General features: G+C 31.4%; 210 protein-coding genes, 8 tRNA genes, 3 rRNA genes and 2 pseudogenes (1 of these 223 only partly in view). 106 read left to right on the top strand and 117 right to left on the bottom strand.

Annotated features, from left to right (window positions below):
• Positions 1-10: 10 nt before the first annotated feature.
• Positions 11-244 (bottom strand): thioredoxin family protein, encoded by a 234-nt coding sequence (locus D6T69_RS13415; protein WP_125068298.1) that lies wholly within the window; start codon positions 242-244, stop codon positions 11-13.
• Positions 245-445: 201 nt separating this feature from the next.
• On the opposite strand from D6T69_RS13415, the gene D6T69_RS13410 reads away from it, so the two are divergent.
• The 5 genes from D6T69_RS13410 (at position 446) to D6T69_RS13390 (ending at position 4,585) form a co-directional block, all read left to right on the top strand.
• Positions 446-2,326 (top strand): ATP-binding protein, encoded by a 1,881-nt coding sequence (locus D6T69_RS13410; protein ID WP_125068296.1) that lies wholly within the window; start codon positions 446-448, stop codon positions 2,324-2,326.
• A 3-nt stretch (positions 2,327-2,329) separates the two neighbouring features.
• Positions 2,330-2,974 (top strand): response regulator, encoded by a 645-nt coding sequence (locus tag D6T69_RS13405; RefSeq protein ID WP_125068294.1) that lies wholly within the window; start codon positions 2,330-2,332, stop codon positions 2,972-2,974.
• A 108-nt stretch (positions 2,975-3,082) separates the two neighbouring features.
• The gene (locus tag D6T69_RS13400; RefSeq protein WP_125068292.1) at positions 3,083-3,421 is read left to right on the top strand and encodes a zinc-ribbon domain-containing protein; all 339 of its coding nucleotides are present in this window, start codon (positions 3,083-3,085) and stop codon (positions 3,419-3,421) included.
• 40 nt (positions 3,422-3,461) lie between these two features.
• Positions 3,462-3,881 (top strand): hypothetical protein, encoded by a 420-nt coding sequence (locus tag D6T69_RS13395; protein ID WP_125068289.1) that lies wholly within the window; start codon positions 3,462-3,464, stop codon positions 3,879-3,881.
• Between the two features lie 161 nt (positions 3,882-4,042).
• Positions 4,043-4,585: a hypothetical protein gene (locus D6T69_RS13390; protein WP_125068287.1), complete on the top strand. Its 543-nt coding sequence runs from the start codon at positions 4,043-4,045 to the stop codon at positions 4,583-4,585.
• 155 nt (positions 4,586-4,740) lie between these two features.
• On the opposite strand, the gene D6T69_RS13385 is transcribed toward D6T69_RS13390, so the two are convergent.
• The 9 genes from D6T69_RS13385 to D6T69_RS13345 form a co-directional block, all read right to left on the bottom strand.
• Entirely contained in the window at positions 4,741-5,466 is a 726-nt protein-coding gene (locus D6T69_RS13385) for an aspartyl/asparaginyl beta-hydroxylase domain-containing protein (RefSeq protein WP_125068285.1), read from the bottom strand.
• A gap of 140 nt (positions 5,467-5,606) precedes the next feature.
• Complete coding sequence (locus D6T69_RS13380) at positions 5,607-6,749, bottom strand: geranylgeranyl reductase family protein (protein WP_125068284.1); 1,143 nt, start codon at positions 6,747-6,749, stop codon at positions 5,607-5,609.
• Between the two features lie 55 nt (positions 6,750-6,804).
• A complete protein-coding gene (locus tag D6T69_RS13375) occupies positions 6,805-7,818 on the bottom strand; it encodes an endonuclease/exonuclease/phosphatase family protein (protein WP_125068282.1) in 1,014 nt (337 codons plus the stop codon).
• Positions 7,819-8,679: a rhomboid family intramembrane serine protease gene (locus D6T69_RS13370; protein ID WP_125068280.1), complete on the bottom strand. Its 861-nt coding sequence runs from the start codon at positions 8,677-8,679 to the stop codon at positions 7,819-7,821.
• A gap of 41 nt (positions 8,680-8,720) precedes the next feature.
• The gene (locus D6T69_RS13365) at positions 8,721-9,446 is read right to left on the bottom strand and encodes a rhomboid family intramembrane serine protease (protein ID WP_125068278.1); all 726 of its coding nucleotides are present in this window, start codon (positions 9,444-9,446) and stop codon (positions 8,721-8,723) included.
• An 8-nt stretch (positions 9,447-9,454) separates the two neighbouring features.
• Positions 9,455-11,308: a DNA mismatch repair endonuclease MutL gene (gene mutL / locus D6T69_RS13360; RefSeq protein WP_125068276.1), complete on the bottom strand. Its 1,854-nt coding sequence runs from the start codon at positions 11,306-11,308 to the stop codon at positions 9,455-9,457.
• A 4-nt stretch (positions 11,309-11,312) separates the two neighbouring features.
• Positions 11,313-11,591, bottom strand: coding sequence for a riboflavin synthase subunit beta (locus D6T69_RS13355; RefSeq protein ID WP_125068274.1), 279 nt, complete (start codon positions 11,589-11,591; stop codon positions 11,313-11,315).
• Between the two features lie 177 nt (positions 11,592-11,768).
• On the bottom strand, positions 11,769-12,275 hold the full coding sequence (ribH, locus tag D6T69_RS13350; protein ID WP_125068272.1) for a 6,7-dimethyl-8-ribityllumazine synthase: 507 nt from the start codon (positions 12,273-12,275) through the stop codon (positions 11,769-11,771).
• Positions 12,275-13,057, bottom strand: coding sequence for a tetratricopeptide repeat protein (locus tag D6T69_RS13345; RefSeq protein ID WP_125068270.1), 783 nt, complete (start codon positions 13,055-13,057; stop codon positions 12,275-12,277). The genes ribH and D6T69_RS13345 overlap by 1 nt, the downstream gene beginning before the upstream one ends.
• A gap of 113 nt (positions 13,058-13,170) precedes the next feature.
• On the opposite strand from D6T69_RS13345, the gene recF reads away from it, so the two are divergent.
• From recF to D6T69_RS13320, 5 genes are all read left to right on the top strand, one after another.
• On the top strand, positions 13,171-14,250 hold the full coding sequence (recF, locus tag D6T69_RS13340; protein WP_125068268.1) for a DNA replication/repair protein RecF: 1,080 nt from the start codon (positions 13,171-13,173) through the stop codon (positions 14,248-14,250).
• 36 nt (positions 14,251-14,286) lie between these two features.
• Positions 14,287-14,586 (top strand): DUF721 domain-containing protein, encoded by a 300-nt coding sequence (locus D6T69_RS13335; protein ID WP_047790448.1) that lies wholly within the window; start codon positions 14,287-14,289, stop codon positions 14,584-14,586.
• 218 nt (positions 14,587-14,804) lie between these two features.
• Positions 14,805-15,281 (top strand): Hsp20/alpha crystallin family protein, encoded by a 477-nt coding sequence (locus D6T69_RS13330; protein ID WP_125068266.1) that lies wholly within the window; start codon positions 14,805-14,807, stop codon positions 15,279-15,281.
• An 86-nt stretch (positions 15,282-15,367) separates the two neighbouring features.
• Positions 15,368-15,598 (top strand): hypothetical protein, encoded by a 231-nt coding sequence (locus tag D6T69_RS13325; protein ID WP_125068264.1) that lies wholly within the window; start codon positions 15,368-15,370, stop codon positions 15,596-15,598.
• Between the two features lie 53 nt (positions 15,599-15,651).
• A complete protein-coding gene (locus D6T69_RS13320; RefSeq protein WP_125068262.1) occupies positions 15,652-16,116 on the top strand; it encodes a hypothetical protein in 465 nt (154 codons plus the stop codon).
• A gap of 137 nt (positions 16,117-16,253) precedes the next feature.
• Here D6T69_RS13320 and D6T69_RS13315 read toward each other — a convergent pair whose 3' ends face one another.
• Positions 16,254-16,673: a nucleoside-diphosphate kinase gene (locus D6T69_RS13315; protein ID WP_028892988.1), complete on the bottom strand. Its 420-nt coding sequence runs from the start codon at positions 16,671-16,673 to the stop codon at positions 16,254-16,256.
• A 108-nt stretch (positions 16,674-16,781) separates the two neighbouring features.
• Positions 16,782-17,789 (bottom strand): alkaline phosphatase D family protein, encoded by a 1,008-nt coding sequence (locus D6T69_RS13310; RefSeq protein WP_125068260.1) that lies wholly within the window; start codon positions 17,787-17,789, stop codon positions 16,782-16,784.
• 81 nt (positions 17,790-17,870) lie between these two features.
• Between D6T69_RS13310 and D6T69_RS13305 the strand changes: the two genes are divergently transcribed.
• From D6T69_RS13305 to D6T69_RS13275, 7 genes are all read left to right on the top strand, one after another.
• Positions 17,871-18,899: a DHH family phosphoesterase gene (locus tag D6T69_RS13305; RefSeq protein WP_125068258.1), complete on the top strand. Its 1,029-nt coding sequence runs from the start codon at positions 17,871-17,873 to the stop codon at positions 18,897-18,899.
• A complete protein-coding gene (gldI, locus tag D6T69_RS13300; RefSeq protein WP_125068256.1) occupies positions 18,889-19,431 on the top strand; it encodes a gliding motility-associated peptidyl-prolyl isomerase GldI in 543 nt (180 codons plus the stop codon). Before D6T69_RS13305 ends, gldI begins: the two co-directional genes overlap by 11 nt.
• Positions 19,428-20,153 (top strand): FKBP-type peptidyl-prolyl cis-trans isomerase, encoded by a 726-nt coding sequence (locus D6T69_RS13295; RefSeq protein WP_125068254.1) that lies wholly within the window; start codon positions 19,428-19,430, stop codon positions 20,151-20,153. The genes gldI and D6T69_RS13295 overlap by 4 nt, the downstream gene beginning before the upstream one ends.
• A gap of 87 nt (positions 20,154-20,240) precedes the next feature.
• Positions 20,241-21,290 carry a peptidylprolyl isomerase gene (locus D6T69_RS13290; protein ID WP_125068253.1) on the top strand — a complete coding sequence of 350 codons (1,050 nt, stop codon included), beginning with the start codon at positions 20,241-20,243 and terminating at the stop codon, positions 21,288-21,290.
• A 2-nt stretch (positions 21,291-21,292) separates the two neighbouring features.
• Positions 21,293-21,865 carry a phosphatase PAP2 family protein gene (locus D6T69_RS13285; RefSeq protein ID WP_240628320.1) on the top strand — a complete coding sequence of 191 codons (573 nt, stop codon included), beginning with the start codon at positions 21,293-21,295 and terminating at the stop codon, positions 21,863-21,865.
• A gap of 348 nt (positions 21,866-22,213) precedes the next feature.
• A complete protein-coding gene (locus D6T69_RS13280) occupies positions 22,214-23,359 on the top strand; it encodes an AAA family ATPase (protein ID WP_125068251.1) in 1,146 nt (381 codons plus the stop codon).
• A gap of 1 nt (position 23,360) precedes the next feature.
• Positions 23,361-25,550: a DEAD/DEAH box helicase family protein gene (locus D6T69_RS13275; RefSeq protein WP_125068249.1), complete on the top strand. Its 2,190-nt coding sequence runs from the start codon at positions 23,361-23,363 to the stop codon at positions 25,548-25,550.
• 171 nt (positions 25,551-25,721) lie between these two features.
• Here D6T69_RS13275 and D6T69_RS13270 read toward each other — a convergent pair whose 3' ends face one another.
• The 4 genes from D6T69_RS13270 to D6T69_RS13255 form a co-directional block, all read right to left on the bottom strand.
• Positions 25,722-25,979, bottom strand: a complete 258-nt coding sequence (locus D6T69_RS13270; protein WP_125068246.1) for a hypothetical protein — start codon at positions 25,977-25,979, stop codon at positions 25,722-25,724.
• A gap of 55 nt (positions 25,980-26,034) precedes the next feature.
• A complete protein-coding gene (locus tag D6T69_RS13265) occupies positions 26,035-27,021 on the bottom strand; it encodes a DUF3871 family protein (RefSeq protein WP_125068244.1) in 987 nt (328 codons plus the stop codon).
• Positions 27,005-27,895: an AAA family ATPase gene (locus D6T69_RS13260; RefSeq protein ID WP_125068242.1), complete on the bottom strand. Its 891-nt coding sequence runs from the start codon at positions 27,893-27,895 to the stop codon at positions 27,005-27,007. Before D6T69_RS13260 ends, D6T69_RS13265 begins: the two co-directional genes overlap by 17 nt.
• A gap of 84 nt (positions 27,896-27,979) precedes the next feature.
• On the bottom strand, positions 27,980-28,324 hold the full coding sequence (locus D6T69_RS13255) for a hypothetical protein (protein WP_125068240.1): 345 nt from the start codon (positions 28,322-28,324) through the stop codon (positions 27,980-27,982).
• Between the two features lie 248 nt (positions 28,325-28,572).
• Between D6T69_RS13255 and D6T69_RS13250 the strand changes: the two genes are divergently transcribed.
• The 6 genes from D6T69_RS13250 to D6T69_RS13225 all read left to right on the top strand — a co-directional run bounded on the left by D6T69_RS13250 (position 28,573) and on the right by D6T69_RS13225 (position 33,987).
• On the top strand, positions 28,573-29,133 hold the full coding sequence (locus D6T69_RS13250) for an N-acetyltransferase (protein WP_125068238.1): 561 nt from the start codon (positions 28,573-28,575) through the stop codon (positions 29,131-29,133).
• Between the two features lie 64 nt (positions 29,134-29,197).
• Positions 29,198-30,199 (top strand): hypothetical protein, encoded by a 1,002-nt coding sequence (locus D6T69_RS13245; protein WP_125068236.1) that lies wholly within the window; start codon positions 29,198-29,200, stop codon positions 30,197-30,199.
• A gap of 10 nt (positions 30,200-30,209) precedes the next feature.
• A complete protein-coding gene (locus tag D6T69_RS13240; protein ID WP_125068234.1) occupies positions 30,210-30,734 on the top strand; it encodes an ATP-binding protein in 525 nt (174 codons plus the stop codon).
• Positions 30,731-32,236, top strand: a complete 1,506-nt coding sequence (locus tag D6T69_RS13235; RefSeq protein WP_125068232.1) for a PIN domain-containing protein — start codon at positions 30,731-30,733, stop codon at positions 32,234-32,236. Before D6T69_RS13240 ends, D6T69_RS13235 begins: the two co-directional genes overlap by 4 nt.
• Positions 32,199-32,639 (top strand): ASCH domain-containing protein, encoded by a 441-nt coding sequence (locus tag D6T69_RS13230; RefSeq protein ID WP_125068230.1) that lies wholly within the window; start codon positions 32,199-32,201, stop codon positions 32,637-32,639. The genes D6T69_RS13235 and D6T69_RS13230 overlap by 38 nt, the downstream gene beginning before the upstream one ends.
• 145 nt (positions 32,640-32,784) lie before the next feature.
• Positions 32,785-33,987, top strand: coding sequence for a pentapeptide repeat-containing protein (locus tag D6T69_RS13225; RefSeq protein WP_125068229.1), 1,203 nt, complete (start codon positions 32,785-32,787; stop codon positions 33,985-33,987).
• Between the two features lie 57 nt (positions 33,988-34,044).
• On the opposite strand, the gene D6T69_RS13220 is transcribed toward D6T69_RS13225, so the two are convergent.
• From D6T69_RS13220 to D6T69_RS13200, 5 genes are all read right to left on the bottom strand, one after another.
• On the bottom strand, positions 34,045-34,266 hold the full coding sequence (locus D6T69_RS13220) for a hypothetical protein (RefSeq protein WP_125068227.1): 222 nt from the start codon (positions 34,264-34,266) through the stop codon (positions 34,045-34,047).
• Entirely contained in the window at positions 34,250-35,161 is a 912-nt protein-coding gene (locus D6T69_RS13215; protein WP_125068226.1) for a hypothetical protein, read from the bottom strand. Before D6T69_RS13215 ends, D6T69_RS13220 begins: the two co-directional genes overlap by 17 nt.
• A 26-nt stretch (positions 35,162-35,187) precedes the next feature.
• Positions 35,188-35,574, bottom strand: coding sequence for a lipocalin family protein (locus tag D6T69_RS13210; protein ID WP_125068224.1), 387 nt, complete (start codon positions 35,572-35,574; stop codon positions 35,188-35,190).
• A 331-nt stretch (positions 35,575-35,905) separates the two neighbouring features.
• Positions 35,906-37,105 (bottom strand): site-specific integrase, encoded by a 1,200-nt coding sequence (locus tag D6T69_RS13205; RefSeq protein WP_125069311.1) that lies wholly within the window; start codon positions 37,103-37,105, stop codon positions 35,906-35,908.
• A 230-nt stretch (positions 37,106-37,335) separates the two neighbouring features.
• Positions 37,336-37,420: transfer RNA gene (locus D6T69_RS13200), tRNA-Ser, on the bottom strand.
• Between the two features lie 292 nt (positions 37,421-37,712).
• On the opposite strand from D6T69_RS13200, the gene aroC reads away from it, so the two are divergent.
• Positions 37,713-38,774 carry a chorismate synthase gene (gene aroC / locus D6T69_RS13195; protein WP_125068222.1) on the top strand — a complete coding sequence of 354 codons (1,062 nt, stop codon included), beginning with the start codon at positions 37,713-37,715 and terminating at the stop codon, positions 38,772-38,774.
• A 62-nt stretch (positions 38,775-38,836) separates the two neighbouring features.
• Here aroC and D6T69_RS13190 read toward each other — a convergent pair whose 3' ends face one another.
• On the bottom strand, positions 38,837-39,676 hold the full coding sequence (locus D6T69_RS13190; RefSeq protein WP_125068220.1) for a M57 family metalloprotease: 840 nt from the start codon (positions 39,674-39,676) through the stop codon (positions 38,837-38,839).
• A gap of 147 nt (positions 39,677-39,823) precedes the next feature.
• On the opposite strand from D6T69_RS13190, the gene D6T69_RS13185 reads away from it, so the two are divergent.
• From D6T69_RS13185 to D6T69_RS13135, 11 genes are all read left to right on the top strand, one after another.
• On the top strand, positions 39,824-42,568 hold the full coding sequence (locus tag D6T69_RS13185; protein WP_164506729.1) for a S8 family peptidase: 2,745 nt from the start codon (positions 39,824-39,826) through the stop codon (positions 42,566-42,568).
• Positions 42,569-42,744: 176 nt separating this feature from the next.
• Complete coding sequence (locus D6T69_RS13180; protein ID WP_125068216.1) at positions 42,745-43,809, top strand: PA0069 family radical SAM protein; 1,065 nt, start codon at positions 42,745-42,747, stop codon at positions 43,807-43,809.
• A gap of 899 nt (positions 43,810-44,708) precedes the next feature.
• Positions 44,709-46,230, top strand: a 16S ribosomal RNA gene (locus D6T69_RS13175).
• 81 nt (positions 46,231-46,311) lie between these two features.
• Positions 46,312-46,385, top strand: a tRNA-Ile gene (locus D6T69_RS13170).
• Positions 46,386-46,475: 90 nt separating this feature from the next.
• Positions 46,476-46,549, top strand: a tRNA-Ala gene (locus D6T69_RS13165).
• 190 nt (positions 46,550-46,739) lie between these two features.
• Positions 46,740-49,610, top strand: a 23S ribosomal RNA gene (locus D6T69_RS13160).
• Positions 49,611-49,709: 99 nt separating this feature from the next.
• Positions 49,710-49,818, top strand: a 5S ribosomal RNA gene (rrf, locus tag D6T69_RS13155).
• Together the 16S, 23S and 5S rRNA genes with 2 tRNA genes alongside form the textbook arrangement of a ribosomal RNA operon.
• 315 nt (positions 49,819-50,133) lie before the next feature.
• The gene (locus D6T69_RS13150; RefSeq protein WP_125068214.1) at positions 50,134-50,670 is read left to right on the top strand and encodes a Crp/Fnr family transcriptional regulator; all 537 of its coding nucleotides are present in this window, start codon (positions 50,134-50,136) and stop codon (positions 50,668-50,670) included.
• 51 nt (positions 50,671-50,721) lie between these two features.
• Positions 50,722-51,267 carry a DinB family protein gene (locus D6T69_RS13145; RefSeq protein ID WP_125068212.1) on the top strand — a complete coding sequence of 182 codons (546 nt, stop codon included), beginning with the start codon at positions 50,722-50,724 and terminating at the stop codon, positions 51,265-51,267.
• Between the two features lie 125 nt (positions 51,268-51,392).
• Positions 51,393-52,379: an AraC family transcriptional regulator gene (locus D6T69_RS13140; protein ID WP_164506728.1), complete on the top strand. Its 987-nt coding sequence runs from the start codon at positions 51,393-51,395 to the stop codon at positions 52,377-52,379.
• Between the two features lie 103 nt (positions 52,380-52,482).
• Positions 52,483-53,733 (top strand): nuclear transport factor 2 family protein, encoded by a 1,251-nt coding sequence (locus D6T69_RS13135; protein WP_125068208.1) that lies wholly within the window; start codon positions 52,483-52,485, stop codon positions 53,731-53,733.
• Positions 53,734-53,803: 70 nt separating this feature from the next.
• Here the strand turns inward: D6T69_RS13135 and D6T69_RS13130 are convergent, their stop codons facing one another.
• The 6 genes from D6T69_RS13130 to tsaD form a co-directional block, all read right to left on the bottom strand.
• A complete protein-coding gene (locus D6T69_RS13130) occupies positions 53,804-55,438 on the bottom strand; it encodes a pyruvate dehydrogenase complex dihydrolipoamide acetyltransferase (protein WP_125068206.1) in 1,635 nt (544 codons plus the stop codon).
• Positions 55,439-55,441: 3 nt separating this feature from the next.
• Positions 55,442-56,437 carry a pyruvate dehydrogenase (acetyl-transferring) E1 component subunit alpha gene (pdhA, locus tag D6T69_RS13125; RefSeq protein ID WP_125068204.1) on the bottom strand — a complete coding sequence of 332 codons (996 nt, stop codon included), beginning with the start codon at positions 56,435-56,437 and terminating at the stop codon, positions 55,442-55,444.
• 143 nt (positions 56,438-56,580) lie between these two features.
• Positions 56,581-57,255 (bottom strand): hypothetical protein, encoded by a 675-nt coding sequence (locus tag D6T69_RS13120; RefSeq protein WP_240628317.1) that lies wholly within the window; start codon positions 57,253-57,255, stop codon positions 56,581-56,583.
• A 67-nt stretch (positions 57,256-57,322) separates the two neighbouring features.
• Positions 57,323-57,988: a M15 family metallopeptidase gene (locus tag D6T69_RS13115; protein ID WP_125068202.1), complete on the bottom strand. Its 666-nt coding sequence runs from the start codon at positions 57,986-57,988 to the stop codon at positions 57,323-57,325.
• Between the two features lie 57 nt (positions 57,989-58,045).
• Positions 58,046-59,899, bottom strand: coding sequence for an LTA synthase family protein (locus D6T69_RS13110; protein WP_240628315.1), 1,854 nt, complete (start codon positions 59,897-59,899; stop codon positions 58,046-58,048).
• A gap of 17 nt (positions 59,900-59,916) precedes the next feature.
• Positions 59,917-60,945 carry a tRNA (adenosine(37)-N6)-threonylcarbamoyltransferase complex transferase subunit TsaD gene (gene tsaD, locus D6T69_RS13105; protein WP_125068200.1) on the bottom strand — a complete coding sequence of 343 codons (1,029 nt, stop codon included), beginning with the start codon at positions 60,943-60,945 and terminating at the stop codon, positions 59,917-59,919.
• A gap of 292 nt (positions 60,946-61,237) precedes the next feature.
• Between tsaD and D6T69_RS13100 the strand changes: the two genes are divergently transcribed.
• The 5 genes from D6T69_RS13100 to D6T69_RS13080 all read left to right on the top strand — a co-directional run bounded on the left by D6T69_RS13100 (position 61,238) and on the right by D6T69_RS13080 (position 70,180).
• Complete coding sequence (locus D6T69_RS13100; protein ID WP_240628313.1) at positions 61,238-65,530, top strand: translocation/assembly module TamB domain-containing protein; 4,293 nt, start codon at positions 61,238-61,240, stop codon at positions 65,528-65,530.
• A gap of 12 nt (positions 65,531-65,542) precedes the next feature.
• Positions 65,543-66,466 carry a DUF368 domain-containing protein gene (locus D6T69_RS13095; RefSeq protein WP_125068198.1) on the top strand — a complete coding sequence of 308 codons (924 nt, stop codon included), beginning with the start codon at positions 65,543-65,545 and terminating at the stop codon, positions 66,464-66,466.
• Positions 66,467-66,499: 33 nt separating this feature from the next.
• Complete coding sequence (locus D6T69_RS13090) at positions 66,500-67,507, top strand: DUF368 domain-containing protein (protein WP_125068196.1); 1,008 nt, start codon at positions 66,500-66,502, stop codon at positions 67,505-67,507.
• The gene (locus D6T69_RS13085) at positions 67,488-68,249 is read left to right on the top strand and encodes a shikimate dehydrogenase family protein (protein ID WP_125068195.1); all 762 of its coding nucleotides are present in this window, start codon (positions 67,488-67,490) and stop codon (positions 68,247-68,249) included. The genes D6T69_RS13090 and D6T69_RS13085 overlap by 20 nt, the downstream gene beginning before the upstream one ends.
• Positions 68,250-68,335: 86 nt before the next feature.
• Positions 68,336-70,180 carry a DUF349 domain-containing protein gene (locus D6T69_RS13080; protein ID WP_125068193.1) on the top strand — a complete coding sequence of 615 codons (1,845 nt, stop codon included), beginning with the start codon at positions 68,336-68,338 and terminating at the stop codon, positions 70,178-70,180.
• A gap of 54 nt (positions 70,181-70,234) precedes the next feature.
• On the opposite strand, the gene D6T69_RS13075 is transcribed toward D6T69_RS13080, so the two are convergent.
• Both D6T69_RS13075 and D6T69_RS13070 read right to left on the bottom strand, forming a co-directional pair.
• Entirely contained in the window at positions 70,235-70,642 is a 408-nt protein-coding gene (locus D6T69_RS13075) for a hypothetical protein (RefSeq protein WP_125068190.1), read from the bottom strand.
• A gap of 21 nt (positions 70,643-70,663) precedes the next feature.
• A complete protein-coding gene (locus D6T69_RS13070; RefSeq protein ID WP_125069303.1) occupies positions 70,664-72,301 on the bottom strand; it encodes a M1 family metallopeptidase in 1,638 nt (545 codons plus the stop codon).
• A 124-nt stretch (positions 72,302-72,425) separates the two neighbouring features.
• Between D6T69_RS13070 and D6T69_RS13065 the strand changes: the two genes are divergently transcribed.
• From D6T69_RS13065 to D6T69_RS13050, 4 genes are all read left to right on the top strand, one after another.
• Positions 72,426-73,226 (top strand): SDR family oxidoreductase, encoded by an 801-nt coding sequence (locus tag D6T69_RS13065; RefSeq protein WP_125068188.1) that lies wholly within the window; start codon positions 72,426-72,428, stop codon positions 73,224-73,226.
• A 124-nt stretch (positions 73,227-73,350) separates the two neighbouring features.
• Entirely contained in the window at positions 73,351-74,004 is a 654-nt protein-coding gene (fsa, locus tag D6T69_RS13060; RefSeq protein WP_125068187.1) for a fructose-6-phosphate aldolase, read from the top strand.
• A gap of 65 nt (positions 74,005-74,069) precedes the next feature.
• Positions 74,070-75,722 (top strand): 2-succinyl-5-enolpyruvyl-6-hydroxy-3-cyclohexene-1-carboxylic-acid synthase, encoded by a 1,653-nt coding sequence (menD, locus tag D6T69_RS13055; RefSeq protein WP_125068186.1) that lies wholly within the window; start codon positions 74,070-74,072, stop codon positions 75,720-75,722.
• A 1-nt stretch (position 75,723) separates the two neighbouring features.
• On the top strand, positions 75,724-76,134 hold the full coding sequence (locus tag D6T69_RS13050) for a S1 RNA-binding domain-containing protein (RefSeq protein WP_125068184.1): 411 nt from the start codon (positions 75,724-75,726) through the stop codon (positions 76,132-76,134).
• A gap of 1 nt (position 76,135) precedes the next feature.
• Here the strand turns inward: D6T69_RS13050 and D6T69_RS13045 are convergent, their stop codons facing one another.
• Complete coding sequence (locus D6T69_RS13045) at positions 76,136-77,368, bottom strand: alpha/beta hydrolase-fold protein (protein ID WP_125068182.1); 1,233 nt, start codon at positions 77,366-77,368, stop codon at positions 76,136-76,138.
• A 94-nt stretch (positions 77,369-77,462) separates the two neighbouring features.
• Between D6T69_RS13045 and D6T69_RS13040 the strand changes: the two genes are divergently transcribed.
• The 7 genes from D6T69_RS13040 (at position 77,463) to ftsY (ending at position 82,286) form a co-directional block, all read left to right on the top strand.
• On the top strand, positions 77,463-78,302 hold the full coding sequence (locus D6T69_RS13040; protein WP_125068180.1) for a 1,4-dihydroxy-2-naphthoyl-CoA synthase: 840 nt from the start codon (positions 77,463-77,465) through the stop codon (positions 78,300-78,302).
• A gap of 76 nt (positions 78,303-78,378) precedes the next feature.
• A complete protein-coding gene (locus tag D6T69_RS13035; protein ID WP_125068178.1) occupies positions 78,379-78,987 on the top strand; it encodes a fumarylacetoacetate hydrolase family protein in 609 nt (202 codons plus the stop codon).
• 41 nt (positions 78,988-79,028) lie between these two features.
• Positions 79,029-80,273, top strand: a complete 1,245-nt coding sequence (locus D6T69_RS13030; protein ID WP_125068175.1) for a competence/damage-inducible protein A — start codon at positions 79,029-79,031, stop codon at positions 80,271-80,273.
• Between the two features lie 165 nt (positions 80,274-80,438).
• Positions 80,439-80,678 carry a 50S ribosomal protein L28 gene (gene rpmB / locus D6T69_RS13025; protein WP_047790661.1) on the top strand — a complete coding sequence of 80 codons (240 nt, stop codon included), beginning with the start codon at positions 80,439-80,441 and terminating at the stop codon, positions 80,676-80,678.
• A 27-nt stretch (positions 80,679-80,705) separates the two neighbouring features.
• Positions 80,706-80,888, top strand: a complete 183-nt coding sequence (rpmG, locus tag D6T69_RS13020; protein WP_013070733.1) for a 50S ribosomal protein L33 — start codon at positions 80,706-80,708, stop codon at positions 80,886-80,888.
• A gap of 28 nt (positions 80,889-80,916) precedes the next feature.
• Positions 80,917-81,069, top strand: coding sequence for a DUF4295 domain-containing protein (locus D6T69_RS13015; RefSeq protein ID WP_125068173.1), 153 nt, complete (start codon positions 80,917-80,919; stop codon positions 81,067-81,069).
• A gap of 263 nt (positions 81,070-81,332) precedes the next feature.
• Positions 81,333-82,286, top strand: coding sequence for a signal recognition particle-docking protein FtsY (gene ftsY / locus D6T69_RS13010; RefSeq protein WP_125068171.1), 954 nt, complete (start codon positions 81,333-81,335; stop codon positions 82,284-82,286).
• Positions 82,287-82,333: 47 nt separating this feature from the next.
• Here the strand turns inward: ftsY and D6T69_RS13005 are convergent, their stop codons facing one another.
• Positions 82,334-82,933 carry a nitroreductase family protein gene (locus D6T69_RS13005; RefSeq protein WP_164506727.1) on the bottom strand — a complete coding sequence of 200 codons (600 nt, stop codon included), beginning with the start codon at positions 82,931-82,933 and terminating at the stop codon, positions 82,334-82,336.
• 96 nt (positions 82,934-83,029) lie between these two features.
• On the opposite strand from D6T69_RS13005, the gene D6T69_RS13000 reads away from it, so the two are divergent.
• The 3 genes from D6T69_RS13000 (at position 83,030) to rimO (ending at position 86,695) form a co-directional block, all read left to right on the top strand.
• A complete protein-coding gene (locus tag D6T69_RS13000; RefSeq protein ID WP_125068168.1) occupies positions 83,030-83,386 on the top strand; it encodes a winged helix-turn-helix transcriptional regulator in 357 nt (118 codons plus the stop codon).
• A 111-nt stretch (positions 83,387-83,497) separates the two neighbouring features.
• Positions 83,498-85,144: an amidase family protein gene (locus D6T69_RS12995; RefSeq protein ID WP_125068166.1), complete on the top strand. Its 1,647-nt coding sequence runs from the start codon at positions 83,498-83,500 to the stop codon at positions 85,142-85,144.
• Positions 85,145-85,342: 198 nt separating this feature from the next.
• Positions 85,343-86,695, top strand: a complete 1,353-nt coding sequence (gene rimO / locus D6T69_RS12990) for a 30S ribosomal protein S12 methylthiotransferase RimO (protein ID WP_125068164.1) — start codon at positions 85,343-85,345, stop codon at positions 86,693-86,695.
• Positions 86,696-86,758: 63 nt separating this feature from the next.
• Here the strand turns inward: rimO and D6T69_RS12985 are convergent, their stop codons facing one another.
• Entirely contained in the window at positions 86,759-87,772 is a 1,014-nt protein-coding gene (locus D6T69_RS12985; RefSeq protein ID WP_125068161.1) for a fibronectin type III domain-containing protein, read from the bottom strand.
• Between the two features lie 41 nt (positions 87,773-87,813).
• On the opposite strand from D6T69_RS12985, the gene D6T69_RS12980 reads away from it, so the two are divergent.
• The gene (locus tag D6T69_RS12980) at positions 87,814-88,572 is read left to right on the top strand and encodes a Dph6-related ATP pyrophosphatase (RefSeq protein WP_125068159.1); all 759 of its coding nucleotides are present in this window, start codon (positions 87,814-87,816) and stop codon (positions 88,570-88,572) included.
• Here D6T69_RS12980 and D6T69_RS12975 read toward each other — a convergent pair.
• From D6T69_RS12975 to D6T69_RS12965, 3 genes and pseudogenes are all read right to left on the bottom strand, one after another.
• Complete coding sequence (locus D6T69_RS12975) at positions 88,561-88,944, bottom strand: DUF6122 family protein (RefSeq protein ID WP_125068157.1); 384 nt, start codon at positions 88,942-88,944, stop codon at positions 88,561-88,563. The genes D6T69_RS12980 and D6T69_RS12975 overlap by 12 nt on opposite strands.
• 11 nt (positions 88,945-88,955) lie before the next feature.
• Positions 88,956-89,516, bottom strand: a complete 561-nt coding sequence (locus D6T69_RS12970; protein ID WP_164506726.1) for a PAS domain-containing protein — start codon at positions 89,514-89,516, stop codon at positions 88,956-88,958.
• 31 nt (positions 89,517-89,547) lie between these two features.
• A pseudogene (locus D6T69_RS12965) lies at positions 89,548-89,808 on the bottom strand (DUF2400 family protein); the annotation flags it as partial.
• Between the two features lie 88 nt (positions 89,809-89,896).
• On the opposite strand from D6T69_RS12965, the gene D6T69_RS12960 reads away from it, so the two are divergent.
• On the top strand, positions 89,897-90,667 hold the full coding sequence (locus D6T69_RS12960; RefSeq protein ID WP_125069301.1) for a TIGR02757 family protein: 771 nt from the start codon (positions 89,897-89,899) through the stop codon (positions 90,665-90,667).
• 1 nt (position 90,668) lies between these two features.
• Here the strand turns inward: D6T69_RS12960 and D6T69_RS12955 are convergent, their stop codons facing one another.
• Positions 90,669-90,893, bottom strand: coding sequence for a transcriptional regulator (locus D6T69_RS12955; RefSeq protein WP_125068153.1), 225 nt, complete (start codon positions 90,891-90,893; stop codon positions 90,669-90,671).
• 98 nt (positions 90,894-90,991) lie between these two features.
• On the opposite strand from D6T69_RS12955, the gene D6T69_RS12950 reads away from it, so the two are divergent.
• The 4 genes from D6T69_RS12950 (at position 90,992) to D6T69_RS12935 (ending at position 93,516) form a co-directional block, all read left to right on the top strand.
• A complete protein-coding gene (locus D6T69_RS12950) occupies positions 90,992-91,459 on the top strand; it encodes a hypothetical protein (protein WP_125068152.1) in 468 nt (155 codons plus the stop codon).
• 38 nt (positions 91,460-91,497) lie between these two features.
• Positions 91,498-92,001, top strand: a complete 504-nt coding sequence (locus D6T69_RS12945; RefSeq protein WP_125068150.1) for a hypothetical protein — start codon at positions 91,498-91,500, stop codon at positions 91,999-92,001.
• A gap of 138 nt (positions 92,002-92,139) precedes the next feature.
• Entirely contained in the window at positions 92,140-92,778 is a 639-nt protein-coding gene (locus D6T69_RS12940) for a recombinase family protein (protein ID WP_125068148.1), read from the top strand.
• 6 nt (positions 92,779-92,784) lie between these two features.
• Complete coding sequence (locus D6T69_RS12935) at positions 92,785-93,516, top strand: hypothetical protein (protein ID WP_125068146.1); 732 nt, start codon at positions 92,785-92,787, stop codon at positions 93,514-93,516.
• A gap of 87 nt (positions 93,517-93,603) precedes the next feature.
• Here the strand turns inward: D6T69_RS12935 and D6T69_RS12930 are convergent, their stop codons facing one another.
• The 7 genes from D6T69_RS12930 to D6T69_RS12900 are packed head-to-tail and all read right to left on the bottom strand — an operon-like array spanning position 93,604 to position 106,569.
• Positions 93,604-96,648 (bottom strand): type III restriction-modification system endonuclease, encoded by a 3,045-nt coding sequence (locus D6T69_RS12930; protein WP_125068144.1) that lies wholly within the window; start codon positions 96,646-96,648, stop codon positions 93,604-93,606.
• Positions 96,649-96,651: 3 nt separating this feature from the next.
• Complete coding sequence (locus D6T69_RS12925; RefSeq protein WP_125068142.1) at positions 96,652-98,520, bottom strand: site-specific DNA-methyltransferase; 1,869 nt, start codon at positions 98,518-98,520, stop codon at positions 96,652-96,654.
• A 24-nt stretch (positions 98,521-98,544) separates the two neighbouring features.
• Positions 98,545-100,725: a DUF262 domain-containing protein gene (locus D6T69_RS12920; RefSeq protein WP_125068140.1), complete on the bottom strand. Its 2,181-nt coding sequence runs from the start codon at positions 100,723-100,725 to the stop codon at positions 98,545-98,547.
• A gap of 3 nt (positions 100,726-100,728) precedes the next feature.
• Positions 100,729-102,429 (bottom strand): DUF262 domain-containing protein, encoded by a 1,701-nt coding sequence (locus tag D6T69_RS12915; RefSeq protein ID WP_125068138.1) that lies wholly within the window; start codon positions 102,427-102,429, stop codon positions 100,729-100,731.
• Positions 102,430-102,439: 10 nt separating this feature from the next.
• Entirely contained in the window at positions 102,440-103,210 is a 771-nt protein-coding gene (locus D6T69_RS12910; protein ID WP_125068136.1) for a DUF4391 domain-containing protein, read from the bottom strand.
• The gene (locus tag D6T69_RS12905) at positions 103,211-106,369 is read right to left on the bottom strand and encodes a helicase-related protein (RefSeq protein ID WP_125068134.1); all 3,159 of its coding nucleotides are present in this window, start codon (positions 106,367-106,369) and stop codon (positions 103,211-103,213) included. It lies immediately after the preceding gene.
• Positions 106,366-106,569 (bottom strand): helix-turn-helix transcriptional regulator, encoded by a 204-nt coding sequence (locus tag D6T69_RS12900; RefSeq protein ID WP_206197819.1) that lies wholly within the window; start codon positions 106,567-106,569, stop codon positions 106,366-106,368. The genes D6T69_RS12905 and D6T69_RS12900 overlap by 4 nt, the downstream gene beginning before the upstream one ends.
• A gap of 113 nt (positions 106,570-106,682) precedes the next feature.
• On the opposite strand from D6T69_RS12900, the gene D6T69_RS12895 reads away from it, so the two are divergent.
• The 4 genes from D6T69_RS12895 (at position 106,683) to D6T69_RS12880 (ending at position 110,766) form a co-directional block, all read left to right on the top strand.
• On the top strand, positions 106,683-106,895 hold the full coding sequence (locus D6T69_RS12895; protein WP_125068131.1) for a hypothetical protein: 213 nt from the start codon (positions 106,683-106,685) through the stop codon (positions 106,893-106,895).
• A 4-nt stretch (positions 106,896-106,899) separates the two neighbouring features.
• Positions 106,900-107,103: a hypothetical protein gene (locus tag D6T69_RS12890; RefSeq protein ID WP_125068130.1), complete on the top strand. Its 204-nt coding sequence runs from the start codon at positions 106,900-106,902 to the stop codon at positions 107,101-107,103.
• A gap of 339 nt (positions 107,104-107,442) precedes the next feature.
• Complete coding sequence (locus D6T69_RS12885) at positions 107,443-108,840, top strand: hypothetical protein (RefSeq protein ID WP_125068128.1); 1,398 nt, start codon at positions 107,443-107,445, stop codon at positions 108,838-108,840.
• Positions 108,841-108,894: 54 nt separating this feature from the next.
• A complete protein-coding gene (locus tag D6T69_RS12880) occupies positions 108,895-110,766 on the top strand; it encodes a recombinase family protein (protein ID WP_125068126.1) in 1,872 nt (623 codons plus the stop codon).
• 13 nt (positions 110,767-110,779) lie between these two features.
• Here the strand turns inward: D6T69_RS12880 and D6T69_RS12875 are convergent.
• The 4 genes and pseudogenes from D6T69_RS12875 to D6T69_RS12860 all read right to left on the bottom strand — a co-directional run.
• A pseudogene (locus D6T69_RS12875) lies at positions 110,780-111,286 on the bottom strand (DUF2400 domain-containing protein); the annotation flags it as partial.
• A 1-nt stretch (position 111,287) separates the two neighbouring features.
• Positions 111,288-111,839: a CPBP family intramembrane glutamic endopeptidase gene (locus tag D6T69_RS12870; protein WP_125068122.1), complete on the bottom strand. Its 552-nt coding sequence runs from the start codon at positions 111,837-111,839 to the stop codon at positions 111,288-111,290.
• Positions 111,840-111,884: 45 nt separating this feature from the next.
• Positions 111,885-112,547 carry an ABC transporter ATP-binding protein gene (locus D6T69_RS12865; protein WP_125068120.1) on the bottom strand — a complete coding sequence of 221 codons (663 nt, stop codon included), beginning with the start codon at positions 112,545-112,547 and terminating at the stop codon, positions 111,885-111,887.
• Between the two features lie 89 nt (positions 112,548-112,636).
• Positions 112,637-115,171, bottom strand: a complete 2,535-nt coding sequence (locus D6T69_RS12860; protein ID WP_125068118.1) for a DUF5916 domain-containing protein — start codon at positions 115,169-115,171, stop codon at positions 112,637-112,639.
• Between the two features lie 243 nt (positions 115,172-115,414).
• Between D6T69_RS12860 and sucC the strand changes: the two genes are divergently transcribed.
• The gene (gene sucC / locus D6T69_RS12855; RefSeq protein WP_125068116.1) at positions 115,415-116,611 is read left to right on the top strand and encodes an ADP-forming succinate--CoA ligase subunit beta; all 1,197 of its coding nucleotides are present in this window, start codon (positions 115,415-115,417) and stop codon (positions 116,609-116,611) included.
• Positions 116,612-116,808: 197 nt separating this feature from the next.
• Here sucC and D6T69_RS12850 read toward each other — a convergent pair whose 3' ends face one another.
• The 13 genes from D6T69_RS12850 to D6T69_RS12790 all read right to left on the bottom strand — a co-directional run bounded on the left by D6T69_RS12850 (position 116,809) and on the right by D6T69_RS12790 (position 131,176).
• A complete protein-coding gene (locus D6T69_RS12850; RefSeq protein ID WP_125068114.1) occupies positions 116,809-117,309 on the bottom strand; it encodes a hypothetical protein in 501 nt (166 codons plus the stop codon).
• Between the two features lie 100 nt (positions 117,310-117,409).
• On the bottom strand, positions 117,410-119,398 hold the full coding sequence (gene uvrB, locus D6T69_RS12845) for an excinuclease ABC subunit UvrB (RefSeq protein WP_125068112.1): 1,989 nt from the start codon (positions 119,396-119,398) through the stop codon (positions 117,410-117,412).
• Positions 119,399-119,463: 65 nt separating this feature from the next.
• Positions 119,464-122,313: a T9SS type B sorting domain-containing protein gene (locus tag D6T69_RS12840; RefSeq protein WP_125068110.1), complete on the bottom strand. Its 2,850-nt coding sequence runs from the start codon at positions 122,311-122,313 to the stop codon at positions 119,464-119,466.
• Positions 122,314-122,363: 50 nt separating this feature from the next.
• Positions 122,364-123,212, bottom strand: coding sequence for an ABC transporter permease (locus D6T69_RS12835; RefSeq protein WP_125068108.1), 849 nt, complete (start codon positions 123,210-123,212; stop codon positions 122,364-122,366).
• A gap of 9 nt (positions 123,213-123,221) precedes the next feature.
• Entirely contained in the window at positions 123,222-124,118 is an 897-nt protein-coding gene (locus tag D6T69_RS12830) for an ABC transporter ATP-binding protein (RefSeq protein WP_125068106.1), read from the bottom strand.
• A gap of 127 nt (positions 124,119-124,245) precedes the next feature.
• Complete coding sequence (locus D6T69_RS12825) at positions 124,246-124,944, bottom strand: response regulator transcription factor (protein WP_125068104.1); 699 nt, start codon at positions 124,942-124,944, stop codon at positions 124,246-124,248.
• A gap of 11 nt (positions 124,945-124,955) precedes the next feature.
• Positions 124,956-126,521, bottom strand: coding sequence for a sensor histidine kinase (locus tag D6T69_RS12820; RefSeq protein ID WP_125068102.1), 1,566 nt, complete (start codon positions 126,519-126,521; stop codon positions 124,956-124,958).
• 109 nt (positions 126,522-126,630) lie between these two features.
• The gene (gene coaE / locus D6T69_RS12815) at positions 126,631-127,221 is read right to left on the bottom strand and encodes a dephospho-CoA kinase (RefSeq protein ID WP_125068100.1); all 591 of its coding nucleotides are present in this window, start codon (positions 127,219-127,221) and stop codon (positions 126,631-126,633) included.
• A 1-nt stretch (position 127,222) separates the two neighbouring features.
• Positions 127,223-128,152: a YbbR-like domain-containing protein gene (locus D6T69_RS12810; RefSeq protein WP_125068099.1), complete on the bottom strand. Its 930-nt coding sequence runs from the start codon at positions 128,150-128,152 to the stop codon at positions 127,223-127,225.
• Between the two features lie 80 nt (positions 128,153-128,232).
• Positions 128,233-128,553: a preprotein translocase subunit YajC gene (yajC, locus tag D6T69_RS12805; RefSeq protein ID WP_125068097.1), complete on the bottom strand. Its 321-nt coding sequence runs from the start codon at positions 128,551-128,553 to the stop codon at positions 128,233-128,235.
• The gene (locus tag D6T69_RS12800; RefSeq protein WP_125068095.1) at positions 128,553-129,020 is read right to left on the bottom strand and encodes a DUF1573 domain-containing protein; all 468 of its coding nucleotides are present in this window, start codon (positions 129,018-129,020) and stop codon (positions 128,553-128,555) included. Before D6T69_RS12800 ends, yajC begins: the two co-directional genes overlap by 1 nt.
• Before the next feature lie 39 nt (positions 129,021-129,059).
• Positions 129,060-129,998, bottom strand: a complete 939-nt coding sequence (gene nusB / locus D6T69_RS12795; RefSeq protein WP_125068094.1) for a transcription antitermination factor NusB — start codon at positions 129,996-129,998, stop codon at positions 129,060-129,062.
• Between the two features lie 77 nt (positions 129,999-130,075).
• Positions 130,076-131,176 carry a Glu/Leu/Phe/Val family dehydrogenase gene (locus D6T69_RS12790; protein WP_125068093.1) on the bottom strand — a complete coding sequence of 367 codons (1,101 nt, stop codon included), beginning with the start codon at positions 131,174-131,176 and terminating at the stop codon, positions 130,076-130,078.
• Between the two features lie 155 nt (positions 131,177-131,331).
• Between D6T69_RS12790 and D6T69_RS12785 the strand changes: the two genes are divergently transcribed.
• Positions 131,332-133,086 carry an ABC transporter ATP-binding protein gene (locus D6T69_RS12785; protein WP_125068091.1) on the top strand — a complete coding sequence of 585 codons (1,755 nt, stop codon included), beginning with the start codon at positions 131,332-131,334 and terminating at the stop codon, positions 133,084-133,086.
• 82 nt (positions 133,087-133,168) lie between these two features.
• A complete protein-coding gene (locus tag D6T69_RS12780) occupies positions 133,169-133,531 on the top strand; it encodes a PUR family DNA/RNA-binding protein (protein WP_125068090.1) in 363 nt (120 codons plus the stop codon).
• A gap of 380 nt (positions 133,532-133,911) precedes the next feature.
• Here the strand turns inward: D6T69_RS12780 and D6T69_RS12775 are convergent, their stop codons facing one another.
• Genes D6T69_RS12775 through D6T69_RS12765 form a run of 3 tightly spaced genes read right to left on the bottom strand, consistent with a single transcriptional unit; the run spans position 133,912 to position 136,215 of the window.
• A complete protein-coding gene (locus D6T69_RS12775; RefSeq protein ID WP_125068089.1) occupies positions 133,912-134,949 on the bottom strand; it encodes a chorismate-binding protein in 1,038 nt (345 codons plus the stop codon).
• Positions 134,946-135,797 (bottom strand): alpha/beta fold hydrolase, encoded by an 852-nt coding sequence (locus D6T69_RS12770; RefSeq protein WP_125068088.1) that lies wholly within the window; start codon positions 135,795-135,797, stop codon positions 134,946-134,948. The genes D6T69_RS12775 and D6T69_RS12770 overlap by 4 nt, the downstream gene beginning before the upstream one ends.
• Position 135,798: 1 nt before the next feature.
• Positions 135,799-136,215, bottom strand: coding sequence for a PaaI family thioesterase (locus D6T69_RS12765; RefSeq protein WP_125068087.1), 417 nt, complete (start codon positions 136,213-136,215; stop codon positions 135,799-135,801).
• 58 nt (positions 136,216-136,273) lie between these two features.
• On the opposite strand from D6T69_RS12765, the gene D6T69_RS12760 reads away from it, so the two are divergent.
• The 3 genes from D6T69_RS12760 (at position 136,274) to D6T69_RS12750 (ending at position 138,151) form a co-directional block, all read left to right on the top strand.
• Positions 136,274-136,774, top strand: a complete 501-nt coding sequence (locus D6T69_RS12760) for an IS1096 element passenger TnpR family protein (protein WP_125068086.1) — start codon at positions 136,274-136,276, stop codon at positions 136,772-136,774.
• A gap of 3 nt (positions 136,775-136,777) precedes the next feature.
• Positions 136,778-137,398, top strand: coding sequence for an L-threonylcarbamoyladenylate synthase (locus tag D6T69_RS12755; protein WP_125068085.1), 621 nt, complete (start codon positions 136,778-136,780; stop codon positions 137,396-137,398).
• 84 nt (positions 137,399-137,482) lie between these two features.
• Positions 137,483-138,151 carry a ceramidase domain-containing protein gene (locus tag D6T69_RS12750; RefSeq protein ID WP_125068084.1) on the top strand — a complete coding sequence of 223 codons (669 nt, stop codon included), beginning with the start codon at positions 137,483-137,485 and terminating at the stop codon, positions 138,149-138,151.
• On the opposite strand, the gene D6T69_RS12745 is transcribed toward D6T69_RS12750, so the two are convergent.
• Positions 138,143-139,141, bottom strand: a complete 999-nt coding sequence (locus D6T69_RS12745) for a glycosyltransferase family 2 protein (RefSeq protein WP_125068083.1) — start codon at positions 139,139-139,141, stop codon at positions 138,143-138,145. The two genes, D6T69_RS12750 and D6T69_RS12745, sit on opposite strands and share 9 nt — an antisense overlap.
• A 347-nt stretch (positions 139,142-139,488) precedes the next feature.
• Positions 139,489-140,118 (bottom strand): hypothetical protein, encoded by a 630-nt coding sequence (locus D6T69_RS12740; protein ID WP_125068082.1) that lies wholly within the window; start codon positions 140,116-140,118, stop codon positions 139,489-139,491.
• Between the two features lie 617 nt (positions 140,119-140,735).
• Here D6T69_RS12740 and D6T69_RS12735 point away from each other — a divergent pair.
• A complete protein-coding gene (locus D6T69_RS12735) occupies positions 140,736-141,047 on the top strand; it encodes a hypothetical protein (protein ID WP_125068081.1) in 312 nt (103 codons plus the stop codon).
• Between the two features lie 18 nt (positions 141,048-141,065).
• Positions 141,066-141,356, top strand: a complete 291-nt coding sequence (locus D6T69_RS12730) for a class III extradiol ring-cleavage dioxygenase family protein (RefSeq protein WP_240628311.1) — start codon at positions 141,066-141,068, stop codon at positions 141,354-141,356.
• Between the two features lie 57 nt (positions 141,357-141,413).
• Here the strand turns inward: D6T69_RS12730 and D6T69_RS12725 are convergent, their stop codons facing one another.
• From D6T69_RS12725 to D6T69_RS12700, 6 genes are all read right to left on the bottom strand, one after another.
• Positions 141,414-143,633, bottom strand: coding sequence for a nitric-oxide reductase large subunit (locus D6T69_RS12725; protein ID WP_125068080.1), 2,220 nt, complete (start codon positions 143,631-143,633; stop codon positions 141,414-141,416).
• A gap of 10 nt (positions 143,634-143,643) precedes the next feature.
• Positions 143,644-144,363 (bottom strand): iron-sulfur cluster repair di-iron protein, encoded by a 720-nt coding sequence (gene ric / locus D6T69_RS12720; protein WP_125068079.1) that lies wholly within the window; start codon positions 144,361-144,363, stop codon positions 143,644-143,646.
• Positions 144,364-144,430: 67 nt separating this feature from the next.
• Positions 144,431-144,871, bottom strand: a complete 441-nt coding sequence (locus tag D6T69_RS12715) for an RrF2 family transcriptional regulator (RefSeq protein ID WP_125068078.1) — start codon at positions 144,869-144,871, stop codon at positions 144,431-144,433.
• Between the two features lie 114 nt (positions 144,872-144,985).
• Positions 144,986-145,411: a DUF2147 domain-containing protein gene (locus D6T69_RS12710; RefSeq protein WP_164506725.1), complete on the bottom strand. Its 426-nt coding sequence runs from the start codon at positions 145,409-145,411 to the stop codon at positions 144,986-144,988.
• 45 nt (positions 145,412-145,456) lie between these two features.
• Positions 145,457-145,984, bottom strand: a complete 528-nt coding sequence (locus D6T69_RS12705; RefSeq protein WP_125068077.1) for a KdsC family phosphatase — start codon at positions 145,982-145,984, stop codon at positions 145,457-145,459.
• Positions 145,968-146,726 (bottom strand): Rossmann-like and DUF2520 domain-containing protein, encoded by a 759-nt coding sequence (locus tag D6T69_RS12700; protein ID WP_125068076.1) that lies wholly within the window; start codon positions 146,724-146,726, stop codon positions 145,968-145,970. The genes D6T69_RS12705 and D6T69_RS12700 overlap by 17 nt, the downstream gene beginning before the upstream one ends.
• Positions 146,727-146,879: 153 nt before the next feature.
• Between D6T69_RS12700 and D6T69_RS12695 the strand changes: the two genes are divergently transcribed.
• From D6T69_RS12695 to D6T69_RS12680, 4 genes are all read left to right on the top strand, one after another.
• Positions 146,880-148,289 carry an MATE family efflux transporter gene (locus tag D6T69_RS12695; RefSeq protein WP_125068075.1) on the top strand — a complete coding sequence of 470 codons (1,410 nt, stop codon included), beginning with the start codon at positions 146,880-146,882 and terminating at the stop codon, positions 148,287-148,289.
• A 75-nt stretch (positions 148,290-148,364) separates the two neighbouring features.
• Positions 148,365-149,522 (top strand): trans-sulfuration enzyme family protein, encoded by a 1,158-nt coding sequence (locus D6T69_RS12690; protein WP_125068074.1) that lies wholly within the window; start codon positions 148,365-148,367, stop codon positions 149,520-149,522.
• Complete coding sequence (gene bshB1, locus D6T69_RS12685; RefSeq protein WP_125068073.1) at positions 149,523-150,239, top strand: bacillithiol biosynthesis deacetylase BshB1; 717 nt, start codon at positions 149,523-149,525, stop codon at positions 150,237-150,239. It begins immediately after the preceding gene.
• A gap of 55 nt (positions 150,240-150,294) precedes the next feature.
• A tRNA-His gene (locus tag D6T69_RS12680) sits at positions 150,295-150,370 on the top strand.
• Positions 150,371-150,450: 80 nt separating this feature from the next.
• Here the strand turns inward: D6T69_RS12680 and D6T69_RS12675 are convergent.
• Positions 150,451-151,359 (bottom strand): lysophospholipid acyltransferase family protein, encoded by a 909-nt coding sequence (locus D6T69_RS12675; protein WP_125068072.1) that lies wholly within the window; start codon positions 151,357-151,359, stop codon positions 150,451-150,453.
• Between the two features lie 89 nt (positions 151,360-151,448).
• Here D6T69_RS12675 and D6T69_RS12670 point away from each other — a divergent pair, with 89 nt between their 5' ends.
• A complete protein-coding gene (locus D6T69_RS12670) occupies positions 151,449-152,099 on the top strand; it encodes a rhomboid family intramembrane serine protease (RefSeq protein WP_206197818.1) in 651 nt (216 codons plus the stop codon).
• Positions 152,100-152,131: 32 nt separating this feature from the next.
• On the opposite strand, the gene D6T69_RS12665 is transcribed toward D6T69_RS12670, so the two are convergent.
• The 4 genes from D6T69_RS12665 to D6T69_RS12650 all read right to left on the bottom strand — a co-directional run bounded on the left by D6T69_RS12665 (position 152,132) and on the right by D6T69_RS12650 (position 153,626).
• Positions 152,132-152,204 (bottom strand) — tRNA-Gly (locus D6T69_RS12665).
• Positions 152,205-152,246: 42 nt separating this feature from the next.
• Positions 152,247-152,319: transfer RNA gene (locus D6T69_RS12660), tRNA-Gly, on the bottom strand.
• A gap of 42 nt (positions 152,320-152,361) precedes the next feature.
• A tRNA-Gly gene (locus D6T69_RS12655) sits at positions 152,362-152,434 on the bottom strand.
• Between the two features lie 745 nt (positions 152,435-153,179).
• Positions 153,180-153,626 carry a GNAT family N-acetyltransferase gene (locus D6T69_RS12650; protein ID WP_125068071.1) on the bottom strand — a complete coding sequence of 149 codons (447 nt, stop codon included), beginning with the start codon at positions 153,624-153,626 and terminating at the stop codon, positions 153,180-153,182.
• Positions 153,627-153,655: 29 nt separating this feature from the next.
• Between D6T69_RS12650 and D6T69_RS12645 the strand changes: the two genes are divergently transcribed.
• On the top strand, positions 153,656-154,087 hold the full coding sequence (locus D6T69_RS12645) for a GNAT family N-acetyltransferase (protein ID WP_125068070.1): 432 nt from the start codon (positions 153,656-153,658) through the stop codon (positions 154,085-154,087).
• Between the two features lie 37 nt (positions 154,088-154,124).
• Here the strand turns inward: D6T69_RS12645 and D6T69_RS12640 are convergent.
• Positions 154,125-154,198: transfer RNA gene (locus tag D6T69_RS12640), tRNA-Met, on the bottom strand.
• 104 nt (positions 154,199-154,302) lie between these two features.
• Here D6T69_RS12640 and D6T69_RS12635 point away from each other — a divergent pair.
• Both D6T69_RS12635 and D6T69_RS12630 read left to right on the top strand, forming a co-directional pair.
• The gene (locus tag D6T69_RS12635; protein ID WP_125068069.1) at positions 154,303-154,686 is read left to right on the top strand and encodes an START-like domain-containing protein; all 384 of its coding nucleotides are present in this window, start codon (positions 154,303-154,305) and stop codon (positions 154,684-154,686) included.
• Between the two features lie 105 nt (positions 154,687-154,791).
• Positions 154,792-155,622, top strand: a complete 831-nt coding sequence (locus tag D6T69_RS12630; protein WP_125068068.1) for an aminotransferase class IV — start codon at positions 154,792-154,794, stop codon at positions 155,620-155,622.
• 2 nt (positions 155,623-155,624) lie between these two features.
• Here the strand turns inward: D6T69_RS12630 and D6T69_RS12625 are convergent, their stop codons facing one another.
• From D6T69_RS12625 to D6T69_RS12580, 10 genes are all read right to left on the bottom strand, one after another.
• Entirely contained in the window at positions 155,625-156,182 is a 558-nt protein-coding gene (locus tag D6T69_RS12625) for a YqgE/AlgH family protein (RefSeq protein ID WP_125068067.1), read from the bottom strand.
• A 96-nt stretch (positions 156,183-156,278) separates the two neighbouring features.
• Positions 156,279-157,028, bottom strand: coding sequence for a LytR/AlgR family response regulator transcription factor (locus D6T69_RS12620; RefSeq protein WP_125068066.1), 750 nt, complete (start codon positions 157,026-157,028; stop codon positions 156,279-156,281).
• 3 nt (positions 157,029-157,031) lie between these two features.
• Positions 157,032-159,098, bottom strand: coding sequence for a sensor histidine kinase (locus D6T69_RS12615; protein WP_164506724.1), 2,067 nt, complete (start codon positions 159,096-159,098; stop codon positions 157,032-157,034).
• 110 nt (positions 159,099-159,208) lie between these two features.
• Positions 159,209-160,303 (bottom strand): hypothetical protein, encoded by a 1,095-nt coding sequence (locus D6T69_RS12610; protein ID WP_125068064.1) that lies wholly within the window; start codon positions 160,301-160,303, stop codon positions 159,209-159,211.
• Between the two features lie 32 nt (positions 160,304-160,335).
• Positions 160,336-160,551 carry a hypothetical protein gene (locus D6T69_RS12605; protein ID WP_047789227.1) on the bottom strand — a complete coding sequence of 72 codons (216 nt, stop codon included), beginning with the start codon at positions 160,549-160,551 and terminating at the stop codon, positions 160,336-160,338.
• 224 nt (positions 160,552-160,775) lie between these two features.
• Complete coding sequence (locus D6T69_RS12600) at positions 160,776-162,953, bottom strand: PepSY domain-containing protein (RefSeq protein ID WP_125068063.1); 2,178 nt, start codon at positions 162,951-162,953, stop codon at positions 160,776-160,778.
• 27 nt (positions 162,954-162,980) lie between these two features.
• Positions 162,981-163,412, bottom strand: coding sequence for a DUF2271 domain-containing protein (locus tag D6T69_RS12595; RefSeq protein WP_369918924.1), 432 nt, complete (start codon positions 163,410-163,412; stop codon positions 162,981-162,983).
• 109 nt (positions 163,413-163,521) lie between these two features.
• Positions 163,522-165,015: an ankyrin repeat domain-containing protein gene (locus D6T69_RS12590; protein ID WP_125068061.1), complete on the bottom strand. Its 1,494-nt coding sequence runs from the start codon at positions 165,013-165,015 to the stop codon at positions 163,522-163,524.
• Positions 165,016-165,027: 12 nt separating this feature from the next.
• A complete protein-coding gene (locus D6T69_RS12585) occupies positions 165,028-167,451 on the bottom strand; it encodes a TonB-dependent receptor (protein WP_125068060.1) in 2,424 nt (807 codons plus the stop codon).
• 34 nt (positions 167,452-167,485) lie between these two features.
• Positions 167,486-168,388: a DUF6607 family protein gene (locus D6T69_RS12580; RefSeq protein WP_125068059.1), complete on the bottom strand. Its 903-nt coding sequence runs from the start codon at positions 168,386-168,388 to the stop codon at positions 167,486-167,488.
• Between the two features lie 95 nt (positions 168,389-168,483).
• Here D6T69_RS12580 and D6T69_RS12575 point away from each other — a divergent pair, with 95 nt between their 5' ends.
• Positions 168,484-170,550 (top strand): TonB-dependent receptor plug domain-containing protein, encoded by a 2,067-nt coding sequence (locus tag D6T69_RS12575; RefSeq protein ID WP_125068058.1) that lies wholly within the window; start codon positions 168,484-168,486, stop codon positions 170,548-170,550.
• Positions 170,551-170,571: 21 nt separating this feature from the next.
• Positions 170,572-171,201 (top strand): HmuY family protein, encoded by a 630-nt coding sequence (locus tag D6T69_RS12570; RefSeq protein ID WP_125068057.1) that lies wholly within the window; start codon positions 170,572-170,574, stop codon positions 171,199-171,201.
• 75 nt (positions 171,202-171,276) lie between these two features.
• On the opposite strand, the gene uvrA is transcribed toward D6T69_RS12570, so the two are convergent.
• From uvrA to D6T69_RS12555, 3 genes are all read right to left on the bottom strand, one after another.
• Positions 171,277-174,069 (bottom strand): excinuclease ABC subunit UvrA, encoded by a 2,793-nt coding sequence (uvrA, locus tag D6T69_RS12565; protein ID WP_125068056.1) that lies wholly within the window; start codon positions 174,067-174,069, stop codon positions 171,277-171,279.
• Between the two features lie 192 nt (positions 174,070-174,261).
• On the bottom strand, positions 174,262-175,992 hold the full coding sequence (locus tag D6T69_RS12560; RefSeq protein ID WP_125068055.1) for an FAD-dependent oxidoreductase: 1,731 nt from the start codon (positions 175,990-175,992) through the stop codon (positions 174,262-174,264).
• A gap of 206 nt (positions 175,993-176,198) precedes the next feature.
• On the bottom strand, positions 176,199-177,278 hold the full coding sequence (locus D6T69_RS12555) for a linear amide C-N hydrolase (protein WP_125068054.1): 1,080 nt from the start codon (positions 177,276-177,278) through the stop codon (positions 176,199-176,201).
• 524 nt (positions 177,279-177,802) lie between these two features.
• Between D6T69_RS12555 and D6T69_RS12550 the strand changes: the two genes are divergently transcribed.
• A complete protein-coding gene (locus D6T69_RS12550) occupies positions 177,803-178,384 on the top strand; it encodes an RNA polymerase sigma factor (protein WP_206197817.1) in 582 nt (193 codons plus the stop codon).
• 242 nt (positions 178,385-178,626) lie between these two features.
• On the opposite strand, the gene D6T69_RS12545 is transcribed toward D6T69_RS12550, so the two are convergent.
• Positions 178,627-179,283 carry an endonuclease III domain-containing protein gene (locus tag D6T69_RS12545; protein ID WP_125068052.1) on the bottom strand — a complete coding sequence of 219 codons (657 nt, stop codon included), beginning with the start codon at positions 179,281-179,283 and terminating at the stop codon, positions 178,627-178,629.
• A gap of 109 nt (positions 179,284-179,392) precedes the next feature.
• On the opposite strand from D6T69_RS12545, the gene bcp reads away from it, so the two are divergent.
• Complete coding sequence (bcp, locus tag D6T69_RS12540; protein ID WP_125068051.1) at positions 179,393-179,845, top strand: thioredoxin-dependent thiol peroxidase; 453 nt, start codon at positions 179,393-179,395, stop codon at positions 179,843-179,845.
• Between the two features lie 36 nt (positions 179,846-179,881).
• On the opposite strand, the gene D6T69_RS12535 is transcribed toward bcp, so the two are convergent.
• From D6T69_RS12535 to D6T69_RS12515, 5 genes are read right to left on the bottom strand one after another with little or no spacing between them, the layout of a single operon-like run.
• The gene (locus D6T69_RS12535; RefSeq protein ID WP_125068050.1) at positions 179,882-180,853 is read right to left on the bottom strand and encodes a sterol desaturase family protein; all 972 of its coding nucleotides are present in this window, start codon (positions 180,851-180,853) and stop codon (positions 179,882-179,884) included.
• 54 nt (positions 180,854-180,907) lie between these two features.
• Positions 180,908-181,546 (bottom strand): alpha/beta hydrolase, encoded by a 639-nt coding sequence (locus tag D6T69_RS12530; RefSeq protein ID WP_125068049.1) that lies wholly within the window; start codon positions 181,544-181,546, stop codon positions 180,908-180,910.
• Positions 181,547-181,549: 3 nt separating this feature from the next.
• On the bottom strand, positions 181,550-181,876 hold the full coding sequence (locus tag D6T69_RS12525) for a hypothetical protein (protein ID WP_125068048.1): 327 nt from the start codon (positions 181,874-181,876) through the stop codon (positions 181,550-181,552).
• Between the two features lie 4 nt (positions 181,877-181,880).
• Complete coding sequence (locus tag D6T69_RS12520; RefSeq protein WP_125068047.1) at positions 181,881-183,140, bottom strand: dihydroorotase; 1,260 nt, start codon at positions 183,138-183,140, stop codon at positions 181,881-181,883.
• Positions 183,137-185,071 (bottom strand): BatA domain-containing protein, encoded by a 1,935-nt coding sequence (locus D6T69_RS12515; RefSeq protein WP_125068046.1) that lies wholly within the window; start codon positions 185,069-185,071, stop codon positions 183,137-183,139. Before D6T69_RS12515 ends, D6T69_RS12520 begins: the two co-directional genes overlap by 4 nt.
• Before the next feature lie 121 nt (positions 185,072-185,192).
• Here D6T69_RS12515 and D6T69_RS12510 point away from each other — a divergent pair, with 121 nt between their 5' ends.
• The 3 genes from D6T69_RS12510 to rlmF are packed head-to-tail and all read left to right on the top strand — an operon-like array spanning position 185,193 to position 188,310.
• Positions 185,193-185,858: a class I SAM-dependent methyltransferase gene (locus D6T69_RS12510; RefSeq protein ID WP_125068045.1), complete on the top strand. Its 666-nt coding sequence runs from the start codon at positions 185,193-185,195 to the stop codon at positions 185,856-185,858.
• On the top strand, positions 185,858-187,453 hold the full coding sequence (bshC, locus tag D6T69_RS12505) for a bacillithiol biosynthesis cysteine-adding enzyme BshC (RefSeq protein WP_125068044.1): 1,596 nt from the start codon (positions 185,858-185,860) through the stop codon (positions 187,451-187,453). Before D6T69_RS12510 ends, bshC begins: the two co-directional genes overlap by 1 nt.
• Positions 187,453-188,310: a 23S rRNA (adenine(1618)-N(6))-methyltransferase RlmF gene (gene rlmF / locus D6T69_RS12500; RefSeq protein WP_125068043.1), complete on the top strand. Its 858-nt coding sequence runs from the start codon at positions 187,453-187,455 to the stop codon at positions 188,308-188,310. Before bshC ends, rlmF begins: the two co-directional genes overlap by 1 nt.
• A gap of 171 nt (positions 188,311-188,481) precedes the next feature.
• On the opposite strand, the gene D6T69_RS12495 is transcribed toward rlmF, so the two are convergent.
• On the bottom strand, positions 188,482-189,030 hold the full coding sequence (locus D6T69_RS12495) for a nucleotidyltransferase family protein (RefSeq protein ID WP_125068042.1): 549 nt from the start codon (positions 189,028-189,030) through the stop codon (positions 188,482-188,484).
• Between the two features lie 5 nt (positions 189,031-189,035).
• Positions 189,036-189,479, bottom strand: coding sequence for a type I restriction enzyme HsdR N-terminal domain-containing protein (locus tag D6T69_RS12490; protein WP_073181171.1), 444 nt, complete (start codon positions 189,477-189,479; stop codon positions 189,036-189,038).
• A 343-nt stretch (positions 189,480-189,822) separates the two neighbouring features.
• Between D6T69_RS12490 and holA the strand changes: the two genes are divergently transcribed.
• Positions 189,823-190,824, top strand: a complete 1,002-nt coding sequence (gene holA / locus D6T69_RS12485) for a DNA polymerase III subunit delta (protein WP_125068041.1) — start codon at positions 189,823-189,825, stop codon at positions 190,822-190,824.
• Positions 190,825-190,830: 6 nt separating this feature from the next.
• Here holA and D6T69_RS12480 read toward each other — a convergent pair whose 3' ends face one another.
• Both D6T69_RS12480 and D6T69_RS12475 read right to left on the bottom strand, forming a co-directional pair.
• Complete coding sequence (locus D6T69_RS12480; RefSeq protein WP_125068040.1) at positions 190,831-191,628, bottom strand: hypothetical protein; 798 nt, start codon at positions 191,626-191,628, stop codon at positions 190,831-190,833.
• Positions 191,629-191,652: 24 nt separating this feature from the next.
• The gene (locus D6T69_RS12475) at positions 191,653-193,416 is read right to left on the bottom strand and encodes an ATP-dependent nuclease (RefSeq protein ID WP_125068039.1); all 1,764 of its coding nucleotides are present in this window, start codon (positions 193,414-193,416) and stop codon (positions 191,653-191,655) included.
• Positions 193,417-194,321: 905 nt separating this feature from the next.
• Here D6T69_RS12475 and D6T69_RS12470 point away from each other — a divergent pair.
• A complete protein-coding gene (locus tag D6T69_RS12470; protein WP_125068038.1) occupies positions 194,322-195,956 on the top strand; it encodes an ABC-F family ATP-binding cassette domain-containing protein in 1,635 nt (544 codons plus the stop codon).
• A 32-nt stretch (positions 195,957-195,988) separates the two neighbouring features.
• Complete coding sequence (locus D6T69_RS12465; protein ID WP_125068037.1) at positions 195,989-197,704, top strand: hypothetical protein; 1,716 nt, start codon at positions 195,989-195,991, stop codon at positions 197,702-197,704.
• Positions 197,705-198,215: 511 nt separating this feature from the next.
• Here the strand turns inward: D6T69_RS12465 and D6T69_RS12460 are convergent.
• The 3 genes from D6T69_RS12460 to gcvP all read right to left on the bottom strand — a co-directional run bounded on the left by D6T69_RS12460 (position 198,216) and on the right by gcvP (position 202,719).
• Positions 198,216-199,085 (bottom strand): M90 family metallopeptidase, encoded by an 870-nt coding sequence (locus D6T69_RS12460; RefSeq protein WP_125068036.1) that lies wholly within the window; start codon positions 199,083-199,085, stop codon positions 198,216-198,218.
• Positions 199,086-199,569: 484 nt separating this feature from the next.
• The gene (locus D6T69_RS16190) at positions 199,570-199,692 is read right to left on the bottom strand and encodes a hypothetical protein (protein WP_262706660.1); all 123 of its coding nucleotides are present in this window, start codon (positions 199,690-199,692) and stop codon (positions 199,570-199,572) included.
• 171 nt (positions 199,693-199,863) lie between these two features.
• A complete protein-coding gene (gene gcvP, locus D6T69_RS12455) occupies positions 199,864-202,719 on the bottom strand; it encodes an aminomethyl-transferring glycine dehydrogenase (protein ID WP_125068035.1) in 2,856 nt (951 codons plus the stop codon).
• Positions 202,720-202,850: 131 nt separating this feature from the next.
• On the opposite strand from gcvP, the gene D6T69_RS12450 reads away from it, so the two are divergent.
• From D6T69_RS12450 to D6T69_RS12440, 3 genes are all read left to right on the top strand, one after another.
• Complete coding sequence (locus tag D6T69_RS12450) at positions 202,851-203,660, top strand: UbiA prenyltransferase family protein (RefSeq protein ID WP_125068034.1); 810 nt, start codon at positions 202,851-202,853, stop codon at positions 203,658-203,660.
• 169 nt (positions 203,661-203,829) lie between these two features.
• Positions 203,830-205,722, top strand: coding sequence for a phosphoglycerate dehydrogenase (serA, locus tag D6T69_RS12445; protein WP_125068033.1), 1,893 nt, complete (start codon positions 203,830-203,832; stop codon positions 205,720-205,722).
• Positions 205,691-206,143 (top strand): hypothetical protein, encoded by a 453-nt coding sequence (locus D6T69_RS12440; RefSeq protein WP_125068032.1) that lies wholly within the window; start codon positions 205,691-205,693, stop codon positions 206,141-206,143. The genes serA and D6T69_RS12440 overlap by 32 nt, the downstream gene beginning before the upstream one ends.
• 52 nt (positions 206,144-206,195) lie before the next feature.
• On the opposite strand, the gene D6T69_RS12435 is transcribed toward D6T69_RS12440, so the two are convergent.
• Positions 206,196-206,972 carry an IclR family transcriptional regulator gene (locus D6T69_RS12435; RefSeq protein ID WP_125068031.1) on the bottom strand — a complete coding sequence of 259 codons (777 nt, stop codon included), beginning with the start codon at positions 206,970-206,972 and terminating at the stop codon, positions 206,196-206,198.
• Positions 206,973-207,119: 147 nt separating this feature from the next.
• On the opposite strand from D6T69_RS12435, the gene kynU reads away from it, so the two are divergent.
• The 11 genes from kynU to D6T69_RS12380 all read left to right on the top strand — a co-directional run bounded on the left by kynU (position 207,120) and on the right by D6T69_RS12380 (position 217,271).
• Entirely contained in the window at positions 207,120-208,379 is a 1,260-nt protein-coding gene (kynU, locus tag D6T69_RS12430) for a kynureninase (protein WP_125068030.1), read from the top strand.
• Positions 208,380-209,579, top strand: a complete 1,200-nt coding sequence (locus D6T69_RS12425) for a S41 family peptidase (protein ID WP_125068029.1) — start codon at positions 208,380-208,382, stop codon at positions 209,577-209,579.
• Positions 209,572-210,966 carry an FAD-dependent oxidoreductase gene (locus tag D6T69_RS12420; RefSeq protein ID WP_125068028.1) on the top strand — a complete coding sequence of 465 codons (1,395 nt, stop codon included), beginning with the start codon at positions 209,572-209,574 and terminating at the stop codon, positions 210,964-210,966. The genes D6T69_RS12425 and D6T69_RS12420 overlap by 8 nt, the downstream gene beginning before the upstream one ends.
• Positions 210,967-211,488, top strand: a complete 522-nt coding sequence (locus D6T69_RS12415; protein ID WP_125068027.1) for a DUF1697 domain-containing protein — start codon at positions 210,967-210,969, stop codon at positions 211,486-211,488.
• Positions 211,489-211,553: 65 nt separating this feature from the next.
• On the top strand, positions 211,554-211,967 hold the full coding sequence (locus tag D6T69_RS12410) for a RidA family protein (RefSeq protein ID WP_206197816.1): 414 nt from the start codon (positions 211,554-211,556) through the stop codon (positions 211,965-211,967).
• A 51-nt stretch (positions 211,968-212,018) separates the two neighbouring features.
• Positions 212,019-213,461, top strand: coding sequence for an aldehyde dehydrogenase (locus D6T69_RS12405; protein WP_125068025.1), 1,443 nt, complete (start codon positions 212,019-212,021; stop codon positions 213,459-213,461).
• A complete protein-coding gene (locus tag D6T69_RS12400; RefSeq protein ID WP_120187375.1) occupies positions 213,454-213,672 on the top strand; it encodes a DUF6500 family protein in 219 nt (72 codons plus the stop codon). The genes D6T69_RS12405 and D6T69_RS12400 overlap by 8 nt, the downstream gene beginning before the upstream one ends.
• Before the next feature lies 1 nt (position 213,673).
• Positions 213,674-214,450, top strand: coding sequence for an SDR family oxidoreductase (locus D6T69_RS12395; protein WP_125068024.1), 777 nt, complete (start codon positions 213,674-213,676; stop codon positions 214,448-214,450).
• Between the two features lie 82 nt (positions 214,451-214,532).
• The gene (locus tag D6T69_RS12390; protein WP_047789336.1) at positions 214,533-215,060 is read left to right on the top strand and encodes a 3-hydroxyanthranilate 3,4-dioxygenase; all 528 of its coding nucleotides are present in this window, start codon (positions 214,533-214,535) and stop codon (positions 215,058-215,060) included.
• Positions 215,061-215,081: 21 nt separating this feature from the next.
• On the top strand, positions 215,082-216,167 hold the full coding sequence (locus D6T69_RS12385) for an amidohydrolase family protein (RefSeq protein WP_125068023.1): 1,086 nt from the start codon (positions 215,082-215,084) through the stop codon (positions 216,165-216,167).
• The gene (locus D6T69_RS12380) at positions 216,168-217,271 is read left to right on the top strand and encodes a hypothetical protein (protein WP_125068022.1); all 1,104 of its coding nucleotides are present in this window, start codon (positions 216,168-216,170) and stop codon (positions 217,269-217,271) included. It abuts the gene before it with no gap.
• Here D6T69_RS12380 and D6T69_RS12375 read toward each other — a convergent pair.
• The 4 genes from D6T69_RS12375 to D6T69_RS12360 are packed head-to-tail and all read right to left on the bottom strand — an operon-like array spanning position 217,266 to position 222,405.
• Entirely contained in the window at positions 217,266-218,663 is a 1,398-nt protein-coding gene (locus D6T69_RS12375; RefSeq protein WP_125068021.1) for a TolC family protein, read from the bottom strand. The genes D6T69_RS12380 and D6T69_RS12375 overlap by 6 nt on opposite strands.
• A gap of 33 nt (positions 218,664-218,696) precedes the next feature.
• Positions 218,697-220,058, bottom strand: a complete 1,362-nt coding sequence (locus D6T69_RS12370) for an HlyD family secretion protein (protein ID WP_125068020.1) — start codon at positions 220,056-220,058, stop codon at positions 218,697-218,699.
• A 6-nt stretch (positions 220,059-220,064) separates the two neighbouring features.
• Positions 220,065-221,735, bottom strand: a complete 1,671-nt coding sequence (locus D6T69_RS12365; RefSeq protein ID WP_125068019.1) for a peptidase domain-containing ABC transporter — start codon at positions 221,733-221,735, stop codon at positions 220,065-220,067.
• Positions 221,719-222,405 carry a TetR/AcrR family transcriptional regulator gene (locus tag D6T69_RS12360; RefSeq protein ID WP_125068018.1) on the bottom strand — a complete coding sequence of 229 codons (687 nt, stop codon included), beginning with the start codon at positions 222,403-222,405 and terminating at the stop codon, positions 221,719-221,721. Before D6T69_RS12360 ends, D6T69_RS12365 begins: the two co-directional genes overlap by 17 nt.
• Positions 222,406-222,592: 187 nt before the next feature.
• Between D6T69_RS12360 and D6T69_RS12355 the strand changes: the two genes are divergently transcribed.
• Positions 222,593-224,131, top strand: a complete 1,539-nt coding sequence (locus D6T69_RS12355; protein ID WP_125068017.1) for a peptide MFS transporter — start codon at positions 222,593-222,595, stop codon at positions 224,129-224,131.
• Between the two features lie 57 nt (positions 224,132-224,188).
• Here the strand turns inward: D6T69_RS12355 and D6T69_RS12350 are convergent, their stop codons facing one another.
• From D6T69_RS12350 to rsfS, 6 genes are read right to left on the bottom strand one after another with little or no spacing between them, the layout of a single operon-like run.
• The gene (locus tag D6T69_RS12350; RefSeq protein WP_125068016.1) at positions 224,189-224,821 is read right to left on the bottom strand and encodes a YceI family protein; all 633 of its coding nucleotides are present in this window, start codon (positions 224,819-224,821) and stop codon (positions 224,189-224,191) included.
• Positions 224,822-224,826: 5 nt separating this feature from the next.
• Positions 224,827-225,084, bottom strand: coding sequence for an acyl-CoA-binding protein (locus D6T69_RS12345; protein ID WP_125068015.1), 258 nt, complete (start codon positions 225,082-225,084; stop codon positions 224,827-224,829).
• A 28-nt stretch (positions 225,085-225,112) separates the two neighbouring features.
• A complete protein-coding gene (locus tag D6T69_RS12340; protein ID WP_125068014.1) occupies positions 225,113-225,907 on the bottom strand; it encodes a phosphatidate cytidylyltransferase in 795 nt (264 codons plus the stop codon).
• A 3-nt stretch (positions 225,908-225,910) separates the two neighbouring features.
• Positions 225,911-226,501: an LUD domain-containing protein gene (locus D6T69_RS12335; protein WP_125068013.1), complete on the bottom strand. Its 591-nt coding sequence runs from the start codon at positions 226,499-226,501 to the stop codon at positions 225,911-225,913.
• A gap of 10 nt (positions 226,502-226,511) precedes the next feature.
• Entirely contained in the window at positions 226,512-228,437 is a 1,926-nt protein-coding gene (ftsH, locus tag D6T69_RS12330) for an ATP-dependent zinc metalloprotease FtsH (RefSeq protein WP_125068012.1), read from the bottom strand.
• 25 nt (positions 228,438-228,462) lie between these two features.
• A complete protein-coding gene (rsfS, locus tag D6T69_RS12325) occupies positions 228,463-228,831 on the bottom strand; it encodes a ribosome silencing factor (protein WP_125068011.1) in 369 nt (122 codons plus the stop codon).
• An 86-nt stretch (positions 228,832-228,917) separates the two neighbouring features.
• Between rsfS and D6T69_RS12320 the strand changes: the two genes are divergently transcribed.
• The gene (locus D6T69_RS12320; protein WP_125068010.1) at positions 228,918-229,655 is read left to right on the top strand and encodes a biotin--[acetyl-CoA-carboxylase] ligase; all 738 of its coding nucleotides are present in this window, start codon (positions 228,918-228,920) and stop codon (positions 229,653-229,655) included.
• On the opposite strand, the gene D6T69_RS12315 is transcribed toward D6T69_RS12320, so the two are convergent.
• Positions 229,650-230,039, bottom strand: coding sequence for an SRPBCC family protein (locus D6T69_RS12315; protein ID WP_125068009.1), 390 nt, complete (start codon positions 230,037-230,039; stop codon positions 229,650-229,652). The two genes, D6T69_RS12320 and D6T69_RS12315, sit on opposite strands and share 6 nt — an antisense overlap.
• 10 nt (positions 230,040-230,049) lie before the next feature.
• Positions 230,050-230,686 carry the 3' portion of an orotate phosphoribosyltransferase gene (gene pyrE / locus D6T69_RS12310; protein ID WP_125068008.1) on the bottom strand. Its footprint extends 14 nt past the window's final position, so the window shows 637 of its 651 coding nt (coding positions 15-651); its start codon lies off the right edge, out of view — the gene reads right to left on this strand; its stop codon occupies positions 230,050-230,052.

Genomic DNA, 230,686 nt, shown 5'->3' with positions numbered 1-230,686 from the left:
AGCAAAAAAATTATCCTTTTACTTCTTCCATTGATGCTCCAAAATTAATATGGAGAACATTACCAGTAGGAGTTACCAAAGCAGGGACAGATTTTACACCAGCATTTTCTGCTTCTAAAATTCGACTTTTGTCTTCTCCAAAATGAACTACTTCAACATTATCAGAACCAATTAAGTTAATAATGTCTTGTTCTGCGCTTACACAAACAGGGCAACCTGCGTGATAAAAAATAGGTTTACTCATAATTATATTGATTTTAAATTTTGATACAAATATAGTTAGGTTTCCTAACTATAAAAAATAATTTTTGTTTTTTTTATAAAAACTGCTTCTGTTTTGGAAATGAAGAGTATATAATAAAGTTGTTAATAGTTAATTAAGAAATAAAAATGTTATGTAATTTTAGCGGTTCTTATTGTTTATAGAAAAGATTTAATAATTGAGATGAGAACAGGTTACTTAAAAAAAGAAATGAGGTTGTTATTTGCAAAACAAGTTATAATCACAGTTCTTTTGTTTTTTGCTTTAGAAGGAATGTCGCAGTCGGTGGGAGTACAAGGATTTAAGGCTTTTGGTGTAAACCCCACAATACCTAATGATTCTCTTTTTTCAAAAATAAATAAGGCAAAAGACTTCAAAGCTAAATATGATGCGACATTTGATCTTATAGAGTTTCATCGAGAAAAAGGAAATTTAGATTCCATTATATACTATGGAAATAAACTGTATACGGAAACAACTAAGAATAAATTGATAGATAAAGAAAATCATTTATCAAAGGTTTCTAGTATAGTGGCTGAAGGAAAGTTAGAAAAAGGGCTTTTTGATGAAGCTTTGAAATGGTATTTTAAAGGAATTGAGCATTCAAATAGTAAACCGAATGATGAGTTATTTGTCAAAAATAGGATAGGATTAGGAGCTGTAAAATATGTTAGAGGAAAAGAAGAGGAAGGAAAGGCAATTATAGAGGAATGCATTGAAAATGCTCCAAACGAAAAATTAAAACACGATGCTTTTTTTGAGCTTGGATTTATTTATTACACAAAAAATGAGTTTGAAAAGGCCAAAGAAAACTATAACGAGGCGAAACTATTTTACGTATCGGACGGCTATGTAAAAGAAACATTAAAAATAGATTTATGGCTTGGTAGAATATTACAAAAAGAAGGTAAAACAGCTGAAGCATTAGATCTTTGTTATAATGTGTTTAACGAATCACTATCAAGAGGTTTCTTTACTTTATATGCTAAGGCAGGTAATGTAATAGGAAACTTTTATTTGAAAGAAGGAGATTATGAAAATGCCAAAACAATACTATCTACAGTATATATAAACTCTATTCAATGGGGAAATTTAGAAATAGAAAGAAGAGCCATTTTAGGTCTTCAAAATGCTTATGCTGAAACAGGAGATTATAAAAATGCACATGCTTTAATGACGCAATTAAATCGTGTTAATAATGAAATTTTAGTAAGTCAAAATAAACAGCAAGTAAATGAGCTTGAAGTACAGTATAAAACACTGGAGCAAAAGCAAGAGATTGGGCGACAAAAAACAGTGAAAGCATACATACTAATAGCCTTTCTTATTGTATTAATACCTGTACTAGCTTTGCTGTATATGTACTATCAAAAATTACAAACGCAAAGTAAACTTACTAAAACATTAGAAGAAGTAAATCAACAAAAAATAACTACATTACTTAAAGATCAAGAATTAAAGTTGGTAAAAGCTTCACTAGAAGGGCAGAATAATGAAAGAAAACGTATTGCTAGAGAGTTACACGATAGTATTGGGGGGAACTTGGCAACCATAAAATTACAATTATCTAATAAGAGTAAATTAGAAGAAGAAAGTCTTATTAAGCAAGTGGATGAAACCTATAATCAGGTAAGAGAGTTATCTCATAATTTAATGCCTAAAAAGTTTAAAGACTCTGCTTTTACAACAATAATAACAGAGTATATAAATAATGTTAAAGCACTATCTAAAGAACAAATAACGTTACAGATTCATCCAGCTGAAGAGGTAGACCAAATAAATGAGAACTTAAAAGTAGAGCTTTATAAAATAATTCAAGAATTATTAACCAATGCATTAAAGCATGCGAAGGCAACACAAATAGATATTCAGCTTTCTGTATTTAATAATACCATACAACTACTTTTTGAAGATGATGGTGTTGGATTTGATCAAGAAAAAGTAAAATATGGATTAGGGTTTCAAAATTTAAAAGATAGATTAAAAACAATTAAGGGAAATATTTTAATTAACTCTTTTCCTAACAAAGGAACAGTGATAGATATTGATGTACCTTTAAATTAATATATGATGACTTATAATATTATTTTAGTTGACGACCATAAAATGTTTTTAGACGGATTGGTAAACATTTTTAAAAATGAAGATGTGTACAACATCTTGCTCACAGCAAATAGTGGTGAAAATGTAATAAAGTACATAAAAACAAATCCAGATCAACATATAGATATTGTTATAAGTGATATTTCTATGCCAGATATAGACGGTATTACATTGAACGATTATATAAAAAAAGAACGTTCAGACATCAAAACGTTAATCGTTAGTATGCATACAGATACAGGAATGATAGATGCATTGATAAAGAATAATGTTGACGGATACCTATCTAAAAATGCAACTCAATCTGAATTGCTACAAGCTGTACAAACTATTCTTGGTGGTGAGAAATACTTCTCACAATCTGTACGAGAAGCTTATATGGAAAATGTTTTTAATAAAAGAAAAGAAACCTCTGTAATGCTAACAGCTAGAGAAAAAGATGTACTTAAATTAATTGCTGAAGAATATACTACACAAGAAATAGGAGATAAACTCTTTTTAAGTAAACATACTATTGAAAGCTACAGGAAGAATTTAATATCAAAACTCAACGTAAAAAACCTAGCAGGATTAACAAAATACGCAATAAAATTAGGGCTTGTAGAGTAATAATTTTATGTACCCCTGAAAACAGGGTAATAACTTTCACTAGTTTCAGTCTATTTAAACAATAGATACTCTCGCATCTTTGTACCGTAATTATTAAGTAATAAAGTTATGGTAATTTTTGGGTGGCGAGAAGCCAAAATAAACATACAGCCAGTAAACAATCACAGTTGCAGTTATTGCAATGCACAAGAGCGTTTATTTATTCAAGTAAACAGATTGTATCTACACATATTTTGGATTCCTGTTTTTCCATTATTCAAAAAAACATACAGTATTTGTGGGCATTGTAAACTGGAAATGAGCAAAAGTCAAATGCCACCAGATTTACAACGAAAAGCAAAAGAGTATAAGCAAACAAGTAAAACTCCTTGGTGGATGTTTTCAGGACTTATCATCGTAACTTTTTTAATGCTGTTTATATTTTCTTCAGCGCTTTTTAATTCATAAATAATAAAATCAATATAAACCATTTAAATTTTAATTAAACATGATTTACGGAATCTCATTAGTATTTTTAAGTATTGTAGCAGTACCTTCTTTAATCTTATCAAAAAAACCGAACGCTAAAGAATTACTAGAAAAAATAGAACCTTACCAAGGATGGATTGGTCTTATCTTCTGTATTTGGGGAATTTGGGGAATTATTTCAGCTGTTTTAAACATAGGTTGGTTAACTACGGCACCAATATGGTGGGGAACTTTCTTAGCAGGTAGTATTGTTGAAGCTGGATTAGGTTTTATGTTAGGATACGGAATGATAAACAAATTATTATTATCAAAAAATCCAGAAGCTAGAGAAAAAGCAGAAATATTGAGAGGGAAGATTGCACCGAAACAAGGAAAGTTAGGATTATTAGGAATAGCTGTAGGAGTGTGGATGATCGTTGCTTCATTCATATTTATATAAGCTAACTAAACAAAGAAAGAGAAAATATAGCATTGTAAACTAAGGCTTGAAATAAGATAGGGGTGTGGGGTTTCTATCAAAAAATCAAAAAAGCCTTGTTTGCAATGTTTTTTTACAAAAAGTCAAAAAATTATTTTATAACCTGATAAAAGATGTTAGAAATGAAAAGGATAAAAAATACTTTAAAGATAATTGTAGTATTAATGCTATTTGTAAGCTGTCAGAAAGAAACTCCTCAAAGAGTTGTTGAAAAAACAGTACTAAAAGCTAATTTGTTAGCGGCAAATTATGGTATAGGGTATTTTGAACAACTTAAAGAATTACAAAAGAACGAATATTTAAAGTACTATGATAATGATGGAGAAGAATATGCAGCAACATATTCTCAATACCTTCACAGAGTTACAATACCAGATCTTGAAAGAAGCTTAAGAGATATTCAGAAGTTAGAAGTAAACGAAGACTCAAAAGAGTTAATCAGCACTTCTATAGCGTTGTTTGAGTATTGCATAGATTTTTATAAAAAAGACTATGCAGAAATAGCTTATATGTATGACGAGGGAAAAACTCAACAAGAAATTAATCAGTTAATCAAAGAATTTAAAGCTAAAAGCCTTGAAGAGTTTAAAGAAAAAAACTTAGAACTAGACGAGGCAGCAAAGAAATATGCCGAGAAAAAAGGAGTAAACTTGAAGTTTGTTTAAATAATTTTTAAATCAAACTTAGGGTTAACATCAATTACATATTAAATTGTAATTTCTGTCATCACTACAACTTCACTAGCTGTAGAATGTTCTTCCTCTTTTAAAACTGTATGTTTTTCAGTAATAATTTGTTTGAAGTCTTTTATAAGAGTTGTTTATTTTGATGTAATTTTTAAAAGTTTCTGTTCCATTTCATGAATAAGCTGTTGAGAAGCAGGTGTGTTTTGAAGTTTTAATTCGTTTAAAATATGACGTATTGTTTCAGGCGAATCAGCTTCTTCTTGTATAGGTTGAAAACTTTCTTTTGGAGCGAGAGAAAAAAATAAAGCATCAGACCATTCGTTCCTTTCTGCATCAATAACTAAATGAATACGATCTTCATTTCCTTTATTAGTAACTGAATGTGTATAATTTACATTCGTGTACCAACATTCACCAGGTAACATCTTCAATCGTTCATCATCTAAAATAAATTGAACCTTATTATTTGTAACAATAGGAATATGTAAGCGAAAATGGCCATCTTCATAACCTAGTTCATGATCACGATGAGGTTTTATTTCTGCACCAACACCTAAACGTAATAAGCGAGCAGACAAGATAGGGCATTTAAAAGAGTTAATTACTTCTTTAAAATACTTACAGTTACTCATAATAGGAGTTTCTAGAATAGAATTGTTACTGTTTTGAAAAGCAAAAATGTTAGAGGCATCACCGTTGCTAGTATACAAAGGAATTGCTTTCCATTCTCCCTCATATCCCGATGTATTAAAGTGAGGAATCCAATGTTGGTTTACAATTAATGAGTAGTCATGTAGAAGCTTATCAACATCAAATAGAAAAGGGAGTTTTAAAGACGAAGTAGTTTTAGTTTTTTTCACTTGTATGTGTAATTGTTCTATAGCAAGTTACTAGAAAAATTGTAGATTAAATATTTTTTAGAATAAGCGCTGATTTTTTAAGTATAAATGGAAGAATACTCAAAATAAAAAAGCAACCGTTAAGAGGCTGCTTTTCATTTTTATGAAACTAAATTTTTAATTCGTTTCGTAATTGTTTTTTTAATGTCTTTAGGATAACTTCTATCCCCGTGAAAAACATCAGCCATAGCCTCGCTAAACTGTTGACCGTATTTTTTTAATACAATATTACGAATGCTTTTTTGTTCGTAAAACCATTTAGAAAGCCATAAACCAGTTTTTATTTCAGGAAGTAAGTTTTCAGATATTTTTTCTAAATATAATTTTTCAGCTAATTCAGGTTCTTTTTTACTCTCAATGATTGCCTCAGCTGCTAATTTACCACTGTAAATAGCATTAGAAATTCCTTCAGCAGTAATAGGATCAGCAAAACCAGCAGCATCACCAATTAAAAACACATTATTTTTAACAAAACCATCTGTACGAGGAGCAACAGGGATTTGAAAACCATGCTGTGATTCGCTAACAATGTTTGTAATTCCTAATGTTTTTAAATATTCTTGATAATATTCTTTCAAGTTAATTTTAGTTCTTCTAGCTGAGGCAACTCCAATAGATAAATGCTTTTTCTTCGGGAAATTCCAAGCATAACCGTAAGGAATAGCATCAATATCAAAACGAACTTCTTTAGATAAACGTTCAAAATCTTCGTCAGAAACTTCTACTTCATATTCCAAAGCAGGAATTAATTTACGAGTATCTTCTTTCCATCCTGCCATTTTAGCTGTAGGACTCAAAGCACCATCAGCAGCTATAACAAAATTAGCAGTAAAATTGCCTTGAGAAGTTTCTAGAGTAATAATATCATCAGAAAAAGTTAATCCTTTTAATTTGTGGTTTTCTTGTAAAGTAGCTCCAAATTCTTTTGCCTTTTGGGTAATAAGGTTGTCAAAAGAATCACGCATAATCATAGAAATAGTTGGTTCTTCTCTATGCGTTTTAAAGTGAAGTTTCTCTCCCAAATAAATATCAACAGTATGAAACTCTTTTTCAACGACCTCTTTAATATCAAAAGGTAAGTTTTTACGACCTCTAAAAACAAAACCTCCACCACATGTTTTATAGCGTGGTAAAGTTTCTTTTTCAATAATAACTGTTGAAATTCCTTTTTGAGCTAAGTAAAAAGCTGTAGAAGCTCCTGATGGTCCGCTGCCAATAACAGCAACATCGTAGTGTTGTTTCATAGGTTAGTTTTTTAATCGGTTAAAAATACACTTTTATACCGAATTAAAAATAAAATTACCAATGTAAACGAGCCATAACAGGGTAGTGATCAGATAGTTTTATATCCCCGTAAGTTTTAAATTGATTAATGGTAGCTTCTTTATCTGTTAAAACAAAGTCGATGCGCATAGGGTAGATATATCTAAAAGATTTACCCAGGCCAATTCCACATTCAATAAAAGCATCTTTTTTATCAGCAGCCAATTGTTTATAAGCCCAAGAATAAGCGGTGTTATTAAAGTCACCACAAACAATTTTTTTACCTTTCCATGAATACTCATGTTGTTGGATTAATTCAACCTGACTTACTTGTTTTACAAAACCATTTTCTAAACGTTTAAATAAACGCTCAGAACTCTTTTCTCCAAAGTTTTCTTTTTTCGGGTTTAGTTTTAATGATTCTAAATGCACATTATAAACACGAACGGTGTCATCTTTTATAAGAATATCGGCAAAAATGGTGTTGTTAGCACTTTGTTTAAAATCAAGAGAGCCAGAGTTTATAATTGGGTGCTTGGAATAAATTGCTAATCCAAATTTATTCGTTTTTGTTTTCGTTTTGATGTATTTATAAGGAAGTTTAATGTCTAACATTTTAGAATTGTAAAATTCCTGTACAGCAATAACGTCTGGATTTTCATTATTAATAAACTCATAAATCTTTTGTTCAGTAGTTACATCTTCTTCATGTTTATAATGATTAAATAAATGGACATTGTAACTCATTATTTTTAAATCATCATTTAAAATTACTTCCTTATTAGAAAATTTAACTAAGGGAGTAGAGACAAACCATCCTATGGCTAAAACAAGTAATGATAAAAAAGCATTCTTATGCATTTTAATAAGCCAATACACAAAAAAAGCAATGTTTACGATAACTAAAAACGGGACAAACAACCCAAAAACAGAAAGGAAAGGAATTGTTTGTGGAGATACGTACGGAAGTGCATATGATAGCAATAAAACAGCTGCAAAAACTGAATTGATAAAGAATATAAACTTATGAGCTATCGAAAACTTTTTCATCTAATTTTTTCCTTGTTTAAATAAAAACTCTTTTTCACTTTTACTTAAAGTATCGTATCCAGATTTACTAATTTTATCTAAAATAGCATTTACTTCTTCTTGGTTTCTTGTTTTATCAACGTTTGGTTTTGGTGTTTTATTACCAGATTTATAAACTGTTTTGAGCTTTCTTTCTTTTTTAGAAAAAAGTTTGTTTATCGATTTAAAAATGTCCAACTCCTTATTACTGGCACTACGAACATAGAAAAAACCTAGTAGGGCACCACCTAAATGTGCTAAATGTCCACCAGCATTACCAGCAGGAATTTGAATAATATCAATAGCAATCCAAATACAAGCTAATACCCATAGCTTCACAAAACCAATTAACGGAAACTTTAATTCATAATTAGGTATATAGGTGGCAATACCAATAAAGATAGCAGAAATACCAGCTGAAGCACCTAACAAAACACTATTATGTGCAACATTTTGTAAGGCAGGAAAAAAATTATAACTCGCAACAAAAACAATCCCTCCAAATAATGTTCCTAGTAAATAAAAACTAAGTAGTTGTTTAGAAGTAAAATATTGTTTGAATAAATGACCTATATAAAATAAGGCAATTAAGTTTAGTAGAATATGCAAAAAACTAGTGTGTAAAAAACCATAGGTAATAATGGTCCACGGTTTTAGTATAAAATCATCAAAGTTAGCAGGTAACGCAAGCCATTCTACTAAAAAGTTAGTTTTTGATTCAAAAAGAAACCCAAAAGTATTGGTAACAAAAACAAGTAAGAAAACAGCTAAGTTTACGTAAATTAATTGTTCAACAATTCCAGCATGTTTAAATCTATATTTTAAGTTTTCAAGTACATTCATGATGTATGACTTCAGTAAGAATAAAAATTTTAGTTACTAATTTAACGAAATTTAAATTGATTTTTTTTCCAGTACCATGCGATAATAAACCCAATTATAGCTCCACCAATATGCGCAAAATGTGCAATGTTACCAATTGAATAACTAGTCATACCAAAGAATAAATCACTTAAAATAATTAAAGGAATAAAGTATTTGGCAGCAATAGGGACAGGGAAGAAAATCAATGCTAGTTTAGCGTCAGGATAAGTTAACCCAAACGCAACTAAAATTCCATAAATAGCACCAGAGGCACCAACGGCAGGAGTATGGTATAAACTATAAAATTCACTCATAGTTTTATTAGACAAAGTAATTAAACTATCATTATACTGTCCTGAGCTTAAAATATTTTGAATTTCAGCAGGAGAAACTCCCATACCAATTAATTGCTCATAAATTCCATTAAATTGATAGTAATTTGCCAAAGTGTAAATTAAACCCGCTCCAATTCCAGCAGAAAAATAGAAGAATAAAAATTTATTTCGTCCCCACATTTGTTCAAGTGGGGTACCAAATGCCCATAAACCATACATGTTAAAAAGTAAATGTGCAGTTCCACCATGCATAAACATGTGCGTAACATATTGCCAAACTCCAAAATGTTCATTTTTTGGATAATGTAAAGCAAATAGATTAGTTAAATCCATGTTTAATAACTGCGGAGCAAAAAATAGAATCACGTTAATGATTATTAAATGCTTTATGGCTTGCGTTAATCTAGGCATATTACTTTTTATTTATTAAAAATGGCATCAATTTCATTTAAAGCTAATGTTTTAAACGTTGGTTTGCCAAAGGGTGAAATGTTAGGTTCTTTGCAAGAGAACAAGTTATTTACTAAGTTTTCTTGCTCTTTTGGATTTAAAGAAGCTCCTGTTTTTATAGCTAGTGATTTTGCAAATGATTTTGCCATCACGTCAAAGTGACTAAAACTAGTATCAGGTACTTCGAGTTTAATATCGTCTAATAACTGTTCTAAAATAAGGGTGATTTGACTTTCACTTATTGAAGTAGGAATTCCTGCAATAACCACACTTTCTTTGGTGAATTCATCAAACATAAAACCAGCACTCTCTAAATCAGATTTTATACTGTATATCATTTCAATATCTGATGAAGAAAAAGAGATATTTACAGGAAACAGCAATTGTTGACTGCTTGCTTCTTTAACAGTAATATTCTCTAAAAATTCTTCATACAAAACACGTTGGTGCGCTAAAGATTGATGAATTAATACCACGCCTGATTTTATAGAACTCAACAAGTATTTTTTTTGAATTTGGAAAGTTTTTCCAGTTTCAGTTTCTTGCTCAGATTCAAAAAGTTGTTCTTGCTGAATAGGCTCAATGGTTTCAGTATTTGTATATAAAGCTTCCCAACTTCCAGTATCTTTTTTAAAGTTAGATTGATAACTGTGCGTTGTGCTACTTTTAGGTGAGCTATTTGTATTAGATGGCTCTTTGTAATTAGTTTCCGTTTTAAAAGGATTAAATGTAGGGTCAACAGTTATTGGAGGAACAGATGAGTTACTCTTTTTACTATAGTCGTAAGGAGTATCTAAAGTAGCATCTCTATCAAAATCCAATACAGGAGCTACATTATATTGCCCCAAACTATGTTTCACAGTAGCACGTAAAATAGCGTATAATGCTTTTTCGTTATCAAACTTAATTTCCGTTTTTGTCGGGTGAATGTTAATATCAATTGTATTAGGAGGTACCTCTAAATACAAGAAATAAGAAGGATGCGAACCACTTTCTAATAAACCTTCAAAAGCATTTACCACAGCGTGGTTTAAATAAGAGCTTTTTATAAAGCGGTTATTTACAAAAAAGAACTGTTCACCACGTTTTTTCTTTGCGAATTCAGGTTTAGCAACAAATCCGTTAACAGTTATAATATCTGTTTGCTCATTAATAGGAACTAATTTTTCGTTCATTTTAGTTCCAAAAATAGCCACAATACGTTTGCGTAAGTTGCTCTTTTTTAAATGATAAACTTCGTTGTTGTTATGGTGTAATAAAAAAGAAATAGTAGGATGCGCTAAGGCTACACGTTGAAATTCATCAACAATATGACGCGTTTCAACAGTGTCAGATTTTAAAAAGTTACGACGTGCAGGAATATTAAAAAATAAATTTTTAACAGCGATACTAGTTCCTTTCGCAGTTGAAACCACTTCTTGAGAAGTTATCTCACTACCTTCAATTTTTATTTGCGTTCCTAACTCGTCATCTTCTTGTTTCGTTTTTAACTCAACATGCGCAATGGCAGCAATAGAAGCTAAAGCTTCTCCACGAAAACCTTTAGTATTTAGGTTGAATAAATCTTGTGCATCTTTAATTTTTGAAGTGGCATGACGTTCAAAACTTAAACGAGCATCCGTAGCACTCATTCCCTTACCATCATCAATTACTTGAATTAAAGTTTTTCCAGCATCTTTTAACAATAAGGTGATAGAAGTAGCACCAGCATCAATAGAGTTTTCAATCAATTCTTTTACTACGGAAGCAGGGCGTTGCACAACTTCTCCAGCAGCAATTTGGTTTGCAACATGATCAGGTAGTAACTGTATAATATCTGACATTTAATTATTTTTTAGGGAAAAAGATTGTAAGATCAAAGTCGATAATAAACAAGAAAATAAGCGTTAAAACCAACGCTATAACAACTATAGTTTTGTTCAGTTTGTAACCAGACTCTTTAAATTCGTCAAAAGCAGCATTAAACTTTCCCTTTAAACTTTTTCTTTTTCCAACAGTAGTTCTGTACTCATCAAATTTATGTTTCACTTGATAAGGATTACCTTCTCCCTTATAATAACGAGGTTTGTAATCGAACTTTTTATTTTCTCTTTTGATAAATCCCATAAAATCGTTGCTTCTTTAATAGCTTAAGTGGAACAAAAATCACACCAAATAAGACGAGTTCCAAAGTTACTGAATTATAGAGAGGTGGTCAAAAAATGTATATAAATTAAAGTTAAAAAGCGTTTAGATTTTGGAACCTAAACGCTTTTTAATAATGTTTAACTATAACAGGATTAATTAAAAACCTAATGAACTTGATGGGCGTTCTTGATTTTTAATTGCTGCCATTTTAATTGCAGCTACTGCACATTCAATTCCTTTGTTACCTAGTTTGCCACCAGAACGATCAATAGATTGTTGTTTGGTGTTATCGGTTAATACACAAAAAATTACAGGAACATCGTACTTAATGTTTAAATCTACAATTCCTTGAGTAACTCCTTCACATACAAAATCGAAATGCTTGGTTTCACCTTGAATCACATTCCCAATGGCGATAATGGCATCTAATTTTTGTGTTTCGATCATTCTTTTACATCCGTACACTAATTCAAAACTACCAGGAACATCCCAAGAAACAATATTTTCCTCTGTAGCTCCACAATCTAGTAAAGTTTCAATAGCACCTTTATGAAGGTTTTTAGTGATTTCAGGATTCCATTCTGAAACAACAATCCCAAATCGAAAAGACTTCGCATTTGGGATTGTTGCTTTATCGTAATAAGATAAATTTGTTGTTGCCATTATTGAGCGTATTTTGCACTGTTGATATATTTTTCAATATCTCTTCCTTGATCAGAATCAGCGTATTTTTCTTTAATGGTTGTATAAAATTTTTCAGCTTTACCATACTCTTTTAAGTCCATTGCAATTTGAGCTGCTTTGAATAAGAATAAAGGCGTAGTAAATTGATTGTCTTTTTTATTTGCTGCTTTTTGATAGTAATCTAAAGCATCTTCTGGCTGATTGATGTCAGCAAAAGCATCACCAATAGCACCTAAAGCAGTAGGACCTAATAACTCATCGTCAGAACTAAAGTCACTTAAATACTCGATAGCCTCTTCGTATTTTTTCATTTTTAAGTAAGAAATACCTGCATAATAGCTAGCTAAGTTACCAGCTTTAGTTCCACTAAATTGCTCAGCAATGTCAATGAAACCATATTTTCCATCACCACCTTCTAAACCTAAAGTGTATAATGAATCAGCAATAGCACCAGCAGAGGTATTTGCTTTTTCAAAGAAAGTACGAGGGTATGCTAATTCGTTAGAAGCTTCTTGTTGTGTTGGCTCAGCAATAAATTTGTTGTAAGCTAAGTACACTAAAATTAAAGCTGCAACAGTTACCAATCCGTAAAATAATGGCTTGCTATTTTTTTCAATCCATTCCTCTGATTTGTTCGCCGTATCATCTAAAGTATTAAATACTTCAGCTGTAGTACTTTGAGATTCATCAAATGTTTCTTCTACTTCTTGTGTAACCTTTTCTTTCTTAGGTTTATAACCTCTTTTCTTGTATGTAGCCATAATTGCTTAAAAAATTAGTGGCGACAAAAATAGTTTTTTTAATTGGATTTTAAAAGTCGTTTTTTCGTAAATTTTCGATAATTTGCGCTTTCTTTTAGTAACAGGGCTTATTCATGTATTTGCAAAAACTTTCTTTGGTTAATTTTAAGAATATTGAATCACAAACTTTTGATTTTCAAAAGAAAATTAACTGTTTTGTTGGTAATAACGGTATTGGAAAAACCAATGTGTTAGACGCAATTTATTACTTGTCTTTTGCTAAAAGTTACTTCAATTCGATTGCAGGACAGAATATTCGACATGGTCAAGATTTTTTTATGGTTGAAGGAGATTATTTGTTAAACGATCGACAAGAAAAAATTATCTGTTCCTTAAAAAGAGGTCAGAAAAAAGTATTGAAACGCAATGGAAAAGCCTACGAAAAATTTTCTGAACATATAGGGCAGCTACCGTTGGTGATTATTTCTCCTGCGGATAGGGATTTAATTGTTGAAGGAAGCGAAACTCGTCGTAAATTTATTGACGGAGTAATTTCTCAACAAGATAAAAAGTATTTACAAACGTTAATTTCGTATACTAAAACGGTGAGTCAGCGAAATGCATTGTTGAAGTATTTTGCTGCCAATAGAACATTTGATGCGTTAAATTTAAAAGTATACGATGAGCAGTTAATTGAGTATGGAACGATTATTTATAACAAAAGAAAAGCTTTTTTAGAAGAGTTTGTGCCTATTTTTAACGATAAGCATAAAATTATTTCTGGAGCAAATGAAGAAGTAAATTTACGTTATAAAAGTCAGTTACACGAGGTGTCTTTAGAAGTTTTGTTGCAACAAAGTTTAGAGAAAGATAAAATGCTACAGTATACATCGGTAGGGATTCATAAGGATGATTTAAATTTTGAAATAGAGGAACATCCCATTAAAAAATTTGGTTCACAAGGACAACAAAAATCATATTTGATAGCATTAAAATTAGCGCAGTTTGAATTTATTAAAAAGCAATCTAATGTAACTCCTATTTTGTTATTGGATGATATTTTTGATAAGTTAGATGAAAATAGGGTTGCTCAAATTGTTGATTTAGTGAATAGTGATGAGTTTGGGCAAATTTTTATTACAGATACACATGCCGATCGAACAGAGGAAGTGATAAAAAAGAGTAATCAAGAGTATCAGATTTTTAAATTATAATCTTATTGCAAGAAAACAAGGCAAAAAGTAAATCAAATGGCTAAAAGAGAAAACGATAGTTTTTCAATCAAAGATTTAATGGGAAGCTTTATTCAGGAGAATAATAAGTTGAAAAAAGGATTTCAAAAAATTCATATTGATGAAGCTTGGGAAAAGCTGATGGGTGCAGGAGTAGCTTCTTATACTAGTGAAGTGAAATTACAAAACGGAACTTTAATTGTTCGTCTATCTTCTTCGGTACTACGAGAAGAGTTAAGTTACGGAAAAGATAAGATTATACGTATGATTAATGAGGAAATAGGAGAGGAGCTTGTTAAAAAACTGATGTTGGTTTAAAAAAAGTTTTTTGGTTTGTTTTAAGAATGACAAAATGACAGTTTTTTAGCGGATGATAGTGTGTCGCTGAAAAAATAACAGTTGTGTGTTAAAGAAATTTAAAAGTTTAATTAAAGGAGTTTTGTAATTTTTATTTTGGTTCATTATTTGTAAAATAGATTATTGAAATCGCATAAGATTTCATTTTTGAAATAATGTTTAATTAAAATTTTGTAATTATGAGCAATTTAATTAATGTTCCTAAAAACGGAAGTTTAACAAGCACTAATTCAAATCTAAACTTCCCTAACTTATCTAGTTGGTTAGACGATATGTTTAATAGAGATTTACCAGCTGTACTTACATCGAACTTTAACAGAGGTATTACTTTACCTAAAGTAAACATTAAAGAAAGAGCAGACAGTTATATTGTAGAAATGGCTGTTCCTGGTTTAAGTAAATCTGATTTTCATATAAATATTGATAATCAGGTATTATCTATTAGTACAGAAACAAATGAAACTAATGAAGAAAAACAAGAGAATTATATTCGTAGGGAGTTTGGGTATTCTTCGTTTAAAAGAACATTTACGCTACCAGAAAGCGTGAATGATGATAAGATTAATGCTAGCTACAAGGATGGTGTTTTAAATATCTTTTTGCCCAAAAAAGATGAAGCGAAACAAAAACCAGCCAGAACAATTAAAATTTCATAATGATTTTTTATCCTTAATGGAGGTAAGGAGGCTGAACTATCAGTCTCCTTTATAAATCTTTTTCTATTAATTTAATGTACAACCGTATGTCTAGAAAATTTAAATCGGGAGATTGGGTGAAATTGAAAGGTAGTAATAAGACTACAAAGATGGAAGTACTCAAATACATTCTGAAGAAAGATGTTTTATTAGGGATAAATAATAAAGATACTTATTTAGAGTGCGTTTGGTATGAAGATGGCGAACGGAAATCAAAAATATTTCATCAAAACAATTTGGTGAAATTACCTGAAACAGGAGGTTTGTATAAGGTGTAGAGATTTAATTCATTTTGTCAATTTTACGAACTGTTTAATAAAAAATAAAAAAGATGAGAAAGTATATATTATGTATTGTCTTGGCTTTGTTAACTATTAGTTGTAATGGTCAAAAACATAAACAAAAAGAAGGTGTTGAGCGTATAGAAAAGCAACCTAAAGGAAGTTGGAAAGTTGATAAAGAGTTTGATGAAAATGGAAACTTGATAAGGTATGATAGTATTTATACCTGGTCACTTAACAACAATGAAACAAATCTTTCTTCTATTGACAGAGATAGTTTGTTAAAATCATTTAAATCTAAATTTTTCACAAACTTTTCAGAATTTCAAAAGAAAGGTTTTGAAGATGTCTTTTCTGAAGATTCTCTTTTTAGTAAACATTACTTTAGTAATGATTTTTTTAAAAGTAATTTTGGTAGAGAATTTATGGAAATAGATAAAATAATGAAACAAATGGAAGATAGGCAGAAGAAGTTTTTGGAAAAATATCAGTCTGAATTTATAAATCCTAAATAAGAAATTTAAATTAGATTAAAGGATGTGTTTTTATTTGGTAAAGGGAGAGTAGTTGAAGTAAGATTTACAAAAAAACTCGCTACAAAACTGTAGCGAGCCTTTATAATATCTATAAATTCAGTAATCTAAATTAAAGATTAAAACATTTCTCTACCAGAAAAGTGGAAAGCACCTTCGATAGCTGCGTTTTCATCAGAATCAGAACCGTGTACTGCATTTTCTCCAATAGAAGTAGCGTATAATTGACGGATAGTTCCTTCAGCAGCTTCAGCTGGGTTTGTAGCGCCAATTAAAGTTCTAAAATCTTCAACTGCGTTGTCTTTTTCTAAGATAGCAGCGATGATTGGTCCACGAGTCATAAACTCTACTAACTCACCAAAGAAAGGACGTTCACTGTGTACTCCATAAAAAGTCTCAGCATCACGCTTAGTCATCTGTGTTTTTTTCATAGCTACGATTCTGAAACCTGCAGCATTAATTTTTTCTAAAATTGCACCAGTATGTCCGTTTTCAACAGCATCTGGTTTAATCATTGTAAAAGTTCTATTTGTTGCCATTATTAAATGTAATAAATATCAGTATATGATAAATTCCTTAATTGTTGTTGCTTATGCAAACTTCGCATAAATCGGCGCAAAAATACACTTTTTAATGTTATTAGCAAGTTAAGGGTATATTTGGTTGATTTCTTGTAAGATAGATTTATTTTTGCCACGCATTTGAAAGGTAGCTTTTTTAGTTTTTAAGTCTAAAAGTAGTGTTCCATAGCTTAAAGAATTTACAACATTTCCTATTCTGAAGTTGTTTTCTTCTGAAGAAAATGAAGAATATGCATGTGTTAATCCACTTGATGTGAAATCTATAATTGGATATTTTAATCCGTTAATATTAGTCTTAGAAAACTCAGAAATATGTCTGTCACCAGAAAGAAGAATGACATTTGTATTTGTTGATTTTTTGATTAGACTGAACAATTTATCCACTTCGTGTGGAAAGTTAGCCCATTTTTCAAATCCGTGTTCTTTAGGTAGTATTTGTATGCTGCTAACTACTATAGTAAAGATTGCGGTAGAGTTTGTTAATTCGCTTGTAAGCCATTTCCATTGTGTTTTACCTAAAATAGTACCTTCGTTATATTTATTAGGTTGAAAACGTTGTCCGTTAGTACCTTTAGTAAGTGAAGTTCTAAAGTAGCGAGTGTCTAAAACAATAACTTTAATGTTGCCATTACTTGTTTTAAAAGTTTTAGAGTGATAAACACCTTGTTGTTTTCTTCTAGGAGAGTTTTTTGGAACATCTAAGAAATCTAAAAATAGTTGTTGACTTTCATTCTTCATTTTAAATTCTACTCCTGCATCATTTTTACCGTAATCATGATCATCCCATGTAGCAAGAATAGGAATCTTAGTGGTTAGCTTTTTATAACTTTTTACATTTTTTTGAGTTTTATACATACGTTCCATCTTACGCATGTTATTGGTATCGGCATAAATATTATCTCCACCCCATACCCATACATCTGGTTGAAGCGATAGAATGTCTTCCCAAAAAGGGTTGTTAAGTTTTTGGTTATTGCAAGATCCAAAAGCAATAGTGAATGTTTCTTGACAAAAAGAGGTAAAGGATACACCTAGAGTAAAGATTAGTAAAGTGGTAAATTTATTAGATTTCATTAAGTTTTTATTTTTAAACGAAGAAACAAAAAGAAATACATAAAAAGGTTAATATAGCATTAATTTGTATATTCGCCCTTTATGATTTTGAAACACTTTACAGAACTACAAGAATTCTTGTCAGAACCTAGAAATGTTGTAATAATTGGGCATAGAAATCCTGATGGAGATGCAATAGGTTCAACATTAGGGCTAAAACATTATTTAGATAAAAAAGGACACAAGACTCAGGTGTTAATGCCAAATGAATATCCTGATTTTTTACACTGGATTCCTGGATCGAAAACAGTAAAACGTTTTGATCGTCAGAATAGTCAATCAGTCAAAGCTTTAAGAAAGTCTGATATAGTTTTTTTATTAGATTTTAATGCGTTGCATAGAGTAGGGAATGACATGCAAAATACATTAGAGCAATATGAAAATGATTTTGCTCTGATAGATCACCATCAACAACCGGACGACTTTATGTATATGTATTCCGATACATCTATGTCATCAACATGTCAAATGGTATATAATTTTATTGAAATGATGGGCGATGTTGAATTGATAGATAAAGATATAGCAACTTGCTTGTATACAGGGATTATGACTGATACAGGTTCATTCCGTTTTAGATCTACAACTAGTACTACTCATAGAATTATTGCAGACTTAATAGATAAAGGAGCTGAAAACGATAGAATTCACAGCAATGTTCATGATGCAAATTCATATAATAGATTACTGCTATTAGGTCAAGCATTGAGTAATATGAAAGTTTTACCAGAGTATAAAACAGCTTTTATTACCCTAACTGAAGAAGAGAAAAAGAAATTTAATTACGAAAAAGGAGATACCGAAGGGGTAGTAAATTATGCACTATCTTTGAAAGGAATTGTATTTGCAGCTATTTTTATAGAAGATGAAGAACAAGGAATTGTAAAAATATCTTTCCGCTCAAAAGGGAAATTTTCTGTAAATCAGTTTGCACGTAATTATTTTAATGGAGGAGGACATGATAATGCAGCAGGAGGGAGAAGTGATGATAGCTTGGAAAATACGATAGAGAGATTTAAGTCGTTATTACCTACATATCAAAAAGAGTTAGAAGATTCGTATGAGGCTTAGAAGAATATTTTTTGTTTTTATAATTTTCTTAGCTGTGGTTTCCTGTAAAGAACCAGAAGCAAGAAGACCAAAGCAACAGGGTACTACAAATTTTTATAAGGAAGTTCTCAAAGAGAATAAGAGGTTGAATGCCTTAGAGAAAAAACGTTTGGAAGAATGGGTAGCTAAAGATACCGTTAAAGTATATAAAAGTTCGCCTAATGGTTTTTGGTATACTTATATAACAAAAGACACGTTAAATTCAAGTTCTCCTCAAGCCGAAGATTTAGTGATGCTGTCATATAATATAGCTGATCTTAATGGAGGTGCTCTTTATGAGAAAAGGGAGAGAAGTTATAAGGTAGATAAAGAAGATTTTATTCCTGCATTACAAGATGGAATAAAGTTGATGAAAAAAGGAGAAACCATTACATTTGTCATTCCATCATACAGGGCTTTCGGAGTTACGGGAGATGGAAATAAAATAGCTGTAAATCAGCCAATACAAAGTACAGTAACATTAATCGATATAAAATCAAAAAAAGAAGAATGAAATTAACTAACATTTTAGCAGCTACAGTTGTAGGTTTATCAATTGTTTCATGTAGTAACGGTCAGTTTAAACAAAAAAGTTCATTAGCAACAGAAGTAGATTCTGTGAGTTACGCTTTAGGTTTAGATATGGCTAATAAAATCAAATCGAATTTTGATGAAATGGATCAAGATTTATTCGTGCAAGGTTTTAAAAACGGAATGGACTCTATAAATCTACTAGTAGAATCAAAAGACATAAACAATATCTTAAGAGCATTTTTTCAGAAGAAGCAACAAGAAAAAATGAAGCAAATGCAAGAAGAACAAGCTAAAAAAGCAGAAGCTGAGTTTGGAGATAATAAAAAAGCAGGAGAAGAGTTTTTAGCGGAAAATAAAACAAAAGATGGAGTAAAAACTACGGAAAGCGGTTTACAATATGTTGTTTTAAAAGAAGGTGAAGGAGATGCTCCTACGGCTAGCTCTAGAGTTAAAGTTCATTATCACGGTACTTTAATTGACGGAACTGTGTTTGATAGCTCAGTAGAAAAAGGACAGCCAGCTGAGTTTGGAGTAGGTCAAGTAATTAAAGGATGGACTGAAGGTTTACAATTGATGAAACCAGGAGCAAAGTATAAGTTCTTTATTCCACAAGAATTAGCTTATGGTCCACAACAAAGAGGACAACATATTAAGCCTTTTTCAGCTTTAGTTTTTGAAGTAGAGTTATTAGAAGTAAAATAAATAAAACTTAAATAGTTGATAATTAATTAGGTTAGCACTTGTTGTTAACCTAATTAATTGTTTATAAGAGAAAATAAAACGAAATAAATGAAATTATTTAAAATTGTACTTGTTGTATTGATAGTGTTTGTATCATGCAAATCAGCGAAATATCCTAATTTAGAAAACGGATTGTATGCAGATATCCAAACGAATCGAGGGGATATTTTAGTAAAGTTTTTTTATAATAAAGTTCCAATGACAGTGGCGAACTTTGTAGCATTGAGTGAAGGAACACATCCTAAAATGATAGATTCATTAAAAGGAACACCGTTTTATGATGGAACGAAGTTTCATAGGGTTATTAAAGATTTTATGATACAAGGTGGGGATAGAACAGGAACAGGTGCTGGTGATGCAGGTTATACATTTGCCGATGAATTCCCAATGGATGATGAAGGTAATTTATTGTATAAGCATGATGGACCAGGGGTATTGTCCATGGCAAATTACTCAAGACCAGTTACGAATTCGAGTCAATTTTTTATTACACATAAAGCAACACCTTGGTTAGATGGTGGGCACTCAGTTTTTGGTCGTGTTTTAGAAGGGCAAGCAGTAGTGGATACTATTCAAAAGAATGATTATATAAAACATGTAGAAATTTTAAGAATAGGAGAAGAGGCGGCTAAATTTGATGCTCCAGTAGTTTTTGAAAATGAATTAGCAAATGTTGAAAAGAAAGAAGAAGAGAGAAAGAAAAAGCTAGAAGAGTTAAAACAAAAGTATCAAGAAGAACAAGGAATTAATGATGCAATTACAACTGATTCTGGTTTGAAAATTTTGTCATTACAGAAAGGAAATGGAAAAAAAGTAAATCCAGCATTACCAACAACTGCACATTATACGCTGTATTTAGCAGATGGAAGAAAGATTGATTCTAGTTTAGATAAAGGAGAGGCTTTTGTATTTACGGTTGATGATGAAAAACTTCCACTAATAGCAGGCTGGAAAGAAGGAGTGAAAACAATGAAAGAAGGAGATAAAGTACGATTGTTTATACCTTCTTATTTAGGTTACGGTGATCGTAGAGTAGGGCCAATACCACCAAAGTCAGATTTAATTTTTGAAATAGAAGTATTAAAAGTAGGAAAGTAGTTTTGATAGAAAATATTATACAAAAAGATAAAGAACTTTTAATTTATCTTAACAATTTAGGAAGTGAGCAATGGGATGGTTTTTGGTTAACAATAACCAATCAATTTACTTGGACGCCTTTGTTTGCTTTTGTGCTGTTTTTAGTGTTTAAACAGTTTGGGTGGAAAAAAGGATTATTTACAGTGTTATTTATAGCGGTTATTGTTGCTTTTTCTGATCAATTTACAAACTTGATTAAAAATTCTACAGAAAGAATTAGACCATGTAATACAGAAGGCTTGAAAGAGTATTTGAGAGGCTTTACATATAAACCAAGAGGATATAGTTTCTGGTCTGGTCATGCTTCGTTATCTACTACAATAACAACTTTTATAATTCTATTGTTGAGAAAGCACATTAGGTTAATTTACTTAATGATTTTATTTCCTTTGATTTTCGGATACAGTAGGATATACCTAGGTGTACATTTTCCAGTAGACGTAACTACAGGATATGTTTCAGGGGTAATTTTAGGAACACTATTTTATTTTGGATACTTAGCTTTAGAGAAGAGAATTGGGTTAGGGAAAGAGTAGTATTAAGGTTATAAGAAACGTTACTGTTTCTAATTAATAAAAAAAGCTTACAAATTTGTAAGCTTTTTTTCTTTAATCCCCTAAAAAAAAATCCGAAGCTTTCGCTTCGGACTTGCGGAGAAAGAGGGATTTTATATTTAATACTTTATTTATTGATTATTAATATCTTAACTGTTTTATATTTTAGTTGTATGCCTAAAAGTGTGTCTTTTGCCATGTTTTTAGATGTATTTTTTGTTAAATTAGTTTTTATTCCAGAAAAAAGGAAAAGTAATTGAAAGAAAATAGGTGTCCTGTCCTATATATAAATATATATTTTGGACACAAAATAATTATAATTGATTTTGTATGTCTGAAAAAAACAAGCACAATGAAATAGAGCAAAGTTTCCCTGAAGGAATTGAGGTGACAGAACTGATGAAAATTTTAAATGAAAATGGGGACATTGACAATCAGAAACTTGAAAAGCTTAAAAAAAGCAAAAAACAAAAGGCTAACGCCTCACTTACTACCAGTAGTGATAAAACAAACTATTCTGCATTAGAGTTATACAACTTTAAAACAACAAAGATCCCACGTTTATTAGATCCTTTTCTACAACTTGTAGGGTTAGCATCATTGGTTGGAACTTCTGACAGTGGGAAATCTACTTTTTTAAGACAGTTATCTATTTCTATAGTTTTGGAAAATGAAACATTTCTTGGATATGAATTAAAACCAAAACATAAAAAAGTAATTTTTGTGAGTACAGAGGATGATTCTAACTCCATTAGTTATTCAATAAGAAAACAGATTGATGGTATAATTGCTAAGAATGATAATGTTAATATCGAAAATTTAAATAATTTAGATTTTATATTTGATACTACTGAATTACTTAGTGTATTAGAGAGTAAGTTAAAACACAATCCTGTAGATTTAATTGTTATTGATGCATTTACAGATGTATTTACTAAAGAAATCAATGCAAATACCCAAGTTAGAACTTTCCTAAATCAATATGATAAACTAGCTAAGAAGTATGGGTGTTTGATAATTTTTCTACATCATACAGGTAAAAGAACTCAAAAAAATGAACCTTCAAAAGATAACATTATAGGTTCACAAGCTTTTGAAGCAAAAATGAGGTCTGTTTTAGAGTTAAGACCTAAAGGAAAACATACAGCTTTATGGGTTTTAAAATCTAATTTTTTAGAATCTAAATACAAGAAGACTGGTCAGCTTTTAGAGCTTGATAATAATACTCTACTTTTTGAAAATTCAAATATTGTAGCAAAAAAACTTTCAGGAACTAAATCTAATAATCCTGAAATAATAAAAAGAGTTTTGGAGTTGAAAGAGAAAGATGTACCTCTTAGGAAAATTGCAGAACAATTAACTAATGAGGGATTATCTATTAGTAAATCAACTGTTGAAACAATATGTAAAAACCAACAAGGTGAAAATAAAATGGGGATTTTAAAAAGATTAAGATTACAATCTGAAAAGAAATAATATGATTGAATTACAATTAACTAAAGGTGAATATCTTTCATATTATAAAGCTAAAGTTTTAGATATAATTGATAGTAATAAAACGATTTTAATTGACTCAAACCCTGGTACAGGTAAAACGTCTTTATTTGTAGAAATAGGAATTGACTTAAAGAATAATAAAAGAAAAGGTAGATTGATATTTTGTGCTCCTTTTTTAATAATTCAATCTCAATTTGAAACTGACCTTAAAGAGAAAGGCTACAAAATAGATTTAATCTTAAATTCTAGTTCTGAAAGAAAAACTTTACTTGATACAGATAAAATTATATGTAGCACTTATCAGAGTCTAAAGCATATTATCAATGATTTAAATGAAAACGATATTATTGTTTTAGATGAAGCTCATTCACTAGGGTATTGTTATCCTTCAAAAAATGACTCTATTAATACAGGTTACTTTGATGCAGAAGTTTCACTATTACTTCAATCAAAATCTAAAGTAGTTTTAATGACAGGAACACCTGATGAATACATTAACAAATTGTTTAAATTAACTCAAATTAAAGTTAAGAAAGAGAATGAAAAAAAAGCTACAGTTAACATATTTAACTCAAAAAAGTCTGCTGTTGATTTAGCTATCTCTTTTGCTGAAAGTGTCTCTATTGATTTCTCAAAAGATTATTTGAATACTATTTTTATAAATAGCACTAAACAATGCGAAGAAATTAATATTAAGCTTCAAGAATTAGGATATCAATCAAAAGCTTTAACCTCTCATCATAAGCAAGAGAAAACATACAAGCAACTTGTAAAGGAAATGACTATTGATGAAAATATCAACTTTTTAATATGTACAAGTGTAATTAGTACAGGTGCTAATATTAAAAATAAAAAGATAGGTAGAGCTTTAGTTCTATTCGAGTCAAACCCTAAAGAGATTAAACAGTTCTCAAAACGTTTTAGACAAAAATTAGATATTAATATTGACGTCGTTAATAAAAGTTCAGAAAAAGGAAATGATGGTGAAATCACCACTCAATTAAAATCTGAATTTGACACATTAACATCACTGATTGAAACTGTTTACATGTTAGGTATTCCTCAAAATTATACAAATAGTATTTTATCTGATGTTGGTACTCAAAATGATATTATCAAACAACTTGTATTAAGATATTTAATGCAATATTCATATTTAGAAAAACAACGTAGTAAGAGATATAAGTCTCCTGTTTTATTAAAAGAAGCATTAGATAGCTACTCTGATATTTCTACTGAATTAAAGACGCTAGATACCAATAAAGACACTTTAAGTGATAAAATTGAAAAAGGAAAATTAGAACAAATTTTAGAAGGATATAGCAATCAATTCATCCAGAATCACGAGCAATTTTCTTATGAAATCATTCAAGGTAAAGGTATAGATAGATATAACTCGAATATTTATAATAACAAAATAGGAAGATATCTGAATTTGAAAGATATTAAGATAAAACCAGAAGTTACCAAAATAATATCATCTCCTTATTTTGAAGGGAAATTGTTAGTTCCTGTTATTGGAAATTATGAGTATATTAAATCATTACCTGAAACTATTTACCTTACAAGTAGAAAGTCAAAAAGAGAACTTAATAAAATCTTACTAACTCTATATTTCAGTTGGTTTATTGATACACATACCGAAATAAAAATTTTAAATTATGAATATCAATTCGTTTATAAACTTGAATCTGCTATTCTAAATCCATTACAAAAAGCAATATTTAAGCTTTTAAAAAACACTTTCGAATTTTGTTTAAAAAAAGATAATGCAGTTGTTTCTGAATTGGCATTATTCTTAACTAATAGATTCTCATCTTTGGAAATATTTAAAGAGCTACCTTTTGAATTAACTAATAAAGATGGGTTTATTAATGAAAGAGTAGAATGCTTAGTTGATGCTTTGTTTTTAACAAAAAGTAAAAAAGAAAAGAGAATACAATCTAATGGGAAAAACATATCATCAGTTATATTCGAAAAAGAATTAAATAAAGATGATTTAGTTCTTCCAGAAAGGAAAAAATATTTAGATTTAATTACTTCAAAACAAATAGCTATGAATAAAGAAGGCGGTGCTTTTTGGGGGGTTCCAGAGAAAAATAAAATCCTGTCGAATCCCAAATTAATTATTTGTAAAAATCTTGATGATGATTTTTTTACTCTCTGTTAAAATCCACCCAAACTAACCCTCGTAAAAAGTTACTTTTATATAAATATCAAGTTAGATGGGGTGGATTTAAACTGAGATTAATTCACACTCGTTTTCAGCATTTTTTTAAGAAGAAAAAGTCTCAAAAGAGTTTACCCAAAATGCAACATAAACTTCAAGAATTACTTTTAGCTATATATTATAACAAAGTATTTCAAAATGATAGTAGAAAAACCATTTACCCTTAATTTTGAATACGTATTTTCCATTTTGGGCTAATGCAGTAGCTTCTACTATCACTATTTGATTTTTTTTGAACCTATCAACATTGTACAAAAACTGTACAGGGAAAGGGCAATGCAGACTAATTAATTTATTCCAAGAAGTAACAACTAAAATTCTATTAGGTGCATAATATTTATTAAACGATACTATTTCATTTTTTCTCATATCTCATTTTCTCCAAAATCTAACATAATATTTTATCACTTTTAGCTATACTATATTAATGGAGAAAAAAATTAGGCTGTTCATTTTGTAATGAATTAGCTAGTTCTTGGATAAACTCGTATGCTCGTAACTCACGTTGCAGAAAAGTATCTATGTAGGTACTTTTTACTGCTCCAGTAAATAAGTTATATAGCTCCCATAAGTTTATCATACCTTCTGGAGAAACATTGAAGTTTTCATCCTTGAAGTAGTTTTTAGCAATAGTATTAATTTGAGTATCATTAAAATCCAAAGGAAATAAATGTTTCTTCTCGGAAGTGTTTAAATATTGATACATTTTCATCTTACCGATTAAGTGAGCCACTTGTTCCATTGATAAATAATACTTACTTAACCTTTCCATATTTCCAAAATGCTTCTCTTGGTTATAAGCTTTAAAAAGATTAATTATTCCTTGCTGTAAATCACTAGTATTTAGCACCTTTAAATCATCTTTAAAACCATCAGTAGCAACACATAAATTTGTACATACTGCATTCACAAAACCAATAAAAACTTTAAACTTTTCATATGATTTTTTACTATATAAATTCTCATTATTAAAAGCTCTTACACCTCCAACTACAAGTGATAAATCATTACCATTAATATTTTGCTTAATACTTGGTATTTCAATACAGAAAGCCATTCTTTCATAATAGATAGTTTTCTCATGTTCTTGTAGTTCTTTAACAGGTTTACCAATAGCACTAGGTATTCTTCCCTTTACAATATGAGAAACTCTAACATTAGGCTCATTGAATTGGTGAATAGGGAATACTTGCTCTAACGCTTCTATTGTAGTATTTATAAACTCTGCATGACTAATAGTAACTTCATTGTCTTTTGAGAATACAGGTAAAATAGTGTCATTAACCAAATGCTGAACAGTAACCTCTTTTGTATTAGCTTCTATAAAAGGATTTTTAAATTTTGACTTATCTCTCTTTTCTGGAACTATTTGATTCGATTGAGAATTTACGTTATTAAGAACTAACTCCATTATTACTTGGTTTTATGGATTCAACGATTTTATTATTATCTAAAATTTCAGAATTAGAAGATTCTATTTCTTGTTTTCTCTCTAACACCTTTTCTTTTATAGCTTCTTGAAGGTTAGGGTATTTAGTATAAATGTGTCTCAATCCTTCAACTGTTAAACATTGATTTATTTCACTAAAAATATTTTCTATAGTTGTATCACTATCACACCATTTTTTTAGTAGTTTACCAGTTCCAGAAGAGATAATAAATTCAGGTTTATTCATAAATAAGCCAGTTCTATCTTTACTTGCTACTGCTAAATGTTTATCATTTACTAACTCAAAATTTACTGTCAGTTCATACTCAAATCCCTCTCGGGTAATTTCTTTTGTTCCATGCTTAATTACTTTAGATTTTCCATTTGAATTAACATCTAAAGAATAATCTATTTTTCTACGAACAGTAGTTATAATATGACAGTTTGATTGTAAGATTTTATCTATAAAAGCTTGATGCCTTGGTGTTACTTTTGCCCAATCTTGAAACCTTCCTCCTAGTTGCTCATGAATTTGTAAACAACCACCTGTGCCTGACCATTCGTGTGTGATACTATCAATTACCACTACTTCTATTTGTGCTTTTTCACACAATTCAATAGCTTCAATATACCTTTCTGGTGCATAAGGTGAATGCAATGCAACTGTATTGTAATTACCTAGTTCTGCATACAGATTAGCTGAACCATTTTCTGTATCAATAACAGCTATTTTTCTCCAATCATTGGTAATACCATAGGCTAATAAAAGTGCTGAATAGGTTTTACCAAAACCAGAAGCTCCACTTAAACCAATACGGAGTTTAACTTGTCCTTTCTTTGCTTGTTGTAGTTTCATAAAATGAATTTTTAATTAATGTATATATCAAAAAAAAAAAGAGCCTATTATGGCTCTTTGATTATTAGTAATATCAAAATGTGATTATATCACATCTCTCTCTGGTATTAACTGCTCGTTAATTTCCTCCAACACTTCATCTCGATACTCCCAACGATGTGTTAGAGTAATTACCTCTCCTGTTTCAGGAATAACATACTCGAATGGTTCACATTCTATTTTAACAATCTCACCAGGGAATTTTGTCCCCACTAAATCCTCACACATGTTTTCGTCGAAAGTACATGAAACTGTTGCTGTTTTAGCTGTAAAATACATTCTTCCTGTATCTTTACTTTTTACAGGAGTAACACCTCCTTGAACAACTAATACATTAAACTTTTCTCCTTCTGAATTTTCTCTTTGTTTGTGTCCTTTAATAGTAACCATGATTTAAATTTTTAAATTAAACAATAGGGAGGGTACTCCGCCATCCTCAGTCTAAGGGGGGAGTGTTTGTTTAATTATCAAGTATTCTTATTCCAGAAAAAAGTTGTAAAAAAAATTAAAAAATATTTTTTTGGCAAAAGTTGGCTTTTTGACTTTAGCCAAGTTGTGAAGTTTTCATATAAAAGTTTAAAATATTTCATTATTTTTAAATTCAAACTAAAACTGTTAAATACACATACCCCATATAGATGATATTTAGATTACTATTCAACAAAAAGGTCAAAGAGTTTGAAGCTTTAAAAAACAAATACCTTAAAAAAACCTACTCACTAGAAAAGAAAAAAAAAGCTCTTGAAAGCGACTTAAAATTTGAAAGAAATAGATTTAAACGTATTAGCTTTTTACTAAACGATAGGGTTCATCCTAATTCTAAAAGTTTTATTGAAAAAACAAAAAAAGGAGTTAATATTCTTACTGCAATCAAAGCAGGAGAATGTGAAATTGAAATATTTAACATAGATAACATTGAGTATAATTTGAATCGAGAATTAGTTCTATGGGCTATAAAAAGAGAAGGTGAATACTTTATAAAAGATATACAAGGTGGTAATAGTAATGGTCACGGAGAAGTCGCTATGAATCATCTTTTTAAAATTGCAAAAAACAACAATATAAATAAAATTACTGGTGAACTTAGTAGTAATGATTATGACCACAAGGATAGATTAATTGCATTTTACTCTAAAATGGGATTTGAAGTTAATTATTTCTCTGATAACAATGGTTCAATTCAAAAGATTCTCAGTTAATTATATAGCACTCATCATTATTAAAATATCAGTACATAAAAAATATAATAATTATCGACTTTAAATGAAAAAGAAAAAGCATTATTCTCCTGAAGAATTGGATTTTAAAAACGGTTCTGAGGGTGAGCAAATAAGAACTAGAAAAATTTTTGAAGAACTAAGACAAAGAGCTATAAATGGTGAAAATTTACTAGAGAGAGAAAAAGAGTTTTTATGCCTCGGATTATCTCTTTCTTTAAAAGATGATGGTAAACCACAAAATTTTGATTTTTGTGATGATTTTATCTTTCGAGAATTATACCTAACCTATTTTCACAATAATTTAGAAGGTCCTTTTTACAAAGCTAGAAAAGGTAAAATAGTTGAAGTCTCTTTAAATGAACAAACAAAAGATTTTAAAACTCTTCAAAAAGTAATTAATGGATGGAGTAAAGGAATAGAAATTATCAACCATACAGACCAAATTTTACAAGAAATAGCAGCTGAAACACGTAGAGAACTAAAAGACCTTGAGAAAAAATTTCCTCGATTAAGTAGGAATTTCAAAAAGGTAAAAAAAGCATATGAACTACAAAAGGATAAAATTATCTTACAATCTAAATATATCTATCATTTAACTAAATCTGTTATGGAAGATTATGATAAATCAGAATTTCAGATTCCTTTTTCTGGACAAACAATTGAATTGACTATATACTCCTTTGTCCATATTATTAATAGACATTATGCAGCGAAAATAAAAGACAAGCCTGAAAAAACATATCATCACAAAAATTTTTACCCTAAAGAATTACACATAGACTTAAAAAATATTTTAATTGAAATTGATAAATTAAAAAAAATAAATATTGATAATACTGATAACATAATTTTTTCATTTGACAATGTTGTCTATCAGATATGGGTGCAAACTAGAATAAAACAAGTAAAAGGAGAAGGAAATGTCAATTTTAAACGTGTTCAATCTTTTTACCCTATTTATGACAAAGAGAAATTGAAAGAAATCAACTCAAATTATGAATTAATAAAGATATCTGATAAGCTAGAAGTGTACATAAAAAAGTAATATAGATAGAATGAAAAAGAATAGAATTATTTTTGTGAGTGGAATTCATGGTGTCGGAAAGGGTACTATTTGTAAGAATTTAGCTCAAAAATTTAACTTTAATCATTTAACGGCTAGCGAAGTACTAAAATGGGATGAAATAAGTGATTTAAATAATAAAAAAGTTAAAAATATCTCATCTACTCAGGATAGATTAATTAATAATTTAAAAAGAATTATTGAGCCAAATCAAAAATACTTATTAGATGGACATTTTGTTCTTCTGAACTCTAAAAATGTACCTACTAAAATTGAAGAAGGTACTTTTGAAGGTATTAACCCTGTTTCGATAATATTGATAACTTGTGAAACGAAAGTTATTTTAAAGAGACTAAAAAATAGAGATAACTCAAACTATGATTTAAGTATTCTAAAAAAAATGCAAGAAATGGAAATTGAACACGCTACTTATATTTCAAATAAACTAAAAATCCCTTTGATTGAAGTAAAAAATAATAACACCAAGAGCTTATTTAGATATTTGGAAAGCTTATGAGAATATTAATAGATACAAATATTTTAATTGGACTTGAAGATAATAAGGTTATTTCTGAAGCTTTTGCCAAATTTTATAGAATAGCAATAACAAATGAATGTTCTGTTTTATATCATCCACAAGCAATTCCTGTCGATGTTAGTAGAGATAAAAATACAAACCGTAAGAAGATTATAATTTCAAAGTTAAATAAATATGAGTCGTTAGAAAACTATGCAAAACTACCTGATGATTTCAATAAGCAATTGAATTCAACTAAAATAAATGATGAAATAGACAACAAACAATTATTTCAATTATATAAAGGTTTTGTAGATTACTTTATAACTCATGATAATGGCATACATAAAAACTCAAAAAAAATAAATCTAAAGAATAGAGTTTTAACTATTGAAGAAATGTTAAAAATTTTAGAAGAAAAATTTACTTTTAGAATTCCAACTCATCCTATATTACAAGAACAAAGTATACGTGATATTGAATATTTATTTAGTAGCTCTTTTTTTGATAGTTTAAGAAATGATTACGGTACAGATAGCTTTAATGATTGGTTGGAAAAGTGTGTTACTCAAAATAGAAAATGCTATTCTCTCATAGTTGAAAACAACCTGCAAGCAATTTTAATCTATAATGTTGAAAAAATTAAAGACCATAAATTGCCTAATATTTTTGAGGATGCTTTGAAAATATGCACTCTTAAAGTTGATAACACAGCTTTTGGTATAAAACTAGGAGAATTATTTTTAAATAAAATGTTTGAGTTATGTATAAATAGAGAGATTAAGTATTTATATTTAACAGTATATAAAAAACAAGTTCACCTTATTAGATTACTTAAAAAGTTTGGATTTTATGAAAGTGAGTTCATAAATAGTCAAGGGTTATCTGAGTATAGAATGATAAAATGCTTGGATAAAGAGAAAATTAATATTGTAGAAAACAATATTTCTGCTCATCCTTTTTATTTAAACAATTCTAAAATCAAAAAGTATGTTATTCCAATTAGACCTGAATTTTATGGTACTTTATTTAAAGATGGTAAATTAAGAACCCCTACATTATTCGATACAGCACCAGATAGTCTAAATGAAATACAAGGAAACACAATTATAAAAGCCTATATATCAAACTCTAAAAACAAGAAACCTCAAAAAGGTGATATTTTGTTTTTTTATTCATCTAAAACTAATCAAGTAATTGAGCCTATTGGAATTTTAGAAAGTATTAGCTTTGTTAAAGATTTTGATGAGTTATGGAGTATTGTGAGAAAAAAAACTGTTTTTACTGATGAAGAATTACAAAATTGGTTAGAAGAAAAAAAACAATTAAACGTTATTATTTTTAGACTAATAACATATTTGAAAAAAAACATCAGTTTAAAAAAGATTAAAGAAATTGATAGTTTAAAAAATAAAATACAAACAATTACAGAATTAAAAGAAGCTGACTATATTAAATTAGACAATGAAGGATACTTTGACAAGCGTTATATTATCAATTAAACCTATATATGCTCAGGCTATAATGTCTGGGGAGAAAAAAGTAGAGTTTAGAAAGAAAATTTTTAAAAGACCAGTAGATAAAATATTTGTTTATTCTTCTTCACCTGAGAAGAAAATTATAGGTTTTTTTACAATTAAAGAAATTGTAGAGGATACCCCAAAAAACCTTTGGAAAGAGTTTAATGAAGTTGGAGGGATAAATAAAGATGATTTTTTTAATTACTATCAAGAAGCTGAAACTGGCTTTTCTATTAAGATTTCACAAGTTGAAAAATTTAAAATAGGAATTGACCCAGCAGATTTTTTTGAAAATTTCTATGCCCCTCAATCATACATATATTTAGAAGAAGAAAAAGCTCAAAATATAAAGCAGCAAACAATATCAAAACCTATTACTTTTTAATTAATTTAGATTAAATACAATATGTTTTTTTAATTATCCTTGCTAAAAAAATATTCAGTGTGTTCTCCTTGTTTAAAGATTATAATTAAATGTAAATACTCTATAAAAATATATCTATAAGTACTTATTAAGATGAAAATACGCTATGACATATAATGAACTAATTAATCAAGGAGTAAATAAAAATAATATAACTCATAAAGAAGAAGATGGTGTTCAAATATTTTCTATAAAAATCACCTACTTTAATAATGAATCTGAAAAGCTAAATAAAATCTATAAAGCTAGTCTGGACGTTTTAAACATAAAAAAAGATCAAGATGAGTATCGTATCATAATTGATAATTCTATTAATATTACTTCTAAAAATATTACAAGATACAACTTTAATGAATGTACCTTTATTCAAAGTGTATATTTTATAAACTGTGTTTTTTTAGAAGATATTTCTTTTAAGAATTGTCATTTTAAAGCTGATTTAAGTTTTAATAATTCTACTTTTAATGATAATATCCGATTTCATAGGTCTACTTTTCATAAGGATGCAATATTCCTAAATACTACATTCAACAAATTAGTAGACTTTTATTGGGCAAGATTTAAATCTAATCAACAATTCCATTTAACTGATTTTTTAGACAGAGCTATTTTTTCAAATGCTACTTTTGAAAAACAAACTCAATTTTTATATAACAAAGTCAAATCTTCAACTATGATTAGTTTTGAGAATGCTAGTTTCAAAGGAGCTCTTGATTTATCTAGAGCTAACTTTAAATGTCAGTTACATTTCTGGAATGTTGAAACGAATCATACCCCTGATGAATATTGGCTATGCAGTAGTGATAATATTAATAAAAAAGAAGTAGATGATATTGTAGCATATAGAAGAATGAGAGAAACTTTCAGAATTATAAAAAATGAATTTAAGTCTTCTGGTAATTTGATTAATTCTTTAGAATTTAAAAAGAAAGAAATGTTTATCTATGAGAAAGAATTAAAAGTAGACAACAACTCTAAAATGAATGATCAAATAATTGTATTTTTTAATTCAATATCTAATGATTTTGGCACAAAATGGGGAAAGGGTGTCCTATTCACTTTTGCTGCTGCTTTATTTTTTTACCTCTTATTTTTATGGTCAATTTCCGAATATTTAGTTTTTTCTTGGGATGGAACTGGAAAAACTATTAGACATTATTTTGAGTTTCTTAATATAACGATATGGAAATTTAAACCATTTGGAATTGAAGATTACGGTTCTCCTTATGTAATTTTATTTGTTGGAAAAATATTTATAGGTTATGGTTATTTTCAGACTATACAGGCTTTTAGAAAATACAGTAAATAAACTTGGTAAAATGACCTAAGCCAATTTACCAAATTTTATTATTAAAATTTTATTCCTTTATTGTAATTTTAACTCACCAAAACAATTAAAGTGTGGTATGTCTCTACTGTTATAGGTAATAGACTTATCTTTATTTTGTACCCATTCAGTTATTTTATAAGCTACACCTTCATTATTATAATAAACAATAGTTTTAGCATAAATTTTTTCTTTTTCAGGACAAACGTGCCTTATTTGTTTAATTACTTCTCCTGAATCTAATTTAATATACTTTTCCATTTTTAACTTTAACTATCTTAAAGTTATCCAACATATAATACCCATTGCTAGCAATACCTCCTAATAAAAAAAATATATCGCCTGAAGAATATGAGTTTTTAAACTTATGCCAATATTCAACTTGTTTTCCAAAAATTGTTTTCAATTTTGAAATTGAATAAACTCTCACAACTTTATTATTTTCTATCCTTACTCCTTTTATTGCTCCTACTTTATAAAAATCATCTTCCAATTTATCATTATAATTGTAGACAAAATCTCCTGAAGAAATATTATTATACTTCTGAAGTATAGTAACTTTATTCTTTTTGTTAAAAACATACTCTCCTTTAAAAAAACGATTGGTTATTATACTATCATTTAAAACAATAAGCTCCTGTTCAGTTTCTAATTCTTTTAGTTCAGTTTGCTCATTGTTTATTAGAACCTTTTTTCCTTCAATATTAAACTTAGAATTACCATCAATGACCTCCACTATAGTATTATCTAATAATTTTAGTTCTTTAATATTGAGTGTCTTTTTTCTATAGTTAGCAATTAAAGCTATAAAATCTTCTCTATTAAGATTTTTCTCATTAAAGAAAACAAATGTTTCGGCATTAGTAGAATCTTTCTCTAACACCAAAACATCTTTTTCAAAATAACTCTTATTAAATAACAGTTTTTCACTTCCTATTCTAATTATTAGATAACCATTTACAAATTCATAAGTACCATCAGATATAATACCATTAACAGAGATACTCAATCGATTAGCACTTTTGAAAAACCATTTTTTTTGAGTTCCAGTATTATCAAATTGAAACCAAGTTTTATTAATTATTTTTGTAATGTCTTTTATTTCAGTATTACTCTCTTTTAATTTTTGAAAGTAATATTTTAGAATAGCTAGCATGATTGTTATTTACAGATTTAAAAATATTATTTGACTTTGATAAAGTTTAATATTCTTGTTTTTGTTGAGCTTTTTTCTGTCCAAATTAATTTGTTTGATTCTAATTCTACTTCAGCAAGAATAGTAGAACTTCCAATTACAGTGTAAGAGGTTTCTGTCTCTTTTTCATAACTAGCAACTAAATTAGTCTTATCACAATTTTCTCCGTTAGGCTCATATATTTCACCAGATAAATTACCATGTTCTATAAATATTATTCTAGTTTGTTTCATACAATCTGGAAGTGGATTTGTGTCTGAATGACTAATTAATTTCCAAGTTCCTAAAATTGTTGTGGTATCTACTGTTTCATCATCAGGTGAACATGATAATAAGGTAAATAGTGTTAATGATAAGATAAAAATCTTTTTCATAATTAAAATATTTAATTTTCTGCGGAGAAGCTAACAGAAATGTTAGTAAAAAAGAAAGGTGTGCTCTCCTACTTATTCAGCTGCACAGAGGCTCCGCCAAGAACCTTAATCATACTAAACAGCACAGAGATAACACACCCAAATTGAGTGTGTATCTACTTATTGTACTGCTCCTATGATTACTATTGAAATTTGGCGGATTCCTGTACAAGGAGCTTGTTATAAGTAAACACCTATATTTTTATGTTTCAATTGTAAAAATAATAAACTATTTGAGTTTTAAATTATAAATTTATTGATATTTGATAATTCTATATTATGGGTTTCAGTATTAAAGCTTCTTTTTTAGAATAGCTATTTGTTCACTAACTTTTCTCTGAACTACTTTTCCATAACTTTCCTGTGTAATACTCATTTTAGAATGCCCTAATAATTCACTAACTATTTCCATAGAAACACCATTATATAATAAAACTGTTGTAGCAAAAGTTTTTCTAGCGATGTGATGAGTTAAATGTTTTTGTATTCCAACTATTTCAGCAATTTCTTTTAAATAAGAATTGAATTTTTGATTAGATATTTTAGGGAATAATTCATTTTCGTTTTGATACTTGTTGAGTATAACTAGAGCAGGAGGTAGGAGGGGGATAGAAATAGTTTTATTGGTTTTTTGACGTATCATTTTAATCCATAAATTATCATCAAAGTTTGTAATAATGTTTTCTTTTTTTAGATTTGACATTTCCTTGTAAGCTAACCCAGTGTAACAACAAAATATAAATAAGTCTTTTACCTGTTGTAGTCTAGTTTGAGTAAAAGTATAGTTGACTAATTTATTTAACTCAGAAGTATTTAAATATACAATTTCTTTTTTATACCGTTTTACTTTAAACAACATAAAGGGGTCTTTTTTAATGTAGTCTAAAGAAATACCGAGTTTTATCATTTTTCTAAATCTTTGTATTGTTTTATAAATGGTTGAAGGTTTAAACTTTTTTTCAGTTTGTAAGTAATACTCGAAATCATATAAAAAACTTTCATTTAAGTTTTTTAGCAAGTAGTCTTTTTTATGGTATTTATATTGTAAAAAATCTATAATATGTTTTTTTGTTTGATGATACTTTTCCCAAGAGGTATATGTAGCTTCTATTCCTATTAGTTTTTCCATTCTATTATTGTGATAATTTATAATATCTATCACAGTTTTTTGCTCTTTAGGAGTTTCTCCTTTGTACTTTAAATATATATCTTGTATGGTAAACTCTCTTCCTTGCATTTGTAGAAATAAAAAAGCCTGATTAATTTTTTGTTTAATCAGGCTTAGTTGAGTGTTTATAATTTCGTATTCATTATTACTAGCTTTAACTTTTTGAAATTTACTATCCCATTTAAGAGGAGGAATGAATAATCCTGTTGCAAATTCTTTACGTTTCTTTAAAAATGTTATTCTGCATCTAATAGGACATTTGTTTAATTTGTTGGTTCTGTTTTTTTGAAGATAAAAAAGTATTGATATTTTTAAGTTATTCATGTTTTCAGGAGGGTTAAAATGGTACACCAGAGAAGTTTTTGGTACACCTAATTGTATGCCTTTTCTTTTGATAAAAAAGGTTTTAAAAGTTTATAAATTTAATTTGAAAATAATTGAGAGTTGAAGTAAACATCTCTGTAGTCCCTGTAAAATAAAAAAAGCTTACAAATTTGTAAGCTTTTTTTATTTAATCCCCTAAAAAAAAATCCGAAGCTTTCGCTTCGGACTTGCGGAGAAAGAGGGATTCGAACCCCCGGTCCTGTTACAGACAACGGTTTTCAAGACCGCCGCATTCGACCACTCTGCCATTTCTCCTGAGTGCCTCATCAGATATTTCCTGATTGCGGGTGCAAATATATGACCTTTTTTCAATTCTAAAAAAGTTTTTTGCTACTTTTTTTAATAAAATTTAAGCTTTAAAAGTGTTATGAAACGTAATGCTTTTGCTATCAATAAGTTTGGTGTGAAATAAAATTTTAAAAAAATAAATAAAAAAATAAACTGAACACATAATAGGGTGCGATAATGGATTAACCGATAATTATAAGAATGAAAATTATCGTTTTTAGTAAATAAATTCTACCTTCGTCTTAACAAATAATAAGGTATGTTTAACTCATTTGGAAATATTTTAAAGCTAACTACATTTGGTGAATCTCATGGAATAGCAATTGGAGGTGTGATTGATGGATTCCCTGCAGGAGTAAAAGTTAATTTTGATGCTATTCAGCAAGAATTAGATCGTCGTAAGCCAGGACAATCTAAAATAGTGACACAACGTAAAGAGCCAGATACGGTTGAATTTTTATCAGGTATTTTTGAAGGAGTGACTACAGGAGCCTCAATAGGCTTTGTAATAAAGAATATAAATCAAAAAAGTAAAGATTATAACCATAATACAGATGTGTACCGTCCTTCACATGCCGATTATACGTATGATAAAAAATACGGAATTAGAGACCATAGAGGTGGCGGACGAACATCAGCAAGAGAAACCGCTAATTGGGTTGTAGCAGGAGCGCTGGCAAAGCAATTAATCAATCACATTAATATAAATGCATTTACATCATCAGTAGGAGATGTTTTTATGGTAAAGCCATATCAAGATTTAGATTTTTCTAAAATTGAAAGTAACATTGTTCGTTGTCCTGATGAAGCATCTGCAGAAAAGATGATTACTAAAATTCATGAAATACGTAAAGCAGGTGATACAATTGGAGGAACAATAACCTGCGTAGCACAAAATGTACCTGTTGGTTTAGGAGAACCTATTTTTCATAAGTTACATGCAGAGTTAGGAAAAGCCATGTTGTCTATCAATGCTGTAAAAGGATTTGAATTTGGAAGTGGTTTTTGTGGTGCAAAAATGCAAGGTTCTGAACACAACGATATTTTTAATCCGGATGGAACAACGCAATCTAATCTGTCAGGAGGAATTCAAGGAGGAATTTCTAACGGGATGGATATTTACTTTAGAGTAGCATTTAAACCAGTAGCTACAATAATGCAAAATCAAGCAACAACAAACTCAAAAGGTGAAGCTACCGAGATACACGGAAAAGGAAGACACGATCCTTGTGTAGTGCCTAGAGCTGTGCCTATTGTAGAAGCGTTAACAGCTTTAGTACTCGCAGATTTTTGGTTAATGAATAAAACTAGAAAAGTTTAAAAAAATAAAAAGCCCAGATACATGTATCTGGGCTTTTAAATATCTTAAAAACACGACTCTTTCTAGTAAAGAGTTAACATCGCATTTTTATCGTTATTGTTAAATGTAGTAGCAGGTCCACAAGATTGCATAATAGAAGTATTGTCAGATCCAGTTGGAGTACCAGCAATATGAATAGCTCCTACACCAGCGCTACCTTCATTAACATTTTGTCCACAGCTTTCACGTGTTTGATAATCTGTATGACGGAAACCAATACAGTGTCCAATTTCATGAGCCATTGTCCCAGCAAGTTCACTAGAAGTAGGTGCAATAGATAATTCAAACCATCTACTGTTAATACCAAAACCTTTAGCAGGATCTCCTTTTCTAGTTGGGAAACCAGCAGCTCTACCTAAAGTGATAAATCCACCACTTTCTAGTTCGTAAAACTCATTAACTTCAATGTCAGCCTTAGATTTACCTTTACCACCATAAGAAACTCTTTGGTAAGTTAATTGAGAACCTAAATTGTTTAACATAACAATAGTTTTGTCTAAAGCATCAGAACCTAAAGTTCCTAAATCAGGAGAAACACTTACTGTAATAACTCTAGGTAAACCAGTTACTAAGTTAGTAGTTCGGTAATGTTCAGTGTTTGGAATGTTTGAACCTTCACCTAACTCATCAATTTGAGCAAAAGTAAAGAACATGTCTTCTACAGCTACACCTTTTTCTCCCATAAAGGTAGTTACTTTAGCTGAAGAAGTTTCGAAATAAGCAGCTTGTAGTTTTGAAACTATTTCAGGCGTAATTTCGCTAGTTTCGTTGTTTGGAATAGTCTCTTCTGAAGAGTTACATGCAGTAAACAAAATAACTGCAAAAGCCAAAAGGCTTAATAGTTGTGAATTTAAATTTTTCATTTTTTTGAAAGGGTTTTTATTAAAAAATTTCAACGAATGTATGTTTTTATAATGGAATATGCAAAAAAAGTGTTTTATTTGCGTTAATAATATATTTTTATGAGGCTGTTTTTTCTTTTTGTTTTCGGAATGTTTTTAACATTTAAAATGCACTCACAAGTTGATTTTCCTGATTATGTAAAAAAAATAGAACCCAAAAAATATCAGGAAAAAGAGTTGAAAAAAAAATATTATTTAATTCATAAAAAAGACCTGATTTTCAATGAGAAAGAAGTTAATGTAATACGAAAATTAGACGAAAACTTTTTTATAATAACAAAAAAAGAAAAACCTTTTTCTTTTAAAGGAAAGTTATTTGATATAAATGATAGTTGGAAACAATCATATAGAGTTTCAGGATTGCCAAAGAAAAAGAATAAACAGGTAAAGGTTGTTGTTAAAACAATGAATTCAAAGCTGTTCTTAGAAGAAGTAAAAGAAAAAAATATAAGTATTGAAGTACAACACAAGTATAAAGATATTTTAACCCTTAAAGTATCTTCAGCTGATATAGGTAAATTAACCTCCATGTATCAGGTTGTTTATATAGATATTCAAATTGCTCCTAACCTAGAAAAAGTACCGATTGAAAAAGTAGATTTAAGTGTTAATAATATATATAAGCTTCAAAATAACTTTAAAACTATTAATGGAGAAGGAGTAACTGTTTCTGTAAAGGAACTGTTGTTTGATGTAGAAGATATAGATTTAAGAAATAGAGTAAAACTATATGGACGTGAAGCAGAGGATGTTTCTAGTCATGCAACATCAATGGCCACTATAATAGGAGGGGCAGGAAATAGTGCATATAACTCTAAAGGAGTTGCTAATCATAGTTATTTATCATCTTCAGACTTCAGTACACTACTACCTGATAATGATACTTATTATGTTAGTAATAATATATTTGTTCAAAACCATTCTTACGGAACAGAGATAGAAAACTTCTATGGAGCTGAGGCAAATGCTTATGACCAAAGTACAATTGATATACCTGAACTACTTCATGTTTTTTCTTCTGGAAATACAGGAGAAGTAGCATCAAATGAGGGAGTTTATCAAGGAGTAGAAGGGTATGCTAATATGACAGGAAACTATAAAATGGCTAAAAATGTTTTAGTTGTTGGAGGGGTAAATAAAGAGTTAGCGGTAAGTACGAGAAGTTCAAAAGGACCTGCTTATGACGGTAGGGTGAAACCAGAATTGGTAGCACACGGTCCGGATGGAACATCAGATGCGGCGGCGATAGTTTCTGGCGTAGCAACCTTGCTACAACATAAATATAAAGAGAAAACAAACAAATTTCCTTCTTCGGCATTATTAAAATCTGTATTAATTGCGGGAGCTGACGATGTTGGTTCAAAAGGAATTGACTTTAAAAGCGGTTACGGTAATGTAAACGGTTCTCAAAGCATGAGTATTTTAGAAAATGGAAGGTATATTAATGATGAAATTTCTGGTAATGAAATAAAAGAATATTCAATTCCTATAAATACAACAGCAAAAGAAATACGAGTAGCGTTAGTTTGGAATGATGTTCCTGCTAATGTTAATGACAATAAAGCGTTGATAAATGATCTAGATTTAGAAGTGAATAGTGGTGCAAATTCATGGTTACCTTGGGTGTTGGATGCGTCACCATCCAAAAGTTCGTTAGAAAAAGAAGCTACGCAAGGAGAAGATCACTTGAATAATATAGAATTAATTACAATTGATAACCCTACGACAGGGACATATAGTATAAAAGTAAAAGCAAATTCATTAGTAACAGCAACGCAAACATTTTCTATCGCTTATTTTTATCAGCCTAAAGATACCTTTACATGGAATTATCCTAATAAAGAGGATAAGCTACCAGCTGTAACGGACAAATATGTACGATGGACCAATAACTTAGATTTCCCTATAAGTAAAATAGAATATTCTATTAATAGTGGAGGTTGGACAGAAATAGTAAACGCTGCAAATATTACAAGACCATTTTTTCTTTGGAATACTCCAGATGTTAACGGGGTGGCTCAATTAAGAGCTTTGGTAAATGGAGTGTATTATACATCTGAAGAATTTGTAATTTCAGAAGTCATTACACCAACTGTCGATTTTAATTGTGATGAAAATATTCAATTTAGCTGGGAGTCAGTTCCAAATGTAACAGCATATAATGTACAATTGTTAGAAGATGCTTATATGTACACCAACTCAACAGTAAGTGAAACAAATATTGTAATTCCAAAAAACACATTTAAAACACCTTATATATCAGTTACGCCAGTTTTTAATGGAGGAGTAGGAGTTAAAGGACAAACAATAAACTACAACTCGCAAGGAGTAAACTGTTATTACAAAAATTTTTTAGCCTTTGTAAAAAATGAAAATGTAGTAGATGTTCGATTAAGTTTAAGTACTTTGACCAATGTAGCTTCGGTTGTCTTTGAAAAAACACGCAACGGAGAAACAGAAGTAATTCAAACATATACAATGCCTAGTTTACAAGATCTTCAAACAGAAGATGAAAAAAATTTAGGTGGAGAAAATGAATATAGGGCTAAAATTATTCTTGATAATGGAACAGAAATATATACAGATAGTATAAAAATAGAGTTCCCTTTTGATAATACTTTAAAAATATATCCAAATCCTGTAATAGCTTCAGAAGGAATGTTTGTGTATTCAAGAGGGAATAATTTAGATATAGAAATTATAGATGTCACAGGAAGAATAATTTATACAAACAAAATTCAAAAAATCAGGCAAACCATTCCTATACCAAACTTTAAAACAGGTTTACTGTTTGTTCGTATATTAAAAGAAGGGCAACAAATAGCAGTAAAGAAAATACTAGTAAAACCTTGACAGCTATAAATAATATTTAAGAACACTAAAACTTTTGTGTTACTTTTTGTAATTTTACAAAGTCACTTCGGATGATTTCGATACTCTATCGAAATTGTATCGAGAAGTTTATACGAACCTGTTCTCGATAAAGTCATTCTAAAGACAATTTTATAATATTTTATTTAGAAATGATTATGGACTACATTAAAGGGCGTGGTGCACAACACAACACACACAATAAATTTATACAACATCAACACGAGGTGTTAGATGACTTTTTAAATTATTGTGAAGCTGAAAATGAATTAGCAGACAATAATAAAACAACTTATTTAGAAATTCACCCCAAAACAATTTTGAATAAAGTAACGAGTCCTGATATTGGGTTCTCATATTCAATGAATCCATACCAAGGTTGTGAGCATGGATGTATATATTGCTATGCGCGTAACACACACGAATATTGGGGGTATTCAGCAGGGTTAGACTTCGAACGAAAAATATTGTACAAAGCCAATGCGCCAGAATTATTAGAGAAAAAGTTGCGAAGCCGTAATTGGCAACCCCAAAATATTATGTTTTCAGGAAATACAGACTGTTACCAACCAGTAGAAAAGAAACTTGAAATCACACGAAAAATGCTACAAGTGCTATTAAAATTAAAGCATCCAGTAAGTATGATAACAAAAAATGCATTAATACTTCGTGATCTAGATATTTTAAAAGAAATGGCAGCTATGAATTTAGTGAGAGTGAGTATATCAATCACATCGTTATCAGAAGAAACAAGAAGAGTAGTAGAGCCAAGAACAGCAACAATCAAAAAAAGATTAGAAACAGTTAAGACATTAACGGAAAATAATATTCCAGTTAATGTTATGATGGCGCCAATTATACCTTCAATCAATAGTCATGAAATATTACCATTAGTAAAAAAAGTAAGTGAGTTAGGAGTAGCGTCAGTTGGATATACGATAGTACGTTTGAATGGAGCGATTGGGGAAATTTTTACCAATTGGGTAAGAAAAACCTACCCCGATAGAGCAAACAAAATACTGCATCAAATAGAAGACACGCATAAGGGCTCGTTGAATGATTCACGTTATGGGAGTAGAATGAGAGGGGAAGGAAAAATAGCAGAGCAAATAAATACACAATTTAAGCTGGCAAGAAAACTGTATTTAAAAGATAAAACACTCCCTCCGCTAGATTATACTAAATTTGATAAGTACCAAACTAATCAAACAACACTGTTTTAAATAATATTTTATAAAAGGAAATTACCTACATTATATATATAATGTATTTCTAAAAAGCACCTTTATTACTAAGGGCGTTCCATTTAATGGTTATTTTCGCTTAGGCTCAATAACATTAAATGTCGGGCTTTCCGCTATATCTTTTGTTCTTGAGATGCTATCGCAAGTCAAAAACAAAAGGATGCCGCTTTAATCCCTAACGCGATTTGTTACCTTCATATATAGTACTTGTAAGTCACTTTAGTGTTAATGATAGTAGTTAAAAGATGTTTTATATGTGAAAGAGTAGGTATTGTTTTGATTGGTTAGAAAAAACTTTCGGATATAAAGTGTTAGATTATAGCGGATTAAAAGAAGGTGGTGAAAAAAGGTAGAAAAAGTACTTGTTGAATGGAAAAAGGTATCTATATTTGCACCCGCAAACGGAAAAGCGGTAAGCTAAGAAGTTAGTGAGAGTTCATTAAAATAGGGTTTAAGATATTTAAAGGAAAAGGTTAAAAAATAGTTTAAATTTTTCTTGTTTATTAATAAATAAAGTGAGTATCTTTGCAGTCCGATTTTTAGGGAATTAGTTCATTAAAATAGTGTAGCAAAAACAAGCGAAAAAAACTTCAAAAAAAGTTTTGTCAGATTAAAAAGAGTTTGTAGTTTTGCATCCGCTTTCACAAAGCGACACGATCACAGAAATTTTGGAAGACGATAAGTTACTAGTTCGAGTCTAGTGTTTCTACAAGAGATTGAGTTTAGAGACGGAGTATGTAAAGTACTTGTCAGTATCGACTCGATACGTTCATTGAAAATATTGAAATTGACAGCGTAAAACAAAGAGTAGAATAGCCATAACTTCTACGAAGTTAGAAATTCTTTTGGAACTTAACATTTATAATATTAAAGATTATACAATGAAGAGTTTGATCCTGGCTCAGGATGAACGCTAGCGGCAGGCTTAACACATGCAAGTCGAGGGGCAGCGAATCTAGCTTGCTAGATGTCGGCGACCGGCGAACGGGTGCGTAACGCGTATAGAATCTGCCTTGTACAGGAGGATAGCCTTTAGAAATGAAGATTAATACTCCATAGTGTTGTGAACTGGCATCAGTTTATAATTAAAGATTTATCGGTACAAGATGACTATGCGTCCTATTAGCTAGATGGTAAGGTAACGGCTTACCATGGCGACGATAGGTAGGGGGTCTGAGAGGATTATCCCCCACACTGGTACTGAGACACGGACCAGACTCCTACGGGAGGCAGCAGTGAGGAATATTGGTCAATGGAGGCAACTCTGAACCAGCCATGCCGCGTGCAGGAAGACTGCCCTATGGGTTGTAAACTGCTTTTATACAGGAAGAAACAGAACTACGTGTAGTTCCTTGACGGTACTGTAAGAATAAGCACCGGCTAACTCCGTGCCAGCAGCCGCGGTAATACGGAGGGTGCAAGCGTTATCCGGAATCATTGGGTTTAAAGGGTCCGCAGGCGGTCAATTAAGTCAGAGGTGAAATCCCATAGCTTAACTATGGAACTGCCTTTGATACTGGTTGACTTGAGTTATACGGAAGTAGATAGAATAAGTAGTGTAGCGGTGAAATGCATAGATATTACTTAGAATACCGATTGCGAAGGCAGTCTACTACGTATATACTGACGCTCATGGACGAAAGCGTGGGGAGCGAACAGGATTAGATACCCTGGTAGTCCACGCCGTAAACGATGGACACTAGTTGTTGGGTTTATATTCAGTGACTAAGCGAAAGTGATAAGTGTCCCACCTGGGGAGTACGATCGCAAGATTGAAACTCAAAGGAATTGACGGGGGCCCGCACAAGCGGTGGAGCATGTGGTTTAATTCGATGATACGCGAGGAACCTTACCAGGGCTTAAATGTAGAGTGACAGGGCTAGAGATAGCTTTTTCTTCGGACACTTTACAAGGTGCTGCATGGTTGTCGTCAGCTCGTGCCGTGAGGTGTCAGGTTAAGTCCTATAACGAGCGCAACCCTTATCGTTAGTTGCTAGCAGGTAAAGCTGAGGACTCTAGCGAGACTGCCGGTGCAAACCGTGAGGAAGGTGGGGATGACGTCAAATCATCACGGCCCTTACGTCCTGGGCTACACACGTGCTACAATGGTATGGACAATGAGCAGCCACAACGCGAGTTGGAGCGAATCTACAAACCATATCACAGTTCGGATCGGAGTCTGCAACTCGACTCCGTGAAGCTGGAATCGCTAGTAATCGGATATCAGCCATGATCCGGTGAATACGTTCCCGGGCCTTGTACACACCGCCCGTCAAGCCATGGAAGCTGGGGGTGCCTGAAGTCGGTTACCGCAAGGAGCTGCCTAGGGTAAAACTGGTAACTAGGGCTAAGTCGTAACAAGGTAGCCGTACCGGAAGGTGCGGCTGGAACACCTCCTTTCTAGAGAAAGATGGTGAGTTACATAAGAGGTTTTATTTTACTCTTTGCTGTTAATTTTAAAAAATAGACTAAGATCTTAATAGTCTCGTAGCTCAGCTGGTTAGAGCGCTACACTGATAATGTAGAGGTCGGCAGTTCGAGTCTGCCCGAGACTACAATTTTAAGACTTAGTAAAGGAAATTCTAGAGGTTGAGTGAGTGATTAAATGCTTCACTCATGTACTAAAAACTCATCACTAGAAGTATGGGGGATTAGCTCAGCTGGCTAGAGCGCTTGCCTTGCACGCAAGAGGTCATCGGTTCGACTCCGATATTCTCCACAACGGCATTAAGTTGTCCACGAAGTTTAAATACTTGTCAGTGGCGACACGCCACAAGTTCATTGACATATTGGTAAAATGATATCGTAAAGAATCAAGATAGAGAGTTAGATAACATCTAACAACATATTTTTATAAGAACAAGAATTATAAAGAGCTCGTTGTAGTAGAGATACTACAGCAAAAAGTACAATAAGCTAAATAAGGGCGTATGGAGGATGCCTAGGCTTTCAGAGGCGAAGAAGGACGCGATAAGCTGCGATAAGCTACGGGGAGGGGCACATACCTATCGATCCGTAGATTTCCGAATGGGGCAACCCAATACATTGAAGATGTATTACCCGCAAGGGGGCAAACGTGGTGAACTGAAACATCTAAGTAACCATAGGAAGAGAAAACAAAAGTGATTCCGTTAGTAGTGGCGAGCGAACGCGGATTAGCCCAAACCAATGTTGTTACGGCAATATTGGGGTTGTAGGGCTGCGACATTAGAATCTAAGAGAACTGGAATCGTTTGGAAAGACGAACCATAGAGAGTGATAGTCTCGTACAGGTAATCGAAGAGGATATAGCAGTACCCTGAGTAGTGCGGGACACGTGTAATCCTGTATGAATCCACCGGGACCATCCGGTAAGGCTAAATACTCCTGAAAGACCGATAGTGAACTAGTACCGTGAGGGAAAGGTGAAAAGAACCCTAAGTAAGGGAGTGAAAGAGAACCTGAAACCGTACGCCTACAAGCGGTCGAAGCACATTTACTGTGTGACGGCGTGCCTTTTGCATAATGAGCCTACGAGTTACTGTTGCTAGCAAGGTTAAAGATTTAAGGTCTGGAGCCGAAGCGAAAGCGAGTCTGAATAGGGCGATTATAGTTAGTAGTAGTAGACGCGAAACCGAGTGATCTACCCATGGGCAGGTTGAAGCTGTGGTAACACACAGTGGAGGACCGAACCAGTTGACGTTGAAAAGTCTTTGGATGACCTGTGGGTAGGGGTGAAAGGCCAATCAAACTCGGAAATAGCTCGTACTCCCCGAAATGCATTTAGGTGCAGCGTTGATTAAAAGTTTTATAGAGGTAGAGCTACTGATTGGATGCGGGGGCTTCACCGCCTACCAATTCCTGACAAACTCCGAATGCTATAAAATGTTTCTCAGCAGTGAGGGCATGGGTGCTAAGGTCCATGTCCGAGAGGGAAAGAACCCAGACCATCAGCTAAGGTCCCCAAATATATGTTAAGTTGAAAAAACGAGGTTTGACTGCCCAGACAGCTAGGATGTTGGCTTGGAAGCAGCCATTCATTTAAAGAGTGCGTAACAGCTCACTAGTCGAGCGGTCGAGCATGGATAATAATCGGGCATAAACATATTACCGAAGCTATGGACTTATTAAAGTGGTAGGGGAGCATTCTATATGTGCTGAAGGTGTACTGTGAGGTATGCTGGAACGTATAGAAAAGAAAATGTAGGCATAAGTAACGATAAAGGGGGCGAGAAACCCCCTCACCGAAAGACTAAGGTTTCCTCAGCGATGCTAATCAGCTGAGGGTTAGTCGGGACCTAAGGCGAATCCGAAGGGAGTAGTCGATGGCCAACAGGTTAATATTCCTGTACTTCTTATAATTGCGATGGGGTGACGGAGTAATGAAAGCACCGCGAGCTGACGGAATAGCTCGTTGAAGTATGTAGGTATTAGATTTGTAGGCAAATCCGCAGATCTAGCTGAAGTACGATAGTACCACAAGTCTTCGGATGCGTGGATAGTGTGCCTAAAGGCTTCCAAGAAAAACCTCTAAGCTTCAGATTATAAGAACCCGTACCGTAAACCGACACAGGTAGTTGGGATGAGAATTCTAAGGTGCTCGAGAGATTCATGGCTAAGGAACTAGGCAAAATAGACTCGTAACTTCGGGAGAAGAGTCGCCAACAGCAATGTTGGCCGCAGTGAAAAGATCCAGGCGACTGTTTATCAAAAACACAGGGCTTTGCTAAATTGAAAGATGATGTATAAGGCCTGACACCTGCCCGGTGCTGGAAGGTTAAGTGGAGTTGTTAGCTTCGGCGAAGCAATCAAATGAAGCCCCAGTAAACGGCGGCCGTAACTATAACGGTCCTAAGGTAGCGAAATTCCTTGTCGGGTAAGTTCCGACCTGCACGAATGGTGCAACGATCTGGATACTGTCTCAGCCATGAGCTCGGTGAAATTGTAGTATCGGTGAAGATGCCGATTACCCGCAGCGGGACGAAAAGACCCCGTGAACCTTTACTATAGCTTCGTATTGACTTTGGATAAGTAATGTGTAGGATAGGTGGGAGACTTTGAAGCGGCGTCGCTAGGCGTTGTGGAGTCATCCTTGAAATACCACCCTTTGCTTATCTAGAGCCTAACTCAGCAATGAGAACAGTGCGTGGTGGGTAGTTTGACTGGGGTGGTCGCCTCCAAAAGAGTAACGGAGGCTTCTAAAGGTTCCCTCAGCACGCTTGGTAACCGTGCGTAGAGTGCAATGGCATAAGGGAGCTTGACTGAGAGACATACAGGTCGATCAGGTACGAAAGTAGAGCATAGTGATCCGGTGGTTCCGCATGGAAGGGCCATCGCTCAAAGGATAAAAGGTACTCCGGGGATAACAGGCTGATCTCCCCCAAGAGCTCACATCGACGGGGGGGTTTGGCACCTCGATGTCGGCTCGTCACATCCTGGGGCTGGAGAAGGTCCCAAGGGTTGGGCTGTTCGCCCATTAAAGTGGCACGCGAGCTGGGTTCAGAACGTCGTGAGACAGTTCGGTCTCTATCTGCTGTGGGCGTTAGAAATTTGAGTGGATCTGACTTTAGTACGAGAGGACCGAGTTGGACTGACCTCTAGTGTATCTGTTGTCTCGCCAGGGGCACTGCAGAGTAGCTACGTCGGGAAGGGATAAGCGCTGAAAGCATATAAGCGCGAAACCCACCACAAGATGAGATTTCTTTAAAGGGTCGTGGAAGATCACCACGTTGATAGGCTATAGGTGTAAGTGCAGTAATGTATGTAGCCGAGTAGTACTAATAACCCATAGGCTTATGTACGTATCCCGGTCCTAGTGGCCGGGAGCAAACTCTTTGATGATTTAGGATATGATTTTACTAATATGTTAACTTTTACAGTTGAGATATACTGAAACGATTTAAGGTGATTATCGCAATGGGGCTCACCTCTTACCATTCCGAACAGAGAAGTTAAGCCCATTAGCGCCGATGGTACTGCCACAGGTGGGAGAGTAGGTCGTTGCCTTTCTTTAACAAACCTCAATCTTTGATTAGATTGAGGTTTTTTTTTGCTCTTATTTTTGAGAAACTTATAGCGGAGGTTTGATGCCTATTGAAAGTAAATAAAAGAGATATAAACTATTTTAAAGCTCTTTACAGGGAAATTGATTTATATCTTTTAATCGTTGTTGTATGAGTCTTAAATGACTAAATAATTTAAGCAATAACTTTCAGTGGATTATTGTGCAGAAGGTATCAAATTTATATTTAAAAGGTATAAATTTACCTAGACTATATTTACTAAATTTGATAAACATCAAACCAATCAAACAAGCTTATTTTAATGGATTTTTATCAGAAACTCTTAGAGATTTTAGAATCTAATTGGGAGAAAGAAATTGTTCTTAAAAGAAATGAATATTTAGTAACGAAAGAAGCTATAAACACAGATTTATTCTTAGTAGAAGAAGGCAGTTTACATGTTTTTATTGAGGATGAAGAAGAAGAACATACGATTCGATTTGGATACAAGAACTCCATAATAACAGCTCTAGACAGTTTTTTAACCGAACAACCAACGAAGTTTTATATACAAGCATTAAAGAAATGTCGTTTGAAAAGGATTTCTAAAAAATCTTTTTCAGCACTTATGCAAGCTTCAGAAGAAAATAAGAAGGTATGGGAGCAATTATTGCAAAGCTTTGTGTATCAACAAATAGAAAGAGAGATAGATTTGATAACTTACTCACCACAAAAACGTTTTGAAAATGTTTTGCAAAGAAGCCCACAGGTATTTCAAGAAATTCCTTTGAAATACATTGCTTCTTATTTACGAATGACACCAGAAACTTTATCGAGAATTTTAAAAACTCTTGATTAGCCTCAAGAATTTTTCATTATAAAAGAGTCAATTTTGAAGAAAATTTAAAAGATGGTTTTTAAAACGGAACAATTAATAGAGGAGTTAAAACAATATGTAAATTCTCATATTAAATTTGTGCAATCATTAAATGAACTTTCAGAAGATGATTTGCAAAGAAAAAAAGATATGAAGTCATGGTCGGTGGTTGAGTGTTTGGAACATTTAAACATGTACGCAGTTTTTTACAATGAAGAAATACAAAAGCAACTGCAAAACTCCAGATATCATAAATCAGAAATTTTTAGACCTGGGTATTTAGGAAACAAATTTGCAGTAGATATGTTGCCGAAAAAGGGTATGAAAACTATGAATACATTTAAGAGTAAAAATCCTATATATTCAAGGTTGAATACAAAAGAAGTAATAGCTAACTTTTTAAAAAATCAGAAGAAATTGTTAGAGTTATTAGAAGAAGCCAAACAAAAAGATTTGACTAAAATTAAAACAGCAATTACACTACCTTTGTTAAAACTTAGATTAGGAGATACGCTTCGTTTTGTAATTCATCATAACGAACGTCATATAGTTCAAGCTCAAAAGGTGTTGAAAAATTAATAAGATTATGCCTAGTTATAATAGCATCATTTTATATTTTAGTTGAGTATTTTGCTAATGATATGATGTTTGACAATCCACTACTTTTTTTTATTTGTTCTTTAGGTGTTTTTAATGGTCTCTTGGTGAGTATCTATTTTTTATTGCTTGATAAAACAAAAAGAGTCCCTAATTTTTTATTTGGACTGTTAACTTTCTTTTTAACAGTACGAATAGGGAAGTCCGTTTACACAATATTTACCCCTAGGGAGGAAAGAAATTTATGGATTGTTCAAATAGGACTATCGGCTTGTTTTTTAATAGGAATCTCGTTGTATTACTATTTAAAATCATCTGTTACAAAAACGAAGAAAATTCCGTTAAACTGGAAAATTCATTTTTTAATATTATTCCTAGTAATACTTATAGTAGGAATCATAAAGCCATATGCAATAGACACGCTTTTTTGGAATACCTATTTTGTTAAGTTTATTTATTTGGTTTGGGGTATTTATGTTGTGATGTCAGGTTTTATCCTAAAAGATGTTTTCAATAAACTATTTTCAAAAAAAGAAACTTGTACTACTTCAGAAGTATGGTTGGTAGCCGTTTATATGAGTAATTTGCTAATTTATTTAGCATATATCATAGGGTATTTTTATTTCTATTTTGTAGGAACTGTTACTTTTTCTTTTGTTTTTTATGGATTAGTGTTGTTTTTTCTTTCTAAGAAAAATAGAGAGTCTATTTTTAAAGACTTACCAGAAAAATACTCTGCAAAAAAGATTGAAAGTAAAGAAGCTGATTATTTAAAATTACAATTAGATACTTTAATGAAAGAAGAAGAGTTGTATAAAAATACGGCTATAAAACTGTCTGATATTTCTGTTAAAATAGGGGTGTCTTCTCATAAATTATCGCAATTTCTAAATGATAATCTTGGAAAAAGCTTTGCAACATTTTTGAATGAATACAGAATTGAGGAAGCGAAGAAACTATTAAAAGAAAATCATAAAATTACTTTAGAAAGTATTGGTTTTGAAGCTGGATTTTCTTCAAAATCAAACTTTTATGCTACTTTTAAAAAGGTGGTTGGGCAAACCCCAGCTCAATATCAAAAGCAGTTTTTATAAGGTTTTTAGTGCAGAATTATAATTTAGGACGCCTAAATTATAGGACATCATCAAAAAGGAAGATTGTTTTAAGAGGTTTGAATTCAAATTAAAATCTTTTAAAATGAAATTTATATGTACAGCAGTAGTGTCTTTCTTTTTTCTATTTAGTTTTTCACAAGTAAAAGAAGATACTAAAGAGAAACTTCTAGCTAGTATTTATGGAAGTAAACAACAAAAAGTAATTAACTACGATAAGAGTTTTGTGTCTGACGACCGTTTATTTTATGAAAGTTTAGATCGTCCAGATATTAATTTACCTCCTTTTGATAAAGAATTGATTGAACAAACGCTTAATAATTATATAGAAGGAAGTTCTTTTAATAAAATGAATACTCTTAAAAACTCTTTTTACAAAGACGCAACACTTTATTTAACAGGGAAAGATGGCTTTAAACAGTTTACTACTGAAGAATATTCAAATTTTTTTCCATCAAACAAAAAAGGAGAGTTTAATGGTAGAATAGGAGAGATCATTTCTATTGATATAACGAATGATATTGCTACGGCAAAAGTTGAAATTTTAATTCCTAACCGAAAATGGAGATTTGTAGACCTTTTTTTACTGAAGAAATTTGCGAATAATTGGAAAATTATAAGTAAAACAGCAACTAGGGAAGCCTCTAATGAGACAGGGAATAAAATTTTGTTTGTAGTCTCAAATACAGATTATTATTTAGGAACAAATATTCCTACAGGAAATAGTTTTGATGAAATAATGTTGGCTTATGAAATGTTTACTGATGCCGGTTTTAATATAGATATTGTAAGTCCAGAAGGTGGTGCTATTCCTTTAAAATATTTAAATACATCTGAAAAAAAGAAGAAAAAATATTTGTATGATGGTGATTTTATGTACGCGTTAAAAAACACCAAGAAGCCTACTCAAGTCCGTTCATCTGATTATAAAGCTATTTATTATGTTGGGGGTGGTAGTGCTATGTTTAATGTACCTAAGAATAAGGAAATACAAAAAATAGCCATGGATATTTATGAAAAGCAAGAAGGTGTTATCAGTGCTGTTTGTCATGGTACGGCAGGAATTGTCTTTTTGAAAAAAGCAAATGGAGAGTATGTGGTAAAAAACAAGCGGGTAAATGGGTTTCCTGAAGATCATGAAAAGAAAGATAGAGCATATTTTAAAAGCTTTCCTTTTTTAATTGGAGATACAATAGAAAAGCATGGAGGAAAATTCTTTTTTTCAAATGCACTAGACGAACATGTTGAAGTGGATGGACGATTGGTTACTGGGCAAAACCCAGCTTCGGTTCCTAAATTGGTAAATGAGGTAATTAAAATTATAAACTCAAATTAGTAATTTATATAGCTTCATAAAAAAAGCTCGCAATTTGCGAGCTTTTTTCTATTTATAATTTTATTGAAAACTATGCTAACATAGTAACAGGGTTTTCAATATAGGTTTTTAATGTTTGTAAAAACTGAGCACCAACAGCACCGTCAACAGTTCTGTGGTCACATGCTAAGGTTAATTTCATTGTGTTACCAACAACGATTTCTCCGTTCTTAACTACTGGTTTTTGTACAATTGCACCTACTGATAAAATAGCAGAGTTAGGTTGGTTGATGATTGAAGTAAAACTTTCAATACCGAACATTCCTAAGTTAGAAACTGTAAATGTACTTCCTTGCATTTCTGCAGGAGTAATTTTCTTATTTCTAGCTTTACCAGCTAAATCACGTACAGCAGCACCAATTTGTGTCAAACTTAAAGCATCAGTATGTTTTACTACAGGTACTACTAAGCCTTCGTCAACCGCAACCGCAACACCTACGTGAATATGACTGTGGAATAAAGTATCGCTATCTGTCCAGCTAGTATTTACTTGTGGATGCTTTTTCAATGCCATTGCACATGCCTTTACAACCATATCGTTGAAAGATATTTTAGTGTCAGGAATTGCATTAATGGTTTTACGAGAAGCCATAGCATTGTCCATATCTACTTCAATATTTAAGTAGAAGTGAGGAGCAGAGAATTTAGAATTACCTAACGCCTTGGCAATTGCTTTACGCATTTGAGAGTTCTTAACTTCTGAAGTATTTTCCTCTCCTGCAATTGCAAAATTAGTTACAGCTGATGGAGTTGTAGCTGTACTTGTAGTTACAGGAGCTTCAACTTTAGTTGCTGGAGTATAATTTTCTACATCTTTTTTAACGATACGACCGTTTTCTCCAGAACCTTTAACATCTGCTAAATTGATTCCTTTGTCCTTAGCTATTTTCTTAGCTAAAGGAGATGCGAAAATTCTTCCTCCGTTAGTATTTGATACAGTTGCTACGGGAGCAGCTACTGTTTCTGTTTTATTTTCTGTTGTTGCTTTAGGAGCTTCTTCTTGTTTTTCAGAAGTTTCTCCACTAGTAAGAGTACCAGCTTTGTGAGCTTCAACTAAAGAAGAAACGTCGGTTTCAGCTTCACCAATAATAGCTAATAAGCTATCTACAGGAGCACTCTCACCTTCTTGAACTCCAATATGTAATAAAGTCCCTTCGTTGAAAGATTCGAATTCCATTGTAGCTTTATCAGTTTCGATTTCAGCTAAAATATCACCTTCTTCAATCTTATCGCCTACTTTTTTTAACCAAGAAGCAACGGTACCTTCAGTCATTGTATCACTTAAACGAGGCATAGTTACCACTTTTACTCCTTCAGGAATAGCAGTATTTGTAGATGTTGCTTTAGGCTCTTCAGTTTTAGGTTCTTCTGATTTTGTTTCAGCAGGAGCAGAAGTATTTCCATTTAATAATGCTGAAAAATCTTCTCCTTCTTCACCAATAATAGCTAATAGACTATCTACAGGAGCTGTTTCACCTTCTTGAACTCCGATATGTAATAAAGTTCCTTCGTGGAAAGATTCGAATTCCATTGTAGCTTTATCGGTTTCGATTTCAGCTAAAATATCACCTTCTTCAACTTTATCACCTACTTTTTTTAACCAAGAAGCTACCACTCCTTCTTCCATCGTATCGCTTAAGCGAGGCATGTTTATAATTGTAGCCATAGTTTACTTAGATTTTATAAATGGGTAATCTTCTTGTTCGTATACCATATCATATAATTGATTAAGCTCTGGATATGGAGAATCTTCCGCGAATTTTTCGCATTCCTTAACCATATCTTTTACTTCTTTATCAATTGCTTTGATCTCATCTTCTGTAGCGTACTCTTTTTCTTTGATGACATCTAAAACTTGAGTAATAGGATCTATTTTTTTGTATTCTTCAACTTCTTCTTTGGTACGATAATGTTGAGCATCTGACATAGAGTGACCTCTATAACGATACGTTTTCATTTCTAGGAAAGTAGGTCCGTCACCACGACGAGCTCTTTGAATAGCTTCGTCTACAGCTTCAGCAACTTTAATAGGATTCATTCCGTCAACAGGTCCACAAGGCATTTCATATCCTAAACCTAACTTCCAAATATCAGTATGGTTTGCTGTTCTTTCAACAGAAGTACCCATTGCATATCCATTGTTTTCAACAATAAATACTACTGGTAACTTCCAGTTCATTGCCATGTTAAAAGTTTCATGTAAAGAACCTTGACGTGCAGCCCCATCACCAAAATAACATAAAGTAACAGCATCGCTACCTTTGTATTTATCTCCAAAAGCAATACCTGCACCTAAAGGAATTTGACCTCCTACAATTCCGTGACCACCATAGAAACGGTATTCTTTGGAGAAGATATGCATAGAACCTCCCATACCATGAGAAGTACCTGTAGCCTTACCATATAACTCTGCCATAACACGTTTAGGGTCTTCACCCATACCTATTGGTTGTACGTGATTACGATAAGCAGTAATCATTTTATCTTTAGTCAAATCCATTGCATGTAATGAACCTGCTAAAACAGCCTCTTGACCGTTATATAAGTGTAAAAAACCTCTAACTTTTTGTTGAATGTAAACTGCTGCTAGCTTGTCTTCGAACTTTCTCCAAAATAGCATATCTCTATACCAGTTGATATAGGTTTCTTTGGTGATTTTCTTCATTATATACTTTAGTTGTTTATTTAAATGTTTGTTTGTTTTACCTGTAGCAAAACGTAGCTACAAAAATAAGTAGTTTTTAGTAATTTAAAAAAACTTATTACTAAAAGTTGAAGAAAGGTTTTATGTTGAAAAAAGAGATGTAATTACTGTTCTTTAGCAACAATAATTGTAGCTTTTGCACCTGTAGCTAAATTCCATTCATTAGATGAAATTAACATACCAGCATCATTGTATATTTTAAAAGCAGCTGTATTAGGACCTGAAGTTCCTTGATTTAGAGCAACAATCTTTATGGTATTTATTCCTTCATCTAAAGGAAGATTAAAAGATTGATATTGTTGTTTTAGTGTAAGATTACTAACAACAGGAACATCGTTTATATAAATAGTGACTTTGTCTCCATCTGGGTATTGATAATCTCTACAAATAATATTAACACTTTTTGATTTGGTACTAAAACTACCTAAATCCTGATCAATAACAGGGTATTGATACATACCATTTATTTGTTTGAAGGCTTTTAAGTATTGTTCTTCTGCTATTTTAGCTTTGGTTAGAATTCCTTTGTTTTCTAAATCTTTCTGAGCTTGTTTTTTTTGAAGTTCTTTTTGTTGCTCTTTATGTGCAGTTTTAAACCCATTGTTATTATCAAAATCTAACGCTTTAGGTTTTTTTACTTCTTTAGCAGGTGCAGTAATAACACCAAAAGCAGAGTTTCCTTTTTTTTTACCACCAATTGAGCCATCCATCTGTGCAAAAACATTGGATGTTACGCTACATAAAAAAATGATTACAAGTGTTGGTATTATTTTCATCATTGTAAATAAATCTAAGCAAATATAATGCCGATTTTTAAGTGATTTTAAAATAAAGGATTAAAACTAGTTATTTTACAGGAAAATCAAAAAAGGTTTTAGGGAAAGGCTCTCCTCTTAGGGTAAAATGCCACCATTCTTTACTGTAAGGTCTAAAACCATGTTTACGCATCAAAGTTTGTAGTAGTTGTCTGTTCCTTTTTTGTTGTTTAGTAAGGTTTTCATAAGTAATATGAGAAGATGCTCCAAAAAAGTCATACGGACTTCCCATGTCTAACTCTTCGCCTGTTTCTAAGTGTATAATTGTTAAATCCACAGTGCTTCCTCTTGAATGACCAGATTTTGAAGAGATATATCCTAGTTTAAACAAATGTCGTTTATTAACTTCAGGATAATATTGTTGCTTCATTAATGTATCGTTGATTACCCGAGCCCATTTTACAAAATGGTTTACTGCTGTTTGCGGGCGATAAGCATCATAAATTTTTAAACCTAATTTTTTAGTTGCTAATTCATCTTGAACTTTTTTTAAAGCTTTAGCAGTAGGGGTGGTAACTATAAGAATATTTTCTTCATATCCATTAACTGGAACTCCCATAAAATTGTTGTTATGACAGTATCTTAATTCACCTTGTATTGTAGGAGATACGTCTTTGATATATGAAAAACCTTTAGGTAATTTTTGAGATTGAATAGCTAAAGAAGTAAGTAAAAATAACGTTAAAATCCATTTCATAGGGTAAAAGTAATGAAATGGATTTTAACAGTTTCTTTCTTAATGAAAGATTAACTTTTATTTATCTAAAAAATCTTGATAAGCGTCCTGACTAATAGCTCTTCCTAAAGAATCTAAAGGTTGATAATTACCTTCTTGTATTACAGGTTTTTTGCTTACATAATCGTATACAAAGGTTCCGTTTTTAGAAACTATACCAAATCCTTTATTAAATACATAATGTGCATATTGATTTTCAGAATCGTTAAAAATATTTTTTCCAAACTGAAATTGTTTTGGATCACCTCCTAATATGTCAGTTAAAGTATACGCTAAATCACTTTGAGCACTAAAATTATCAACAGTAACTCCTGTTTTGTTAAGAGCACCACCTAACCAAACCATTGGAATTTGAAATCTTTTAGGAGAGTTAAAGTAACCTTTGTGTTTAGGTAATGGATGTCCATGGTCAGATAAAATAATAATCAAAGTATTATCCCACCAAGGTTGTTTTTTAGCTTCATCAATAAACTTACCTATAGCTTTGTCAGTATAAGCTTGTGCACTTCTGTATAAATTCTCTACAGAGCTTTTACCAAACTTATATTCACCAGGGAACTCGTAAGGTTCGTGACTGGTTAATGTTAGAGCCACCTCAAAAAAAGGTTCTTTAATGATAGGGGAAGATAAATCTTTCATAAATCGGTCTAAAAAGATGTGATCATGTGCTCCCCATTTTGAATTCCAGTTTTCTTTGTCAAATTCAGTTCCATCAACAATCTTATCTATTTGACCATTACGTAAATAGGTGATCATGTTTCCAAAATTACTATCACCCCCATAATAAAAACTAGTATTGTACCCTAGCTTTTTTATCTCTTTGGTAAGTATAGGTAACTTTCTTGCTTTGTATGGAATTTTCATGATACTTTTTGTAGGCTGAGGATAATAGCCGCTTAAAATAGCAGGAACCCCTTTATCTGTCCTGTCTCCATTTCCATAGAAATTAGTAAACAAAATACCTTCTTTAGCTAGTTTGTTTAGGTTTACAGTGACTTCAGGTTCACCTCCTAATGCACCAACTGCTTTAGCAGAGAGACTTTCCCAAATAAGTAAAATAACATTTGGTTTTTTAGTATTTAAGATCGAATCTGTATTAGCTGTTAAAAGCTGATTTTTAGTTTTATTGATGATGTTTTTAGCAATATCTTTTTTATAGTGAACATACGGGTTTTTACCGTCAGTTTTATGAGTAATCGTGTTAGCAAAGTTCCAGATGAAATTTACAGCAGCGTGATTTGCAAACATGTTTTTTGAGAAGTATACGTTACTTTGATTAATAGGAATGTTGGCAAAACCACCTCGCATAGGAATTATTAAGCTACCAATTAACAATAAAAATATAGGAGCTTCTAAAAAATGTCTTTTATTTAATTTGTTAAGGGCTTTGTTTAAAACCTTATTAAAACAGTAAATAGCAACTACCGAAAGTAATACCCAAGCAAATAGCCCACCAATTAATTGTAAAGTGCTTACAGAAGCTAACATTGCTTTGGGGGTATTAATATAATTTAAAACTGTTACATCTATACGAACTCCCCAAAATTTATACAAAGAAATGTCTGTTAGCATAAACAGGTTAATTACTAAAAGAATAGGGAAAGTATAAGCTTTAATAATATAGCCAATAACTTTTTTAGGAATCCATATTGAAAGTAAAATGACTAAAAAAGGAAAAGCAGCCAAGTATGCAGCAAAAGAAAAATCTAATTGAATACCATATAGAAATGTTTTTAAAGCAGTAAAAAAACTTAATTCAGAAGTTTTATCAAAGTAATATGTTAAAAATAAAAAGCGGGCAAGTAAAAAATATACTACCCATAAAAAGTAATAGGTAATGCTAAAAAGAAATCTGTTTTTAAAGTTAGTCATTGTAGTATAAAGGAGATTTATTCTGTAACTTTTAAACGAGCTTTAGCTGTTACAGAAATATCAGAATAATCGTTGTTTAAATACTTTAAATATCCTGCAATGGCAATCATAGCAGCATTATCTGTGGTATATTCAAACTTTGGAATGTATGTTGTCCATCCCCAATGTTTTTCAGCTAAAGTTAAACGTTTTCGTATTTCTGAGTTAGCAGAAACTCCACCAGCAATAGCTATGTGTTTAAAGCCAGTTTGTTTTACAGTATTTTTAAGCTTATCCATCAAAATTTCAATAATAGTGTATTGAATAGAAGCACAGATATCATTAAGGTTTTCTTTGATGAAATTAGGATTTTCTTTTACGTTTTTTTGAATAAAGTATAAGATTCCAGTTTTTAATCCGCTAAAACTAAATTCTAAATCACCTACTTTAGGTTTGGTAAACTTAAAAGCTTTAGGGTTTCCTAATTGAGCATATTTATCAATTAAAGGTCCACCAGGATATGGCAAACCTAAAATTTTAGCAGATTTATCAAAAGCTTCACCAACTGCATCGTCAATTGTTTCACCTAAAATTTCCATTTCAAAATGATTGGTGATTTTTACAATTTGTGTGTGTCCACCGCTAATTGTTAAACAAACGAAGGGAAAAGGAGGTATTCTACTTCCTTCTTCATCAATAAAATGAGCTAAAATATGTGCCTGCATATGGTTAACATCTATCAAAGGAATGTTTAACCCTAAGGCTAAAGACTTAGCAAAAGAAGTACCAACCAATAATGAGCCCATTAACCCTGGTCCACGAGTAAAAGCAATTGAATTTAAATCGTTTTTAGTTATACCAGCTTGTTCAATAGCTTGTTGTACAACAGGAACAATGTTTTGTTGATGTGCTCTTGAAGCTAACTCAGGAACCACACCACCATATTTAGCATGCACTTCTTGGTTTGCTACAACATTACTTAACACTTTTCCGTTATAAATTACCGAAGCACTTGTGTCGTCACAAGAACTTTCAATACCTAATATGTAGATGTTTTCTGAACTCAAATCTTTTCGGATTTAGGTTACAAAAATATTGATATTACGTTAGATTTTAGTTAAAAATAACATTTCTTTAAAATAAGGCAGCATTTTTGCAGTTTGCTGATTACTTTTGTTAATAGTATTATAAATAAGGGAAGTTATTAAAAGATTAGGGAACATAATAGGTAGAATTATAAAGTACGCAGTGTTTTTTTTGCTATTGCTTTTTCTTTTACTATCGTTACCTTTTGTACAGAGTCAACTAGCCAAGCAAGCAACGAATTGGGTGAATAAAGAGTTTAACACCAATATTGTTGTGAAAAAAATTGATTTGTCTTGGTTAGGAAGTGTCCAGCTAAAAGAAATAGAGATTAGAGATCATCACAAAGACACCTTAATATTTGTGAATAACCTAACTACTTCTTTACAGAATGCTAAACGTATATTAGAAAATCAAGTAGATTTAGGAGAAGCTTCTTTAAGTGGTGTTCATTTTTATATGAAAACATATAAAGGTGAAAAGAATGATAACATGTCTATTTTTATAGATAGTTTTGAAGACGGAAAACCTAAAGATAGTTTAGCTGCACCATTTATTCTTAAAAGTGATAAAATTTCTTTAGATGATTTAACTTTTAAGTTAATGGATGAAAACAAACAAGACCCTCTTGAGTTTGCAGCATATAAAGCAGGTGCTGAATTAAATGATTTCTCTATTATAGGCCCTGATGTTTCTATGAAAATAAGAAACATGTACTTTATTGAAAACAGGGGAGTAAATGTATCAAACTTATCTACCGATTTTACATATACAAAATCCTTTATGGATTTTAATAATACAATTTTAGCAACAGACAATGACACAAAATTGCAAGCTGAAGTTAAATTTACCTATAATCGAAAAGATTTTGTAAATTTCAATGATAAAGTTAGAATCAAAGCTAAATTTCAAGAAAGTGTAGTCTCTGTAAGAGATTTAAACAAACTATACAATGAAATTGGAGGACATGATTTTCTTTATATAAGTGGAGATATTGATGGTGTTTTGAATAATTTTAGTGCCAATAACGTAAGAGTACATTCAAAAGGAGGTATGAGGGTTATTGGAAACATGGGATTTGTTAATGCAGTTAAAACTAGTAGGGGGTTTGTATTTGATGCGGACTTAGATAATCTTACGGCAAATTACTTTCAATTAAGAAATGTACTACCAAACTTATTAGGGAGAACATTACCAACAGAATTTCAAAGACTAGGAAATTTTACTTTGAAAGGAATAGTAAGAGTAACTCCACAACAAATGGATGCTACTGTATCAGTAAAATCAGAAATCGGAACTGCAATTTCTGACCTTCAATTAACAAATATTGATAATATTGATAAATCCGAGTATACAGGAGAGGTAGAGTTTAAAAACTTTGATCTTGGTGTTTTTGCTAATGACTCCGTATTAGGAACTGTTTCACTAAAAGCAGATGTTAATGGTAGTGGATTTAATGTAGATAATATTAACACGATAATTATTGGAAGAGTAAGTAGTTTGTTTTTTAATGAATATGAATATAAAAACTTACAAGTAAACGGACAGTTTCAAAATAAAAAGTTTGACGGTTTATTAAATGCGGATGATGATAACTTTAAGTTGAAATTTGAAGGATTAGCAGATTTTTCATCAGAGATTAACAAATTTGATTTTATCGCTGATGTTGATAGAATTGATTTAAAAAAGACAAATTTGTTTACTCGTGATAGTGTTTCTGAATTAAAAGGGAATATTAATTTAAATATTTCAGGAAATACGTTTGATGATATTATTGGTAAAGCAACGTTTAAAAACTTAATCTACACAAATCAAAAACAAAGCTACCCATTCAAGAGCTTTGAAGTTAATTCATCAGTAAAAGATAGTATAAAAACTATTGAAGTTAATTCATCAGATATCGTAAAAGGATATCTAAAAGGTAAATTTTCTTTTGAAGAGTTGTTACCTATCACTCAAAATGCTCTAGGTAGCGTGTATACAAACTATCGCCCGCATGAAGTAGCGCCAAATCAGTTTTTAGATTTTGATTTCACAATTTATAACCAAATTATAGATGTTTTTTTACCAAATATCTCAATTGGTAAAAATACACGATTAAAAGGGCGTATTAATTCAGATAAAAACTCGTTAAAATTAACATTTGAATCTCCAGAAATAAACGCTTATAAAAACATAATAGAAGGAGTAGTGTTAAGATTGGATAATAAAAACCCGCTATATAGCACTCACTTAACAGCAAATAAGATTAACACGAAGTATTACAACATTGAAAAATTAAACTTATTAAATCGTACACAGAACGATACACTATTTTTTAAATCCCTTTTTAAGGGAGGAAAAGATTATGGAGAGAGCTTTAGTTTAGATTTCTTTTATACAATTAATGAGTTTCAAAAATCTGTAGTAGGAATTCAAAAATCAAAGTTGCATTACAAAGGTTTTGATTGGGTGGTAAACCCTAATGAAGATAAAAATAATAAGGTGACATTTGATTTACAAAAAGATGACTTTACAATTAGTCCATTTATTTTTAAATCAGGAGAGCAAAGAATCGATTTTAAAGGAATTGTAAGAGATAGCACTTACAAAGATATCCAAGCAGATTTTAATAAAGTTAAATTAGCTAGCTTTTTACCTCCTATTGATAGTTTAAAATTAGATGGTAGATTAAATGGACGATTAGAGTTTAAACAAGAGAATGAAACTGTAGCTCCAGAAGGGAATTTATATGTGGAGAATTTTTATATAAATGATTATTCACAAGGAAATTTAGCGCTGAATATTACGGGAGATAATTCTTATGAAAAATATAATGTTAACCTATCTCTAGAAAATGAAAACGCAAAAAATATATCTGCTACTGGTGGAATTGATTTTTCAAAAGATAGACCAATTATAGATTTAGATATTTATTTGAAAGAGTATGATATTGCTGCTTTCAGCCCATTAGGAGAAGATGTATTATCTAAACTAAGAGGAAAAGTAACAGGAGACTTTACAGCAAAAGGTTATTTGAGAAACCCTGATTTTAACGGAGTTTTAAATTTTGAAAATGCAGGATTAGCCTTTCCGTATTTAAATGTAGATTTTGATTTAAAAGGAAATACGAGTGTTGTTTTAGACAAACAAGAATTTATATTAAAAGACATAATCCTAGAGGATACAAAATATCTTACACAAGGAGATTTATCAGGAAGTATTGCACATCAAAACTTTAAAGACTGGTTTTTAAATTTTGATATTAATACACAAAACTTACTGATTTTAGACACACAAGAAACTGAAGAATCCCAATACTACGGAACAGGTTTTTTAAATGGAGAGGCCAAAATTAGAGGACTTACAAGTTTTTTAGATATTGAGGTTAACGGAAAAACAAACAAAGGAACTTTATTTGTAATTCCACTAAGTGATGTTAAAACGATAGATAATTACAAGTTAATTCGATTTAAAACAGGAGAGGAAGAAGAGGGAGCTAAAGGAAAAGTTATTGGAGATATTAAAGGTCTTGATTTAAGACTTAATCTAGCTGTAACAAAAGATGCTGTAGCTCAAGTTGTAATAGACAAAGTTTCAGGAAGTGAATTAAAAGGAAGTGGAGAAGGAAACCTTAGGATTGATATTGATACACGAGGTAAGTTTAATATGTTTGGGGACTTTACTGTAGATAATGGTTTCTATAACTTTAAATATGCAGGAATAACAAAGCCCTTTATTGTACAAAAAGGAGGAACTATTTCTTGGAATGGAGATCCTTATGAAGCCGATTTAGATATAACTGCAGTATATAGAACCAAAGCAAACCCAGCACAGTTACTAGACAATATCAATTCAAATCGTAAGATTCCAATTGATTTATACACGAAAATTACGGGAGGGTTATTTAGTTCAAAACAAGAGTTTGATATTAAAATACCAAATGCAAATTCAACAGTAAGTTCTGAGTTAGAGTTTATTTTGAATGAGAATGATTTAAATACCAAAATGCAGCACTTTTCGTTCTTATTGGCTTTTGGTACTTTTTATAATCCAGATGCCATTGGTAGTAGTGCTAGTTCAGGAATTACAGGAACTGCTTCTGAAATAGCTTCAAGTATTTTAACAAACATGTTAAATAGTGATGGGAATAAGTTTCAGTTAGGAGTAGGTTATACGCAAGGAGATAGGGGGAATGTAGATAACCTTAATTCAGACGATCAGGTAGATGTATCTGTATCAACACAGTTAAGTGATAGAGTATTGGTTAACGGAAAAGTAGGAGTTCCGGTAGGAACTAATACTCAAACCAGTGTAGTTGGAGAAGTAAAAGTAGAAGTACTTTTAAATGAAGAAGGTAATTTAAGAGGTACAGTCTTTAATCGTCAAAATGAAGTGCAATATTCTACCGAAGAAGAAGGATATACACAAGGAATAGGTATTTCATATCAAGTTAATTTTAATAACTTGCGCGACTTAGGAAAAAAATTAGGGTTAAATAAAAAGGAAAAGAAAAAAGAAGTTAAAAAAGATACTTTGAAACCAAAGAAAAAAAGTCTAATAAACTTTAAATCTAAAGAAGATAAATAACCAAACTATTTTATGAATAGAACAAAGAAGGATTACTTTGTAATCGCATTGAAAGGGATGGCTATGGGAGCTGCTGATGTAGTTCCTGGTGTTTCAGGAGGTACTATTGCATTTATTTCAGGAATTTATGAAGAGCTATTAGGTTCTATTAGTAATATTAATTTAAAACTACTTAAAACTTTAAAAAAAGAAGGTTTAGCATCAGCTTGGGAGCAAGTGAATGGTAATTTTTTAGCAGCCCTTTTTGTTGGAATTTTTATCAGTATCGTTTCATTAGCAAAAATGATTTCTTGGTTATTAGTACACCATCCAATTTTAGTATGGTCTTTTTTCTTTGGATTGGTATTAGCAAGTGTTATTTATATAGCAAAACAAGTTACTCAATGGAATCTCGTTTCAGGATTCCTACTAATGTTGGGAGCTATATTAGCTTATTACATCACAACGTTAAATCCGTTGGTTTCAGAAAACTCTTCAATGTTATTTATGTTTTTAGCTGGGGCAATAGCAATTTGTGCTATGATTTTACCTGGTATTTCAGGATCTTTTATTTTGGTGCTATTAGGAGCTTATAAACCAGTTTTAGCAGCTGTAAATAACCGTGATTTTACAACTATAGCATTCGTTGGTTTAGGTGCAATAGTAGGTTTGTTAACGTTCTCAAGAGTTTTAAAATACCTATTTGAAAATTATAAAAACTATACTCTTGTTGTGCTAACAGGATTTATAATAGGTTCATTAAATAAAATTTGGCCTTGGAAGAAAGTATTAACATACAGAACCAATTCACACGGAGAACAAGTTCCTTTTAATGAGTTATCTATTTCCCCATTTTCTTACGATGGAAATCCTCAATTAATGTACGCAACAATGCTAGCAGTAATTGGTTTCGGGCTTATTTTATTATTAGAGAAATTAGCAGTAAAAAAGCACTAGAAAATAACTAACTTAGCGTTCTAATTAAACCGCATGTATAAAGAGCGCACGCTATCGCAAAAGATAAACCTTTTTTTTAAAGGATTAATAATGGGAGGAGCTAATAAAGTACCAGGAGTTTCTGGTGGTATGGTAGCTTTTGTGATGGGGTTTTACGAAGAACTTATTTATACTTTTCAAAGGATAAATGGTAAAGCTTTTAAATTATTATTTAACGGACGTTTTAAAAGTTTTGCAACCTATACCAATTTACAATTTTTAGTTTGGGTAATGGCTGGAAGTATGTTTAGCTACTTCAGTGTGTCTCTTATTTTAGATTATTTCTTAAGAAATTATGAACTGTATGTATGGTCATGGTTTTTTGGAATGATTATAGGTTCTATTTATTATATATCAAAAGATTTTGGTGACTGGAAACCTAAAACTATTTTAGGGCTGGTTATTGGAGCTTCAGTTGGGATTTCTATTAGTTTTATGACACCCGCTACAGAAAATGATAATCTTTGGTTTGTCTTCTTATGTGGTATAATAGGAGTTTCAGGAATGACATTACCAGGACTTTCAGGCTCATTTATTCTTATATTATTAGGAAACTATGTTTTGTTGTTAGTAGACAGTGTAAATGTATTAGGCAATGTAATTACAAATCTATTGTCTGGAAACTTTGAAGTACTGAATGATCAAGTAAAAGTTCGTTACTTAAAAATTATAGGAGTTTTTACAGCAGGTTCAGCTTTTGGGCTTGTGTCTATTTCACATGTTTTAGGGTATGTTTTAAAAAGATGGCATCAAATTGTAACAGCAATTATTATAGGTTTTATTACTGGATCATTAGGAGTTGTTTGGCCATGGAAAGAAACCATTTATAAAAAAGAAGAAGGTGTGTTTTTGCTAGATCAAAGCGGAAACAAAATAATAGAAAACTACCAGAGATTTATACCCAATTTTAACAATCAAGAAACATGGGTTTCTATAGGATTCATTATTATTGGAATCGCATTAATACTAATTATTGATTTTTATGACCAAAAAAGAAAATAAGCATTTATATGCTTTAGTAGGAAAGAATATTTCGTACTCATTTTCTCGTGGATACTTTACCGAAAAGTTTGAAAAATTAGATTTAAAAAATCATGAGTATATCAATTTTGATATTCAATCAATACATGAACTGCCTCAAAAAATAAAAGAGAATAAAAAGCAACTAAAAGGAATGAATGTTACGATTCCGTATAAGTTAGATGTTTTTAATTTTTTAGATAGAATAGATAAGAAGGCTCTAAAAGTAGGAGCCGTTAATACTATTAAAATAACCAAGAAAGGAAGGTTAAAAGGGTATAATACTGATGTGTATGGATTTAAAAAATCACTAAAACCATTACTTAAAAAACATCACAAAAAAGCATTGATATTAGGAACAGGAGGAGCTTCAAAAGCAGTAGCTTATGTGCTTGAAAGTTTTGGAGTTAAATATAAATATGTATCTAGAACTCCGAAAGAGAAAAAACAAATCTCATATCAAGATATTGATAAGGAGTTTATCGAGTCTCACTATGTCATTATAAATTGTACACCACTAGGTACACACCCAAATATAGAGAACTGTCCAGATATTCCATATGAATTTTTATCAGATAAACATTTATTGTACGATTTAATATACAATCCGTCAGAAACTACTTTTTTACGTAGAGGTAAAGAGCAGGGAGCAACTATAAAAAATGGATTAGAGATGTTAGAGCTACAAGCAGAAAAAGCTTGGAAAATATGGAACAATAGCTAAAATTTTAAAAACTAAAATAAAATTTGCTATTCTCTAAGAATCCTTATCTTTATAATCTAAATCAAAGGAACTTAAACATTGTAGATATGTTAGAAAACAACGAAGAGAAAGTAGAAAAACCAATAACAGAAGAGCAAACGAAGACAAGTAAGGAAACTGAAAATGCTGTTAATGAGGTTGAAAATGAAGTAGCCAATGAATCTGAAAAAGCAGATGAAAAGCACGAAATTCCTATGCTTGATTATGCTTCGATGGAGTTAGAAAAATTGGTAGATGAATTAAAAAAATTACTAAAAGCCCATCCAATTCAACAATTAAAATCAAATGTAGACGCTATAAAAACAGCATTTAACTCAAAGTTTGGAGCTTTATTAGCAAAGAAAAAAGAGGCATTTTTAGCAGATGGAGGAAATTCTATAGACTTTCAGTTTTCTAGCCCAGTAAAAACGGAATACAATAAGTTATTAGGTGAGTATAAAGCCAAACGCGATGCATACTATTCTCAGTTAGAAAAACAATTAAAAGAAAACTTAGAGAGAAGAAATAATTTAATTGAAGAGTTAAAGGCTTTAATTAAAGATGCTGACCCAAAAACAATGTATAATGATTTTCAAGAAATTCAAAATCGTTGGAAGAGTGTAGGGGCAGTGCCAAAAACAAAATACAACGATACTTGGAGAACATACCATCATCATGTAGAACGCTTTTACGATTTATTACACTTAAATAAAGATTTTAGAGAGTTAGACTTCAAACATAACTTAGAAGAAAAACTACGATTAATAGAAAGAGCAGAAGCTTTAAGTGATGTAGAAGATGTTAATGTGGCTTTTAAAGAGTTACAAGAATTGCATCGTATGTGGAAAGAAGACATTGGACCTGTATCAAGAGAACATAGAGAAGATGTTTGGGGTAGGTTTAGTGAAGCAACTAAAAAGATTCATGACAGACGTCATCAGCACTACAGAGAATTAAAGTCAAAGCATCAAGAAATGATTGATGCAAAACTAGCAGTTGCTGCAGAAATAAATGCATACGATACATCAAACAATAAAACACACAACGACTGGCAAAAAAGTATTGTAGAAATAGAAAAACTACGAAAAAAATACTTTGATATAGGAAAGTTACCTTACAGTAAAAGTGAAGCTGTTTGGCAAGAGTTTAAGGCAGCTACTAAAAAGTTTAACTCAGCTAAAAATGCCTTTTACAAGCATGAAAAAAGTGCACAAAATGAGAACTTAAGAAAGAAAATGGAATTGGTAGAGCTTGCAGAAAGCTTAAAAGATAGTGAAGACTGGAGTGAAACTACCAATACTATGAAGCGTATTCAAGCAGATTGGAAAAAAATAGGACACGTGCCTAGAAAATTTTCTGATGATATATGGAAACGATTCAAAAACGCTTGTAACCATTACTTTGATAGATTACATGCTCGCAAGAATGAAGAAAATAAAGAACAATTAGCAGTAGTGGAGGCTAAGAAAGAATTTGTAGAGCAAATTAAAACTGCCGAAATATCTACAGAAGAAGATGTAGAAAAAATATTAGCTGACTGGAGAGCTCTAGGAGCGTTACCAAGGAATGCACGTTACTTAGATGAAAAGTTCAATAAAGCAATGGATGCTCACCTAGATAAGTTAGATATGAGCAGAATTGATATTGAAATGATGAAGTTTAAAGGCGTTGTAGATACATATTTAGCACAAGAAGACTATAGAAAGTTAGATAGCGAGCAGTTCTTTATTAGAAAGAAAATAGATGAAACTGTACGAGAAATGCAACAGTTAGAAAATAACCTGAGTTTTATTTCAAACGCTACAGAAGATAATCCTTTAGTGCAAAATGTTCGTAAAGGAATCCAAGAATTTAAAGACCAATTAGACCTTTGGCAAGAAAAACTAGACTACTTAAAAAGATTAGATTATTAAAAATTATATAATAATCATTAAAAACTCGAGCCTTTTAAGGTTCGAGTTTTTTATTTAATTTTTAGAAAGTTGCTTTGCTACGATAAGTTCAAAAACAGACAGAATGATAATGATTGAAACTTCAACTAAAATATATGTCCAGCCTAAATTAGTGATGGTTTTTGAATGGTAGAATGCTACCCCGATAGAAAAACAGCAATAGAGTAGGTTAGCTATCGCAATTCTTTTTAAGAAAAATTTTAGTTTGCTATGTGTTTTTTGATAGTAGTAAAAATCATAGATGGCAAAAATTATTGGTAAAATAGCTAGCAGGTAAAGAGAAGAAGCAGGTATTCCAATAATATCTTTAATGTTTACTAATACAACACTTAATAAAAAAGCTGATATAACTGCTCCTGATCCGTCAATTAAGAGCAGTTTTTTAGGATTGAGTGTGAATTTTTTAAGTAACCATTTAGTCATAAAAGATAGAATACGGTTATTTTAAATGGATTTAGAGTTAACATAATAATTCTTATCAACTTCAATTGAGTCTCCTTTAATAGTTTTTGTTTGCCAATTCTCAGTAGGATTTAGTAATTCACCTTTTCCATCAATAGTTACTTTTATTGGCATATTAAAACCTTTAACAACATTATTCCAACGATATTTTAAGGTGTTGTTTTTAATTGTGTACTCTAGCTCAGGAATCTTCACTGTACGTAGGTATTGATCGAATACTTTACTTAAATCAATACCTGATTTTTCAATCATGTATTTTTCAATTTCTTGAGTAGTCACTGTTTTATGGTAAAAATCAGCATTCAAGCCACGTAAAATTTGACGCCATTTTTCATCGTTATTCACTAATTGACGAATAGTATGTAGCATGTTAGCTCCCTTATAATACATGTCTCCAGAACCTTCGTTATTAACATCATAATGACCAATAATTGGTTTGTCATTTTGAATAGAACTTCGTGTTCCTATAACATATTCAGCAGAAGCTTTTTTACCATAGTAATAATCTAAAAATAAGTTTTCAGAATAAGCTGTAAAGCTTTCATGAATCCACATATCAGCAATGTCAACATTGGTAATATTGTTAGCAAACCATTCATGACCAGCTTCGTGAATAATAATAAAGTCGAATTTTAATCCCCAGCCAGTTCCAGACAAATCTCTACCTAAATACCCATTTTTATATTGATTTCCATAAGTAACAGAACTTTGATGCTCCATTCCTAAATAAGGAACTTCTACTAGTTTAAAGCCATCTTCATAAAAAGGATATTTGCCAAACCAATGTTCAAATGCTTTCATCATTTTAGGAGCATCTTTAAATTGCTTTTTGGCTTTTTCTAAATTATCTCTCAGTACATAATAGTCCATGTCTAATATCCCACCTTCACCTTTATATTTTTCAGAAAAATGTACGTAATCTCCAATATTTACATTTACTCCGTAGTTGTTGATTGGATTATCAACAAACCAATGGTAGGTAGTCGTGTTGTCATTATGTTGTTCTATTTTACGTAGACGTCCATTAGAAATATCCATTAAGTTTTTAGGTACACGAACACTAATCGCCATACTATCTACTTCATCATACATATGGTCTTTATTAGGCCACCAAACACTGGCGCCTAATCCTTGACATGAAGTAGCAACAAAATGATTTCCATTACTGTCTTTTTTCCATGAAAAACCACCATCCCAAGGAGCTCTGATGGCTTCTTTAGGTTTTCCTTCATAATATACATCAACAGAATTTATAGCTCCTTTCTTTTGAGGAGATTGTAGTTGAATAAAATGCGCATTTCCTTCTGAAATAACTTGTAGTTCTTTATTGTTTTGAGTCGCTTTAGTAATTTTTAAAGGAGGCTGCAAATCTATTTGTAAAACCTGATGAGGTTTTAAAACTTTATATTGTACTGTGTTTTTTCCTTTAATAAACTTTTTGTCAGGATTAACGGTTACATTAAGATGGTAATATGTTAAATCCCACCAAGATCTTTCAGGAGTAATAGAACCACGTAAAGAATCTTGACGTGTAAACGTCTCACTTTTTGAAAATAACGATGTGCTTTTTTGAGCAGTTGAAGAAGAACACCCAGCAATTAAAATTGCTAAAGATGTCATAAAAACAGATAAAGAAAATGTTTTTTTATACATAGTGTTTATACTTGAGAGATAAAATGCTAAGATAGGTTTTAAAGTTTTTTTATTGAAGCTAACTTTAAGATATTTGCTTAAAATAAGAACAATGTCAAAAACAGTTTTCATTACAGGAGCTTCTTCAGGAATAGGAAAATCAATAGCTACCTATTTACACGATAGAGGGTTTAAAGTTTACGGAACAAGTAGAAATCCACAAAAAGTAACTGCTCCATTTCAAATGGTAGCATTAGATGTAACTAGCCAAGAATCGATAAAGAAAGCTGTAGAAGAAGTAATCACTGTTGAAGGAAAGATTGATGTGTTGATAAACAATGCAGGAAAAGGAATTACTGGTCCAATTGAGGATACACCTACACAAGAAATGAAAGATAACTTTAATACAAACTTTTTTGGAGTAATTGATGTTGTTAAAGAAGTGTTACCTCACATGAGAAAACAGCAATCGGGAACGATTATTAACACAACTTCAATCGCAGGATACATGGGGTTACCTTTTAGAGGGATTTACTCTGCAAGCAAAGGGGCGTTAGAGTTGGTAACAGAAGCATTGAGTATGGAGGTAAAAAGTTTCGGTATTAAGGTCGTGAATGTAGCTCCAGGAGATTTTGCTACGAATATTGCAGCAGGAAGATACCATACACCTGTTTTTGAAGATTCTGCCTACAAAGAAAAATATGCTGAAAACTTAGCCTTGATGGATGCTCATGTTGATTCTGGCGCAGATCCAATACTAATGGCAGAAGCAATCTATAAAATCATAGAAAACAAGAACCCAAAAATTCACTATAAAGTTGGTGGATTTATGGAGAAGTTTTCAATTGTGTTAAAAAGAATATTGCCTGATAAAGTTTATGAAAAATTACTAATGAATCATTATAAATTGTAAATTCGCAGAAGATTAGTAATTAAAGAAAATTACGGTGTAAAACATTGTTTTATACGTTGTTTTTATAGAGAGTTGAGCTCTCAAAACTCAAGAATTAGAACACAACTACATAATAAATATACAGATGAAATTTTTTATTGATACAGCTAACTTAGATCAAATTAGAGAAGCACAAGCTTTAGGAATTTTAGATGGGGTAACAACAAACCCATCATTAATGGCTAAAGAAGGAATAACAGGAGAAGATAACATTATCAATCACTACAAAGCAATTTGCGAAATAGTAGAAGGAGATGTTTCTGCTGAGGTAATCTCTACTAATTTTGATGGAATGGTGAAGGAAGGAGAAGCGTTAGCTGCTTTAAATCCTCAAATCGTAGTAAAATTACCTATGATTAAAGATGGAATAAAAGCATGTAAATATTTTTCTGATAAAGGAATTAAAACTAATGTAACTTTAGTGTTTTCTGCTGGTCAAGCATTATTAGCAGCAAAAGCTGGAGCAACATATGTATCACCATTTATTGGTCGTTTAGATGATATTTCTACAGACGGTTTAAACTTAATTTCAGAAATCCGTCAGATTTATGATAATTATTTATTCGATACTCAAATTTTAGCTGCATCTGTACGTCACACAATGCATGTGATTGATTGTGCTAAAATTGGAGCTGATGTCATGACAGGACCTTTAAGTGCTATTGAAGGATTGTTAAAACACCCTTTAACTGATATTGGTTTAGCTAAATTCTTAGCAGATTATAAAAAAGGAAACTAACCAACAAAGCTGGTTTTAGTATTTTGTCATTCCCGCGAAAGCGGGAATCTCATTTTTTAAAAGATATGTACCCAAAAAAAGAACTCGCACAATTAGTAGTTTCAGCATGTAATCAATTTAATATTGATACTGTTGTAATTTCACCAGGCTCTCGTAACGCACCACTTACTGTCGGATTTTCAAATCATCCAGACATAGAAACATTAAGTGTGGTAGATGAGCGTTGTGCTGCCTTTTTTGCAATGGGAATAGCACAACAAAAACAGCAGCCTGTTGCTATTGTATGTTCGTCAGGTTCGGCTTTGTTAAATTATTATCCTGCGATAGCAGAAGCTTTTTATAGCAATATTCCGCTAGTTGTAATTTCAGCAGACAGACCAAAGCACCTGATTGATATAGGTGATGGACAAACCATTCGTCAAGAGAATGTGTTTGAGAACCATATTTTGTTCTCAGCTAATTTGATTGAAGAAGAAAGTCAGTTAAAAAATAATATCAGTTTATTAATTGAGGGATTACAAACTTCAATCACTCAAAAAGGACCAGTTCATATCAACGTTCCGTTTGATGAACCTTTATATGAAACAGTAGAAAAACCAAAGGCTTTTGATTTTTCAAGTGTCATTGCGAGTAAAGCAAAGAAATCTATTAATTTAGGTAAGTTAGTTCCTGTTTGGAATTCTTCAGTCAAAAAAATGATTTTGGTAGGAAGTCATTTTCCAGATACTGAGCTTCAAAAAATATTGAATATATATGCAGAAGATACTTCTGTTTTAGTGTTAACAGAAACTACCTCAAATATATACAATTCTAAGTTTATCAATAGCATAGATAAATTAATCTCTAAGTTAACTGAAGAAGAATATAAAAAGTTGCAACCTGAAATATTACTAACTTTAGGAGGAATGGTAATTTCTAAAAGAATTAAACAGTTTTTACGAAAATTACAGCCAAAACATCATTGGCATGTTGATGAGTTAAAGGCGATGGATACGTATCACTGTTTGTCAGAATTTTTACAAACAAATCCGGTAACTTTTTTAACAAGCCTTTCTAAGGAGAAGAAAAATGTTGAAAGTACTTATCAAGAAACATGGTTACAAGAAAAAGAACAAAGAGCTGTAAAACACGAAGAGTATTTGAAAGATTGCGAATATTCAGATTTAAAATCTTTTGAAGTTATTTTAGAAAGTATTCCAGATACTTCGCAAGTACAAATAAGTAACAGCTCAATTATTCGATATTCACAATTGTTTGATGTAAATCCTACACTAAAAGTATTTTGTAATCGAGGAACAAGCGGGATTGATGGAAGTACAAGTACAGCTTTAGGAGCAGCATATGCCTCAAAAAATCAAACAATATTTATAACAGGAGATTTAAGTTTCTTTTACGACAGCAATGCGTTGTGGAATACAAATATTCCGAAGAATTTTAGAATTATTATTTTAAACAATGCAGGAGGTGGTATTTTTAGATATATCCCAGGACCATTAACAACAAATGCTACGGAGTACTTTGAAACACCGCATGATTTAACTGCAGAGCATTTGTCAAAAATGTATGGTTTTGAATATGTTCAAACAAAAGATTTAAAGAGCTTACAAAGTAGTTTGATTTCGTTTTATGAAGAATCGAATCAACCAAAAATAATGGAGGTTTTTACTCCAAAAGAAATAAATGACGTAGTTTTAAAAAACTATTTTAAAAACTTATAAGATGGAATTAAAAGAAGGTGATAAGGTAGATTTAGTAATTGGTGTTCAAACCGCTTTAGGTTATTCAGTATTAATTAATGAAGCATATGAAGGCTTATTATATAACAATGAAGTTTTTAGTGATGTAGAAGAAGGAATGCGAACAGTGGGCTATATTAAAAAGATACGTGAAGATGAAAAAATTGATGTATCTCTACGACCGCAAGGATTTAAAAATGTAATTGATTCAGATGTTGATATTATCTTAAAAAAGTTAGAAGAAAAAGGCTTTTTATTGTTAACAGATAAAAGCTCTCCTGAATCAATTAAATTTCACTTGCAGATGAGTAAAAAAGCATTCAAGAGAGCTATTGGCAGCTTGTATAAGAGTAAAAAAATAGAATTACAAGAAGACAGAATAGTGTTAAAATAAACTATTCTTGTCCTTCTTCCTCTTGTTCTTCTATAATCTCCTCATTATTAATTTCTTCTTTCTTTTTACTTCCCATTAAATCGTTTACACGTTTAATATTTTCGTAAAAAGCATTGGCGTTAGGGTCAGAAGGATCCATTTTACCATAAGCAGCTTTGTAGTAAAAGTCTGCTTTTTCGTAGTCCTTTCCTAATTCATGGTATTTACCTATATAAAAATCACCCATGTGAGAATCAGGGTATTTTATCATTACAAAATCACCTAAAACTCTTAAGTAATCACCATCTTGTCTGTCTATTACAATATCTTCAATAACAAAAATATCATCCAAACGAACATTTAAGTTTGAACCATATAGGTACTGAATGTCTAAATATTTTTTCTCAACATATTTAATAGCGTCTAAAGGAGCTAAATCTTTTACGTTAGCTTCATACTCCTCTTTAGTAATCTTAGAGTATAAACTAAACATTTGTGTAAAAGCTCTTGGAATAGTTTCCCCAATCATAGCTAAATAGCTAGGAGAAGAATCAAACTCGTCAAAAACAACATTAAAGTTCTTAGCTTCATAGGATGTTAGCAACGTTCTAATATCGCTAAACCTATTATATTGACTAGGGTCAATGTATTTTTTATTATTACTTGTATACAAAAAGTAAGTATTGTCGATGGCACCTAGCCTGTTAAGAGAGTAAGATTCCATAATTGCGGGAGCAAACTGTGGAAAATCAGGAGTTATACAAATATATGAGTTAAAAACAGGCTTTTCGTCTTTTAAATAATGAGTAATGAAATTAGCAGCTTTCCCTTCACCTACAATTGTCATAAAAGGAGATGTTCTAAAGTTTCCTTCCATAAAAGGAATCAATTCATGTTTAATAAAATTAAAAAAATGTACTCCAGAGCTTGTTAAGGAGTTATTAGAAGGTATAATAGAAATATCTTTTCCGTAAGTGTTCTTCATATCAATACCAACTACAATTTGTCTAGGGGCTTTATCAACATTAGCATAAAGCTTAGCATTTCCTACATATAAATCAAAAAGGTACTCATCACCTAAAACAATAGCTAGAGGGTAATTAGTGGTTTCATCTACGTCATATCCTTTAGGAAGGTAGACTTTTATATTTCTATCTTTTCCTAACTCCTTCGAGTTTACTTTCTGAGTAATAACTTCTTGAGAAAAAAGACTAGCGCTAATTAATAAGGTAAATAATAAATATACTTGTTTCATATTAGGGGTAAATTATATCGTTCAAATATAGAAAAGAAAAATAAAGTTATTATGTTATTTTTGTACAACTAAATAACGACAATATTTTAAAATTATGATACAACCAGACTGGAAAGTAGCCAAAGAATACGAAGATATTACCTATAAAAAGTCACACAACGTTGCAAGAATAGCATTTAATAGACCTAATGTACGTAATGCGTTTCGACCAAAAACTACTTCAGAGTTATTGGATGCATTTCATGATGCACATGAAGATACGAATATAGGGGTGGTATTGTTGTCTGCTGAAGGACCATCAACTAAAGATGGAGTTTGGAGTTTTTGTTCTGGAGGAGATCAAAATGCACGTGGACACCAAGGATATGTTGGAGAAGACGGGTATCACCGATTAAATATTTTAGAAGTACAACGTTTAATTCGCTTTATGCCAAAAGCAGTAATCTGTGTGGTTCCAGGTTGGGCAGTAGGAGGTGGACACAGCTTACACGTAACTTGTGATTTAACTTTAGCGAGTAAAGAACATGCTATTTTTAAGCAAACTGATGCCGATGTAACTTCGTTTGACGCAGGGTATGGTTCGGCATATTTAGCGAAAATGGTGGGGCAAAAAAAAGCTCGTGAAATCTTTTTCTTAGGAAGAAATTATTCGGCTCAAGAAGCGTATGAAATGGGAATGGTAAATGCCGTAATTCCTCATGATGAATTAGAGCAAACAGCTTTTGATTGGGCACAAGAAATCTTAGCAAAATCACCAACTTCAATAAAAATGTTAAAGTTTGCAATGAACTTAACGGACGACGGAATGGTTGGTCAGCAAGTATTCGCAGGAGAAGTAACTCGCTTAGCTTATATGACGGATGAAGCTAAAGAAGGACGTGATGCGTTTTTAGAAAAACGTAAGCCAAATTTCCCTAAAACTTGGATACCTTAAAATCAGTTATCAGTTGTGGATTGTCATTTCGAACGAATGTGAGAAATCTCTAAGTTAAACGTAAAACAAATCAACATTGAAAATAATTTGTATAGGGCGTAATTACGCAAAACACATAGAAGAGTTAGCGAATGAAAAACCAGAAAACCCAGTAGTTTTTCTAAAACCAGATTCGGCTATTCTTCCTAAAAAAATGCCATTTTTTATTCCTCCGTTTTCAAATGATATCCATTATGAGGTAGAGGTATTGGTAAAAATAAACAAAGTAGGAAAACATATTTCTCCAAAATTTGCCCATAAATATTATGAAACTGTAGGCTTAGGAATTGATTTTACTGCGCGTGATGTGCAAGCACAATGCAAAGAAAAAGGATTGCCTTGGGAAAAAGCAAAAGCTTTTGATGGTAGTGCTATTGTAGGAGAGTTTTTTCCGAAGGAAAAATTTGACTTAGAAAACTTATCATTTCAATTACAAAAGAATGATGAGGTTGTACAAGATGGAAATACCTCTTGTATGTTGTGGAAAATTGATGAGTTGATTAGTTATGTGTCGCAATATTTCACGTTGAAAAAAGGAGATATTATTTTTACTGGAACACCAGCAGGAGTTGGAAAAGTAGTAGAAAATGACATTTTAACAGGAACTATAGAAGGAAAGCAAGCTTTTCAAATTAAAGTAAAATAAAATATATCCCGCTTCGGCGGGATTCTTTTTTAGATATATAAATGAATGCAGAAATTATAACGATAGGAGATGAAATTCTTATCGGACAAATTGTAGATACCAATTCACAATGGATTGGTCAAGAACTAAATAAAATTGGAATTTCGGTTTATCAAATCTCCTCAATTCAGGATGAAAAACAACACATATTAAATGCGTTAAAAGAAGCAGAAAGTAGAGCAGATATTGTGATAATAACTGGAGGATTAGGACCTACCAAAGACGATATCACAAAAAAAACAATTGCTGAATATTTCAAAGACGAAAAGATTGTTGAATATCCCGAAGTAATTGATAATATCAAACACCTATTCAAAAAAGTTAATCACCCGTTCAACGAAATTCAGAAGTACCAAGCACAGCTTCCTTCCAAAGCAACATTATTAATGAATCGTTTAGGAACGGCACCTGGAATGTGGTTTTACGAAAACGATACGGTTTTTGTATCTCTTCCAGGAGTCCCATACGAAATGAAAGGGTTGATGAAGTATGACGTATTGCCTAAGTTACAGTCTACTTTTAAACTACCATTCATTTTGCACAGGACAATTATGACGGTTGGTACAGGGGAAACAATTATTGCTGAAAGAATTTCTGATTGGGAAGATAGTTTACCCGATTTTATAAAACTAGCTTATTTACCATCTTATGGAAGTGTCCGCTTACGATTATCTGCCAAAGGAAATAATGAAAAGTTCTTAGCAAGAGAAATGGAAAAGCAAGTAGCAGCACTATATAAGCTAATTCCAGAGATTATCGTTGGGGATGATAAAGAGACATCATTAGAAAAAGAAGTAGGTAAATTGTTAAAAGAACAAGGAAAAACAGTTGCTACAGCTGAAAGTTTAACGGGAGGAAAAATAGCGTCAACTATTGTTTCCGTTCCAGGAGCATCATCATACTTTACGGGAGGATTTGTTACGTATACAGCAGCTTTAAAAGAACAATTACTCGATGTTTCTAAAGAAGTTATTGATCAATATACGGTAGTAAGTAAAGAAGTAGCTTCAGCAATGGCAAAAGGATGCAGGGAAAAGCTGCAAACAGATTATGCAATAGCTGTAACAGGAAACGCAGGACCAACAACGGATCATAATGATAAGAGTGTAGGATTGGTGTATATTGGTATAGCAACTAAAAGTGGAGTAGAGGTTCATGAATTTAATTTTGGACAACCTAGAGAAAAGGTAATTAATAGAACGGTAACCAAATCTTTAGAACTTTTACAAGCTGCCATATTAAAATAAATTAGTATTTTTGCCGCCGTTACGCTTCCAAATAGGTTAGATGCTGAACCTAGTTTTGAAAAGATTAAAATTAATTAAAATTTAATCGAGAATATTTTTGTGCAGTAAATTAAAATGCATAAATTTGCACCTCGTTTAGAAATAACACTAAAAACTGTCAAGAAGATGTCTAGAGTTTGTGAATTAACAGGAAAAAAAGCGATGGTAGGTAACAATGTATCTCACGCTTTAAATAGAACTAAAAGAAGATTTAACGCTAATTTAATGACTAAGCGTTTCTATATTCCAGAAGAAGATAAATGGGTAACTTTAAAAGTATCTGCTTCTGCATTAAAAAATATTAATAAAAAAGGAATCTCTGCGGTTATTAAAGAAGCTAGAGAAAAAGGTTTCTTAACTAAATAATTCCTTACTAGATAAAATTTTAGAGAGATGGCAAAAAAAGGAAACAGAGTTCAAGTAATTTTAGAGTGTACTGAGCACAAAGCTTCTGGTCAACCAGGAACTTCTCGTTATATTACAACAAAGAACAAAAAGAATACTCCTGATAGAATGGAATTAAAGAAATTTAATCCAATCTTAAAGAAGATGACAGTTCATAAAGAAATTAAATAATAAGCTACGGCGTAAACTTTAATATAAAATGGCAAAGAAATCAGTAGCATCGTTACAAACAGGTTCGAAAAGATTAACCAAAGCTATCAAGATGGTGAAGTCTCCTAAGTCTGGAGCTTACACATTTGTTGAAGCTATTATGGATCCAACGCAAGTAAACGACTTTTTAGCAAAAAAGTAATTCTTGTATACAGTTTAAAGAAAAGCTACTTTCATTAGAGAGTAGCTTTTTTTATATTTGACAGTCTCAAGTTTTTAAAATACTTTAAAGATTTGGGCGTTACCCTAGCAGGTCGGGCTTTCGGCAGTCGCTTCCCGAAGTATCGGGAGAGCTTCAACAAATGCCTCAATCCCTAACGCAAAAGTTACGGTATAATGACAATTTGACCGTATTATTAAAACGGTATAGTTTTTAACCTATGTAAGCGATTATAATATTTAAGAATGAGTTTTTTTAAGAAAATCTTCTCTAAAGAGAAAAAGGAAACCTTAGACAAAGGATTAGAAAAAACCAAAACAAGTTTTTTCTCTAAATTATCAAAGGCAGTTGCTGGTAAAGCTAAGGTTGATGATGATGTATTAGATAATTTAGAAGAAGTATTGGTATCGTCTGATGTAGGAGTAGAAACTACCCTGAAAATAATAGATAGAATAGAAGAACGTGTATCTCGTGACAAGTATTTAGGAACAGAAGAGTTAAACCAAATTTTACGTGAAGAAATAGCAGGTTTATTATCAGAAACGAATACTGGTGACGACACCGATTTTACCATTCCAGCAAATACGAAACCTTATGTGTTAATGGTAGTTGGAGTAAATGGAGTAGGAAAAACAACTACGATTGGTAAGCTAGCTTCACAATTTAAAAAGAAAGGTTTAAAAGTGGTTCTTGGAGCTGCCGATACCTTTAGAGCAGCAGCGATAGATCAGTTACAAGTATGGGCAGACAGGACAGATGTACCTATTGTACGACAAGAAATGGGGTCTGATCCAGCATCTGTCGCATACGATACCGTACAGTCAGGTGTAAATCAAGGAGCAGATGTTATAATTATCGATACTGCAGGACGTTTACACAACAAAGTAAACCTAATGAATGAACTAACAAAAATAAAGCGTGTAATGCAAAAAGTAATACCAGATGCACCACACGATGTATTGTTAGTGTTAGATGGTTCTACAGGGCAAAATGCTTTTGAACAAGCAAAACAATTTACTAAAGCAACTGAAGTAACTTCGTTAGCAGTAACCAAACTAGATGGTACAGCAAAAGGAGGGGTTGTTATCGGAATTTCAGATCAATTTCAAATACCTGTAAAATATATTGGAGTAGGAGAAGGTATTGATGACTTACAAGTATTTAACAAACACGAATTTGTAGATTCGTTTTTTAAATAGAAAATATAAGTAAATAAAAAAACTCCCAATTTGGGAGTTTTTTTATTTTAAATTGTTTCAATAACCTTATCAAAAGCCAATCTCGATTTAGGCTTTCTATCAGGTTGATTAAAGTCCTCGTCATCTCTATAGCCAATTGCCACAGCAACAACAGTTGCGTAACCTTTGTTGTTTAAAATTTTGTCATAATTTTCTGGTTCAATACCTTCCATTGGAGTAGCATCGATTCCCATTTCTGCACAAGCACTTAAAAAAACTCCTAAAGCCAAATAAACTTGTCTGTTAAACCAGGCTTTAATCTCTTCTTCAGGTTTTGGTTTTATAAATTCTTTATAATAACCAACAGCACCCTCAGGGAGCTCTTCTTCAATTTGTTTTTCAAATAATGCTACGTCATTAATTCTGTTAAATACAACAACAGTATCGCTTTCAAGAACCTTACTAGTATTTAACCAAGATACTTTTGAAAGTTGTTCTTTAGTATAGGTGTCAGAAACAAAAGTAAATTTCCATGGTTGACTATTAATTGAAGAAGGACTTAGTTGTAAAACCTGTTGTAACTCTCTAATTTTTTCAGATTCAATTTTTTTTGAAGCATCGTATTTTTTAGTTGTATAACGTTGCTGCATAGATGTTATAAAGCTCATATTTTATTTTTTTAATTAAACTATAAAAATTATAGTAGCAAAAGTAAGTATAGTTTTTTATCTTTGCAATAACGGTCAAAAAGGATAGTATAAAATATGGAAACACAAATGTCCAAAACATTTAAATTTAAAGGGAGAGAATTTCCTTGCTGTACAAGTCTTACTATGGGAGTCATTGGGGGGAAATGGAAAACAGTAATTCTTTTTCATTTAATAAAAGGAACACTTCGCTACAGTGAGTTAAGAAAAGAAATTCCAATGGTTACAGAACGAACATTAAGTCTACAGTTGAAAGCCTTGGAAGAAGATGGAGTAATTAAAAGAAAAGTGTATACCTCAAAACCACCATTAAAAGTGGAATACTCTTTAACTGATTTAGGAAAAAGTTTAATTCCTATAATTCAGTCTATCGCAGACTGGGGAGATTTTGCTGTAAAAAATCATTCGAAATAATAGTATTTGTGCATCGTCAGCTATTAGAGTTTAGGTAATAAGGTAGTTTTGTTATTCTAAAAAAAGCTTTTCAATTTTTATAATTACATTTGAGTATCAAATATTTGACCAATGAGAAAAGCTACTTTTTTATTATTAACTGTTCTATTTATAAGTGCATGTAAGCAAAAAACTGTAAAGGTATATTTCAAAAATTATGATGAGTCATCAGAAATAGAAAAACAGCAAGATCACGAGAAAAAGAGAATGCAGTTTAAATTACTTCAGTCTAAATATTTAGATTTAAATAAAGAATTTGCACCCTTTGAAAAGGAGTTGTCAAGTTTTTCTGAGGAAGAATGTCAAGAACTAAAACCATTAATTTTAGAAAAAGATATTCCAACTATTCAAAAAAGCATAACAAATAATAAACTCACCTACGAAAAACTAACATTATTCTATTTATATAGAATACGAAAGATTGAAAGTGATAACACAAAGTATTTGAATGAAATTATATCTCTAAATCCAAAGGTGTTAGAAGAAGCAAGAGCAAAAGATAAAGAGGCTAAAGAGGTTGATGAATTCTCCTTGAATGGAATTCCAATTTTGATAAAGGATAATATTGATGCAGCAGGAATGATAACGACTGCAGGAGCCGTAGCTTTACAAAATAACTCAACTGATAAGGATGCTTTTATCGTCAAAAAATTAAGAGAAGCGGGAGCATTAATTTTAGGAAAAGTAAACTTAAGTGAATGGGCATATTTCTTTTGTGAAGATTGCCCGTTAGGGTATAGTGCCATGGGAGGACAAACCTTAAACCCTTATGGAAGGAAGATTTTTGAAACAGGAGGTTCTAGTTCAGGAAGTGGAGTTTCTGTAGCAGCAAACTATGCCGTAGCTGCTGTAGGTACAGAAACAGCAGGATCTATAACTTCACCATCAAGTCAAAACTCAGTAGTTGGGTTAAAACCAACAATTGGTATTTTAAGTCGCTCAGGAATTGTTCCTATTTCAAGTACGTTAGATACTCCAGGACCGATGACGAAAAGCATGGTAGATAATGTTATTTTGTTTGAAGCGATGCTAGGAAAAGATAATGAGGATGCTGCTTCTTTAGAAATAGAAGATTTTAGTCCTAAAGAATTACTCAATAACAACTATACAGTTCAAGGAAAAAGAATAGGAGTATTAAAATCGATTTTAACAGATTCTATTTACAAAGCAAGTGTAGAAAAGTTACAAGAAGCTGGGGCTGAAATTATAGAGATAACACCACCAGAAATTTCGTCTGATGGATTTATTACGCTGCTAAATATAGATATGAAACATGATTTACCTAAATACTTATCTACTTACGGAAACAAAAATCTAACAGTGAAAAATATACAAGATGTGGTTGAGTTTAATAAAAAAGATTCAATTAAAAGAGCTCCTTACGGACAACAGCTATTTGAAGGAATTGTAAAAGATACAACAACTTTAGCTCAGTTAGAAGTCGTAAAAGATAGTCTAAGTTATAATGGAAAGAAATTTTTACAAGCTTTAAAAGCCCAAAATTTAGATGTTATCCTATCGATTAATAATTATCATTCTGGTATTGCAGCAGTAGCGAAGTATCCGACATTAACAATTCCTATGGGATATAAAAATACTGGAGAGCCTGTTAGTTTAACATTTATAGGAAAGCCTTTTACAGAAAAAGAGCTACTACAACTAGGGCATGTATTTGAGCAGTTAACCAAAGTAAGAAAAGCACCAGTTGATTATAACTAAGTAGGGGTATATAAGAATTCCCGATATGTGAGTTTTTATGTTGAGATTTCAAAAGTTTTCGCTATCGGTTAAGATATCTCTTGTTTCAATGATAGATGTCGTCTGAAAAAAGATGTTAGACAAACTAACTTTTCATTATTCAAATTAGCTAAAAACCTGAATTAAAGCGTATATTTGCACTCCGAATTTTTTTACAATATGCGTACTAAAACAACAAAACAAAATAAAATTAATGTAGTTACTTTAGGTTGCTCTAAAAACGTTTACGATAGTGAAGTGTTAATGGGGCAGTTAAAAGCTAATGGTAAAGAAGTGGTTCATGAAGATGAAAATGACGATGGAAATATTGTAGTAATCAATACGTGTGGTTTTATTGGTAAAGCCAAAGAAGAAAGTGTAGAAACTATTTTACACTACGCACAGAAAAAAGAAGAAGGTGAAGTTGATAAAGTGTTTGTTACGGGTTGTTTAAGTGAGCGTTACAAGCCAGATTTAGAAGCTGAAATAACGAATGTAGATCAGTATTTTGGTACACACGATTTGCCAAACTTATTGAAAGTTTTAGAGGCAGATTATAAGCATGAGTTAATTGGTGAGCGTTTAACTACAACTCCAGAGCACTATGCATATTTAAAGATAGCAGAAGGGTGTGACCGTCCGTGTTCGTTCTGTGCCATTCCGTTAATGCGTGGCAAGCATAAATCTACTCCGATTGAAGATTTGGTTACAGAAGCTACAAAGTTGGCAGAAAAAGGTATCAAGGAAATCATGTTAATAGCACAAGATTTAACCTATTACGGATTAGATATTTATAAAAAACGTGCTTTAGCAGATTTATTAAAAGAATTAGTAAAAGTTGAAGGTATAGAGTGGATTCGTTTGCATTATGCCTTTCCAACAGGTTTCCCTATGGATGTGTTAGAAGTGATGAAGAACGAACCAAAGGTTTGTGATTATTTAGATATTCCGTTGCAGCATATCAATACTGAGATTTTAAAATCGATGAAGCGTGGTACAACACACGAAAAAACGACTTCGTTGATTCATAAATTTCGAGAGGAAGTGCCAAACATGGCAATTCGTACAACATTAATTGTTGGGTATCCAGGAGAAACAGAAGAGCAGTTTCAAGAATTAAAAGACTGGGTAGAAGAGATGCGTTTTGAACGTTTAGGAGCTTTTGAATACTCGCATGAAGAGAACACAGGAGCATATGTTTTAGAAGATGATGTGCCTGCGGATGTAAAGTTCAGAAGGGTGAATGAAATTATGGAAGTGCAATCGCAAATTTCTTGGGAATTAAATCAGGAAAAAATAGGAAAGACTTTTAAATGTTTATTTGATAGAAAAGATGGTGAATATTACTACGGACGTACCGAGTTTGACTCACCAGATGTAGATAACGATGTCATTGTAGATGCTCGTGAGTATTATATAAAATTAGGAGAATTTATAGATATCGAAATTTTTGATGCAGGTGATTTTGATTTACATGGAAAGCCTGTAGTAAAACAAGAGAGACCAGTTCCTTTAAATCAGAAGAGGAAGTAAACAACAAAAAAACAGTTTGACAAATTCTCAAACTGTTTTTTTATTTATGACTATATCTCATCTCTATCTTGCCGTAAAGGTAATTGGTCCTGACCAATCGCTATATCCATTTGCTCCACAATTAGCTCTAACGTACACGTCGTATTTAACTTCTGAGGTAAAACCAGTAAAACTTACATTGTTACTAGTAACATTTATTACTTCTATAGGATTGTTTATTGAATTACCAGCTAGAACATATCCAAAATCCCAATTAGTTTCTCCGTTTACATTATTCCATGCGAAAGGGTAAGAATAACTACCATCAGGATTTGTTCTATATGCAAACTTAATAAAACCAGTAGGTTTAAGACAGTTAGGGTTGCCTCCTCCATCTAGTGTTTTTACTGTCAAAGGTCCAATCCAGTCACTATATCCATATTCGCTACAACTTTCTCTAATATAAAAATCATATTCGGTGCTATGATTTAAATTATTAATTCTTGTGTAATCATAATCAGTATAACTAGAGTTATCTTCGTATGAGTGTATTTGTCCAGTACCTAATATAAAACCTTTTATACCATATTCTATTTCAATACCTTTTGAATGTTGGTAATTAGTAGAGTTAGTCTTATACTTGAATGTGACATAATCCAAACCTGTTGAATCATAAACCATAAACTCATCAACACGATCACATATAGGGTTATCTTTGTAAGTTATAAAAGTATATGAATCAGACCAGTTGCTATATTCTTGTGTTTCATCACAGTATACCTTTACATAAAATGAATAAGTAGTTTCAGGCTTTAAATTTTCAATATTTAAAAACCTATCAGGTGTTGATTTTTGAATTCCTTCGCCTAAGTTAAATCCTAGTTCACCATATTCAATTTGATAAAGTTTTGCTTCAACATTTGCATACCAATTAAAACGAACAGTGGTGTTAGTTAAATGTTCTATATTTAAACCCGAAGCCGAACATGGAAAATAAGTATCATCCTTATCATCTGTAACAACTTCATTAGAGTCATTATTAGATGAACAAGAAAATAGAATAAAAGATGCTAAAAAAATGCCGTAGATTTTTTTCATAGTTTTTGTTTTTTGAAAGCAAATATATAGATATTTGTCACATGAAAAAAGCCTATTTTAACTGGAGTTCAGGAAAAGACTCGTCATTAGCATTTTATAAAATATTACAACAAAAAGAATACGATGTACAAAAATTGATTACGAATGTAAATCAAGATTATCAGCGTGTTTCAATGCATGGTTTACATGAGGATTTACTGGATGCTCAGGCTGAAAGCATTGGTATTCCGTTAGAAAAAATATATTTTCCGGCTGAGGTTACAATGGATTTGTATAACCAGAGAATGAAAGAGAAAACTGCTGAGTTAAAAGAAGCAGGACTTGTAAATGGTATTTTTGGTGATATTTTTTTAGAGGATTTAAGAGCGTATCGTGATTCGAAATTACAAGAGGTTGGAATTATAGGGGTGTATCCACTTTGGAAACAAGATACAAAGGAATTACTTCGTGAGTTTTTAGCTTTAGGTTTTAAAACAATAACTGTTTGTGTGAATGCAAAATTGTTAGGAGAAGAATTTGTAGGGAGAGTTATTGATGAAGATTTTATTAATGAACTTCCTGATGGAGTTGATGTTTGTGGGGAGAATGGAGAGTTCCATACGTTTTGTTACGATGGCCCTATTTTTAAGAAACCTGTAGAGTTTGAAATAGGAGAGAAGGTGTTAAAATCATATACTTTACATAAAAGTGATGATGATAACTGTTATCAAGATTCAAAGAAAACTAAGAAATCAGAAGAAACAACTACTAAAAACTACGATAGAAGTTTTTGGTACTGTGATTTACAGCTAAAAAAATAACTTACTTATTGATTCTAATAATCCTTTAGCGGGAGCATTTTCTAGGCAAGAATTACATGCGTTGTACATAAATAAGCAGTCGATAAAATCGGTTAGCATATGAAGTAATAGTCCTAAACCTATGATATTATAAGGTCTTTTCAAAAAAAGTAAGATAACATACAGTCCTATTGCATAGTAGGAGTGGAATATATGAAAACCAAAACTACATCGGTTTGGGTCAAAAATAGGGGTAGCCAATAAATGATCTACATCCACTAGCATGGTAGCGAGCAGTATTAGAGCAACTTTTTTCCAGTTTTTCCTAAAAAATAAATAGGCTAAAATTACAGGAAAGCCAAAATGTAAAAAGTAGTGAATAAATGTTTGCATTTGCTTAAAGCTTAAACTACTTCTTTTTCTAAAGCTAAAAAATGTGTGATTTCTGAACTATCATTGTTTTGTAGCGGAATTATGTATAATTCACACTTATAGGTAGATTTATCTTTTCTGTAATTAATAATTACATCTTTAAATGGTTTTCCTTTTAAAAGTTTTGATTGAATTCTTTTTCTAGTAGTTTCCTTTGTTTTTTCTCCTTGTAAAAAGCGAGGAGTTCTGTTTAATGCAAATTCTTTTTCGTAGCCCGTCATTTTTGTAAAACCATCACTTACCCAAATTATTTTCTTTTGCAAATCGGTAAGAACTAAAGATTCATAATCGTTTTCTTTTATAATAGATGTAATGTTATTTTTCCAGTTGAAGTTTTTAGAAAATGTTTTTATAAGTTTTAAATCACTGTATAGTTCTTTTTCAGTAAACAAATCTTGGATTCCCCAACTTAAAAGGTTTACACTTTTTTTTGAAATAGGTTTAAGATCATCAGTAATTTTAGTGTATTCTTCTTTGTCTAAATTTGATATATAAATATCTAAAGACATCATTTTATCAAAGCTATTTTTCATACCTACTAAGTAACTACTTTTTTTAGAGAAACTAAAATTTTTCAAAAACCCCCAGACCAAATAAGGCAAAATCATACTTAACAGGGTCTTTTTTATCGAACTTTCTTAAAGTTACATCAAGTTCTTGAATTGCTTTCCAATCATTTTGTTTTCTAGTAAGAATTTTTAGTTTTCGAGCAATATTTCCTGTATGAACATCTAGTGGACAATGTAAGTGTGCTGGCGAGTGTGTTTTCCATATGCCTAAATCGACTCCAGTGGTATTATCGCGAACCATCCAACGTAAAAACATGTAGTTGCAGTTAATTAAGGAGGTAAAAAAAATGATTTATAAAAGTATTAAGCTCCCAAAAACATTAGTAATATCGTTATATTTGAATATGATTTTAAATTTTAATGAATTAAAAGAATTTCTTGATTCTAAAGTAATTGAGTTTAATACACCTAATTTTATTGATGATGACCCTATATCAATTCCTCATAAGTTTTCTTTAAAGGAAGATATTGAAATTGCTGGTTTTCTAGCCGCAACAATAGCTTGGGGAAACCGTAAGATGATAATTAAGAATGCTAACCGCATGATTGATTTAATGGGTAACTCACCTCATGACTTTGTAATGAACCATAAAGAACATAACCTTGAACAATTAGAGGGTTTTGTTCATCGAACTTTTAATTCGATTGATTTTATTTATTTCATAAAAGCATTAAAAAACATATATAATAATCATGGAGGATTGGAGTCTGTTTTTCAAAAATATGCTACAGAAAATTCTCTCCAGCCAGCAATTCACAATTTTAAAAAGATATTTTTTGAAATAAATCATCCAAGTAGAACAACCAAACATGTTTCTGACCCAAACAAAGGCTCAGCGGCAAAAAAGATAAACATGTGGCTTAGGTGGATGATAAGGAACGATGGAAATGGGGTAGATTTTGGTATTTGGAAAAATATACCTCCTTCTGTTTTATCTTGTCCTTTAGATGTACATTCTGGAAACGTGGCACGCAAACTTGGACTTTTAACAAGAAAACAAAATGATGCTAAAGCATTACATGAGTTAGACACATCTTTACGAGAATTAGATAACGAAGACCCTGTAAAATACGATTTTGCTTTATTTGGATTAGGAGTTTTTGAAAAGTTTTAAATTAATCTTTCTCAACAATAGAGAAAAAATTAGAAAGAGATATTTCTTTAGCATCACACATTTTTTTTAATGTTGAAACAGGTATTCTATAACCTTCCTTTCTTTTTATTTTTCTGGCAGTTTTTTCATCTATATAGTGGTCTAAGGCAAATGCTCTTACACTTTTGTATTTACTCATCCAGTGTAAACTAATATAATTACATATTATTTTATTTATATCTGCCATATCGCAAAGGAATAATATGTCTAGTTTTAAAATGCGGACGATAGCCCGAATAATGATTTTTTTTACTACTTTTATCGTATAATTTTAAAACTATTAAAATGTTGAAGAAAAATTTATGGGTAATTCCAGTTCTTATCTTTTTAGCTTGGGCAGCTCTTAGTGATATTAATGATAAAAAAGAAAGAGAAGCAAGGAAAAAATTTAGACTTGAAAACACTAACCAAGCATTAAAACACATTCAAGGTAAATGGCATGGTAGAATTTATGGTGGTTCATATAGAGCTAAAATAATTGGAACAAAATTTCATTTATGGTTAGATGAAGGAAAAGGCTGGAAATCAAAACCAAATGAAATAATAGACTTTAATATAATATCAACAACCTATATGGATTGGAATACTAATTATGACAAATACATGGAGGAGAAAATTTATGAATTAAAGTTTGATGAGTCTAAAGAGCAAATAAAAAAACTAGGTGTATACAGAATTCATCCTAAAGGTGGCGTTTGGCATAATTGCAGAAGTGCTAATGACATTAGGTTTACATATAAAGGTTGGAAATAATTAAAAAGTATATTATGAAAAAAACAATAATCTTTTTTATGTCATTTTTGACATTATTAGCTTGTTCATCCAACGATAATAGCCTTAATATTAACGAAGAAACTTTTATAGTTAAAATGACTTATCAAAATATGACTACGGGGCTTGATAGAATAAAATTTGAAGGCTTACCAATTCTAGAACAGGATAATAAATGGATGCCAGCAAACAAAAATATTGAATATGATGCCAATAATGACCATATCAACTATTTTACACATTGGCAAGCTGAAAATAATTCAATAAAAATTAGTAGCATAAGTATTCATAATGGTGAGAATAGCTTCGGTTTAATAAGTGATAAGTATATTTTACTTGATGTTATAATACCTAACCCTATAATAAATAATTATAGAGTAACTTCTGAACAAACTACCCCTATATTAATAAAGAACGGTATCACAATAAAATTTAATGATACCTATGTTGATATGGAAGACTACACACAATTAGATAATTTCGAAGATTCTTTTAGTTTTGAAATAAAGGTTCAATTAAAATAACTGAAAATTCGTAGTACTTTAAAAGTGTAGTATTTTTTTCTTGAAATCAATTAAAATAACACATAATTTATGTGTTATTTTTTTTCTTTGGATACTAGTACTACATTTCGTATATTGTATTAAATTAAGTTGTTTAATATGAAAGTAGCTATTTTAACTCGTGTTAGTAAAGAATCACAATCTTACGAAAGACAAATTTCTGATTTAAGAACATATTGTTTAAAAAATGAATTTGATATTATTGGTGAGTTCAATGAAAAAATTACTGGAGTAGCAAAAAACGAGAATCGAAAAGCTTGGAATGAATTAATCACTTGCATCAAAAATAAAAAAGTAGATAAAATTTTAGTTTGGGAACTTTCTAGGTTAGGAAGAAATACATTAGAAGTTTTAAAATCATTGGAACTATTCCACTCAAAAGGGATTTCTCTGTACGTTCATAATTATAACATAGAGACTTTAAATAAAGACGGAAGCATAAACACAATGGCTCAAATGATGATTACATTATTAGCTGAGTTTTCAAGAACAGAAAGAGTTGCCATTCAACAGCGTTTAGCTTCTGGCTACAAAAAACATATTAAAAATGGAGGAAAAGTAGGACGTTATAAAGGTGTAACATTGTCTAACAAAGAGTTATTACAAAAACATAAAGATGTTGTTAAATATCTTAAAAAAGGAAGAAGTATTAGGGAAATAGCTACTTTAGTTAACAAAAGTACACGTACTGTATTAAAAGTTAAAAAAGCTATGAATATTAATATATTACAAAACTAACAAACAATGACAAGTGGGCATTCAACTACTATTGAGTATTATGGAAGTGGTCTTAAATATATTATAGACCAATTTAAATTAGAAGAGATTGAAGGTCATGATTCATATAAAATCCCAGAAGGAATAAAGGCTCTTTTTATTACTTCTTTGGCTTCTATAATTGAAGGTACATTAAAAAGTTTCTTAAAAGAATTTTTAAAAAACCTTAATATTCAAAACATAACAATAGAAGATAATCAACAAGTACAACCAATTATTGAACCAACTATAGAAAGAGATAAAATCGATATGTTAAAAGACATATGTGAAGATAGAATAAAAAGAATTGAGAATTCAACCTTTGAATACCTTTTGAAGGAATTTGAATTAGTAACTTCAGTGAAATTAAAAGAATTATTAGATAATCAAAAAGAAAACTTATTTGATAATATTAAAGCTATCTTTAGATTTAGAAATTTATTTATTCACGGTAATGTAATTGAGATAGAATTTTTAGAAGAAAACAATTTTAAGTTTACTGGTAAATCTGAATTACTTCATAACTATTTAAAAAAACATGATTTAGAAAAAGAAGATTATATGGTTGGAGACCATTTCATAGAACTCTTGGTGACTAAAAAATTATTAAATCATTTTAAAGATGTTGTATTCAATCATTTTTTAAAATTAGAATTCTGGAACGACACTCCTTTGACTAAAAATATGATTAACAGAATTTATTACGAAAATGATTTATAAACTTGTAGCTAGTTTTTTTATTATAACTCTATTCCCTAAAGATAAAAATCCCCTTAATTTATATTATAATTAAGGGGGAAATAAATATTATTTTAAAGCATAATTCTCAACATCACTCATACTAGCAGCTACTATCATTTCACTATCAAGTGCATCGAAATGTTTTTTACCACAATCTATTTTACCTTGTTCTTTTGGTCTTAAATCAAATAAACCTGTACTACCTTTAGATTCAACAACAAAAAATAACTTTTCTTCATTATTATCTTTCCAAAGAATAGCCCAATCTGGATTGTATGTACCTAGAGGTGTATCAATCTTGAACCAGTTAGGTAGTTTTGCATAAACAGAAATATTATCGCTATTTTCAAAATCATTTGCTAAAGTAGATTCTATATTAGAATCGTACACAACATAATCGTAAGGTGATTTTGTACTTTCTTTTAAGTTGTTTTTAAGATATCCGAATAACTCTTCATTCTCAAATAACTCTTGACTATAATATTCAGTTTCATCAATTTTCTTGTATTGGATACCATCTATAATATGCATTCTCATTTGCTCATTAATAATATCAATACAGCCTTCAATAAATTTCTGAGGATTTATCTTGAAATATGGTAACCTAGTTGTTCCTGTAAGTATTTCTACTATTGATTTTCTGGTTAATTGTGTTTCATTTTGTAGATAACCAACAATGTCTGGAAGTACTTCTACTTCTTCATATAATGTTTCTGTTCTAACACTATTAGCTTTTATTTCAGCTTCAACACCTCCAATATCAATAGAAAGTGATGCTTTGCTATAATGTAATTTACCTCTAGTAATTTTTAATCTATTATCTAAAGCGTTAATACATTCTTTTACTAAACTAGCAGAATCAAAATCTACAGAAAATGTTGTTTTATATTTTACACGCTCCCAAAGTTCTTTAAACTCTGGACTATCCAAAACACGTTTATTAACTTTAACTCTTTTCTTTTCATCTTTATTTTTAATTTCAAGTTTACCAGCAGCAACTTTTAAATTACTTAATACTTGCTTTAATACATGTTTATTATCTGTAATTTCTTCTGGTAACTTAACTTCATCATTTTTAAGGTCAGTTCTTAATTCATCTTGTACTTTCCCTCTGGCATCAATATACCCTTGAGCCAATAAGTACTTGAATAATTCTTCAGATTTTTGTTGTCCTAAATAAACTGGTGTTTCATCTTCAATAGTTAACACAACATTAGCAAAACTATGAGACTCTAAAATCCCGAAACGAATACCAGTATCTGATTCTACTTCTTTTTGAAAATTATCTACAAATGTTTTATAAGATTCTGTAGCCATTACTGTAAGTGTATTTACTTCGTGACCATAAACACGCTCTCCTTCTTGGTTAACACATAAACGTAATCCTCTTCCTATTTCTTGTCTCCTTTTTATTTCTGAATTACCAGCATCTTTAAGTGTACAAATTTGAAATACATTAGGATTATCCCACCCTTCTTTTAAAGCTGAATGTGAAAAGATAAAGCGTAGTTTAGATTTGAAACTTAACAACATTTCTTTGTCTCGCATAATTAAACTATACGTATCCTCATCTGCTTTTACTTTTCCAGAAGTATCTTTAAAATACTCAAACTTTTCTTTTTTATTACTTGATTTACTCTTTTTATCTATTGAGAAATATCCGTTATGAACAGTCGAAGCGTCTTTTTCATCATCGGTAATTTCTTCAAAAAGACTTACGTATTTTGGCTTGGTAATTAGTTTTAAATACTCTGTCTCAAATATTTCAGCATACTCACCATTTTCTGCATTTCCTTCTTCATCATACACACGGTATTTATTTACTGAATCTATAAAGAACAAACTTAATACTTTAATACCTAGAGGGTTTAAAACTAATTCTTTGTCTAAATGCTCTTCAATGGTTTTACTGATTAATGCCCTTTTAACTTGCTTTTCATCAACAGCTCCAATTGCTTGACCTAAACGAATAACGTCTTCTTTACTAGTAAAATCGATATACTCATTTCCTTCAACAGCGTGAATATCTTTTATAATATACCCTTCGTACTCAATTCTATCAGTCAGTTGCTCTAAATCTTCATTTTGTTTTACTGTATACGTTTTTCTGGTAATGCTTCCATTTTTAAAAGCATCAACTTCAATTTTAGCAACTGGAAAACCTTTACTTACCTTAACACTAATTAAACGAATATAAGCTTGATTATTTACACCTTCTGTTTGTACAGAACCAACCTCAATTTGTTTTACTAATTTTTCTTCATAAGCATCAATAGCATCTAATTTATACATTAGATTAACTTTTTCTTTATGAGTAGCTGAATACCTAACAATTGATAACGGATTTAAACTCTGAACCGCTTTTTTACGAATAGGGGTACTCATAGTACTTTGAGGTTCATCTATAAATACTACTGGATTTGTATTTCTAATTAGGTCTAAAGGTTTGTATCCTAAACTATCATTATATCTGTGTATAATATTGGTTTTATTATCCTTATTAGGGTCTTTAAAGCTTTTAGAAAAAGCATCAATATTTATGACCATAATTTCTAAACCGTCATTAGTAGAAAAATCACGGACTTCATTTAGTTTACTACTATCATAAATAAAGAAGTTATAATTGATATTATCATAATGCTCTTTAAAGTGTTCTTTAGTAATTTCTAACGATTTGTAAACCCCCTCTTTAATAGGAATGGAAGGCACAACAATAATGTGTTTAGAAAACCCATATTTACGATACATCTCCATAATAGAACGTAAATACACGTAGGTTTTACCTGTACCAGTTTCCATTTCAATAGTAAAATCTAAATGATTTCTATTAATTTCTTTACGTTCAGAAGGTTTTAAACCATTAGCTAACTGAATGTTTTGTACATTTTCTAATAGTTTACCTTCACTTAATGTTAAACGGTTTCCATAACCAATACCGTAATCTTCTTGACCTAGTTTAGCTTGTGCATTAATATTATTCTTTTTAGCTAAGAAATCTGGTGAATACACTGTAAAATTAGCCTCACAAACTTCTTGACCTTGAAATATATTTACGATTGCATTTATGGCTTCTTGCTGATAACCTAAATTTTCTTTAAATTTAATTTTCATAGGTTATATACTTTTTATTTCTCCGATGCCAAAACGTTTTAATGTTTGTATAGAATTTGTTTTTTCTACATCGGTAAAACCAGTATCTTTAAAAATAACACGGCATATTTCTGGCTCTAATTCTTCTTTCCATTCTCCAATACCTTCTGCTACTGTATTTGTTAAATTGTCACCTAAACAAATAAATAAGGCTCCAAAACCAACATTAAACACTATTTTACCTTCTATTGTTTTTTCTTCTATTGGTAAGGTTAAGTCTAAACCGTATTTTAAGAGGATTTCGTACAATACATCTTCTTGTGTTCGGTCTTCTTTTATATTACTTACAGCATCCCATAAATTAGCCTCCAACTTATCGGGATTACCATCCCACCCCTTTATATTAGAATTATCTAGTTTAAAAACTTTAAAGCCTAAATCTAACTTTTCCGCTTTTTCTGGATGTTCTTCTGCTATTTTTTTTGCAGCTCTACGGATACGTTCTTTTGATATCTCTGAAACATTATTATATCCAGTTCTAAAACCTTCACTTTTTTTATTAGTAGGTTCTGGTAACTGAATCTGAATAAATTTTCTATGCCCATTATCTTCTAAATTTTTTTGAAATAATGAATCTGCTGTTGTAGATGAACCAGCAAAGAAATCTAAGACCAAATCATTTTTGTCTGTAGATATCGATAAAAAATGTTTTATTAAACCAATAGGTTTAGGCGTATCAAATGGTTTACCATCAAAAAGTTCTACAATTCGCTTAGCAGCTTCTTGGTTGTCTCCAACTTCATTTCTAAAAAGTAATGTAGTTGGAACTCTTCCTTGCTGTACTTCAGATAAAAAACTTTTTTTCGAAGGAACATTATTTCCATCTTCTCCCCACCAAATTCTATTATCTTTATCTAATTCCTCCATTTTTTCTTTAGATGTTCTCCAACATCTACCTTTTGGAGGGTTTACAACTCTTCCACCTGGAGTCGTAATAGGATAATCATAGGCAGCAGAATATGTTTTAACTGAAAGATTTTCAGCTTTCCAATCTCCTCTAGGGTCATTATCTCTATTAGTATATCTAGCATTTTGTTCAGCTGTTCTAGGAAGTAAAATTCTTTCAAATTTATCCTTGTTTTTTGCAAAAACAAGGATATGGTCATGCATATCTGAAAAATATTTAGCGTCATTTCTAGGAGAGTAATTTTTTTGCCAAACCATATTTGATATAAAATTGTCATTTCCAAAAATCTCATTACCAATAGCTCTTAGATTTCCAACCTCAACATCATCTATACTAATAAAAATAATTCCATTATCTTTAAGTAAATTACGTGCTAAACGCAGACGAGGATACATCATATTCAACCAATTAGAATGATAACGCCCATCGCTATCGCTATTGGTACTTATTTTGTTACCTTCCTCGTCTAATTGTCCAGTAATCTCTTGGTAATTTTTAAGATTGTCTTTATAGTTATCTTTATAAACAAAATCTTTCCCTGTATTGTAAGGAGGGTCTATGTAAATCATCTTTACTTTACCAGCGTAAGACTTTTGTAATAGCTTTAATACTTCAAGATTATCTCCTTCTATGTACAAATTTTCAGTAGTATCCCAATTAACACTATCTTCTTTTACTGGTCTTAATGTACCAGTACTTGGTTTATGAGCCTCTCTACGTGCTTTTGCTTTACCAGCCCACGTTAAACGATAATATTCATCCTCTTCTTCAATATCTTCACCTAAAACATCTTGTAGTACTTTAAAATCTATTTTCCCTTCAGTTACAATCTCTGGAAAAAGTTGTTTTAACTTTTCTATATTATCGGCAACTAAATCTTTACTTTGGGTTAAGCTGTCTCCTTGTTGTATTTTATCTATGCTCATATCTGGTATAGTATGCTTTGTAATTTAGTTTAAATAGCTAGTTAAAAAATGGGTTATAATGTCAATTCTATCTTCAGTATCATTACCATTTTCTTGTGCTATTTCTATTCTCTGAATTAGGTTATCTTCGAAGTCGTAAATATACCATCCATCATTTTTAGAAGCAAGCTTCTGATTCTTTTCATTTAAAATAATTAATGCCCCGTATTCTTCAAGAGTAGTTTTAGTTTTAAAGTTTTCATTTTGAAAAACTTCATATAAAAACGGATTCCAATGCCTTCCACTTAATGCATGAGCTGTATTCATCATATACATATCGTATTGATTTTCTTTTTTTCGTGAAGGGTCATTGTACCAATTAAATACACCGCTTTTACCAGCTCTCATATTAGGGTATTTAATAAAATAGTATCTCCAATTTTTTATAGTATTTTCATTATTTCTATAATCATCAATAAGATTAGTTATATATGATTTTAAATCCACATCCTTAGTATCTAAAAGAAGAGATAATACTTCTTTAGTTTTTTCAAAACCTCTTCTTTTTTGAGAAGGTGTAAATAGCTCTCTCCAAGAGGAATCAGTATGATTACCAAATAAAACTCTCCAAGTAACAAATTGTGTATAATCACCTACAGTTAATAATGCTTTACTAATTTCCTTGTAATGAATATCTCCATTAAACAGTTTTATAAAATTAGTTGCTAACATTTGAAATTTTTCTGTGTTATCTAACCCAATAATAGCAATATTACCTTGTAATAGTTTTTGGTCTTCTAAATTATTTAAACAAACCTCTAATTCGGGGTGCTTCTTACGCCATAGAATCTTATCTAATTCTTGTTGTTTTTGCAACTCGTTAAACCCTAAAGAGTTTAATTCTATCTTTTCTTCAAGAATAATATTTTTTACATCTTGCAGTAAACCCGTTAATTTTGTTTCACGAGTTTCATCTTGCGAGTTTAATGCTAAGTTTCTTACTATTCTTAAACGCTTTATAAAAGCTTCAACGCTTATATCATTTCTGTGTATTAAGTACAGCTGAACAGCATACATTAAAAAAGTGTTAATAAAAGAAAATTGTCTTCGTTTTCCAGATGTTTTACCATAATTATGGCAACACATTGAAAATAAATTGACAGTCTCTGTATAAAGTAAAACCTTATTAGGTTCTGGTTCGTTTTTTGAAAATATATTATTAAAAAACTCACCTATATTTTCTGTTTCTCTCCAACTATCAAAAGCATTAAAAAGAAATTGTAAGTTATTTTGAGCATTTGAATTCTGTATTCCGTAAACTTTAGCCGATAAATCAAAATCGTTATTAATGATAGGTATATTTTGTTCGTAACAAATCATTTCTGTTATGAATCTATAAAACCTCATAAACTCTTCATCAATTTCATTATTTTCGCTACGATATTTCCAAAACATATCTATCCAATCGATATCTACCTTTTTAATAAACTCTTCATATTGTGCAAGGGATACTTCTTTGATAGTTTTTTCAAATTCTGCTTTAAAGTGTTCAAAAGGAGTTAAAGGCTTACCTCTAGAGTTCATTTTTATATACAAACTATCTGTAACACCCATTTCTTCTAATGCAAGAAAATAAAAACTTATTGGCATTTCTAAACCTTCGGTGAGCTTTTTCCAAAGATTTGTTTCTTTCTTAAAAGCTTTATGTAAATCGTCTATAACAACTAGCATAGCTTTTACAGTTGGGTCATTTTCCCATGAATACATAAACCAATTCTGGTCTTTTATCCAAGTTGATAATTTTTCTTGTTCAAAATCTGGTGAACAATTAACTAATTTATCACAAAAATGTTGTGAACTGAAACGGGTTTTATAAGTAAAGTTATTTAAGAAAGAATAATCTTCAGTAGCTATATTTTCACTCTTAGCTACATACCAATGAAGTAAAAACAATGTGGTTAAACGTTGTTGACCATCTAACGGTATTAATTTTTCATCTTCGATATTACCGTAAATAAAATCTAGTTTTACAGCATCATCTGCTGAACCTGTTAATGCTTTATATAACACATTAATAAAACGATTTCTGATTCTTGTAACATCGGTGGTATTTCTACCCTGTGCATAGTCTCGTTGAATTATTGGAATTTCTATTCCATTGATAGTCGTTTCGTTTTCTAATTTCTGACCGAATATTTGTTTAAATGTGGTTGGTGTTGAGTTCATTATTTAAGCTTTTTCGGTTTTTAAATAGTTTAATAAATTACCTTTTTCACCTATCATAGAATCTAAATATGCTTCTCGGTCTTTAGCTCCCCAAAATTGTAGTTGATGGTCTTTAGATTCGGTGTAATACTTAAAAAATACTCGTTTTGTACAAATAGGTATATAAGCACCTTCTTTATCCAGTTCAATAATTTTATTACGTTTTACATCAAAAGTAGCGTTATTAAGAGCCGCATTACTTGAAATACTCAATAATGCCATATTGCTTATAGCATCTATATAATCTCTATCTTCTTTTTCTGAAAGAAGATTAAAAACCTTATGGAAAATATCGTCAAATATTGCCTTTGTTATATTTTCTATATTATTATCGATTTCTGTTATTAATAAATTGATACTTTGAGGTTCAGAACTTTTTAAAGCAAGATTTTGAAGTGATGTTTTATGTAAATTAAGCCACTCTTGTTGGTCTTCCTTTTTGTTTAGCCCCATTGATTGTTGAGCATGTATATGTTCTAAACTCCATTTATTACTCTTATGGTTATCAAAAGAATAAAATTGCGAAGTATCTTTTAATAATCTTATTGTTTCAACATTATGTAATAATAAAAAATCTTCTATTTTAGATTTATCTTTAGCCTTCTCGTAAGATAACTCACGAACATCTGAAAGAGTTAAGCTTAATTTTTCTCTTATAGCATCATCTAAACCATTTTCAAATTCTGTTTTGGTTTTACCTTGCGATTCAATTATTATTTCTTGAATAGGTTTCCCTATAGCTACTAAGTAACCCACTTTATGATAAATATCTCGTTTTTCAAACCATTCTTTTAAAGTTAAAAAATAAGAAACTATGTTCTGCCATAATTCAAGACTAGATTTTTCGCTTTTAATTTGGTCTATGAAGTAATAAAAAGTAAAAAACGATTCTTTCTCATTTACTTTTTTATTTGCCATTAAATTAAATATAAGCTCTATTCGTGTAGCAAATAATTTAGGCGATTGATTCGTTAAAAAATACCATAGTTTATTGTTTTGAAGGTCTTTTTCAATACTATCCCAAGTAGTAGATATTTCTAATTGTTTTTCATAAGTAATACCATTATCTTTTGATAAAAATAAGGCTTTGACTAATTCGGCATTGGTAAGAGGTATTTTACCAATATTTAGACGAGTAAATAAATTTGTTGCATTGGTGTTATTATCCACTTCATACCAAATAACCTTAACACGCTCACCAAAATATTTATAAAGATTTATAACTTTTAAATTTTTATCCTCTCCTTCCTCGTTAAACCATTCTTCAATAGCTTTATAAGCATTATAAATATGATAAAAATCTATATTATCGTCTTTGAGTTTTTCATCAATATCCTTTAAAAATGTTGAACTTTTTTTTCTTGTTTCATAAGTCAATGAAAAATTAAGCTCAATAAAAGGCAGCACCTGTTTCATATACTTTAAAATAAGGTACAAAGTAGTGGTTCTTTGTTGCCCATCAATTAGCTCGTAAGTATCATCTTTAAGTTTTTTTACAACTACTGGTTGTAGACTGTAATTTTTATCTCCATTTTTCCAAATATCATTGAGTAACATTGCAACATGCTCTTTTTCCCATCTATAACCTCGTTGATATGCTGGTATATAAAAATCTCCTTTAATTTTATTTATAAGTTTTGGCTCTAACACAGCTTTTTCAATCATTTAGCTTTTTTTAATTAGATTCTAGTCTTTTTTTTAACTCTTTAATTCTATTTTTCTTTTTTTGAATTAATATGTTCAATTTAATTTTTGAATTAAATTGACTCTCTTTCTTTATTTGATTGACTAATGAAGTAATATCTGTTTTTAGTTGCTCTATGTCTGCTAAATATTGCATATCTATTGCAGTGCGAGCTTTAGTTCTTTTTTTATAATTTCCAGTAACACTAGCAATTTGATATTGTACAACTGCTTGTATATAGCTTTTGTATATCATTTCTAAGTTTTTTTTATCTAGTGTATTAAAATCTAAGGATTTAAAAAAAGCTTCACTTTGTTCGTTTTTATAAAGTTTAGAAATTTCTGGGGTGTTGTAATCTTTTACTACTACCAATTTGTTTTTGTCTACGAGATTAATACGTTTTTCTGTTACATTAATAATAAACTGGTTACCGTCTTCAATTATCAAAACTACTTGGTGTGCTATATATTTTTGTATCAATTGCGAACAGCTATCGGCATATTTTTCTAATAGATTATTTGGAATGGTACATGAAATTATTAAAATATTCTCGTAACTGTCTGTTTCTGTTAACACAGCTGGAATATTAGTCTTTTCATAATTAATCTGACCTAATATTTCCATAGACTCAATAGTAGTGCTTAATAACTTTTTTTCAGCACTTGACAAGCTGAAGTTTCTAAGAAAATAAGCTTTGGTTAAACGTTGCTCTACAAGACTACGGTCTGGTATTTTAAATATATTATTAAAAGAATTATTCATTTACTTTATAATTAAATAACTGACTAATTCTAAAGATTCATTATTAGCAATACTTTTATTTAGCAAGTTAACAGCTCCACGAGTAGCTAACATATCTAAACCAACTTCTTCTTGTACTCCAACTATATCTTTTAAAGATGCTTTTAATAGTTTGGTATAAACTTCCATCTTTTTGGTTGCTATAGTTTCTTTCTCAAATTCAGCTACTAAATCGGGTAATATTTTATCATTGCCCATACATAGCTTTCTAAAATAATCTAATGCTATTTTAGTTTGCGAAGCTGTAACCATGTCTTTTCCATCTAGACTAGCATACACTAAGAAATGAGGGTATAGGATATTGTTTTTAAGTTTATCGCTTATATCGTTGCTATTGTCCTTTAAACAAAAAATAACGCCCTCTTTTACGTTTGATAAATTAGATTTCACAATAGCATAAGATGCTCGTGGAATTTCATTTAACGCCTCTATTTGTGCATCACTACTTTTTTCTAAATCTATTTTAAAATCGTTAAAAGTCATATCGGTAATAGAAATATTCCCATTAATATCCTCTAAATCTAATACTTGGTCTTGTAATTGTTTTAATTGTCGCTTTCGATAATCTAAATCTTGCATTTCACGACTGTTTCTAGAAATTACATTGTCTTCTCCAGTTGCAGAAACATCTAGCATTACCATACGCCCCTTTACTTTTGCTACCAAATCGATAAAACTATCAAGCTCCATACTTGGAAAAAAATTAACCAATTGAATTTGTTCATTAATAGAGCCTATTCGGTCTATACGTCCAAAACGTTGAATGATACGTACTGGATTCCAATGGATATCATAGTTTACTAAATAATCACAATCTTGTAAGTTTTGACCTTCTGAAATACAATCTGTACAGAATAAAATATCTATTTCTGATGTTGCATCTGGATAAATATCTTTTCGTTTCTTAGATAATGGCGAAAAATGCGTTAATATAGAGTTAAGGTCATTTTTGCAATTTTTCATATTGGTTTTATTCTGACCAGAACCAGTTACTAATGCAGCATTTAAGCCTTTTTCATTTTTAAGCCAATCGCTTAACTCATTGTACATGTAATTTGCTGTATCTGCAAAGGCAGTAAATACAATTACTTTTTTATTATTACCGTTAAGTGGGTTTTCTAATTTACCTTTAATTAAGCCTTTCAATTTTAACAGCTTTGCATCACGTTTTACATCAATAAGCTTAATACTTGCTAGTAAGTTTGTTAAAATACTTTTATCGTGCTTTAAATCTTGTTTCCAGCGTATACCATCAATATCTTGAATAAGAACTTTTGTCTTACCTCCAATAAGTAAATCCTCTAAATCAGTATCATCAATGTCAATATCGGTTATATTGGTATCTAAATCAATATCTCCATTTTTATGTTCCTCTAACTGTTTTAAGTTAGAATTAATCAAACCAATAAGCTTCTCTACTGTAAGTTTAAATGAATGTATAGAGCTTTCTAAACGTTTTAATAGGTTTACACGCATTAAGTATATTAAACTCTGTTCTCTATCTACCTGTTTAAATACACTACCTGTATGCGTTTGCATATCATATTTTTCTTCGTAAAACTCACGTTTATGAGGCATTACATAACCTAACGGTGTATAAGATGCTAGTGTTAGTGTGCTAATTTCATCGTAAATCTGACCAATATCTTTAAATTGATTTTTAGTATCAATTTCTGGGTATATAGTAATAGGTGCTAGACGATTTGGAAACTTACCAATATCTGTAGTATCATAATATTTATCAATATGTTTTCTAGACCTTGCAATAGTTAACATATCTAGTATTCTAAAATACGTACCATCAAGGTGTTGCATTAGTTCATTTACATCCAATTCATCTGGGTCACCATCTCTAAACCAATTGGTAAATCTACGCTGAGAATCTCTCATTACTTGAGTAATACTATTAATCCCTTGTGAGGCAAAAGCAGCATCATCTCCCTCAGTAATAAAAGCAATTTGGTTTTTTAAATCGTTCATTTTATTGTTAACAGGGGTTGCAGATAGCATTAAAACTTTAGTTCGGATATTTGCCTTAATAACATCTTGCATTAATCGCTTATAACGAGTCATTCCTTTTTTGGTAGGATTGTTTCTAAAATTATGAGACTCGTCAATCACTACTAAATCATAATTTCCCCAGTTGATAGTTTCTAAATCTATATCTCCAGATTTTCCACGTACTCTTGATAAATCTGTATGATTAAGAACATTAAAATTAAGTCTGTCTTCCGCTAGAATATTTCTTTTATCATTTAAAGTATAAACCGTCCAGTTTTCTCTAAGTTTTTTAGGTGCTAAAACTAATATTCTACTATTTCTTAATTGATAGTATTTTATTACACCTAATGCTTCAAAGGTTTTACCCAAACCGACACTATCCGCTATAATACAACCACCGTAAGCTTCTATTTTTTCAATTGCACCAATTACAGCATCCTTTTGAAAATTGTACAATAGACTCCATATTTTAGAATCTTTAAAACCTACTTTTTCAAGTTTTTCATCTGCTCTTTCATTTACCGTAGAATAGTTGAATATTTCACGGATACAATATTTGTAAATAGCTTCACCTGTGAAGTTAGAAGTACCCTTTTCAAGTTCTTCAACTACCATATCGTTTAAAGATTGGTTGCTGTTTTCCCATGAACTTTTAAATAACGTTAAATACGTATTATTTGTATCCTCAAAAGAGTTTATTAGAACAGGAGACTCAGAAGGTAAAATACCTAAACTAACAGAATCTAAATTTAATGGTGTTAATGTAAAACATGTTGAACTATCCTCATTTTCAATTATGAGTATATTCTGATTTGCAGTACTTCCTTTTCTAAACTGGATTTTATCTTCAATTAAACCAATAACTTGATTTATTTTATACTTTCTATCTAGTCCTAAGTTTAGTTTTTGCTCAGCATCATTATGTATAAATTTGAAGTCTCCTTCAGTTTTGAGGTCTAATAGTATATTTACTTGACTAGATTTTTTTAATATTTCAATTAATTCAAAAACAGCAAAGGCAGTAAAAAAGTTACAGCTTATATAGACTTTAGATTTTTCATTAATTAAATTTTTAACCTCATCGATTAATAAGGTGTCTTGGTTGTTGATTAATTTCATTTAGCAGCTTTTTTGTTATCAATAAGTAAATCTTTCACGCTAATGTTTAAAAGTTCTGCTATTTGAAATAATACTTCAACACGAGGTTGTCTTCGATTAGCCGCATAACTATTAACCATATTATAACTTTTACCAAGTCTTTCAGCTAGTAAAGATTGCTTTATACCTTTTTCATGTAATACTTCTTTAATACGATTCATATTGGTAAAAATTTAAAAAATAAATATAGAATTATTATCTCATAAAATGATATGTTTTTTTTGAGAAAACGGTCTTTTTAATTGCAGCTGCATATTTATAATAAAATAATATTATGAATCAGAAAACGTATTTAAAATTTAGTGAGGTGCTTGAAATTACAGGTATCAGCGAACGTACTTTTCGTTACCGAATAAAAGAACTTAAAACCAAGTATAAAAACAATCCAGAATTACTACACAAAAAGCAGCATAGTTGGAAGATTCATCAATCTATTTTGTTTGAATTTAATCCTAAGTACAACATAACAAAAACTAAAAAGAATTAAACATATGGAATATAAGGTTACAAACATAGACATTGCTAAAAATCCACTAATAAAAGAATTATTAATAACCTATGTTAAAGCAAGATATGAAGAAGAAGCTATAATAAATGATGACATTTTACAGCAAGAATTTGATTGTTTAGTAAAAAACAATCAATTAGAAGATTTATTACTAGCTGAATATATAGTTACTTCTCTCCAATATTAAAACAACATAAGCTGTACACGTTTATATACATTTTTCAATTTACATTTTTTTAACACCTACCTATGTACAGCTTGGAGGGGAGACCTCTCTTAGAGCCCCCTCCCTGGGTGGGTTATTATAACCATATAATGTTCTAAATGTACTTTTTAGGATTTTGAATCTCACCTATTCGCTAACATGCAATTTTATAATTAAAGCGTTAAATACTAAATAAGGATTGTTTTATTGTACTCACCTTAAAGAGAAAGAAAAAATTTCAAGTAAAATTCTATATTCATAAATAAGAACATGCAATTCATCATAAAAATGTATGTTATATTGCGTTTTATAAATTGATTTATGGCAAAGAAAAAAGCATACAAAAAATATAGAACCTTACATTTACCGAAAGCAATTGTAGATAATTTGCTTTTAAAACTTCATCTTGGTTTTGCTGATTTTGATTATAAACCAGAAATATTTTTAATCATTTTAAATGAAATAATCTCAAAAAGCTCCATCTTTAAAAAGATGGAAAATTATTCGTATAAATTTATTCCTTTATACTCAAAGTACCTAAAAGCTAAATATGGAAATTCTTATCCTAATTATATTAGATTTCTTGTAAACCAAGGTATTATATGGAACGATAATTATTACAAAAACAAAGCAACTTACTATTATTTATTTGACACTAATAAATATCTTAAAGACTATAATAAATTATTATCTATTCATAATATAATTGTTGAAGATATTAACCCTCCCTATTGTTTCACAATAACAGAACAAAATCTCTCTGAAAGCACTGAAATTATTACAGATTTAAACAATCAAAAAAATAGGATTTCAACTATTTGGTATGAAATAAAAATTTTAATTACTTCAAAAAACAAAAAGTATTTAACTAGTAGTTATAATGATGATTCGACCTTCATTAATAATGCCCCAAAGCATATAAAAAAAATGGGGAGTCATTTTCGAAATAACTTTAGAATAGATGCTGAAAAAGCAATTACATTTTCTATTACTCAATACTTTGAAAATATAGAGAAAGCTGAAAGTGAAGAAGAAAAATTAAAAGCATATAATAAATATACATCAAGAGTTACCTCAATTAAAGCAATTGAAGGAGGTAAAAATTTAAAATCGATTTACTTTAAACGAAGTAAAACAAACGGAAGAATAGATACCAATTTAACAAATTTAAGCAGTGATTTACGTCAATTTATTGTTGGATATGAAGACATGGTGTATTTAGACTTAAAAAATTCTCAACCTGTTTTATTCAATATTATATTAAAAGAACATCTAATTAACGCTACGGGAAATTTAAAGAAAGAAATAAGTAAATATTTTGAATACACCACTAAAGGAGTTTGGTATGAGCATCTACAAGAACTATACAATACAACTAGAAAAGAATCTAAAGATTTATGGATGAAGATTGCTTATTCTAAAAATAAGAGTTATTTAGAAGATAAAAAGATTTTTAAAGAGGTATATCCCAATATTTATAAAATTATCTCGTCTTACAAAATTAAAAATCATGCTGATTTTGCTATCATGCTTCAGCAAATCGAATCAAATATTTTTATTAATTTGATTAGCAGAAAATTAGTAGAAGAAAATATTATTCCTTTCACTATTCACGATGCTGTAATAGTAAAAAAAGAACATAAAAAAACCACTCTTAAAATAATGGAATCTGTTTTTAAAGATGCTTTGGGTGAATTGCCTAGTATTAAGGAGGAGTGATATTATAAAAAATCAATATTTTTTTCGATATTTAATTATTAAATAAAAAAGTTAATGCTAGGCATATACTGTAGAACATCCAAGAACAGAAAAGATAAATACACTATAGACGACCAACGTGATGGTGGAATAAATTGTGCTAAAGAATTAGGCTTAAAATACCGAATGTATGTAGATGATGGGATTAGTGGAACTCTAGATGAAAGTGTAAGAGATGGGTTATCTGATTTATTTAGAGATATTAGAAAAGAAGAAATAACACACGTTTATTGTATTGACCAGTCTAGAATTGAGAGAAATTCAAGAACATGGGATTTTTTTGTTGCGGAATGTTTAAACAAAAAAATTAAATACTATCCTGGAGGTTCTTTTTTTGACTTAGACAATCCTACTAATAAAATGTTAGCAAGTTTAATGTCAGTCGTTAATGCTTATTATGCAGAAATAACGTCAAAAAAAGTACGGTTAGCTAATGCAAGAAAAGCAAAGGAGGGAAAAACACATGGTATTAAACCTTATGGATATAAAAAATCTAGTAATAATGATTATGTAGTTGATGAAGAAGAAGCTGTCCATGTTAGGAGAATGTTTCAATTATCTTTAGAAGGTAAAGGAGCATATACTATAGCTAATATTTTTAATGACGAAGGAATCCCTACAAAGTATAGTAGAAATTTTAAAGGAGAAATTACGAGAAAAGATTCATATACGGGTATTACAACTATTCATGACAAGAGTTCAATTAAATGGAGAGGAAATGTAATAAGTGATATTCTCAGAAATAAAATATACAAAGGAATAAGAGAATGGAATCGTTATGAAGATAATATTGAGAATGTGAATGGTAAATCTGTGAAATCAAAAGTTAAAGCTGAGCTAATTATTTCTCAAGTACCTAATATTGTTGAACCAGAATTATGGGAAAAAGTTCAAGATAATTTAGCCTTAAACAAAAAAAATGTAGGTAAAAAGGAAAAATATAGATATTTACTAAATGGTTTGATATACTGTAAACATTGTGGTTCGGAGTTTAGAGGAAAAAAAAGGTTAAAAGGAAATGATAATGCCTATAAATGTAAAGGAGTAAGAAAACCGAATAAAATATGTGAAAAAAGTAGAGGAATAAATTTACCAAAACTTGAAACATTCATAATAAAACATCTTTTTGATTCAAAAGAATTGAAAAATATTTTAGTTAATATACCTAGCAAAGAAAGTAAGAATGATAAGTTAAAGAAAGAACTCTTAAATCATAGGGAAAAGGAAAAACAAATTAATAAAAGAATAAAAAGAGCTTATAAACTATTATTAGAAGATGACTTTAGAAGCGATGACACCATTAAAAATGATTTAATTACTTCTAAAAAAAAATTGATTAATATTAGAGAAAATATAGGTTTAATTGAACAGAAAATTCATGAAAATGAGAATAATTCCAGAGCTAAAAGAGCAAAATCGATTATCGAATTATTTACTTTAGAAAATGATTTCGAATCAATAAAGCTTGCGATTCATAGAATGGTAGATAAGATAATTATTTCACATGAAAGGGAAAATAAAACTGGGAATTACAAAATAGAAATACATTACAAAGATTATGATGAATATTCAGTATTCTTAACTGATTACAAGGCTATTATTTGGGATTGGACTGTTTTATTTAGAACAGCTGCTTTTAATAAAGAACAATTAAAAGAAGATTATGAAACGCTTGATGGACTTTTTGATTTATTTTCAATAGAGGATAAGGATATTAAAAAATTAATTGAAGAAGTAAAAAAAACTGACATTTTATACGAAGATGCGAAAGAAGATATTTTAGAATCGATTACAGGTGAATTTCAAGGGTTTAAACAATTGATTTTTATGAACTCTAAGATAGAGTTAAATAAAAATGAACTAATAAATTTTGAAACACTACCTTAATTACCCGTAACTACATATTAATTCTTTTGGAAGCAGAGCCTTTTAAAGGATCAGAAACATGCTTTAATGTTCTTGGTTGATGAGGGATTTCAAAAAAAACTTGTTTGAAATGATGTATAGCATGTTGGTAATTATCTGCTTTATCTTTTGGTTGTAAAACAGCTTCTAATCCACCATGATTTTGATAGATGTTTTTTAACGATTGAATAAAAAACTTAAAATCATCTGCATTAAATGTTCTGTGTACAAATCCGTCAAAATTAGCTAAATCTTCTTCAGAATGATTGAGAACAAAATCATAAGGAGAATTCCCCATTAAATCAATCATTTTATGGGAGTTGTTAATAATCATTTTACGATTTCCCCAAGCAATAGTTGCAGCTAAAAAGCCAGCGATTTCAATATCTTCTTTTACCGAAAATTGGTGTGGAATTTGAATAGGGTCACTATCAATAAAATCTGGATTGTTGTATTGTATTACTTTTTCGTCTAAAAACTCTTTAAGCTCCTTTTTGTTCATTTTATGCTAAATCTCCTGCAAAACTAAGCAAAACAAAGAAAGCATTATAGCAAGCGTGTAATAAGATACTCCATTCGAGTCCAAAACGAACTCTAATAAATCCTAAATAACCACCTAAAATAGTTTGCGGAGCCACTAGTATTGGAGCTAATAAAAGTACATTAGTAGTAATAGTAAAGTTAGTTAAATGTACTAAACCAAAAAGTAGTGCAAACACATAAAAGGCTATTTTGAAGTTTTTCTTCCCATGAAATAAGGTGATTGGTGCTCTAAAAAACAGTTCTTCAAGCAAAGGGGCTAAAATAATGGTAAGAAAAGCAATAAACCATTTGGTATGAGCTTTTAGTAAATCTTCTACAGCGTGTTCATTCATGTTGATCAAACCTAACTCTTCAACAAGAAGAAAAAGGGGAGATAATATAGCTCCTGTAATAATACTTATAAAAAGGAGGTGAAAGAATTTTTGAAAACGATACGAAATGTTTTGATTGGTATCTTTTTCTAAAACGGGATTTTTTAAATAGGTAACAAGTTCTTGAAAAGTTTCTTTCATGGAAATGATTTATTAATTAGTAGCTAGAAACTTTAAATAGTTACACTATTCAACAATAATTCCGTCTTTCATTATAAGTGTTCTATCAGCCATTTGCGCTAATTCTTTGTTGTGTGTTACTAGCACAAAGGTTTGCCCAAACTCATCACGTAGTTTAAAAAATAACTCGTGTAAATTTTTAGCAGAAGTAGAGTCGAGGTTTCCTGAAGGTTCATCAGCAAAAATAACAGAAGGTTCGTTAATTAAAGCTCTAGCAACAGCAACACGTTGTTGCTCTCCTCCAGAAAGCTCGTTAGGTTTATGATTTTCTCTGTGTGATAAGCCTAAGAAGTTTAAAAGTTCTTTAGCTCTTTTTTCAGTTTCTGTTTTTCCTTTTCCTCCTATAAAAGCAGGAATACAAACATTTTCTAAGGCAGTAAATTCTGGTAATAACTGATGAAATTGAAAAATGAATCCGATGTGTTTATTTCGGAAAGCGGAAACTTTTGTGTCGTTTAAATCTTTGATAGAAACGCCATCAACTAATAATTCGTAGCTCTGATTTTTTAATGGTTTATCTAGGGTTCCTAAAATTTGTAGTAAGGTTGTTTTTCCTGCTCCTGAAGGACCAACAATAGCAACTATTTCTCCTTTTTTTATATGAAGATCAACGCCTTTTAATATTTCTACCTCTCCGTAATGTTTGTGGATGTTTTTAGCAACAATCATAGTGTTATTTTCTAAGTAACGAATGTATAAAAAAGAAATCAGATACGCTTTAATGCTTACCTGATTTCAAATAATACATAAACGTGTATTTAAATTATATTTTTGATGTTGTTATAATCGATAAAATAAACTAATCGAATAGAAAACCTGTGTTGCATACTTTGATCAAAAAGTTTTGAGATGTTGTTTTTAAAATCAATGTTTGCAGGGGCAAAATCGTGATCTGGTCTTATGGAGTTTCTGTAGAAAAAGATTAATTGACTACCTGGAGCAAATTGCCATTGATAGTTTACATCTAAGTTCCAACTATTAAAGTTTTTATCGTGCTCTCCTTGGTAGTTATTTTCTGTAAGTTCTCCATTCTCTTCATTTAGGCTAAAATATTTTCCTTGATACGGAACTTTACTCCAGTTATGTCTAAATGATAATGATACTGCTGATTTTGTACTGAAAGTATATTTTCCTGTTAAAGAATTGTCGTAGGTAGCCCAATCGCGCTGTCCGAAAATAATATGATCTTTTAAAGGTGCTAATGAAGGTTTTTCTTCTATATCATCTTCATTAATTTTTGTAACATATCCTTGACCATTATTAGTTTTTCCATATCTGAAACCATAAATTAAAGAAAATTTGTTGGTAAAACGGTATCTAGGTGAAAATCTAAAACCATAACTTTCTTTTGGATTGTTTTTGAAAAAGGTATAATACCAATTATAGTCTATAGCAAACTTTTTTCTATAATCGGTAGACCCCCAATGATTCACATTCAGCCTTTCTGGTCTGTTAAAGTAGATACCACTAGTAGTTCCTTGTCTTGGCTCAAAAAAGTCTTTTCTTTCTGTACTATAATTTAAGTTTCCTCCAAAGCTGAATCGTTTTTTAGTATCAGCCCAAAAAGATAAACCAGTATTAGTACCTACATAGGTTCCTGGGTTGTGCAAGAAGTTAAAGTTATAGTATATGTTAGCTCCGTAGTTGTTGAATATTCCTTTAGGTTTTAACAATCGATAACCAACAAAACCGTAAATAGTTTGTTCATTGTTGCTAAAGAGAATCCCCATATCATTAGGGTTGTAGTCTTTGTTTTCAAAATTGTATCCAATTTCTCCTCGCCAATTTCCTGATTGTTTACCAATACTGGTATCAAAAGCGTATCCTGTATTTGGATCATCTTCGTCGTCAGAAATATTACTCATTTTAAAACTACCGTCGATATTATACCTACTTTTTTTATCTTCAACATGCCAGAGTAATCCAGTAACATTAGCATCTCTAAATCTTCCGTCACGAGTTACATTGGTGTTAATTAAGGTAATAGATGAGTTTTGATTAAACTGCTGATCTAGCACCATAATATTATAGTTAGAAAATGGATTAACTGTAGTTTTGTAAGTACTCACATTGCTAATAGTATCTAATCCATTAATTGTTTGCTCAGTTCTTTCAACAGTAGCTTCTGTTTTTTCGGTAATGGCATTAAAGAATCCTACCCCTAAACCTCCTTTGGTTCTTCCAGATATTTTTATGGCGTTTAGCATTTGAACTTTATCAGGAACATCTATAACTTCATCATTTATTTTTTTTCCATCAATAAACTCATCATCATCTTTTCGTTCACCAGAAAATTGATCTATTGGTCTGCCTCCAATTCTTCTTGAATAAAATAAACGTCCTTTACTAAATAATTCAGTTCCTTCAGTAAAAAATTGACGTTGTTCTGTAAATTGCTGTTCAAAAGGTCCTAAATTTAAGGTAACATTGTCAAAACCTACTTGACTAAAATCAGGAATTAAAGTAGCGTCTAACGTAAAGTTTTCGGTAATTCCATATTTTACATCCATACCTACACTCCAATCAAAGTCAGTATTACCATCTTTAGTGGTCGTAGTTGCTGATGCATATGGATAAAAGTTTAATCGGGTAGGAGGTTTTATGTTGGTGAAGTTTTCATACAAACCATCATATTGAGTCCAATTTCCTTGTTGATTATCAATATGATTCCAAGTGAATTGAGCATTTAAATTCAGTACTTTTCTGTGATAGTTAATTCCCCACGATTGAACAGGTACATTAGCAAAACGTAAAGCTCTATATGGAATTTTCATTTCTACAACCCAAGAGTCTTCATTAATGCTAAAATCACTTTCCCATACGGCACTCCAATTAAAATCTTCATTTCCGTTAGATACTTTTGAGTCTGCTTGCGCACCTGAACTGGTTACAATAAATTCAAAAGGATTTTGTCCGTCGTCGTTAGGGTTAATAGTTATTAAAAAGAAATCGCTGTTACCAATATTGTCTCTGTTAGTAAACTCAGCAGGTATTTTTGAAGGTTCAGGATCGTACATTTTAGCACTGATGTAAATAGCATTATCATCGTATACTAATTTAACTACTGTTTTATGGGTGTCAGGTTCCGCTTTTCCATTGTCGGGACGCATCATCACAAAATCTTTTGCGGCAGGAACATTTTTCCAAGCAGTATCATCTAATTTTCCGTCAATTTTTGGAGGAACATCTACACGTATTACGTCTAGTTTTTTTCTGTTTTGGTTAATGGTTTGGGCATTTGTAACTCCTATAAAGAAGAAACTGGTTGTAATAAATGCTAAAACTTTAAGCATAGTTGATCGAGATATAGTATTAGTTGTTGGGCTAAATTATTATGATTAGGATAAATAAATCACAAAATCATGTTAATTACGGTAAAGACCTGTTAAAAAAAAGAATGTTACACGTTTAAATGTTAAAAAAAATGTAAAAATAGAAATTAAATAAAATTGATTTTAATTATAAATTAAAGTACAATTTATAAGGTATTATGAATTGAATTTGTATTTTTGTTCGACTTTAAAAATTCATATCTAATGAACTTACACGAATATCAAGGTAAAGAAATATTAAACAGTTTTGGCGTTCGTATTCAACGTGGAATTGTTGCAAATACTCCAGAAGATGCTGTTGAAGCAGCTAAAAAATTAACAGAAGAAACAGGTACTGGTTGGCACGTAATTAAGGCTCAAGTACACGCAGGTGGTCGTGGAAAAGGTGGTGGTGTTAAGTTAGCTAAAAACTTAGATGAGGTAAAAAGTATTGCTGATGACATTTTAGGAATGATGTTAGTAACTCCTCAAACTTCAGTAGAAGGTAAGTTAGTTAACCAAGTGTTAATTGCTGAGGATGTATATTATCCTGGTGATAGTGAGCCAGATGAATTTTATATGTCAGTTTTATTAAATCGTGCTACAGGTAGAAACATGATTATGTACTCTACTGAAGGAGGTATGGATATCGAAACTGTGGCAGAAGAAACTCCACACTTAATTTTTACAGAAGAGATTGATCCAGCAACAGGATTATTACCTTTCCAAGCTCGTAAAATTGCGTTTAACTTAGGGTTAAGCGGTGTTGCTTTAAAAGAAATGGTAAAATTCGTAACTGCATTATACACAGCATACGTAAAGTCTGATTCATCTTTATTTGAAATTAACCCAGTATTAAAAACATCTGATGATAAAATCATGGCTGTTGATGCTAAGGTTACTTTAGATGATAATGCTTTATACCGTCACAAAGATTATGCAGAAATGCGTGATTTACGTGAAGAGAACCCAATTGAAGTTGAAGCAAATGCTGCAGGATTAAACTATGTAGATTTAGATGGTAACGTTGGATGTATGGTAAACGGAGCTGGTTTAGCAATGGGAACTATGGATTTAATTAAGCAAGCAGGTGGTGAGCCAGCCAACTTCTTAGATGTTGGTGGTACAGCTGATGCACAACGTGTTGAAACTGCTTTCGGAATCATTTTAAAAGACCCTAACGTAAAAGCTATCTTAGTAAACATTTTTGGAGGTATCGTTCGTTGTGACCGTGTGGCACAAGGTATTGTTGATGCTTACAAAAACATGGGAGACAAAATTAATGTGCCTATTATAGCTCGTTTACAAGGAACAAATGCTAAAGAAGCAAAAGAATTAATCGATAACAGCGGAATGGAAATTATCTCAGCAACTGAGTTCCAAGAAGCAGCTGATAAAGTACAAGAAGTTTTAAGCGCTTAAAACTTTTTAATTAATTCTTAGTAATATATTAAAAAACCTCACTGAAAAGTGAGGTTTTTTGTTGGTGTTTTTATTGTTTCGCCATCTGTTTGTATAAGAATAATGTAGTTTTTGTATCCGAAGATTTTTCACAGGAAAATCAAAGTATTGAACAAGAACGAATTAACTTTGGTTTTGTACTAAACGAAGCATTATATTTATAAGGTATTATACATAGTTATTTTTTCTTTTAAATGTCTTTCAAAAATCTTGAAATCAGATTTTACGTTTTTTATTCCGTATAGGTAAATAAATGTCAAAAAAACAAAGCAACTAATTCCAACCCACAAATCCCCAAATATGAGAATCAGCAAGTAAATTGGACTTGAACCTAAAATAAATGCAATAATACTTTCACTCAATTCAGCATTTATTTTTATAATTCTTTCATTTTCATTGTCTAATATTTCACCTGTAATTTGTGTAAAAAAGAAATAGATTCCATTTTTTATAGATGAAGGGGTATTATTTTGTTCTATTTTAAACTTGTGATTCGTCATTATTCCTTTATAGTCAGAATATTCTTTTTGAAAGATAGATTTTAAATCCCTTTTTCGATTAAGATTAAATTCGCTAATGAATTTAGCCTTTAACTCTGGTTTTTTCAATTCAGATTTAAAAGATTTGCTTTCAATTCTATATAGGTCAATTATTTTCATCTAATCGTATACAATATTTAAGATATCCTTTGTTTCAATAATTGATATCGTCCGATAGCGTGGGTGAATTATTAAAAATTAAGAATCAAACCAAACTTATTTACAAATTCTCTTTTAAAACTTCAATCTCATCACGTAGCTGGGCAGCTACTAAAAAGTCTAGTGCTTTGGCAGCTTCTTCCATTTGTTTACGTTTGTTGCGAATACGTTTTTCTATTTCTTGTTTAGGTAGGTATTCCAACTCTTGTTCTGCAGCTTTTTGCGTGGCATTATCGTAATGATACGAAGTAATCGTGTTTTTAGATAAAGTATTGTCTATCCTTTTGTTGATTTGCTTTGGTGTAATTCCATGTGCTGTGTTGTAATTAATTTGTTTTTCACGTCTACGATTGGTCTCGTCAATGGTGAGTTGCATACTATTCGTAATTTTATCCGCATACATAATTGCTTTACCATTTACGTTACGAGCTGCACGTCCTACAGTTTGTGTTAGCGAACGGTGTGAACGTAAAAAACCTTCCTTATCAGCATCTAAAATAGCAACCAATGATACTTCTGGAAGGTCTAATCCTTCACGAAGTAAGTTTACTCCAATGAGTACATCAAACAAACCTTTGCGTAAATCTTGCATAATTTCAACACGTTCTAAGGTGTCTACATCAGAATGAATATAACGACAACGTACTTGAATACGTGTTAAATATTTAGCTAATTCTTCAGCCATTCGTTTAGTTAGTGTGGTTACCAAAGAGCGTTCGTCTTTTTCTACACGAATTTGAATTTCCTCAATTAAATCATCAATTTGATTTAAACTTGGTCGAACTTCAATTTCAGGATCTAACAGTCCAGTAGGTCTAATTACTTGCTCTACAAACAGTCCTTCGGTTTTTTGTAATTCGTAATCAGCAGGAGTTGCTGAAACATAAATCACTTGGTTTTGTAGGGCTTCAAACTCTTCAAATTTTAAAGGCCTATTATCCATGGCAGCAGGTAAACGGAACCCGTATTCCACCAAGTTTTCTTTTCGACTTCTATCTCCACCATACATGGCATGAACTTGCGGTACAGTTACATGACTTTCATCAATCACCATTAAGTAATCATCAGGAAAGTAATCTAATAAACAGAAAGGTCGTGTACCCGCTTCACGGCCGTCTAAATAACGAGAGTAGTTTTCAATACCTGAACAATAGCCTAATTCACGAATCATTTCTAAGTCGAACTCAGTACGTTCTTGTAAACGTTTTGCTTCTAAATGTTTCCCAATTTCCTTAAAATAATCTACCTGTTTTACCATATCATCTTGAATTTGATGAATGGCATTTTGTAATATATCAGGAGAGGTTACAAATAGGTTAGCAGGATAAATATTTAGTTTTTCTAATCGCGTAATTGTCTGATTGGTTTCAATATCGAAGGTTTCAATTTCTTCTATTTCATCTCCAAAAAAGTGGATTTTATATCCATTGTCTCCATACGAAGGATAAATGGTAACGACATCACCCTTTACTTTAAATGTTCCGCTTTTTATTTCAACTTCGGTACGCGCGTACAAACTGGTTACTAAGCGATGTAAGAATTTGGTACGAGAAATTTGTTGGTCTACTTCAATAGTGATAACATTCTTTTTGAATTCTGTAGGATTACCAATACCATACAAACAAGATACAGAAGCGACTACTAATACATCTCGTCGACCGGAAAGTAGGGAAGAGGAGGTGCTAATTCGTAAGCGTTCTATTTCATCATTTATGGATAAGTCTTTCTCAATATAAGTTCCAGTAACAGGAATATAGGCTTCGGGTTGATAGTAATCATAGTACGAAACGAAATACTCCACAGCGTTGTTTGGAAAGAACTGTTTGAACTCTGAATATAACTGTGCTGCCAAAGTTTTGTTATGGGCCAAAACAAGTGTTGGTCGTTGTACTTCAGCAACAACATTAGCCACAGAAAATGTTTTTCCAGAACCAGTAACACCTAAAAGTGTTTGATACTTTTCATCAGCTAAAATTCCATTAGCTAATTGTTTAATCGCTTGAGGTTGATCCCCTGTTGGTTTAAATTCTGAGTTTAATTCGAAGTTCATTCAACAAAAATACGGATAGCTTTTCAATTAAACTATCCGTATTTATTATCTGTTTGATTATAAACTTACTTTCTAATTAATGAAAAATGTCCTGTCTTTTTTCTAACTTTTCCATTAGAGTCTATCAATTCAGCATTGTACCAATAATCATTTGAAGGAAGAATAGTGCCATTGTATATACCATCCCAACCTTGACTATTTTTATCAGTAATTTCATTAATTAATTTTCCAAAGCGATTAAAAATTTGAACTTTAACAACATCATAATAATCATTATCGACACCCAAAACTTTCCATGTGTCAAAGTGTCCGTCATTATTTGGGGTGAAATGACGTTGAAAATAGATAGTTGAAATTTGATTAGATGTAGTAATTCCACATCCGTTACGATCTCTAATTGAAATAGAATTTAGCCCAGGAGGGATGTCAGTAAAAGTGTATGTAAGGTTCTCATTTCCCTTACTAAAATCACTGAGATTAGTACTATTTAAAGCATATTCATAATCTCCTAATCCATCAACAGTAATTTCAATTTTATTACTATCTGGATTATCTTGATCGTCTACTGATTTAATGTTTACAATTAACGCTTGATTGGATTCTTTAACAAAAAATGTATTATAACCCATAAAAGGGGAAGTGATGTTTGGATGAGTTCTATAGGCTTCAACTTTATATTGACCAGTAGTATTAGCGTTGTAAATAGCCGATGTTTCTCCAGAGAGTAATTTTCCATTTAAATACCACTTGTAAGTGTCAGTAGTATTTCCTGTATCAGCATTCAAAAGGGTCGTGTGAGGTTGAGGGGTTAGCCTTGGGTTATCAACACATAGGATAATGTTATTTAAATTACCTTTAGGGATAGGGATTTTTTCTACAAAAATTTTAAAATTACCAACAGCTTCACAAGATGTAGCTCCTTTATTTGAAATTCTAATATATACATCAGAATTGTTGGTAAATAAGTCATCTTCGTATGGGGGGATAATTTGATTTATTTGTAAGGAAGCATCTTCTGCTGTTCTGTAGTATTGAAAATCGTGAGTATTTTCTGATAGGGACCCTCCTGAATTATTAATTATTTGTTGTGTCTTCAAAGAGAAGTCAAGAAAACCGTTATTAGTACCAATGCTAAATTTAGCATCAGGATTAGATGCATTTTGATCTAATTCATGGATGTATTCATTGCTATAAGAAGTTAATCCTGTTGGGTTTACTTGTAAATTAATAATGTCAGTTTGATAACATCGGGTAGTGTTATTTGTGACTTTTACAGTTATAGAGTGGTTTATTGCTGTTAAATTAGTGTAATTATTTTTGTTAATTGGTGATGAAAAACTAGTATCAGATGTTTCAAAAAAATCAATTGTAACTTCAGTAAGGTTATTTACTAAAGCATTTTCTAATACTTCTAGGTTAAAAGTTGTAAAACCATCAATAGGATTACTGTCGAAATCACATTGTATATAAGGTTGAATTGGATTAATTGTAGGTTTTGGTTCAAATGTTATTTGGACTTTACCAGTGAATGTTTTTTTACAGTAAGAATTAGATTCTATTTTTATTTCATATAAACCACTTCCAAAATTAGTGTTATCAACAGTTAATATTCTTGTCTTGGCTATTTCTTTTCCATCTTTAAACCATGTATAGGTATCGTTAGGGTTGTTTTTTTCTGGTTGAATTTGATAACTTTCTCCAATACAAAAAACTTGGTTGCTATTGTTTAAAACCTCATTATTAGCTAGGTTGACTAATTTTACAGGTGCAAAAAATGACTGAATAAAAGGAGGTAATCCTTGTGAAGACATGGCGCCACCTAAGTTTACAGCGTTTGAAGTAAATTGAATATCAGTAGCATTATCTTCTGGATTCTCTATAGCTCCCAAATAGGCTCTATCTGGAATGGAAGCATATATCTTTCCGTTTGGAGCTAATTGTAAAGCACCTCTATAACCTTGCTCTTGATGGATTTGAGTTTTAGTTTGTGCGATGTTAGCATCTAATAAATTATATTGAAAAACTCTGAAAGAGTTACTGTTTTCATGATATAAAGAAGAGTATAGTTTTGTAGATTCTTGAGAGAACTCAACACCATAAGGAGAACCATCAGTTGGGCCACTTGTAAGAATTAACCCGTTAGAAGCTACTTTACCTGTTGCGTTATCAAAATCGTATAAAACTAATCTTCCACTTCCGTCATTTGTAAAGTCAGCAAGTGCTACTTTACTCCCATCTGGTGATGCTTTTAAATATCCTCTTTTATCTCTTAAATAGTAAGATGAAGATGAAATTATAGGAGTTGTTGAGTCCACTCCGTTTTTATCAATTTTATAGGCGTAAAAAGTATCTTGTACGATAGATAAAATCCATATTTCTTTACAGTCTTTTCCTTGAACGGCTGTAACTTTTTCAGACCATTCTCTATCTCGTCCATTTGAAAGGTTAACAGGTCCAGAAACAACCTCACCTCCATTTCCTTTAGAAATGTCAATAGTATAATATTTAAATCCTGGATTGTCAGGGTAAGGAAGATTACCAATAAAATCTGTACCTACTGTAAAAATATAGTAAAGGTTTTTATCTTCTGGGTTTGGAACAATTAGACCAGATTGTGAACTTGATGGGTTACCTTGTAGGTTGTTAGCTAAACTACCGTTAGAGTAACGCATTAACTCATGGTTTTTAGTCCAAACATTAATACCATCTGAATAAAATAATAGGTTCCCATTTTCGTCAGAAATAGATGAACAACCTTCATCAGTTCTCAATAATCCATCATTTAAAGCTACCGGACTTCCTGAGTTAAAATCGAGTCCTGCATTATTTCCAAAGTACCAAACATTTGCTTCTTTTTGGCTATAAAGTGATATAGAGACAATAATAAAAAAAGCTAGAAGTAATTGTTTTTTCATCAAAATGAATTTAATTATATAAATAAAACAACTAAACTACATAAAACCCTCTATAAATCTCGTTTTTTTAACAAAGCATATGATGAGTAAATAAAAATAGCGGTCCAAATTAATACAATAGCTATATTGAAAAGGCTAACAGAATAGTCTTTAGTGAAATTTTCTCCTATTTGATTGGCTACTGATTTTACCGCACCTAATCTTGTAAATGGTTCTTTAATTAAATTAGCCATAGACTCTAGCGGGAAAAATTGCATGATTGAGTTTACAGCTTCATCAACCCCCGTTTTTACATTTCTATAAGTCCAGTATAAATATCCTTTAATTAAACTTTCAACAATTAGCCAAACAATCATAGCAGCTACAGCAAAGGCTGATCGTTTAATTAGGACACCTAAAAACAATCCGAAGGAGAAAAAACCTAATAACTTTATGAAGAAAGCGAATAAATAATCTAAGTCTGAAAATATGATAGCTATTTCATTAAAGTCAGAATATATAGCTCCAAGAATTAAAGAGACAATAAAAACAAAGATGGTTGAAATAAAAGCAAAAGCTATAACGGTATAAAATTTTGATAAAATAAATTCTTTTTTACTTAAACCGTCTATTAAGTTTTGTTTTAAAGTTTTATAACTATACTCGTTTGCCATCATAGAAACAATAACTAGCAGTAAAAAGAATTTAAATATTGCAGCCATATATGTGTTAAAGTGCCAGATATATGGAAAATTAAAAATTCCTTGTTCAGCTAAATGAAATTTAATGGGGCCAATATCAAATTTTATTGCTGCAATTAAAGCAATAGAGGTTAATAATGCGAAGTAAATAATTGAAAGAACTTTACTAGCTCTGTTATATTTTAATTTATGAATTTCTATATTTAAAAGTCGTAGCATGGTGTAAGTTTATTGGTTGTTGGTAAGGTCTAAGAATTGTTGCTCTAAACTAGGTTTACGTTTCACTAAGTGAGAAAGAGAAATTCCTTTATCAAATAAAAATGTATTAATTTCTGAAGCAGAAAGTTCGGAGTCAAGACTAGCTATTAAAATTCCATTTTCTTCTTTGATGTTTCCTATTGCTGGATGATTTTCTAAAAGTTGAGTAAGTATTTCTTGATTATCTGCTTGAAGTTCAAAAAATCCATTGGAAGCAGTCATCTCATCAACTCTACCACTGTATAACTTTACTCCGTTTCTTATTACTACTACATGAGAACATACTTTTTCAACCTCGTCGAGTAGGTGAGAGGCTAGTAAAATTGTAGTTCCATTTTTAGCAATTTCTTTAATTATTTGACGAATTTCATGTATTCCTTGAGGATCTAGTCCATTTGTAGGCTCATCTAAAATTAAAATTTCTGGATCATTTAATAGGGCAGAAGCGATAGCTAAACGCTGTTTCATTCCTAAAGAGTAAGTTTTAAACTTACTATTTCTACGTTCAAAAAGATTAACAATCTTGAGTTTTTCTTCAATTTTATCGTACGAAACTCCTTTAATTTTGCAAATTAACTGCAAGTTTTGAACGGCGCTCATGTATGGGTAAAAATTAGGACGTTCAATGATAGCTCCTACTTTTTTTAATGCTTCATGCGTAGATAAGTTTCCATTGAACCAGCTAAAACTCCCTGAGGTTTTGTTTACTACATTTAAAATAATACCTAAAGTAGTAGATTTACCACTTCCGTTAGGGCCTAAAATTCCATAAACAGTGCCTTTTTGAATATCGAAAGAAAGATTATTTACGGCATGAACTTTTCCGTATTTTTTATCGAGGTTTCGAATAGATAAAATTGTTTCCAAGCTATTTTGGTTTTTGTTGATTATATGTATTTGACGATTGATGTAAATTATTGTTACAATGTATAAAAAAGAAAAGACTTCTTGAATTCAAGAAGTCTTTTACTGTTGTTAAGATGTATGTGCGTTTTTATTTATTATCTATTAATCTAAACCCTTCACCATGAATGTTTAAGATTTCAACATTTTCATCACTCTTTAAATATTTACGAAGTTTTGCTATGTAAACATCCATACTTCGAGAAGTAAAATAATTGTCATCTCTCCATATTTTAGTTAAAGCTAGTTCACGAGGCATTAAGTCGTTTTTATGAATAGCTAACATTCGTAAAAGTTTACTTTCTTTTGGTGATAATTTTTGTGCTTCTCCTCCTTTATAGGTTAAATGACGTAGTTTTGAGTTAAAATCAAAAGCCCCAATTTTAAATTCAAACTCGTCACTGTCATTTGTCTTTTCAGTTTCTTTACGTTGTAAAATAGCCTTGATTTTATGTAGTAAAACTTCTGAATCAAAAGGTTTGTTTAAGTAGTCATCAGCTCCTACTTGGTATCCTTTTAAAACATCTTCTTTTAGTGTTTTAGCAGTTAAGAAAATGATAGGAATTTCTTTGTTAGTTGCACGAATGTCTTCAGCTAAAGAAAAACCATCTTTACGAGGCATCATTACATCTAAAATACACAAGTCGTATTCTGCATTTTTAAACATAATTAAACCATCTATTCCATCTTTAGCATGTGTAACATTATAATCATTTAATGCTAAATAATCCTTCAGAACTGTTCCAAAATTAGGATCGTCTTCTACTAATAATATTTTTTTACTCCCCATTTCTTAATATTTTATATTAATGGTAATTTAACTGTAAATGTACTTCCTTTACCTTTTTCACTTTCAACATAAACGGTACCTTGGTGACTGTCTATAATTTCTTTTACATAAGCTAAGCCTAACCCATGACCTTTTACATTGTGTATATTCCCTTTATGTTCTCTATAAAATTTGTCGAACACATACTTTTGAGCATTTCTACTCATTCCTATACCTTCATCTTTAATCTTAAAGATAAAGTATTTATTTGTGTTTTCAGTAAATACATCTATTTTAGGTGCATTTTCTGAGTATTTTAATGCGTTTTCTAGCATGTTAACAACAACATTTGTTAGGTGAAACTGATTTCCAAGAACTTCTGTTGAAATAGCTTCAAAATGAGTTGTAACACTTCCTTTTTTATCATCGGTTAAGAGTTGAATATGTTCAATAGCCTCCTCAATTATGTCGTGCATATCCACGGCATCCTTACTAATTTCAATTTGGTTCTTTTCTAGTCTTGAAATTCGTAATACATTTTCTACCTGCCCGTGCATACGCTTGTTTTCGTCACGAATCATTTGAACATATCGCTTAACCTTGTCTTCATCAGATATGATTCTTGGGTTTTTAATTGCATCTAAGGCCAGATTAATAGTAGCAATAGGCGTTTTAAACTCATGAGTCATATTATTAATGAAGTCTGTTTTTATTTCAGAGATCTTTTTTTGGCGAATAAGCTGATATAACGATGTTGAAAAAGCCGCAATGATAATTCCTATAAAAAATAAAGAAAGTATCAGTACTTTCATCATACCTGATAACAGGTTCTTTTTCTCGTTAGGAAATTTAACATATAACTTATATTTACTATTTCCATTTTCGTCTTCCAACAACGGGTAGTTTATATCTTCTGGTTGTATGTTAAAATATCCAGATTTTAACTGTGTTGCTAATCCATCTTCATAAACAACATATTTAAAATCTTGTGTAATATTCATCTTAGCAAATTCATCCTTAAGAGTATTGCTTAATTCTTTATTACTTATTCTTTGATTTATAGGAAACACGGCTTTGCTTCGTCTAAAAGCATGTTCCATTACTTCATCATTCCATGTGCTATATATTCTGAAAGAAGAATGGCGACTTTCATCTAAAAAAGGCTTAAAATCTTTACTTTCAGATTTTATTATTTGTGAAAAATAAATGTCTTCTTTTCCAGAGTAACGTTTTATAATGATTGAATCATTATCAACAAACTCATTGGGCATTTTAATACTCTCTTCTAAAATAGTACTACCAAAAGAAAACTTTTTGTTACTTACCGTATCAACCTGCTGAAAAAGAAAAGTTGTTATTTCAGCTTCAGTTCTAAGCTTATCGTTTTCAAAATAGTCTTTATAATTTTGCTGAAACTCTAGATACTCTCTCTCTTTTATATTTTCAGAGGTACGAGCTAAAGCAATTTTTACATTGTTTTTAAATTGTTCCTTTTTATTTTTAATAGCATCGTTAATCCAATATACTTGAACAGAGATGATTCCAATTAAAGAAATACTCATTAAAACAACAATGAGAATAAAAATTTTCTTACCCATTATTCAAAAATAAATTAATAAAATTTAGGCGTATAATCTTTTAACTTAGATTAACAAAGTTACTATAAAATTAAGATAATTTTAACAGAAAAGATTAACAAAGCGTAAATTAACTTCTCTTTTTTGTTAAAGAATTGTGGATTTTTAAGACTTGTTCTTTTGAATTTGTAAGTGTAAGATTTTCAATTAAGTAGTTTGATTGAAGTGTTTTTTTAGTTTCGCTCCATTGATTTTTTATTCTATTTTTTACATCTTCAATTGTTGAATTATCTCTTTTTATAACTCGGTTAATCCTTACATTTTCAGGGGCGGTAACTGTAATAATTTTATCGCAAAAAGAATCGCTTCCATTTTCAAAAAGAATTGCGTTCTCATATAGGATATAGTCTTTGTTGCTGTTTTCTTTTATAAAGTTTTGTAAATGTGTATTAACAACTGGATGTACAATAGCGTTAAGGTTAGCTAGTTTTTCTTTATTATTAAAAACGATTGAAGCTAAATAAGGTCTGTTCAGCTCATTATTGATGTAAACTTCTTTACCAAATTCAGTAATTAATTGCGTTTTTATTTTAGCCGATGTATTCATTAACTTTTTGGCTTCATCATCAGCAATGTAAATGGCAATATTTTCAAATTCTGAAAACATATTAACTACTGTAGATTTTCCACTACCAATTCCTCCTGTTAAACCTATTACCATTTTATTCGTATATTAAAAAATCAATCTTATTAGGAACTACTCTTACCAAGGTTACCATGTCAGGAAGACCTTTAATTTGTGGTGTAAGGTAATTAACTTCTTTATTTTTAGATTGCAAGTAATCACATTCTACCTTAAATAAATCAGGAGTTACTTCATTGAAGTTTTGTAATCCTACTTTGTATATAATCTTAACTTTTTTAGGGAAAACATTAATTCCCTTAGGAGCATTTTTAACAAATACTGGTACTTCTATTTCTCCTTCTGTAAACTTATCAACTTCAATACTAATTTCAGCTTTAGAATGACTTGATTTCAGCTGAGTATTTTCTGGAAAAATAATAGGAGTAGAGATGTTTGTGCTTTTTGATAAGTTTTCTAAGGTAATGTTCTCTAAATTTAAAAAATCGGTTTTAACAATATGGGCTTCATCACCAGAAATTAAAACGCTATCAGGAGTAATAGTTACTGGTTTTGAAAGATCATAACCTAGTTGAAAAGATAAGTTAAGGCTAGGTTTTAAAGGAACTTTTTTGGAGCTAAGTGTACCAATTTTTAAAGGAATAGTATCTTCTTCAATTTTAAGTAATTCAATACTAGATTTTAGTTGTTCTTGAATTTCTGAAGTGAGGTCTTTAGATAAAAAGTAATAACTAGTACCAGTCTTTTTAGAAACCTTATTAAGGTCTAATTTAATAGGTTTATGTGTTATGCTGGTTACTAACAAGTTATAACCACTACTTTTTAGTTTTAAAGATAGGGTTTTAATAGGGGTTTCTATTAGTGTTTTTTGTTGTGGTAGTTGTGTATATTCAACATCATATACTATAGTTGTATCATATTCTTTTGATAGGTTGATAAGCAACCAAAAAAATATGGAAGCTGTTAAAAAACCAAAAAAAGTCTTAGGTATGTTAAATTTTGTTTTCAAGAAATAGTTTATTGATGCAATCTACATAAAAAACAAAAAAGTGAGCCCATGAGCTCACTTTTTTATAAAATTGAATACTATTATTTTTTAGTTTCAGTAGTGTATTTTTTACTCATTTCCATAGAAATGGCAGAACGTTCAAACTTGATCTTACCTGCACCTGTTTCAATAGTAACAGTGTTATCAGTATCGTTAATTTCTGCAATTTTACCATGAATACCACTAGTTGTAACTACTTTGGCTCCTTTTTTAATTTCTGTTTGAAATTGTTTTTCCTTTTTTTGGCGTCTCATTTGTGGACGAATAATTAAAAAGTAAAAAACGGCAATCATTGCCACAAAAGGAAGCATGTTCATTAAACTTTCTTGTGAGCTAGCTTGTAAAAAAATGGTTGTAAACATTATGAGTTCTTCTTTTTAGGGGTTACCATTCCAGAAATCTTAATAACCTCTCTACCTTTTTCAGTATTGGTGGTTAAAGTAATAGACTTAGATTGCTTATTAACTCTCCCGTTAGTATTAAAGCTAACTTTAATGTCTCCTGTTTTACCAGGGGCAATAGCTTCTTTTGGCCATTCAGGAACAGTACATCCACATGACGCTTGTGCATTTGTAATGATTAAATCACTCTTACCAGTATTGGTTACTACGAAGGTAGTTTTAACAACTTCGCCTTCGTTAACAGTACCAAAGTCAAACTCTTCTTTGTCAAAAGAAATAACAGGAGCACCTAAACCAATAGAGCTATCCCTTTTTTCTGCGTTTTCAACATTTTCTTTTTTAACTTTTGATGAAGCATTCCCTTGCCCGCACGAAACTAACATTCCTGCAGAAACAACAAATGCTACCATTACTGCTATTTTCTTCATTTTAAAATATTTTTAGTTTGTTGTAAAAATACTAATTTATTATAATAAACCTCTACCTATTTTAACCATCTTGTTTGAACTTAGATAGTCTTTGGCTAATTTATCTAAAACTCCATTAATAAAGTAACCACTTTTGTTTGTTGAATAATCTTTTGCTAACTCAATATATTCATTAATGGTAACTCTACTTGGAATTGAAGGGAAGTGTAAAAATTCTGTAATAGCCATTTTAATAATAATCATATCAATATCAGCAATCCTATCAGCTTCCCAGTTAGGAGTTTTCTCTTTAATATCTTCTTCGTATTTGTGTTGATGTAACATTGTTTTTGTAAACAAATCAGAAACAAAAACCTTATCATCATTGTCTTTATACAAACTACCTAATATAAAGGGCTTATTTGCTTTTTGTTTGTTTAAAGATTTAAGAATCCAAGTATTTACAAAAGGAATATCATCAACCCAAGAAATCATTTTGTCCTCAAAATAATCAGCTAACTTTTCATTAGGAGCTACTATATCTCTAAAAAAGTCAATGACAAAGGCTTTATCTACATTGTAAGAATCTTCAACAGTGTCCATGTACTTTTTGTAGATGTCACTTTTCTGTAATTCATCTAATAAGATTTTTACATACTCATCATCAAGATCCCAATAATTTAGCTTGTTAAGCTCAACATACCCTTCTAAACTTACACTTTCATTAAGTGAGTTTAAAAGTTTATTGTCTATAAATTTTGTATTTGGGTTGAGTTCTTCTTTTGTAGCTAGTATTTTCTTTTTAGAAAGCTCTATTCTCTTACGAGCTAATTTTTGTACTTCAACTAATAATTGAAGGTTTAAAACGTACAAATCGTACATTTTTTGAATGCTGTGTTTTAAGAATTTTTCTTCCTTAACTAAATCATCGCTATGCGATTGTTGCATCGCATAAACCGACTGCATTACTTTAACACGAATATGTCTTCTGTTAATCATTCTAAAGAACTTTAAAAAAAAGAGCGATAGAAACTATTTCTAACGCTCTGCAAAAGTAAAACTTTTTTATTTTTTATCTAGCTATTTTGCTCTTTTTTGCGAGCATCAATTCTTGTTTGTGCAATATTGAAAGCAGCTTGATGTGTAGTGATATTCTCTTTTTCAGATAAATTGAAAATCTCTAATGTAGTATTGTAAATGTTTTCAGTTCTTTTTAAGCTCTCAGCTTTATCATAACCAACAACTTCAGCATATACATTAATAATTCCACCAGCGTTAATTAAGAAGTCAGGAGCATAAGCAATTCCTTTATCCTTTAACATTGTACCATGTTTTAACTCGTTAGCTAATTGGTTGTTTGCAGCACCAGCAATTACCTTAGCTTTTAATTGAGCGATACTTTCATCATTAATAGTAGCACCTAAAGCACACGGAGCGTAAATATCAACATCTAATCCAAAAATATCATTTCCTAACACTACGTTAGCACCATATTTTTTACTTAACTCTTCTAAACGAGCTTCATTAATATCGTTTAAAATAACTTGTGCTCCTTCGTCAGTAATATGCTTCACTAAAGTTTCTCCAACATGACCAACACCTTGAACTAATACTTTTTTACCGTCTAAGTTCTCAGTTCCAAACTTGTATTTAGCAGCAGCTTTCATTCCCATGTAAACACCATAAGCAGTTACAGGAGAAGGGTTTCCAGAACCTCCAATACTTTCAGAAACACCTGTTACGTGTGGAGTAACTTCACGGATAATATCCATATCACGAGTTTCCATTCCAACATCTTCAGCAGTAATATATTTTCCGCTTAAAGAATTAACAAACTCACCAAATTTACGCATTAAAGCGTCGTTCTTTTGAGTTTTAGCATCACCAATAATAACTGCTTTACCACCACCAAGGTTTAATCCAGTAATAGCAGACTTGTATGTCATACCACGAGACAAACGTAATACATCATTTAAAGCTTCCCATTCACTTTTATATTGCCACATTCTAGTACCTCCTAAAGCAGGTCCTAAAGTTGTGTTATGGATACCGATAATTGCTTTTAAACCTGTATCTTCGTCGTTGCAAAAAACGATTTGCTCGTGATTGTCAAAAGATAACTGACCAAACACTGGGTCATTCTTAAGATCTTTAGTATCAATGATTTCTGATGTCATTTGTTTTGTTTTTTAATTTGAGATGATTTGGACAATCTCAAAAATTCGAGGGCAAAAATAAGAAATCGTTAAAACATAAGCAAAAAAAGAGGTCTCAATTAAGGTATCTTTAACAAGAACCCCTTATAAAGTTTAATTTTTATAATAAGATAGAATTGAAAGCATTACAATACTTAAATAAGTACTTTGTTAAATACAAATGGAGGTTGTTATTAGGAATTTTAATTACAATATTATCAAAAATACTAACACTTAAAATTCCAAATTTTGTAGGAGATTCACTAAATGTAGTGGAAGATTATCAGTTGGGTAAAATAACGGAATTATCAGAGGTAAAAAGTATTCTTTTTACAAATATCTTACTTATAGTTGGGGTAACATTGTTAGGTGGTTTTTTTACATTTTTAATGCGTCAAACTATAATTGTAATGTCTCGATTAATAGAGTTTGATTTAAAAAATGAAATTTATCAGCAATATCAACGGCTATCACTTAATTTTTACAAGCAAAATAGAACGGGTGATTTAATGAACCGCATTAGTGAAGATGTGTCTAAAGTTCGCATGTATTTTGGACCAGCCATTATGTACTCATTAAACATGCTGGTTTCCTTCGCTGTTGGGTTTACTCAAATGTATGCAATATCACCAAAACTTACTTTGTATACAATGATACCTTTCCCTGTTTTATCAGTATCAGTGTTTGTTTTAAGCAAGCAAATTAATAAACGAAGTACAGTAGTTCAGCAATATCTCTCAAAATTAACAACGTTTAATCAAGAGTTTTTCTCTGGAATTAATGTGGTAAAATCATACGCAATAGAAAGTGCTGTGATTAAGAATTTTGATACGCTGGCAGATGCTAGTAAAGACAAAAATATTAACTTATATAAGGTACAGGCATTATTTTTTCCATTAATGATTTTATTAATAGGAATTAGTAACATCATTGTTTTGTATGTTGGTGGTACATTATATATTAATGAAGAAATTCAAGTAGGAGCCATTGGTGCTTTTGTTATGTATGTAAATATTTTAACATGGCCAGTGGCTGTAGTTGGTTGGGTAACTTCAATGGTGCAACAGGCTGAAGCTTCTCAAGAAAGAATTAATGAATTTTTAGAACAAGTTCCTGAAATTGAAAATGCAAATGAAGAAGAAACCGCCATCGAAGGAGATATTGAGTTTAATCATGTTTCTTTAACCTATGAAGATACAAATATCACAGCGTTAAAAGATGTAAGTTTTAGGGTAGAAAAAGGAGAAACACTAGCAATATTAGGAAAAACAGGAAGTGGTAAATCATCTATAATTAACTTAGTTTCACGTTTGTATGATACTACAGGAGGGACTGTATTAATGGATGGAAAAGATATTAAAGCTTGCAATTTATATGACATAAGAAACCAAATTGGTTTTGTGCCGCAAGAACCGTTTTTGTTTTCAGATACCATTGAAAACAATATAAAATTTGGAAAAGAAGATGCTACAGAAGAAGAGATTATTGAAGCAGCCAAAAATGCGGTTATACATGATAATATTATTGACTTTAAACAAGGCTATAAAACTATTTTAGGAGAACGTGGTGTTACGCTTTCTGGAGGACAAAAGCAAAGAACTTCTATAGCAAGAGCCATTATAAAAGATCCTAAAATTTTAATTTTTGACGATTGCCTTTCAGCTGTTGATACTGAGACTGAAGAAAGAATTTTATCAAATTTAGAACGTGTTTCTAGTGATAAAACAACGATAATAATAAGCCATAGAGTGTCGTCAGCAAAAAATGCAGATAAAATAATTGTACTAAATGAAGGAAGGATAATTCAGCAAGGTGTTCATAATCAATTAGTAAAACAAGAAGGTTATTACAAAGAGTTGTATGAGCAACAGCTTTTAGAAAAAGAAATATAGCATTTCGTATTGTCAAGTCAAATATTTTGTTAGATTTGTTGAGAAAATTTAAGTAAACAACTATTATTTTAAGTAGCGAATTATGAGCGAGAGAGTAGAACAAGAAGAAATCTTTTCACAGGTTTTAAGAGCAGGAAGAAGAACATATTTTTTTGATGTTAGATCTACAAAGGCAGATGATTATTATTTAACAGTGACAGAGAGTAAGAAGTTTACTCATGATGATGGTTCTTTCCATTATCAAAAACATAAAATTTACCTATACAAAGAAGATTTTAGTGACTTTAAAGAAATGTTGAATAAAGCAACAGACTTCATAGTTAACGAAAAAGGATCTGAGGTAATCAGTGAACGTCATCAAAAAGACTATAAAAAGGAAGAGAACGTAGCAACTGAAGCAACTTCAACAGAAAGCTTTACTGACGTTTCCTTTGATGATATTTAAGCAGAAGAAACTGTTTTGCATAACTCTAAACACAAATTGTACAATTTGTGTTTAGAGATTGGATTGTGCAGAAAAAAATCAATTCAAATTCAATTTACACTTAGAAAACTGCCAATTGTTGCACAGCAATTGGTGGTTTTTATTTTATACAAGCGATTTTATTTTGTTTGGTAGTTTTGATGCGAATTCAACCAGCTGCTTATAAGTTAAAGTTCTACCTACTCTACTGTTAAGTTTATCTTCACGCTGGTTAATCCTAAGTAATTTTTGTTTCATAGGAAAGCGAGTTTTGAGTTTATCTAAATATAATAAAAAAAAACTGAATTTCAGTAAGTTATATTTATTTTGGGGTAAAGTATTTTGTAGAGTAGGTGGTTTTCCTATAAAACTTTTTTCATAGTAGTAGTTTTTGCTACTGTTTCTTGCCATTCTTTTATAGCATTACTGTCATTTGTAATTCCACCTCCAACATAAATATATACAGTATTGTTAGAAACTTCCATACAACGAAGATTAACAAATAAATGACTTTCCTTATTGTCTGTATTCAATTCTCCTAAAAAACCTGTATAAAAGCTTCTATGGTAGTTCTCATTGTTTAAAATAAATTGTTTTGAAGCCTCTAAAGGCATTCCACAAACGGCAGGGGTAGGATGTAGGCTTTTGATTAAAGAAGCAGTATTTGTTTTTAACTTTCCATTAAGAATGGTTCTTAAATGGAGTAATTTACCCGCTTTTATAGTTTCAACACCAGATGTTGTAATGTTTAAGGAAATATCAGATAACCTATCAGTGATGTAGTCAGTTACAAATTGTTGTTCTTCTAATTCTTTTGGCTGCCAAGTAACATTCGTTGTGCCATTGTAAACTTGTGTTCCCGCCAAAGCCATAGTAGTGAAACTTTTATCTTTAATACTAACTAAAGTTTCTGGGGTAGCTCCTAACCATAACCCAATTTTAGGATGATACCAAACATATACAAAAGCTGTAGGGTAGTTATTTAGAAGTTTTTGAAAAGTATCAATAAGGCTGAAATCTGATAACTCAATTTTTTCTTTTCTAGAAAGAACTACTTTTTTAAACTGCTGATTTTTAATAGCGGCTATTCCTTTTTCAACTAGTTGAATGTGGCTCTCTTCGGAAGCTGCATCAGGAGCATGATCATTATTGTTAGTTTGAGTATCTCCAACAGTAGTTTCTTCTTCAATATAAGTAGATTGATTTCTAGGAATTAAAATAGCTTTTTCTCTGCTGTCAAACGGAGCAAAAATAAATCCACTCTCATTATAATTTTCAGAGGTAATTAAGTCGTTGTTTTGTTGGAACCACCCTTTAATTATAGAACTGTTAGGTTTTCTGCAAGTAACAAAAGGTAATTCTTTGTTGAAGGCTTCTTTTATGTTTAAAAAAATACTCAATCTAATTGTTGTATAAAATGTTCTTTAATCGTGTCAAATTTACTCCAAATAAATCCATGACCAGCATCAGGAATGCTAATTAACTCAAACTGATTTTTAGGAAATTGTTCTTTCAAAAATAAAGAGTTTTCAATAGGTACAATCCAATCATTAGTTCCATGGATACTTACTATGTTGTTAGGAGTAGATTCCCAATTGTTTTCAAATAGTTGTAAATCTTGTTTATGAGATAACTTTTCTTTGCTCGCTTCTTGCCATATTGGAGGAACCAACCATCGAGTAACTTTCCATTTATATAAATTTAAGGACCATGGCATGGGTTCTACTTTACTGTACACAGCAGGAGCCAGCAAAATTACTTTTCTAACTTTTTCTTGTATAGCTAAGGTAATAGGTCCTCCATAAGAATAACCTACAAGAATTGTTTTATGGGGGGTAATATCATGTAAAATATTTTTTAACATGTCACGCTCAAAAGCAATACTTTCTTGAACCAGATTTTTGTCTTGATAATTGTAACCAATTCTGTCGTATGAAATCATATTAGCTTTATTAAGCAATGCGCTATCCTTCATATATTTTACAAAATCAGTAGAAGAACCTATCGTTCCGTGAACAAAAACCAGTGTAGGTAAGGTAGTATCTTTTATGATTGAAAGTTTTCTGTACTTAAAACCTTTAAAGTTTTCATAAGTGAGGACAGGAGTAACAGAACTGCCTGAAAATTTTTTAAGCACTTTTACATCAGATTTAGGAGCAGAAAAATTCCAGAATAAATAATATAAAACAAGGAAAAGCACAAAGAGAGCAATTCCAACGATTTTTAAGATTTTTTTTAGCAACTTCATGCTATTGTTTGTTTAAAACAATATTGGTAATCTTACAAAGTGAAATCAAGTTATCATCCTCATCAACAATTCTCACTTCCCATAAATGTGTAGTTCTACCTTTATGAATCGCTTTAGCGGTAGCAAAAACATGTCCTTCTCGCTTACTTTTTACATGATTGATGCTCAGTTCAATCCCTTTAACAATTTTATTAGAGTCTCTTAAAAAAAAAGCGGAAGCACAACTACCAACCGATTCTGCCAAAGCAGCAGTAGCACCACCATGTAAAATTCCATAGGGTTGATGTACTTTAGGTGTCACGGGCATTTTAGCAGTAATAAAATCATCTCCTACATCAACAAACTCTATTTCTAAAGTTTCCATCAAGGTGTTTTTGTTGTAACTGTTTAAGACTGTAAGAGATGCTTGCTTATTCATGGTAACTAAAAATTATCACCCAAAAATACGTATTTTTGTACTGACAAAAAATGATAGAATGTATAAAGTACGCGTAATTTTAGATACGAAAGAAGATGTAATACGAACCCTATTGGTAAATGAAAAAGCTTCGTTAGAAAACCTACACTTTGATATCGCAAAAGCGTTTGGTTTTAACGGACAAGAAATGGCATCTTTTTACCGTACCGATGAAGATTGGAATCAAGGTGAAGAAATTCCTTTATTCAATATGTCAGAAGCAGGAGAAGGAATTTCAATGGCAACATGTATTTTGCATGAAACCATACCAAACCAACACGATAAGTTAATTTATGTGTACGATTTCTTACAAATGTGGACGTTTTATGTAGAGGTAATAGAACAATCTAATGAAGAAGTTACTGAAACAAAAATGATCTTATCTGTAGGAGAAATCCCAGAGCAAGCCCCAGAAAAAGAATTTAAGGCAGAAGATCTTTCAAAAAATATAGATGATGAAATTGATGATGAATTTAATAACTTTGAAAGCCTAGACGATTTTGACTTTGATAATTACTAAGCTATGGCGCAATTTATAAAACTGTATAACGACAATCCCAATCCAAAAGAGATTGAAAAAATTGTAAAAGTTTTACAAAATGGTGGGTTAGTTATATATCCAACCGATACTGTTTATGGTTTAGGTTGTGATATTACCAATACTAAAGCACTAGAAAAAGTAGCAAGAATAAAAAAAGTAAAGCCAGAAAAAGCCAACTTCTCGTTTGTTTGCAACGATTTAAGTCATTTATCCGATTACGTAAAGCAAATAGATACTGCAACCTATAAAGTTTTAAAAAGAGCCTTACCAGGTCCGTATACTTTTGTATTACCTGGTAGTAATTCACTACCAAAGGCCTATAAAAAACGTAAAACAGTAGGTATTCGCGTGCCCGATAATAATATAGCAAGAGCCATTGTAGAAACTTTAGGAAACCCGATTGTATCTACATCTATTCACGATGAAGATGAAGTATTGGAATATACAACCGATCCTGAGTTAATCTTCGAGAAATGGCAGAATATTGTTGATATCGTGGTTGATGGAGGGTACGGAGATAACCATGCATCTACTGTAATCGATTTAACAACCGATGAACCAGAAGTAATTCGTGAAGGAAAAGGAAGCTTAGATATTTTGTAATAATAAGTTTAGTTGAAATCTTACAAAACCACTTTTTAATTAAAAGCACAATTCCTATCTTAGTACAGAATAGAAAAAGGATATATGTTTTTACTAGATAGATTCCCCAACGACAGCGGACCAATATATCAAGAAACCATAGCAGGCAGATTGCCTGTTGAGTCTTTCAATACTTTTAGCAACTTAATTTTTATTGTTCTACTGATTTACTTCGGAAGAAGAATTTATCAAAACCCTAAACAATACCCATTTTTTCTGTTTGCTATTCCAGTAATATTCATCAGTTGGATAGGTGGTACCATGTTTCACGGTACAAGAAGTCATGAATTTTGGTTGTTGTTAGATTGGGTTCCTATCATGATTATATGTTTAGGGGCTATTATTTATTTCATAGGAAAAATTAAAAAGAAATGGTGGGAACGAATAGCGATAGTTGTAGCTATACTTTTAGTATCTATTTTTCCACGATTTTTACCAATACCTTCAGGATATAGAACATCGTTTGGGTATGCCGTAACTGCATTTGCAGTAATAACTCCGTTAATATGGTATGCTTATAAGACTCGTTGGAGAAATGTAAAATACATTGTATACGGAGGAGCAGTTTTTGGAATAGCTTTACTATTTAGGACATTAGATAATAAAGTAGTTGTATTGCCCATGGGAACGCATTGGTTATGGCATACTTTTGGAGGAATTGCAGTTTTCTTCCTGCTATATTATATTTATAAAGATGAACAAGAATTAACGTAACTCGGTAAACTTTTTTCTTCCTTTAGCATAATACTGCCAAACCACAGATTTATGCTCGTAGTAATTTGATTTTTTGGGAGATTCTTTTCTCTTTTTTATAAACTTAGGAAGATGTATGTAAAAACTAAAATGAGCTTTTAAAATAGCGAACAAATGATTTGGTTTTCCTTCCAATAAAAATTTAACGCTAGCTAATCCGTCTAAGACCAAACGAGAAAAAATAATTGGAAACAATTTAGCAGAGGGTAAGTTCTTAACTAAGTTGAGTAAACTATTCCTGAAATTTAAAAAAGTTTTCCTTGGGTTCAAAGTGTCTAATGTAGCCCCACCAACATGATACACAGTTGAAGCCCCAATATATTTTATAGTATGTCCACTATTTTTAGCACGCCAACACAAATCAATTTCTTCTTGATGTGCAAAAAAGTCTTCGTCAAAACCATTGAGTTGATGAAAAACTTCAGAGCGAATAAAAAAACAAGCACCAGATGCCCAAAATATTTCAGAAGTATCGTTAAACTGTCCATTATCTGTTTCCAAGTCGCTAAACAAACGACCACGACAATAAGGATATCCAAAAGCATCAATGAAACCACCACCTGCACCTGCATATTCAAACTTAGACTTGTCTTTGAAGTCTAAAATTTTAGGTTGAATAATAGCAGTGTTAGGTTCCTTTTTAAAAGTATCAATAATGGGAGTTAACCAGTTGTCGGTAACCTCAATGTCAGAGTTTACTAAACAATATACATCCGCATCAATATGCTGTAAAGCATCGTTGTAACCTTTTGCATAACCACCATTTTCTGAGTTCTGTACAACTTTTACAGCAGGAAAATGTTGCTTTACAAATGCAATAGAATCATCTGTAGAAGCATTGTCTGCGACATAAACTTCAGCTTCTTCAGAACTAAAAGTTACGACAGAAGGTAAAAACTGCTCAAGCAATTTTTTTCCGTTCCAGTTTAATATGACGATAGCTGTTTTCAAGACGGCAAATTTACAGTTTATAAATGAAATGCTGTTAAAAAAGCAGGAATCATTCTAGGTCTCATTCCGACTGTATGGGAGGAATCTCTTTAAAAGTGTGTTAATCATATTCTTGAGCTCTCTCACATTTCGCGTTGCTTCAGTTCGAGATGACAATAACGTTTTGTCATTGCGAGCGATAGTGAAGCAATCTGTTTGTCGAGAGTGAGATAGCTACGTCGTTGTCACTCCTCGCTATGACGTACAGTTTTGTCATTCCGAACGACAAAGGAGGAGGAATCTCATAGGGGGAGTAACTGTCATGCTTAAGGTTCAGCAAAGCCAAATCTCATCAAAGAGTGTAACTTCTATTCTAATTCTACAGGTATATACGTTACATTCTCTAAACTAAAATTAAAAGGTTCAGAACCACCGCCAGTCATTACAATATCAGCGCTTTGAACCTCAAATAAGTTTATTTCCGTGTTTATTTTTGAAATAATAGCAGGATTGAGAATTTGTCCTTCTTCAATTCCAGAAGTAACACCAATGTAAATTTTAGGATTAAATTTAAAAACAGCTTTTTGACCTGGAGCAATATTACGTTTAGTAGCTAATAACTTACCGTCTTTGTAACAATTAATATTAATGGAACCTAGCTCTAAATTGTTTTGTATTTCTACTTCATCTATATTAGTTGCGAAATATTGGGATGGTTGTAATGTATATCCAGATGCTTTTTCAACCATTTCAAAAGAACTTCCATCATAAGCGCTTAAGTGAGGTGTGAAGTTTCCGTAAGAGTCACTAGCAGCAACTTGAAAGTTAGTAGAGTAGTGGATAGGGTGGCTTTCTTTATGACTTGGGTTTTTAATTACTTTCCATGCAATATGATGTTCATCAAAATTGCTTGCAACATTCTTTTGAAAAATTACAACATCACTATTATTAGCATCATTAGATCTGTTTATAAAGTTTAGTTTAATAGTATTACTCATAAAATTAATTTTTAAAGTTTGGTATGGAGTTGTTTAGTTATGTGAATTTAAGAAATAGAATACAAAAAAGATAAATGAATGTTATAAACGCATTGTTTTCTGTGTTGAAGTGTGTGTTGAATGTCATTAATGATATTCCCGTTATTCCTACCGTAGGGGAGAAACCGTAAGGTTCAGCGAAGCTAAATCTCATTCAAAGGAAGCTGCCTCCCATGTTTAAGATTTCTCAGTCATAGCCTCCTTCGAAATGACATTATAATAATCGTCATTGAGAGAGGAACGACGCAATCTGTTTGTCGAGAGTGAGATAGCTACGTATGATGTTTCACATTTCCGTCATTTCTGTAAAAGTTAACTAATTCGTTGACAAAATTTTATATTTTGACATGCGAATAAGTACAGACGATTTAACTTTAGTTCGAAGTTGTTTACAGAAATACCAACTTTTGATAAATGAATACGAACAAATAAAAAATTAACAACACCCTCGTTATCGATTTGCAAAAGAGTTTTATGAACTTAATGGTACAAGATTGACGAACTTTTTTAAAATATTATAATCGCTTTAGATAAAGTGGTCAACAAAAAGATTCATTACCGCGAAAAAGAGGTCCTAAATGGAAAAACAGAATCCCCTTCCTTTTATTGAACAAAAAGTATTAGTTTTAAGAGATCGAGGGAATAATAAATATGAAATTAGTTGTATTTTAAAGCCCAAATTAAAACAACTTACACCTACTCCTTCTGGAGTTTGTAATATATTAAAACGCCACGGAGTAAACAGACTACGTCCAAAAATGATTGAAAATAAGAAGGGAATAATTAAAAGGAAAGCAGGAGAATTATGGTGTATTGATACTCCTTCTTTACCTAAAGGAATCGTTAGCTCAGAACCTATAAAAGTATTACTATCTATATGGTATTATTGATTCATGTACTAGAGTTACTTGGGTAGAATTAACAGAAGATTTAACAGCTTTAATAACTATGATTACGGATATGATTGGGCTATTGAAGCTAGAGAAACGGTTAATACATATTTATTAGAAGGTAACTATCAACCCTTGATTGATTATACAAAACAGTCAAAAGCTTTTCAGCTTGCAATACCAACTCCAGATCATTATTTACCATTAATTTATAGTTTAGGATTGCAACAAAAAAATGAAGAAATTCAACTTTTTAATGATAAACTATTAGCGGGTTCTTTAAGTATGACTTCGTTAAAAATAGGATAATAAAAAAAGCCTGCATAGATGGGGTCTACACAGACTTTTAATAAAAATAAAGAGGGGTTACGATTTTTGTTTTATTGCATTAATCGTTGTTCTTACCACAAACCAGCAGAAACATACAATACCTAAAGAGAATACAATATCTCCTATCATTCGCATCCATTTTAAGGTTTGTACTGTTGGGTTGTATAATAACTCTGGATCTCTAGCAAAAGAATATCCTTTAGTGATTGAAGTATATGCTTGAATAATACCTACTGGTAATAAGCTTAATACTACCATTAATACCAATCCGCCGTTTAAAAACCAAAATGCATTTTTTACGAGCTTTTCGTTCCAAGCAATGTTTGAGTACAAGCGGAGGCAGATTAAAATAAAGCCCATACCTAACATTCCGTACACTCCAAATAGTGCAGTATGTGCGTGTACCGCAGTTGTGTTTAACCCTTGGATGTAGTACAATGCAATAGGAGGGTTGATTAAGAACCCGAAAACACCAGCACCGACCATGTTCCAAAAGGCAACAGCAATAAAGAAAAAGATAGGCCACTTGTAACGTTGAATCCAAGCATTCTTTTTCAATAAATTCCAGTTTTCTCTAATTTCAAATCCCATTAACGTTAATGGAACCACTTCCAAAGCACTAAATGTAGCTCCTAAGGCTATGGCTTGCACCGGTGTTCCTGAATAATATAAATGGTGTAAGGTACCAATGATACCACCTGCTAAGAAAATAGTAGCTGAGGCTATCGCTGTTTTTCCTGCTGTTTTGGTTGAAATAATTTTCATTCGAGAGAAAATATAGGCAATAATCACCGTTGCAAAGACCTCAAAGAATCCTTCTACCCATAGGTGCACTAGCCACCATCTCCAATAATTAATTACAGGTAGTGAACTGTTTTCTCCATACATTAATCCTGAGAAAAAGAACATACCAATAGCAACTACAGCTATTAATAGTATAGAAAGTAAATGTTTTGAGTCGTCTTTTTTACGGATACCATACAGCACATGTCTACCAACCATAACTACCCATAATATTAAACCAATACCTAAGAATATTTGCCAGAATCTACCTAAATCCATGTATTCATATCCTTGGTGACCAAAGAAGAAGTTAGTAGTTAAATCCAAAAATTGGTGCACTCCTAACCATTCTCCTAGCATAGAACCCAAAACAATAATTAATAAGGCTATAAACAAGAAATTGATTCCGAAAACTTGGTACTTCATTTCTTTACCGCTGATAATTGGAGCTAAGAATAATCCTGTTGCTAACCATGTAGCGGCAATCCAAAATACAGCAAGTTGTGTATGCCAGGTTCTAGAGATTGAATACGGAAGATATTCTGATAAATTAAAACCAAAGAAAGCTTGACCTTCTACCGTATAATGTACAGTAACAATACCCAAAACAACTTGTAATACAATAAGAAGTGAGATGACTAAAAAGTACTTTAATACTGCTTTTTGAGATCTAACTAATTTTAAGTCTAATAAGGGGTCATTGCTTGGGTTTGTTACCGCTTCTCCTTTTTCATGATTTCGAATGTAGTAATAGGTTAATACTCCTATAAATAATAACAATAAAATTATTGAGAACCCTGACCATAGTTGTGAATCGGGAGTAATTGTGTTATTAATCAACGGTTCGTGAGGCCAGTTAGAAGTATAGGTATAGTCTTGATTGGGTCTTTCTGTACTGGCAGCCCAAGAAGTCCAGAATAAAAAGGCATTAAGCTTTGCTAGTTTATCAGTATCTGTTAAAGCTCCTTCTGGAATGGCATATTTTTCATGACCTTTTGAAAAAATGTTTGCATAATACGCTGAGTTAACTTCAATGGCTTCTTTTCGCTCTTTAGAAATTGTTATTGATTGGTCTTTTTCATTAAAAGTGTTGGTTCTAATATCTTTTACCAAACGAGCTTTTAAGGCAGCTTTGTTTTCTTCATCTAAAGAATCATAGTTAGTATTAAAGTCTTTTTTAGCCCAGTAGTTTAATAAGTAAACCGCTTCTTTATGAATCCAATCAGCTGTCCAGTCTGGAGCTACATAACTTCCGTGACCCCAAATAGAGCCGACTTCCATTCCTCCGATAGATTCCCAAACATTTTGTCCATCTTGTATGTCTTTTTTAGTGTATATAGTTTCATTACTTCCGTTAACTTTTACTGTTTCAGGTATAGGGGGTTGGGTTTGATAAATTTCTGTACCTACCCATATTAATGCAATAAATGATAATACCACTACTGCAATAAATCCAGTCCAAATTTTTCTCATTATTAGTTATTTAATTTAATTGATTTTCTAGTTTGATTGCTTTTCTAAATAGAATATTGTTTTCTAAGTGAATGTGTTTGTGTAAGTCTTCTTCAAACTCTCGTAGCATTGCTAAAGCAACTTTGTATGTGTTACAAGCGTCTTCAGGTGGAGTGTAATTATTGGTAAGTCTTGCAATTGTTCTAAATCTACTTCCTTCGTTATCATGCTCGGTATGCATCATATTTATAGGGTTTTCTACCGTACCAAATGGAGGAGGAGAAAGAGGAGTATTTGAGCTACTCGCTTCAACTAACTTTTTTATAAAAGGAAATAAAATAAGTTCCTCTTTTTTCATATGTGTGGTAAGTTCCCCAGCACTTTCTTTAAAGAGTTGCAAAACCTCATGTAGCTCAGGATGGTTGTTACCATGTACTTTAGCTAGTTTGGTTAGATATTCTAAAATTTCAGGAATTTGTTTTTCCACATATGTATGGTGATTTTGGTAGATATAATCACACAAAAAATCTAAGGACCAGCTTTGATAATCGTTATTAGATTTAGAGCCTCTATCAATGCGAATTAGTTTATTGATTAATGTATCAGGAACAATGTTCTTTTTTGTAGTAACTTCTTGAATAGTTCTGTTACCGTTGCAACAAAAATCAATTCCGTATAGTTTAAAAATTGTAGCTGTTTTATAGTTATTTGCAACTATATCTGCTACTATTGAGTTGTTATTTATCTCCATTTTGTTTCTATTTATTATTTATAAATCATAAAAAGACCTTTTTATCTTTTATTGTTGTAAATTTTTTTTATTCTCGTTTTAGCCAAAAAGTATTTTTCTTGTCATTTGTGTATAATACATCATGAAGGGTGTTTCCTTCTAACATTTTTCTCAAGTTATCTCTAATTTCTACAAATTTAAAGTGAAGAGGGCACGGAGAGCTATCATCACACTGTTTTAAACCCAATCCGCAACCTGTATAAATACTATCACCATCTAATACACGAACCACATCGCTTAAGCGAATTTTTTTAAGGTCAGCTTTATTAATTACAAATCCGCCATAGGGACCTTTAATAGAATCAATGATATTATTTTTTGTTAAAATTTGTAATATTTTCCCTGTGAAAGCTTCAGGAGAATTAATAGCGGCAGCAATAGCTTTTACACCAACTTTATTATCTAAGCTAGATTGTTCTGCAACAAAAATAGTTGCTCTTAAACCGTATTCACAAGATTTTGAAAACATATAAAATAATATGCTACAAAGATATTAGTTTTCTTTATAAAAGACACTAAAGTCTTTTATTTTTTTATAAAAAAAGCATCATTTTTTAATGATGCTTTTGAATATATTTTAGGCTTAGTTTTTTCTGTGCCAGTAAGCTGTTCTACCAAAGGCAGCAAAGCCTATATAACCTCTAATTTTTAATTTGTTGTCGTTTTCAAGTTTAATATAACACTTATATTCTTTTCCATTTTTAGGATCTAAAATTTTTCCACCACTCCATTCGTCACCATCTTTTTTTAGACCTGTTAAAATATTCATTCCTAAAATAGGATTGTTTTTGCGCTTTCCACTACACTTATCACAAACAGCTTCTTGACGATTTTTGTCTGTAATCTCAATAATTTTAGCGTAAGCCTTTCCATCTTTTTTATATACTTCTATTACAGAATCAACTTTGTTGGTTTCTTCGTCACGGTTTTCCCATTTTCCGAAAATAGTTTGCGCACTCATCGATAAGCTAACGGTTGTAAATAATAAAGCAAAAAGTATTTTTTTCATAATCTAAAAGTTTTAATAGTATATCGTTTTCAAAAAGTATTCCAATTAATCGTATTGTGCATCAAAGTTGCTCTCCCATTTTCCCTGTACACGTAAAACCTGTTCTATAATATCTCGAGCACAACCATTACCACCAGTTTTATCAGAAATGTATCTTGAAATTTGTTGTACTTCACGAGCAGCATCGTTAGGGCAAGAGGGCATACCAACGAGTTTCATTACAGGGTAATCAGGGATGTCATCTCCCATGTACATTATATTTTCTGGGTTTAGTTTGTATTTTTCAACCAATTCATTAAACTGTTTAATTTTATCATGAGCTCCTAAATAAATATCGGTAATACCTAAGCCTTCTAAACGTGTACGCACTCCTTCGTTTTTTCCACCAGAGATAATACAAACCCTATAGCCAGCTTTTACAGCTGCTTTTAAGGCGTATCCATCTTTAATATTCATTTGACGTACAAGCTGTCCGTCAGGAAAAACGGTTACAATTCCGTTAGTTAATACTCCGTCTACATCAAAAATAAAGGTGTCTATTTGAGGTAAGTATTCTTTATAACTCTTTTCCATTTTGTTGGATTGATTTTGTAATAAGTTTATAAATTTCTTGTTGTTCAGCATTTAATAACGCTAAATGGTTTTGAATAGTTTTTTGGTCATTTCTTTTGGCAGGACCTGTTTGTGCTGACTCAGGACTCAACTCGGTTATTTTTTGAGCTGTTTCCTGAATTAGAGGTAGTAATACTTCAAAAGGAACTTGATATTCGTTGCAAATATCAGCACCAATTTTATACATATGATTGGTGAAATTATTTACAAAAACAGCAGCAACGTGTAATCGTTTACGTTGCTCTGAATTGATACGATATATCTTTTTTCCAATAGATTTAGCAAGAGTTTCTAACAACTGTAAATCATCTTCGTTTTCAGCTTCTAAACAAAAAGGAATTTCATTAAAGTTTACATCTTTGTCTTTAGAAAAACTTTGTAATAAGTAAAAGATACCTTTACGTCCAGTGTTTTGTAACGATTGCATAGCTACACTACCTGAAGTATGTACAACTAAACCGTTTTTTTGTTTAATTTTACGAGAAACATCACCAATAGCATCATCAGAAACCGCAATGATATACACATCGGCTTCTGTTAAAAGTTCTATACTATTTGTAATAGGAGTAACTTCTTTTAAATGATGAATTTGCTCAATATTTCGAGCATACATTTGTACTAACGATACTTCGTTTTTTTTATTAAAAGCATTGGCTAAATGTGTAGCTACATTACCGCCTCCTATAATGGCAACTTTAATCATAGCACGAAGATATTGAAATTAATTAAAATTATTTTCGCATATTTGTACCATTATGATTGTATAAGTCACCTCAAATAGTTGTGTTGCTTGAGCAACAAATAGTTAAGTCTTACGCTTTTTTAAGACAATTTTATGTATTTATAAAACTTTATAATGACTGATAACAATCAAACATCAAAACAAACCATATTCTCACTTTTTAAAGATGCTGTTTTAGGAAGACAGCAAGATTTTACGACTGGAAGTATTCGTAAAGCAATTTTTTTATTAGCAATTCCGATGATTTTAGAAATGCTGATGGAATCTATTTTTGCCTTGGTAGATATTATTTATGTATCAAGGGTAAGTGTAAACGCAGTCGCTACCGTAGGATTAACAGAGTCTGTACTTACGTTAGTGTATGCTGTAGCCATAGGGTTAAGTATGGCGGCAACTGCTTTAGTCGCTCGAAGAACAGGAGAGAAGGATTCAGAAGGAGCAAATCAAACAGCAGTTCAAGTTATATTTTTAGGAGTTTTTATTTCTATCCTTATCAGTATTGTTGGAATTGTATATCCAAGAGAAATACTAGCACTCATGGGAGGCGAGCCTGATTTAATTGCTGAAGGTTACGGATATACTCGTGTATTATTGGGCGGAAACATAACAGTAATGTTATTGTTTTTAATCAATGCTGTTTTTAGAGGAGCAGGAAATGCATCTATTGCAATGTGGACGTTGATTTTATCGAACGGATTAAATATTATACTTGATCCTATTTTTATTTTTGGGTTAGGACCGATACCTGCATATGGAGTAGAGGGAGCAGCTATAGCAACAACGATTGGAAGAGGTACGGCAGTTATAGCGCAATTAGGAGTATTGTTTTTTGGAGCAGGTAAAATAAAAATAGCGGTTAAAGATTTAGTGGTCAGAGTTTCTGTAATGATAAACTTAATAAAAGTGTCATTAGGAGGAATAGGGCAGTTTATTATCGGAACTTCAAGTTGGGTGTTTTTAATGCGAATTATGTCTGAATTTGGTAGTGAAGTGTTAGCAGGATATACAATTGCTATTCGAATAATGATGTTTACCTTAATGCCTGCTTGGGGAATGAGTAATGCAGCAGCAACATTGGTAGGGCAAAACTTAGGAGCACAACAACCAGAAAGAGCAGAGAAATCTGTTTGGATAACGAGTAAATATTGTGCCTTTTTCATGGGGGCTGTCTCATTGATTTACATATTCTTTGCTCCAACTTTTTTAGGATGGTTTTCTGAAAATACTGAAGTTGTTGAAAATGGGGCTTTGTGTTTGCGAATTATGGCAGCTGGATACATAGCATATGCTTATGGAATGGTTGTAATTCAATCTTTCAATGGTTCAGGAGATACCAAAACACCAACCTATATCAACTTTGTGTGCTTTTGGTTATTTCAATTACCGTTTGCATATGTAATGGCTATTACACTAGGTTTTGGTCCTATAGGAGTTTTTTTAGCAATAACTTTAGCAGAAGTTTTAATTGCAGTTGTTGGTATTTGGATGTTTAAAAAAGGAAAATGGAAATCTGTTAAGGTATAAGGTAGTTTTTGTAACTTAGCTATTAAAGTTCTGTAAAGAAATCTAAAGTCTAAGATTTTAAACTCTCTTATTACTATGAATACCAAGCAAAAATTAGGCATTAATACTATTTGTACATATGTTGGCGAAATAAAAGATGATCAGTTTAAAGGAGCTATTTCACCAATTTATATGTCAACTTCTTATCAATTTGATAATGTTGATGTAAAAAGGTACCCGCGTTATTTTAATACGCCTAATCAGGAAGCTTTGTGTAAAAAAATAGCAGCTTTAGAAAAAACGGAAGCAGGTTTACTATTTGGTTCAGGTATGGCGGCTATTAGTACTTCTTTACTAGCTTTTTTACAAAAAGGAAATCATGTAGTATTACAGGAAACACTATACGGGGGAACCTATAATTTTGTGGTAGAAGAGTTTGATAAATTTGGAATAGAATATTCGTTTACCAATAGTTTAGCTATTGAAGATTTTGAAAAAGAAATCCAACAAAACACACGTGTAATTTTTATTGAAACGCCATCTAATCCTTTATTAAAAGTGGTAGATATAAAATCTGTCGCAAGTTTAGCAAAACAGCACGGTATAATAACAATGATTGATAATACCTTTGCCTCACCAATTAATCAAACACCAGTGGATTTTGGAATTGATATTATGATACATTCTGCGACAAAGTACATGGGAGGTCATTCAGATATATTGGCAGGAGCTGTTGCAGCTTCAGAAGAGCACATACAACGAATATGGAATTTAGCAAAGAATTTAGGAGGTAGCCTAAGTGATTTTACAGTGTGGATGTTAGAGCGTAGTTTAAAAACAATGAACTTACGTGTAAAACGTCAAAGTAAAAATGCGTTGAAAATGGCAAAATATTTAGAGAGAAATGAACATATAGCTAGGGTGTACTATCCAGGATTAAAATCGCATACAAATTATGAGTTGGCTAAATCTCAAATGAAGTATTTTGGAGGTATGTTGTCTTTTGAGTTACAGGAAGAAATAGATGCTATGACTTTTCAACGTAATTTAAAACTTATAAAACCGTCTATGAGTTTAGCAGGAGTAGAAAGTACGGTGTTGAGCCCTACACAAACTTCTCATGCGTTGCTTTCACCTGAAGAAAGAGCAAAACAAGGAATAAAAGATGGGCTTATTCGTTTTTCGGTAGGAATAGAAGAAACAAAAGATTTAATTCAAGATATAGAACAAGCATTACAAAAAACAATACAATAAATGAAACTAGATATATTAGCTTTTGGAGCGCACCCAGATGATGTTGAACTAGGATGTGCAGCTACCATAGCCAAAGAAATTTCAGAAGGAAAAAAAGTTGGGATAGTTGATTTAACTCGTGGAGAGTTAGGAACAAGAGGTTCTGCTGAATTGCGTGATAAAGAAGCATCAATAGCTGCTGACATTTTAGGGGTTTCAGTACGTGAAAACTTAGGCTTTGCAGATAGCTTTTTTAAAAATGATAAAGAACATCAACTAGAAATTATTAAAATGATACGTAAGTATCAACCAGAAATAGTGTTGTGTAATGCTATTGACGATCGCCATATTGATCACCCTAAAGGAAGTCAGTTAGTGTCCGATGCTTGTTTTTTAAGCGGTTTGCTTAAAATAGTAACTGAGTTAGATGGAGTTCAACAAGAAAAATGGAGACCGAAACAAGTTTATCACTATATACAATGGAAAAATATTGAACCTGACTTTGTGGTGAATGTTACTGGTTTTATGGATAAAAAAATCAGTTCAGTTATGGCGTATTCATCACAGTTTTTTGATCCGAAAAGTAACGAGCCAGAAACTCCAATAACTAGTAAAAACTTTACCGATAGTATAGAGTATAGAGCAAGAGACTTGGGAAGATTGATAGGGGTTGATTTTGCAGAAGGCTTTACATCAGAACGTTACGTGGCAGTAGAAAATTTAAGTAAATTAATTTAAAAAAAAGTTTTGCCAGAATACTAAAAGCTTGTATATTTGCACCCGCAAGTTACATGGTGATTGTAGCTCAGCTGGTTAGAGCGCCGGATTGTGGTTCCGGAGGTCGCCGGTTCGAACCCGGTCTTTCACCCAAAACCTTCTCAAATTGAGAAGGTTTTTTGTGTTTTAAATTTACTTTTAAAATTAGTATTGAATAAAAAAGCTTCTCAGTTTATTGAGAAGCCTTTCTGTTTTTTAACCATTGTTCGTATTTGTCTTTATGCTTAAAGCGCTTGTGTGTCCATAAATAAAACTCTGGTTGTGCTTTAATATTTTTTTCGGTAATTTCTAAATATTTGTCTGTTATTTGGTAGTTTTCAAAATCTTTAGGAGATTCGGTTATAAGTTCAAACTCTGTTTCATAATAACCTCTTTTAATTTTTTTAGCACAGTAGTTAACAACAGCAAGGTTATATTTTTTAGAAAGCATTTCAGCACCAGTGTGTATAGGAACTCTAACACTTAAAAAATTAGTCCAGTAATGAGATTTATGCACTTGAGGAGATTGATCGCTTAATAATATGTATAGACCTTGTATGTTGTTTTGGTAATTTTTGTGAATACCTTTTACTGTTTCTGAAGTTTTAAATCCAGTAATACCAAATTTGGATCTAGAGCTTTTTACGGCTTTTTCAAAATATTTGTTAGCGAGTTTTGTGTAAGCTCCAAAAACATGAAGATCAAGTACTAGAGGGAGACTAAAAGACCATTCCCAATTTGCTTGATGCGCTCCAACTAAAGCAATACTTTTTCCCTCTTTAGCAAGTTTGTTTATAATTTCGGGATTTTTGTACTTATAGCGCTTGAGTATTTCTTTTTCACTAATTGTGAAAGATTTAATGCTTTCAAAGATTAAGTCAAAGAAATGTATGTAGAATTTTTTTGTTATGTTTTTTATTTCTTTATCGTCTTTTTCTGGAAAAGCTGTTTTTAGGTTTTGAATCACTACTTTTTTACGATAGCCTATTAAGTTGAAAATGACAAGACGGAAAAAATCAGAAATTATATATAATAATCTCATGGGTAAAATTGATAATATCCATACTAGCGGATACACAATAATAAAGATGAGTAGTTTCATTAAGTTTTAATTTTAGGCAAATATCGTATTAATTAATGAATGATTTACTTTATTAACTTTTGTTTATGTTTGTGCATATATATAAAATTATGAGTCAAGTTATTATTATACTGATTGTAGCCAATGTATTAGTGTCTTTAAAAGGGTTTAGTGATGCGGCTTTTTTTGATCGCTATAAATTTCAAGTTCAAAGAATATTAGGGGGAGAGAAAATACGAATGTTAACTTCAGGTTTTTTACATGTAGATTGGTTGCATTTAGGATTTAATATGTATGCTTTGTATTTGTTTGGAGAGCTAGCTATGAGAAATTTTAGTGTAATTAATTTTGTGTTGATTTATGTAGCTAGTTTGTTGGCAGGAAGTATGTATTCGTTATATCAGCATAAAAGAGAATTGTATTACAGCGCAGTAGGAGCATCGGGAGCAGTGTCAGGTGTTATGTTTTCTGCTATTTTACTATATCCAGACAAGACCTATAGTTTCATATTTTTTCCATTTATTGAATTCCCTGCATATGTTTTAGGTATAGGATATTTATTGTATTCTATTTACGGAATGAAAAACCAAGTAGGTAATATTGGTCATTCAGCTCATTTAGGAGGTGCTATTGGTGGATATTTGATAACATTAGTGTTACGGCCAAGTGTAATAACGAATCATACAATAATGGTTGGTATTATGGCGCTAATTATTCTAGGATTATTTTTCTTTGGAGATAAATTAAAACTAAATAAATAAAAAACCGAAACTAATGTTTCGGTTTTTTTATGAGCGGGAGACCAGGTTCGAACTGGCGACATTCAGCTTGGAAGGCTGACGCTCTACCAACTGAGCTACTCCCGCGGTAAAGACTTTTGTAATTTCTTACAACTATGTAAAAATTTGAGCGGGAGACCAGGTTCGAACTGGCGACATTCAGCTTGGAAGGCTGACGCTCTACCAACTGAGCTACTCCCGCGGTAAAGACTTTTGTAATTTCTTACAATTATGTAAAAATTTGAGCGGGAGACCAGGTTCGAACTGGCGACATTCAGCTTGGAAGGCTGACGCTCTACCAACTGAGCTACTCCCGCAGTAAAGCGGTTGCAAATATAAGACTGTTTCTAATATCTACAAATATTTTTTTGAAAAAAAATAGCAAAAACTATGTCTTTGATAGGTAGCTATCAGAAAGTGAATAAGATAGGTTTATAAAGATTTTATAAGTTTTATAGATGTTAATGTAAAATCTAATCTTGTACAGTAAAAAAAGGAATTAAAAATAGTTTTATTGTACGTGTAGCGTATGAAATTATAGTATTCAGTATTAAAAAAGAACCCACTCAAAAAGATTGAGTGGGAAAATTGCTATGAAAAAGAACTTAAGACGTCTCTTAAGTGCTGCTAAGGTACTTATAATTTAATAGGTAGAAGAATAAAAAAGCGTAAAAAAATTATGGGCTAACCATAAAAAACAAATCTTTTAAACTTGTAGTGCTGATAACAGAGGACGTATGGTTGGAGTGAAGTGTTAATAAAAGAGGAAAAAGCGGGAAACCCCGCTTAGTACTTTAAAAGGGTTGAGGGCGGCATTGAGGTTCTGCACAGCCAAACCAAATTCGAGAACAGGTATTGTCAGGTAATAAACATTGCGCTTTACCACCATTAATAGATCGTTGTTCCTTTTTGTTTAAACTAATACCTAAGTTTGAAATATTTTTTATCATAATAAAAGTTTTAAGTTTCTCAAAATTAGGTTGTTTAAAATATAATATTAGAAATAAAACCGTAAAAAAAGTACGGTTTTATATTATTTGTTTTAGGTTTTCTTTGAGTCTCTTAGAAAAAAGATTTTTCATCCCTTATAATTTTAAGAAAATGAAAACCATAGATTTCAAAGCCTTCGTTGTAATAAAACTTATGAGACTTTCTGTTAGTAGTGTACGTATTTAATTCAACAGCTTCATATCCTTTAGATTTTGTATAATCATATACCCATTTAAAAAGCTGCTTACCAATATTGTTACCTCTATAGTTTTCATCAACAATTACATGGTCAGGTTCTACACTCTTACCAATATAGTGTCTAGTGCTGTACCAAAGTCCACAAATACCTATTAGTTTATCATCATCAAAAACACCTATGCATTCATAGTTAGGGTATGCTGCCATTTCTAAAACTCTAGCTTTTAAAATATCTTTTGGTGTCGTAGTATTGGCTTTACGTAAAAGAGGAAGAATTGTAAGAATATCTTCTTTGCTAATCAGGTTAAAATTTATATTCATTCTGTATTTTTGAGTTAAAGAAATTTCAGATGATAAAAATAAAAAATATATCAGCTCAAGAAACCTATAATATTCGATTAGCTGTTTTACGAAACAACATTGATTTACCTTACAAGTTTAAGGAAGATGAGTATGAAAGTAGTTTTCATTTAGGGGCTTTTCATAATAATAAATTGGTAGGTATAGCATCTTTTATACAGAATAGAAAAGAAGCTATTAAAGGAGAGCAATATCAGTTAAGAGGAATGGCTACTTTACCAGAAATGAGAGGTATGGGAGCTGGAAGATTATTGTTAGAAGAAGCAAAAAACATTTTAAAAACTAAAAACATTGATGTTTTATGGTGTAATGCTAGAAAAGAAGCTGTTGGTTTTTATAAGAGTCTAGATTTTGTAATAATAGGAGAGGAGTTTGAAGTGCAAAAAGTAGGTACTCATTTTAAAATGTACACTAAAGTCTGAGTATAAAAAAAACCCAAATCGAAAGATTTGGGTTTTGTAGCGAGGAGCAGATTTGAACTGCCGACCTCAGGGTTATGAATCCTGCGCTCTAACCAACTGAGCTACCTCGCCTGATTGCGGGTGCAAATATAATTACTTTTTGGTTTTAGACAACAAACATTTAAATTTTTTTTTAAAAAATAATTATCTATATTGGCACTTAAACAAAAAAATAGATGAGCAAAGTTAAATTTGAATTAGAGTTCCCTATTCATGCATCACCAAGCATGTTATATCAATATTTTGCAACGCCAGCAGGTTTAGAAGAATGGTTTGCAGATAGAGTAAATTCACGAGGAAAGCTTATTACATTTATTTGGGATGACTCTGAAGAAGAGGCAAAGATAATTACCAAAAAAACAGACGAACGTATTAAGTTTAAATGGACTGAAAGTGAAGGTGATGATAGTTATTTTGAATTCAAAATACAGGTAGACCCACTAACAAAAGATGTTGCTGTAATTGTTACAGATTTTGCCGATGATGAAGAGGATGCGGAAGAAGCAAAAATGCTTTGGCAAAACCAAATAGAAGAATTAAAGCATACAATAGGAGCTTAACACACAAAGAGAAAAGAACCAAAAGAAGAACTCGACAATTTTGTCGAGTTTTTTTGTGGCTAATATTTACCTAAATTGTAAGTTTGCAATTAAAATTTTTAAGAAATGGTAAACTTTAATGGAACTTTAATTTCTGATAACGAAGTACAAATTTCAACCAAGAATAGAGCTTTTAAGTATGGCGATGCTATTTTTGAAACAATTAAAGTGTTAAACGGTAAAGTTGTTTTTGCAGAAGACCACTATTTTAGGTTAATGGCTTCAATGCGAATGCTTCGTATGAAGATACCTATGAAGTTTACCCTTGAGTATTTGCAAGATGAAATTCTTAAAGTAATAAAAGAACTACCTGAATCTTCTTCTTATAGAATACGATTAACTGTTTTTAGAAAAGACGGAGGTTTATATGCGCCAGTTACAAACGAAATAAATTATATTATTGAAGGAACTCCATTAGAGAATGTAGAAAAAGAGACCTATAGAATGGATGTTTTTAAAGATTTTTATAACTATTCTGGGTTGCTTTCAACAATAAAAACAACTAATAGAATGTTGAATACATTAGCAGCTGTTTTTGCCGAAGAAAACGATTTAGATAATTGTATTTTGCTAAATGAACGTAAAGGGGTTGTTGAAACTATTAATGGAAACATCTTTATAGTAAAAGGAAACACAATAAAAACTCCAGCTTTAACAGAAGGGTGTATTAAAGGAATTATTAGAAAAAAAGTAATTGAGATTATAGAAAAACACTCAGAGTATACAATAGAAGAAACAACTATTTCTCCTTTTGAAATCCAAAAAGCAGACGAAGTTTTTATAACAAACGCTATTGTTGGAATTCAACCAGTTACTAATTATCGTAAAAAAGAATTTTCAACAGATATAACTAATAAAATAAAAAGTAGTTTAAAACTTGCGACAGTAACTAGTTAAACTTAGTTCATTTGAATATCGCTAGGAGCATTTGCCCAAATTTTATACTTACCACCTCTTTGTAATAGTTTTTCTTTCCAAAAACCTTTATTACTAGTGGTTAAAATATTTTCGTAGTCATTCTCTGTTATAAACCAAGAGTTCATTAACAGTTCCTCTTCTAATTGGTTTGCCCCCCAGCCAGAATAGCCTAAAAAGAAACGAATATCGCTAGCTTTTAACTGTTTGTTATTTAATAACTCTTTTAAAAGATCAAAATTTCCCCCCCAGTAAATACCGTTTGCAACTTCAATACTGTTAGGAAGTAAGTGTGGAACTTTGTGGATAAAATATAAATTATCCTGTTCTACTGGTCCGCCCTGATATACTGTAAAATCACAGTCTATCTCAGGAACTAAATCGCTAAGTACATGGTCTAAAGGTCTGTTTAAAATAAAACCTACCGAACTTTTTTCATTATGCTCAGTAAGTAAAACGATGGTTCTCTTAAAAGAACTATCATTTAAAATTGCTGGTTCAGCAATTAATAACCTACCTTTTTCCGGTTTAAATGCAACCATAATTTTTTTAGTTTATAAACACTAAGGTAAATAAAATTTTAATAAAATTTTAACAAAAGTGTTAAAAAACCAGAGGAAATAGGTGAAAAACTGTAATTACATTTTTTCTAAAACACTAATTACTTCATTTTTTTTACGAACTGAAACAGGAACAGTTGTTTTGTTTTTTAAAACTAAATATCCTCCATCAGATTTTATGAATTCTTTAATGAATTGAATATTAATTAGATGACTTTGGTGAACTCGTAAAAAATCGTATTCCTTCAACATATCAGCAAAGTGCTTTAAGGTTTTTCCAACTAATATTTTTTGTCCATCATTCATAAAAAACTCTGTGTAATTATTATCGGACTGACAACGAACAATATCGTCTAAATTTACCACCATAATTTTGTCAGAAGTGTTTAATGAAATCTTTTTAGGACGTTGATTTGGTTTTGAAATGGATTGTTGGAGGACTGTAAGCTGTTCTTTGTCGGGTTTAATTTGATTTTTTGCTTTGTTAATTGCATTTGCTAAATCTTCGTTTGAATATGGTTTTAATACATAATCAATAGCAGCAAATTTAAAAGCTTTAATGGCATACTCGTCGCTTGCAGTAACAAAAATAATTTTTGAAGATAGGTTTGGATGAATTTCTAAAACATCGAAACCAGTACCGTCTCCCAGCATAATATCTAAAAATAAAATATCTGGTTGTTGCTTTCGTAAAACTTTTGATGCTTCTACTACACTTTTAGCAGTATCAATAATTTCAATTTCTGGGTGAAACTGAGTAAGATCGTTTTGTAACATCTCTAAAGCTGTTGACATATCGTCTACTAAAATTGCAGAAAGTTTTTTCATGTTTTAAAAATCAGTTTTTAAAGGAATTTCAAATAGTACCTTAGTTCCTGTTACTTTTCTTTTATCATATAGTTCAATAATGGAAAAAGCTCCCTTTTTTGACAGGTTTCGAATTCGTTCTTGCGTAACTTTTAAAGCTACGGATTTATGTGAGCTAACTTTTTTAAGTTCTTTTGATTGATGAACACCAATACCGTTATCTATTATTTCACAATGTAAAAGATCGTTTTTTATAGAAAAACTGATCCTAATTTTTCCGTTTTCAACAGAAGAGATTCCGTGTTTTATACTGTTTTCAACAAAAGGTTGTATTAGCATTGGTGGAATTAGAATTTCTTCAGGATCAATAGAAAGGTTTGTAATTATTGAATATTCAAAGGCGTTTGAGTTTATCTGTTGCTCTAGTTCAATATAATTTTTTAGCGTGGTAATTTCTTCAGCTAAGCTAATTTCTTCTTGTCTAGAATTGTGTAAAACACCACGTAAAAGAGTAGCAAATTTACTAATGGTTGTATTTAATTCAACTGATTTTCCTGAGTTTCCTAGTGCTTTAATTCCATTTAAAACATTAAAAATAAAATGCGGATTCATTTGAAGTTGCAAGGCTTTTTGCTCTAGAGATATCAAATGATTTTCCAGTTCTAACTTTGCAACTTTAGCTTTGTTTTTAGCTTGAATTCTTCTGATATATGACCAAACAATGAGTGTTAAAATTATGCTGGCTACTCCAATGGTAGACCAAATAAACCAACTTTTTTTATAGATAGGAGTATCAATATAAAAATTAAACTCAATAGGAGTGCTTTCTATTTTTCCAACTCTTGATTGAGCTGAAAATGTATAGTTTCCTGGAGAAAGATAAGCTAAATCGATAGCACTTTTAGTACTCCAAGGACTGGTTTGATTGTTGAGCGTATAGCGATACTCCAACTTATTTGAGTTGCTAATATCTATTGTTTTGTAATAAAAAGAGATATGGTTTTTATCTGCAGGGAGTTTTAGAGTTTTGCTGTAGTTGTTTATGTTAATGCTATCTAAAGGAGTAAAAACTACCTCAATATTTTCAAAAGAAATGGTAGGCTTTTTTTGTATTGGTTTGTCACTTTTAATAAAATAAACTCCCTTATCTTTTGTAGAAACCCAAGTGTTATTTTCATTGTCTTGAAAAGCACTGGTAATTTCATTGGTAGTTAAGGTATTATATTTATTAATGTTTCTAACGAAATTAAAATTAGCATCTAGTACTTCAATACCATTATCCTCAGAGATAATCCAAAATTGATTATTGATTTTTTTAATTTCAATAACATTTTGCGTAGTGATGCTTTGTGTTTCTACTTCGTTGTTTTTAATGAATTTAAGGCCTTTGTTATAAGTAGTTGCAATTATCGTTTTTCCGTTAATTAAAAGAGAAGTGTAATTATTTACATCAATTCTTTTTAAAACTTTAGGATTGATAAGCTTATCAAGCTTCCACAAAGATTTATTAGTAGCTATCCAGTAAAACTTTCCATCAAATAACATATCGTTTATCTGATTTAAATCAATTTGAAAGTTGGTACGAAGAGGAGAGAGATAGTCTTCACGAACTCTAACAACTCCTTTATCAGTGCCTAAAAAAGTATGGTTTTTAACGGTTAAAATGCAGTTAACATTGTTGCCTTCAAAATTAGTAAACCCATGATGGTTTTTTATACTTAAACCTTTATCGGTACCAATAAATATAGTATTTCCTTTTGAAGAAATGATATTAACGTTGTTAGAAATTAATCCATTTTTTGTTGTAAAAGTAGTAAACTCATTTCCGTTAAATCTAATTAAGCCGTTATTGGAAGCTAACCAAATATAACCAGTTTTATCTTGAGAACAGTTGTTTATGTGTAGGCTTGGTAACCCATTATTTTTGGTGTAAGTTTTTAAAGGTTGGTTTTGAGCAGAAACATTTATCAGACCACAGATAAAACAGCAAAGTAGTAAAAAAGCAAAATTTTGTACTGAGTGTTTTTGAGTACTCAATACAAAATTGTTTCTCATAGCTGTTTTTGTAATATGATATTGGGTTTTCATCATAACAAAAATACTTAAATAAAACGTCATTACGAAGGGAAGGAGGTTGAAGTAATTACTTTTATTATGAGGTTTTCCTAGGTTCGTAATGACGTTTGTTCAACAATTATTAGTTATTTCATAGCGTATAAACGCTTATTATTGGTATCTGGTTTCACGTGTTCTAATTCTCCGTAAGGTTTAGTTAAAGGTTTTAAAACACATAAAGCAGAAGCTTTACCTTTTATAATTAACTGACTGTTTTTTACAGTATAGGTCCATCTAAATTTCTCTACAGGAATATTTGTTTTTTCAACTTCTTTCATTAAAGCTTCTTCACTAGCAATAAAATCCATAATTTCTTCTTGCATTACAAAGTGAGGAATTTCGTTGTCAGAATTATGGTAGTCTAATTCTAGATTTACTGGAATGGTATACTGAATTGTGTATGGTTCTCCCACATAACGTTCTCTTTCATTGTTTAAAGCATCGTACCAAGAAATTTCTTTTTCTTCTGGATATTTCTTAGCAATTTCTTTTGATAAATCTACTTTACCAGGAGAATTTGCTGTGGGATAAAATACGTAGTACGGTTGTGCTAAATAATGGTTAGAAAACTCTCCTCCAAATACATTGTAGTATGGTGATGCAACTACTTGAGGAATTTTGTTTTCAGTTATAAAAGCACTTTTTAAAGTGTTTATTAAATCAGTGTTTTCTGCCAATTGATTGGTGTGAAAAATAATTCTAGTATCATCTGTAACAGCATCGCTTTTTACAGAGGGTAATGCACCTTTAGTAATTGTTTTTTGTAACGTTTCAGCAGTTACTTTATCTCCATTAACTACAGTTTCTAAGTTCATTGCTCTAAAAGGGTTGTTGTTATTTACGATATGAATTTCTCCGTAAGGATTTTCAGTAGCATTGTTGTTCATCCAAGAAATAATTTCTTCTACTGAATACTTACCATTAATTATTTCGTAGTTTTTTTCTTTGAAATATACTCTAGCGCTATCGTAAAAATGGCTATCTCCATTGTCGTTCCCTGTAATAAATACTACAGGTTTTCTGTATTCCACAGCTGGTTTTTCAATAGTTTCCTCTGTGGTAGCAATGTTTTCCTGTTCTTGATTTTTGTTGTCACTTTTTGTGTTATCACAACTTGAAAATACTCCGATTAGTAGTAGTAATCCCATTACTGTACCTACTTTTAAAATGTTTTGTTTCATAGTTTTTTGTTTTAAGGTTAATATAGTTACTGTTATTGTTGTAAAATGATGGTTACATCCTTTCCTAAATTTATACTAGTTGATAGTTTGTTTAAGATGTTAGGAAGGTTTCGGTCGTTAATCCACTGACCGTTTTCTTGTTTTTCAACGGAAGCGATTAATCCGCTTGTGTTTATTTGTAATTTTAAACTTGTGTATTTTTCTAAATACATTTTTAATACTGATGAATAATTGTTGTTTGACCACATAATTGTTGTTTTTATATGATCAAAATTACCACAGAAGTACAGGTAGATTTGGAGTAAATTAGAATTCGTAGTAGATAAATTAGAATTCGTTGTTGATAGTCGGTAGAAGGTAGACGTTAGCCAGTAGTTTCTAGCCAGTAGTCGGTAGTTGATTGATAGATAAAAAAGGTGACTTGAAGTTAAAAAATAATAGTTTTAGCCAACAGCCAACAGCCAACAGCCATTTAATAACAATCTGTTTTAATTTGATTCTTCTTTTTAAAGTAGTCTAAAGATGTGTTCAGTTTAGTTGAAGTTATTTGTTCTAATACTTTCTCAACACCTTTTAGCATTTTAATAGAACCACAAATCATAATAGTTCCTCCGTTTTGTAAAACAGTAGAAATTGTAGTTTCTTTTTTTAGTAACAAATCTTGTATATATTCTTTCTCTTTTTCTTGAGAATAGGCAATATGAATGTTCTTTTTCTCTATGTTTTTTAACAAAGAAGCGTACATTTTTAGCGACTCTTTAGTTCTACCACCCCAGAAAAGATGTGCTTTTGTGTCGTTTTTATGTTGCAGCATTCCTAAAAAAGGAGCGATACCTGTTCCGTTAGCGATAAAGATTACTTCTTTATTTTTCTTAGGAAAATAGAATTCCTTATTCTGTTTGATGCTTGCTTTAAGTGGTTCATTTTGTTTTAACTGATAAAGTAGATTAGAACACACTCCGAGGTCATGTTTTTTAATACTTAGTATGATGTCATTATCTATTTTTCCAACAGAATATAAACGTTCAATATTGTCTTCTTTAGGAGTTATAGCTAACAAATCACCAGAGTTAAAACGAATTTTTTTAGTTGGCTGTAAGCGGACTAAAAAGGAATCGTCATTGTTTAATTCAGTTTTAGAAACTGTGGTAAAAGTTTGTTGTTTTTTATACTTTTTTACCTCTTGTGTTAGTTCAAACTGTATACTAGTTTTTTTACTCCATAAATGTCCCCAAGTTTTAAAATCTTGAAAAGACTGGTTGTTAATTTTATAAACAGGTAACAGAGGTGTAAACTCTGGGAGTTGTTGTAGTTTACTATTTATATCAATAGCAAATTGACAAAAATGAGGATATGCTCTGGAGCCAAAACCAACTATTGAATAGTTAATCTTATTTTGAATCACTGTTTGTTGAACTAACTGTAAGAATTTAGAAGCGTTAGAAGGAGCTTCACCTTCTCCGTAAGTTGAAGTTAATATAATTAGATGTTTCGCATTTTTGTACGAAGTGTAATTGTTTAAGATATCGATAAAAACTGGGATGCTTTTTTTGATTAAAGCATTGTGTAAAGAGGAAGCAAAAGGGTAGGTGTTGTTTGTTTCTGAGCCTACTAAAATGATAATTTCTGCACTGTCTTTATTAGTTTTATTTTTAGGAAGTGAGTTTTTTTGCGCTCTTTTGACGGTCATTGCAAACCCTGAATAGATAAAAAACAGGATAGATATTGAAGAAAGTAACAATACTATTGACCAAATGATTGTTCCGTTTCCTGTATGTAATAACAAACTCCAGTTTAGAAGTATGCTAGTTAACGAAAGGTTTTCTTTACTGATTATATTCCCTGTATATTGATGAATTAGCACTTCACTATCATTTAGTTTCACAAAAAAGTAATCTTCTTCGTCTTCAGAAAAAGGGAATTCTATACTTTTTATTTCATTTAAAGAGGTGTTTTTAAATATAGGGAAATCAGCAACTGCTATTTTTTCATTAGAAGAAGTTGGAGAAAAATCATAAGAATGATTAATTTTTTCTTTTGGTAAAACTGAAAACCTATCTAGTGATAAATACACTCCTGTTAGTGTGATGATAATGATAGGGACAAGCGTGTAACGACCAATAATAATGTGGTAATACTGTTCAAAATTTTCTTTTACAATTTTAGAAAAAAGCTGTTTAAACCCACCTTGTCGTTTGGCAATTAGTATGAGTCCAGTTACTGCAATTAAACAAAGTAAAAAAGAGATAAAGCCAACGATAAATCTTCCTGTAGACTTTAAAAATAAAGACCTGTGTAAGCTGGTAGCAAACTGAAAAATAGGTTTCTTTTTTTCAATATCACCTAATTTTTCTCCTGTGATTGGGTTTACATAAAATGTGTCACTTTTTCCTTCTTTGGTAACTACCGAAGTACTTACAAAATCATTCTCATCAACGGTGATTGAAATTACTTCATCGTACTGTTTTTGCAAGGTAGAAATTGTATGGCTAAGTGTAATTTCTTCAGTGTTAGAAATACTGTAGTCTGAAAGCTGTTTTGAAATAGGTTCAAAAGATAAAACAATACCTGTAACGGCAGCAACGAGTACGAAAAGGAAAGAAGATATAGCCAAGGTTAAGTGGCTATATCTCCATATAGAAGTGGTCATTTTTGTTAGCTATTTCTATTGATAAAATTATTGAGGCATTAAACGGATGTAACGAATAAACCCATTTCCTTCAAACTTACCTTTAAGGCTTTCGGTAGTTAATTCAAATTCTACATCATCTTTGTAGTATTCTTGATCTTCTACAGCTGATTCAAATCTAATTTTATATCCCTTATCAATTTTATCGTTATCAATTTTTAATACGGTAATAGCTCGATTACCTCCACTAATTGTTGCTCCTGTGATAGCGTCAATATCTGTACGAACTTTTCCTTGGAACTTCCACCATTCGGTAATATCGGAGTACCATTCTTCATCATCACCTTGAACGTACAATGTTTTTTCGTATTCTCCATTAGGATTTAATAATGAAATAGCAATGTAAGCGCCTTCACCAGTATAATTTTTCATCTGAATCATACATTTATATGTGGCACTATCATTTATGTTAAAAGCCATTATTGTGAATACAGTAATAAAAAGAGCTATGATTTTTTTCATTTTTTATTGGTTTATTTTAATACCAAATCGTGTGTAATTGTATTTACACACGACTTGGTACATAAGTTTATTTTAAAAAGTTAATATCTATATTTTTCTTGTTTAAAATTTCATTTTCTTTAGCTAAATCGTGTACCGTTTCATCAAAATCAGTAGTAATTGATTTTTTAGCTCCAATACTTAATAAATATTTAATTACATCAGTATTATTAGCCTGCATAACAGCTAAATGTAGTGGGGTTAAACCTTCATTGTTTTTTGCATTCACATCAATTTTTAAAGTGTTGATTTTTTTAAGTAAATCGATGTTGTTTTTCTCAATTGCTATATGGAATAATGTGTTGTTATTCGCCTGAAGTTGTGTTAAGTTTAATCCGTTATTGGCTAAAAGACTCATTTTTTCAGTAAAATCGTTCACTTTTTTAGGATGGTAACTTTTAACTAAATAATAAGCTAAAGAATTTCCTTTATCATCTTTTACGTCAATATCAGCCTCGTTTTCTATTAAATAATCTACCACTGCTTCTGAGTTGTATTCAACTGCATTCGTAAGTGCTGAGTGTCCTTTTTTATTAGTGTGATTAATATTCTTTGTTTTTTCTGATAATAACTGAACAATTTCTAAAGCATTTCTGCTAGCTGCAATAATTAAAGGTATGTTACCGTTATCGTCAGCTTGATTAGCATTTACACCTTTATCAAGGAAATAGTTGAAGGTATTTGAATCCTTGTTTCCACGAGCTAAATTATGAAGCGGTGTTTTTCCATCATTATTAGTTATGTTTGGCTTGATACCTAAACTTTCTAAATATTTAAAAAAAGCTAAAGAGTTATAGCCACTTCGAGAACCTTGCGTAGCTAATAGCATTGCATTTCCTCCTTTTTTATTTAGGTTTTTATAAGGCAATCCTTTTTTTATTAAAAGAGTTAAAATTTCTTTATTACCTTTTTTAGCAGCGTAGTTAAATGTACCATTACCATCTTTGTCAACATTATGTAAGTTCAACCCTTTTGAAGTAAGGTATTCAACAAATGAAAAATCTTTTAAACTTGGTAGTACTAATAATAACGCATTAGCCCCATGCTCGTCAATATCTGTTTTTATATCAATTCCGTTTTGAATGCATAATTCATAAATTTCTTTATTAGTTTGCCCTGCATTTGCAGCAAAAGTCAGCGGAGATAATTGATGAGAGTCTTTTAAATCCATACGAGCATTATTAGCTATCAAATGCTTCATAATTTCAACATTGTTTTTATAGGCAGCCCAAAAAACATAAGTTCTTTTATCGTGTGTTATCTTGTTAACATCATTTCCTTTTTTAGTAAGTAAATGTTTGATTACTTTATTTGGAGCACTAGCTAAGATAGCATAAGTAACAGCATCAAACCCGTTTGGGTTTAAGGCAGTAGCGTCATTTCCTTCTTTTATTTTCTGTTCAACAGTTTTTATTGTAGGATTAGTTTGCCAAAAAGATCTTTCAAAAAAGATGTTTTTTGTTTGTGCTTGCATTGCACTTATAAAGAGTACAAGAACAAATGTTATATGTTGTTTTTTCATGTTTCTGTTTTTTTAAAATTTATAGCGTAATGTAGAACCAAAATTAGCAGGCTCAACTCTATTAATATAGCTTGTGCGGTAGGCGTTGTAACCTACCTCGCCAAAGATATTGTTTCCAAATACATCAATACTTAATTTCTCATTGAATTTGTAAGAGGCTTGTGCATTAACAGTAGTATATGCTTTTAAATCGAAAGGTTTAACGCCTGGAACTACACCTGTATGTGTATAGTTTCTAGACCATACATTATGAGGTCGCTTTCCTAAATAATAAGCCCCTGCACCAATTGATAAACCATTTAAAGATTTTTTAAATGCATAACGAGCCCAGAAGTTTGCTGTATGTTTTGGTGTGTTCATTGGACGAGAGTTGTAATAATAAGATACATGATCTTTGTATTTAGCATCTAAATATGAATATCCACCAATGATTTCTAAATTAGGAAGGATACGACCTATTAATTCTACTTCTACACCATTTCTTACATCGTCACCTCCTTGTGTATAATAACCTAAATCATTACCAGCATTGTCATAAACAGGTAGGTTTAAGTTCTTGCTTGAAGTATAGAACGTCGTAATATTAAAACGTAAAGCATTGTTTAACCAAGTAGATTTAATACCAGTTTCAATTTGATCCCAACGTTCTGTACCTAATTCGTTACCGTCAACATCCATATAAAAAGAAGTTCTAGGATCTGAGCTACTAGCGTATGAACCAAAAATGATAATGTTTTCATTTGGTTTTAGATTAAATCCTACGAGTGGATTAAAAGCATCATCGCTTTTAGGTTCGGTTATAGGTTTTCCAACAAAACTACCTCTAGTTCTTTTCATAGTGGTATAACGTAATCCTAAGAAAATATCTGCCCAGTCTGTGAGACTAATTTTATCTTGTATTGTAATTCCGTAAGCCTCTGTTCTTGAACCAGTATCTGCACCTGCGTTTCTAGTAACACTAATTCCATTAGGGAGTGTGTTGTCTATAGGTTGTAATACATCTATAATATCTACATAATTGTTCCCAGAATTATAGTTTGTAGTGTATCTTAAATTATCAAATTCAGAAGTTCTAAAATCAGCTCCAATTTGGAAAGTATGTTTTAAGAAACCTGTTTCTACATCTTTTCCAACCAAATCTAATTGTAATACACTATTATTATCTTTTCTACCAGAGGCATAGTATTCTCTGTAACGTTGGTTGTCTGGTAATACAGGCAGTTTATTTCTAGGACTTCCTTGAAAAGCGTAAGAGGTTTCAGTATCAATATCTAAATCAGAAACAAAATATCCTGCTTTTATGCTTAGTTTATCAGTTAATTTTCTATCTGCTCTAATAGCATAGGTTAGGTTTTTAGTAGTAACATTATCTGTGTCAAATCCCATAAAGTTATTATTAGGTAACTTATAAATGTTGTTCACATCATAAGCTCCTAAGTTAAGAGTTCCTTGATCTGGAGTTCTGCTATCGTGCATGTAATCCATTTCTAATGTAATGGTAGTTTTTTCGTCTGGTCTCCAAGCATAAGATGGATTTACATAAAAACGCTCAGAACCAACATGGTCTCTAAAACTGTCTGCTTTGTCGTAAGAACCAGCAACTCTAAAGGCATGTTTTTTGTCAGCATCAATAGGGCTATAGACGTCAAAAGTAGGACGTAATTTACCAAAGCTTCCTGCTCTAAAAGTTACTTCACCGCCAGTATAAAACTTAGGAGTTTTGGTAACAACATTGATAACTCCACCAGCAGAACCTAAATCACCACCTAAACCTTGGCTAATGGCAGAGATTCCTTTTAATACTTGGATGTTATCTACTCCTGCCATATCTGTGATAATCCCAGTACCTCTAAAATCAGAATTAATACGAACTCCATTTTTTAGTAGTGGAATACCTCTAAAACCTCTAAGAGACATACTCTCTTTTGTGTTTCCATAAGTGGCAAACGTATAAACACCTGCTACATTTTTGGTAACATCACTAAGACTTAAAGCATTTTGTTGGTCGATTAGTTTATGAGATAATACTGAAATACTTTGTAATTGTTCGTTAGGAGCTAAAGGAAGCCTTGTTAGTGTTTCTAGTTTTTCAGCTCTTTTATCTCTTGCCCCAAAAAGTTCAACTTCATCTAATTGAGTGTCTGATTTTAAGATGATTACTAAGTTGTTTATATTCTCTTCAACCATTATCTTTCTTGATACTTGAATAAAACCTACTGCACTAACCACAAGCTTGTAGTTTGAATGTGGCACATCTTTGATAGTAAAACTACCATTTTCATTGGTTTCAGTACCTATTTTACTTCCTTTTATAAAAACATTAGCATACGGAATAGCTTCATTATTTTCTGATTTTACAATACCTTGTATGGTTGCTTGACTGTATATTGTTTGAATACAACTACATAATAGTAGTAGAGACACTATAATTCTCATTTCTTTTTATTTGAGAGGTTTTTAAATTTTTAGATTACTTTTTTACAAAAGATTCTATTGCTTTATCAATTTGTTCTTCTTCTGAAGTCTCTTTAGAAAACAAGTGTTTGTATAAAGGTTTATTATCTACCTTTTGCTCTAATGATAGGTTGGTGTTTCTACCATAAACCTCAGACCACTTATTTCTAACCAGTTGCCATTTATTAGTGTTCTTTTTCCACCAATCTTGTGCAGCTTTACATTTGCTATCAGCTACTTTTACGTAAGTGTTGTAACCCTTTTCGTGTGCAATAACAACATCTTCTTTACCAGTTTCTCTTATTATTTTTCTGTTATCTTGATCGTGTAACCAACCGTAGTTTGTGATTTCATGGCGGTTGCCTCTTTCAGTTACATTATAATCGCTTCTTTTTGTGTATTCTCTTCTTGGTAAAGGTGCATCTGTAGTATTTTCCCAATAGCTTTTTCCGTCTACATGAACCCAAGTGGCAGAACCTTCGTATCGTGGACTATCATCTACTTGATATACCTTTTGAGTCCATTGTTTTTTAACTTCTGATTTTGGTTTGGTTTGAAATAACCAATTGTTATCGCCATTATACATGTAAAAATCTGTGTTCTCATATAGCCAATCTTGTCTCCAGTGCTTAACTATATGTGGATTAGATGGATTTCCAACCTGTAATAAATGTTGAATTGAAATTTTGTTGTTTTCGTCAACAACTAATTCTGCCCACTCTAAAGCTTTATCTTTTTTTGTTTTTGAAGGTTTGTAAAGTGAGTCTTTACTGTTGTTAAAAGTTTCTGCGAAATTGAATGTTACTTCATAACAACCACACATTTTTTTAATAGCCTCTCTGTCTTTTTTCTTCTTGTTTTGGGCGTTAATTGTAAGTGCAGATAGTATTAATATACTACCTAATAGTATTTTTTTCATCGTGAGATTTGTTTGAATTTATTTTTCGACAAAAATATAACTTTTATTTAGATTGATTAAAAATAAAGGATATATTTGCAAGAAAATTATTAAGAATGTTTCTAAATAAAGGAGTGCTACTAAGTTTTATGCTGATAAGTTTTATGGTTTTTTCACAGGAAAACACTAGTGTTGAGGAGGATGCAACTTCTAGCTATGATTTAGATGAGGTGATTGTAACTGCTACTAGAACATCGCGTCAATTGTCTTCAATTCCAATGCCAGTTACCTTAATAACAAAAGAGCAATTACAAAAATCAGGATCGGTTAGGTTGAGGGATATTTTATTAGAACAAACAGGAATTACTATAGTTTCTGATTTTGGAAATTCAGAAGGAGTACAATTACAAGGTGTTGCTGCTGATTATACTTTAATCTTACTAGATGGTGTGCCAATTGTTGGTAGAACCTCTGGGAATATTGACCTAAATAGATTAACTGTAAATAATATCAAACAGATAGAAATTGTAAAAGGACCTTCTTCTTCTTTATATGGTTCTGAAGCTATTGGTGGGGTTATTAATATAATTACTGAAAAACCAAAGTATGAGCAGTTTAAGGGTTTATTAAGTTATTTTGTAAGAGGCGGAGCAAAAAACGAGTTGGATATAAATACCAATGTTGTTTGGAAAAAGAAAAAGCTAGGTGTTGTAGCTGGAGTTAACTTAAATTCTAGCGAAGGGTTTGACTTATCGCCAGAAACAGCTTCAAAAACAACAGCGCCACATCAAAATTTTACAGGAAATATAAAAGTCATGTATGATTTTTCTGATAAGCTACAAGGAACAATTTCTCAACGATATTTTTCTCAAAAGCAAGGAGATGATTCTGAAGAAAATAAACAAGAAGACTGGAATGTTACTACAAAATTATCTCATGAAATAACAAATAAATGGGATGTAGATTATACTTTTTACGCAACTAAGTACAACGCAGAAAGTATTTTTAATAATGAAAAAACAAATTACAATCAAACGCTGTTGAGACCAGAAATTAAATCTAAAAATACTTTCAGTACAGGTACTTTAATTTTAGGAGCAGGGGCTAACTTAGAAAGTTTAGAAAGAACGGAGTTTGAAGGAGTGAAAAAGTTTAACACTCCCTATGTTTTTAGTCAGTTTGACTTTAATCCAATCAACAATTTGAATGTAATTGTAGGAGCTAGGTTTGAAGATAGTAATCAGTACAAATCAGCATTTACTCCTAAAATATCTTCTAGCTATAAAATAAATGATTGGTTAATGGCTAAAGGTTCTGTAGGTTATGGGTTTAAAGCTCCAGATTTCCGCCAATTATACTTCAACTTTAAAAATACAGCAAGCGGATATATTGTGTTGGGTACACAAACCTTACATGATTTGTATGGAGATTTGCCAGCAGTACAAACAATAGAAAAAGAATTAAAACCAGAAAGTTCTATTGGTTATAACTTAGGATTTCAAGTACAACCCATATCAAATTTAAAACTAAATATCAACTTGTTTAGAAATGATATTAAAGATTTGATAGATACTTTCGATACACAATTAGAAGCTTCTAAATTAAACTTGCCAGCTGGAACAAGAACGTTTTCATATCGAAATATTGATGAGGTATATACGCAAGGTATTGAGGTCGATGCGAATTATAAGATTAATAACAATTTTAGAATTTTAGGAGGTTATCAGTTTTTAGATACTGGGGATAAAAATCAAGAAGAGAAGATTAAATCTGGTACTATTTTCTTTAGAAAAACTCCTGCTTCACCTGCTCAAAGAATGACATTGTCTAACTACTATGGACTACCAAACAGATCAAAACATATGGGAAACCTTAAGTTATTCTACGAGAATTTTCAATATGATTTTTCGGCAAATATTAGAGCGGTATACCGAAGTAAGTATGCTTTGTTTGATACAAATGATAGTCAAGGTATTATAGACGAGTTTGATGATTTTGTTTCTGATAATATTCAGATAAACATGGCTGTGGATAAAACTCTTTTCAAATTAATGAATGTTCAAATAGGTGTTGATAACCTTTTTGATGAAAGAGGATTAGAAAATAAAGACAGTTTTACAAATAACGATAGTGTATTGCGTTTAGGTAGAACTTATTACGGAAGAATTCAGTTTAATTTTTAATATAAATATAAATCAATAAAAATGAGAATTTTAAAATCAATTTTAGCAATAACTATGTTAGCTTTTATAGTTGTTTCATGTAGTGATAATGATGATGTTGTTTTAGATGATGTAGTAGCAAAAAAAGTAGAAAATTTACATGCAAAAGAAACTAACGATTATTCGGTAAGTCCACCTTTAGTATCAGGAGAGTTTGTAAAGTTTAGTTTCAAAACAGGGGAGATAGTAACAGGAAATAATTGGGATATTGCCTTTAGAGGAACTACAATTCTTGTAAATGGAGGTGAAAAAACTGGAATTTCAGGTGAGCCAGATAGAACAGGTAATGCAGCGTTAGTAGTTGTAGATGGTGCTTTTTCTGAAATAACTTCTGTTACTAACGATTTTAATTTTGTACAAGATAAAGAAGGTGATTTAGCATTGCCAAAAGGTGTATGGTACACTTATAACCGAGAAAACCATTTAGTAAGTGCAGTAGCAGGAAAAATACTTGTGGTAAAAACTACAGACGGAAATTATGCCAAGATAGAGATTTTAAGCTATTACAAAGACATGGATAGTAGTAACTCTTCAGATCCAGCTAATTCTGGAGCACAGTATTACACCTTTAATTACGTATACAATCCAAATGTTGGAGACACGAAATTTTAGTAATCTTTAGTTATTAAATTTTGTTAATTTTTGTTGTGAAAGGCTGTCCGACTGAGAGGTTGGGTGGCTTTTCTCTTAAAAATGTAACTTTTCTTTCAAATATTTAGAGGTATATGATTTTTTGTTTTTCGCTAACTCTTCAGGACTACCAGTAAAGATTAAGTTTCCTCCTTTTTTTCCACCTTCTAAACCAAGATCAATAATATAATCAGCGCATTTAATCAATTCAATATTGTGTTCAATAACAATAATAGAATGTCCTCTTTCAATTAACGCATTAAAAGAAGCTAATAACTTTTTAATATCATGAAAGTGTAATCCAGTAGTAGGTTCATCAAAAATAAACAAAGCTTTGTCTTTGGTATTTCCTTTTACTAAAAACGAAGCTAGTTTTATACGCTGTGCTTCACCACCAGAAAGGGTAGAAGATGATTGACCTAATTGTACATAACCTAGTCCAACATCTTGTAGAGGTTTTAATTTTTTAGCTATTTTGGTTTGTTTGTGTTCTGTAAAAAAAGCAACGGCATCATCAATAGTCATGTTTAAAATATCATCAATTGATTTTCCTTCAAAAGTTACTTCCAGTACTTCTTTTTTAAAGCGTTTACCACCACAGGTTTCACACTCTAAATGTACATCAGCCATAAATTGCATTTCTATAGTAACTTCTCCTTCACCTTTACAAACTTCACAACGACCACCATCTACATTAAAAGAAAAATGTTTAGGTTGGTAGTTTCTTATTTTAGATAGTTTTTGAGACGAAAGTAGCTTACGAATATCATCGTACGCTTTTATATATGTTACAGGGTTAGAACGAGAAGAACGGCCGATTGGGTTTTGATCGATAAATTCTACGTGCTTTAGTGAATCAAAACTCCCAGTAACATCCGTGTGTTGTCCTAATTTTTCACCATATCCAACTAGTTTTTTTTGCATAGCAGGATATAGAATTTTTTTAACTAAGGTACTTTTACCACTACCAGAAACACCTGTAATAACGGTTAAGTTGTTAAGCGGAAAAGAAACATCAATGTTCTTTAAGTTATTTTCACGAGCCCCAATAATATCAATAGAATTTTTTGAAATTCTTCTATTTGTAGGGATTTCAATTTTTAACTCTTCTGATAAATATTTAGCTGTAAGTGATTCGGATTGTAGAATATCTTTAAAAGTTCCTTCGGCAACAACATTTCCACCATAAGTTCCTGCTTCTGGGCCAATATCAATAATATAATCGGCCTCTTTCATAATGTCTTCATCATGTTCAACTACAATTACAGTATTACCTAAATCACGTAGATTTTTTAGGACACCAATCAAACGCTCAGTATCTTTTGGGTGCAAACCAATACTAGGTTCATCTAAAATGTACATAGAACCTACTAGCGAACTCCCTAAAGAAGTGGCTAAATTAATTCGTTGACTTTCTCCACCAGATAACGTGTTAGATGTTCTGTTTAATGTTAGATAGCTTAAACCAACATCTGTTAAAAACTGGAGACGATTGTTAATTTCGGTAAGTAAACGTTTACCAATTTTTTCTTCGTATTTGTTTAATTCAATATTATTGAAAAATACTGCCAACTCATCTAAAGGAAGGGTTACTAATTCATCAATAGTTTTACCGTACACTTGAACGTAGTTGGCTTCTTTACGTAAACGTTTTCCGTTACATTCTGTACATTTTGTTTTTCCGCGATAGCGAGAAAGCATTACACGGTTTTGAATTTTGTAACTTTTCTCTTCTAGTTTTTTGAATAAATGGTTAATCCCTTTGAATTTTTTAGTTCCGTTCCAAACCAAGTCTTTTTGTTCATCTGTAAGTTCGAACCATGGTTTATGTATAGAAATTCCAAATTCTTCAGCATTTAGAATTAAATCATTTTTATATTTTTTGTAACTATCTGTTTTAAAAGGGAAAATAGCATTTTCGTAGATAGAAAGTCCAGTGTTTGGAATTACTAAATCTTCATCAATACCAATCACGTTTCCATATCCTTCACAAGTAGGACAAGCTCCGTATGGATTATTAAAACTAAATAAATGCGTGTTTGGTTCTAAGAACGAAATTCCGTCTAATTCAAATTTATTACTGAATTCAACAGTACTATTATCTGATAGATTTTCGATACAACAAATACCTTTTCCTTCAAAAAAAGCCGTTTGTACAGCATCTCCTAAACGGTTGTAAAAATCTTCTTCATCTTTTACAACAATTCTATCAACAACTAATTGTAATTCATTTCCTTTAAAATCTTTTACAGGAAACTCATCAATTCTGTATACGGTATCTTGATATTTTAAACGAGCATATCCTTGCTGTGTTAATACTTGTAAAACAGTTTTTATATCTCTGTCTTTATTAATACGTATGGGAGCAAGTAATAATAGCTTTGTACGTTCTTCAAAAGTTTTTACATGATTGATAACATCAGAAACCGTATGTTTTTTTACTTCATTACCCGAAATAGGAGAGAAGGTTTTACCAATACGAGCGAATAATAATTTAATATAATCGTATATTTCTGTAGATGTACCAACTGTTGAACGTGGATTAGTAGCGTTAACTTTTTGCTCAATAGCAATGGCAGGAGCAATTCCTTTAATGTAATCAACTTTTGGTTTGTGTAGCTTTCCTAAAAACTGACGTGCATACGAACTTAAACTTTCTACATAACGACGTTGTCCTTCAGCATACAAAGTATCAAAAGCTAGAGAAGATTTACCTGAACCAGAAAGTCCAGTAATAACTACTAATTTATTACGAGGAATAACTACATCAATGTTTTTTAAATTGTGCAGTTTAGCTCCTTTTATTATAATATTTTCTTTAGGATTTACTGTTGAAATATCAGTCTTCATATACTCAAAAAATAAGCTATAAAAGTACGGTTTTCTATTAACTCTACATTATAACCTTAATGTAAATATCAAGGACTTTTCTTTTTACAAAACTTAGATTAAATATATAATGTTTATAAAATAAGGTGTCTATTTGTTTTTTTTCGAAAATAGTAAAAAAAATCCCCTTCATTAAGAAGGGGAGAAGTAGATTTATATTATTGTTTTTCTTGTTCTGAAGTGATTATAAGGATCTTTCGAGTATTGTTCTTTAATCCTAATAAGTTCATTGTAGTTTTGGGCAAAATATGTTTTAGTAGGGATAGAACTATCCTTAAAGCTTATAAATGCGCCAGAGGTATTTGGGATATCAAAATCTCTACATACTTCAATCCAATCTAGCGCTCTATTGGTGTAATCATATAAAGTATTGTCTTGGAAGTTTTTTATTTTTTCTTCAATATACTTTTTAATTGCTGGATCCATATTTGCATCTAAAGCTTCCCACCAACATTGGTATTGTATGGTATATTGTTTGTCATTATATGGAAAAGCACTATTTGTCTCAGGATGTTTTTTGTAAAAATCGCCTGTAATAGCTCCTAAGGTAATATAAGATGTAATAGTATTTTTCCTGTTATGCTCATTTAATAGAGGAGAGCACAAGCTTTCAATTAGTTTTTGATGCCCTTCTTCTCCTAAACCTTTTTTATCAACAAGTCTTGAAGTTATTTTATGTGGTGCAGGTAGATCTAAATCTGGTTGTAGCGGTGTCCCCATTAATAACTCAGGAGGGAGCATGGATAACTTAATTTCATTAAAAGACTCCCTGTCCCATGAACTCATTAGGTGTTCACCATAGTTGCTTTTATGTTCAAAATCTGCACCTGTGGCAGGTTCAATAGTTAACATATTATCTGTAACGGCAAGTACACCTTTAAAGTTATCTTTTATAAACTCCCTTAAGCTTATTTCATCTCCTTCCCAATACCCATTAAACTGGCAATTAAGATAGATGGTTTTATAAGGAATAGGTGTGTTTTCATCCCACGATCTTGCACTCACTTTTAAGTTGGTTCCAATAAGTTGAGGTGAGTTGTTAGGTTGAATAATTTCCTCCCATTTTTGTAGCACTTCAAGAGTAGGAACATTTTCTTCAACTTTATCTGGATTTAAATGGGAATACGGATTCCAAACGACATTGAAGCGATGTAATATTTTAGGTAGTTCAAAAGTTTTAATTCTAAGTTCGGTTACAATTCCGTAACTCATGCCACCACCGCCTCTTAATGCCCAAAGTAAATCAGGAATCTCACCATTTTTTTCATTGAGTTCTGCAAACTCTCCGTTTCCTAACAAAACGGTAGCGCCGACTAAACGTTCACAGCACATGCCATATTTACGAGTCCATGGTCCCCAGCCACCACCCATGGTGAAGCCAGCAATACCAACAGTAGCACAAGTACCGTGGGGAATCATAACGTCTTGGTCAGCGAGTCTTGAAGTTAGATCTTTAAAACGAATACCTGGACGAATATGTGCGATTTTTTCTCCGTCAATATTTTTAATATAAACTTTTTCATTATCATGTTCGGGATAGTTCATTTTAGAAACATCTATTAACACAATATTAGTTCCAGTACATTCGCCTTCGTGATCATGACCTCCAGCTCTGACTTTGAAAGGGAGCTTGTTGTTCTTTGCAGCTTTGAATGTATTTTGTACGTCTTCAGGGCTTTCGCAATAAACAATCACAAAGGGATTGAATTGCAATCTTCTATTGAAAATATGGCTATTTTTATAATGTTCGTAAACATTATGTAGACTCCCCCAATTTGTAGATACTGTTACATTTGAAGGTAACGATTCTTGGATTTCTTTTAAAAAGTTGTCAATGTTTTCTCTAAGTAGCGTATTAATTTCTTCTTGAATGTCAGTTTTCATAGATATTGTAGTTTAAGGATTAAAACTCAAAAATAATTGCACCTATGTGTATTTAAGAAAGAGTTTTTTAAATGATTAAATATTTGATTTAAGTAATTGAAAAAGGGTATAAGCAGAAAGTGAGTTTGTTTGAATAAGGAAGAGCTTCTACCAAAAATAAATTCAATTAAATGTTTTAACTGTTTAATATAAAGCTTTAAAAGAGTTTATTTATCCGCTAGTACAGCTGTCATAGCAAATGGATCAACAGTTTTTGTGAAATTTTCGTTTTGATATCCGTATAGTTCATGGTTTATAAATTCATGTTCATCGTTTTCAGAAACCACAATAAGTTTAGAAACAGCACTAGGGAAATCATTCATCTTATTCAAATCCATATAAATTTCTCCCATGGTTCTAGCATTACAAAAATAGTAGGTAAGGTTGTTGTGAGAAGCAACGCTTGTCCATAAAGTTTGTGCGATGTTTGGATATTTTTCTAAAGTTGATTTGAAATTAACAGGCACAGAAGCATTCATAACAACTGATTTTGATTGAGTTAAAGAATCAGAATTACTAGTAGTGTCATATAAATGATTTAGATAATATGAAGCTCTGGCAAATCTATCAGAAGGAAAGGGACCGCCTGGTAAAGTATTACTAGGAAAGTTATTTTTATCATTCCACTGCCAACGCCAAAATTGATTTAGTTCAATTTGTTTGGCATAAGAAGGTTCGTTAGTCATTACTCTAAATTCAGGATCTTCATAAATGATGTAACTTCCATTATGAACTTCAATAATGGCAGATTTACCATGAAGGTCAGAAACAGCAAGATGCAAAGAAGCTTTTTTATTAGAACCAGGAACTTTTCCTCCAATTAACTGAATTTGAGTTTCGGCTTCTTTACTAAATTTTGCAACCACTTCAGAAACTGAACAACAAGTATCCAATACAAATTGTACCCATCTTAAAACATCTAAATTTTTACAAGAACTACCATCTTCTCTATTGTAAGAAGCACCACTGTCGTATAATAGATTAGCGACCAGTCCTTGAGAGTTGATACCATCAGATGCGCCAAAAGGAGCTTCGGTACCCACCATAGTTACAATACTGCTATATTGTGCTTCCCATATTAACGAATGTTCATTTTCAATTTCTGTTCCGCATTTAAGCATTGGGTTTTGAGGAGTAACTCTAAAAGCAAAAATAGTGGTAGGCATTTGGGTAGCCCAATCCATATTTCTTGCTGTAGTTAGATAATTGTTTTCTGCACTAAAATTGTTAAATATTCTTGTACACATAGTTTTAAATTTTTCGGGGGTTAATATTGATTTTATAATTACAAAACTATAGAGAGAAAAGCTATATATTTAAATGAAGGGCTTGACCATACTAATATTTGGTTATAAACGTAAGGTATTTGGGTATGTATAATTTGTTTTTTAAGTGGGGACTCTATAGATTTTAGGACGGTATAAAATGACTTTTAATTCTATTTTTTTAAAAGGATATAACAGATGAGGATGGAAAATATAATGAATGTTTTCTTTTGGGTTAACAGTTGAAATATCAGTCTTTATATACTCAATATAATCGAAAAAGATAAGTAATAAGAAATACTAATTTCAAGTGGTTTTATTGAATAAACGATAGTGTTTTTCTCTTTTTTTATAGTTTTTTTTGTATTTATTAATAAAAAATTTAATATTTGTAACTCATTATTAATCAATAAATAATAGCCTATAGCAAGATAATTACTTTTATAACTTAATATCCCCTAACCAAAAGAGAACTAGTTAGTTGCTCTTTTAAAAAAGTAATTATTATGCAAAACATAGCAGATGACAGTGTTTTAGTAAAGAACTACATTAATGGTAATGAATACGCCATAGAATTATTGATTAAGCGCCACCAGCAACGTCTTTATAGCTTTATTTATAGTAAAGTACAAAATAGAGATACTACAGAAGATATTTTTCAAGACACCTTTATAAAGGTTATAAGAACACTAAAAAAAGGAAATTATAACGAAGAAGGTAAATTTTTACCATGGGTAATGCGTATTGCTCATAATTTAATTATTGATTTTTTTAGAAAAAACAATCGCATGCCCACGTTTAATAATACAGAAGAGTTTGATATTTTTTCGGTATTAAGCGATGGAACTTTGAATGCAGAAGGAAAAATAATAAAAGAACAAATTTTAAACGATGTTAAAGAGTTAGTTGAAGAACTACCTGAAGAACAAAAGGAGGTTTTAAAAATGCGTATTTATAATGATATGAGTTTTAATGAAATATCAGAAAATACAGGTGTTAGTATAAACACTGCATTAGGTAGAATGCGTTATGCTTTAATTAATTTGAGAAAAATAATTGAAAAAAATAAAATTATTTTAGTCAGTTAAACAATATTTGAAAAAATGCATCGTTAAATCATTGATTATAAGTAATAATAAGGGAATTATATATGATGCAAATTTACACTAAGAAGTCTCCTGACTTTAAAATGGAACCTAAACAAGAAACAGTTCAATATTTGATTAATTTTTCTAAATCGCTAACAGTAGTTAAAACGAAATCAAACTATCTCATTGAATTGAATTTGAATTAAGAGTGGAAAAAGCTTCAACCAAGGTTGGGGCTTTTTTTATGCTTTCTTTTTATTATAATCGTCTATTACCGATTTTCTTCCAACTGTCTTAGTAATAATATCATTTTCTAACCTCCAACCTCGAGCAGGAGAGTATTCGCGTCCGTAATAAATAATTTGTAAGTGTAATTTATTCCATAATTCTTTTGGAAATAAACGTTTTGCGTCTTTTTCAGTTTGTGCAACACTTTTTCCGTTAGATAAATTCCAACGATACATTAATCTATGAATATGGGTATCTACAGGAAAAGCAGGAATATCAAAAGCTTGTGCCATTACCACACTAGCCGTTTTATGACCTACTGCAGGTAATTCTTCTAAAGCGTCCATATCAACAGGGACTTCACCATTATGTTTTTCAATTAAAATTTTTGACAAACCGTGAATTCCTTTAGATTTCATAGGCGACAAACCGACAGGTTTGATAATCTCTCGAATTTCATCAACAGTAAGTTTTACCATATCGTACGGATTATCAGCTTTTTCAAATAATAATGGCGTAATGGTGTTTACACGAGCATCAGTACTTTGAGCAGACATCAATACAGCAATCAACAAGGTGTACGGGTCTTTATGGTCTAAAGGAATGGGCGTTTCAGGATACAACTCTTCTAAAGTATCTATAACAAACTGAACTTTTTCTGCTTTCGTCATTGCTTTATAAAATTTGAAAAAATCAAAGGTACAAAGAAGCTTCGTATGTTTTATGGATAATCAAAATCAACTTTGTAACTTTGACATAATAACTTTGAAACAATATAATATGACAACACTAAAAATAGGAGATAAGGCACCAAATTTTGAATCAGTAGACGAAAAAGGAAATGCTGTAAAACTTTCTGATTATACAGGGAAAAAACTAGTATTGTTCTTTTACCCAAAAGCAAGTACACCTGGTTGTACAGCTGAAGCTTGTGACTTACGTGATAATTACAAAACATTTTTAGCAAAAGGCTATGATGTTTTAGGAGTGAGTGCAGATTCGGCAAGACGTCAACAAAACTTTATTAATAAAAATGAATTACCTTTTCCTTTATTAGCAGATGAAAGTAAAGACGTAATCAACGCTTTTGGTGTTTGGGGACCTAAAAAGTTTATGGGAAGAGAGTATGATGGAATTCACCGTACTACTTTTGTAATTGATGAGAATGGAGTTATAGAAGATGTTATTACGAAAGTAAAAACAAAAGAACACGCAAATCAGATATTAAAGTAATAGTATATCTATTTAATAAAAGAAAAAGTCGAGTATTTACTCGACTTTTATTTTTTGTGGACTTACTCTTAATTCTTTAGGAGTTGTTATCACTTCTGTAGTGGAAGCAAGTTCTTTTTGTAATTCTCTACTTGTTTTAGTGCTACCATCATGACTCCAACCAGGAGGCATAAACACATATTTTAAGCGTGTTGTTAATGGTAAATCCTTTTTTCGATTAAAAAAGTCTTTAAAAATCTCTTTCCACTCGTGAAAAATGATGTTAATCGGTCCTTTGTCCTCTAAAGGTTTGGTTAAACCATAACGTAATTTTTCATATTCAGTTTCATCCTCTTCAGCCTGAAAAGTTCCAAAAATACGATCCCAAATAATTAAGACCATTCCCATATTTTTATCAAGGTATTTAGTGTTTGAAGCATGATGCACTCTGTGATGAGAAGGAGTTACAAAAATATATCCCCACCAACCTAATTTACTTTTAATAAAATTGGTATGGCATAAGGTTCCGTAGTTTTGATTCATGGCATATGCAAACATAATGTGTAGTGGCATAACACCTAGAAAAGCTAACGGTAAAAAGAACATATACCTAAATAAAGGCTGTAAAACTGGAGATCTAAAACCAGTTGAAATATTATAAAATTCAGAGTTGTGATGTGTTACGTGTACAGCCCAGAAAAATCGTGAATGATGATCTACATAATGGTGTATATAGTACAAAAAGTCTTGACCAATAAAAGCTAACAGCCAATATGCCCACGACATGTTACCTTCCCAGTCAATAATTCTGTATTGGTAACAAAAGCCCATAATGGCAAATGAAGTAACCTTCATTAACAAGTCTAGACTAAAATTTACTAAAGCAAAGTAAACATTAGTAGCTGTATCTTTAAATTCGTAGTTTTTAGCTTTAGCTCTATAGCTAAAGAACATTTCGAGTAAGATTACTGAAATGAAAAATGGAGCACTCCAGTAGTATAATATATCTTGATTAAATATGTTGCTCATGCTATTTTTTTAATTGCAAAAATATTTAATTTTACTCAATTTAACTGTTAAAGTTTATAGTCTTTCCTCAATCCAGCTTTTAAAACTATAAAAGTTTTGAGGGGCAACACCATGTCCAACTGGATATTCTGAATACTCGTTATCTAACTTAAAGTCTTTCAGTATAATAGGGGCTTTACGCGCCCAATCTATAGGAAGAACTTGATCTACAGTTCCGTGAGAAATATAATAATCTGTAGCAATAGAGTTATCTATTTCAGTAGGTAATAACTCTTCATTAATATAACCGCTTAAAGCTACTACGTGTTTTACCTTGTTAGGGTACTTAAAACTTAACGCATAACTTAAAATAGCTCCTTGGCTAAATCCTAATAAAAATGTTTTATCAGGGTTGGTATTGTATTTCTGTTTGATTTCATCTATAAATGAAGCAATCTTATCAACTGATTCAGCTGCTTGTTTTAAATCAGAAAACTTACCGTTAACTGAATCAAAATTTATAGCATACCAAGCATAACCACCATAGCCCATATCGTGAAGAGCTCTAGCGCTTACAATTAATAAATCGTCTGGTAATTCTTCTGCAAATGAAAATAAATCTTGTTCGTTGCTACCATATCCGTGTAATAAAATTAATAAAGGAGGGTTAGCATTTGAAGTTTTAGGTTCTCTTACAATGTATTGTAAACTCATGTATTAAATTCCTTTAAATAGGTTTTGAAATTGCTCACCAACAACTGGTACAAGCTTCTTTTCTCCCTTTAAAACAGCTAAAAGGCTAATTAACCAAAGTACAAATAGTAGTACTCCAACAATCCAACCAGCATTACTACCTAAATATCTATAAACAACCCACCCGTTTAAAAGTTGAAGAACATTTAAACCAAGCATTTGTCTGATGTAAAAACTAGCAAAATCGTTTCTTTTGTTCATGTTTAGAATAAAACCGATGATAAGACCTATAACCCAAAAGTGACTAATTATAGCAGCGGTTTTTCCTTCGTTTACTGTTAGATTTTCCATGATTCTATGAGTTTAAAATTAGTTGACTATTATTGTAAATACCATAAACTTTTCCTTCTAGTTTTTTCCCTAGAAAGATACTGTTTTTTGAGGTAGAAACAATGTTTTGCTCTGAGAAAGTATATGCTCCATCAGGGTTAAAAACAGACAAACTTGCTTTTTCATCTTCTTTTATGGAAGCCAACTCAATATTAAAACGTTTTCTAGGATTGTTAGATAAACAGTTGATAATAGTTTCTAAATCTAATACAGTATTCAACGCTCCAAAAGCACTTTCTAAACCAATAGTTCCGTCTTTTGCGGTAGAAAACTCTACTTTTTTATGTTCAATGTCTATAGGATTATGGTCTGATGTAATTATATCAATAACTCCTTCTTTTAAACCTTGTATTAGGGCTTTTTTATCTTCTTCTGTACGTAGGGGAGGATTTACTTTTTTATTAGCTTCAAAACCATGTAGTTCATCATCTGTCAGAACTAAATTATGTACAGCAACACTACACGTTACATCTAACCCTTTTTCTTTTGCTTCTTTAATAAGTTGAACAGACTTAGCAGTTGAGATAGTAGGAATGTGTAATTTTCCTCCTGTGTATTCTAATAAAAACAAATCGCGAGAAATTTGAATTTCTTCTGCAAGTGCAGGAATTCCTTTCAATCCTAAAAGCGTACTGTTTTTTCCTTCGTTAGCAACACCTTCACCTGCAATTAAATTGTTTTTAGGAAAGCTTAGTACCAATCCGTCAAAATTTTGAGCATATAACAATGCTATTTTTAATAGATTATCGTTACTAACAGGTTTGTTATAATCGCCAAAAGCAACAGCTCCCGATTGTTGCATATCGTACATTTCAGACATTTCAACACCTTTACTTTGTTGTGTTAAGGCTCCAATAGGATGAATGCTGGTTGCCGCTCCGTTTACTTTATTAATTAAAAACTCTATGGCTGATTTATTATCAACTATAGGGTGAGTGTTTGGATTGATAGCTACATGTGTAAAACCACTTTTAGCCGCCACTTGAACACCATGTAGCAAGGTTTCTCGTTCTTCATAACCCGGTTCTCCAAAAGAAACACTCGTATCAAACCAACCTGGTGATACATGAAGATTCTCAAGTTCTACAACTTGATAAGTTTCTTCACTAGCAATGTTGTTATCAATTTTGGTAATAATACCGTCGGTAATTAAAATATCTTTAGTTTGTTGGTGGTAAGGACTAGAAGCATCTATTATTGTTGCCGATTTAAGCAGCGTTGTCATGGTTTAAAGAATTTTAAAATCAAAATTTCTAAAAGCAAAGATACAATAGCTAAGCCCAAAAACCATTTCCAAAGCCATTGAATTTTGTTTTCATCATTAATATTTTCCAAGGTGTTTTTAACTGAAGTAGATATAGTCATATCATTAGCTTCAGAAAATATTAAAAAATCTAAGGCACTTTCACTTTTGTTATAATTAAAAGCAACATTTCTAAGCACATTATTTCCTTGTTGTATTTGATAAAAGCCAGCAACTAAAGGTTGATCTTTGGTTGTGATACGCGTTTTGTTTTGAAAAGTTTGTTGCAAAGGAATAAAAGAACCTTTGCTACTAACAATACTTAAAACTTCATCTTTACCTAGTTGTTTATCAATATCAATAGTATTTTTTGTGTCTATGGTATAATACAATTCAGAAAGTTGTAAACTTTGTTTTCCGATGTTATAAAAAACAGGTACAATTAAAGGTGAGTTCGTAAAGTTACTATTATCTTTATTTAGAGGAGCTGCTACCCAATACATAGAAGCATTTGGCAGATTAATCTGTTTAATAAAGCCTTGTTTGTTTTCAAAAGAAACAATGTTACTAGCATTCTTAAATTCAGAATTAAAAGAAGTTTTTACAAACGGATATTGAAAGTTAGCAACTTTCTTTTCGAAAACATTTTTTAAAAGAGGGTGATTATAATTAATCGAAGTAACCTTTAAGCTATCATTTTTTTTAGAAAGCAACTTTCCTGTATTTAGCTTCCCAAAAAAGTTGTTAAAAGAAGAAAGTGCTGATTCTTTACTTGGAATTATAACAAGATTTCCACCTTTTTTAGTGTAGCTTTCTAAGCTATTCAGAAGCGTTTCAGGAATACTTTCCAACTCATTTAATACAATAAGATGTTGCTTATCTATCAAATTATAGTTGGCATTTTGTAGCGTAGAAGAAGTAAAGTTAAATTCTTCTTTGGTATAAATTCGTTGTAAGAAGTTATTTGATTCTCCAATAGCTAATACATTAATTTTTTCGTTGGTATTGATGGTAAAATAAAACGAATTATCAAACCCATAAGTGTCGTTAAAATTAATAGCAACTCTACCTAAAAACATTGGAGTTTTTACAACAGAAAAAGTAACTTCCGTAGTCTTGTTTTCCTCAATACTAAAGGTTTGTTTATTCAATAGCTTGTCATTATTATATATAGCAATAGGAATGTCATTTTTAGCATTTCCTTGATTTCTAACAACAATATGTACGTTGAAATTAGAACCTCCATTGTCATCTACAAAAACACTATCAATAGAAATGTTGCTTTTTTGTTCAGGTATCAATTTTACAAAAGAAGTATTTTCAGGAGCGTTGTCAATTTCCTCTTTTTTAATGTTTTGAAAATCAGAAATTACAATGTTTTTGGTAGAAGAAGTTATAGACTTATGCTCACTAGTCATTTTTAAAAAAACATCAGCAAGTTTTCTGTTTTTAGCAGTATTAGTTGTTTTTAACAGCTCTTCTTTTAGTTCAGAAACTGTTTTATTAGCGTAAAAATGATCGTTTGTAAGTAAAGAATACTTAGTTTTTTCTATTGAGTTTTCAATAATTTCTTGAGTAGCAATTTGCAGTAAATTACCTTTTTCTCCAAAAGCGTTAGTACTTAAAGAATTATCAAGATACATAAAGAAATGTTGCTCTTCATTTGCTTTGTGGTTACTAAAATATGGCTGAGCAAAAGCAAAAATAAGGGCAGCGAGTAGCAGTAAACGAGTAGCTAAAATCAGCCATTTTTTTATACGAGAACTTTTACGTGTTTGCAACACTAACTTTTGTAAAAAAGCTACATTGGTAAACGGAACTTTTACAAATCGCTGTAGTTGGAACAAGTGTACCAAAATAGGAATGAGTAAAAAAGCTAAGAAATATAAAATCTCAGGATGTTTAAACTGCATAATTGTAATTTACTAACTGTAAAAATACCTAAATAGATGGTTTAAAAAAGAATGTAGTTAAAAATCTGTTAGAAGTGTGGTAAGTTTTCGACAAAGGATTAAATTTTCCTATTTTTGAACTATGACTACAAAAGAGAGTGAGTGTAACATTCCGGGAGAAATTAACTATAAAGAACACTGGAATGCAGCCTACGTAAAAAATCCAACTGAAAAACTAGGGTGGTTCGAAGAAAGTTCGAAAGAAACTATTGAATTATTAAAGGAATCTAACGTACCAAAAGACGCTAAAATCTTAAACGTTGGTGTTGGTTCGTCTATGTTAATTGATGAGCTAGTAGCTGATGGATATTCAGGCTTAATAGCAAATGATTTATCTGAAAAAGCACTAACCGATGTAAAAAATCGATTAGGAGAAAGTGCATCAAAAGTTAACTTTATAGCCGATAATTTAGTGGCTCCAACCCAACTACAAAATCTTGAAGAAGTAGATGTTTGGAACGATAGAGCGGTACTACATTTCTTTTTAAAAGAAGAAGAACAAAACGCCTATTTTAATTTATTAAAGAAGCTTGTAAAAGTAGACGGATTTGTAATTATTGCTGTTTTTGCTTTAGATGGAGCAGAAAAATGTTGTGGACTGCAATTACAACGTTACAATACGGAAATGTTACAAGAAAAATTAGGAAACGATTTTGTTTTAGTCAATAGTTTTAATCACACATTTGTAAATCCGTACGGAGGAGAACGTCCGTATGTTTACACATTATTTCAAAGAGCCAATAAGTAATGAACATAACCAATATCTCTTATAAAAATACAGGATTCTTTTCTAAAACAATGGAGGACTATTTAAAGGCTGATGAAAAGATTCAACCTTTTTATAACCGTTATCCGAGTTTACGAAACTTTGAAAAACAGTTAGAAGAAAAGAAAGCAACCCCTATTTCAAGCACTCAAAGGAAAAGGTTAGTTGAAGTATTGAGAAAACAATACAAAGACGTTGACTTATCTTTTGAGACACAAAAAAATATAGAAAGTTTACTAAAAGAGAATACATTTACCATAACAACAGGACATCAGTTGAATTTGTTTACGGGACCGTTATATTTTCTGTATAAAATTATTTCAACCATAAACATGTGCGAGCATTTGTCAATGCAGTTTCCTAATGAGAATTTTGTGCCCGTATATTGGATGGCAACAGAAGACCACGATTTTGAAGAAATTAACTTCTTTAACTTTAAAGGAAAAAAAGTACAGTGGAACTCTGATCAAAAAGGACCTGTAGGACGTTTTACAACCGAGGGGTTACAAGATGTTTTTGAAGTATTTGCTGAACATTTAGGAAGTTCAAAAAATGCTATTCAAATAAAAGAACTCTTTGAAAAAGGATATTTACAGCACAAAACATTAGCAGGTGCAACCAGATATATAGCTGACAAACTTTTTGGAAAATATGGTTTGGTAATTTTAGATGCTGACGAAAGAGAATTAAAAAGAGCGTTAATACCTTATGTAGAGTACGATTTGTTACACGAAACCTCTTATAAAGAAGTATCGAAAACAATTACAGCACTAGAACAATCATATAAAATACAAGTAAATCCGCGTGAGATAAACTTATTTTATATTACCGATAGGATTCGTGAACGTATTGTTCTTGAAAACGGAATTTACAAAGTAAACAATACAGATATTTCTTGGACAAAAGATGAAATCTTAGACCATTTACATAGTGAACCAGAATGTTTTTCGCCAAACGTAATTATGCGTCCACTATACCAAGAGGTAATTTTACCGAACCTATGCTACATAGGTGGAGGAGGAGAGTTAGCCTATTGGTTAGAGTTAAAGGTATATTTTGATAAAGTAAATGTTCCGTTTCCTATTTTGTTATTGAGAAACTCAGCTCAAATACTTTCAGAAAAGCAGTTAGGAAAGTTAGAAAAACTAAACGTTTCAGAAGAAGAATTATTTTTAAAACAAGACGACTTACTAGCAAGAAAAGTGTTAGCTAACGGTGATACTAAGGTAGATTTTACCAAGCAAAAACAGTTTTTACAACAACAATTTGATGATTTACGTGAGCTAGCTAAAAAAACCGATGTTTCTTTCTTAGGAGCTGTAAATGCACAAGAAAGAAAACAGGTGAAAGGATTAGAAAACCTTGAAAAAAGATGGTTGCGAGCAGAAAAAAGACGTCAAAAAGAAATGGTTGAAAGAATCGTAGCTTTGCAAAACGAATTATTACCTAATCAAAGTTTAGAAGAGCGTCAACGTAATTTTTCAGAGTTCTATTTAGAGTATGGAGCAGACTTCATTACAATTCTAAAAGAAAACTTACATCCGTTACAACTAGAGTTTACTGTTATTACACTTTAATGAGCACAAAAAAAGGATTACATCCTAAAAATATACACAATCAAGGATACGACTTCACGCTATTGGTAGAAAAGTATCCGAAACTTTCTGAATTTATCATTGAAAAGTTTGAGAAAGAGACTATTGATTTTTCTGATCCAATAGCTGTAAAAGAGTTTAATAAGGCTTTATTAGCAGCTCATTATAATATTAAACATTGGAATTTTTCTGATGAGAACTTATGTCCGCCAATACCGGGAAGAGTAGACTATATTCATCATTTAGCCGATTTAGTTGCAGGTGAAGAAAATGTAACGGTATTAGATATTGGTACAGGGGCAAGTTGTATTTATCCTTTGTTAGGAATTGCAGTATACGATTGGAATTTTGTAGCAACCGATATAGATTTAGATTCGTTAGATTATGCTCAGGATATTATAGATGATAATGGTTTTACTGATAAGGTTGAATTAAGACAACAGTTTAAAGAAGAACATATCTTAGAAGGAATTATAGAAGAAGGAGATGCTTTTACAGTAACTATGTGCAATCCTCCATTTTATAAATCAGCAGAAGAGGCGAGAGGAGCCAACCGAAGAAAATCGAGAAACTTAGGGAATAATGCAGTACGTAATTTTGCAGGAAATTCTAATGAATTATGGTATATAGGCGGAGAGAAAGCTTTTTTGCATACCTATTTATATGAGAGTTCTAAACATCCGAAAGTAAGTAAATGGTTTACGAGTTTGGTTTCAAAAAAAGAAAACGTAGAAAGCTTACAGAACTCAGGAAAAAAGTTAGGAGTTAAAGAATTTAAAGTAATTCCTATGCACCAAGGAAACAAGGTAACACGTATTGTGTGTTGGAGGTTTACATAGTGAGTAATTGTTTATTATTAGTTTAAAGTGATTTTATTAAAAATTAGGAGGTATTTTACTCTCTTGATAATTTTTTTCATAATTGCTAAATAATAAAATAGGAAACCGTTATTTTGAAGTGATGAAAAAAAGGAAGAATTAACGAAGTTGAGCCTCACGAGGAGAATACCCTTACTCTTCAATAACCAACCTCTTCCAAGTATCTTCCCATTTTTTACTCGCAACCCTGTTACGATACGTCGTTAAATCGAAATTAGGAGTAGGTCGCACAACAAGGTTGAACACATCGTCTAAACCATACGGAGCAATATATTCAATTTGATTGTCAGAGTTTAACTGAATAGCAATCGAAGTAGCAGTTTCAGGCCAGTAAGAAATGGCTTCGAGACAATTTTTATAAGGTGAATGACTATTTCGAATATGCATTCTTGCTTGATTTTTTACCGACCAGTTAACAGAGGAATTAATAGCCTTAAGCTGTTCTTCAAGAGCTAATTCACGAGCTTTGGAAGTATCGCTTTTATCAAAGTAAATAACATCAACATCGTTTAAAGAAGTTCTTTTATTATTGTGTTTGTAGTCCCAAATTTTGTTCCTAACAAAACCGGCACCAATCCAACAATCGGGGAGGTGTAGGCTACGAACGATTTCAAGAATACGTAGCATCCAAGCGTCATTTTCAATAATGCTTATGAATTCAGGGGTGAAATCTGTTTTCATAAAACTTATTGGTATTGAGGAATATCCCTTAAAAACACATAAGTTTCGTTCTCTTTATCGAGCATACAAAAAAAGTGTTGTAGTCCGTTGGTTACGATGAGATAATCGGCATCGAGCTTTAAGTTATAACGTGCAATTTGATCAAAGGTATCTTGGGTAATTTTTATGTGTGGCGCTTTACATTCCACAATAATATTCGGATGACCGTCTGAAGCAAAAACCACAATATCGGTACGTTTTTTAAGGTTGTTGATAACCAATTGTTTTTCAATAGCGATTAATGAAACTGGGTAGTTTCTCTCTTGAATCAACCATTGCACAAAATGTTGACGTACCCATTCCTCGGGAGTTAATACCATGTATTTTTTTCTCAAATTATCAAAAATAAGCGTCTTATTTTCGTTACTTTTGAGCTTGAATGTATAGCTAGGAAGGTTGAGCTTTTGCATAGATCAAAAGTAAGAAAATTATAAGTTATTTCTTCTTTGTTTACTGTGACAAAACATTATTGTCATCTCGAACTGAAGCAGCGCGGAATGTGAGAGATCTTAAACACGGGAATTACTCCGTTGAATAAGATTTCTCAGTCGTCAACTCCTTCGAAATGACATTATAGAGATCGTCATTCCGACCAGAGGGAGGAATCTCAAGAGGTGAGTAACTCTTATTGTTAAGATTTCTCGTCGCTCATAAAATCGCTCCATCGAAATGACCAAGAGTGTTATTAAGGAATGAATACTTAGCTGTAACATTGTTAAATAACAACACCAAAAGAAGGCAGAAGAAAGACACATGAACGAAATTAAATCTATCATATCCGATATTAAAGGAGGTAACATCAAACCCATTTATTTTTTAATGGGCGAAGAACCGTATTACATCGATAAAATTTCAGATTATATTGAAGACAATGTGTTGGATGAATCTGAAAAAGGATTCAATCAAGTAGTTATGTACGGTCGTGATGTGTCGATAGAGGAAATTGTATCATCGGCAAAGAGATTTCCGATGATGGCAGAAAAGCAGGTGATTATTGTTAAAGAAGCGCAAGATTTAAGCCGTACGATAGATAAAATTGAGTCGTATGCTGCCAATCCGCAACCAACTACCGTGTTGGTGTTTAATTACAAATACAAAAAGCTTGATAAACGTAAAAAGGCGTACAAAGCCATTGTTAAAAGTGGACTCATTTACGAGAGTAAAAAACTATATGAAAATCAAGTAGCCGATTGGATTCGTCAGGTGTTGGGCGGAAAAAAGTTTAATATCGAACCAAAAGCTTCGCAAATGTTGGTGGAGTTTTTAGGAACCGACCTAAGCAAGATTAGCAACGAATTAGACAAACTAACCTCAGTATTGCCTGCAGAAACGATTATTACCGATAAGCATATTGAAGAAAACATCGGGATTTCTAAAGACTTTAACAATTTTGAGTTGCGTAAAGCAGTAGGGCAGCGAGATGTGGTAAAAGCGAACAGAATTATCAATTATTTTGCACAGAACCCAAAAAACAACCCGTTGGTAATGACCATTTCCTTGCTAAATAGCTTTTTTACACAGTTATTAATGTACCACGGATTAAAAGACAAATCGAAAGCTTCGGTTGCTAAAAATTTGGGAGTAAACCCATATTTTGTGGACGACTATGTAAACGCAGCCCGTAACTACCCGATGCGAAAAGTATCACAAATTATAGCTTTACTACGCGATGCTGATGTAAAAAGCAAAGGAGTAGGAGCCAACCAAACCCATGCCGATATTTTAAAAGAATTGCTGTTCAAGATTTTGCATTGATATTTTTTATAATTTTAGCTTATCTTTCATCTCTTCAAGCGAAATGTATGGGTCTTCTGCAATAATACTTGTTAACTGATTAAAGTTAATGTTAGAAAATGTACTCATGTATTCTTTAAATTGTTTTCGAGTTTCCTCACTATTCAACTCCCTTTTAAATTCTTCAAGTGTAGGTTTTTTTACGTTTTCAGGAATTAATTCAATTATAGTGTTGTAGTAACTAAGAGTGAAGTCCTCTTTTATATCTTCTATGTTACTTTTAGGATGTATATATATCTTTTTTTTGATTTTTTTAATTGCTTTATAACCAATGTGTTTAGATATGGAAATTAAATATTCTTCTATCTCTTCAATAGTTTCTTTTATATAAGTCTCGGATAGCTTTTGATTGAAACTACTTTGATTTTTAGAATGTAAGAAAGGTAAAATAAAGTTAGACTTAATTTCCTTAAATCTACTTCCGATTCCACTTAATTCATAATAGACAATTGGATCATACTCTTTGAGTAAGCTTATTGAGTTTTCTAGATTTTTAAAAGAAGCATCATTAAATAACTTTGAATCTGAAAATAAAACAGGAATCATATTCATTGGAATAGGTAAGTCGACTTTGTTTATTTGTGAAAGAGTATTTAATCTATCTAAATAACTCCAGACATCAAGAAGGTTTGAAACTACAATATTTAACTTTTTACTCTTTTCTATATCAATATCTTTTTTCTTACTTTTTATAGTAATAATGTAAGTTAAAAAAGAAGCTATGATAGGGCTAATATAAGTCCATGTGTTATTGAAAATCTCCATAGATAGCTTAAATCTTATTGTTTTTTAATTCAAGTCTTTATTAATGTTTTGGACCATTGTGATTAAATCATCACAGATTGAATCAGCTTTTAAGTTTTCTACTATATTGAATTTTGAAACATTGAATTTCTTTTTTATGCTGTTAGAATCCTCGTCTAAAATGCCTTTTCCATTTAGTCTTAAAATTATTTCTGGAGCTTTGCTGTCTTTATAAGAGCAAGGAATTGAAATGGCAAATTCATTTGAAAGGTATTCTGATACTACTGTTTCGTCTATGTTAGCCAATTCAGATATTATTGGAGTTAAGAATAAATAGTTCTCAATATTTCTTCTTTTCCATTTATATAGTTTCATGTCATCTCGTTGATTTTCAGTAAAAGTAAGGTCTTTTAAGTCCTCACCAACAGTGTTTAGACTTTCATCATCTCTGTCTCTAATACTAACACTTCTAAGGTTAGGGATTTGACTTTTCAGTTCAGAAAATAAAAATTTTCTTTGTTTATGACTGCTCACCGATATCCATGGAACTACAGATTCATCTATTGGTTGATTAATAAGTTCTCCTACCTTCTTAAGAACTAAAAAATCAAAATGACCTTCTACGAAAAGAACTTTCTTTGATGTTTTTATTTTGTGCAGTAATGGAGAGTATTCTGAACCAAGTCCAGAAAGGAGTCCTGTTTTTTGGCTTTCGGTAGTTAAATACTTAGTATTATTTAGATTTAGTATATCGTTTGGAATAGCTTCTTTAATAATCTCTGATGAATGTGTTGCTATTAAGATTTGTTTTTTTGATCTAGTGTTAATTTTTTCAAGTTCATCAATAAGTTTTATTTGCAAGCTTGGATGTAAATGAGCGTCAGGTTCATCAAGTAATACAATGTCAATATCAGGACTTAAAGTCAAGGTAAATACATTTAGCCATTGAAGAAAACCACTTCCTTCTACCATTAGATCACGATAATTATAGGAGTTAAATTTTTTAAATCGTTTCTTCTCATTAAATTCACCCTTAAAGCAGTCAACTTTTATATAGGTATGATATAAGTCATTAAAATCACTTATCCGCAAATCTGTGCTAAAAGTATTTCTAATATTATTGATTAGCCTTTCGAAAGGGTCGTTTAACCTAAATTTGTGGAGGTCAGAGGTTTTTATTTTTGCTCTAGTTCCTTTTAAAGTACTTCTGTCAATTTGATTCTTTTGATAAAGGTCTAGTAATAAGTTTCTTAAGACTGAACCTGCTAATCCTTTACCAATTAATTTTCTTCTTTCAGCTAGACTTACTTTATTTTCTCGTTCTAAAATGCCAGCGAATGTAGGTAAATACGCAGCAGTTGGAATTTTATCGTCTTTGATGATATTTGATTCAGTGGTTTTGATAAAAAGCCTATCGTTTGCTAGTGATAAAGCTATCTCTAAATATTTTTCTTGTTCAGATTTGTTAAACCAAAAACATTTAATTCTTAAGTTATATCCGTCTTCATCAACTCCTTCTTTTTGAGTTTTAAGATTTGTCCAAAGATGTTTTAAAGATGGAAGGGCAATGGGCAGAAACTCATCAGCACTTACACCTAAACCTTGACCTTTATGTTCTTCATGAAGGTAATTTCTTCCTTTTTCAATTGTCAAAATTAATTTACAGAATTCCCAAACAGCGATAGCATGTAGTAAGGTTGATTTTCCTGAGTTATTGCCACCAGCAAGTATAGTTACACTGTTAGGTTTTAAGTTTATTTCATTGCTCTTATATCGTTTAAACTTTTTTAAATTAATCTTATGAATCATGTCTTAGAGCTTGTTTTATTTTGGTTTTTGAGCACGAAATAATAGGGCTCAGCAATTTTTATATGTTATCAAATGTATCAAAACTAATGCTTTATCTAAAATAAAGTTATTAACGAATTATTGTTGTCTGTTAATTAATTATATGATTCCTGCAACCTAAAAAAAAGCACACACATATGCTTACGGAAACCCATAAACTCCCTTATTTAGGTAACAAAAGTTGTTTTAGCTATCATAAAAGCTTGCATGGGTTGCTGATATCACGGCATGCTCCGAAGATACCACAGCATGGGTCGCTGATATCACGGCGTGCTCCGCAGACATCACGGCATGCTCCGAAGACACCACGGCACGGGTCGCTGATATCACGGCGTGCTCCGTTAACACCGCGGCACGGGTCGCTAATATCACGGCATGCTCCGTTGACACTACGGCACGGGTCGCTGATACCACGGCATGCTCCGTTAACACCACGGCATAGAGTGCTAATATTAAGACAATAGATAAATTAATAACACTCGTAAAAAAGTTGACAGTGGTGCTAGCCGTAGCCTCAAATCCCAACAGATTTCATAAAAACTCTCGGTGTAAGCATTAAAAAAGGTCAAGAAAAAGTCACCAACCAATACTTAAAAGTAGCATTTTGTTAGTTGTAGTATGAGTAAGCAGGTGTATATAGTATTGGTTTTTACCTTTAAAGAACACTAGAAAGCGTCATCCCAATTGAAAAGAGGGATCTCATTAAAGTGAGTAACATCTATTGTTGAGATGTCTCATCACTCATACCTCATGCTATCGACACGAACCCTATTGATTTTTAGTTAATTTATAAAACTCAGGTTATACCAAAATTTTATCAAAGGTATACACCATTTTTGCTAATTTCGCCGCTTAAAATATTTTGTATGATTACGGTAGATCAATTAACGGTTGAGTTTAGTGGTAACGCCCTGTTTAGCGACGTTTCGTTTGTAATAAACGAGAACGATAAAATTGCCTTAATGGGTAAAAATGGCGCAGGAAAATCCACCATGATGAAAATTATAGCAGGAGTTTCTAAACCTACTAAAGGAGGCGTTCGCAGCCCGAAAGATACCGTAATCGCTTACTTACCTCAGCATTTGTTAATGGAAGACAATTGCACGGTAAAAGAAGAAGCGTCTAAAGCATTTGCATCAATTTTTGCTATGAAAGCTGAAATGGACGACCTCAACAAACAACTAGAAACCCGTACCGATTACGAATCGGACGATTATATGAAAATCATCGAGCGTGTATCAGATTTAGGAGAAAAATACTACGCGTTAGAAGAAATAAACTACGAAGCAGAAGTAGAGAAAGCTTTAAAAGGATTAGGTTTTAAGCAAGAAGATTTTGAAAGAGCAACCTCAGAGTTTAGTGGAGGTTGGCGTATGCGTATAGAGCTGGCGAAAATCTTATTGCAAAAACCCGATTTAATTTTGTTAGATGAGCCTACCAACCACGTAGATATCGAATCGGTAATTTGGTTAGAAAACTTTTTATTAAACAAAGCCAAGGCGGTAGTGGTAATATCGCACGATAAAGCGTTTATCGATAATATTACCAACCGTACCATTGAAGTAACGATGGGGACTATTCACGATTACAAAGCAAACTACTCACACTATTTAGAGTTACGTAAAGAACGTCGTGCACATCAGCTAAAAGCTTACCAAGAACAACAAAAGTTTATTGCCGATACCAAAGCATTTATCGAGCGTTTTAAAGGAACCTATTCAAAAACGAATCAGGTAGCATCACGTGAGCGTATGTTAGAAAAATTGGTTCCTGTAGAAATAGATGAGGTAGATACATCAGCCTTAAAATTACGTTTTCCACCGTCACCACGTTCGGGAGATTATCCTGTAAAAGTGGAAGGATTGACGAAGCAATACGGAGACTTAACAGTATTTAAAGAGGCAAGTTTCTCTATAGCTCGTGGAGAAAAAGTATCGTTTGTAGGAAGAAACGGAGAAGGAAAATCGACCATGATTAAAGCAATTATGGGAGAAATTGATTTTGAAGGTGAATGTGGTTTAGGACACAACGCTAAAGTGGGGTACTTTGCTCAAAATCAAGCATCATTATTAGATCCTGAATTAACAATTTTCCAAACCGTAGATGAGGTTGCCGAAGGTGATGTTCGAACGCAAATCAAAAATATATTAGGACGTTTTATGTTCTCGGGAGATGATTTAGAAAAGAAAGTAAAAGTACTTTCTGGAGGAGAGAAAACCCGTTTAGCAATGGTAAAACTGTTGTTAGAACCTGTAAACGTGTTGATATTAGATGAGCCTACAAACCACTTAGATTTAAAATCGAAAGAAGTAATTAAAGAAGCCTTATTACACTTCGACGGAACATTAATCTTAGTATCACACGACCGTGATTTCTTACAAGGCTTGTCTCAAAAAGTATTTGAGTTTAAAGACCAACGTGTCATAGAACACTTTGAAACGATTGATGCGTTTTTAGAGCGTAATAATATCAAAGCATTAAAGGAAATTGATTTGGATTAATTATTATTGTAGAAATTTTAAAAATTAAAACTATGAAATTAAGAATTACTCAATTAGTAAAGGTTCTCTTTGCTTTTATGATTAGTGTATCTGTATTTGCTCAAAAGGCAAAAGTAGAAAGAATATATGTGTCTTGTTGGCAGTTTCCAAAAACTACTATATCTCCAAAAAAATCTACATTTTCAATAGCACCCATAAATTCGGATTCAAGAATTGAAGTTTTGATAGGAGAGCCTTATAAAGTAGAACCACCCAGAAAGGTTGAAAATTATAAAAACACATTATTAAAAGATTTTTTAGAAAGAATTCGTTTACGTCAATTTAAGCATGTAAATAAAGGAGGAGATTTGGTTTTTAACGTGGTTAAAAGTGATATTCAAGTTAAAACTATAGTTGAGAAGAAAAAAAATCAACTTCAACCTGAATCATCAACATTTGTTGCAAAAATAAATAGTGATATAGAGATTGAGATAGAAATACTGGATAAAGAAAAAAGAAAAATAACTACAATTGAAATAAGTAAAAGCATTTCTATACTAGATAAGGAGAAAGAAAGCAAATTAGAAGCTGAAAAGTTGGTGGTAAGTGAATTTAAAAAAAATGAAGATGACCATTTATCAACAGCAGTAAGTTATTACTATGGAGCGATAATAGATGCTTTAGAAAAAATTATAAAAGAAATAGATTATACAGTTGATGAGGAAGGGGTTAATATATTTAGAATTGCTAAAGGAGAAAAGTATGGGGCTGATGATGTAAATGAATTAGTTGAAAATTTAAAGAAAATTAATAATGATAACCTTGATCCAGATGATCTTACTTTTAAAGCAGAAGTAAAAAATATAGCAAATAAGTTTGAAGAATTATTACCTAGATTTTCAGAGAAGGATAAAAAGGAGAAAAGAATTAAATGGGCAATTTATTCAAACTTATCAGCATGTAACTTTATGTTAAGTGACTATAAAAAGGCATTGGAATACATAACTAAAAGAGAAGAGATTAGGTATAAGAGAAGTTATGTTTATAATAAACGACTTCTTAAAAGAAGAATAAGTTTATTGAATAATTATGAGGCACAAGCTGAAAAAAGAGATAAAACAACACATAATTATTACATGGGGTTAAAGCCAAGTGATAATGATAGGTTTTGGGGGCATCAATCAAATACATATGTGAGATATTTTATAGATGCTTATTTCGTTAAGAAATCAAGTGTAGAAGGAGTGGTTATCAATCCAGAAACTTACTTTAATGTATTGTTTAAAAAAGTTAAGTATTTAAAAAGAAAAAAAGGGAGGTTTTATCAAAATGATAATTTAAAAAACATGATTTCTTATGCAAATAGAATGGATAGTGAAATGTTTTTTAATAAGTACCCAACCAAACATATTAATGAAAAATTAACAGATTTTGATTTTAAAACAATATGTGATTTTTATACAACTACTGATGCAGAAAAAAAGTTGTTTAAAGATTTAATAGAAAAAGCAGCAGATATACTTAAGCAATTTTCAATAGAAGGTTATAAAGGAGATGGTGAATTAAATAAAAGATTGTTATCGAAATTATATAGATATGCAAGGTTAAAAAGACTTAGTAGGGAGTTAAAAGATTATAGTGACATTATATATTATGAAACCTCTAAAGAAATAAAAAACGGAGGAATAAATTTTGATGAGTATACTATTGATGAAACCATTGATTATATTAATGATATATTATCATTTGCTGAGGGTGTAGTGTTCTAATGAGGATGCTTTCTGATTTTTTCTCAGACAGTATTTTAGAACACTAAATTGATTAAACATAAATAAAAAAGCTTTTGAATCTTCAAAGGCTTTTTTTAGGGTAAAGGCTCAGAGGAGCTAAATGTTATGAGGGAGAGTCATTTCTATTCTTGAGATCTTTAACATTCCGTGTTTTCCAGTTCGAGATGACAGCATGGTCTCGTCATTGCGAGTGTAACGAAGCAATCTGTTTATCGTATACCGAGCAAAAGATAATCACGTCATTCATTTCGACTTCGCTCAATGAGCCTCCTCGCTATGACGTCTCGATTACTGTCATTTCGAGTGATAACGAGAAATCTTATTCATGTGAGTAACTCCAATTGTTGAGATTTCTCGTCGCTCATAAAATCGCTCTGTCGAAATGACGGTTTATTTATCCTCATTGCGAGTGGAACGAAGCAATCAGCTAGTAGATGGAGAGATTACTTCAGTCGTAACCTCCTTCGTAATGACGAGTAGAGAAGACGGTTTAGTTAATCCCACAACATTTTTTATACTTCACACCGCTATCACAAGGACAAGGGTCGTTTCTAGAAATATCCAAACGTTTTAAATGCAGGTTCATGTCGTCCATATCTTGTTTAAAGATTTGCTCTAGCAACGCATAAAGCTCAGGATGTTTTCTGGCTAATAATTTCGGACGCTCAAAAAAGTATTCGCTTGCAACTGAGAAAAATTCCGCTTTGTTAGTTCCGCCATACGGATTGATATCAGAAGCGTCATTATAAATTTCTTCAATCTTTTTGTTGATTAAATCTACCCACGGAATGCTATATTGTTTTTCTAATAATACATGCGGAACTCCATCAATATTTCCATCTAGTTTGTCAATTAAATGCACAAATTCATGGATGGCAGTATTCTTTTTGTCAGTTTCATTTTCAAAACCTAGGTGTAAAGCGGGTTTAGATAAAACCATTTTTCCTTCTAAATACCCGTTACCTACCATTCCTAAAATTCTTCGGTTCTCTCCTTCGGTTTCAAAATGCTTGTTGAACATAGCAGGGTATAAAATGATTTCTTTGATATTAGGATAACGCCATTCAGGAAAATTAAAAATAGGAATTACAGCACTAGAAGCTATTAGTAGTTTGTCCGTAATCGTAACTGTAACATCAACACCAATAACTTCATGATTTAACAGGAATTCAAAAACTTTGAATTCAAACAATTCTTTTTCATCAGGAGTGAGTGCGTTGTAAAAAGCGACTTTTTTAGTTAAAATAACTTTCCATTTGTTTGGAAAAGGAGTTGTAGGTTGTTTCCACTTTGGTGTTGAGGTGCTTTTTTTGAATACAAGAAAAATACCTACTAGTATAATTATAGATAAATAAGTCATTTAAAATAGCGTTGAGACTACTAGTAATTTTTTTTCAAATATATAAAAATAGGGTAGAGTGGAAATGTCATTCCGACGATAGGAGAAACCGTCAGGTTCAGCGGAGCTAAATCTTTCCAAGGCGAGTAACTCCTATTCTTAAGATTTCTCAGTCGTACCTCCTTCGAAATGACATATTATTGCAATTAACTTTACGTCATTCCGAACGGATGTGAGGAATCTCATGAGGTGAGTAACTTCCACTCTTGAGATCTCTCACATTCCGCGTTGCTTCAGTTTGAGATGACTATATGTTTTGTCATTGCGAGTGAAACGATGTAATCTATATATCATGTATTGAGCAAAAGATTGCACATTGTTCATTTCGACTTGATTTTATGAGCTTTCTCGCTATGACATTCTGTAGTTCTCATTGCGAATAGAATAAAGAAATTTTATTTATTGAGAGAAATAATTTGAGAGAGTAAATAAATGCTGATAATGTTTAACACACGTGGTAACAATTCCAATCACCACAACCACAAGTACCTCCACCACCATTAATGGATTGCTGTGCTGTTTGATTAAGAATTGTTGTTCCTTCTAAGTTTAAAATACTTTCTATCATAATATTAGTTTTAATTTATTTAAAATTAAATAAATAGAGAGGAAATAATGTCAAGAAAACCTTACTTTTAATACGGTTTTACCCTATTTGTTTTCTTAGAAGCTATGGTTGTATAAAAGTAAAAAACCCCATCAGAAAGATGAGGTTTTTGAATTTGTATAAATGTTCTTTTTAAGCTTCTGCTTCCATATAATCTTCAATAGGATTACAAGAGCAAATTAAGTTACGGTCACCAAAAGCATCGTCTACACGACGTACAGAAGGCCAAAACTTATTGTCTGCAATATACTCTAAAGGAAATGCTGCTTGTTTACGAGAGTATGGTAAATCCCACTCATCAGCAGTTAACATTTCTTGCGTATGTGGTGCATTTTTAAGCGGGTTGTTAGGGTTTTCCCTACTTGCTTCAGCAATCTCTTTTCTAATAGAGATTAACGCATCACAAAAACGGTCTAATTCAGCTACACCTTCCGATTCGGTTGGTTCTACCATAATTGTACCCGCTACAGGGAAAGATACCGTAGGCGCGTGGAATCCGTAGTCCATTAAACGTTTCGCAATATCAGTAACTTCAATTCCGTTTTGTTTAAACTCACGACAGTCTAAAATCATTTCGTGAGCAGCACGGTTCATTTCACCTGTATATAAAGTACTATAATGTCCGTTTAAACGCTCTTTAATATAGTTTGCGTTTAAAATAGCATTTTTAGTAGAATTTGTTAATCCGTCAGCACCTAACATAGTAATGTATCCGTAAGAGATTAAACATACCAATGCAGAACCCCAAGGAGCTGCTGAAATAGCAGTAATGGCATTGTCACCACCAGTAGCTACTACTGGGTTAGTAGGTAAATAGGGAACTAATTGAGGAGCTACACAAATTGGTCCAACACCTGGTCCACCACCACCATGAGGAATCGCAAATGTTTTGTGTAAGTTTAAGTGACAAACATCAGCACCAATGGTTGCAGGATTTGTTAATCCTACCTGTGCGTTCATGTTTGCACCATCCATATATACTTGTCCGCCATTATCGTGAATAATTTGCGTAATTTCTTTAATCGCCTTTTCAAATACTCCGTGAGTAGATGGGTAAGTCACCATTAAAGCAGCTAAATTATCAGCGTGTTTTTCAGCTTTAGCACGTAAATCTTCTACATCGATGTTTCCTCTTTCATCAGTTTTGGTAACCACCACTTTCATACCCGCCATAACAGCAGATGCAGGGTTCGTTCCGTGAGCAGATGCAGGAATTAAACAGATGTTTCTGTTGGTGTCTCCATTTGCTTCGTGATAGGCTCTAATAGTCATTAATCCAGCAAATTCACCTTGCGCACCTGAGTTAGGTTGTAAAGAAGTACCTGCAAAACCAGTAATTACATTTAATTGGTTTTCAAGGTTACTTAACATGATTTGATACCCTTCTGCTTGATTTAATGGTACAAATGGGTGAATATTTCCCCATTGAGGATTGCTCAATGGTAACATTTCAGAAGAAGCATTTAACTTCATGGTACAAGACCCTAAAGAAATCATTGAGTGATTTAAAGCTAAATCTTTACGCTCTAATTTTTTAATATAACGCATCATGTCAGTTTCTGATTGATACGTATTGAATATGTCATTATCTAAGAAAGAGGTTGCTCTCTTTACGTCTGCAGGAATTACATCTGTTGTTGCAAATTCAGTAACTAAAATATCTTTGATATTGAATGCTTGTTCAAAACAATCAACAATTTCGTTGATTTCTTTTAAACCTACTGTTTCGTTTACAGAGATTGAAACATGCTCTGCATCGATGTAGTTAAAGTTGATTCCATTTGCTTCTGCTACTGGGCGTAACTTGTCAGCTTCAACTTCCACTAAAATGGTATCGAAATAAGCACTGTTTTTTTGTTTGAAACCTAAATCGTTTAACGCTTTTGCTAAGGTTGTAGTGCTAGTGTGTACACGATCTGCAATGTATTGTAAACCATCTTTACCGTGGTATACAGCATACATACCTGCCATAACTGCTAATAATACCTGTGCAGTACAAATGTTTGAAGTTGCTTTTTCACGTTTAATGTGTTGTTCACGTGTTTGTAATGCCATACGTAACGCACGACAACCGTCAACATCTTTTGTAACTCCAATAATACGACCAGGTATACTACGCTTGTAAGCTTCTTTAGTAGCAAAATATCCAGCGTGAGGTCCTCCGTATCCTAAAGGAATACCAAAACGTTGTGTAGTACCTACGACAACGTCAGCACCAAATTCAGCAGGTGCTTTTAATTTTACTAATGATAAAATATCAGCTGCAACCGCTACTTTAATGTTGTTTGCGTTACAGTTAGCAACGAAATCAGTATAATCATATACTTGTCCGTGCTTACCAGGATATTGTACGATAGCACCAAAGAATTCTTCTGAGAAGTTAAACTCTTCGTGGTTACCAACAACTAATTCAATTCCGATAGGAATAGCACGTGTTTGTAATACTGATAAGGTTTGTGGTAAAATTTCTTCTGAAACAAAGAACTTGTTTACGTTTGCCTTCTTTTGCGCTCTTTCACGAACATCAAATAATAAAGCCATAGCTTCTGCAGCTGCAGTACTTTCATCTAATAACGAAGCATTAGCTAACTCCATTCCTGTTAAATCACAAATCATAGTTTGGTAATTTAACAAGGCTTCTAAACGTCCTTGTGCTATTTCAGCTTGGTAAGGGGTATACGCAGTATACCATCCTGGGTTTTCTAAAATATTACGTTGGATAACACTAGGTAAAATAGCTTCGTGATATCCTAAACCTATATAGCTTTTAAAAACTTTGTTTTTTGCACCTAATTGGTTAATGTGATTTAGGTATTCATATTCGCTCATGGCAGGAGCTAAATCAAGCTCTTTTTGTAAACGAATATCGTCGGGAATAGTTTCATAAATCAATTGGTCTAAACTCTCAATGCCAATTGTTTGAAGCATTTGATCCTGATCTTTAACACGAGGACCTATATGCCTAAGTTGAAATGAATTTGTGTTCATTATTGTGTTGTTGTTTTTCGTGCCTCAAAAATAGTGAAATTGGTTGATTTGATACTACATATTTTTTTGTTAAAAACAATATTTTATTAACCAAAACAGCTGGTTATAAACAGAAAAGTTATTTTTGTTAGATGAACCTTTTTAAAAAAGTACTCGATTTTTATATAAACTCTAGTATTCATGTAGCCTTAGCGGTGATTTCTTTGTTTAGAATCACGGAATTGTACTTTGGTTTTTCGTATGATGAATCGCTCGGTTTTTTTGTGTTTTTTGCCACAATTACTGGGTATAATTTTGTTAAATATGCAGGAGTAGCGAAACTCCATCATCGAAGTTTGACTAAAAACTTGCAAATCATTCAAATATTTTCGCTGATTTGTTTCTTGCTGATGTGTTATTATGCATGGTTACTACCTTTGAGAACTTTATTGTTTTTCGTGCCTTTAGGGGTTTTAACTTTTTTATATGCAGTACCTTTTTTAAGTGGATTCCAAAAAAACTTACGAAGTATTGGTTATTTAAAAATAATAGTAGTGGCTTTGGTATGGGCTGCAACTACAGTGTTGTTACCTATATATGCCAGTGAAATTGCTTTTACAATTAAGGTGTACTTGTGTGCAATGCAGCGTTTTTTATTGGTGATAGTGTTAATTCTTCCTTTTGATATAAGAGATGTGCAATACGATGCTATTTCTTTACAAACAATTCCTAAAAAAATAGGTATAGAGAATACTAAAAAGTTTGGAGTCGTTTTGTTGGGGTTGTGTTTAGCATTGGAATTTATGATTAGCCCAAATACTCATTTTCGAACTGTTTTTTTAGTATTGTTTACTGTATTACTATTTCTGTTGATGAGAGTAAAAACAAATCAGTCTAAATACTATAGCTCTTTTTGGGTTGAAGGCATACCGATTTTTTGGTGGTTATTTTTGTTAGTTTAAAACTGAAGTTTTTTAGAAGTATTAGAACTTAAAAAGTTATAGCTTGTAAGTAGCGTATTTTTTATAGTTAAAAACTGAAACTTAAGGGGTTTGTAATATGTGTTTTTAAGAAAACCTTTGTACATTCGTTGGTTTAACAACACAACAACAAAAACACAAATTAAGTAACATGAATTTAGTAAAACGAAATTTCGTTTTCGATTTCGATAGCACACTTACCAGTGTGGAAGCATTAGATGTTTTAGCCGAAATCACCTTAAATGGGAGTCCGAAAAAAGATGAGATTATTCAAGAGGTAATCCATATCACTAATCAAGGAGTTGATGGAGATATTTCTTTTACTGAGTCCTTGGAAAAACGTATTCAGTTATTAAGTGCAAAAAAGTCTGATTTACCTTTATTAATAAAGGAGCTAAAGCAAAAAGTATCTCCTTCTATAGAGAGAAATAAAGAGTTTTTTGAAAGCTTTTCTGATAACATTTATGTGATTTCAGCAGGCTTTAAAGAATTTATCGACCCAATCGTTGCTGAGTATAACATTCCGTCGGAAAGAGTATTCGCAAATACTTTTGAGTTTAATAAAGATGGGGTTATTGTTGGATTTGATACTGAAAATCCATTATCTAAACATAATGGAAAGATAGATTGTTTAAAATCCTTAAATTTAGAAGGTGAAGTACAAGTAATTGGAGATGGTTATAGTGATGCTGTTACCAAAGAAGCAGGTGTTGCTGATACTTTTTTTGCTTATACAGAAAATGTGTCGAGAGATAAGACAATAGCAAATGCCGACCATATCACACCAAATTTAGATGAATTTTTATACGTAAACAAGTTGCCTAGAAACCTATCATACCCAAAGAACAGAATTAAGATATTATTATTAGAAAACGTGCACCCTGATGCTTTTACAAAGTTAACAGGTGATGGATTTTCTGTAGAAACTGTTTCAAGAAGTTTATCGGAAGATGAATTGATTGAAAAATTAAAAGATGTTCATGTGTTAGGAATCCGTTCTAAAACACAAGTAACTCGTAAAGTAATTGAAGCTGCTGAAAAATTAATGGTGGTTTCTGCTTTTTGTATTGGAACGAAGCAAATTGATTTAGAAGCTTGTAAAGAAAATGGAGTGGTGGTTTTCAATGCGCCATACAGTAATACACGTTCGGTAGTTGAATTGGCGATTGGAGAAATCATTATGTTAATGCGTAGTGTATTCCAAAGAAGTACAGAAATTCATAACGGTCAATGGAATAAGACAGCACAAGGATCACGTGAAGTTCGTGGTAAAAAGCTAGGAATTGTTGGATACGGAAACATTGGAAAACAATTATCTGTACTGGCAGAAGCTTTGGGAATGGACGTGTACTATTATGATGTGGAAGATAAATTAGCTTTAGGGAATGCCACTAGAATGAATACGTTGAATGAATTGTTGAATATTTCTGATGTGGTAACATTACATGTAGATGATAATTCGGCGAACAAAAACTACATAGGAAAGGAAGAGTTAGCTGAAATGAAAGATGGAGCGCATTTGGTAAACCTTTCTCGCGGATTTGTAGTAGATATCGAAGCATTGGTAGATGCGTTGAAATCTGGTAAGCTTGCAGGTGCTGCTGTAGATGTGTATCCTGAAGAACCAAGAAAAAATGGTGAGTTTTATACTGAGTTAAAAGGCTTAGATAATGTGATTTTAACTCCACATGTGGGAGGTAGTACAGAAGAAGCTCAAAAAGATATTGCTGATTTTGTTCCTAACAAAATTATGGCGTATATCAATTCAGGGAATACGGTTGATGCGGTTAATTTCCCAAATATTCGTTTACCTAAGCATAAAAATGCACATCGTTTTTTACATATTCATAAAAACGTACCTGGAGTAATGGCGAAAATCAATAAGGTGTTAGCAAAATATGAATTGAATATTACAGGACAATACCTTTCTACTGATGAAAAAGTTGGATATGTGATTACCGATGTAGATAAGGAATATAACCAGGAAGTGATAACAAAGCTTAAAAAGGTGGATGGTACCATTAAGTTTAGAGTGTTGTATTGATTTAGTGAGATTTTTTAAAAAAGGTTTGAATAAAAAAATGGGTGCTTTTTTGCCACAAGATGCAAGGCTTAGGGGATTTTTCAATACTTCTGAAGCTACAGTTAGAAGTTTAGTTGATCTTTTAGTTGAAAATTATAAAGATGGGAATTTGCTATTGGGTAGCAATGCTCATAATAAGATTAAAAAAAGATATTCTTATTTTAGTTTAACTGATAGTGAGTTTGAAAATGTTTTTTTGGATTTAAAATATTATTATGAACCTAAAAGAAATAGTTTTGGATATGGTTTATATGTGATTTCATTATATGATAGTATGGGTGAGAATCCAATAAAAATGGAAATTTGTCTAGATGATTTAATGATAGATAAATTTCCTGAAGAAATGAAAGAAGAGTTGAGTAATAAATTATATGAAGTATAGTTAAGGTATTTTTAACCATGAAGCCTTGAAAATTTTCAAGGTTTTTTGGTTTTTATAATGTTTCAAAATCTTCTAACAACCGTTCGATTATCGTAGAACCTTTTTGTAAAATTTGAATATAACTTGTTACATTCTCCATTTTAAATCTACTTGAAGGTCCAGAAGCACTGATTCCTGCAATCACTTTTCCTTTTTTATTATAAATAGGAATAGCAATACATACCAAGCCCAATTCTGATTCTTCAATATCTAACGCAAATTTTTGCTGTTGAATTTTTGCTAATTCCTTTTTGAATTTTGAAACTGAGGTGATGGTACTTTTGGTAAACGACTGTAGTGAGGTTGAGCTTAGAAAGGCTTCTTGGCTTTCTAACGAAGAAAAAGCTAAGAGTAGTTTCCCAATCGCGCTTCCGTTAATAGGAGCGTAAGAACCGATAGAAGTACTTATTTTAAGTCCTTGTAAACTATCAGCTTTATTAATGTGTAATACTTGTTGCTCTTTTAAAATACCTAATAAAACAGTTTCTTGAATTTCTAAAGCTACCTTCTGTATAGGTTCATTAGTTAAATTTCTTAGTGATTTATAGATTGAAACACGATTTCCTAACTCAAACAGCTTACTACCTAGTTGGTATTTTTCATTGTCGTTTTGTTGCACAGCATTCAACGAAACTAAAGTACTTAATAATCGGTATACGGTACTCTTATTATAGCCTGTTTTAGTAGCTAACTCTCTAACGCCCCATTCTCTTTTATCATTGGTAAAAGCGTCTAAAACAGCAAATGCTTTAATAATAGATTGATTTAAATTTTTAGAATCTGTATTCATTTTCTCAAAAAATTATTGACTAATATAATAAAAATATGTAGTTTTATAAAACGCCGTTTTATTATGTGAAACGCTTTGGGTTTTATTTTGAGGTAAAAATGAAGTATCTTTAGTGTTTTTGAAATGGTTTTTAGAAATATAATAAGCATGTATAAACCAACACTCGATTACGCACAGCAACTAGATAAAGAAGATAATTTAGCGCATTTAAGAGCGCAGTTTCATATTCCAAAAGACGCAGAAGGAAATGACTGGTTGTATTTTACAGGAAATTCTCTTGGGCTACAACCAAAACAAACACAACAATACATTCAACAAGAGTTAGATGATTGGGCAAAATATGGAGTAGAAGGGCATTTTGAAGCTCGAAATCCATGGATGCCATATCACGAATTTTTGACAAATTCCATGGCGAAAATAGTAGGTGCTAAACCGCTAGAAGTGGTAGTGATGAACACACTGACGACTAACTTACATTTGTTAATGGTGTCGTTTTATCAACCGACTAAAACAAAGTATAAAATTGTTATAGAAAGTGATGCTTTTCCTTCGGACAGATATGCTGTACAATCGCAATTAAAATTTCATGGATTTGATACAGAAGAAGGATTGATAGAATGGAAACCTCGTAAAGGAGAAGAATTATTACGTATTGAAGATCTAGAGAAAATAGTAGATGAACAAGGCGATGAAATAGCCTTGTTGTTGATTGGAGGAGTGAATTATTATACAGGACAGTATTTAGATATCAAACGTATTGCAGAAATAGGACACGCAAAAAACTGTATGGTAGGGATTGACTTAGCACACGGTGCGGGAAATATTTCTCCAGAGTTACATGATAGCGGAGTAGATTTTGCAGCTTGGTGTACTTATAAGTATTTGAATTCGGGTCCAGGAAGTTTAGCAGGATTGTTTGTACATGAAAAACATGCACATAATAAAGAGTTACCTCGTTTTGCAGGTTGGTGGAACCATAACAAAGAAACTCGTTTTAACATGCGCCAACCATTTGACGTAATGCCAGGAGCAGAAGGTTGGCAGTTATCAAATCCACCTATTTTATCAATGGCAGCCATTAGAGCTTCGTTAGATATGTTTGAAGAAGTAGGAATGGAAGCGCTAAGAGCTAAATCGGAAAAATTAACAGGCTATTTTGAATATCTAATCAATCAGATTGATACCGATAGAATTAAAATAATTACGCCATCTAATCCGAAAGAAAGAGGGTGTCAATTATCTATTCAAGTGAAGAATGCAGACAAAAGTTTACACAAAAAACTAACCGAAAATAATATTATAACCGACTGGAGAGAACCTGATGTAATTCGTTGTGCACCAGTGCCAATGTATAACAGTTTTGAAGATGTATACAGAATGGTTGAAATTTTAAAAACATTGCTATAAATGAAAAAAGTATTTATTGTTTTTTTAGTTCTATGTAGTTTTAGTAGTATAGCTCAAACGAAGTATCAAAAAGATTTTGATTATTTGTGGAGTATGTTTGATGGATTCTACGCTTACTTTGATCAAAAACAAACAAATTGGGATGAGGTAAAAAAGATTTATCAAAAAGAGGTAGAAAATGTTTCGGATGATTCTCAGTTTATTAGATTAATAGAGAATATAACGTACGAACTATACGACCCTCATACGGGGATTAATCGAAATTTAAAGTCTTCATTCCGACTAATTCCAACATCAACTGATGCATGGGTAAAAATAAAAGATGGAAAATATTACATAGCAGACATTAGATCGGGTTTTGAAATTGAAGAAACAGGATTAAAAGTTGGAGATGAATTACTTCGTATCAACAACCGTAAAATTGAAGATTTAGTAGAAGAAGTACTGCCAAAATCTTTTAAAAACCCAAAAGACAACGTAAAAGAGTTTTTTGCCAATTTATGGTTTGCTGGAAAGCATAATGAAGAAAGAGTGATTCTAGTACTAGAAAATGGAAAAGAAAAACAATATAGACTAAACAGACCTACAGCTTCAAAAAAAGAAAACGGAACTTTAAGTTCAAGAATTATAAAAGGAAATATAGGGTATATAAAGCTAAATAATTCTTTAGGAAACAATGAGGTAATTAAAGCTTTTCCTAAAAAGGTAGATGAGTTTAGAGATACCAAAGCGATAATTGTAGATTTAAGAGATACACCAAGTGGAGGTAATGCCGAAGTAGCAAAAAGTATTATGGGAAAGTTTATATCGGAAACAATTCCATATCAAAAACATGAAAAAGTAAGTTTAGAAAGAGAGTTTGGTATAAAAAGAAGTTGGATTGAGTTATTAACACCTTTAAAAAATCCATATAAAAAACCAGTTATTGTATTAGCAGGAAGGTGGACAGGAAGTGTAGGAGAAGCAATCGCACAAGGTTTTGATAACATAAAGTCGGCAACAGTAGTGGGAACAGAGATGGCAAAACTGTTAGGAGCTATTGAATGTGATAGATTACCAAATACTAAGATCAATTTATGTTTTCCTGTTGAAAAACTGTTTCATGCAAACGGTACGCCAAGAGAAAAATTTATTCCTGAAATTCACACTAAAACAAGTGAAGAAACATATAAAAAAGCGATTCAAATAATAAATGAGTAAAAAAGACAACATAGTAATCATAGGTGCTGGTTTATGCGGAAGTTTATTAGCACTTCGTTTAGCACAAAGAGGATATAAAGTGGATATGTATGAAAGTCGTCCAGATTTAAGAGTTACTGATATCTCAGCAGGACGTTCTATCAACTTAGCATTATCGGATCGTGGATTTAAAGCGCTTCGCTTATGTGGTGTGGAAGAAAAAGCGCGGGAAATTTGTATTCCGATGTACGGACGTTTAATGCACGATAGAGAAGGGAATACGTTTGTTTCTAATTATTCAGGTAGAGAAGGAGAGTACATCAATTCTATTTCAAGAGGAGACTTAAACGGAATCTTATTAAACGAAGCGGAAGCACATGAAAATGTAAGCATTCATTTTAATACAGAATGTACTTCGGTAGATATTGAAAATACTGTAGCGCATTTTAAAAATTACAATACGAAGGAAGAGTTTTCAGTAGAAGGAGATGTGATTTTTGGAACAGATGGTGCAGGGTCTGCATTGAGAAAAAGCTACTATTTAGAAAGAAAATTCTTGTTCAGTTATTCGCAGAATTTCTTGACACACGGATACAAGGAATTAGAAATTCCTGCAGACAAGTCGGGAAAACATCAAATAAGTAAAGATCATTTGCATATTTGGCCCCGAGGAGAGTATATGCTAATCGCTTTGCCGAACTTAGATGGAAGTTTTACGGTAACCTTGTTTTTAAGTTTTGATGAAGGGGAATACAATTTCAATAATTTAACTTCCGAAGAAAAGGTAACTGAGTTTTTTGAAAAAGAATTTTCAGATGCCTTAGCGTTGATACCAAGTATTAAAGATGAGTTTATTAATAATCCGACTGGAGCTTTAGGAACGGTAAAATGCTCACCTTGGCATTATCAAAACAAAACTTTATTAATGGGAGATGCAGCACATGCGATTGTTCCGTTTTATGGACAAGGAATGAATGCATCGTTTGAAGATGTAACCGTATTTGATAGGATTCTTGATACGCACGAAGGAGATTGGCAAGCTACTTTTAAAGCGTATGAAAAAGCACGTAAAGAAGATACCGATGCGATTGCTGATTTAGCTATCGATAATTTTTACGAAATGCGCGATCATGTAGCAAATCCATTATTTAAGCAAAAGAGAAAGTTGGAAATGGATTTAGAGAAGACGTTCCCAACAGAATATTTTTCAAAGTACTCAATGGTAACTTTTAATGAAGAGATTCCGTATGCAGAAGCAATGAAAAAAGGACGTGCACAAGATAAAGCTTTGTTGAATATGGTGGCTCATCACGATTTAGATGTAATCACCGATTTGAATGAGGTATTAAAAAAGGTGCAAGAAGAAACTAATGAAATTTTAGAAGAGGATAAAATAGCGGGACTATAAATGAATAGATATATAATATTACTAAGAGGAATCAATGTTTCGGGAAAAAACAAGCTTCCGATGGCAGAGTTGCGTGATATGTTAAATGAATTAGGGTTTCAAAATGTACAAACCTATATTCAAAGTGGTAATATTATTTTAGAATCTAAAGAAACAAAAGAAGTCGTTTGTCAGAAAATTAAAGAAGCGATTGCTGCTAAATTTGGATATGATCTACCTGTACTGGCTAGGACACCAGAGGAATGGAAAAGTACACTAGAAAGCTATCCGTTTTCACAAGAGAATGAAAAAATAGTAGCTTTTACTTTTTTAGATAGAGTAACTAAAGAATCAGTTATTGAAGTTAAGGGAATTAACGAAGACGAATATAAAATAGTTGATGATGTGGTGTATTTGCTTTGTCCGTCTGGTTTTGGAAAAACTAAACTGACAAACAGTGTAATCGAAAAGAAGTTGAAGGCAACAGCAACCACACGTAATTTAAAAACAACGAAAAAACTATTAGAATTAGCAACTTCATAAAGCATCATTTCGACCAAAGGGAGAAATCTCGTGTAAAACGTGTTTGGAAGCAAAAAATAAAAAATATGGACAGTAAAGTAATCAAAGGAAAAGCGATACCAAGAGGAAAATTTCCACATGTAAAACAAGTAGGAGATTTTATTTATGTATCAGGTACAAGTTCTCGAAGACCTGACAATTCTTTTGAAGGAGTTGAGGTAGATGAGTTTGGAACTACCAACTTAGATATTAAAAAGCAAACCCGAGCGGTAATAGAAAACATTCGTGATATCTTACAAGAAGTTGGAGCTGATTTATCTGATATTGTAGATGTAACTTCATTCTTGGTGAATATGAATGATTTTGGAGGGTATAATCAGGTATATGCTGAATATTTTGATTATAATGGACCAACGAGAACTACGGTTGCTGTACATCAATTACCACACCCTCATTTATTGATTGAAATTAAAGTGGTGGCGTATAAGAAGCAAGAGTAAAGACACTAGAACCAAGACAAAAGAGTCTTAACTTTTTAATCTGTGAATGAAATGAACATTAAAAATTACATAAACGGAGAATTCGTTAATCCAATCAAAGGAGGATTTATAGATAATTATAATCCATCTATAGGTGAAGTATATGGTCAAATTCCTAATTCTACTACTGAAGATGTAGAATTAGCTTATAAAGCAGCGAAGGAAGCTTTTCCTGCTTGGTCGAATACTACCTTAAACGAACGTAGAGATATTCTTTCTAAAATAGCACAGTTAATTCAACAGAGATTACCTGAACTAGCAAAAGCAGAGGCAAAGGATAATGGAAAGCCATTAAGTTTAGCTACAGCGATTGATATTCCGAGAGCATCATCTAATTTTCAATACTTTGCAGATGCAATTACACAATTTTCATCTGAAGCTCATGAAAGTGTAGGCTTAGGAGCGATGAATTTTACTTTGCGTCAGCCTATTGGAGTAGTAGGATGTATCTCACCTTGGAATTTACCATTGTATTTGTTCACTTGGAAGATTGCCCCAGCAATAGCAGCAGGGAATTGTGTAGTAGCAAAACCTAGTGAAGTAACACCAATGACAGCCTATTTATTAGGTGAAATTTGTAATGAAGCAGGTTTGCCTAAAGGGGTATTAAACATTGTTCATGGATTAGGAACTACCACAGGACAAGCCATTATTGAGCATCCAGACATTAAAGCAATTTCATTTACAGGAGGAACTGCTACAGGAGCACACATAGCTCGTACAGCAGCACCTATGTTTAAGAAGTTGTCATTAGAGTTAGGAGGTAAAAATCCAAACATCATTTTCGCCGATTGCGATTATGAGAATATGTTAGCGACTACAGTTCGCTCTTCATTTGCAAATCAAGGTCAGATATGCTTATGTGGAAGTAGAATTTTTGTAGAGGAAAGTATTTACGAGCAATTCAAAAAAGATTTTGTTCAAAAAGTATCGCAATTAAAAATAGGAAATCCTTTTGATGAAGATACAAATATTGGAGCCTTGGTGTCGAAACCACATTTAGAAAAGGTAAAATCATACATAGATATTGCGGAACAAGAAGGAGGGAAGATTTTATACGGAGGTGACAGAGTCACTGTCAAGAATTGTGAGAATGGATATTATTTAGAGCCTACTATTATTGAGGTTTCTAGTAATCAGTGTAGATTAAATCAAGAAGAAATTTTTGGACCAGTAGTAACCTTAATGTCTTTTAAAACAGAAGAAGAAGCTTTACAATTAGCTAATGATGTGGTGTATGGATTGTCATCAACACTATGGACAAACAATTTGACAAGAACCATGCGATTATCTAAAGAATTACATACAGGAATTGTTTGGGTAAATACTTGGTTGTTACGTGATTTAAGGACTCCTTTTGGAGGTCAAAAAGCGAGTGGAGTAGGGCGCGAAGGAGGTTTTGAAGCATTACGTTTTTTTACAGAACCAAAAAATGTTTGTATAAAATATGAATAAGGAAATAAAGGAAAAAATAATTGCTGTTTGTGAAGAGAAAATTGCTAAAAAAGGAGAAAATGTAGGGCTTTCGTTCTATGCATTTTTCAAAAATAAAAATGACAATCCGAAAGTACTGATGGAAGTAGCTACTTGGTGGATTCAGACACATCAATTAGATCATTTTGAGAAAGCGGTTAAGATTAAACAAATGATTCAGAATAACGAATAAAATGAATTTAGAGATACAACATAAAAACGCCTTGGTATGTGGTAGCACACAAGGAATAGGAAAAGCGGCAGCAATACAATTAGCTCAAGAGGGAGTAAATGTTACTTTGGTAGCTCGTAGTGAAGAAAAGCTAAAAGCTGTGTTGGCAGAATTACCAAACAATAAGCAAAATCATGGGTACTTGGTAGCTGATTTCACCAATCCAGCAGATTTAAAAGAGAAATTAGAAGTGACTAACTTACAGTTTCATATTTTGGTGAATAATACAGGAGGACCAGCAGGAGGTCCTGTATTCAATGCCGAGTTAGAAGAATTCGAACGCGCTTTTACCATGCATTTAAAATGCAATCATGTATTGGTGCAAGCGGTAGTTCCATTTATGAAAGAGGAAGGCTATGGTAGAGTAATTAATGTGATCTCTACATCAGTAAAACAACCATTAGATGGCTTAGGAGTTTCGAATACCATTCGAGGTGCGGTTGCCAATTGGAGTAAAACCTTAGCGAATGAGTTAGGACAATTCGGAGTTACGGTAAATAATGTATTACCTGGGGCTACAGCCACAGAGCGTTTGACAGAAATTATCAATAATAAAGCTGCAAAAACAGGTAAAACTGTTGAAGAAGTTGCAGAAATGATGAAGAATGCATCACCGGCTAAACGTTTCGCAAAACCTGAAGAAGTAGCCGATGCTATTGTGTTTTTAGCAAGTGAAAGAGCAAGCTTTATCAATGGAATTAATGTTCCTGTTGACGGAGGTAGAACAAAATCATTATAAAAGAATCAAGAATGAAGACTTTTAGAAACAAGACTATTTAAGTATCTTTAAAACAATCTAAAAGCCTAAAAACCTAAATAAAATGAGCAAGTTAGTACAACCTTTAAATTTCAAGAAGTGGATTGATGAAAATCGTCATTTATTAAAACCACCAGTAGGAAATAAACAAGTGTGGGATAATGGTGAATATATCGTAATGGTTGTTGGAGGTCCTAACAATCGTAAGGATTACCATTACAACGAAACACCAGAGTTTTTCTATCAATTAGAAGGAGATATGGTGTTGAAAATCATAGACGACAAAGGAGAAATGATTGATGTTGAAATTAATGAAGGAGATATTTATTTGTTACCAGGAAAGGTGCCGCACTCACCACAACGTAAAGCGAATACGGTAGGTTTGGTTATTGAATATCCACGTGATGAAGGAATGATGGATGCTTTAGAGTGGTACTGTGAAAATTGTGGACATCAATTATACAGAGAAGAATTTGCTTTAGATAATATTGAAACGGATATGCCAATAATTTTTGATAAGTACTATTCTGATAAAGAGAAATGTACTTGTGATAAATGTGGTACTGTGATGGAAGCACCAAACAAAGCATAAATTTTGCAATAGAAAAATAACATGACAAAACGAAAACTAAGAATAAACGGACATTCACACTTGTTACCTTACCCAGAGCAAATTCCGCAGTTTATGAAGGACAAAGGGATTTTTTGGGTTGATAAGGACAGAAAGTTCATGCTACAAAAAGATTGGAGTCGACCAGTAACAGATTCTAGTTTCTTTTTAGATGAAAAACTAGCATGGATGGAGCATTTTAAAATCGATCATGCAGTAGTGTTAAACTTATCTCAGTTATACGGAAACGGGTTGCGTTTAGAAGAAATGAAGCAAGCCTTACGTTTCCAAAACGATTTTAACGCACGTGTTCAGCACGATAATCCAGGTAAATTTACTTGTGGATTTGTGGTGCATCCAGGATTTGTTCGTGGAGCTTTATGGGAGATAGAGCGATGTGTTGAGGTGTTAGGGATGCGTTTGTTGTGTTTGCCAACACACTATATGGATACTATTGGTACATGGCGATGTATTTTTGATGAGGAAAATGAACCTATTTTTGAGTTAGCAGATAAATACAATTTAGCGGTTGAAATTCACCCGTATGACGGAGAGAAATTCATCAAACTACAAAATACAAGTTGGCGTTTCCACTTAATTTGGATGTTGGCACAATGTGCAGATGCTTATCACTTTTTAACATTAAACGGATATTATGAAAAGTATCCTAATATGCGAGTTTGTTTTGCGCATGGAGGTCAGTTAGCGCAAATGAATTTAGGACGTCGTATTCAAGGGTTTGATGGTAGACCTGATTTGTTTGAAGGAAAACAACATCCTCGTAAAGCTGTAGGACATAAAAATATCTTCTTTGATACATTAGTACACGATACAGGTTCGTTAGATTTGTTAATTAAAAACCAAGGATCAAAACAAGTATTGATAGGGTTGGATGATCCTTATCCATTAGGAGAGATGGAGAGTGAAATTCAGTCATCATATCCAGGGAAAATTTTAGATTTAGCTATTGATAGAAACATTATTAATGAGCAAGAGAAAGACGAAATGTGGGAGGATAATGTATTACAGTGGTTGTTTGGAGATGATAAAAAAGCGAAAAAAGATTTAGTATCTAAAATTTTACAATAAATGACTGGAGTAACACAGTTTCATAACCTATTACATACGTGTATTTCTTTTATTGGAGCTGTGTTATTATTAGCAATCTACTATAATATTACAAAGCGATTTAAAGAAGTTTTAGAAGAAGGAAATTCAATAAAAAGAGTTGATAAAGGCTTGTTGTATTTCAGCTTTGGTATGTTGGTTTGGGTGGTTTCTGGTATTTGGGCACTTTCTGCAAGTTATTTCACTTTTGAAAAAACAACAATTCATCAGATTGGAATAAACATTTTATCTACAGTAAATAACTTATTTTGGTTAATGGCACTTTATTATGTGTATGATGCCCCAAAGTTTATTTATAGAAATGAAAAGAATGTAAAAGTTATAGCAATAATAATTGTTATTGTGGCTTCCATAACTTTATCATTCTCTTTTTTGTATGGTAATGATTTTTATTACGGAATAAAGATAGCAGCGCTTCCTGATGTTTTGCTAACAACTTTTTTATGTTTTTTAATGGGAGTTTCTTTTTATAGAACTTTTATGTATAGAGACTTAAAGTTGGTAGCTTTTATATCGGTTATAGCAATTGTATTGTTGTTCGTATCTCAATTATCAGATGTTTTAATTGGTTTTGATAATGAATTCACTAATCAATTAATTAGGGTTATAGCCAAAACATCATTGATATCGGTTTTTTTAGTGTTGGCAACAAGCTGGGTAATACAACTGGCTCATACGCCAAAACCTAATGAAATGAAAATTCAGTTTTTAGACTGGTCACTGATAAAACTCACCATTCCATCTAAAGGAATAGTCAATGCTAAAATAGATTTTGGATCAAAAACAACTCAATACAAAAACCTACTAACATTTGCTTATAGAAGAAAGTTTTTAGAGGCAGAAAAGCAATCAATTATAGTTAATTCAGGAGGTGATATTAAAAGTCAAACCTATGTTACTAGAATTATAGATAATATAAATTCAATTTTGAATACAGAAGAAGAAAAATTAGAGCGTAAAGACCTTATTACATTTATAGGTGAAAGTAAATATCGTTTGCGAATTCTTCCTGAGCATATAATTATTGATGAAGCCTTGTTAGAAGAGTATAAACAACAGTTATAAACTATTTAATTTACCTAATAGTTTTACAAGTTTACCCTTTGTTTTAGCATATTCGTATTCGTTTTTAATTTCTTTCAATTTACTTTCTATTAATTTTACTTCTCTATAATTAATTAGAAAAATAGAACTCTCACCCAAAGAAAACTTACGTTCTTCACTTTTTACAATTGTATTATAATCGTTTACAAGATTTTTTAAAATATCATTTTGCTTTTTATATGATGTAATTTCTTGCTCGGTAGCCGTTATTTTGTTTTGTAAAGAGACTTTAGTTGATGCAATTTCAAAGTCGATATCTTGTAATTTTAGCTTAGCAAGTTTTAAATCTCCTCTAGATTTACGAAGAAAAAGAGGAATGCTAACTTGAAGAGAATTTTTATAGTTAGCAGTGCTAAAAGCATCAAAATTATCCACTTTTGAAGCAAGAAAGTTATACTGGAAATCTACTTTAGGTAATAGGTTGTTTACTTTTAGTTGCTTATTTATTTCTAGGTTTCTTTTCTTTAACTCCAGTAACTTTAATTTAGGATGGTTTTCAAACTCATTATCAAATAAGGTGGTTACTGAAGTATTTAGAATAGTATCAATATTAGAAAAAGTAGTAACGTCAGGAACTATTTCTTCTTTTATTTCCATAGGAATATTGTTACCAATCCATAAATAGTTAGAAAGTTCTAACTTAGATTTAATGTATTTAATATTCGCTTTTTCTAGGTCTAATTTTCTGTTTTTTAAATTGATATTTGCTTCTAAAGTGTCGATAGCTGGTTTATCACCGGCTTTAAAGCTTTTCCTTATATTTTTTAGTCTGGTATCAGCATTGGTGTAATAATCTTTGTAAACATTGTAGCTCTGGTAGTATTGTAACCAATTTAAGTATGTGTTTATAGCTTCAAACAAAATATCATTAACTAATAGCTGTTGTTCTAATTCACCTTGTTGAGTATAGAGTTTAGCTTGTTTTAAAGTAGCTATCCTTTTGTTAATAAATAAGTTTTTAGCCAGAGAAACTGATATGCCAACGTTATATAAGCCATTTTCTGGAGTATTATGTTCAGGGTTTAAATATTGACCAGAATTATTTTCATAACTACCTTTTAGCTCTATTCCATACCAAGTCGGAATTTTAAAGGTTGAATTTAACTTTTTGTAATAGTCTTTGCCTTTAAATTCTTTTCTGTCGTAATCTACTTCTATTTTAGGATCGAAACTACCTCTAGCTTTTAATAATTTAGCCTCATTGGTACTTGTAATAAGTTCGGCTTGCTTTATAACAGGATGATATTTTTTTACATACCCTAAATACTCTTCTAAACTAAGTTGAGTACTTAAATTATCTTGTGCTGTAGCTATAAAGCTTAGTAACAAAAAAAGGATACTTAACCTTTTCATCTATTTATTTTTTATTGTTTTACTAAGTGTTTTTTAGTCTTCTTTTTTTGACTTTTTACCACTTTCTTTATTCTTTGGTTGATAGAAGTTAGGGGGGAAGCTGTTAATTTGTCTCCATAGCTCAAACCATATAGGCACATTTTCTAACAAGGCAATGGTTTTTGCACCAGAACCTACTCTAATAGCTTTAGGCCAAGGTTCTTTATCATTATTAGGAACAATTAAAACACGATACTTCCCATTGCTACTAATAAAATTTTCGATAGCTACAATTTTAGCACCGTAAGTTCCGTATGATACATTAGGCCAACCACTAAAAACTATTGCAGGCCAACCATCAAACTGAACACGAACTTCTTCACCAATGTGTATCAATGGTAAATCGATAGGTTGTATGTACATTTCAACAGCTAAGTCGTAGTCAGCAGGCATGATATTTACTAATTGCTCACCTTCTTTAAACGTTTCACCAATACCAGACTTTATAGCTTTATTAATATATCCATCTTGTGGAGCAGTAATGAATAATAAAGAACTTCGCTTGCTATAATTAGCTAAGCTAGTTTCTAGTTTTGAAACTTGAACTTCTGCGTCATAAGCACCAGACTGTGCACTATATAAGCTGCTTTCTGTTTTAGAAAGTTTATCAGCATATGAAGCTTCTGTGCTACTAATCGCTAACTGAGCATTGATAATATTATTTTTAGAAGTAAAGAACTTATTTTCTTGAGAAATTAATTTAGCAGATAACTCTTGAAGTTTAGCTCTTTTTTCTTCAACATCTTTTACAGCTTTTAAGCCTTCTTTTTCTAAAGTGACAGTTCTGTCAAACTGAGTTTGAGCTATTTTTTGTTTTATTTTAATAGCTTCAAAATCAATACTATCACTTTTCGCCTTTAAATAAGCTTGCTTTAATTTGTTTTTTGCTTGCTCTAATTTTAGTTTTCGCTCTTTTTTAATAGCAATAATCTGTTTTTGTAAAGCACTAATTTTATTGTTATATGCTTTGGCAGATAGTGTTTTAGAGTTTAACTGTTTACCAGTTCTTTCAGCGAGTTTGGTATCAAAATACCCACTTTTTATTTCTGAAATCCTTAAAATAGTATCTCCTTTCTTTACAAAATCTCCTTCTTGTACAAACCATTCTTCTATACGTCCAGGTATTTGAGATTGTAATGTTTGTGGACGTTGATTAGGTTTAAGGGTGGTAACCTGTCCTTTGCTGGATACATTTTGAGTCCAAGGTAAAAACAAGATGATAACTAAGATAACAGAAAAGACTAGTAAAAATCTTTTAAATAACTTGTGATACTCTTTTGTAAAAATGTCTTTTCCAGACTTGAACTTTGTTATGTCTATTTGGTCTGAAACGGTGTTTTTTGATATGTTTAACATGATTACCTAGGATTTAAAGTTAGTTATACTACCTTTTTCAAGGGTAATTTGTTTGTTGCATTTCTCTTTCCAATGCTCATTACGACTCACAATAATTAAACTCCATGGTCTAGAAATATCAGTAATGAAATCAATTATTTTTTTTGCTTCATTTTTTTCAAATTGATCAAGAGGATCTTCTAATATGAGTAATTTAGGTTTTTTTATGATTGCTCTTGAAAGAACAATTTTCTTAGCTACCGTATAAGCAATAAGTTTTCCTTCAGGTTTTAAATAGGTGTCCAAACCTTTGGGTTGTTGTTTTAAGAATTCTGTTAATCCTGTAACTTTAAAAATGTTATATATTTCCTCATCAGTTATTGATGAATCTCCAAAGGTTATATTTTCTCTGATGGTACCTTCAAAAGGAGTTTCTTCAGAAAGAGATAATCCTAAGTTAGCCCTATAGTTGTTAGTAAAAATACCCTTTAGAGATAAATCGTTTACAAAAATATCTCCTGATGTTGGTTCAATTAAACCAGAGATTAGTTGGATTAAACTAGATTTTCCAGAGTTACTACTTCCTTGAATTAAAATCCTATCGTTAGGGTTTATTTCAAAAGATACGTTATTGATTACAGGATTATGTCTGTTGTTAACAACATACGAAACATCTTGAAGTTCTATTTTAAATGGTTTATCTCTATTAATATTACTTCCGTTTTGTGGCTCTATGGGTTTATCAATAACCTCTCCTAGTTTTTCTATAGATGTAAGTACATCGTAAAAAGATTCAAGACCTAATATTAATTTTTCTACAGAATTCATAATTAGGATGATAATGATCTCAGCAGCCACAAATTGACCAATATTCATTTGTTGTGTTAGTACTAAAAAACCACCGATAAGTAATAAGCCAGCAGTAATAATTACCTTAAAACTAATCATTTGAATATACTGCATAACGAGTACTTTAAAGTGACTTTCTCTAGATTTTAAATAATCATCTACTAGAATATCACTTTTCTCAAGCGCTAGTTTTGTTTTTCCTGATAATTTAAAACTTATAATAGTTCTTGCAATCTCTTGAAGCCAGTGAGCTACCTTATATTTGTTTTTTGACTCTTTTAAACTCGTTTCCAATCCTTTTTCTGCGGTGTACTTAAAAACAACATAGATTAATAGTAAAACTAACAATCCGAAAATGATAAAAAACGGATGGTAAAACGAAAGAAGTAATAAAGCAAAAATAATTTGTAATAGAGCGGAAGGAGCATCTATCAATATTTTTGAAATACCTTTTTGAATGGTTAACGTATCAAAAAAACGGTTGGCAAGCTCAGGAGGATAGTAATTTCTTAGTTCTATCATTTTAATTTTAGGAAAACGATAACTAAGCTCTATGGATGCTCTAGTGAAAATTCTCTGCTGAATAGTTTCAATAATCCTAAACTGCATTAGTTTTAAAATCCCGCTAAAAGCAACACCAGCAGTTACTAGTATAACTAAAACAATCCAAGAGGCAGAAACCTGTGCCGCTTGCAATAAATTTATAATGGCTTGTACACCTAAAGGCAATGATAAAGCAACAATACCTTCAAAAATTGCATAATATGCTATTTGTAGTGTATCTTTTTTTTCTAGGTTTATTAATCCTAGAAATCGCTGCCATGGAGTTAGTTTATTTTTCTCTTTCATTAGAAAGTACGTTTAAAGTTAGTTCAATAAAAAAGGAGGTAGTAGTTGTGCTTTCATCACAATTAGTTAGTGATTTAAAATGAGATTTTACAAATTGCTGATGTAATATTCCTTCAATTATAGTACTTGCAAGTGTTAATGGATGTTTATAATTATTGTTATAATTACTAATTATTTCAGCAAAACGTTTTACTACTTCTTTGTACAATTTAAAAAATCCTTCTTTATTTTCAGTATCTACTTCTTTAGTAGAGTATGATTTTGAGTTCTCGTTAATTACAATTAAGTTAAGTAATGCCTCATTAATATGTGAAAAGTTATTGTCTTTCTCAGCTTTTCTAGCTAGAACCTCTATGGCTTTAATTAATTTCTCTTTTGGGTTACTAATACTGTAAGTTTCGATTACCAATAAATATTGAATCCAGCCCCAATACCAAGAAGTTAAGTAAACTAAGAGTTTGTGTTTACTTTCAAAATAACGATAAATCGAACTTTCGTTAGAGCCTATTAACTTTCCTAATTTTTTAAAATTGAAATTCTCAAAACCAATTTCTTCAATAAGTATAATACTGTTCTCTATTATTCTTTTACCCAAATCAGAGGTTTCAGGGTCTTTGATGTATATTCCTGAAGGGATCTCTATTTTTAAATTTGATAGTAAATTTTTCATAAATAAAAATTAATAGCGCAAATATAATAGTAAAACTATTAAATAAGCGTTTGTCGGTATTAATAAGATGTTAATTTTTTGGTTACAAAAACTTACAAAAGCTTATTTTTTACTACAATTAACTACATGCCTTTAGGTTTTATATGTCGAAAAATATATTCGTATAAACTTAAAATTTATGGAATATATGAATTCACGAACTGATGTTTTAGGACATCCAAGGGGGCTTTTATACTTATTTTTTGCTGAATTATGGGAACGCTTTTCTTTTTATGGAATGCGAGCCTTATTGGTACTGTATATGACAAAACATTTGCTTTTTTCTGATGAAATGTCTTTTGGTGTGTATGCGGCATATATGTCGTTAGTGTATGTGACTCCTATGATAGGAGGAATGCTTGCTGACAAAATATTAGGGTTTAGAAAGGCAATTGTTTTAGGAGGTGTGTTAATGGCGTTAGGACATTTCTTTTTGACATTTGAACATCCAATATTTTTTTATGGTTCGTTATCTTTAATTATTGTTGGAAATGGTTTTTTTAAACCCAATATATCTTCGTTTGTTGGTAAGTTATATGCAGAAGGAGATAATAGGAGAGATGCAGGGTTTACTATTTTTTATATGGGTATTAATATTGGTGGAGCTGTAGCTCCATTATTGTGCGCATGGTTAGCTGAATTATATGGTTGGCACTATGGATTTGTTTTGGCAGGAATAGGAATGTTGTTAGGCTTGTTAGTTTTTAAAGGAGGACTTAAGAAAAATGTTTTTGAAGATAAAGGCTTAGTACCAAATCAAGAATTATTTGAAGAGAAACAATTTGGAGTAAAAAAAGGAAATTTAGTAACAATTGGAGCACTTTTGTCTGTTCCAGTATTTGCATTGATAGTTTATTACCATGAGTTTGAGCATTACTTAGTTTGGATTGTTTCGTTATTTCTGATATTGTTTTTAATTAAGATTTTACGAAATGTGACTTCAAAAGAACGTAAAAAACTTTCCGTAGCTATATTCTTTACGATTTTATATACATTGTTTGCAGCAATTTTTGAACAAGCTGGTAGTTCATTGACTTTATTTGCAGATAGAAATGTTAATTTAGTAGGGATAAATGCTGCTCAAACTAATAGTATTAATTCTACTTTTATAATTCTAATGGCAATCCCATTTTCAATGCTTTGGGGGTATTTGCATAAAATACATAAGAATCCAAACTCTGTTATAAAATTTGGATTAGGTTTGTTGTTTTTAGGTGTAGGTTTTATAACTTTTGGCTTGTCAGGTTATCAAGTTGATGAATTAGCTAAAACTCCAATGATGTATTTGATTTTAGGGTACTTTATACTAACAACAGGAGAGCTATTTTTGTCACCTATTGGATTATCTAAAATGACAGAGTTATCACCTGTAAAATATATTGCTTTTATAATGGGGGTGTGGTTTTTAGCAAATTTTTATGGTCATTTTTTTGCAGGTAAAATAGCCAATTTAACTACAGTTGTTAACGGTAGTTTAGGAGTGTTTTCTAAAGGCTTTTTTGGAAAAATAACTGAATTGTTTACAGGTTTGTCATCCAAAACTGTTATGGAACAATCCGAGATTTTTCATCAATTGTACTCATATGTTTCTGTGTATGCTAACCTAGGAGTAATTTCAGCAATAATAGGTTTGTTGGTAATTACTTTCTATAAACCAGTAAAAAAATGGATGTTTGAAGTACATTAAAAATAAAAAAGCCTCAGAAATTACTCTGAGGCTTTAAAAATATTCTTTTAATCTTTTTTATTTAAAAACAGATGTAATATTTAAAGCTACTTCATCCCAAGTTTTTGAAACGCCATCAGCACCTTTGTGTAAATCTTTACAAGCAGTGTTTAAAGAGTCTAAAGCATTTTCAGCTTGCCAGTCTGTAATCTTCATCGTTGTATTTAAACTGAACTCTTTTCCGTTTAAAGTATATTTAAAAGGAAGCTTTTTAGTTACTCCATTCATGGTTAAGTTAGCATGACCAATAGAGTCATTTTCTAAAACTAATTTACCAGAAAGTAACTCAGTGTTATCCATTACTCCAAAGAAAAACTTTTTAATTTTAAAGTCCCTACTAGTATCTTTTGTGAAAATACTACTTACAGGAATAGAAAACTCAGCATTGTTAATAGCGTCCTTAGCTGTATCAGCTTCACCACCAGCAGTAATATTTACTTTTTGAAATTGCCCATTTACAGGTACTTTTTCAGTAGTTTTATAAGCTGTCCAGTTTATTACATTGTCTGCGTCTTGTAATATAAAAGCAGCTTTCTTTTCTGTGTTAACTTCTTCTTTTGTGGTTTCTGTTTCTTTTTTTGCTTCTGATTTACAAGATGTCATTTGAAAAACTGTAAAACAGATAACTAAAGAATAAACGATTTTTTTCATGAGGTTTATTTTATGATTGAATTTACTAATTTAATATATTCTTTTTTGGCTTTTCGTTCACTCATACCTCTAAGTTGCATCCATGCATTAAATTTAAAGGCATTTCGTAAATCACTATTATCATTAAATGTGAATCTATCTCCCTTTACAGCTTGTTTATAGTATGCGTATAAACGTAGCATAACATCAGGAGGAAGTTTTTCCTCTAAATCAGACGCTATTTTATAAGCTTCTTTAAACTTTAAATCCAAATCATCTTCCATGGGGTAGACAGTTATTTATATAGATAGTTTACATTATATAATGTATATACAAATATACGAAGGGAGCAAGGAAAAACAAGCTATCTAGCCTATCTAATAAGCCTCCATGACCAGGCATAATTGTACCACTATCTTTTACTTTAGCTTGTCTTTTAAGTTTGGACTCTACTAAGTCTCCTAAAGAACCAAAAATAGCTACAATAATAGCGATGATTACCCAGTCTAAAATAGAAAAGATTCCAGAGTATTGACCTATTATAAAACCAGCAATTAAAGAAAATAATAAACCACCAATAAAGCCCTCTATTGTTTTCTTAGGAGATACTTTTTCAAATAACTTTCGTCTTCCAAAATTTTTGCCTACTAGAAAAGCAAAACTATCATTTGTCCAAATGATTAAAATTATATAAATAATTATGTTTGGATAATAAGAACCATTTATGAAAGGAAGGTTCATTAAAAAGTAAAACGGCAATACTAAATATATAACTTGTAAAAATATTTTTTTAGCTAAAGTATCTGTTTTAATAGGCTTAGAGCTTACGAGCAAATAAAGCAAAGCGATAGATCCAACTATGGTAGCGCCAAATAGGTAATCAGTATATTCAAAAGTTGTGCTGCTAAAAGTTAGGTAAACAGTACACGCTAAAAGAATATATGGAACAATGTTTTTTGTTTGTATAATTTTAGAAAGTTCCCAAATACAAACAGTAGCAAACAGAGTTAGTAATCCTATATATGTTTCTGCAGAAAAAAGAATAGCAGAAATAAATAGAAAAGCATAAACAAGTGCAGAAAGACTTCTTACAAAAAGGTTAGACATATTTTAAAGGTCTTCAAAGAGCAGCAAATATAAATCTTTTGTGTTATTATTACCATAACTCAAAAAATTATCATCTTCAACTTCAAACGTATAATTCTTAATGGAACTTATGTTGGTTGGTATATTGCCGCTAAAATGTGTTTTAATACCTGTTAATCCTTCTCCTGTGTTTTTTACTAACTGACTCGTAGTAGCATAAACAATAAAATGCTTAGATAGAGACGCTAGTTTATGACTGCCTATTTGATTAGAAGAAAATAAGATTTCTCCTTTATCAGCAATTAAATGCTCACAAGAAGTAAAAAAAGGTACAGAATCAGAGGAATGGTTTTGTACAGATATATCAATTTTTTCAGTAATCTTTAATAAATCAAAATCGGTACAAGTAATTTTACGCCAATTATTCTCTTGTAAGATGTTTTTTAAATGATTACTTACTTCGTTTATTGATGTACAGTATAAAAACTTTCCTCCTTTATTAATAAAATGATGAACAAAAGAATCATCTAAAGACAAATGAACTTCTTGTTCGTTCACTTTTTTTTCTTTAGATGATTCTTGATATGTTTTAAATAATTTTTTGAAAAAATTCATTAAAATAAAACTATTCTTCTGTTGTAATTTGAGGCTTTTCTTCCTTTCCAAAAGGTCTGTCACCAAAGATTTTTATTAAATCATCTTTGAAGATAACTTCTTTTTCCAGTAATAAATCAGCAAGTTCAGTTAACTTATCTTTGTTCTGGTCCAGTATATTAATGGCTCTTTTGTATTGGTTTTCTATTATTTCAGAAATTTCTTCATCAATTTTTTGTGCAGTTGCCTCACTATATGGTTTTACAAAGGCGTCATTTCCTGATGAATCATAATAAGTAACATTACCTACTTTGTCATTTAAACCGTAAACAGTAACCATAGCTCGAGCTTGTTTAGTAACTTTTTCTAAATCACTTAACGCTCCAGTTGAAATTTTATTGAAAATTAATTTTTCAGCAGCTCTACCTCCCATAGTAGCACACATTTCATCTAGCATTTGTTCTGTTTGAACAATTTTTCTTTCTTCAGGAAGATACCAAGCGGCACCTAATGATTGACCACGAGGAACAATAGTTACTTTAACTAATGGAGCGGCGTGTTCTAACATCCAACTAACGGTTGCATGACCTGCTTCATGAAAAGCAATTACTTTCTTTTCTTTAGGAGTAATCACTTTATTTTTCTTTTCTAAACCACCTACAATTCTATCAACAGCATCTAAGAAATCTTGATGTTCAATAGCTTCTTTACCATTTCTAGCAGCAATTAAGGCAGCTTCGTTACATAAATTAGCAATATCAGCACCAGAGAAACCTGGTGTTTGTTGTGCTAAAAATTCTAAATCAGCATTAGCAGCTAATTTTAAAGGTTTAATATGAACTTCAAAAATTTCTCTACGTTCATGTAAATCTGGTAAGTCAACATAAATTTGACGATCAAAACGACCAGCACGCATTAAGGCTTTGTCCAATACATCAGCACGGTTAGTTGCTGCTAATACAATCACATTTGTATCAGTACCGAAACCATCCATTTCAGTTAATAATTGATTTAGAGTGTTTTCACGCTCATCATTACCGCCTGTCATACTGTTCTTACCTCTGGCACGTCCAATAGCATCAATTTCATCAATAAAAATAATTGAAGGAGATTTTTGTTGTGCTTGTTTAAATAAGTCACGTACACGTGAGGCACCAACACCAACAAACATTTCAACAAAATCTGAACCAGATAAAGAGAAAAAAGGAACTCCAGCTTCACCAGCAACAGCTTTTGCTAATAAGGTTTTACCTGTACCAGGAGGTCCTACTAATAAAGCGCCTTTAGGAATTTTACCTCCTAATTTGGTGTATTTTTCTGGGCTTTTTAAGAAGTCAACAATTTCTTGAACTTCTTCTTTTGCGCCTTCTAAGCCTGCTACATTTTTAAATGTAGTTTTAACCTTAGTATTTTCGTCAAAAAGCTTAGCTTTAGATTTACCTATGTTAAAAATTTGCCCTCCAGCACCACCGCCTCCAGCAGCTCCAGACATTCTTCTCATAAAGAATAGCCAAATAACAATCAATAAAATGAAAGGAAGGAAACTAATGATGGTATCCATCATACTAGTTCTTTCTACATTTACCTTGTCGAAATCAAGATTCTTTTCTTCTTTTTCTTTATTGATTTCATTTTCAAAGTTTTGTAAATCACCAAAGTTATATGTGTAAAGAGGTGATCCTTGTCTGTAAAAAGGAGAATCTGCTAGTTTTTTATGCTCTTCTTTTTTTAAAGCTTCCGACTTTAAAAATATTTGAGCAACATTATTATTTTCTACAACGATTTCTTTGATATCGTTTGCTTGGAGAATTTTAGTAAACTCGTTTTTTGTAATATTACGAGAACCTAAGTTACCAGAATTAAAAAAACTTAATCCTAGTAAGATTATTATTATTGGTATGTATAGCCAAAAAGAATTGAAACTAAATTTTGGCGCGTTTTTTTTATTATCACTCATAAAAAGGTGTATAAAGTGTTAGCAATTATGCTGGGTTGATTTCTGTAATTTTTGCATCTCCCCAAAGGCTTTCAATGTCGTAAAATTCACGAACTTGTTTTTGAAAGATGTGTACAACAACGTTTACGTAATCCATAAGAACCCATTCAGAGTTTCCTTGCCCTTCAACATGCCAAGGTTTGTCTTTTAGTTCTTTACTTACTATTTTTTGTACAGAGCCCGAAATGGCATTAACTTGTGTGTTCGAATTAGCAGAACAAACTACAAAATAATCACAAACAGTGTTTTCTATCTCTCTTAAATCTAGTAATTGGATATCCTCTCCTTTTACATCATCAATCCCTTTAATAATCACAGCTAAAAGATCGTCTGTGTTTGTTTGTTTTATTGTCATTAAAAAAAATTAAGTTTTAGCAAAGTTATTATTTTTTTGCGAGTAATTTATGTAATATTGATACTTGTTTTACACGCTAAATCTACATGAAAATAATCAAACTTAATGCCATCGACTCTACCAACACTTTTTTGAAGAATATGGTGTCAAAAGTGGTAGTTGATGATTTTACAGTTGTAGTTGCTAAAACTCAAACAAAGGGTAGGGGGCAAATGAATTCTGAATGGGTTGTTGAAGAAGGAAAGAACCTTACTTTTAGTGTGTTTTCTAGGTTTTCAGACTTGGATGTAGAAAATCATAAGTATTTGAGCTTTTGTATTTCGCTAAGTGTTTATGAAGCGTTAAAAGAGTTAGATTTACCAAGTTTGTCGATAAAATGGCCTAACGACATTCTGTCAGGAAATAAAAAGTTGGGAGGTATTTTAATTGAAAATACATTGAAAGGAAGTAAGATTGTGTCGTCAGTAGTAGGAATAGGAATTAATGTAAATCAAGATTCGTTTTCCAAAAATTTACCTAACGCTTCTTCCGTAAAAAAGATTTTAGGTAAAGAGTTTAACCTAGAGACTTTACTAGAAAGTATTTTAATGAGGCTAAAAAACTACCATACGATTTTAGAAAGAAAAGAATATAGTTTATTAGAAGAAGCTTACTTAAAGAGATTGTATAAAAAAAATGTTCCAACAATGTTTAAAAACAGTCAGAACATTTTATTTATGGGTAAAATTATTGGAGTTTCAAAAAGTGGTAACCTCCAAATTGAGCTAGAAAACGAAACAATTCAAGAATTTGGTTTGAAAGAGGTTTCGTTTGCTACTTTATAATTTTTCTAAATTTTCAGTTAATGTGCCAATAAACTTAGTTAATGGTGCTTTTACCATCATTGCCATCATTGCATTAAATTCACCATTGAATTTTAACGTAACTTGGCTTTCATTATCACTAATTTCACTAATGTCAGCAGCTAATGTAAAAGGTAATTTGCTACTAGCAGCACCTAAAGTAACATTAGAGTATTCAGTTTTTTCCTTCATTATTAAACGAATTTCTGGCATACCTTTTAAACCAAAAATAAAGCTATCACCATCAACTTCAAATTTTTGAGTGTTTTCAGGCATTAGTTGTTCAAAGTTTTCTAATTTGGTTAGAAATTCAAATAAATCTTTAGATGATTTTTTTACAGTAACTGTATTTCCTTCTATATTCATTGTTGTGCTGTTATTTATCGTTTTGATTCCATTCACTAGGGGCAATTCTCCAATCTTCTAATGTTCGAAATTCTTCACTAGTAATATATTTACTATCTAAGGCTTGTTCTAATAAATGTTCATAATTACTCAAAGTAGTAAGTTCTACTTTATCATTTTTAAAATTCTCAGTAGCAATATTAAACCCGTAAGAAAAAATAGCAATCATCCCTTTTACATTGGCATGTGCTTCCTTCAATGCTTTTACAGCATTTAAACTACTTTTTCCAGTGCTAATTAAATCTTCAATTACTACTACGTTTTGACCACTTTCTATATGTCCTTCAATTTGGTTTTGTCTACCATGTTTTTTTGGTTCGGGTCTAACATATACAAAAGGCACTCCAAGCTCTTGAGCAACTAGTATACCAATTGCAATAGCACCAGTAGCAACACCTGCAATAACATCAGGTTTACCATGTTTTTCTTCTACTAGTTTAGCAATTTCTTGTTTTAAAAAGTTTCTAACAGGTGGGTAAGATAATGTAATCCTGTTATCGCAATAAATAGGTGATTTCCACCCAGAAGCCCATGTAAAAGGTTCTTGGGGGCTCAATTTTATAGCCTTAATTTGCAAAAGAAGCTCGGCAGTTTTTTTTGCTGTATCT

It is taken from the genome of Tenacibaculum singaporense (assembly GCF_003867015.1).
GTDB classification, from domain to species: domain Bacteria; phylum Bacteroidota; class Bacteroidia; order Flavobacteriales; family Flavobacteriaceae; genus Polaribacter; species Polaribacter singaporensis.
Note: the sequence above shows the minus strand (reverse complement) of the source record. Positions and strands in the feature narration are given on the sequence as shown.

What these genes read in the sequence shown, in the direction of transcription:
- D6T69_RS13415 (WP_125068298.1), bottom strand. Translation starts at nt 244, where the DNA reads ATGAGTAAACCTATTTTTTATCACGCAGGTTGCCCTGTTTGTGTAAGC.
- D6T69_RS13410 (WP_125068296.1), top strand. Translation starts at nt 446, where the DNA reads ATGAGAACAGGTTACTTAAAAAAAGAAATGAGGTTGTTATTTGCAAAA.
- D6T69_RS13405 (WP_125068294.1), top strand. Translation starts at nt 2,330, where the DNA reads ATGATGACTTATAATATTATTTTAGTTGACGACCATAAAATGTTTTTA.
- D6T69_RS13400 (WP_125068292.1), top strand. Translation starts at nt 3,083, where the DNA reads ATGGTAATTTTTGGGTGGCGAGAAGCCAAAATAAACATACAGCCAGTA.
- D6T69_RS13395 (WP_125068289.1), top strand. Translation starts at nt 3,462, where the DNA reads ATGATTTACGGAATCTCATTAGTATTTTTAAGTATTGTAGCAGTACCT.
- D6T69_RS13390 (WP_125068287.1), top strand. Translation starts at nt 4,043, where the DNA reads ATGAAAAGGATAAAAAATACTTTAAAGATAATTGTAGTATTAATGCTA.
- D6T69_RS13380 (WP_125068284.1), bottom strand. Translation starts at nt 6,749, where the DNA reads ATGAAACAACACTACGATGTTGCTGTTATTGGCAGCGGACCATCAGGA.
- D6T69_RS13375 (WP_125068282.1), bottom strand. Translation starts at nt 7,818, where the DNA reads ATGAAAAAGTTTTCGATAGCTCATAAGTTTATATTCTTTATCAATTCA.
- D6T69_RS13370 (WP_125068280.1), bottom strand. Translation starts at nt 8,679, where the DNA reads ATGAATGTACTTGAAAACTTAAAATATAGATTTAAACATGCTGGAATT.
- D6T69_RS13365 (WP_125068278.1), bottom strand. Translation starts at nt 9,446, where the DNA reads ATGCCTAGATTAACGCAAGCCATAAAGCATTTAATAATCATTAACGTG.
- mutL (WP_125068276.1), bottom strand. Translation starts at nt 11,308, where the DNA reads ATGTCAGATATTATACAGTTACTACCTGATCATGTTGCAAACCAAATT.
- D6T69_RS13355 (WP_125068274.1), bottom strand. Translation starts at nt 11,591, where the DNA reads ATGGGATTTATCAAAAGAGAAAATAAAAAGTTCGATTACAAACCTCGT.
- ribH (WP_125068272.1), bottom strand. Translation starts at nt 12,275, where the DNA reads ATGGCAACAACAAATTTATCTTATTACGATAAAGCAACAATCCCAAAT.
- D6T69_RS13345 (WP_125068270.1), bottom strand. Translation starts at nt 13,057, where the DNA reads ATGGCTACATACAAGAAAAGAGGTTATAAACCTAAGAAAGAAAAGGTT.
- recF (WP_125068268.1), top strand. Translation starts at nt 13,171, where the DNA reads ATGTATTTGCAAAAACTTTCTTTGGTTAATTTTAAGAATATTGAATCA.
- D6T69_RS13335 (WP_047790448.1), top strand. Translation starts at nt 14,287, where the DNA reads ATGGCTAAAAGAGAAAACGATAGTTTTTCAATCAAAGATTTAATGGGA.
- D6T69_RS13330 (WP_125068266.1), top strand. Translation starts at nt 14,805, where the DNA reads ATGAGCAATTTAATTAATGTTCCTAAAAACGGAAGTTTAACAAGCACT.
- D6T69_RS13325 (WP_125068264.1), top strand. Translation starts at nt 15,368, where the DNA reads ATGTCTAGAAAATTTAAATCGGGAGATTGGGTGAAATTGAAAGGTAGT.
- D6T69_RS13320 (WP_125068262.1), top strand. Translation starts at nt 15,652, where the DNA reads ATGAGAAAGTATATATTATGTATTGTCTTGGCTTTGTTAACTATTAGT.
- D6T69_RS13315 (WP_028892988.1), bottom strand. Translation starts at nt 16,673, where the DNA reads ATGGCAACAAATAGAACTTTTACAATGATTAAACCAGATGCTGTTGAA.
- D6T69_RS13310 (WP_125068260.1), bottom strand. Translation starts at nt 17,789, where the DNA reads ATGAAATCTAATAAATTTACCACTTTACTAATCTTTACTCTAGGTGTA.
- D6T69_RS13305 (WP_125068258.1), top strand. Translation starts at nt 17,871, where the DNA reads ATGATTTTGAAACACTTTACAGAACTACAAGAATTCTTGTCAGAACCT.
- gldI (WP_125068256.1), top strand. Translation starts at nt 18,889, where the DNA reads ATGAGGCTTAGAAGAATATTTTTTGTTTTTATAATTTTCTTAGCTGTG.
- D6T69_RS13295 (WP_125068254.1), top strand. Translation starts at nt 19,428, where the DNA reads ATGAAATTAACTAACATTTTAGCAGCTACAGTTGTAGGTTTATCAATT.
- D6T69_RS13290 (WP_125068253.1), top strand. Translation starts at nt 20,241, where the DNA reads ATGAAATTATTTAAAATTGTACTTGTTGTATTGATAGTGTTTGTATCA.
- D6T69_RS13280 (WP_125068251.1), top strand. Translation starts at nt 22,214, where the DNA reads ATGTCTGAAAAAAACAAGCACAATGAAATAGAGCAAAGTTTCCCTGAA.
- D6T69_RS13275 (WP_125068249.1), top strand. Translation starts at nt 23,361, where the DNA reads ATGATTGAATTACAATTAACTAAAGGTGAATATCTTTCATATTATAAA.
- D6T69_RS13270 (WP_125068246.1), bottom strand. Translation starts at nt 25,979, where the DNA reads ATGAGAAAAAATGAAATAGTATCGTTTAATAAATATTATGCACCTAAT.
- D6T69_RS13265 (WP_125068244.1), bottom strand. Translation starts at nt 27,021, where the DNA reads ATGGAGTTAGTTCTTAATAACGTAAATTCTCAATCGAATCAAATAGTT.
- D6T69_RS13260 (WP_125068242.1), bottom strand. Translation starts at nt 27,895, where the DNA reads ATGAAACTACAACAAGCAAAGAAAGGACAAGTTAAACTCCGTATTGGT.
- D6T69_RS13255 (WP_125068240.1), bottom strand. Translation starts at nt 28,324, where the DNA reads ATGGTTACTATTAAAGGACACAAACAAAGAGAAAATTCAGAAGGAGAA.
- D6T69_RS13250 (WP_125068238.1), top strand. Translation starts at nt 28,573, where the DNA reads ATGATATTTAGATTACTATTCAACAAAAAGGTCAAAGAGTTTGAAGCT.
- D6T69_RS13245 (WP_125068236.1), top strand. Translation starts at nt 29,198, where the DNA reads ATGAAAAAGAAAAAGCATTATTCTCCTGAAGAATTGGATTTTAAAAAC.
- D6T69_RS13240 (WP_125068234.1), top strand. Translation starts at nt 30,210, where the DNA reads ATGAAAAAGAATAGAATTATTTTTGTGAGTGGAATTCATGGTGTCGGA.
- D6T69_RS13235 (WP_125068232.1), top strand. Translation starts at nt 30,731, where the DNA reads ATGAGAATATTAATAGATACAAATATTTTAATTGGACTTGAAGATAAT.
- D6T69_RS13230 (WP_125068230.1), top strand. Translation starts at nt 32,199, where the DNA reads ATGAAGGATACTTTGACAAGCGTTATATTATCAATTAAACCTATATAT.
- D6T69_RS13225 (WP_125068229.1), top strand. Translation starts at nt 32,785, where the DNA reads ATGACATATAATGAACTAATTAATCAAGGAGTAAATAAAAATAATATA.
- D6T69_RS13220 (WP_125068227.1), bottom strand. Translation starts at nt 34,266, where the DNA reads ATGGAAAAGTATATTAAATTAGATTCAGGAGAAGTAATTAAACAAATA.
- D6T69_RS13215 (WP_125068226.1), bottom strand. Translation starts at nt 35,161, where the DNA reads ATGCTAGCTATTCTAAAATATTACTTTCAAAAATTAAAAGAGAGTAAT.
- D6T69_RS13210 (WP_125068224.1), bottom strand. Translation starts at nt 35,574, where the DNA reads ATGAAAAAGATTTTTATCTTATCATTAACACTATTTACCTTATTATCA.
- D6T69_RS13205 (WP_125069311.1), bottom strand. Translation starts at nt 37,105, where the DNA reads ATGAATAACTTAAAAATATCAATACTTTTTTATCTTCAAAAAAACAGA.
- aroC (WP_125068222.1), top strand. Translation starts at nt 37,713, where the DNA reads ATGTTTAACTCATTTGGAAATATTTTAAAGCTAACTACATTTGGTGAA.
- D6T69_RS13190 (WP_125068220.1), bottom strand. Translation starts at nt 39,676, where the DNA reads ATGAAAAATTTAAATTCACAACTATTAAGCCTTTTGGCTTTTGCAGTT.
- D6T69_RS13185 (WP_164506729.1), top strand. Translation starts at nt 39,824, where the DNA reads ATGCACTCACAAGTTGATTTTCCTGATTATGTAAAAAAAATAGAACCC.
- D6T69_RS13180 (WP_125068216.1), top strand. Translation starts at nt 42,745, where the DNA reads ATGGACTACATTAAAGGGCGTGGTGCACAACACAACACACACAATAAA.
- D6T69_RS13150 (WP_125068214.1), top strand. Translation starts at nt 50,134, where the DNA reads ATGGATTTTTATCAGAAACTCTTAGAGATTTTAGAATCTAATTGGGAG.
- D6T69_RS13145 (WP_125068212.1), top strand. Translation starts at nt 50,722, where the DNA reads ATGGTTTTTAAAACGGAACAATTAATAGAGGAGTTAAAACAATATGTA.
- D6T69_RS13135 (WP_125068208.1), top strand. Translation starts at nt 52,483, where the DNA reads ATGAAATTTATATGTACAGCAGTAGTGTCTTTCTTTTTTCTATTTAGT.
- D6T69_RS13130 (WP_125068206.1), bottom strand. Translation starts at nt 55,438, where the DNA reads ATGGCTACAATTATAAACATGCCTCGCTTAAGCGATACGATGGAAGAA.
- pdhA (WP_125068204.1), bottom strand. Translation starts at nt 56,437, where the DNA reads ATGAAGAAAATCACCAAAGAAACCTATATCAACTGGTATAGAGATATG.
- D6T69_RS13120 (WP_240628317.1), bottom strand. Translation starts at nt 57,255, where the DNA reads ATGATGAAAATAATACCAACACTTGTAATCATTTTTTTATGTAGCGTA.
- D6T69_RS13115 (WP_125068202.1), bottom strand. Translation starts at nt 57,988, where the DNA reads ATGAAATGGATTTTAACGTTATTTTTACTTACTTCTTTAGCTATTCAA.
- D6T69_RS13110 (WP_240628315.1), bottom strand. Translation starts at nt 59,899, where the DNA reads ATGACTAACTTTAAAAACAGATTTCTTTTTAGCATTACCTATTACTTT.
- D6T69_RS13095 (WP_125068198.1), top strand. Translation starts at nt 65,543, where the DNA reads ATGAATAGAACAAAGAAGGATTACTTTGTAATCGCATTGAAAGGGATG.
- D6T69_RS13090 (WP_125068196.1), top strand. Translation starts at nt 66,500, where the DNA reads ATGTATAAAGAGCGCACGCTATCGCAAAAGATAAACCTTTTTTTTAAA.
- D6T69_RS13085 (WP_125068195.1), top strand. Translation starts at nt 67,488, where the DNA reads ATGACCAAAAAAGAAAATAAGCATTTATATGCTTTAGTAGGAAAGAAT.
- D6T69_RS13080 (WP_125068193.1), top strand. Translation starts at nt 68,336, where the DNA reads ATGTTAGAAAACAACGAAGAGAAAGTAGAAAAACCAATAACAGAAGAG.
- D6T69_RS13075 (WP_125068190.1), bottom strand. Translation starts at nt 70,642, where the DNA reads ATGACTAAATGGTTACTTAAAAAATTCACACTCAATCCTAAAAAACTG.
- D6T69_RS13070 (WP_125069303.1), bottom strand. Translation starts at nt 72,301, where the DNA reads ATGACATCTTTAGCAATTTTAATTGCTGGGTGTTCTTCTTCAACTGCT.
- D6T69_RS13065 (WP_125068188.1), top strand. Translation starts at nt 72,426, where the DNA reads ATGTCAAAAACAGTTTTCATTACAGGAGCTTCTTCAGGAATAGGAAAA.
- fsa (WP_125068187.1), top strand. Translation starts at nt 73,351, where the DNA reads ATGAAATTTTTTATTGATACAGCTAACTTAGATCAAATTAGAGAAGCA.
- menD (WP_125068186.1), top strand. Translation starts at nt 74,070, where the DNA reads ATGTACCCAAAAAAAGAACTCGCACAATTAGTAGTTTCAGCATGTAAT.
- D6T69_RS13050 (WP_125068184.1), top strand. Translation starts at nt 75,724, where the DNA reads ATGGAATTAAAAGAAGGTGATAAGGTAGATTTAGTAATTGGTGTTCAA.
- D6T69_RS13045 (WP_125068182.1), bottom strand. Translation starts at nt 77,368, where the DNA reads ATGAAACAAGTATATTTATTATTTACCTTATTAATTAGCGCTAGTCTT.
- D6T69_RS13040 (WP_125068180.1), top strand. Translation starts at nt 77,463, where the DNA reads ATGATACAACCAGACTGGAAAGTAGCCAAAGAATACGAAGATATTACC.
- D6T69_RS13030 (WP_125068175.1), top strand. Translation starts at nt 79,029, where the DNA reads ATGAATGCAGAAATTATAACGATAGGAGATGAAATTCTTATCGGACAA.
- rpmB (WP_047790661.1), top strand. Translation starts at nt 80,439, where the DNA reads ATGTCTAGAGTTTGTGAATTAACAGGAAAAAAAGCGATGGTAGGTAAC.
- rpmG (WP_013070733.1), top strand. Translation starts at nt 80,706, where the DNA reads ATGGCAAAAAAAGGAAACAGAGTTCAAGTAATTTTAGAGTGTACTGAG.
- D6T69_RS13015 (WP_125068173.1), top strand. Translation starts at nt 80,917, where the DNA reads ATGGCAAAGAAATCAGTAGCATCGTTACAAACAGGTTCGAAAAGATTA.
- ftsY (WP_125068171.1), top strand. Translation starts at nt 81,333, where the DNA reads ATGAGTTTTTTTAAGAAAATCTTCTCTAAAGAGAAAAAGGAAACCTTA.
- D6T69_RS13005 (WP_164506727.1), bottom strand. Translation starts at nt 82,933, where the DNA reads ATGAGCTTTATAACATCTATGCAGCAACGTTATACAACTAAAAAATAC.
- D6T69_RS13000 (WP_125068168.1), top strand. Translation starts at nt 83,030, where the DNA reads ATGGAAACACAAATGTCCAAAACATTTAAATTTAAAGGGAGAGAATTT.
- D6T69_RS12995 (WP_125068166.1), top strand. Translation starts at nt 83,498, where the DNA reads ATGAGAAAAGCTACTTTTTTATTATTAACTGTTCTATTTATAAGTGCA.
- rimO (WP_125068164.1), top strand. Translation starts at nt 85,343, where the DNA reads ATGCGTACTAAAACAACAAAACAAAATAAAATTAATGTAGTTACTTTA.
- D6T69_RS12985 (WP_125068161.1), bottom strand. Translation starts at nt 87,772, where the DNA reads ATGAAAAAAATCTACGGCATTTTTTTAGCATCTTTTATTCTATTTTCT.
- D6T69_RS12980 (WP_125068159.1), top strand. Translation starts at nt 87,814, where the DNA reads ATGAAAAAAGCCTATTTTAACTGGAGTTCAGGAAAAGACTCGTCATTA.
- D6T69_RS12975 (WP_125068157.1), bottom strand. Translation starts at nt 88,944, where the DNA reads ATGCAAACATTTATTCACTACTTTTTACATTTTGGCTTTCCTGTAATT.
- D6T69_RS12970 (WP_164506726.1), bottom strand. Translation starts at nt 89,516, where the DNA reads ATGAAAAATAGCTTTGATAAAATGATGTCTTTAGATATTTATATATCA.
- D6T69_RS12960 (WP_125069301.1), top strand. Translation starts at nt 89,897, where the DNA reads ATGATTTTAAATTTTAATGAATTAAAAGAATTTCTTGATTCTAAAGTA.
- D6T69_RS12955 (WP_125068153.1), bottom strand. Translation starts at nt 90,893, where the DNA reads ATGGCAGATATAAATAAAATAATATGTAATTATATTAGTTTACACTGG.
- D6T69_RS12950 (WP_125068152.1), top strand. Translation starts at nt 90,992, where the DNA reads ATGTTGAAGAAAAATTTATGGGTAATTCCAGTTCTTATCTTTTTAGCT.
- D6T69_RS12945 (WP_125068150.1), top strand. Translation starts at nt 91,498, where the DNA reads ATGTCATTTTTGACATTATTAGCTTGTTCATCCAACGATAATAGCCTT.
- D6T69_RS12940 (WP_125068148.1), top strand. Translation starts at nt 92,140, where the DNA reads ATGAAAGTAGCTATTTTAACTCGTGTTAGTAAAGAATCACAATCTTAC.
- D6T69_RS12935 (WP_125068146.1), top strand. Translation starts at nt 92,785, where the DNA reads ATGACAAGTGGGCATTCAACTACTATTGAGTATTATGGAAGTGGTCTT.
- D6T69_RS12930 (WP_125068144.1), bottom strand. Translation starts at nt 96,648, where the DNA reads ATGAAAATTAAATTTAAAGAAAATTTAGGTTATCAGCAAGAAGCCATA.
- D6T69_RS12925 (WP_125068142.1), bottom strand. Translation starts at nt 98,520, where the DNA reads ATGAGCATAGATAAAATACAACAAGGAGACAGCTTAACCCAAAGTAAA.
- D6T69_RS12920 (WP_125068140.1), bottom strand. Translation starts at nt 100,725, where the DNA reads ATGAACTCAACACCAACCACATTTAAACAAATATTCGGTCAGAAATTA.
- D6T69_RS12915 (WP_125068138.1), bottom strand. Translation starts at nt 102,429, where the DNA reads ATGATTGAAAAAGCTGTGTTAGAGCCAAAACTTATAAATAAAATTAAA.
- D6T69_RS12910 (WP_125068136.1), bottom strand. Translation starts at nt 103,210, where the DNA reads ATGAATAATTCTTTTAATAATATATTTAAAATACCAGACCGTAGTCTT.
- D6T69_RS12905 (WP_125068134.1), bottom strand. Translation starts at nt 106,369, where the DNA reads ATGAAATTAATCAACAACCAAGACACCTTATTAATCGATGAGGTTAAA.
- D6T69_RS12900 (WP_206197819.1), bottom strand. Translation starts at nt 106,569, where the DNA reads ATGAATCGTATTAAAGAAGTATTACATGAAAAAGGTATAAAGCAATCT.
- D6T69_RS12895 (WP_125068131.1), top strand. Translation starts at nt 106,683, where the DNA reads ATGAATCAGAAAACGTATTTAAAATTTAGTGAGGTGCTTGAAATTACA.
- D6T69_RS12890 (WP_125068130.1), top strand. Translation starts at nt 106,900, where the DNA reads ATGGAATATAAGGTTACAAACATAGACATTGCTAAAAATCCACTAATA.
- D6T69_RS12885 (WP_125068128.1), top strand. Translation starts at nt 107,443, where the DNA reads ATGGCAAAGAAAAAAGCATACAAAAAATATAGAACCTTACATTTACCG.
- D6T69_RS12880 (WP_125068126.1), top strand. Translation starts at nt 108,895, where the DNA reads ATGCTAGGCATATACTGTAGAACATCCAAGAACAGAAAAGATAAATAC.
- D6T69_RS12870 (WP_125068122.1), bottom strand. Translation starts at nt 111,839, where the DNA reads ATGAAAGAAACTTTTCAAGAACTTGTTACCTATTTAAAAAATCCCGTT.
- D6T69_RS12865 (WP_125068120.1), bottom strand. Translation starts at nt 112,547, where the DNA reads ATGATTGTTGCTAAAAACATCCACAAACATTACGGAGAGGTAGAAATA.
- D6T69_RS12860 (WP_125068118.1), bottom strand. Translation starts at nt 115,171, where the DNA reads ATGCTTAAAGTTTTAGCATTTATTACAACCAGTTTCTTCTTTATAGGA.
- sucC (WP_125068116.1), top strand. Translation starts at nt 115,415, where the DNA reads ATGAACTTACACGAATATCAAGGTAAAGAAATATTAAACAGTTTTGGC.
- D6T69_RS12850 (WP_125068114.1), bottom strand. Translation starts at nt 117,309, where the DNA reads ATGAAAATAATTGACCTATATAGAATTGAAAGCAAATCTTTTAAATCT.
- uvrB (WP_125068112.1), bottom strand. Translation starts at nt 119,398, where the DNA reads ATGAACTTCGAATTAAACTCAGAATTTAAACCAACAGGGGATCAACCT.
- D6T69_RS12840 (WP_125068110.1), bottom strand. Translation starts at nt 122,313, where the DNA reads ATGAAAAAACAATTACTTCTAGCTTTTTTTATTATTGTCTCTATATCA.
- D6T69_RS12835 (WP_125068108.1), bottom strand. Translation starts at nt 123,212, where the DNA reads ATGCTACGACTTTTAAATATAGAAATTCATAAATTAAAATATAACAGA.
- D6T69_RS12825 (WP_125068104.1), bottom strand. Translation starts at nt 124,944, where the DNA reads ATGGGGAGTAAAAAAATATTATTAGTAGAAGACGATCCTAATTTTGGA.
- D6T69_RS12820 (WP_125068102.1), bottom strand. Translation starts at nt 126,521, where the DNA reads ATGGGTAAGAAAATTTTTATTCTCATTGTTGTTTTAATGAGTATTTCT.
- coaE (WP_125068100.1), bottom strand. Translation starts at nt 127,221, where the DNA reads ATGGTAATAGGTTTAACAGGAGGAATTGGTAGTGGAAAATCTACAGTA.
- yajC (WP_125068097.1), bottom strand. Translation starts at nt 128,553, where the DNA reads ATGTTTACAACCATTTTTTTACAAGCTAGCTCACAAGAAAGTTTAATG.
- D6T69_RS12800 (WP_125068095.1), bottom strand. Translation starts at nt 129,020, where the DNA reads ATGAAGAAAATAGCAGTAATGGTAGCATTTGTTGTTTCTGCAGGAATG.
- nusB (WP_125068094.1), bottom strand. Translation starts at nt 129,998, where the DNA reads ATGATTAACAGAAGACATATTCGTGTTAAAGTAATGCAGTCGGTTTAT.
- D6T69_RS12790 (WP_125068093.1), bottom strand. Translation starts at nt 131,176, where the DNA reads ATGACATCAGAAATCATTGATACTAAAGATCTTAAGAATGACCCAGTG.
- D6T69_RS12780 (WP_125068090.1), top strand. Translation starts at nt 133,169, where the DNA reads ATGAGCGAGAGAGTAGAACAAGAAGAAATCTTTTCACAGGTTTTAAGA.
- D6T69_RS12770 (WP_125068088.1), bottom strand. Translation starts at nt 135,797, where the DNA reads ATGAAGTTGCTAAAAAAAATCTTAAAAATCGTTGGAATTGCTCTCTTT.
- D6T69_RS12765 (WP_125068087.1), bottom strand. Translation starts at nt 136,215, where the DNA reads ATGAATAAGCAAGCATCTCTTACAGTCTTAAACAGTTACAACAAAAAC.
- D6T69_RS12760 (WP_125068086.1), top strand. Translation starts at nt 136,274, where the DNA reads ATGTATAAAGTACGCGTAATTTTAGATACGAAAGAAGATGTAATACGA.
- D6T69_RS12755 (WP_125068085.1), top strand. Translation starts at nt 136,778, where the DNA reads ATGGCGCAATTTATAAAACTGTATAACGACAATCCCAATCCAAAAGAG.
- D6T69_RS12750 (WP_125068084.1), top strand. Translation starts at nt 137,483, where the DNA reads ATGTTTTTACTAGATAGATTCCCCAACGACAGCGGACCAATATATCAA.
- D6T69_RS12740 (WP_125068082.1), bottom strand. Translation starts at nt 140,118, where the DNA reads ATGAGTAATACTATTAAACTAAACTTTATAAACAGATCTAATGATGCT.
- D6T69_RS12735 (WP_125068081.1), top strand. Translation starts at nt 140,736, where the DNA reads ATGGAAAAACAGAATCCCCTTCCTTTTATTGAACAAAAAGTATTAGTT.
- D6T69_RS12725 (WP_125068080.1), bottom strand. Translation starts at nt 143,633, where the DNA reads ATGAGAAAAATTTGGACTGGATTTATTGCAGTAGTGGTATTATCATTT.
- ric (WP_125068079.1), bottom strand. Translation starts at nt 144,363, where the DNA reads ATGGAGATAAATAACAACTCAATAGTAGCAGATATAGTTGCAAATAAC.
- D6T69_RS12715 (WP_125068078.1), bottom strand. Translation starts at nt 144,871, where the DNA reads ATGTTTTCAAAATCTTGTGAATACGGTTTAAGAGCAACTATTTTTGTT.
- D6T69_RS12710 (WP_164506725.1), bottom strand. Translation starts at nt 145,411, where the DNA reads ATGAAAAAAATACTTTTTGCTTTATTATTTACAACCGTTAGCTTATCG.
- D6T69_RS12705 (WP_125068077.1), bottom strand. Translation starts at nt 145,984, where the DNA reads ATGGAAAAGAGTTATAAAGAATACTTACCTCAAATAGACACCTTTATT.
- D6T69_RS12700 (WP_125068076.1), bottom strand. Translation starts at nt 146,726, where the DNA reads ATGATTAAAGTTGCCATTATAGGAGGCGGTAATGTAGCTACACATTTA.
- D6T69_RS12695 (WP_125068075.1), top strand. Translation starts at nt 146,880, where the DNA reads ATGACTGATAACAATCAAACATCAAAACAAACCATATTCTCACTTTTT.
- D6T69_RS12690 (WP_125068074.1), top strand. Translation starts at nt 148,365, where the DNA reads ATGAATACCAAGCAAAAATTAGGCATTAATACTATTTGTACATATGTT.
- bshB1 (WP_125068073.1), top strand. Translation starts at nt 149,523, where the DNA reads ATGAAACTAGATATATTAGCTTTTGGAGCGCACCCAGATGATGTTGAA.
- D6T69_RS12675 (WP_125068072.1), bottom strand. Translation starts at nt 151,359, where the DNA reads ATGAAACTACTCATCTTTATTATTGTGTATCCGCTAGTATGGATATTA.
- D6T69_RS12670 (WP_206197818.1), top strand. Translation starts at nt 151,449, where the DNA reads ATGAGTCAAGTTATTATTATACTGATTGTAGCCAATGTATTAGTGTCT.
- D6T69_RS12650 (WP_125068071.1), bottom strand. Translation starts at nt 153,626, where the DNA reads ATGAATATAAATTTTAACCTGATTAGCAAAGAAGATATTCTTACAATT.
- D6T69_RS12645 (WP_125068070.1), top strand. Translation starts at nt 153,656, where the DNA reads ATGATAAAAATAAAAAATATATCAGCTCAAGAAACCTATAATATTCGA.
- D6T69_RS12635 (WP_125068069.1), top strand. Translation starts at nt 154,303, where the DNA reads ATGAGCAAAGTTAAATTTGAATTAGAGTTCCCTATTCATGCATCACCA.
- D6T69_RS12630 (WP_125068068.1), top strand. Translation starts at nt 154,792, where the DNA reads ATGGTAAACTTTAATGGAACTTTAATTTCTGATAACGAAGTACAAATT.
- D6T69_RS12625 (WP_125068067.1), bottom strand. Translation starts at nt 156,182, where the DNA reads ATGGTTGCATTTAAACCGGAAAAAGGTAGGTTATTAATTGCTGAACCA.
- D6T69_RS12620 (WP_125068066.1), bottom strand. Translation starts at nt 157,028, where the DNA reads ATGAAAAAACTTTCTGCAATTTTAGTAGACGATATGTCAACAGCTTTA.
- D6T69_RS12615 (WP_164506724.1), bottom strand. Translation starts at nt 159,098, where the DNA reads ATGATGAAAACCCAATATCATATTACAAAAACAGCTATGAGAAACAAT.
- D6T69_RS12610 (WP_125068064.1), bottom strand. Translation starts at nt 160,303, where the DNA reads ATGAAACAAAACATTTTAAAAGTAGGTACAGTAATGGGATTACTACTA.
- D6T69_RS12605 (WP_047789227.1), bottom strand. Translation starts at nt 160,551, where the DNA reads ATGTGGTCAAACAACAATTATTCATCAGTATTAAAAATGTATTTAGAA.
- D6T69_RS12600 (WP_125068063.1), bottom strand. Translation starts at nt 162,953, where the DNA reads ATGACCACTTCTATATGGAGATATAGCCACTTAACCTTGGCTATATCT.
- D6T69_RS12595 (WP_369918924.1), bottom strand. Translation starts at nt 163,412, where the DNA reads ATGGCTTTTAACATAAATGATAGTGCCACATATAAATGTATGATTCAG.
- D6T69_RS12590 (WP_125068061.1), bottom strand. Translation starts at nt 165,015, where the DNA reads ATGAAAAAACAACATATAACATTTGTTCTTGTACTCTTTATAAGTGCA.
- D6T69_RS12585 (WP_125068060.1), bottom strand. Translation starts at nt 167,451, where the DNA reads ATGAGAATTATAGTGTCTCTACTACTATTATGTAGTTGTATTCAAACA.
- D6T69_RS12580 (WP_125068059.1), bottom strand. Translation starts at nt 168,388, where the DNA reads ATGAAAAAAATACTATTAGGTAGTATATTAATACTATCTGCACTTACA.
- D6T69_RS12575 (WP_125068058.1), top strand. Translation starts at nt 168,484, where the DNA reads ATGTTTCTAAATAAAGGAGTGCTACTAAGTTTTATGCTGATAAGTTTT.
- D6T69_RS12570 (WP_125068057.1), top strand. Translation starts at nt 170,572, where the DNA reads ATGAGAATTTTAAAATCAATTTTAGCAATAACTATGTTAGCTTTTATA.
- uvrA (WP_125068056.1), bottom strand. Translation starts at nt 174,069, where the DNA reads ATGAAGACTGATATTTCAACAGTAAATCCTAAAGAAAATATTATAATA.
- D6T69_RS12560 (WP_125068055.1), bottom strand. Translation starts at nt 175,992, where the DNA reads ATGAAAACTGACATTCAAGAAGAAATTAATACGCTACTTAGAGAAAAC.
- D6T69_RS12555 (WP_125068054.1), bottom strand. Translation starts at nt 177,278, where the DNA reads ATGTGTACAAGAATATTTAACAATTTTAGTGCAGAAAACAATTATCTA.
- D6T69_RS12550 (WP_206197817.1), top strand. Translation starts at nt 177,803, where the DNA reads ATGCAAAACATAGCAGATGACAGTGTTTTAGTAAAGAACTACATTAAT.
- D6T69_RS12545 (WP_125068052.1), bottom strand. Translation starts at nt 179,283, where the DNA reads ATGACGAAAGCAGAAAAAGTTCAGTTTGTTATAGATACTTTAGAAGAG.
- bcp (WP_125068051.1), top strand. Translation starts at nt 179,393, where the DNA reads ATGACAACACTAAAAATAGGAGATAAGGCACCAAATTTTGAATCAGTA.
- D6T69_RS12535 (WP_125068050.1), bottom strand. Translation starts at nt 180,853, where the DNA reads ATGAGCAACATATTTAATCAAGATATATTATACTACTGGAGTGCTCCA.
- D6T69_RS12530 (WP_125068049.1), bottom strand. Translation starts at nt 181,546, where the DNA reads ATGAGTTTACAATACATTGTAAGAGAACCTAAAACTTCAAATGCTAAC.
- D6T69_RS12525 (WP_125068048.1), bottom strand. Translation starts at nt 181,876, where the DNA reads ATGGAAAATCTAACAGTAAACGAAGGAAAAACCGCTGCTATAATTAGT.
- D6T69_RS12520 (WP_125068047.1), bottom strand. Translation starts at nt 183,140, where the DNA reads ATGACAACGCTGCTTAAATCGGCAACAATAATAGATGCTTCTAGTCCT.
- D6T69_RS12515 (WP_125068046.1), bottom strand. Translation starts at nt 185,071, where the DNA reads ATGCAGTTTAAACATCCTGAGATTTTATATTTCTTAGCTTTTTTACTC.
- D6T69_RS12510 (WP_125068045.1), top strand. Translation starts at nt 185,193, where the DNA reads ATGACTACAAAAGAGAGTGAGTGTAACATTCCGGGAGAAATTAACTAT.
- bshC (WP_125068044.1), top strand. Translation starts at nt 185,858, where the DNA reads ATGAACATAACCAATATCTCTTATAAAAATACAGGATTCTTTTCTAAA.
- rlmF (WP_125068043.1), top strand. Translation starts at nt 187,453, where the DNA reads ATGAGCACAAAAAAAGGATTACATCCTAAAAATATACACAATCAAGGA.
- D6T69_RS12495 (WP_125068042.1), bottom strand. Translation starts at nt 189,030, where the DNA reads ATGAAAACAGATTTCACCCCTGAATTCATAAGCATTATTGAAAATGAC.
- D6T69_RS12490 (WP_073181171.1), bottom strand. Translation starts at nt 189,479, where the DNA reads ATGCAAAAGCTCAACCTTCCTAGCTATACATTCAAGCTCAAAAGTAAC.
- holA (WP_125068041.1), top strand. Translation starts at nt 189,823, where the DNA reads ATGAACGAAATTAAATCTATCATATCCGATATTAAAGGAGGTAACATC.
- D6T69_RS12480 (WP_125068040.1), bottom strand. Translation starts at nt 191,628, where the DNA reads ATGGAGATTTTCAATAACACATGGACTTATATTAGCCCTATCATAGCT.
- D6T69_RS12475 (WP_125068039.1), bottom strand. Translation starts at nt 193,416, where the DNA reads ATGATTCATAAGATTAATTTAAAAAAGTTTAAACGATATAAGAGCAAT.
- D6T69_RS12470 (WP_125068038.1), top strand. Translation starts at nt 194,322, where the DNA reads ATGATTACGGTAGATCAATTAACGGTTGAGTTTAGTGGTAACGCCCTG.
- D6T69_RS12465 (WP_125068037.1), top strand. Translation starts at nt 195,989, where the DNA reads ATGAAATTAAGAATTACTCAATTAGTAAAGGTTCTCTTTGCTTTTATG.
- D6T69_RS12460 (WP_125068036.1), bottom strand. Translation starts at nt 199,085, where the DNA reads ATGACTTATTTATCTATAATTATACTAGTAGGTATTTTTCTTGTATTC.
- D6T69_RS16190 (WP_262706660.1), bottom strand. Translation starts at nt 199,692, where the DNA reads ATGATAGAAAGTATTTTAAACTTAGAAGGAACAACAATTCTTAATCAA.
- gcvP (WP_125068035.1), bottom strand. Translation starts at nt 202,719, where the DNA reads ATGAACACAAATTCATTTCAACTTAGGCATATAGGTCCTCGTGTTAAA.
- D6T69_RS12450 (WP_125068034.1), top strand. Translation starts at nt 202,851, where the DNA reads ATGAACCTTTTTAAAAAAGTACTCGATTTTTATATAAACTCTAGTATT.
- serA (WP_125068033.1), top strand. Translation starts at nt 203,830, where the DNA reads ATGAATTTAGTAAAACGAAATTTCGTTTTCGATTTCGATAGCACACTT.
- D6T69_RS12440 (WP_125068032.1), top strand. Translation starts at nt 205,691, where the DNA reads ATGGTACCATTAAGTTTAGAGTGTTGTATTGATTTAGTGAGATTTTTT.
- D6T69_RS12435 (WP_125068031.1), bottom strand. Translation starts at nt 206,972, where the DNA reads ATGAATACAGATTCTAAAAATTTAAATCAATCTATTATTAAAGCATTT.
- kynU (WP_125068030.1), top strand. Translation starts at nt 207,120, where the DNA reads ATGTATAAACCAACACTCGATTACGCACAGCAACTAGATAAAGAAGAT.
- D6T69_RS12425 (WP_125068029.1), top strand. Translation starts at nt 208,380, where the DNA reads ATGAAAAAAGTATTTATTGTTTTTTTAGTTCTATGTAGTTTTAGTAGT.
- D6T69_RS12420 (WP_125068028.1), top strand. Translation starts at nt 209,572, where the DNA reads ATGAGTAAAAAAGACAACATAGTAATCATAGGTGCTGGTTTATGCGGA.
- D6T69_RS12415 (WP_125068027.1), top strand. Translation starts at nt 210,967, where the DNA reads ATGAATAGATATATAATATTACTAAGAGGAATCAATGTTTCGGGAAAA.
- D6T69_RS12410 (WP_206197816.1), top strand. Translation starts at nt 211,554, where the DNA reads ATGGACAGTAAAGTAATCAAAGGAAAAGCGATACCAAGAGGAAAATTT.
- D6T69_RS12405 (WP_125068025.1), top strand. Translation starts at nt 212,019, where the DNA reads ATGAACATTAAAAATTACATAAACGGAGAATTCGTTAATCCAATCAAA.
- D6T69_RS12400 (WP_120187375.1), top strand. Translation starts at nt 213,454, where the DNA reads ATGAATAAGGAAATAAAGGAAAAAATAATTGCTGTTTGTGAAGAGAAA.
- D6T69_RS12395 (WP_125068024.1), top strand. Translation starts at nt 213,674, where the DNA reads ATGAATTTAGAGATACAACATAAAAACGCCTTGGTATGTGGTAGCACA.
- D6T69_RS12390 (WP_047789336.1), top strand. Translation starts at nt 214,533, where the DNA reads ATGAGCAAGTTAGTACAACCTTTAAATTTCAAGAAGTGGATTGATGAA.
- D6T69_RS12385 (WP_125068023.1), top strand. Translation starts at nt 215,082, where the DNA reads ATGACAAAACGAAAACTAAGAATAAACGGACATTCACACTTGTTACCT.
- D6T69_RS12380 (WP_125068022.1), top strand. Translation starts at nt 216,168, where the DNA reads ATGACTGGAGTAACACAGTTTCATAACCTATTACATACGTGTATTTCT.
- D6T69_RS12375 (WP_125068021.1), bottom strand. Translation starts at nt 218,663, where the DNA reads ATGAAAAGGTTAAGTATCCTTTTTTTGTTACTAAGCTTTATAGCTACA.
- D6T69_RS12370 (WP_125068020.1), bottom strand. Translation starts at nt 220,058, where the DNA reads ATGTTAAACATATCAAAAAACACCGTTTCAGACCAAATAGACATAACA.
- D6T69_RS12365 (WP_125068019.1), bottom strand. Translation starts at nt 221,735, where the DNA reads ATGAAAGAGAAAAATAAACTAACTCCATGGCAGCGATTTCTAGGATTA.
- D6T69_RS12360 (WP_125068018.1), bottom strand. Translation starts at nt 222,405, where the DNA reads ATGAAAAATTTACTATCAAATTTAAAAATAGAGATCCCTTCAGGAATA.
- D6T69_RS12355 (WP_125068017.1), top strand. Translation starts at nt 222,593, where the DNA reads ATGAATTCACGAACTGATGTTTTAGGACATCCAAGGGGGCTTTTATAC.
- D6T69_RS12350 (WP_125068016.1), bottom strand. Translation starts at nt 224,821, where the DNA reads ATGAAAAAAATCGTTTATTCTTTAGTTATCTGTTTTACAGTTTTTCAA.
- D6T69_RS12345 (WP_125068015.1), bottom strand. Translation starts at nt 225,084, where the DNA reads ATGGAAGATGATTTGGATTTAAAGTTTAAAGAAGCTTATAAAATAGCG.
- D6T69_RS12340 (WP_125068014.1), bottom strand. Translation starts at nt 225,907, where the DNA reads ATGTCTAACCTTTTTGTAAGAAGTCTTTCTGCACTTGTTTATGCTTTT.
- D6T69_RS12335 (WP_125068013.1), bottom strand. Translation starts at nt 226,501, where the DNA reads ATGAATTTTTTCAAAAAATTATTTAAAACATATCAAGAATCATCTAAA.
- ftsH (WP_125068012.1), bottom strand. Translation starts at nt 228,437, where the DNA reads ATGAGTGATAATAAAAAAAACGCGCCAAAATTTAGTTTCAATTCTTTT.
- rsfS (WP_125068011.1), bottom strand. Translation starts at nt 228,831, where the DNA reads ATGACAATAAAACAAACAAACACAGACGATCTTTTAGCTGTGATTATT.
- D6T69_RS12320 (WP_125068010.1), top strand. Translation starts at nt 228,918, where the DNA reads ATGAAAATAATCAAACTTAATGCCATCGACTCTACCAACACTTTTTTG.
- D6T69_RS12315 (WP_125068009.1), bottom strand. Translation starts at nt 230,039, where the DNA reads ATGAATATAGAAGGAAATACAGTTACTGTAAAAAAATCATCTAAAGAT.